The sequence below is a fragment of the Vitiosangium sp. GDMCC 1.1324 genome, from assembly GCF_003044305.1.
GTDB lineage: Bacteria > Myxococcota > Myxococcia > Myxococcales > Myxococcaceae > Archangium.
In genome coordinates this window covers 1-195,798 of record NZ_PZOX01000026.1, presented here as the reverse complement: position 1 = coordinate 195,798, position 195,798 = coordinate 1, and the positions used below count along the sequence as shown (strand labels likewise).

General features: G+C 68.6%; 175 protein-coding genes, 1 rRNA gene and 1 pseudogene. 85 read left to right on the top strand and 92 right to left on the bottom strand.

Annotated features, from left to right (window positions below):
- A 5S ribosomal RNA gene (gene rrf, locus DAT35_RS48570) occupies positions 1 to 99 on the top strand; the annotation flags it as partial.
- Between the two features lie 111 nt (positions 100 to 210).
- Here rrf and DAT35_RS48565 read toward each other — a convergent pair.
- Positions 211 to 414: a SlyX family protein gene (locus DAT35_RS48565; RefSeq protein WP_108076180.1), complete on the bottom strand. Its 204-nt coding sequence runs from the start codon at positions 412 to 414 to the stop codon at positions 211 to 213.
- Between the two features lie 66 nt (positions 415 to 480).
- Here DAT35_RS48565 and DAT35_RS48560 point away from each other — a divergent pair, with 66 nt between their 5' ends.
- On the top strand, positions 481 to 777 hold the full coding sequence (locus DAT35_RS48560) for a tetratricopeptide repeat protein (protein WP_108076179.1): 297 nt from the start codon (positions 481 to 483) through the stop codon (positions 775 to 777).
- Positions 778 to 822: 45 nt separating this feature from the next.
- On the opposite strand, the gene DAT35_RS48555 is transcribed toward DAT35_RS48560, so the two are convergent.
- Complete coding sequence (locus DAT35_RS48555) at positions 823 to 1,734, bottom strand: lipopolysaccharide assembly protein LapB (protein WP_233262151.1); 912 nt, start codon at positions 1,732 to 1,734, stop codon at positions 823 to 825.
- A gap of 237 nt (positions 1,735 to 1,971) precedes the next feature.
- A complete protein-coding gene (locus tag DAT35_RS48550) occupies positions 1,972 to 2,319 on the bottom strand; it encodes a DUF2007 domain-containing protein (RefSeq protein ID WP_108076178.1) in 348 nt (115 codons plus the stop codon).
- 257 nt (positions 2,320 to 2,576) lie between these two features.
- Between DAT35_RS48550 and DAT35_RS48545 the strand changes: the two genes are divergently transcribed.
- Entirely contained in the window at positions 2,577 to 4,568 is a 1,992-nt protein-coding gene (locus DAT35_RS48545) for an ATP-binding protein (RefSeq protein WP_146210188.1), read from the top strand.
- A 30-nt stretch (positions 4,569 to 4,598) separates the two neighbouring features.
- On the opposite strand, the gene DAT35_RS48540 is transcribed toward DAT35_RS48545, so the two are convergent.
- A complete protein-coding gene (locus DAT35_RS48540) occupies positions 4,599 to 5,024 on the bottom strand; it encodes a hypothetical protein (protein WP_108076176.1) in 426 nt (141 codons plus the stop codon).
- Between the two features lie 179 nt (positions 5,025 to 5,203).
- Between DAT35_RS48540 and DAT35_RS60265 the strand changes: the two genes are divergently transcribed.
- From DAT35_RS60265 to DAT35_RS48525, 3 genes are all read left to right on the top strand, one after another.
- A complete protein-coding gene (locus DAT35_RS60265; RefSeq protein ID WP_108076175.1) occupies positions 5,204 to 5,398 on the top strand; it encodes a hypothetical protein in 195 nt (64 codons plus the stop codon).
- Positions 5,399 to 5,552: 154 nt separating this feature from the next.
- Positions 5,553 to 7,280 (top strand): glycerol-3-phosphate dehydrogenase, encoded by a 1,728-nt coding sequence (gene glpD, locus DAT35_RS48530; RefSeq protein WP_108076198.1) that lies wholly within the window; start codon positions 5,553 to 5,555, stop codon positions 7,278 to 7,280.
- A 186-nt stretch (positions 7,281 to 7,466) separates the two neighbouring features.
- Complete coding sequence (locus DAT35_RS48525) at positions 7,467 to 9,293, top strand: S8 family serine peptidase (protein WP_108076174.1); 1,827 nt, start codon at positions 7,467 to 7,469, stop codon at positions 9,291 to 9,293.
- Between the two features lie 24 nt (positions 9,294 to 9,317).
- On the opposite strand, the gene DAT35_RS48520 is transcribed toward DAT35_RS48525, so the two are convergent.
- The 3 genes from DAT35_RS48520 to DAT35_RS48510 form a co-directional block, all read right to left on the bottom strand.
- Positions 9,318 to 9,959: a thioredoxin domain-containing protein gene (locus DAT35_RS48520; RefSeq protein ID WP_108076173.1), complete on the bottom strand. Its 642-nt coding sequence runs from the start codon at positions 9,957 to 9,959 to the stop codon at positions 9,318 to 9,320.
- A 134-nt stretch (positions 9,960 to 10,093) separates the two neighbouring features.
- Positions 10,094 to 10,582: a zf-HC2 domain-containing protein gene (locus DAT35_RS62250; RefSeq protein WP_108076172.1), complete on the bottom strand. Its 489-nt coding sequence runs from the start codon at positions 10,580 to 10,582 to the stop codon at positions 10,094 to 10,096.
- On the bottom strand, positions 10,579 to 11,214 hold the full coding sequence (locus DAT35_RS48510; RefSeq protein WP_233262150.1) for an RNA polymerase sigma factor: 636 nt from the start codon (positions 11,212 to 11,214) through the stop codon (positions 10,579 to 10,581). Before DAT35_RS48510 ends, DAT35_RS62250 begins: the two co-directional genes overlap by 4 nt.
- Positions 11,215 to 11,391: 177 nt before the next feature.
- Between DAT35_RS48510 and DAT35_RS48505 the strand changes: the two genes are divergently transcribed.
- Complete coding sequence (locus tag DAT35_RS48505) at positions 11,392 to 12,363, top strand: hypothetical protein (protein ID WP_108076171.1); 972 nt, start codon at positions 11,392 to 11,394, stop codon at positions 12,361 to 12,363.
- Here DAT35_RS48505 and DAT35_RS48500 read toward each other — a convergent pair.
- Positions 12,347 to 13,624 (bottom strand): hypothetical protein, encoded by a 1,278-nt coding sequence (locus DAT35_RS48500; RefSeq protein ID WP_108076170.1) that lies wholly within the window; start codon positions 13,622 to 13,624, stop codon positions 12,347 to 12,349. The genes DAT35_RS48505 and DAT35_RS48500 overlap by 17 nt on opposite strands.
- Before the next feature lie 160 nt (positions 13,625 to 13,784).
- Here DAT35_RS48500 and DAT35_RS48495 point away from each other — a divergent pair, with 160 nt between their 5' ends.
- On the top strand, positions 13,785 to 14,684 hold the full coding sequence (locus DAT35_RS48495) for a hypothetical protein (protein ID WP_108076169.1): 900 nt from the start codon (positions 13,785 to 13,787) through the stop codon (positions 14,682 to 14,684).
- Positions 14,685 to 14,770: 86 nt separating this feature from the next.
- On the opposite strand, the gene DAT35_RS48490 is transcribed toward DAT35_RS48495, so the two are convergent.
- The 3 genes from DAT35_RS48490 to dgt all read right to left on the bottom strand — a co-directional run bounded on the left by DAT35_RS48490 (position 14,771) and on the right by dgt (position 20,658).
- Complete coding sequence (locus DAT35_RS48490; protein WP_108076168.1) at positions 14,771 to 16,654, bottom strand: hypothetical protein; 1,884 nt, start codon at positions 16,652 to 16,654, stop codon at positions 14,771 to 14,773.
- A 393-nt stretch (positions 16,655 to 17,047) separates the two neighbouring features.
- Positions 17,048 to 18,925, bottom strand: coding sequence for a hypothetical protein (locus tag DAT35_RS48485; RefSeq protein WP_108076167.1), 1,878 nt, complete (start codon positions 18,923 to 18,925; stop codon positions 17,048 to 17,050).
- Between the two features lie 314 nt (positions 18,926 to 19,239).
- Complete coding sequence (gene dgt, locus DAT35_RS48480; RefSeq protein WP_108076166.1) at positions 19,240 to 20,658, bottom strand: dGTP triphosphohydrolase; 1,419 nt, start codon at positions 20,656 to 20,658, stop codon at positions 19,240 to 19,242.
- 222 nt (positions 20,659 to 20,880) lie between these two features.
- Between dgt and DAT35_RS61505 the strand changes: the two genes are divergently transcribed.
- Positions 20,881 to 22,602 carry a lamin tail domain-containing protein gene (locus DAT35_RS61505; protein ID WP_233262149.1) on the top strand — a complete coding sequence of 574 codons (1,722 nt, stop codon included), beginning with the start codon at positions 20,881 to 20,883 and terminating at the stop codon, positions 22,600 to 22,602.
- Positions 22,603 to 22,716: 114 nt separating this feature from the next.
- Here DAT35_RS61505 and DAT35_RS48470 read toward each other — a convergent pair whose 3' ends face one another.
- Together DAT35_RS48470 and DAT35_RS48465 are read right to left on the bottom strand one after the other, a co-directional pair.
- On the bottom strand, positions 22,717 to 23,349 hold the full coding sequence (locus DAT35_RS48470; RefSeq protein WP_108076165.1) for a hypothetical protein: 633 nt from the start codon (positions 23,347 to 23,349) through the stop codon (positions 22,717 to 22,719).
- Between the two features lie 11 nt (positions 23,350 to 23,360).
- Positions 23,361 to 25,043 carry a hypothetical protein gene (locus DAT35_RS48465; protein WP_108076164.1) on the bottom strand — a complete coding sequence of 561 codons (1,683 nt, stop codon included), beginning with the start codon at positions 25,041 to 25,043 and terminating at the stop codon, positions 23,361 to 23,363.
- A gap of 358 nt (positions 25,044 to 25,401) precedes the next feature.
- On the opposite strand from DAT35_RS48465, the gene DAT35_RS48460 reads away from it, so the two are divergent.
- From DAT35_RS48460 to DAT35_RS48450, 3 genes are all read left to right on the top strand, one after another.
- Complete coding sequence (locus tag DAT35_RS48460; RefSeq protein ID WP_233262148.1) at positions 25,402 to 26,292, top strand: HAD family hydrolase; 891 nt, start codon at positions 25,402 to 25,404, stop codon at positions 26,290 to 26,292.
- Positions 26,293 to 26,443: 151 nt separating this feature from the next.
- Positions 26,444 to 27,217, top strand: coding sequence for an N-acetylmuramoyl-L-alanine amidase (locus DAT35_RS48455; protein WP_108076195.1), 774 nt, complete (start codon positions 26,444 to 26,446; stop codon positions 27,215 to 27,217).
- Positions 27,218 to 27,298: 81 nt separating this feature from the next.
- The gene (locus tag DAT35_RS48450) at positions 27,299 to 27,763 is read left to right on the top strand and encodes an ester cyclase (RefSeq protein WP_108076162.1); all 465 of its coding nucleotides are present in this window, start codon (positions 27,299 to 27,301) and stop codon (positions 27,761 to 27,763) included.
- 15 nt (positions 27,764 to 27,778) lie between these two features.
- Here the strand turns inward: DAT35_RS48450 and DAT35_RS48445 are convergent, their stop codons facing one another.
- Positions 27,779 to 28,681: a LysR family transcriptional regulator gene (locus tag DAT35_RS48445; RefSeq protein ID WP_108076161.1), complete on the bottom strand. Its 903-nt coding sequence runs from the start codon at positions 28,679 to 28,681 to the stop codon at positions 27,779 to 27,781.
- A gap of 81 nt (positions 28,682 to 28,762) precedes the next feature.
- Between DAT35_RS48445 and DAT35_RS48440 the strand changes: the two genes are divergently transcribed.
- From DAT35_RS48440 to DAT35_RS48400, 8 genes are all read left to right on the top strand, one after another.
- Positions 28,763 to 29,398 carry a glutathione S-transferase family protein gene (locus tag DAT35_RS48440; protein WP_199243225.1) on the top strand — a complete coding sequence of 212 codons (636 nt, stop codon included), beginning with the start codon at positions 28,763 to 28,765 and terminating at the stop codon, positions 29,396 to 29,398.
- Between the two features lie 129 nt (positions 29,399 to 29,527).
- The gene (locus DAT35_RS48435; protein WP_108076159.1) at positions 29,528 to 30,490 is read left to right on the top strand and encodes a pyridoxamine 5'-phosphate oxidase family protein; all 963 of its coding nucleotides are present in this window, start codon (positions 29,528 to 29,530) and stop codon (positions 30,488 to 30,490) included.
- 63 nt (positions 30,491 to 30,553) lie between these two features.
- The gene (locus DAT35_RS48430) at positions 30,554 to 31,408 is read left to right on the top strand and encodes a hypothetical protein (RefSeq protein WP_158502187.1); all 855 of its coding nucleotides are present in this window, start codon (positions 30,554 to 30,556) and stop codon (positions 31,406 to 31,408) included.
- A gap of 87 nt (positions 31,409 to 31,495) precedes the next feature.
- Positions 31,496 to 32,461, top strand: coding sequence for a type VI immunity family protein (locus DAT35_RS48425; protein ID WP_233262147.1), 966 nt, complete (start codon positions 31,496 to 31,498; stop codon positions 32,459 to 32,461).
- Positions 32,462 to 32,819: 358 nt separating this feature from the next.
- The gene (locus DAT35_RS48415; protein ID WP_108076156.1) at positions 32,820 to 33,431 is read left to right on the top strand and encodes an NADPH-dependent FMN reductase; all 612 of its coding nucleotides are present in this window, start codon (positions 32,820 to 32,822) and stop codon (positions 33,429 to 33,431) included.
- A 121-nt stretch (positions 33,432 to 33,552) separates the two neighbouring features.
- Positions 33,553 to 34,923: a styrene monooxygenase/indole monooxygenase family protein gene (locus DAT35_RS48410; RefSeq protein WP_108076155.1), complete on the top strand. Its 1,371-nt coding sequence runs from the start codon at positions 33,553 to 33,555 to the stop codon at positions 34,921 to 34,923.
- A gap of 147 nt (positions 34,924 to 35,070) precedes the next feature.
- Complete coding sequence (locus DAT35_RS48405) at positions 35,071 to 36,018, top strand: hypothetical protein (protein ID WP_108076154.1); 948 nt, start codon at positions 35,071 to 35,073, stop codon at positions 36,016 to 36,018.
- A 14-nt stretch (positions 36,019 to 36,032) separates the two neighbouring features.
- On the top strand, positions 36,033 to 36,539 hold the full coding sequence (locus DAT35_RS48400; RefSeq protein ID WP_369946363.1) for a type III secretion system chaperone: 507 nt from the start codon (positions 36,033 to 36,035) through the stop codon (positions 36,537 to 36,539).
- A 30-nt stretch (positions 36,540 to 36,569) separates the two neighbouring features.
- Here the strand turns inward: DAT35_RS48400 and DAT35_RS48395 are convergent, their stop codons facing one another.
- From DAT35_RS48395 to DAT35_RS48385, 3 genes are all read right to left on the bottom strand, one after another.
- On the bottom strand, positions 36,570 to 37,085 hold the full coding sequence (locus DAT35_RS48395) for a MarR family winged helix-turn-helix transcriptional regulator (protein WP_108076153.1): 516 nt from the start codon (positions 37,083 to 37,085) through the stop codon (positions 36,570 to 36,572).
- A 75-nt stretch (positions 37,086 to 37,160) separates the two neighbouring features.
- Positions 37,161 to 37,604 (bottom strand): hypothetical protein, encoded by a 444-nt coding sequence (locus DAT35_RS48390; protein ID WP_108076152.1) that lies wholly within the window; start codon positions 37,602 to 37,604, stop codon positions 37,161 to 37,163.
- Between the two features lie 31 nt (positions 37,605 to 37,635).
- A complete protein-coding gene (locus DAT35_RS48385) occupies positions 37,636 to 38,085 on the bottom strand; it encodes a hypothetical protein (protein WP_108076151.1) in 450 nt (149 codons plus the stop codon).
- Positions 38,086 to 38,269: 184 nt separating this feature from the next.
- Here DAT35_RS48385 and DAT35_RS48380 point away from each other — a divergent pair, with 184 nt between their 5' ends.
- Positions 38,270 to 39,898, top strand: a complete 1,629-nt coding sequence (locus tag DAT35_RS48380) for a sigma-54-dependent Fis family transcriptional regulator (RefSeq protein ID WP_108076150.1) — start codon at positions 38,270 to 38,272, stop codon at positions 39,896 to 39,898.
- Positions 39,899 to 39,906: 8 nt separating this feature from the next.
- On the opposite strand, the gene DAT35_RS48375 is transcribed toward DAT35_RS48380, so the two are convergent.
- From DAT35_RS48375 to DAT35_RS48360, 3 genes are all read right to left on the bottom strand, one after another.
- Positions 39,907 to 40,530 (bottom strand): hypothetical protein, encoded by a 624-nt coding sequence (locus tag DAT35_RS48375; RefSeq protein ID WP_108076149.1) that lies wholly within the window; start codon positions 40,528 to 40,530, stop codon positions 39,907 to 39,909.
- 381 nt (positions 40,531 to 40,911) lie between these two features.
- Positions 40,912 to 42,018, bottom strand: coding sequence for a glycoside hydrolase family 3 N-terminal domain-containing protein (locus DAT35_RS48365; RefSeq protein WP_108076147.1), 1,107 nt, complete (start codon positions 42,016 to 42,018; stop codon positions 40,912 to 40,914).
- A 102-nt stretch (positions 42,019 to 42,120) separates the two neighbouring features.
- Positions 42,121 to 42,531 carry a VOC family protein gene (locus DAT35_RS48360; RefSeq protein ID WP_108076146.1) on the bottom strand — a complete coding sequence of 137 codons (411 nt, stop codon included), beginning with the start codon at positions 42,529 to 42,531 and terminating at the stop codon, positions 42,121 to 42,123.
- Between the two features lie 81 nt (positions 42,532 to 42,612).
- On the opposite strand from DAT35_RS48360, the gene DAT35_RS48355 reads away from it, so the two are divergent.
- Entirely contained in the window at positions 42,613 to 43,314 is a 702-nt protein-coding gene (locus tag DAT35_RS48355; protein WP_108076145.1) for a phytanoyl-CoA dioxygenase family protein, read from the top strand.
- Between the two features lie 7 nt (positions 43,315 to 43,321).
- On the opposite strand, the gene DAT35_RS48350 is transcribed toward DAT35_RS48355, so the two are convergent.
- The 8 genes from DAT35_RS48350 to DAT35_RS48315 all read right to left on the bottom strand — a co-directional run bounded on the left by DAT35_RS48350 (position 43,322) and on the right by DAT35_RS48315 (position 53,579).
- Positions 43,322 to 43,810 carry an N-acetyltransferase gene (locus tag DAT35_RS48350; RefSeq protein WP_158502186.1) on the bottom strand — a complete coding sequence of 163 codons (489 nt, stop codon included), beginning with the start codon at positions 43,808 to 43,810 and terminating at the stop codon, positions 43,322 to 43,324.
- 71 nt (positions 43,811 to 43,881) lie between these two features.
- Entirely contained in the window at positions 43,882 to 45,111 is a 1,230-nt protein-coding gene (locus DAT35_RS48345) for an L-dopachrome tautomerase-related protein (protein WP_158502185.1), read from the bottom strand.
- A 143-nt stretch (positions 45,112 to 45,254) separates the two neighbouring features.
- On the bottom strand, positions 45,255 to 46,082 hold the full coding sequence (locus DAT35_RS48340) for a hypothetical protein (RefSeq protein ID WP_108076142.1): 828 nt from the start codon (positions 46,080 to 46,082) through the stop codon (positions 45,255 to 45,257).
- Between the two features lie 2 nt (positions 46,083 to 46,084).
- On the bottom strand, positions 46,085 to 47,206 hold the full coding sequence (locus tag DAT35_RS48335) for a hypothetical protein (RefSeq protein WP_158502184.1): 1,122 nt from the start codon (positions 47,204 to 47,206) through the stop codon (positions 46,085 to 46,087).
- 320 nt (positions 47,207 to 47,526) lie between these two features.
- Entirely contained in the window at positions 47,527 to 49,485 is a 1,959-nt protein-coding gene (locus DAT35_RS48330) for a serine hydrolase domain-containing protein (RefSeq protein ID WP_108076140.1), read from the bottom strand.
- Positions 49,482 to 50,978 carry a GDSL-type esterase/lipase family protein gene (locus tag DAT35_RS48325; protein ID WP_108076139.1) on the bottom strand — a complete coding sequence of 499 codons (1,497 nt, stop codon included), beginning with the start codon at positions 50,976 to 50,978 and terminating at the stop codon, positions 49,482 to 49,484. The genes DAT35_RS48330 and DAT35_RS48325 overlap by 4 nt, the downstream gene beginning before the upstream one ends.
- A 119-nt stretch (positions 50,979 to 51,097) precedes the next feature.
- Positions 51,098 to 52,543, bottom strand: a complete 1,446-nt coding sequence (locus tag DAT35_RS48320) for a rhodanese-like domain-containing protein (protein ID WP_108076138.1) — start codon at positions 52,541 to 52,543, stop codon at positions 51,098 to 51,100.
- 112 nt (positions 52,544 to 52,655) lie between these two features.
- The gene (locus DAT35_RS48315) at positions 52,656 to 53,579 is read right to left on the bottom strand and encodes an alpha/beta fold hydrolase (protein WP_108076137.1); all 924 of its coding nucleotides are present in this window, start codon (positions 53,577 to 53,579) and stop codon (positions 52,656 to 52,658) included.
- A gap of 244 nt (positions 53,580 to 53,823) precedes the next feature.
- On the opposite strand from DAT35_RS48315, the gene DAT35_RS59510 reads away from it, so the two are divergent.
- Positions 53,824 to 54,225, top strand: a complete 402-nt coding sequence (locus tag DAT35_RS59510; RefSeq protein ID WP_158502183.1) for a DUF4440 domain-containing protein — start codon at positions 53,824 to 53,826, stop codon at positions 54,223 to 54,225.
- Between the two features lie 15 nt (positions 54,226 to 54,240).
- On the opposite strand, the gene DAT35_RS48305 is transcribed toward DAT35_RS59510, so the two are convergent.
- From DAT35_RS48305 to DAT35_RS48280, 6 genes are all read right to left on the bottom strand, one after another.
- On the bottom strand, positions 54,241 to 61,500 hold the full coding sequence (locus DAT35_RS48305) for a non-ribosomal peptide synthetase (protein ID WP_108076136.1): 7,260 nt from the start codon (positions 61,498 to 61,500) through the stop codon (positions 54,241 to 54,243).
- 70 nt (positions 61,501 to 61,570) lie between these two features.
- Positions 61,571 to 61,966: a hypothetical protein gene (locus DAT35_RS48300; RefSeq protein WP_108076135.1), complete on the bottom strand. Its 396-nt coding sequence runs from the start codon at positions 61,964 to 61,966 to the stop codon at positions 61,571 to 61,573.
- A 20-nt stretch (positions 61,967 to 61,986) separates the two neighbouring features.
- Positions 61,987 to 63,810, bottom strand: coding sequence for a DHHA1 domain-containing protein (locus tag DAT35_RS48295; RefSeq protein WP_108076134.1), 1,824 nt, complete (start codon positions 63,808 to 63,810; stop codon positions 61,987 to 61,989).
- A gap of 34 nt (positions 63,811 to 63,844) precedes the next feature.
- Positions 63,845 to 65,188, bottom strand: coding sequence for an MFS transporter (locus DAT35_RS48290; RefSeq protein WP_255415255.1), 1,344 nt, complete (start codon positions 65,186 to 65,188; stop codon positions 63,845 to 63,847).
- A 76-nt stretch (positions 65,189 to 65,264) separates the two neighbouring features.
- Positions 65,265 to 66,302 carry a M28 family peptidase gene (locus DAT35_RS48285; RefSeq protein WP_108076132.1) on the bottom strand — a complete coding sequence of 346 codons (1,038 nt, stop codon included), beginning with the start codon at positions 66,300 to 66,302 and terminating at the stop codon, positions 65,265 to 65,267.
- Entirely contained in the window at positions 66,299 to 66,799 is a 501-nt protein-coding gene (locus DAT35_RS48280) for a hypothetical protein (RefSeq protein WP_146210184.1), read from the bottom strand. Before DAT35_RS48280 ends, DAT35_RS48285 begins: the two co-directional genes overlap by 4 nt.
- Before the next feature lie 323 nt (positions 66,800 to 67,122).
- Here DAT35_RS48280 and DAT35_RS48275 point away from each other — a divergent pair, with 323 nt between their 5' ends.
- Both DAT35_RS48275 and DAT35_RS48270 read left to right on the top strand, forming a co-directional pair.
- On the top strand, positions 67,123 to 68,937 hold the full coding sequence (locus DAT35_RS48275; protein ID WP_158502182.1) for a restriction endonuclease fold toxin 5 domain-containing protein: 1,815 nt from the start codon (positions 67,123 to 67,125) through the stop codon (positions 68,935 to 68,937).
- Positions 68,938 to 68,943: 6 nt separating this feature from the next.
- Positions 68,944 to 69,678, top strand: coding sequence for an immunity 52 family protein (locus DAT35_RS48270; protein WP_108076129.1), 735 nt, complete (start codon positions 68,944 to 68,946; stop codon positions 69,676 to 69,678).
- A 25-nt stretch (positions 69,679 to 69,703) separates the two neighbouring features.
- Here DAT35_RS48270 and DAT35_RS58535 read toward each other — a convergent pair whose 3' ends face one another.
- The 9 genes from DAT35_RS58535 to DAT35_RS48225 all read right to left on the bottom strand — a co-directional run bounded on the left by DAT35_RS58535 (position 69,704) and on the right by DAT35_RS48225 (position 76,646).
- A complete protein-coding gene (locus DAT35_RS58535; RefSeq protein ID WP_146210183.1) occupies positions 69,704 to 70,516 on the bottom strand; it encodes a hypothetical protein in 813 nt (270 codons plus the stop codon).
- Positions 70,513 to 71,394 (bottom strand): DUF2381 family protein, encoded by an 882-nt coding sequence (locus tag DAT35_RS48260; protein WP_233262155.1) that lies wholly within the window; start codon positions 71,392 to 71,394, stop codon positions 70,513 to 70,515. The genes DAT35_RS58535 and DAT35_RS48260 overlap by 4 nt, the downstream gene beginning before the upstream one ends.
- A 337-nt stretch (positions 71,395 to 71,731) precedes the next feature.
- Positions 71,732 to 72,202, bottom strand: coding sequence for an NUDIX hydrolase (locus DAT35_RS48255; RefSeq protein ID WP_108076126.1), 471 nt, complete (start codon positions 72,200 to 72,202; stop codon positions 71,732 to 71,734).
- Between the two features lie 20 nt (positions 72,203 to 72,222).
- On the bottom strand, positions 72,223 to 72,693 hold the full coding sequence (locus DAT35_RS48250) for an NUDIX hydrolase (RefSeq protein ID WP_108076125.1): 471 nt from the start codon (positions 72,691 to 72,693) through the stop codon (positions 72,223 to 72,225).
- A gap of 82 nt (positions 72,694 to 72,775) precedes the next feature.
- Positions 72,776 to 73,354, bottom strand: a complete 579-nt coding sequence (locus DAT35_RS48245) for an imm11 family protein (protein WP_233262145.1) — start codon at positions 73,352 to 73,354, stop codon at positions 72,776 to 72,778.
- Positions 73,351 to 74,808, bottom strand: a complete 1,458-nt coding sequence (locus DAT35_RS48240) for an AHH domain-containing protein (RefSeq protein ID WP_108076124.1) — start codon at positions 74,806 to 74,808, stop codon at positions 73,351 to 73,353. The genes DAT35_RS48245 and DAT35_RS48240 overlap by 4 nt, the downstream gene beginning before the upstream one ends.
- 228 nt (positions 74,809 to 75,036) lie before the next feature.
- Positions 75,037 to 75,546 carry a hypothetical protein gene (locus DAT35_RS48235; RefSeq protein ID WP_108076123.1) on the bottom strand — a complete coding sequence of 170 codons (510 nt, stop codon included), beginning with the start codon at positions 75,544 to 75,546 and terminating at the stop codon, positions 75,037 to 75,039.
- Between the two features lie 80 nt (positions 75,547 to 75,626).
- Positions 75,627 to 76,121 (bottom strand): GyrI-like domain-containing protein, encoded by a 495-nt coding sequence (locus tag DAT35_RS48230; RefSeq protein WP_108076122.1) that lies wholly within the window; start codon positions 76,119 to 76,121, stop codon positions 75,627 to 75,629.
- An 81-nt stretch (positions 76,122 to 76,202) separates the two neighbouring features.
- The gene (locus DAT35_RS48225; protein ID WP_108076121.1) at positions 76,203 to 76,646 is read right to left on the bottom strand and encodes a hypothetical protein; all 444 of its coding nucleotides are present in this window, start codon (positions 76,644 to 76,646) and stop codon (positions 76,203 to 76,205) included.
- 88 nt (positions 76,647 to 76,734) lie between these two features.
- Here DAT35_RS48225 and DAT35_RS48220 point away from each other — a divergent pair, with 88 nt between their 5' ends.
- Complete coding sequence (locus DAT35_RS48220; RefSeq protein WP_233262154.1) at positions 76,735 to 77,649, top strand: LysR family transcriptional regulator; 915 nt, start codon at positions 76,735 to 76,737, stop codon at positions 77,647 to 77,649.
- Positions 77,650 to 77,656: 7 nt separating this feature from the next.
- Here DAT35_RS48220 and DAT35_RS48215 read toward each other — a convergent pair whose 3' ends face one another.
- A complete protein-coding gene (locus tag DAT35_RS48215; protein ID WP_233262144.1) occupies positions 77,657 to 78,586 on the bottom strand; it encodes a YeiH family protein in 930 nt (309 codons plus the stop codon).
- Positions 78,587 to 78,785: 199 nt separating this feature from the next.
- Here DAT35_RS48215 and DAT35_RS48210 point away from each other — a divergent pair, with 199 nt between their 5' ends.
- From DAT35_RS48210 to DAT35_RS48180, 7 genes are all read left to right on the top strand, one after another.
- Positions 78,786 to 79,073, top strand: a complete 288-nt coding sequence (locus DAT35_RS48210) for a hypothetical protein (protein WP_146210182.1) — start codon at positions 78,786 to 78,788, stop codon at positions 79,071 to 79,073.
- A gap of 169 nt (positions 79,074 to 79,242) precedes the next feature.
- On the top strand, positions 79,243 to 79,746 hold the full coding sequence (locus DAT35_RS48205) for an RNA polymerase sigma factor (protein WP_158502181.1): 504 nt from the start codon (positions 79,243 to 79,245) through the stop codon (positions 79,744 to 79,746).
- Entirely contained in the window at positions 79,743 to 80,498 is a 756-nt protein-coding gene (locus DAT35_RS48200) for a DUF4384 domain-containing protein (protein ID WP_146210181.1), read from the top strand. Before DAT35_RS48205 ends, DAT35_RS48200 begins: the two co-directional genes overlap by 4 nt.
- Positions 80,495 to 82,081, top strand: a complete 1,587-nt coding sequence (locus DAT35_RS48195; RefSeq protein WP_108076115.1) for a caspase family protein — start codon at positions 80,495 to 80,497, stop codon at positions 82,079 to 82,081. Before DAT35_RS48200 ends, DAT35_RS48195 begins: the two co-directional genes overlap by 4 nt.
- A gap of 107 nt (positions 82,082 to 82,188) precedes the next feature.
- The gene (locus tag DAT35_RS48190) at positions 82,189 to 82,974 is read left to right on the top strand and encodes a hypothetical protein (RefSeq protein WP_108076114.1); all 786 of its coding nucleotides are present in this window, start codon (positions 82,189 to 82,191) and stop codon (positions 82,972 to 82,974) included.
- A gap of 27 nt (positions 82,975 to 83,001) precedes the next feature.
- Positions 83,002 to 84,330, top strand: a complete 1,329-nt coding sequence (locus DAT35_RS48185; protein ID WP_108076113.1) for a hypothetical protein — start codon at positions 83,002 to 83,004, stop codon at positions 84,328 to 84,330.
- A 16-nt stretch (positions 84,331 to 84,346) separates the two neighbouring features.
- Positions 84,347 to 85,741 (top strand): hypothetical protein, encoded by a 1,395-nt coding sequence (locus DAT35_RS48180; RefSeq protein WP_108076112.1) that lies wholly within the window; start codon positions 84,347 to 84,349, stop codon positions 85,739 to 85,741.
- A 43-nt stretch (positions 85,742 to 85,784) separates the two neighbouring features.
- Here DAT35_RS48180 and DAT35_RS48175 read toward each other — a convergent pair whose 3' ends face one another.
- Positions 85,785 to 87,434, bottom strand: coding sequence for a mechanosensitive ion channel family protein (locus tag DAT35_RS48175; RefSeq protein ID WP_108076111.1), 1,650 nt, complete (start codon positions 87,432 to 87,434; stop codon positions 85,785 to 85,787).
- A gap of 208 nt (positions 87,435 to 87,642) precedes the next feature.
- On the opposite strand from DAT35_RS48175, the gene DAT35_RS48170 reads away from it, so the two are divergent.
- Positions 87,643 to 88,383 carry a S9 family peptidase gene (locus tag DAT35_RS48170; protein ID WP_146210180.1) on the top strand — a complete coding sequence of 247 codons (741 nt, stop codon included), beginning with the start codon at positions 87,643 to 87,645 and terminating at the stop codon, positions 88,381 to 88,383.
- 100 nt (positions 88,384 to 88,483) lie between these two features.
- On the opposite strand, the gene DAT35_RS48165 is transcribed toward DAT35_RS48170, so the two are convergent.
- Positions 88,484 to 89,044 (bottom strand): hypothetical protein, encoded by a 561-nt coding sequence (locus tag DAT35_RS48165; RefSeq protein WP_108076109.1) that lies wholly within the window; start codon positions 89,042 to 89,044, stop codon positions 88,484 to 88,486.
- A gap of 546 nt (positions 89,045 to 89,590) precedes the next feature.
- On the opposite strand from DAT35_RS48165, the gene DAT35_RS48160 reads away from it, so the two are divergent.
- From DAT35_RS48160 to DAT35_RS62010, 7 genes and pseudogenes are all read left to right on the top strand, one after another.
- Positions 89,591 to 90,967 (top strand): Tox-REase-5 domain-containing protein, encoded by a 1,377-nt coding sequence (locus tag DAT35_RS48160; RefSeq protein ID WP_233262143.1) that lies wholly within the window; start codon positions 89,591 to 89,593, stop codon positions 90,965 to 90,967.
- Positions 90,968 to 90,982: 15 nt separating this feature from the next.
- Positions 90,983 to 91,717, top strand: coding sequence for an immunity 52 family protein (locus DAT35_RS48155; RefSeq protein WP_108076107.1), 735 nt, complete (start codon positions 90,983 to 90,985; stop codon positions 91,715 to 91,717).
- A 43-nt stretch (positions 91,718 to 91,760) separates the two neighbouring features.
- Positions 91,761 to 92,036, top strand: a complete 276-nt coding sequence (locus DAT35_RS48150; protein ID WP_108076106.1) for a hypothetical protein — start codon at positions 91,761 to 91,763, stop codon at positions 92,034 to 92,036.
- 281 nt (positions 92,037 to 92,317) lie between these two features.
- Complete coding sequence (locus DAT35_RS48145) at positions 92,318 to 92,707, top strand: hypothetical protein (RefSeq protein WP_158502180.1); 390 nt, start codon at positions 92,318 to 92,320, stop codon at positions 92,705 to 92,707.
- Entirely contained in the window at positions 92,704 to 93,168 is a 465-nt protein-coding gene (locus DAT35_RS48140) for a hypothetical protein (RefSeq protein WP_146210178.1), read from the top strand. Before DAT35_RS48145 ends, DAT35_RS48140 begins: the two co-directional genes overlap by 4 nt.
- Before the next feature lie 48 nt (positions 93,169 to 93,216).
- On the top strand, positions 93,217 to 93,558 hold the full coding sequence (locus DAT35_RS48135) for a hypothetical protein (RefSeq protein WP_233262142.1): 342 nt from the start codon (positions 93,217 to 93,219) through the stop codon (positions 93,556 to 93,558).
- A 34-nt stretch (positions 93,559 to 93,592) separates the two neighbouring features.
- Positions 93,593 to 93,841 (top strand): annotated as a pseudogene (locus DAT35_RS62010) (SLC13 family permease); the annotation flags it as partial.
- Positions 93,842 to 93,943: 102 nt separating this feature from the next.
- Here the strand turns inward: DAT35_RS62010 and DAT35_RS58530 are convergent.
- Together DAT35_RS58530 and DAT35_RS48125 are read right to left on the bottom strand one after the other, a co-directional pair.
- Complete coding sequence (locus DAT35_RS58530; protein WP_146210177.1) at positions 93,944 to 94,225, bottom strand: hypothetical protein; 282 nt, start codon at positions 94,223 to 94,225, stop codon at positions 93,944 to 93,946.
- Positions 94,226 to 94,375: 150 nt separating this feature from the next.
- Entirely contained in the window at positions 94,376 to 95,659 is a 1,284-nt protein-coding gene (locus tag DAT35_RS48125; RefSeq protein WP_108076102.1) for a serpin family protein, read from the bottom strand.
- Positions 95,660 to 95,852: 193 nt separating this feature from the next.
- Between DAT35_RS48125 and DAT35_RS48120 the strand changes: the two genes are divergently transcribed.
- On the top strand, positions 95,853 to 97,262 hold the full coding sequence (locus DAT35_RS48120) for a deoxyribodipyrimidine photo-lyase (RefSeq protein WP_108076101.1): 1,410 nt from the start codon (positions 95,853 to 95,855) through the stop codon (positions 97,260 to 97,262).
- A gap of 93 nt (positions 97,263 to 97,355) precedes the next feature.
- On the opposite strand, the gene DAT35_RS48115 is transcribed toward DAT35_RS48120, so the two are convergent.
- From DAT35_RS48115 to DAT35_RS48085, 7 genes are all read right to left on the bottom strand, one after another.
- Positions 97,356 to 97,580 (bottom strand): hypothetical protein, encoded by a 225-nt coding sequence (locus tag DAT35_RS48115; protein WP_108070604.1) that lies wholly within the window; start codon positions 97,578 to 97,580, stop codon positions 97,356 to 97,358.
- 169 nt (positions 97,581 to 97,749) lie between these two features.
- Positions 97,750 to 99,237, bottom strand: a complete 1,488-nt coding sequence (locus DAT35_RS48110) for an NAD(P)/FAD-dependent oxidoreductase (protein WP_108076190.1) — start codon at positions 99,235 to 99,237, stop codon at positions 97,750 to 97,752.
- 104 nt (positions 99,238 to 99,341) lie between these two features.
- Positions 99,342 to 100,634 (bottom strand): GDSL-type esterase/lipase family protein, encoded by a 1,293-nt coding sequence (locus tag DAT35_RS48105; protein ID WP_108076100.1) that lies wholly within the window; start codon positions 100,632 to 100,634, stop codon positions 99,342 to 99,344.
- 220 nt (positions 100,635 to 100,854) lie between these two features.
- A complete protein-coding gene (locus DAT35_RS48100; protein WP_108076099.1) occupies positions 100,855 to 101,412 on the bottom strand; it encodes a hypothetical protein in 558 nt (185 codons plus the stop codon).
- A 176-nt stretch (positions 101,413 to 101,588) separates the two neighbouring features.
- A complete protein-coding gene (locus tag DAT35_RS48095; RefSeq protein WP_158502179.1) occupies positions 101,589 to 102,227 on the bottom strand; it encodes a DoxX family protein in 639 nt (212 codons plus the stop codon).
- A 118-nt stretch (positions 102,228 to 102,345) separates the two neighbouring features.
- Positions 102,346 to 102,903 carry an RNA polymerase sigma factor gene (locus DAT35_RS48090; protein ID WP_108076097.1) on the bottom strand — a complete coding sequence of 186 codons (558 nt, stop codon included), beginning with the start codon at positions 102,901 to 102,903 and terminating at the stop codon, positions 102,346 to 102,348.
- Positions 102,904 to 103,003: 100 nt separating this feature from the next.
- A complete protein-coding gene (locus DAT35_RS48085) occupies positions 103,004 to 103,459 on the bottom strand; it encodes a response regulator (RefSeq protein WP_108076096.1) in 456 nt (151 codons plus the stop codon).
- Positions 103,460 to 103,791: 332 nt separating this feature from the next.
- Here DAT35_RS48085 and DAT35_RS48080 point away from each other — a divergent pair, with 332 nt between their 5' ends.
- The 5 genes from DAT35_RS48080 to DAT35_RS48060 all read left to right on the top strand — a co-directional run bounded on the left by DAT35_RS48080 (position 103,792) and on the right by DAT35_RS48060 (position 114,949).
- Complete coding sequence (locus DAT35_RS48080) at positions 103,792 to 107,841, top strand: protein kinase (protein WP_108076095.1); 4,050 nt, start codon at positions 103,792 to 103,794, stop codon at positions 107,839 to 107,841.
- Between the two features lie 93 nt (positions 107,842 to 107,934).
- Positions 107,935 to 109,380, top strand: coding sequence for an ATP-binding protein (locus DAT35_RS48075; RefSeq protein WP_108076094.1), 1,446 nt, complete (start codon positions 107,935 to 107,937; stop codon positions 109,378 to 109,380).
- On the top strand, positions 109,337 to 109,870 hold the full coding sequence (locus DAT35_RS48070; RefSeq protein ID WP_108076093.1) for a WbuC family cupin fold metalloprotein: 534 nt from the start codon (positions 109,337 to 109,339) through the stop codon (positions 109,868 to 109,870). Before DAT35_RS48075 ends, DAT35_RS48070 begins: the two co-directional genes overlap by 44 nt.
- 345 nt (positions 109,871 to 110,215) lie before the next feature.
- Positions 110,216 to 114,271, top strand: a complete 4,056-nt coding sequence (locus tag DAT35_RS48065; protein ID WP_158502178.1) for a protein kinase — start codon at positions 110,216 to 110,218, stop codon at positions 114,269 to 114,271.
- A gap of 45 nt (positions 114,272 to 114,316) precedes the next feature.
- Positions 114,317 to 114,949, top strand: coding sequence for an RNA polymerase sigma factor (locus tag DAT35_RS48060; RefSeq protein WP_108076091.1), 633 nt, complete (start codon positions 114,317 to 114,319; stop codon positions 114,947 to 114,949).
- Here DAT35_RS48060 and DAT35_RS48055 read toward each other — a convergent pair.
- A complete protein-coding gene (locus DAT35_RS48055; protein ID WP_108076090.1) occupies positions 114,935 to 115,819 on the bottom strand; it encodes an MBL fold metallo-hydrolase in 885 nt (294 codons plus the stop codon). The genes DAT35_RS48060 and DAT35_RS48055 overlap by 15 nt on opposite strands.
- A 172-nt stretch (positions 115,820 to 115,991) precedes the next feature.
- Between DAT35_RS48055 and DAT35_RS48050 the strand changes: the two genes are divergently transcribed.
- The gene (locus DAT35_RS48050) at positions 115,992 to 116,786 is read left to right on the top strand and encodes an AraC family transcriptional regulator (protein WP_233262141.1); all 795 of its coding nucleotides are present in this window, start codon (positions 115,992 to 115,994) and stop codon (positions 116,784 to 116,786) included.
- Here DAT35_RS48050 and DAT35_RS48045 read toward each other — a convergent pair.
- Together DAT35_RS48045 and DAT35_RS48040 are read right to left on the bottom strand one after the other, a co-directional pair.
- Entirely contained in the window at positions 116,773 to 117,486 is a 714-nt protein-coding gene (locus DAT35_RS48045) for a double-CXXCG motif protein (protein WP_108076089.1), read from the bottom strand. The two genes, DAT35_RS48050 and DAT35_RS48045, sit on opposite strands and share 14 nt — an antisense overlap.
- A gap of 22 nt (positions 117,487 to 117,508) precedes the next feature.
- A complete protein-coding gene (locus DAT35_RS48040; RefSeq protein WP_108076088.1) occupies positions 117,509 to 118,213 on the bottom strand; it encodes a TIGR02269 family lipoprotein in 705 nt (234 codons plus the stop codon).
- A 139-nt stretch (positions 118,214 to 118,352) separates the two neighbouring features.
- Between DAT35_RS48040 and DAT35_RS48035 the strand changes: the two genes are divergently transcribed.
- Complete coding sequence (locus DAT35_RS48035) at positions 118,353 to 119,498, top strand: acyl-CoA dehydrogenase family protein (RefSeq protein ID WP_108076087.1); 1,146 nt, start codon at positions 118,353 to 118,355, stop codon at positions 119,496 to 119,498.
- Positions 119,499 to 119,530: 32 nt separating this feature from the next.
- Here the strand turns inward: DAT35_RS48035 and DAT35_RS48030 are convergent, their stop codons facing one another.
- The 5 genes from DAT35_RS48030 to DAT35_RS48010 all read right to left on the bottom strand — a co-directional run bounded on the left by DAT35_RS48030 (position 119,531) and on the right by DAT35_RS48010 (position 122,273).
- The gene (locus DAT35_RS48030; RefSeq protein WP_108076086.1) at positions 119,531 to 119,908 is read right to left on the bottom strand and encodes a hypothetical protein; all 378 of its coding nucleotides are present in this window, start codon (positions 119,906 to 119,908) and stop codon (positions 119,531 to 119,533) included.
- Positions 119,909 to 120,084: 176 nt separating this feature from the next.
- Positions 120,085 to 120,267 carry a hypothetical protein gene (locus DAT35_RS48025; RefSeq protein ID WP_108076085.1) on the bottom strand — a complete coding sequence of 61 codons (183 nt, stop codon included), beginning with the start codon at positions 120,265 to 120,267 and terminating at the stop codon, positions 120,085 to 120,087.
- Positions 120,268 to 120,357: 90 nt separating this feature from the next.
- Complete coding sequence (locus DAT35_RS48020; RefSeq protein WP_043411966.1) at positions 120,358 to 120,564, bottom strand: cold-shock protein; 207 nt, start codon at positions 120,562 to 120,564, stop codon at positions 120,358 to 120,360.
- A gap of 314 nt (positions 120,565 to 120,878) precedes the next feature.
- On the bottom strand, positions 120,879 to 121,346 hold the full coding sequence (locus tag DAT35_RS48015) for a DUF2809 domain-containing protein (protein ID WP_108076084.1): 468 nt from the start codon (positions 121,344 to 121,346) through the stop codon (positions 120,879 to 120,881).
- A gap of 45 nt (positions 121,347 to 121,391) precedes the next feature.
- Positions 121,392 to 122,273 (bottom strand): tetratricopeptide repeat protein, encoded by an 882-nt coding sequence (locus DAT35_RS48010; RefSeq protein WP_108076083.1) that lies wholly within the window; start codon positions 122,271 to 122,273, stop codon positions 121,392 to 121,394.
- 459 nt (positions 122,274 to 122,732) lie between these two features.
- Here DAT35_RS48010 and DAT35_RS48000 point away from each other — a divergent pair, with 459 nt between their 5' ends.
- Positions 122,733 to 123,416 carry a DUF4476 domain-containing protein gene (locus DAT35_RS48000; protein ID WP_108076081.1) on the top strand — a complete coding sequence of 228 codons (684 nt, stop codon included), beginning with the start codon at positions 122,733 to 122,735 and terminating at the stop codon, positions 123,414 to 123,416.
- Between the two features lie 125 nt (positions 123,417 to 123,541).
- Complete coding sequence (locus DAT35_RS47995; protein WP_233262140.1) at positions 123,542 to 124,696, top strand: dienelactone hydrolase family protein; 1,155 nt, start codon at positions 123,542 to 123,544, stop codon at positions 124,694 to 124,696.
- Between the two features lie 21 nt (positions 124,697 to 124,717).
- On the opposite strand, the gene DAT35_RS47990 is transcribed toward DAT35_RS47995, so the two are convergent.
- From DAT35_RS47990 to DAT35_RS47980, 3 genes are all read right to left on the bottom strand, one after another.
- On the bottom strand, positions 124,718 to 125,053 hold the full coding sequence (locus tag DAT35_RS47990) for a TerB family tellurite resistance protein (protein WP_108076079.1): 336 nt from the start codon (positions 125,051 to 125,053) through the stop codon (positions 124,718 to 124,720).
- Positions 125,054 to 125,154: 101 nt separating this feature from the next.
- Positions 125,155 to 125,802 (bottom strand): hypothetical protein, encoded by a 648-nt coding sequence (locus tag DAT35_RS47985; protein WP_108076078.1) that lies wholly within the window; start codon positions 125,800 to 125,802, stop codon positions 125,155 to 125,157.
- Between the two features lie 12 nt (positions 125,803 to 125,814).
- Positions 125,815 to 126,567 (bottom strand): endonuclease I family protein, encoded by a 753-nt coding sequence (locus DAT35_RS47980; RefSeq protein ID WP_108076077.1) that lies wholly within the window; start codon positions 126,565 to 126,567, stop codon positions 125,815 to 125,817.
- Positions 126,568 to 126,674: 107 nt separating this feature from the next.
- Between DAT35_RS47980 and DAT35_RS47975 the strand changes: the two genes are divergently transcribed.
- Positions 126,675 to 128,081 (top strand): sigma 54-interacting transcriptional regulator, encoded by a 1,407-nt coding sequence (locus DAT35_RS47975; RefSeq protein ID WP_369946360.1) that lies wholly within the window; start codon positions 126,675 to 126,677, stop codon positions 128,079 to 128,081.
- A 9-nt stretch (positions 128,082 to 128,090) separates the two neighbouring features.
- Here the strand turns inward: DAT35_RS47975 and DAT35_RS47970 are convergent, their stop codons facing one another.
- From DAT35_RS47970 to DAT35_RS47945, 6 genes are all read right to left on the bottom strand, one after another.
- On the bottom strand, positions 128,091 to 128,405 hold the full coding sequence (locus tag DAT35_RS47970; protein WP_146210176.1) for a hypothetical protein: 315 nt from the start codon (positions 128,403 to 128,405) through the stop codon (positions 128,091 to 128,093).
- 134 nt (positions 128,406 to 128,539) lie between these two features.
- Positions 128,540 to 128,956 (bottom strand): hypothetical protein, encoded by a 417-nt coding sequence (locus DAT35_RS47965; RefSeq protein WP_158502177.1) that lies wholly within the window; start codon positions 128,954 to 128,956, stop codon positions 128,540 to 128,542.
- A gap of 412 nt (positions 128,957 to 129,368) precedes the next feature.
- Positions 129,369 to 130,796 carry a serine/threonine-protein kinase gene (locus DAT35_RS47960; RefSeq protein ID WP_108076074.1) on the bottom strand — a complete coding sequence of 476 codons (1,428 nt, stop codon included), beginning with the start codon at positions 130,794 to 130,796 and terminating at the stop codon, positions 129,369 to 129,371.
- Between the two features lie 16 nt (positions 130,797 to 130,812).
- Positions 130,813 to 132,270 (bottom strand): hypothetical protein, encoded by a 1,458-nt coding sequence (locus DAT35_RS47955; RefSeq protein ID WP_108076073.1) that lies wholly within the window; start codon positions 132,268 to 132,270, stop codon positions 130,813 to 130,815.
- Between the two features lie 79 nt (positions 132,271 to 132,349).
- Complete coding sequence (locus DAT35_RS47950) at positions 132,350 to 136,120, bottom strand: serine/threonine-protein kinase PknK (protein WP_369946365.1); 3,771 nt, start codon at positions 136,118 to 136,120, stop codon at positions 132,350 to 132,352.
- A gap of 268 nt (positions 136,121 to 136,388) precedes the next feature.
- The gene (locus DAT35_RS47945) at positions 136,389 to 137,606 is read right to left on the bottom strand and encodes a PepSY domain-containing protein (RefSeq protein ID WP_108076071.1); all 1,218 of its coding nucleotides are present in this window, start codon (positions 137,604 to 137,606) and stop codon (positions 136,389 to 136,391) included.
- A gap of 235 nt (positions 137,607 to 137,841) precedes the next feature.
- On the opposite strand from DAT35_RS47945, the gene DAT35_RS47940 reads away from it, so the two are divergent.
- Complete coding sequence (locus tag DAT35_RS47940; protein WP_108076070.1) at positions 137,842 to 138,621, top strand: hypothetical protein; 780 nt, start codon at positions 137,842 to 137,844, stop codon at positions 138,619 to 138,621.
- 87 nt (positions 138,622 to 138,708) lie between these two features.
- A complete protein-coding gene (locus DAT35_RS47935) occupies positions 138,709 to 140,511 on the top strand; it encodes a hemagglutinin (RefSeq protein WP_108076069.1) in 1,803 nt (600 codons plus the stop codon).
- Between the two features lie 72 nt (positions 140,512 to 140,583).
- Here DAT35_RS47935 and DAT35_RS47930 read toward each other — a convergent pair whose 3' ends face one another.
- Together DAT35_RS47930 and DAT35_RS47925 are read right to left on the bottom strand one after the other, a co-directional pair.
- Entirely contained in the window at positions 140,584 to 141,459 is an 876-nt protein-coding gene (locus DAT35_RS47930; protein WP_108076068.1) for a DUF4157 domain-containing protein, read from the bottom strand.
- A 14-nt stretch (positions 141,460 to 141,473) separates the two neighbouring features.
- Positions 141,474 to 142,178 (bottom strand): TIGR02466 family protein, encoded by a 705-nt coding sequence (locus tag DAT35_RS47925; RefSeq protein WP_158502176.1) that lies wholly within the window; start codon positions 142,176 to 142,178, stop codon positions 141,474 to 141,476.
- Positions 142,179 to 142,335: 157 nt separating this feature from the next.
- Between DAT35_RS47925 and DAT35_RS47920 the strand changes: the two genes are divergently transcribed.
- The gene (locus DAT35_RS47920; RefSeq protein WP_158502175.1) at positions 142,336 to 145,161 is read left to right on the top strand and encodes a pitrilysin family protein; all 2,826 of its coding nucleotides are present in this window, start codon (positions 142,336 to 142,338) and stop codon (positions 145,159 to 145,161) included.
- A 168-nt stretch (positions 145,162 to 145,329) separates the two neighbouring features.
- Here DAT35_RS47920 and DAT35_RS47915 read toward each other — a convergent pair whose 3' ends face one another.
- Positions 145,330 to 146,076, bottom strand: a complete 747-nt coding sequence (locus tag DAT35_RS47915) for a DUF899 domain-containing protein (protein WP_108076066.1) — start codon at positions 146,074 to 146,076, stop codon at positions 145,330 to 145,332.
- 48 nt (positions 146,077 to 146,124) lie between these two features.
- Positions 146,125 to 147,342: a helix-turn-helix domain-containing protein gene (locus tag DAT35_RS47910; protein WP_108076065.1), complete on the bottom strand. Its 1,218-nt coding sequence runs from the start codon at positions 147,340 to 147,342 to the stop codon at positions 146,125 to 146,127.
- A 275-nt stretch (positions 147,343 to 147,617) separates the two neighbouring features.
- Here DAT35_RS47910 and DAT35_RS47905 point away from each other — a divergent pair, with 275 nt between their 5' ends.
- Positions 147,618 to 148,256 carry a PQQ-binding-like beta-propeller repeat protein gene (locus tag DAT35_RS47905; RefSeq protein ID WP_108076064.1) on the top strand — a complete coding sequence of 213 codons (639 nt, stop codon included), beginning with the start codon at positions 147,618 to 147,620 and terminating at the stop codon, positions 148,254 to 148,256.
- Positions 148,257 to 148,304: 48 nt separating this feature from the next.
- Here DAT35_RS47905 and DAT35_RS47900 read toward each other — a convergent pair whose 3' ends face one another.
- From DAT35_RS47900 to DAT35_RS47885, 4 genes are all read right to left on the bottom strand, one after another.
- A complete protein-coding gene (locus DAT35_RS47900; RefSeq protein WP_108076063.1) occupies positions 148,305 to 148,883 on the bottom strand; it encodes a dihydrofolate reductase family protein in 579 nt (192 codons plus the stop codon).
- Between the two features lie 117 nt (positions 148,884 to 149,000).
- Positions 149,001 to 149,126 (bottom strand): ArsR family transcriptional regulator, encoded by a 126-nt coding sequence (locus DAT35_RS47895; RefSeq protein ID WP_233262153.1) that lies wholly within the window; start codon positions 149,124 to 149,126, stop codon positions 149,001 to 149,003.
- 75 nt (positions 149,127 to 149,201) lie between these two features.
- Positions 149,202 to 151,463: a PhnD/SsuA/transferrin family substrate-binding protein gene (locus DAT35_RS47890; RefSeq protein WP_233262139.1), complete on the bottom strand. Its 2,262-nt coding sequence runs from the start codon at positions 151,461 to 151,463 to the stop codon at positions 149,202 to 149,204.
- 108 nt (positions 151,464 to 151,571) lie between these two features.
- The gene (locus DAT35_RS47885; protein ID WP_108076062.1) at positions 151,572 to 151,769 is read right to left on the bottom strand and encodes a hypothetical protein; all 198 of its coding nucleotides are present in this window, start codon (positions 151,767 to 151,769) and stop codon (positions 151,572 to 151,574) included.
- 201 nt (positions 151,770 to 151,970) lie between these two features.
- On the opposite strand from DAT35_RS47885, the gene DAT35_RS47880 reads away from it, so the two are divergent.
- Positions 151,971 to 152,312, top strand: coding sequence for a DUF2171 domain-containing protein (locus DAT35_RS47880; protein ID WP_108076185.1), 342 nt, complete (start codon positions 151,971 to 151,973; stop codon positions 152,310 to 152,312).
- Between the two features lie 166 nt (positions 152,313 to 152,478).
- A complete protein-coding gene (locus DAT35_RS62245; RefSeq protein ID WP_199243224.1) occupies positions 152,479 to 154,215 on the top strand; it encodes a kelch repeat-containing protein in 1,737 nt (578 codons plus the stop codon).
- Between the two features lie 15 nt (positions 154,216 to 154,230).
- Here DAT35_RS62245 and DAT35_RS61485 read toward each other — a convergent pair whose 3' ends face one another.
- Positions 154,231 to 154,905 carry a hypothetical protein gene (locus tag DAT35_RS61485; RefSeq protein WP_233262138.1) on the bottom strand — a complete coding sequence of 225 codons (675 nt, stop codon included), beginning with the start codon at positions 154,903 to 154,905 and terminating at the stop codon, positions 154,231 to 154,233.
- A gap of 7 nt (positions 154,906 to 154,912) precedes the next feature.
- The gene (locus DAT35_RS47865) at positions 154,913 to 155,449 is read right to left on the bottom strand and encodes a Wall-associated protein precursor (RefSeq protein ID WP_108076061.1); all 537 of its coding nucleotides are present in this window, start codon (positions 155,447 to 155,449) and stop codon (positions 154,913 to 154,915) included.
- A gap of 119 nt (positions 155,450 to 155,568) precedes the next feature.
- Here DAT35_RS47865 and DAT35_RS47860 point away from each other — a divergent pair, with 119 nt between their 5' ends.
- The 7 genes from DAT35_RS47860 to DAT35_RS47830 all read left to right on the top strand — a co-directional run bounded on the left by DAT35_RS47860 (position 155,569) and on the right by DAT35_RS47830 (position 161,695).
- The gene (locus DAT35_RS47860) at positions 155,569 to 156,960 is read left to right on the top strand and encodes a M24 family metallopeptidase (RefSeq protein WP_108076060.1); all 1,392 of its coding nucleotides are present in this window, start codon (positions 155,569 to 155,571) and stop codon (positions 156,958 to 156,960) included.
- A gap of 33 nt (positions 156,961 to 156,993) precedes the next feature.
- Positions 156,994 to 157,518: a hypothetical protein gene (locus DAT35_RS47855; RefSeq protein ID WP_108076059.1), complete on the top strand. Its 525-nt coding sequence runs from the start codon at positions 156,994 to 156,996 to the stop codon at positions 157,516 to 157,518.
- A 121-nt stretch (positions 157,519 to 157,639) separates the two neighbouring features.
- Entirely contained in the window at positions 157,640 to 158,989 is a 1,350-nt protein-coding gene (locus DAT35_RS47850; protein WP_108076058.1) for an NAD(P)/FAD-dependent oxidoreductase, read from the top strand.
- A 41-nt stretch (positions 158,990 to 159,030) separates the two neighbouring features.
- Positions 159,031 to 159,705: an energy-coupling factor ABC transporter ATP-binding protein gene (locus DAT35_RS47845; RefSeq protein ID WP_108076057.1), complete on the top strand. Its 675-nt coding sequence runs from the start codon at positions 159,031 to 159,033 to the stop codon at positions 159,703 to 159,705.
- Positions 159,702 to 160,313 (top strand): energy-coupling factor transporter transmembrane protein EcfT, encoded by a 612-nt coding sequence (locus tag DAT35_RS47840; RefSeq protein ID WP_108076056.1) that lies wholly within the window; start codon positions 159,702 to 159,704, stop codon positions 160,311 to 160,313. The genes DAT35_RS47845 and DAT35_RS47840 overlap by 4 nt, the downstream gene beginning before the upstream one ends.
- Positions 160,310 to 160,900 (top strand): biotin transporter BioY, encoded by a 591-nt coding sequence (locus tag DAT35_RS47835; RefSeq protein WP_108076055.1) that lies wholly within the window; start codon positions 160,310 to 160,312, stop codon positions 160,898 to 160,900. Before DAT35_RS47840 ends, DAT35_RS47835 begins: the two co-directional genes overlap by 4 nt.
- 249 nt (positions 160,901 to 161,149) lie before the next feature.
- Positions 161,150 to 161,695 (top strand): SgcJ/EcaC family oxidoreductase, encoded by a 546-nt coding sequence (locus tag DAT35_RS47830; protein ID WP_369946359.1) that lies wholly within the window; start codon positions 161,150 to 161,152, stop codon positions 161,693 to 161,695.
- A gap of 51 nt (positions 161,696 to 161,746) precedes the next feature.
- On the opposite strand, the gene DAT35_RS47825 is transcribed toward DAT35_RS47830, so the two are convergent.
- The 3 genes from DAT35_RS47825 to DAT35_RS47815 all read right to left on the bottom strand — a co-directional run bounded on the left by DAT35_RS47825 (position 161,747) and on the right by DAT35_RS47815 (position 164,809).
- Positions 161,747 to 162,913 (bottom strand): cytochrome-c peroxidase, encoded by a 1,167-nt coding sequence (locus DAT35_RS47825; RefSeq protein WP_108076054.1) that lies wholly within the window; start codon positions 162,911 to 162,913, stop codon positions 161,747 to 161,749.
- Positions 162,914 to 163,036: 123 nt separating this feature from the next.
- Entirely contained in the window at positions 163,037 to 163,768 is a 732-nt protein-coding gene (locus tag DAT35_RS47820) for a BON domain-containing protein (protein WP_108076053.1), read from the bottom strand.
- Between the two features lie 129 nt (positions 163,769 to 163,897).
- Entirely contained in the window at positions 163,898 to 164,809 is a 912-nt protein-coding gene (locus DAT35_RS47815) for a flagellar motor protein MotB (protein WP_233262137.1), read from the bottom strand.
- 241 nt (positions 164,810 to 165,050) lie between these two features.
- Here DAT35_RS47815 and DAT35_RS47810 point away from each other — a divergent pair, with 241 nt between their 5' ends.
- The 4 genes from DAT35_RS47810 to DAT35_RS47795 all read left to right on the top strand — a co-directional run bounded on the left by DAT35_RS47810 (position 165,051) and on the right by DAT35_RS47795 (position 169,299).
- On the top strand, positions 165,051 to 166,577 hold the full coding sequence (locus DAT35_RS47810; RefSeq protein WP_108076052.1) for a GspE/PulE family protein: 1,527 nt from the start codon (positions 165,051 to 165,053) through the stop codon (positions 166,575 to 166,577).
- 27 nt (positions 166,578 to 166,604) lie between these two features.
- Positions 166,605 to 167,255 (top strand): PEGA domain-containing protein, encoded by a 651-nt coding sequence (locus tag DAT35_RS47805; RefSeq protein WP_108076051.1) that lies wholly within the window; start codon positions 166,605 to 166,607, stop codon positions 167,253 to 167,255.
- A gap of 142 nt (positions 167,256 to 167,397) precedes the next feature.
- A complete protein-coding gene (locus tag DAT35_RS47800; RefSeq protein ID WP_108076050.1) occupies positions 167,398 to 168,471 on the top strand; it encodes a chemotaxis protein CheB in 1,074 nt (357 codons plus the stop codon).
- Positions 168,472 to 168,576: 105 nt separating this feature from the next.
- Positions 168,577 to 169,299: a hypothetical protein gene (locus tag DAT35_RS47795; protein ID WP_108076049.1), complete on the top strand. Its 723-nt coding sequence runs from the start codon at positions 168,577 to 168,579 to the stop codon at positions 169,297 to 169,299.
- A gap of 34 nt (positions 169,300 to 169,333) precedes the next feature.
- Here the strand turns inward: DAT35_RS47795 and DAT35_RS47790 are convergent, their stop codons facing one another.
- Complete coding sequence (locus DAT35_RS47790; protein ID WP_108076048.1) at positions 169,334 to 170,209, bottom strand: LysR substrate-binding domain-containing protein; 876 nt, start codon at positions 170,207 to 170,209, stop codon at positions 169,334 to 169,336.
- 141 nt (positions 170,210 to 170,350) lie between these two features.
- Here DAT35_RS47790 and DAT35_RS47785 point away from each other — a divergent pair, with 141 nt between their 5' ends.
- Positions 170,351 to 171,412, top strand: coding sequence for a nitronate monooxygenase family protein (locus tag DAT35_RS47785; RefSeq protein WP_108076047.1), 1,062 nt, complete (start codon positions 170,351 to 170,353; stop codon positions 171,410 to 171,412).
- 15 nt (positions 171,413 to 171,427) lie between these two features.
- On the opposite strand, the gene DAT35_RS47780 is transcribed toward DAT35_RS47785, so the two are convergent.
- Positions 171,428 to 172,810, bottom strand: coding sequence for a hypothetical protein (locus tag DAT35_RS47780; protein WP_108076046.1), 1,383 nt, complete (start codon positions 172,808 to 172,810; stop codon positions 171,428 to 171,430).
- A gap of 30 nt (positions 172,811 to 172,840) precedes the next feature.
- A complete protein-coding gene (locus DAT35_RS47775) occupies positions 172,841 to 173,404 on the bottom strand; it encodes a TetR/AcrR family transcriptional regulator (protein WP_158502174.1) in 564 nt (187 codons plus the stop codon).
- A gap of 235 nt (positions 173,405 to 173,639) precedes the next feature.
- On the opposite strand from DAT35_RS47775, the gene DAT35_RS47770 reads away from it, so the two are divergent.
- From DAT35_RS47770 to DAT35_RS47755, 4 genes are all read left to right on the top strand, one after another.
- A complete protein-coding gene (locus DAT35_RS47770; RefSeq protein WP_146210175.1) occupies positions 173,640 to 174,779 on the top strand; it encodes a B-box zinc finger protein in 1,140 nt (379 codons plus the stop codon).
- 88 nt (positions 174,780 to 174,867) lie between these two features.
- Positions 174,868 to 175,755: a helix-turn-helix domain-containing protein gene (locus DAT35_RS47765; protein ID WP_233262136.1), complete on the top strand. Its 888-nt coding sequence runs from the start codon at positions 174,868 to 174,870 to the stop codon at positions 175,753 to 175,755.
- 149 nt (positions 175,756 to 175,904) lie between these two features.
- Positions 175,905 to 177,680, top strand: coding sequence for a hypothetical protein (locus DAT35_RS47760; protein ID WP_108076043.1), 1,776 nt, complete (start codon positions 175,905 to 175,907; stop codon positions 177,678 to 177,680).
- 61 nt (positions 177,681 to 177,741) lie between these two features.
- Positions 177,742 to 179,055 (top strand): tetratricopeptide repeat protein, encoded by a 1,314-nt coding sequence (locus DAT35_RS47755; RefSeq protein ID WP_108076042.1) that lies wholly within the window; start codon positions 177,742 to 177,744, stop codon positions 179,053 to 179,055.
- 21 nt (positions 179,056 to 179,076) lie between these two features.
- Here the strand turns inward: DAT35_RS47755 and DAT35_RS47750 are convergent, their stop codons facing one another.
- Together DAT35_RS47750 and DAT35_RS47745 are read right to left on the bottom strand one after the other, a co-directional pair.
- Complete coding sequence (locus tag DAT35_RS47750) at positions 179,077 to 179,649, bottom strand: regulatory protein RecX (RefSeq protein ID WP_108076041.1); 573 nt, start codon at positions 179,647 to 179,649, stop codon at positions 179,077 to 179,079.
- 82 nt (positions 179,650 to 179,731) lie between these two features.
- Positions 179,732 to 180,094, bottom strand: a complete 363-nt coding sequence (locus DAT35_RS47745) for a DUF1304 domain-containing protein (protein ID WP_108076040.1) — start codon at positions 180,092 to 180,094, stop codon at positions 179,732 to 179,734.
- An 87-nt stretch (positions 180,095 to 180,181) separates the two neighbouring features.
- Here DAT35_RS47745 and DAT35_RS47740 point away from each other — a divergent pair, with 87 nt between their 5' ends.
- Positions 180,182 to 180,703, top strand: coding sequence for a helix-turn-helix domain-containing protein (locus DAT35_RS47740; protein ID WP_108076039.1), 522 nt, complete (start codon positions 180,182 to 180,184; stop codon positions 180,701 to 180,703).
- A 9-nt stretch (positions 180,704 to 180,712) separates the two neighbouring features.
- Here DAT35_RS47740 and DAT35_RS47735 read toward each other — a convergent pair whose 3' ends face one another.
- Positions 180,713 to 181,360 (bottom strand): hypothetical protein, encoded by a 648-nt coding sequence (locus tag DAT35_RS47735; RefSeq protein ID WP_108076038.1) that lies wholly within the window; start codon positions 181,358 to 181,360, stop codon positions 180,713 to 180,715.
- 349 nt (positions 181,361 to 181,709) lie between these two features.
- Here DAT35_RS47735 and DAT35_RS47730 point away from each other — a divergent pair, with 349 nt between their 5' ends.
- The 8 genes from DAT35_RS47730 to DAT35_RS47695 all read left to right on the top strand — a co-directional run bounded on the left by DAT35_RS47730 (position 181,710) and on the right by DAT35_RS47695 (position 192,286).
- Entirely contained in the window at positions 181,710 to 183,317 is a 1,608-nt protein-coding gene (locus DAT35_RS47730; protein WP_108076037.1) for a S8 family peptidase, read from the top strand.
- Between the two features lie 200 nt (positions 183,318 to 183,517).
- Positions 183,518 to 184,018: a peptidylprolyl isomerase gene (locus DAT35_RS47725; protein WP_108076036.1), complete on the top strand. Its 501-nt coding sequence runs from the start codon at positions 183,518 to 183,520 to the stop codon at positions 184,016 to 184,018.
- 143 nt (positions 184,019 to 184,161) lie between these two features.
- Positions 184,162 to 186,405: an ATP-binding protein gene (locus DAT35_RS47720; protein ID WP_108076035.1), complete on the top strand. Its 2,244-nt coding sequence runs from the start codon at positions 184,162 to 184,164 to the stop codon at positions 186,403 to 186,405.
- Positions 186,406 to 186,408: 3 nt separating this feature from the next.
- Positions 186,409 to 186,996, top strand: a complete 588-nt coding sequence (locus DAT35_RS47715) for a YfiR family protein (RefSeq protein WP_108076034.1) — start codon at positions 186,409 to 186,411, stop codon at positions 186,994 to 186,996.
- Between the two features lie 112 nt (positions 186,997 to 187,108).
- On the top strand, positions 187,109 to 189,268 hold the full coding sequence (locus DAT35_RS47710) for a TonB-dependent siderophore receptor (protein WP_146210174.1): 2,160 nt from the start codon (positions 187,109 to 187,111) through the stop codon (positions 189,266 to 189,268).
- On the top strand, positions 189,265 to 190,482 hold the full coding sequence (locus DAT35_RS47705; protein ID WP_108076032.1) for an ABC transporter substrate-binding protein: 1,218 nt from the start codon (positions 189,265 to 189,267) through the stop codon (positions 190,480 to 190,482). The genes DAT35_RS47710 and DAT35_RS47705 overlap by 4 nt, the downstream gene beginning before the upstream one ends.
- A 287-nt stretch (positions 190,483 to 190,769) precedes the next feature.
- Complete coding sequence (locus DAT35_RS47700) at positions 190,770 to 191,600, top strand: MetQ/NlpA family ABC transporter substrate-binding protein (protein ID WP_199243223.1); 831 nt, start codon at positions 190,770 to 190,772, stop codon at positions 191,598 to 191,600.
- 77 nt (positions 191,601 to 191,677) lie between these two features.
- The gene (locus tag DAT35_RS47695; RefSeq protein WP_108076030.1) at positions 191,678 to 192,286 is read left to right on the top strand and encodes a DUF2239 family protein; all 609 of its coding nucleotides are present in this window, start codon (positions 191,678 to 191,680) and stop codon (positions 192,284 to 192,286) included.
- A gap of 147 nt (positions 192,287 to 192,433) precedes the next feature.
- Here the strand turns inward: DAT35_RS47695 and DAT35_RS47690 are convergent, their stop codons facing one another.
- Complete coding sequence (locus DAT35_RS47690; protein ID WP_108076029.1) at positions 192,434 to 193,075, bottom strand: hypothetical protein; 642 nt, start codon at positions 193,073 to 193,075, stop codon at positions 192,434 to 192,436.
- Here DAT35_RS47690 and DAT35_RS61480 point away from each other — a divergent pair.
- The gene (locus DAT35_RS61480; protein WP_369946358.1) at positions 193,041 to 193,427 is read left to right on the top strand and encodes a DUF6310 domain-containing protein; all 387 of its coding nucleotides are present in this window, start codon (positions 193,041 to 193,043) and stop codon (positions 193,425 to 193,427) included. The two genes, DAT35_RS47690 and DAT35_RS61480, sit on opposite strands and share 35 nt — an antisense overlap.
- Before the next feature lie 1,492 nt (positions 193,428 to 194,919).
- Complete coding sequence (locus tag DAT35_RS58525; RefSeq protein ID WP_146210173.1) at positions 194,920 to 195,498, top strand: hypothetical protein; 579 nt, start codon at positions 194,920 to 194,922, stop codon at positions 195,496 to 195,498.
- Positions 195,499 to 195,798: the final 300 nt, after the last annotated feature.

The window sequence follows — 195,798 nt, the reverse complement described above, 5'->3', positions numbered from 1 at the left end:
GGGGTCCCACCCGTTCCCATCCCGAACACGGAAGTTAAGCCCTCCAGAGCCGATGGTACTCCGCGGGAAACCGCGCGGGAGAGTAGGTCGCTGCCGGATTTTTTTTGAAGGCCCCGAGTCCTCACACACAGGTGTGGACTCGGGGCCTTCGCCTTTTGCGGGCTCCGGGCGGCGCGGGCTTCTTCGCTCCTAGCCCCCCGGCCTGGTTTCTCAGTAGTGCGGCGGCTTCTCCTGCTGCCTCGCGTCCACCAGGCCCGGCTCCCCCTCCAGCTTCTTCTTCAGCGCCTCCACCTCCGCCCTCAGCGCGCTCAGCTCGCGTTGCTGCTCGTACAGCACCTCGCTCAGCTCCTGCAGCAACTCCTGCTGCTGCATGTAGCGCAACTCCAACTCCACGATCCGCAACTCGTCATCCATGCCCTGTGGGATAACCCGGCTCCGGCCTGTTTGTCCCCGGCTTTGGCCACCTCCCGGAGTGGTTCCATGGATGCCCTACGTCACCTCCAGCGCGCCCGAGAGCTCATCGACCGCGGCCGGCCCGACCTCGCTGAGTCGGCCTTGAGTGATGCCATTGATGCCGCTGTCCTCTCCGAGGACCTGGTCCTGTTGACCCGCGCTCGGATGGCCCTCGGGGAGCTCCTGTTCGATCAGGAGCGCGATGAGGAGGCCGTTCCCTTCCTCCAGGCCGTCGTCCGAACCGAGATTCCCGATGGTTCCGTCGACTCCGAGGTGAAGTCCGCCGCAGGGTTGCTCCGGCGGATCCGCGGCATCCCTGAATGACGGCCTCGAGATGTCCCTGTGTTTCCCACCCTCGAGGGGAGGGGATCACGGAGCGCGGCAGGCGCTCCTGACCGCTTCCATCCGCTCCGGGAACCGGCGCTCCAGATCCATCCTCGTCACCGTCAGCTGCTCCGTCCGGCCCGCTCTCCTCTGCAGCTCGCAGAGCGTCGCCAGCGGCTTCATGTCCGACATGTCCAGGCGATCGGCCTCCCTCAACGCCTCCTCCGCCCCCTCCATGTCCCCCACCGCGAACGCCGCCACCCCCAGGTGGTAGTACCCCATCGCCAGCTTCGGGTCCTCCTCCACCGCCCTCGCGAAGAGCTCCCGCGCTTCCTTCATCCGTCCCTGCTCCTCCCTCACCAGCCCCTCTTCCACCAGCAGCCTCGCCCTCCCCAGGCTCCTCTCCTGCTTCTTCAACACCTCGATCGCCTCGTCCCCTCGGCCCGCCGCGCTCAGCAGCCTCGCGTACCTCACTCCCACTCCCGCGTTCCCCTCCGCCTTCCCGTACGCCCTCTCCACCGACTCCAGCGCTCCCTTCAGGTCCCCGTTCTTCTCCTGGAAGTCCGCTCGCAGCAGATCCGCCCGAGGATCTCCCGGCGCCAGCTCCCGCGCCCTCGTCAGTGATTCCTCCTCGCACCGGTTCATCCGCTGCCCGTGGCAGATCCTCGCCAGCAAGAGCTGCGTCTCCACCTCCCCCGGCTCCCTCTTCTCCGCCTCCCTCGCCAGCTCGTAGGCGTCCATCGGCGAGCCCTCCCTCAGCAGCTCCGCCGCCTCCCTCAGGTTCGCACCCGTCGCCTTCGGGTTCTCCTTCAGCGGTTTCAGCACTTCCACCCGCTTCGTCGCGTCTGGCATTGCCTTCGCGATCGCCAACTCCTGCTCCGGCATGTTCCTCGGTAGGAACAGCGGAATCAGATGGATGGCGAACGCCACCAGGCAGGCGATCAGCGCGCTCCTCACGCCCCGATCCCACCACTGGTTTCGTCGACCCCTGGGTGCTCCTGGGGTCTCTTCCGGGCCTCGTCGGCCCCGGTTCTCTTCGGCGGGCGGCAGGTTCAGCACGGCCCTCTGACTCTAGAGACTCGCCATCCCCTCCGCACCGTCCCTCGCCCGCTCCCCCAGCCCTGGCCCGACACCTCTTCCCCGGTGCCATCAGCCACGCTTACTCCCCAGCCCTCCTCCCTCACGGCTCTGCCCTCACGACACCGCCCTCAGCCGCGGCCTCGGCGACTCCGGCAGTTCCTCCCCACAGCTCCAGCACAGCTCGAAGTTTCCCGGATTCTCCTCCCGGCACCCCGGGCACTCCACCACCCTCGACGCCTTCTCTCCGTCCTCCTCCAGCTCCGCCAGCAGCTCCCTCGCCCTCGCGACCTCCTCCTCCGGCAGCCACAGCTCCACCCAGGTCTCTGTACTCGGAATCTCCCCGCCCAGCGGCGCCAGCGCCTCTCCTCGTATCTCCACCGACAGCCCCGACCCCTCAAGCAGCCCCGCTTGCAGCCTCGCTTCCCCCACTGTTCGGTACACCGAAAACCGCACTCGCTTCATTCCTCCCTCTCTAGGCATGGCCTCGTCTTCTGCTCAACCCGGCCCGCCTCCTTCCCCGCCCAGCTTCTTCCCTCCGCTCCCTCCCTGGTCGAGCGCTCGGGCATCCAGATAGACTGTCCAGGCAGTGGGGGGCGCAACTGCTCGGTTTCCAACTCAGACCGGAAGGGGAGGGTGTTTCTCCCGTTCCATCACACCGGCTCTCCGTCTATCCGTCGTTGGATTCCGTCTTCTCGTTGCCCTCAGCCCCTGGCCCTCGCGTGCCCTCCCTCTCCCGCGATACCTCCAGCCCATACCGCACGCCCCCCTGGGCTCGTTACGGGCTCGCCTTGCTGGCCACCGGGCTCGCCTTCGCCTTCCAGTGGTTCCTCTGGCGCTGGCTCGCTCCTTCCCCCTCCTTCCTCTTCCTCTCCGCCGTTGTTCTCTCCGCCTGGTGGGGCGGCTACGGCCCCGGCGCGCTCGCCACCGCCCTCTCGCTCGTCCTCACCCGGTTCTTCTTCCTCGAGGCCTTTCCCGCCGCCTCCTCCGTCGCCCACCACACCGTCACCAGCGCCCTCTTCACTGGCGTCGCCACGTTGATGACCCTCGTGGCCGCCCGCGTCCGCACCACCCTCCACGAAGCCCAGATCGCTCGCGCCTCCGCTCAGGCCAACGGCCACGTGCTCGACATCACCCTGCGCAGCATCGGCGACGCCGTCCTCACCACCGACTCCCACGGCCTCGTCCGCTTCATCAACCCCGTCGCCTCCTACTTCACCGGCTGGCGCGAGTCCGATGCCATCGGCCAGCCCCTCGAGCGCGTCCTGCGTCTCGTCGACCCCTCCACCCGCCAGCCCCTCGTCCCCGCCATCCCCGAGCGCCATGAGCAGCGGCCCGTCCAGCTCGGCCTCCAGGCCCTGCTCCTCTCCAAGAACGGTGCCGAGCTCCCCATCGAGCACACCGCCGCCCCCGTCTCCGGCTCCGAGGGCCGCCGCATCGGCTCCGTCATCGTCTTCCGCGACATCTCCGCCCGCTTCCGCGAGGACCACGAGCGCTCTCAACTCCTCGCCCGCGAGCACGACGCCCACGCCGAGGCCGAGGCCCAGCGCGAACGGCTCGAGACCCTCTTCATGCAGGCCCCCGTCGCCATCTGTCTCACCCGCGGCGCCGACCACGTCGTCGAGCTCGTCAACCCGCTCGGTCAGACGCTCGTCGGCGAGCGGCTCTCCCTCGGCCGCTCCGTCCTCGAGACCCTCTCCGGGTTGGATCCCAACCTCCTCCACCTGCTCGATGAGGTCTATCGCAAGGGCACTCCCTTCGTCGGCCATGAGGTGCCCCTGCGCGCCGACTTCTCCGGCACCGGCCAGGACGAGGTGAAGTACTTCGACCTCACCTGGCAGCCCTGGCGCGGCGTCGATGGTGAGATTCTCGGCACCATGGGCCTGTGCGCCGAGGTCACCGAGCAGGTGCTCGCCCGCCGCGAAGTGGAAGCGCTCGCCACCGACCTTCAGAAGGCCCTCCAGATTCGCGACGACTTCCTCTCCGTCGCCTCCCACGAGCTCAAGACGCCCCTCACGTCGCTCCAGCTTCAATTGCAGCTGCTGTGGCGCTCGCTCCCCGAGCACGACTCCGACGGCAGCCCCCACCCCGCTCGCAAGCGCATCGAGGCCACCCGCCGCCCCGCCGAGCGGCTCCATCAGCTCGTCAACAACCTGCTCGACGTGTCCCGCATCCGTGCCGGCCGGCTCGCCCTCGAGCACGAGACCGTCGACTTCGCCGCGCTCCTCCAGGACGTCGTCGCCCGCGCCGAGGCCGATGCCGCTGGCGCCGGGTGCAAGCTCGTCCTCCAGGCCGGCTCCCCCGTCATCGGCCGCTGGGACCGTCTCCGGCTCGAGCAGGTCGTCACCAACCTGCTCTCCAACGCCATCAAGTACGGCGCCTCCCACCCCGTCGAGCTCACCGTCATCCAGGATGGGCCCTTCGCCCGCCTCACCGTTCGCGACTACGGCATCGGCATCGCCCCCGAGAACCAGGCCCGCATCTTCCACCGCTTCGAGCGCGCCGTCTCCGAGCGCCACTACGGCGGCTTCGGTCTCGGTCTGTGGATCTGCAAGCAGATCGTCGAGTCGCTCGGCGGCGACATCCGCGTCGAGAGTCAGCCCGGCCTCGGTGCCACCTTCATCGTGGCCCTTCCCCTCGAGCCTCCTCCCTCCAGCCGCTCCGACGCCGAGCCCGACTCCGGCTCCAACTCCGCTTCCCACTCCACCGTCTGAGCCGCTCCCGCGGCTTCGCTGACGCCGGAGCTACTCCTCCTGACGCAGCTCGTGTGGCAGGACGGCATGCGCGTGCCTCGGGGCCCTCGCGTGCAGCTCGTCCGTCAGGAGCGCGTCCAGCTCCTCCAGCAGGGCGTCATACGGCGTCCCCTCCCGTCTCGCCGCCTGCCCGGGGTGGACCGCCATCCGCACCCGTGGCGTCTCCTCGTCCTCGAACGCCAGGCTCACCGCCATTCCCCTCGGGCCTCCCGCCGCGGGTTCCAACGCCGCTGGGGCCTCCTGGTGCTCGGCCTCCTCCAGCAGGGGCCGCAGGCGCTCGACCTCCTCCTTCGTCAGGTCCCTCTCCACCACCGTCTCGCCCTGCTCCAGCACCCGCAGGTGTCTCATTCCCTCCACTCGCACCGCCTGCGCCCCCGTGTTCGTTCTCCCGTTGCGCTCGTAGGTCACCGTCTTCACGCGCTACCTCCCGGCTCAGGCTTCCGTGGAGGTATGCACTCCCCGCTCCTCCCGCAGCCCTCCCTGTTCCTCCCCGACACTGCCCCCTCCCCAGCGGCCCGGTGGCCTCCCTCGCGCCCGCACCTACCTTGCGCGTCCTCCCGGGCATTCCGCCCGGGGCTCGTCTCCTGGAGGCTTCCGTGTCCCACAACCCCAACGATCAGCGCTCCGACGTCAAGAACCCCAACAACCCCGCCCACAAGCAGGACCGCGACAACAGATCCAACCAGAAGAACCCCAACCACCCCGCCCACCCCTCTCGCCAGGCCGACACCGGCGGCTCCTCGCCCGGTGGCCCCGTGCCCGGCTCCTCGCCCAGCAACACCAAGCGCTGATGTCCTCTCCCTGACCGCGCTCCAGGCCCGGGTTCCCTGCGTGGGGGACCCCGGGTCTGATTTCCGGCGGGGGCGAGGGCTCCCTGGCTTCTTCTTGACGCACCGCGTTCAGTTCCTGCTGCCCCCGGAGCTACCCAGCCATTACACTCCCTCCGTGCGTCCTGAATCCGTTGCCCCGTCCGCCCTCGCTCCCGCCCATCGCGGTGACTCCGGCGCCGCGGCCCTCCTTCCCCCGACTCCTCCTCCGCCTCCCGCTCCCCGCTCCGAGCGCCTGCTCGCCCTCTCCTCCCAGGAGTTTGATCTCCTCGTCATCGGCGGTGGCGTCACCGGCTGTGGCATCGCCCGGGATGCCGCCCTGCGCGGCCTGCGCGTCGCCCTCGTCGAGCGCGAAGACTTCGCCTCCGGGACCTCCAGCCGCTCCTCCCGCCTCATCCACGGCGGCGTCCGCTACCTCGAGCACGGCCACCTCGGCCTCGTCTTCGAGTCCAGCATCGAGCGCTACCGTCTGCTGCGCCTCGCTCCCCACCTCGTCCGGCCCCTCTCCTTCGTCTGGCCCGTCTACCAGGGCGCCCGCATCCCCCGCTGGAAGCTCGCCGCCGGTCTCATGCTCTATGACGCCCTCGCGCTCTTCCGGAACGTGAAGGCCTCGCGCCGTCTCAATGCCCAGCAGCTCTCCGAGGCCGTCCCCGGCATCCGCGCCGAAGGTCTCAAGGGCGGCTCGCGCTACTTCGATGCCGCCACCGACGACGCGCGCCTCACCCTCGCCAATGCCCTCGGGGCCTCCGAGGCCGGCGCCATCGTCCTCAACCATGCCTCCGTGCGCGGGCTCCTCATCGAGCAGGGCCGCGTCCACGGCGCCACCGTCGTCGATGAGCTCACCGGCCAGCAGCTCTCCGTCCGCGCCCGTGCACTCGTCAACGCCACCGGGCCCTGGAGCGATGAGATCCGCAAGCTCGACGCCAACGGCTCCACGCCCACCGTCCGCGGCTCCAAGGGCGTCCACATCGCCGTCCCTCGCGAGCGTCTTCCCACCGACACCGCCCTCACCCTCCTGTCCTCCGTCGACGGCCGGGTGATGTTCATCATCCCCGCGGATACCCACACCATCATCGGCACCACGGAGACCGCCACCCACGCCCACCCCTCCGAGGTGCGCGCCAACCTCTCCGACGTGGACTACCTGCTCGCCTCCGCCAACGCCTTCTTCCCCCAGGCCCTCCTGTCCCGCGAGGACGTCGTCAGCGCCTGGGCCGGCATCCGCCCCCTCGTCGCCAGCGGCTATGGCCACGGCGACGCCAACAGCGCCAGCCGCGAGCACGCCCTCCACACCAGCCCCACCGGCGTGCTCGCCATCTCCGGCGGCAAGCTCACCACCTACCGCGTCATGGCCCGCGACACCGTGAACGCCGTCGAGAAGGTGCTCGGCCTCCCCCATCGCAAGCCGCTCACCGACTCCCTGCCCCTGCCCGGCGGCGACATCTCCTCGCTCGATGCCGAGCTCGCCGCCGCCCGCGCCGAGGTTCGCCGCGAGGACACCGCCGTCCACCTCGTGCGCTCCTACGGCGGCCGCTGGCGCCAGGTGTGGGCCCTCACCCGGGAGCAGCCCTCCCTCGCCGAGCCGCTCGTTCCCGGCCTTCCCTACATCCGCGCCGAGGCCGTCCACGCCGTCACCCACGAGCTCGTCCACACACTGTCCGACCTGCTCGTGCGCCGCCTCAAGGTGGCCTTCGAGACGCGAGACCAGGGCCGGGCCGCCGCGCGCGTGGCCGCCGCCGACATGGCCCCCCTGCTGGGCTGGAGCCCGGATACCGTCGAGCGGCAACTGGCCGACTACTCCCACGACGTGGCGCGGCTCTTCGGCATCGACCCGGCCGAGCGCTGACGTCCACCAGCACGCACCCGGCGGGGGCACTCCCGCTCGTCATCCCTACCGTCCAGCAGGCAGACTCCCTACCGTGGTTCAATGGGAATGGGTCCTCCGTCCAGAAGTTGGCCGGACCCGTTCCTCCGCCCGGTACCGAACACCGGCGGTGCCCGCCCCACGGACGTGGTGCAAGGAGACGTACACATGAGGCGATTGGTGCTGTTGGGCTTGCTGGGGTTGGGGGTGAGCGCTTGCAAGAAGGACGAGCCCGTCGACCCCGGGCAGCAGGAGACGCCACTGTGTCCGGATCTGGTCGTCCAGACGCGGAGCCCCTCCTCCCAGGCCCTGGCCACGGCCTCCTCGGCGCTGCGCAGCACCTCCACGTCCCAGGATGGTTCCGAGCGAGTGCTGGTGCGCTTCCGCAAGCAGACCGGGGTGCACGCCGCCGCCGTGTCCCGTCAGCGTGAAGACAAGGTGCGCGCGGTGGGCGCCCGGTTGAAGTCCCACTGGCCCTCGCTCGACACCCTGGCCCTCACCGTCACCCCCGAGCAGAAGGCCCGGCTCGCCCAGGACCCCGAGGTGCTCTCCATCTCCGAGGACCGGAAGGTGCACGCGCTCGGCCTGTCGCCCTGGGTGCCCGTGTCCGCCCTGCTCGCCGCGCCCGCCACCACCGGCAGCACCAGTGAGTACACCTGGGCCGTCAAGATGACGCAGGCCAACGAGGTGTGGGACGCCAACAACGACGGCGTGCTCGACGCCGGGGCCCCCAACGGCTCGGGCAGGACCGTGTGCGTCATCGACAGCGGCATCGACCCGGACCACCCCGAGCTCAAGGCCGCGTACGCCGGCGGCAAGGACTTCATCGACCTCGACGACGTCCCCGAGGACAAGGACTCGAGTGGCGCGTGGGGCGGCGGCCATGGCACCCACGTGTCGGGCACCATCGCCGCCCAGCTCGGCTCCGGCGGCCAGGTGAACCCCAATGACACCAGCCTGAGCACCAGCGGCATGGTGGGCCTGGCCCCCGGCGTCCGCCTGCTCGTCGCCCGTGTGCTCGATGAGAACGGCGATGGGCGCACCTCCGACGTCATCGATGCGCTCCGCTGGTGCGTGGCGCAGAAGGCGAACGTCGTCTCGCTCTCGCTCGGCTCGCCTACCCCGGATGAGACCGAGAAGCAGGCCTTCCAGGAGGCGTGGGACGCGGGCCTGCTCTCCGTGGCGGCCAGCGGCAACGGCGGGGAGATCGCCACCCCGGACTCCCGCATCTACCCGGCCGCCTATGACACCGTGCTCGCGGTGGGCGCGGTGGATGCCAATGGGAAGCACCCCACGTTCTCGCAGGGCGGACCGCACCTGAGCCTGGTGGCCCCTGGCGTGGGCGTGTACTCCACCTTCCCGCGAGGCAAATCGCCCTACGCCAACCTGGTGGCCGGTGGCACCTTCTACGCGTCGTCCGCCTTGGATTTCGTCCCCTTCGAGGAGTACGAGGGCAAGCTGCTCAACTGCGGCCTGGGGGACGGGATGCGCTCCTGCCCCGAGGCCACCTGCGATGGCTTCGTGGCCTACGTGGACCGCGGCGACATCAAGTTCAACGAGAAGGTGCGCAACGTCCGCTCCCAGGGGGCGCGCGCCGTCATCATCGGCAACAACAACCCCGAGGATGACGCGTCGCTGGGCTTCACGCTGGGCGTGGCCGGTGCCTGGCCGCCGGTGACGGCCATCACCACCACCGTCGTGCCCGCCGTCCGCGCACAGTTTGGCAACACCGTGCGCGTGGGCATCCGCGGCGGCGACTACGCCTTCAGCTCCGGCACCTCCATGGCCACGCCCCATGTCTCCGCCGTGGCCGCGCTGGTGTGGAGCGCTCGGCCCTCGCTCACCAACCAACAGGTGCGCGACATCCTCGAGAGCACCGCGAAGCGCCTCGAGGATTCCAACATCCCCGGCACGGACGCCGACAGGGACGACGTCTTCGGCTGGGGCCTGGTGCAGGCCAAGGCGGCCGTGGACAAGGCGCTGAGCATGCCCTAGCGCTCGGGGCTCAGCGCCTCGGCGTCAGCGCTTCAGCGCCGCGTCGATGGTCTGGGCGAAGTCCGCCAGCGGAAGCGCCCCCACCACGGCCTTGTCGTTGATGAAGAAGGTGGGGGTGCCCATGATGCCCCGCTGGCGCCCCTCCACCACATCCGCCTCGACGTAGTTGTCGTACACGCCCGTGTCGAGCGCTCGCTTGAAGCGCTCCACGTCCAGGTTCAGCTTTCCGGCCAGCTTCTCCAGCGAGGCCCGGTCCAGCTCCTTCTGCTGCTGGAAGAGCGCGTCATGGAAATCCCAGAAGCGCCCCTGTTCCGCCGCCGCCATGCTCGCCGCCGCCGCCAGCCGCGCGTCCTTGTGCGCGGGCAGCGGGTAGTGACGGAAGACGATGCGGATCTGATCCCCGTACTTCTCGCGCAGCTGCTTCACCGTGGTGCTCCCCCTCGAGCAGAAGGGGCACTGGAAGTCGGACCACACCTCCACCGTGACCTTGGCGTCCGCGGGACCCTGGCTCGGAGCCTCGCGGCGGGGCGTGGCCGCTCGCGGCTCGGCGGCCTGCACATGGTCATGGCCCTTCGGGCAGTTCCCATCACAGGCGTGGGACGACGACAGCGGGAAGAACGTGGACATGAACGCGCCAACGAGCGCGGCGGTGACGATGCGCCTCATGGTGACCTCTGGAGTTGGGATGGATGTGCCAGGACCCGGGAGGGTGCGGCGGCTGGACTCTCCTGCTCGCCCCTGGCTCCCGGTAGTGGCGCGGGCGGCACGCGGGTTTCAGCGCGCCATTTCCCCGGTGTTTCTCAGTGCAGCGTCCGCGCGGGTGACGCCTGCAGGCACGCGCCGACGATGGCCTCGACCCGGGCCACGGCCTCGACGCTCGGGTCCATGCACGCCGGCACCGTCGCCACGGAGACGAGCCCCTCTCCCCACTGCTCCTCGGTGGCGAAGGAGTCCAGGGACGTGGGGCGCACCGGCACCAGGCTGAGCGTCAGGAAGGCCACCGCGGCCACGGCTCCCAGCGCCATCCGCCCCGCGTGCTCCCAGCCACCCCGGCGCGGCGCGGACGCCGGACGCAACCGGGCCTCCAGCGCACCGAAGCTCAGCGCCGGACGCGACGGCATGCGCCGGGCCCGTTGCGCCATCCACCCTCGCTCCAGGCGCAGCCACGCCAGCGCCCTCGTACACGAGGCACACGCGGCGGCATGCGCGCTCACGCGTTCGGCTTCCTCCGCGGAAAGCTCTCCGGCGAGCAGCGCGTCCAGGTCCGATTCGCGGCAGGGGTGGCTCATGGACGACCTCCGTTTCTCACCTGCCCGGCGAGCCGCTCGCGCAGCTGCAGCCGTGCCCGGTGGATTTCATTCTTCACCTTGGGGAGAGACCAGCCCATCACCTGGGCGATGTCCTCGTACGCCAGCCCATGGTCGATGCGCAGCAGCAGCGCCGAGCGCCGCTCCTCGCGCAGCTCCCCGAGCGCCTCCGCCAGCAGCCCCTCCAGCTCCCGGTCCAACAGCAGATCCTCCGGCGTGGGCGAGGGCAGCGCCTCCGCCAGCAGCGGCTCGCTCTCCTCGGAGGCGATGTCCAGGTGGGTGCCCCGCGTCCGGCGCGACTCGAGGTAGACGTGGCGGGCAATCCCCAGCAGCCACGAGGACAGCCGCGCATCGTCGCGCAGCGCCCCGAGCTTCCCGTGCGCCCGCACGAAGGTCTCCTGGGTGGCCTCGTCCGCGGCGGCATCGTCCCGGAAGAGGTCGCGCAGGAAGCGCCACACGGCGGGTGAGTGCTGCTCGAAGAGGGCTCGGAAGGCGGCCGGGTCTCCCTTCCGGGCGCGTGCGAGCAGCCGGCGCTCCGCGTCCTGCTCCGAGGACGTGTCGCCGACGAGGGTCAATCGGACCGCGAAAAGATGGGCCACGCGCCGTGGTGACATGAAGCCGCCGGGAGTTTCACCGCTCGTTCTCTTTCATCCCGGCCCGGTGCGTCAAATCGGAGGCCGCCCGCCCCGAGAGCCACCAGGGGGGCGGAGGGGGCCTCCCGGCCGGGTGTGTCCTTCCCGGAACAATTCCCACCTTTGCGCCACGGGGAGGGGGCCGACGAGGAGGAAGGCATGCGGAGAGCCATCTGGATGGCGCTGGCCTTGGTGGGGACTGTCCCTCCGGTGGCCCTGGCGCAGCAGAACGCGGGAACCCAGCCACCCGCCGCACAACCCCCCGCGGCGAGCCCCTCGGGGGCGGCGAGCCTGCAGGAGGGGCAGGACACGGCGGGGATGGGGGGGCCGGGAGCGCCAGGGCAGCAGTCCGCCGGGAGCGTGGGGACGGCCACGGGGGCGCCCACCGGAGGCGCTGGAATGCAGGGTCCGGGCGTCGCGACGGGTCTGAACAGCGTGCAGCAGGAACAGGGGGCGAGCGGTACGGGCGGCGCGGGCCCCACCTATCGGGGCACCACGCCGGAGATGCCATCCGCATCGCCGCCTCTGGAGGCGGGCCCGGGGAGGGGCGCTGGGACGGCTGGCGCGGCCGGGACGAGCGGCGTGAGGGGGACTGGAGCGGGCGAGGGGCCCAGCCCCGCGGCGATGCAGCGCGAGCTGGCCAACCTTCGCGAGCGCGTGGCCCGTCTCGAGGGTGAGCTGGAGGCCCTGCGCGGAACAGGCGGCTCGGGGACGGGGGGCTCGGGTGCGGCGGGCACCTCGGGCTCGGCGAACGTCCAGACGCGAGGCTCCGTGGCCGTGGCCACGGCGGTGTTCGATGGCCGGGTGGTCAGCGTCACGCCTCGGGAGATCGCCATCGAGGACACCTCGGATGGCAGCCTCTACCGCCTCGCCGTCGATGACCGGACGAAGGCGTTCGTGGCTCCGCGGCTCAACCGCATCCCCGTGGAGCAGCTTCCCGAGGGGACTCCGGTGCGCGCCTCGTTCGAGTACATCTCCGGCGGCGTCGAGCGCGCGCTCAACATCGTCGCGCAGCCGCAGCCGCCGCCCCGTCCGCGGCAGGGCACGCCCCCAGAGCCAGCAGCAGCAGGCGCCAACGCCCCAGGGGCAGCAGGGCCCGCCGCGACAGTGAACCTCAGCCGGCCTCGATGAGGTCCAGCGATGGGATGAGGGGCCGTGGCATCGCCCACAGCTCCTCGCGGTGACGGTAGCCGAGTTCGAAGGCGGTGAGGATCGCGGGCCAGCGATCCTCGAAGAAGGCCCAGTTGTACTCGGTCGGCTTCGAGGTGAGGAAGTTGTGGTCCCGATCCTTCTGCGTGGCGGTGTAGTCGGTGAGCTCCCAGGCGATGGGACCCAGTTCGAGCCGCACCGTCGGCGTCAGCGCGAGCATGAGGGCGAGGCGGGGCACCTCCCCCGCGAGCGGCGAGGGCGGAGAGAAGGCGGGCTGCACGGCGTTGTGCTGCTCGTGCCAGGCCACGTAGTTGTTGGCGAAGGCGATGAGCGCGTCCCGGTCCGCGGCACTGGCCGCCTGGCGTGCGTCCTCGTAGAGGGCGAAGGCGGTGACCAGCAGACTCTTCCCGCTCACGTCGGGCAGGGCGCTCGCGAAGTCCGAGGGCCGCGGCGAGTCCTTCACGTGCTCGAGCGCATACACCCAGGCGCGCCGGGCCTCGTCGGGGTCGGTTCCCTCGAGCGCGAAGCCCTCCACCACCTGGGCCGGCTTCACCGCGTTGCCGCCCGAGCGCTTGCGCCACTCGAGGTACTGGTGTGCCGCGCCGCCGATGTCCGAGTAGATGGCCACATTCCCGTCGAGCAGCAGTTGCTCGAGGGTGCGCGCGACCGCCTCGGCCCGCTCGAGCGGGGTGAAGCCCGGGGCCTCGTGGAGGAGCCGAGCGAAGCGCCAGGTGGTGAGCCACAGGGGGCGCGGGTCCGCGAGCGCGTCGAGGTTGGCTCCGCTCAGCAGCGTGCCCAGGGACGCGGCCACGTCGTGCGACAGGCCGAACCAGCGCAGCGTGTCCGCCACCTTCTCGGCGACGAGCCGATCGGAGCCAGAGACACCGCCGCGCTCGAGCGCATGCTGGATGGACGGAGCGGGCTCGCCCTGGGCCGCGTCGATGATGGCCCGGGCGAGGTGCGCGCCGAGCATGCCCTTGCCCACCACCAGGGCGGCATGAGGGGCGAAGGCGAACCAGTTGCCGAGGACGCGGCTGACCCCGCCGGGCCGGAAGTCCGGATCGACCAGCGCCTGCATCTCGTGAGCGAGCTGGATGTAGCCCCGGGTGATGCGGTGGTTGGTGTCCAGGGAGTGGCGCGTGTCGGCGACCAGCCAGCGAGCGGGCGCGCGGAGGATGTTCCGTGGCCTGGGCGCATCGACGGGAGTGCCGGGAGTTTGGGAAGACAGATCCTGAGCCGACATGTGCTGAGCTCCTGTGGAATCCCCGTGCACGGAGCCTCCTCGGAGGCTCGGAGAGCGGCCGGGGCGCCGCTCCGTGGGTGCTTCGCCTCAAGCAGCCGTACTGGTTGCCCATGGGCGTCCGCCGCCCAACGTTTTACCGGAAGAAGGGAGCGCGGCGTAGATGCGAAAGCCAACCTGGCTGGACCTGGGCATCGCGGTGCTTGGCCTGTTCCTCGTGTGCAGCGCCGCGCAAGGGGTGGTGCAGTCTCCGTACGGAGATGGGACGCAAGCTCCTCCCACCGATGACTATGTGGGGGATGTCACCCAGGATTCCGGTGTCACGGGGACACAGGACGGCATGGGCTCGAGCTCGGGCCTGGCCACCGACGACACGGCGCCGCAGACGGGGAACACGGGGCAGGTGGCCGGCTCGCCGCAGACGGGGAACACGGGACAGGTGGCCAGCTCGCCGCAGACGGCGGACACGGGACAGGTGGCCGGCTCGCCGCAGACGACGGTGAATGACGCCCAGCAACAGCTGCAGGTCGCCCGGCTGCGAACGGAGGTGGCCCGGCTGGAGCAGCAACTCGCGCAGATGCGGGCCCAGCTTGCACGGATGGAAGCCGCCTCGCCGGGAGTGGGAGGGAGCGGGCCGGGCGTGGGAGGCAGTGCTCCGGGCGTGGGAGGCAGTGCGCCGGGAGTGGGAGTCCGCGAGCCGGGCGTGGGGGGTAGTGGCTCCGCGGGAATTGGAAACCCCAGCGCGTCGGGCGTGGGAGTGGGCGGTAGCGGCGCGGGGCAGGCACAGCCGACCCGGCAGGGCTACGCCGAGGCCAACGTCATCTACACGGGCCGCATCCGCTCGCTGTCTCAGGGACAGCTCGTGCTGGAGGACGAAGGCATGGTCAAGACACTGCCGCTCGCGCCCAAGGTGCGCGTCCTGCGCGACGGACGAGAGGTATCCCTTCAGAGCCTTCGCGAGGGCACCCTCGTGCGCGCTTCCGCGGACATGCTCACCCGCGGCATCCCGGTGAAGGAAATCCAGGTGATCGTGTCGCCCAAGGCCAAGGCGCAGGGCAAGTAGCACGCGGCCTCTAGAAAAGAGAACGCCCCCTCCCGGGAAGGCAGGAGGGGGCGGGGTGCTTCATCGCGAGTGGAGTACTTCAGCGCTCACGGGCAGAGGAAGCGCACCTGGTAGTCGAGGCAGGTGCCGTTGGACTGCTGCGAGTTGGTGCAGGTGCCGCCCGAGAGCGTGCAGCTGTACACCTGGCCGGTGCTGCTCCAGTTCACGCCGCTGGTGGTCTGGCACTCGATGGCGATGGGGTTGGAGCAGACGGGGAAGCCCTCGGTGAGGAAGTCGGACAGGGTCTCGAAGTCACCGACGCCGCCCGGAGCGTCGCGGTTGAGCCAGGGCGTCCACGTGCCCGAGAGGGCGTTGACCTGCACGGAGCGCGAGTTGGTCGCATTGAACTGGCGGCCGTGGGAGTCGCTCTGGGCGGTGAGGGCCACGGTCTTGGCGCCGGCGGAGGTCCATGCCTTGCTCTTGGTGGTGACGGTGGCGGGGGCGGCGCTGAAGCTGGTGGAGGTGCTGTCACCCCAGGCGAGCTGGTAGTTGACGGTGTCGCCGTAGGGCCAGCAGGGACGCATGCGCGAGTTGTAGTTGCCGGTGGCGTTCACCAACAGGCTGGAGGGTCCGGTGAGGATGGGACGGATGGCGCTCGAACCACCGCTTGGGATGTCCCAGAACTTGATGTGCTTGCGCGAGGTGCTCCACAGGTTGTTCCACTGCGCGGGGCTGCCACCGAAGGCCGCGGCCTGGGCGGTGATGAAGAGCTGCCAGTCGAGGTCGAAGGTGAGGGCGCTCACGGTCTCGTTGATGCCGTCGCCGTTGCCGTCACCGCAGGAGTTGCCGTAGTAGCCCCACAGGTCGCCATAGAGGTAGGGACGCACACCGACCTGAGCGTAGGCGAGCCACTCGGAGTAGAGGTAGGCGCGCACGGCGACCTGGGCCCACACCGTCGGGTAGGCGCGGCCCGAGATGCTGGCCGTCAGGGGCTGCGGCGAGGAGGTGGGCAGGCTGTAGTTGGCCCAGCCGCTGCACGAGCTGAGCGTGCAGGTGTAGTCGAAGCTGCCCGTGGCGTTCTGGTTGCTGTTGTAGCTGACCGAGCCGGTGACGCTGGCGTTGACGTTCAGGCCCAGGTTGATGGGCAGGTTGAAGCCGATGTGCACCGGGACGGGGCCGACGAAGAAGTCCAGCGAGCCCAGGTACGGCTTGGCGATCTGGTTCTCCCAGTTGAAGTTGTAGTTGAGGGTGCCCGACACGGTGGCGCCGTAGCCCACCGTCGCACTGCCCCAGGCGTGGGCGTAGCCGAACTGGACGGCGTAGGGGATGCACACCCAGAAGACCTTGGTGCGCTTGATGCGCAGCTGCACCTCGCCGGTGGCGCTGCCGCTCAGGTTGCCCGTGGCGGACAGCGTGCCCGAAAAGCCTCCGCCGAGGCTCGTGGACGTGGAGATGGGCGTGTTGAGGCTGAAGCCCTTGCTCTTGTTGATGAACTGGTCCGAGCACGAGCCGAACGGGCCCATCTTGCCCATCGTCTTACCATCGCCCTCGTCGAGCGGCTCGGCGATGGCCTTGAGGGCCTCGGTGAGCTCGCCCTTCTCCTGGGCGATGGCGATCTCATCGGCGATGAACTTGTCGACGATGAAGACCGTGTCGCCCTCGGTGGAGGCGGCGGCCGCGGCCAGCTCCTCCTGGAGGCTGGGGACCACCGGCAGCCGGAAGGCGGACTCCTTGCCACTCTGCAGGGTGTAGATGTCCTTGGAGTAGTACTGGCCCTTGTCATCCACGGCGTAGCCGCTGATGTTCTTGAGCTGCCAGCCCTCGCCCTCCTCGAGGATCTTCTCCGAGTAGACCTTTTCCTCGGGAATGGGCTCCTGCTCCTGCGCGAGCGCGCTGCCGCCCGCGGCCAACGTCAGGCCCAGGGTCAGGAACCGGGCAAAAGTCTTCCACCCACGGCGCGAGGCCGTGTTTCCAGAGAATGGTTGAGTCATAGGTCTGTTCCTTCGAAACGGAGATGCGCCTGCTGGCCCCCCCTTTTTCCTGGGGCGGACGTCATCGGCCGCGTTCAGCAGGCGCCATCCTATGTCTCATGTCTGTTTTAGAATTTCAAGCCTCGCGGATAATTCCGGTATTGTTGCTTCACGAGCAACACCCCTGGCGCGGCGTTGGTTGCCTCGAGAGCAACGTTGCCTCGCAGGCTACAGAGCGGGCTCCGGCGCACTCGAACCGGGAGAATCCGATGAGCTCTCAGGGGCCGACGGGGCGCGTGTCTGCGTTTGGAAGGAAGCCGTGGGCGCGGATGTCTGGGATTGAAAAAGGAACGCCCCCTCCCTGGAAGCCAGGAGGGGGCGGGGTGCTTCATCGCGAGCGGAGTGCTTCAGCGCTCACGGGCAGAGGAAGCGCACCTGGTAGTCGAGGCAGGTGCCATTGGACTGCTGCGAGTTGGTGCACGAGCCACCCGCGAGCGTGCAGCTGTACACCTGGCCGGTGCTGCTCCAGTTCACGCCGCTGGTGGTCTGGCACTCGATGGCGACGGGGTTGGAGCAGACGGGGAATGCCTGGGCGAGGAAGTCGGACAGCAGCTCGGAGTCACCGGTGCCGCTCGGCGTGTCGCGGTTGAACCAGGGCGTCCACGTGCCCGCGGGGTAGTTGACCTGGACGGAGCGCGAGGTGGTGGCGCTGAGCTGGCGGCCGTGGGAGTCGCTCAGGGCGGTGAGGGCCACGGTCTTGGCGCCGGTGGAGGTCCAGGCCTTGCTCTTGGTGGTGATGGTGGCGGGAGCGGCGCTGAAGCTGGTGGAGGTGCTGTCACCCCAGGCGAGCTGGTAGTTGATGGTGTCGCTGTAGGGCCAGCAGGGGCGCATGCGCGAGTTGTAGTTGCCGGTGGCGTTCACCAGCAGGCTGGAGGGCCCGGTGAGGATGGGGCGCAGGGCGCTCGAACCACCGCTGGGGATGTCCCAGAACTTGATGTGCTTGCGCGAGGTGCTCCACAGGTTGTTCCACTGCGCGGGGTTGCCACCGAAGGCCGCGGCCTGGGCGGTGACGAAGAGCTGCCAGTCGAGGTCGAGGGTGAGGGCGCTCACGGTCTCGTTGATGCCGTCGCCGTCGCCGTCACCGCAGGTGGTGCCGTAGTAGCCCCACAGGTCGCCATAGAGGTAGGGACGCACTCCGACCTGAGCGTAGGCGAGCCACTCGGAGTAGAGGTAGGCGCGCACGGCGACCTGGGCCCAGACGGAGGGGTAGACGCGGCCCGAGATGCTGGCCGTCAGGGGCTGCGGCGAGGAGGTGGGCGAGTTGAAGTTGGCCCAGCCGCTGCACGAGCTGAGCGAGCAGGTGTAGTCGAAGCTGCCCGTGGTGTTCTGGTTGCTGTTGTAGGTGACCGTGCCGGTGACGCTGGCGTTGACGTTCAGGCCCAGGTTGATGGGCAGGTTGAAGCCGATGTGCACCGGGATGGGACCGATGAAGAAGTTCAGCGAGCCCAGGCCCGGCTTGGCGATCTGCGTCTGCCAGGCGTAGGCATAGTTGATGGTGCCGGACACGGTGGCGCCGTAGCCCACCGTCGCGTTGCCCCAGGCGCGCGCGTGGCCGAACTTGACGGAGTAGGGGATGCACACCCAGAAGACCTTGGTGCGCTTGAGCCGCATCTGCACTTCACCGGTGGCGCTGCCGCTCAGGTTGCCCGTGGCGGACAGCGTGCCCGAAAAGCCTCCCCCGAGGTTCGTGGACGTGGAGATGGGCGTGTTGAGGTTGAGGCTCTTGCTCTTGGTGATGAGCTGGTCCGAGCACGAGCCGAACGGGCCCATCTTGCCCATCGTCTTGCCCTCTTCGTCGAGCGGCTCGGCGATGGCCTTCAGGGCCTCGGTGAGCTCGCCCTTCTCCTGGGCGATGGCGATCTCATCGGCGATGAACTTGTCGATGATGTAGACGGTGTCGCCCTCGGAGGCGGCGGCATCCGCGGCCAGCTCCTCCTGGAGGTTGGGAACCACCGGCACCCTGTAGGCCGCGTCCTTGCCCGTCAGGGTGTAGACGTCCTTGGAGTAGTACTCACCCTTGTCGTCCACGGCATAGCCGCTGATGTTCTTGAGCTGCCAGCCCTCGCCCTCCTCGAGAATCTTCTCCGAGTAGACCTTTTCCTCGGGAATCGGCTCTTCCTGCTGGGCGAGCGCACTGCCCCCCGCGGCCAACGACAGGCCCAGGGTCAGGAACCGGGCAAAGGTCTTCCACCCACGGCGCGGGGCCGTGGCTCCAGAGAATGGTTGAGTCATGGGTCTTTCCTTCGAAACGAAGACGCACCCGCGGATGTCTCGGCCACGTCCGGCAGGCGTCAACCCTATGTCTCATGTCTATTTATGGGTTTCAAGTATCCCGGACATTTCCTGAATTGTTGCTTCAAAGGCAACAGCCCTGGCATGCGCCGGTGCCTCGAGAGCAACGTTGCCTCACAGGCTACGGGACGCACTCCGGCGCTCTCGAAACGGGAGATGCCGACGAGGGGTGATGGGGCACGTGTCTGTGTTTGGAGGGGAGCCGCGCGCGGGTGTCTGGGATTGCGCGGCGGAGGCCCGGAGCGGGGCGGCACCTACTCCGGCAGCTTGATGCCCGAGAGCCGCTGGTACAGCTCCACCGCGAACCCGTCCGTCATTCCCGACACGTAGTCCGTCACGCACAGCAGCCGCTGGTACGGCGTCAGCCGGAGGATGGCCTCGTCCCGGTCCTCGAGGTACGGACCCGGCCTCTGGAAGAACTCCAACGGCAACAACTGCCGCAGCTTCTTCTCCTCGCGGTCCGGTTTGTCCGCGAGCACCGCGAGCGCGAACATGTCCAGCAGCCCGCCCAACGTCCGGAAGCCCGCGGCTTCAATCTGCAGCACGCGCTCGCTCTCGTAGCCCTTCTTCCGGGTGATGCCGGTGATGTCCTTCACCTTGCGGTCCGCTTCCGGCCGCGCCGACATCAGCGACTGCTCGAAGCGGCCCTCCTCCATGTCCCGCACGTTCTCCTCGAAGCCCGCCACGCACTCGTGGATGAGCGCGAAGATGGCGCCCGCACGTGCTCGCCCCAGCCGCGACTCCCAGTCCACCTTCTCCTTCAGGGGATGGAAGCCCAGCTGCATCGCGGCCACGCTCTCCAGCAGCGAGCAGGCCTCCTCCATCGGGATGAGGCCCAGCTTCGCCGAGTCCTCCAGGTCGATGAGCGCGTAGCAGATGTCATCCGCCGCCTCGACGAGGAAGGCCAGCGGGTGGCGGCTGAACACATCCGCCTCGCGCTCCTTGAGCCCGAGCGTGCGGAACACCTCGCGGGCGAGCTGCGCGTCCTCCTGGAAGAACCCGAACTTCTTCTCCGAGATGGGTCCCCCCTTCTTGCGCTCGCGCCGGCCCGGCAGCACCGAGGGACACGGGTACTTGCTCATCGCCCCCACGGTGGCCACGGTGTAGCGCAACCCGCCGTCCCGGTTGCGCGCCTGCAGCCGCGTGAGGATGCGGAAGCCCTGGGCGTTGCCCTCGAAGCTCTCCAGGTCCTTCCACTCGCTCTCGGTGGCGAATGGGTGCTGCTTGTCCCGCTTCTCCACGTGCTCGAAGTGCTGGAAGTGCTTCTCCACCCAGTGCTGGATGGCCGCCTCTCCCGAGTGTCCGAAGGGAGGGTTGCCGATGTCGTGCGCCAGGCACGCCGCCGCCACGAGGGTACCCAGGTGCGACGGCTCCACCTCCACCCCCTGCCTCTTCAGGCTCCGCCCCGCGAGCTGCCCCAGCGAGCGCCCCACGCTCGAGGCCTCGATGCTGTGCGTGAGCCGCGTGCGGGTGTAGTCGCTCGACGAGAGCGGAAACACCTGCGTCTTGTCGTGCAGGCTCCGGAAGGCGCTCGAGAAGACGATGCGGTCGTAGTCGACGTCGTAGGCCGTCCGCTCGTCCAGCGACTCCTGCTGGGGCGGCCGGTCCTTCTTGTCCCCCACCCGGTGCGGGGAGAGGAGCTGTCGCCACCGTTCGGTTCGTGGGTTGCTCATGGGTGCCTCGTGCTGTGCGTGCGGTGGGGGGACCGCCATGGTGCGGCGGGAGCACCCCGGGGCAAGTTTCCCGGCGGCCTCCGGTGGCGGCTCCACGAAGGGGCAGGATGCCTCACGGCTCCCACGGTCTTCATGCAGCTCCATGGTTCGTTTTTGACCCATATTGAAATTTGAGAAAGTGGGTGATTCCGTCCTGCCTCCCCCCCCGGCCGAGGAGGCTTCATGAAGTCGCTCTACCGTTCGCTGTTGTTCGCCGTGCCCGCCATCGGGCTGATGGGGCCCGCCAGTGCGTGGGCCCAGACGAAGGTGTTGTTCGAGGCGATGCACGCGCAGACCGCGGGCAACGCGGACTGGGTGCTGGACGAGGACTCGTGCGGCACCGCCCAGCGCTACCCCACGCCCGCGCAGAGCGGCATCACCGCCTCCACCCCGGAGACGTACTGGGGCGGCGCCTACTCGTCCTTCGGCGTGGCGCTGGTGAAGAAGGGCTTCTCGGTGGAGAGCCTGCCCACCGGCGGCCGCATCACCTACGGTGACACCACCAACGCGCAGGATCTCAAGAACTACAAGGTCCTCATCCTTCCCGAGCCCAACACCCGCTACAGCACGGCGGAGCGCTCGGCCATCCAGGCCTTCGTGAAGAATGGCGGCGGCCTGTTCATGATTTCGGACCACGGGAACTCGGACCGCAACAACGACAGCTGGGACTCGCCGGAGATTCTCAACGAGTTGATGACGGGCGTGTCCTGGGGCATCCACTTCCAGGTGGTGGGCGAGTCGGACAACTACTTCAACGACAACCCGGACTCGAAATACACCACGGACACCTCGTCCCCCATCGTCTTCACGGGCCCCTACGGCAAGCCGTCGGCGGGCAAGGGCCTGGGCCTCTTCGGCTCCACGTCGATGACGCTGAGCACGTCCACCAACCCCAACGTGAAGGGGCACATCTGGATGACCACGGGCACTGTGGGGGCGAGCACCCGGGTGACGTTCGCCACGTCCACGGATGGCACGGGACGCATCGCGGCCATCGGTGACTCCTCGCCGGCGGAGGACGCCACCAACGGCTGCGGCCACACCACCAACAACGGCTGGAACGAGACCGCGTACGACAACGCGCTCATCCACCTCAACGCGGTGGCGTGGCTCGCGGGGGCGGGCGGGGGCACCGCCGACACCACCGCGCCCACCGCTCCGAGCAACCTGAGCGCCTCGGCGGCCTCTTCCAGCCAGGTGAACCTGGGGTGGACGGCCTCCACCGACAACGTGGGCGTGGCCAGCTACAACGTGTACCGCAGCACGGATAACGCTACCTTCTCGGCCGTGGCGAGCGTCAGCGGCACCAGCCACTCGGACACAGGGCTCGCGGCGAGCACCACGTACTACTACCGCGTGACGGCCGATGACGCGGCCAACAACGAGTCCGCTGTCAGCAACACCGCCTCGGCCAGCACCCCGACCGCCAGCAGCCCGGCCCAGGTCATCATCAATGAGATTCTGGCCAACGAGCCGGGCTCGGACACGACCAGGGAGTTCGTCGAGCTGGTGAACGTGGGCGGCACCTCCATCGACATCAGCGGCTGGAGCGTGTGGGATTCGGCGGCGAAGCAGCACACCTTCGCCTCGGGCACGGTGCTGGGGGCGGGCAAGGCCATCGTGGTGTTCGGCTCGGCGGCGGGTATTCCCTCGGGGCTGACCAACGCCGTGGGCGCCTCCGCCGGGACGCTGGCGCTGGGCAACAGCGGGGACACCGTCACCCTGAAGAACGCGGGCAGCACCAACGTGGACTCGTTCACGTACACGAGCTCGCTGTCCGGCACGGATGGGGTGTCCATGAACCGCAGCCCCGACACCAGCGCCACCGGGAGCTTCGTGCTGCACACGTCGGTCTCGTCGCTGAGCTCGTCGCCGGGCACGCGCGCCAGCGGCTCGGCGTTCTAAGCCGTCTGGAATAGGTGATGTCTTGAATTGAAGGAATGGGCCGCTCTTTCGGAAGGGAGGAGCGGCTTTTTTCCTTCCAGGGTGCCCGAAGCGCCACCCCCGGTATGGCGCCATTCAGTAGACGATGCAGTCGAACTTCTCGATGACGGCCCGGAGCTCTTCCGGGGTGGTGTCAAACCGCTTCGCAATGGTGAGGGCGTGCTCGGTCAACGCCACTGTGCTGGGCGGCTGCTTGCGCAGCGTCTCGATAACAATAGGGCCAACTTGTCCCGGCCACTGGACGCTGTTGAGCTCACGGCTTCTGCCGATGGGGTCCAAGATGGTGAAGCAGGGCCACTTGGGAAAGCGAATGGTGGCAGGGTCAGAGCCCATGATGCGGCAGCCATCCATGCGGGCCTCGGTGAAGTCGCAGTCCTCGATGGCCCCGAACTGATACCACGGCAGGCTGCTGTATTCAGGCCAGTGCCCGAAGTCACACCCTGACAGCCGCCCTTTGAACCGACAACCCTTGAGAGACGCGGCCACCCAGCTCTGGTAATTCTTCAACTCCTGCTTCACCTCGAAGGTGCAGTTGATGAAGCGGGGCTGCTTGAGGCTCAGGCGCCGAGCGGGCACCTTCAGCACGAGGGTACAGTTCTTCAGCGTCAGGTCGGGGCCGAGGATGTAGTTGGCTTTCGTGTCCGTCAGCTCCAGCCGCTCGTTTTCGATTTCCCGGTCCGTGAAGACGACGTTACCGAGCGAATCCATCGCCGCCCCTTTCAGAAGGTGAGCATCCGGAAGAACTCGCCTGCCAGGCGCCTGCCATGCCGCGCCAGATTCGACGCCGTTCCGGAGAGAATCTCGTATCGGGTGCCCGTTGCCGGGTCAACCACGTCGACGCCCTTGCTCAGGCTGAAGTCGTAAAGGTGCTCGAACTGCTCTTTTATCCTGACTTGCACATAGCGCCCCCGGGCTTCGCGCTCCAGCAGCCGCGCCAGCCAGTATTTGCCGTTCTTCTGGGCCTCTTCGATGGCGATCTGCTCTTGACGGCTGAGCCTGTGGGGCCCCCACTCGTTCGCGGCCTTGGTGACGGCCGCTTGGAGCATGTCCCCTACCTTGTCCTCGACAGGAATATCCGCAGCCGACTTGCCGCGTGGCACGTGCCAGCGCTGGCCGTCGCTGAGTTCCACCTGCCGGTTGCCGCCCCGGTGACGGATGACGGTTTCCGCGGAGCGGCCCCCTGGGGCCATTTCCCCACCACCCACCCGCCCCTTCTTGAGCATCACCACGGCCATGGGGCCCTGCGGTGAGGTAGCCACCGTCTCCGCCGCCGCCACCGCCTTGGCCAGGGCCCCCTCCGTCGCGAGCGCCGCCTCTGTGGCTTCCAGGTGCCCCATGACGGCGGCGCCACCCTGGGCCTCGAACTGCGCTCCCGCGAGGTTGAATCGCGGAAGCGACTTCACCCGCGCCACCACCTGCCCCAGCGTGTGCCCGGCGAGTGTGGACACCGCCAGAATCATGGCCCGAGCCGCGTCCTCGCCCAGCACCTTGCTGAACTCCGCGCCCGCCGCGCGCAGCTCCTCGAAGGTGGTGGCGTGGTACGCCGTGTCGGCCATACGGGCCCACCCGTCCATCAGCTCGTACACCGTTTTGAGGCCCAGGTAGCCCATCAGGATGAGGGTCATGCCGGCGGCCAGGGCCTTGCTTGTCGGCTCGGGCACCACCCACATCATGCAGTAGAGGGCGACCGTCCAGACGACCATGGAGACGAGCGCCCGCACGTCCAGCAGCTCGCGCCCCAGCGCCGCACGCGTCTCGTCGAGCACGTTGCCGAAGGCCAGCGCCAGGGCCAGCGTGCGTCGGTCGTCCGTGCGCAGGTACGGGTCATCGTCCAACAGGCCCAGGCAGTCGCCGCCGCCCCGGGGCTCACACCACTTGAGGTACTTCTCCTTGAGGGTTTGTTCGGCCTGGGGGGTGAGAACAACCAAGCCCTCCTGGCGCTCGGGTATCCAGGTGTAGCTCTGGCCCGCGTACGCCTCCAGCTTCCAGTAGCCCGTCGCGGCCACCTTGGAGTCGTCGGGTGGCGTCCCCAAGAGACTCAGCAACTCATGGGCGGCCTGCCGTGGCGTCTTCGCCCCCAGCCGCACGTCTCGGGAGAGGCGCAGGACGGCCTGTTGGAACTCGGCCCTGGGAATGGGCACCGGCCGGGTTGCGATGGCGCCGGGCTCCATGAAGTCCACGACGTATACCGTGGCGGACTCAAGGCCGGGCTCCGTCGTGGCGGCCACACGCTCTTTCGGTGCTGACGGGGGCGTGAGCGAGTTGTAGCGATAGCCCACGAAGTTGCCTCGTGGGGTGCCCGTGGCACACGCGAACTGGAAGAGGACGATGAGGGCCCAGGTGCCGATGCAGGGGCCTGGCCGCGTTCCCGTAGGGCAGACACCGCGAAGACGGGGGGACATGGAGCACCTCCGGAAGCGACGCGGTCAGAAATCCGTCGCTCCGGAATTACACGAAAATGCAGGCTTGCTCGTCAAGCCAGGGGGATGAGGTGTGGAGGACGCAAAGGGTTTGCAATGACGATGTAGCCCCCCCGTGCGGGGCGGCGCTATGGGCACGTCATGTTGTCAAGAGTTACGGTGCGTTGCTGAACTGCGTCCCACAGGATGAGGGTGCAGGTGCTCCGGGCCTCAAATGAAGGAACGGGCCGCTCTTCCGTGAAGAGGAGCGGCCAGGGGGCGTACCTCTCCAGGGGCATTGCGTGTTCTCCACGTGGGTGTAGATCGTCCAGGCACCCTGTCGGTTTCTGGAGCGAACCTCGTGATTCGACTGGTCGTCACGGATATGGACGGAACGCTGTACTCGTGGGTCGACTACATCGTTCCGGCGGTGGAGGCGCTGGTTGGAACTGTGGAGCGCTCGACGGGATGGCCGCGTATCAAGATCGTGCAGGCACTCAAGAGCGTCTACTCGAAGTACGAGTCGAACGAGTATCCGTTCGTTCTGCAGGAGTCGGAGATCTTCAAGGCGTTCCCGGAGTTTGGCTCGTTCGACAAGCTAATCATCGAGCCCGCGCGTACAGCCTTCAACGACGCGCGCAAGAAGTACCTTCAGCCCTTCCCGAGAGTCATCGAGACGCTCGAGGAGTTGAAGAAGCGGGGCATCCCCGTGGTGGCGCTGACGGATGCGCCTCGAAATCCCGTGGTAACCCGGGCGAAGATGCTCAAGCTCGATCTGCTGCTGGATGCCATCTACTGCCTGCCGGGCTTCGACTTTCCAAAGGACGATGAAGGGGAGAAGAAAATCTCTCGGTACATCGAGCAGAAGGATCAAAAGGGCGAATACCGGACAGCATGCAGGCTCGAGGAACTGCCTCGGGACCACGAGAAGCCGAATCCGCTCGGGTTGCGGCGCATCTGCGAGGAGATGCGTGTCTCTCCAGAGGAGACGCTCGTCGTTGGTGACGCGCTCAAGAAGGACGTGGCGGTGGCGAGGGAGGTGGGCGCGGTGGACTGCTGGGCCGAGTACGGTACCTATATTTCATTGGAGTACCGGGAGCGGCTCGCAATCATCTCGGCTCCCGCCATCACCAAGCGCCATGCGGCCAGCATCCTGGACGGGGACGCTGGCAAGAGTGCGCAACCGACGCACCGTCTCTCCAACTTCGCGCAGATACTGGACATCATCGACGGTGCGCCTACTCGAAGGTGAGGCGCGGGGCATTCCGTTGAGCAGCGAGGGATGCGTCGGGACGCACGTGCGGTAGGTGGTGGCGGCGAAGATGGCCTCCCGGTGTTTCCTACTGGAGCTTCTTCTCCGTCTGGAGGCGCGGCAGGTCGGCGCGGGCGCGATAATCCGTCTCATGCCCACGTCGAATGCCACCGCCTCAGGCTCCTCCGGTGCTTTCGGGTCCTCGGACCTGCCCGACGTTCCCCTGTCCGAGGGCAGCACAGGCCTCGCGGTCCAGCGGCTCCAGTCCGTGCTCATCCGGCTCAAGTATCTGGGCGGCCGGGCGGATGGGGACTTCGGACCGAAGACGAAGGACGCCCTCTCTCGCTTCCAGCGTGACTGGCGGCTCACTCCGGACGGCGCCTACGGACCCGAGACTCGCACCGCGCTCCAGAAGGCGCTGACGCCCGTGTTCAAGCCGCCCGTGGTCTCCAGGGCCTCGCCCAACTTCGAGTCGCGCCAGGGGGTGGACATCGACGTCATCGTCCTGCACCACACGGGCACCAACCGCGTCGCCGTGGACCTGGCCACGCTGCGGCTCTCGCACGGCTCCGGACGCGTGAGCGCGCACTACCTCATCGCGCCCACCGGCACCGTCTACCAGCTCGTACCAGACAACAGGGCGGCCTGGCACGCCGGTGTGTCCTCGCTGCGCGGCGTGACGGAGCCCAGCGTCAACCTGCGCTCCATCGGCATCGAAATCACCAACGACGGCAGCGGTCAGACGCCCTTCACCGAGGCGCAGTACCGCGCGCTGGAGCAGCTCGTGCCCTACCTGGCCCGGACGTACAAGGTGCCCAAGGAGAACATCCTCGGCCATCGCGATGTGGCCCCGGGCCGCAAGACGGACCCGGCCGACAACTTCGACTGGCCGCGCGTGCGCCGCGCCGTCGATGTCGTCCTCTGAGTGCTCGCGCCTCCGTCCCGTCGTTCCTATCTTGGGAGGGTGGGGGGAGCCGGGAGGGGGCCCGCCCCGAGGAGGAATGCCATGGCCAACCTCAAACAAGCAGCCCGGCGGCTCGTCGAGGAGGTCTACGGCCAGGGCCGGGTGGAGGTGCTCGACGAGCTGTGCCACCCCGGCTACGTGGGGCATGATCCCCTGGTGGGTGATGCGGACCTCTCGGGCGTGAAGGCATACGTGCGGTTGCTGCGCGCCTGCTTCCCCAACCTGGAGGCACGCATCCTCGGCCTGTATGTGGATGGAGACACGACCATCACCTGGTGGCGCATGGAGGGGAATCTCGCGCGGCGCCTGCTCGACGTGGAGCCGCGGGGGCAGCGCGTCCGCATGGAAGGCATCACCCTCTCCCAGTTCGAGGACGGAAAGCTCGTCGAGGACATGAGCGAATGGGACACGTTCGGCTACCTGCAACAGCTCGGGCTGGTGCAGCCGTTGGGTTCCTTGGGCAGGCCCTCCGAGGCGGGTGATATTCCCGAGACCTCCCAGGCCTGACGGGAGCGCCGTCTGTCAGGGGTTCAGCGACTTCTCGGCTCGGAGCCGGTCGACCGCGAAGTCGACGAAGGCTCGCACCCGCGCATTGGCTCGCCGCCCCTCGGGGTACACGACGTGAATCGGAAGGGGTGGAGGTTCGAAGTCCTCGAGCACGATTCGCAACTGCCCCGCGAGCAGCTCCGGGGCGATTTGATAGGAGAGCACCCGGGTCAGCCCCCGCCCGGCCACCGCCGCGGCGATGGCGACCTCGGCGGTGTTGACGATCAACCGCGTGGGCGGGCTGACCGTCTGGTTCCTCGCTCCTGACGCGAACGACCAGGCTTGCTGGGCGGCCGTGGACGAGAACATGAACGCATCAAAGCGTGACAGCTCGGCCGGGGTCCGCGGGATGCCGTGCTTGGCCAGATACCGAGGGGACGCGCAGACGACCCGCCGCACCGAACCCACCCGGACCGCGCTCAACGACGAGTCCGCCAGGTGGGCGATCCGGATGGCGACGTCGAGCCCCTCGTCCACCAGGTCGACGACGCGATCCACGAGCAGTGTCCGCGCGATGACGTGCGGATGCCGGGCCAGGAAGTCGAGCAGGATGGGCGCGACGAACATCCGCCCGAACATCATGGAGGCCGTCACCCCGAGTTGCCCGCGAGGCTCGGTATGGGAGCCCGCTGCCGATGCCTCGGCCTCCTCGAGCTCCCCGAGGATTCGCTTGCAGTCGGCGAGGAACCGGGTGCCCGCCTCCGTCAGGCGCACGATGCGCGTCGTGCGATGAAGGAGCCGCGTGCCGATGCGCTCCTCGAGCGCCGCGACAGCCCGGGTCACCGCCGGCGGAGACATCGCCAGACGCCGGGCCGCGGACGCGAAGCCCGCTTCTTCCGCTACCGCGACGAACACACGCAGGGTCTCGAGGCGATCCACACGATTATTCCGCGGCGTGGAACGGTGCATTGTCAAGAACACTCATTCCGCATCCGGGCCGCAACGAGCATCTTGCCGTTCATGACCCAGCCCACCCGTCCCATCCGTCTCTATCGCCACCCCCTGTCCGGCCATTCGCACAGGGTCGAGCTGTTCCTGTCCCTGCTGAAGCTCCCGTTCGAGCTCATCGACGTCGACCTCACCCAGGGGGAGCAGAAGTCCCCCGGATTCCTGGCCAGGAACCCGTTCGGCCAGGTGCCGGTGATCGAGGACGGAGAGGTGACGCTGGCCGACAGCAACGCCATCCTCGTCTATCTCGCGACGCGGTATGACCCGTCGGGGCGTTGGCTTCCGCGTGAGCCGGTCGCGGCGGCGCGAGTGCAGCAGTGGCTCTCGGTCGCGGCCGGGCTGCTCGCGTCGGGTCCCGCGACGGCGCGCCTGGTCGCCGTGTTCGGCAGGAAGCTCGACGCCGAGCGCGCGAAGGAGATCGCCTCCCAGCTCTACGCGGTGCTCGACCCGCATCTGTCCACCCGGAGCTTCCTCGTCGGGGACGAGCCGACGCTCGCCGATGTGGCGCTCTACACGTATACCGCCCACGCCCCCGAGGGAGGCGTGTCGCTCGAGCCCTACGGCAATGTCCGGGCGTGGCTCGCTCGCATCGAGGCGTTGCCCGGCTTCGTGCCGATGCGGCGGACGCCGACCCGGTTCGCGGCCTGAGTCATCGCGGGAGGTCCTGTCATGCCACCGAATGGTCCATCGAATGTCCCCGGTTCACCGCTGTCGGGGTGGCCGCTCGAACGGTCGCCGTTCCACGCCGGTGAGCAGGCCGTGCAGGAGCGGGTCGGGATGCGCGGTCGTCTCGAGCAGACGGGGCGGAAGATCATCCGCTCATTCATGCCGGACCAGCACCGTGAGCTGTTCTGCAAGCTGCCCTTCCTGCTCGTCGGCAGTCTGGATGGCGAGCGACGCCCCTGGGCCTCCATCCTCGTGGGAGCACCGGGCTTCGTGAGCTCGCCGGACCCCCGGACGCTCGTGATCTCCGCGCGCCCTGGCTTCGGAGATGCCCTGGGCCAGAACCTCACGGTGGGCGCGCCCCTGGGTCTTCTGGGCATCCAGCTCGAGACACGCCGCCGCAACCGGATGAACGGAACGGTGGTGGAGCTCGACGAGGACCGGTTCGCCGTCCAGGTTGGTCAGAGCTTCGGCAACTGCCCGCAGTACATCCAGGCACGGGATCCTGTCTTCGTGGCCGAGCCCTCTCGTGTCATCGAGCCGCGGCCGGTGCGGAAGGAAGGCCCGTTGCTGTCGGGTGCCAGCGCGGGGCTCATCGAGCGCGCGGATACGTTCTTCATCGCGTCGGCGTCCCCGGCCGCACGCGGGGGAGAGCCGGTCGATGGCGTCGACGTCTCGCATCGCGGAGGCAAACCCGGCTTCGTGCGTGTGACGGAGGAGGCCGGCCGCACCGTCCTGACGGCTCCAGATTTCAGTGGCAACCTTCAGTTCAACACGCTGGGCAATCTGGTCCTCCACCCGCGAGCCGGTCTGCTGTTCGTCGACTTCACTTCGGGTGGGCTCCTGTCGCTGACAGGGGAGACGGAGATTGTCTGGGATGGGCCCGAGGTCGAGGCCTTCACGGGAGCGGAGCGGCTCCTGCGCTTCCGTGTGACGGAAGGCACGTGGATTGAGAACGGCGTGCCGCTCCGCTGGTCCGCGCCACGGCCCGCGCCACAGCTCAGCAACACCGGCTCGTGGGAGGAGGCCGGGCGGCATCAGGGCTCGGCGGGGGCCGTCTTCCCCGTGCCGCCTTGACGGGCGAGGTCGCGATTGCGTGTAGTCCCTGGCACCCGCCTTGTGACATGACGCGGGGTGCTCATGCCCGTTCATCCATCGACCGTGCTCGCGACCTTGGCAGCCGCGCTGCTCAGCCTCTCCTGCGCCACATCCCTGAGCACAGCGCGCGTACAGCCCGAGCCCTCCTGGGGCGGGCAACTCACTGGCGGACGCTCTCAGTTCAACCAGTCGTGTGGCCCCGCCTGTGCCGCCCCGGTCAATGCGAGCACCGGAGAGCTTCTCGCGCCGACGGCGACCCAGTCCGGCCAGATTCTTGAGAAGGTCATCCAGGTTGGCGCGACCGTCCAGGGACTCAACACCTTCGCGCGTGCCTTGACTGGCGACGAGTTGGACCTCGTCGAGGCGAGTCTCAAGGAGTGCGTGGCGCAGGCCCATGCGGACGTCAACGAGTCCTACCAGCGGATGGATGGAGCCTCCCGGTTCGAGAACGGCAAGTTCCCGAACGACAAGGAGTGCAAGAAGATCGTCAGATTCACTGAGGGCGACGACACCCCCATTACCCTCGCCCAGGAACTGGGGCGGCTCAAGCACGCTGCGGCCTTTGCATGTATCAAGCTTCGTCTTCCCTCGGACCTCCGAGAGAACTTCACCGTCGAGCCTCGCTACAAGCCGGACCCCGATGTAGAGGGGGCCGTGCTCACAAACGGGGGCATCGACACGCTCCGTCCCGATTTCGTGGTGCACGGGACGAGGAATGCCACCGACGTGCAGTGTGTCTACGAGTTCAAATTTCCCTGCCTCGCCGACCACAAGCTGAGCCCTCTGTTGGCTCCCGGTGTTGATGCTCAGCTCAAGGGCTACCAGAAGCTCACGAGGCGCTGTCCGGTGGTTGTCGTCTCCCCGAAGGGGCTCGACCCCCTTGAATGGGCTCCGTGAAGAATGAACGCTCTCTATCCACGCGTTCGGTACCGAGGCATTTCTCCCTTTCGCCGGAGGTTCCATGACGGAGAGCCGCCGCGCCTGGTGAGAGAGCTGCTCGTGCGAGACGTTGTGCGCCTGGTCTTCTACATGCCGCATGATCACCCGGAGATTGCCTCGGGGGTGAGCCATGCGGTCGAGAGCTACATGCGTGCGGTCGGGCAGGGCCCCAGAACAATCAATCATGCCTACCTCAATGACGACGAAGGCGACGCATTGACCGAGGAACGCTGGATCTATATTCGCAAACTCCTCCGGCCAGAGCGGTCGTTCCGCTTCATCGAAGAGCTGAGCGAGGACACTGCCCGTCGAATGGAAAAGAGGGGCTACGCGACTCAACTGCTCTTCGATAGAGGCTTTCTCAGTCGTAACGGCTACGAACTCTGTTACCGAGCCCGCATTCCCTGGCGCACTCCCTTCCCGGAGTCAGTGAGCCTGCTCACCGCGACACTCCCCACCGAGTACCTGGAGGTGAACGGGCCGACGCGGGTGCGCGAGTTGGCTCTGGATATGGCTTCCCGGCTGCGATTCGCCACCGGCCATGCAGGCCTTGCTCTACGCTTCTACCGGTATCTGCGCACTGCGGACGAGGCCTTCCATGCAGAACTCGCTCGTTACCCAGGGATCGATCTGCGCACAGCATGGCTCCCCCCGACGCGGCTGGGCGCGCGAGTCGATGGTGTGCACTGGCTCAACTTCCTCGCGCAGCCCGTGCTGGGTCAGCTCGGAGGAGCTACTGCCCTTCGTTCTCGCCTCCATGCTCCCGAGACCACCGTGCACGAGCTTGATGAGGAGCGCGTTGTGGTCTCCCTCGGCGAGAAGCCAGAAGCGGGAGACCTGTCCGCCGGGCAGACGCTCCCGGCATATCGCGAGCTCGCACGGGCTCTGGAGCCCTGGCTCGAGCCTCTGAGGTTGTCCCAGAGAACCTTGTTCGATGAGCCACCCCGCTACTCCGATATGCGCTTTACCGAGGACGAGGCGAAGCGCTGGTGGAGACGCTTCCTCGACTGAGACGGTGACGCATCGAGAGGGGTCCGCTTGCGCCGGTCTGGGTTGTGCGGCGAGGCTCGGGCACCATGGACACGCCATGGACAGGCGCGGGCCTCCCACTCGAGGAGCTCGCACTCGACTTGAATCGAATCGTCACGTTCCTGGCCCGCCGGGACATCGAGTCATTGACGAAAGATGCCCTGCGCTCGCGTGCCGGTATCGAGCGGGTGGACCTGCTCCTTCTGAGATTCTTCAGGCCTACCACCGGCTGCTTCCGGCGCTCGGCGCCTGGGTGCGCAAGCCCGGCCAGGCAGGTTGAGTCCGCGACGAGGTGGATTTTCGCCAGCGGTGACCAGGGGCGCGGGCTTAGAAGTAGCTCATGACGAACCCAAGAGCAGGGGAACCCACCCGGCGTCCGCTGATCGTCGGCATCGCGGGCAGCACCCGTCCGGGCTCTTCGACGGAGCGAGCGATGCGCGTCTCGCTGCTGGCGGCCGAGGCCGCAGGTGCCGAGACGCTTCTGTTCGACGGCCCCTTCCTCACCCGGCTGCCCATCTACGCCCCCGAGAATCCTGCGCGCAATGACGAGCAGCGCGCGCTCGTCGACGCGGTCCGGCGCTGTGACGGCATCCTCGTGGGCAGTCCGGGCTACCACGGCAGTGTCTCGGGGCTCATCAAGAACGCGTTGGATCAGCTCGAGGACCTGAATCGTGACGAGCGGCCCTACCTCGATGGCCGGGCCTTCGGCTGCATCGTGACGGCGTACGGTTGGCAGGCCTGTGGAACCACCCTCGTGGCGCTGCGCTCCATCGCCCATGCGTTGCGTGCATGGCCGACCCCGCTCGGGGTGATGTTGAACACGACGACCCCTCTCTTCGACGACCAGGGCGCCTGCGTCGATGCCAAGGGCGCCGCGCAGCTCGAGATGGTCGCTCGACAGGTCGTCGAGTTCGCGACCCTCCGGGCCACGCACGCGGGCCGGCTCGTGTGAGCGCTCTGGCCATCCCCTGCCGGACAGGGCCTTCCTGGCCTGACTGGCCAGGGTGGGAGTGACATCACACCCGGTACCTGATGGACTCTCTCCCCGTCGTAAATCCCAACGGGGGGAAGACATGCGGAACATCGGCATCATCGGCTCGGGAATCATTGGACTCCTGGCTGCACACGGTCTGCGCAAGGCGGGCCATCAGGTGACGCTCTATTCGGACCGGACGCCCGAGCAGTGGCTCCAGGGCCGGCCCACCGGCACGGCGGCGCGCTTCGATCTGTCGCTGCAACTCGAGCGGGAGCTCGGCCTCAACCACTGGGATGACCAGGTGCACTGGGTGGAAGGCGCGCACCTCCTCGTCTGCCCGGCGCCGCTCAACCGCCTGCTCACGCTGACGGGGCGCTTGAGCCGCGCCGGCCAGGCCATCGACGTGCGGCTGCAGAGCCACCGGTGGATGATGGACCTGGCGGAGCGCGGCGGCCGCATCCACATCGAGTCCGTCACGGTGTCTCGGCTGGAGGAGATCGCCGCCGCGCACGACCTCACCCTGGTGGCGGCCGGCCGCGCGGAGCTGTGCCAGCTCTTCGAGCGCGACGCGGCCCGGAGCGTGTACGACGCGCCCCAGCGCCAGCTCGCGATGATGTGCGTGAAGGGCCCGAAGATGCGCTTCGACGGCCTGCCCCTCGTCCCGGTGAAGTTCAACGCCTTCCCGGAGGCGGGCGAGGTCTTCTACATCCCCTATTTGCACAAGGACGTGGGCCCGAGCTGGAACGTGCTCTTCGAGGCGAAGCCGGGCGGGCCGCTGGACCGGTTCCGCGAGGCCCGGAGCGGCGAGCAGGTGGTGGAGATCGCCAAGGGGCTGTTCCGCGAGCTCCTCCCCTGGGACGCCGACTGGTTCCAGTCCGCGGAGCTGTCGGACCCGAACGGGTGGCTGGTGGGCGCGGTGACGCCCACGGTGCGCCGGCCGGTGGGGCGGCTGCCCTCGGGGCGCGAGGTGATGGCGCTGGGCGACACGGTGATGTCGGTGGACCCCATCGCGGGGCAGGGGGCCAACAACGGCAGCAAGCAGGTGCGCAACCTGCTCGAGTGCGTGGCCGAGCGGGGGGACCGGCCCTTCGACGCGGCGTGGATGAGCGCCACCTTCGAGCGCTTCTACGAGCGGCACGGGCAACCGACGTACGCCTTCACCAACTTCCTGCTGGAGCCCATCACCCCGGCCGCACGCGAGCTGCTGATGGCCCAGTACGGCAGTGACGGCCGCAGGGGCAACCAGAGCGCCGTGCAGCGGCTGGCCGACGCCTTCACCGAGAACTTCAACGACCCGGCCCTCATCACCCCCGTGGTGCAGGACCAGGGCCGCACGCGCGATTTCATCTCGCGGACCACGGGCGGCGCGTGGTTCGCGGCGTTCGCCCGGGGCGGGCTGGGCGTGGCCCGGGGGCAGTTGCTCCAGAAGCTCGGTTTGGATCCAAAGCACCCGCCCCAGCGCGTCTGACACGGAGCGTCAGGGACTCCGGCGCTGTACCAGGCGTGCATGGCTCTCCTCGGCGAGAGAATGTGAGAATGGGGACGCAACTCCCACACCCCTCCTCGCGACAATCCCGTAACGGATTTTCAAAAAATCATCGCCGGAGTCCCCCCCATGAGCACCATCGACCGCAGCCGCAACCTCCTCCAGACCGTGCGTACGGGCACGCAGAATGCCGTCGAGAAGACGGCGCAGACCGTGAGCCCCATCGCCAACACCGTCTCCGGGAGCGCCTCCAAGGCGGGCCAGTTCGTCGACGGTTTCGAGTCCAAGGGCACCAGCAAGGCCAAGGGCCTGCTGGGTGGCATCTTCGGGGGCTCCAAGCCGGACAAGGTGTTCGACGGGCAGCTGGTGGGCGCCGGCGGCAAGACGTTCCCGCCCGGTACTCCCCTGAGCCAGATTCCGGGCGTCACCCCGCGCAACAACCCCAACCCCACCCAGACCTTCGTCTACGTCAACGGCATCTCCAACACGAAGGACGACCAGTTCAACAGCATGCAGCAGATCGCCGACCGGACCGGCGCCAAGGTCGTCGGCGTGCACAACGCCACCGAGGGGATGATTGCCGACCTCGCCCAGTGCGTGAAGGACAAGCTGGACAAGGGCAGCAACCCGGCGGTGGACACGCTGGCGGACACCGTCTACTCGGAGCTGAAGGCGGGCCGCTCGGTGCACCTGTTCGCCCACAGCCAGGGCGCGCTCGTCACCAGCCGCGCGCTCAATGACGTGGCCAACCGGCTGCGCATCGAAGACGGGATGTCCAAGGCCGACGTCGAGAAGGCGCTGGGCAAGGTGGACGTGGAGACCTTCGGTGGCGCCGCCGCGCACTTCCCGGACGGCCCCAAGTACGTGCACTACGTCAACAACAAGGACATCGTCCCCACGTGGTTCGGCCAGGGCAACGGCAAGGGCGTGGACGAGTGGGCGCGCAACGGCGGCAAGGGCGCGGTGGTGCACCGCTTCGACTACGGCTCGGGCATCAACGGCACCCACTCGCTGAACGACGCCTACCTGTCGCACCGCGTGCCCTTCGACCAGGCGCGCGCCGGCAAGTTCGAGTGACGGAGAGGCGCACCATGCTCCAGTGGCTGATGTCCGCGGTGGGGTTCGCGCCGCCTCCGCCTCCCAGTGGGGGCGCCCTCACGCGCGAGTCGGCGCAGGAGCTGTTGCGCTGGTACTCGCGCTCGCAGGGAGCGGTGCTGAGCCCGGGCCTCAACGCGCAGGGCTTTGGTGGCATCGCCCTGGGCGGGGCGCAGGTGTACTTCGAGTACCACGAGGACTCGAAGTCGCTCGAGTGCAGCGCGCTCGTCTACCGCTTCCACGAGCCGCCCAAGCCGGGCGTGCTCGAGGGCTTCGAGGCCGAGGCCCGCGAGGGCACGGACACGGGCGGTGGCACCGTGGACTACGAGCGGGAGAACCGCGGCCTCTTCCTGAGCCGCGTCTACACCCAGGTGCCGGACGGCGGCGACTTCGCCAAGGACATGAAGCGCCTGGCGAAGGCGAGCCTCGTCTGGGGTGACGAGGTGCTGGACCGCGTGGCCTCGCGCGTCTTCCACCCCGAGGAGCTCGAGAAGAAGAGCTGAGCGGGGCGTGACGGGAGCGGCCTCGTCAGGTCACGCGGAGAGCCGGTTGGCTCCGGGCAGGTCCTGGGGCACCTCCGGGGGAATCGGCTCGGGCCTGCGCGCGAGCGCCTCCACCCAGCGCTCCAGCAGGTCCAACAGCGCGCTCCGGTCCTCGCCCTCCAGGGGCAGCAGCAGGTGGGCCAGACGCTCCTGCACCACGGTGTCGGCCGCGTCCCCCGCCAGGCGGCCCTTCTCGGTGAGCCGCACCAGGACGTGCCGCTTGTCCGAGCGCGTGCCGCGGTGGCGCGCGACGAGCTGCAGCTCCTCGAGCCTGTCCAACATCCGCGTCATGGGTGGCATGGACATGCCCATGCGCTCGGCCAGGGCGTTGACGGTGAGGAGGCCCTCGGCGTGCAGCCACCAGAGCACCTGGAGCTGCCGGGGCTCGAGCTCCGGGTGGGGAATCTCGTCCAGGGGGTTGGCGAAGGCCCCCTGACGCGCCATGTCGACGAAGAGATTCCTCAACCGCGCGACCACCACTCTCACCTCTGACGCCAGCTCAGCCATGGGTTGCCTCCGCTGACTTCCCAAACGCGCGGCTCGTGCGCGTATATCGGGCCGGAGGTTCTTTCCCGGGGGCTTCTACTTTCTCGACTTCTGAGTCCCGGGCGCCGCGCGCTGCAGTGCATCCAGGAAGGGCTCCGGGTCGAGGTAGACGCGGATGAGCTCGCCGGTGCGCGAGAAGAACTTCACCACCTCGGCGGTGAAGTGCATGTACTTGCTGCGCGTGAGCATGCTCACGCTCTTGAGCGCCGAGCGGTTGTGGCTGAACCACTCCGTCCACGCCTCCTGCACGGGCAGGTTGGCCCCGGTGATTTCATCCATCTCGACGAAGAGCTCGACCGGAGCGAAGCGGCAGAGGTCCTCGCGCAGCTCGTCCATGGGCGCGGTGCCGAACTCGCCCTTGTCCGAGCCCACGATGCGCATGTGCACCACCCCCGGGCGGGGGCGCTGGTAGATGAAGCTGCACCGCTCGCTCGACAGCCGGACCGTGCCGTCCTCCAGGGCCTCTCGTTTGAACGACATGCTGTCTCCTTCCCTCCCGCGGGAGGGCCTCCTATTTCCTCGGCTCGAGCAGGGCGGCACCGGGCGCCGCGCGCCGGAGCGCCTCCTTGAAGGGCTCCGGGTCGAGGTAGACGCGGATGAGCTCGCCGGTGCGCGAGAAGAGCTTCGACATCTCGACACTGATGTGCATGTATTTGCTGCGCGTGAGGACGCTCACGCTGTTGAGCGCCGGACGGTGGTGGCTGAACCACTCGGTCCAGGCATCCTGCACGGGCAGGTTGGCTCCGGTGGTCTCATCCATCTCGAAGAACAGCTCGACGGGGGCATAGCGGCGGAGGTCCTCGCGCAGCTCGTCCCGGGGGGCGTTGTCGAACTCGCCCCGGTCATCCCCCGTGAGGCGGATGTACACCACGCCCGGACGCAGCCGCCGGAAGGTGTAGCTGCACCGCTCGCTCGACAGCCGCACCGCGCCGTCCTCCAGCGTCTCTCGTCGGAACGACACCGCGCCTCCTGGTCCCCCGGGGGGCGAGGGCTCTCGCATTCCGCGTGAGCGACCCGGGTTGTTCCTCAACAGAGCAATCTCCGGGCCACTTCCGTGGCCCAACGAGTCCGCGAGGTTGGCGGAGGCGGGCGTGGGCCCGCCGGTCGAAACGAACTACCGTTCGTTCAAAATGAAAGGGTCATCCATGCGAGCCGAGGACCTGCGCATCGACATGCTGCTGGAGGTGGATGCACAGGAGGGCGTCCGCTTCGCGGGCGAGCGGGCGCTCATCCTGGACGCGGTGGCGCTGGGGCTCTTGCGCAAGCAACTGGTGGAGATGCTGGGCCTGGCGGGGGCGAGGGCGGTGCTGACGCGCTTCGCCTTCGCCCACGGCTGGCGCATGGCGGAGGCGCTGCGCAAGGGCTTCCGGTGGAGCAGCGAGGCCGAGTGGCGAGCCGCCGGCGGGCTCATCCACACGCTTCAGGGACTGGTTCGCATCCGGCTGGAGGACAACGACCCTCTTTCGCCCCAGGGCGTCACCCTCGAGGACTCGTACGAGGCGGAGCAGCACCTGCTGCACCTGGGGCGCGCGGAGGCGCCCTCGTGCTGGACGCTGTGCGGCTTCGCCAGCGGCTACATGAGCCGGGCGGCGGGCCGGCCGCTCTACATCCTGGAGGACCGGTGCGTGGCGAGGGGGGACGCGGCGTGCCACTTCGCTGGCCGGACGCTGGAGGAGTGGGGGAGCCAGCTGGAGGAGCACCTGCCGTACTTCCAGGGCGAGGTGCTCGACGCCTCGCTGCACCAGGTGGCGAGCGCGCTCAAGCGCACGGAGCGCAAGCTGCGCGAGCGGACGAGGGCGCTCGAGCAGGCGGTGGGCGAGCCGGAGGGCCCGGGAGGGCTGGTGGCGCGCAGCCCGGGGATGAGGCGCGTGGTGGACCTGGCGAGGCGGGCGGCGAGGAGCGAGGCGACGGTGCTCATCATCGGCGAGAGCGGCACGGGGAAGGAGCGGGTGGCGAGGCTGGTGCACGAGGAGTCCGCGCGGGCGGGGGGACCGCTGGTGGCCATCAGTTGCGCGGCGTTCACGGAGTCGCTGCTGGAGGCGGAGCTGTTCGGCCATGCGCGAGGGGCCTTCACGGGAGCGACACACGAGCGCGTGGGACTGCTGGAGGCGGCGGCGGGCGGGACACTCTTCCTGGATGAGATTGGCGAGATGCCGCCAGGCATGCAGGCGAAGCTGCTGCGCGCGTTGCAGGAGCGCGAGGTGCGGAGGGTGGGGGAGAACCACCATCGGCCCATCGACGTGCGCGTGGTGGCGGCGACGAATCGGCCGCTGGCCGAGGAGGTAGCGGCGGGACGCTTCCGCAAGGACCTCTACTACCGGCTACGGGTAGTGGAGCTGACGGTGCCGCCCTTGCGAGAGCGGCGCGAGGACATTCTCCCGCTGGCGCGCGTCTTCCTGGTGGATGCGGCGCGGCAGCTCGGGCGGACGGCGCCGGGCCTTGGCGCGGACGTGGCGGATCAGCTGCAGCGGCACGACTGGCCGGGCAACGTGCGCGAGCTGCGCAACGCGATGGAGCGCGGGGTTGCGCTCTCGAGGGGCTCACGCATCGAGCTGGAGGACCTGCCCGAGGATGTCCGAGCCGCGTTGCCCACGCCTTCGCTGACGGGAGCGGTGCGGAGGCTGGAGGAACTGGAGCGCGAGTACATTCTCGCGGTGCTCGCGAGGAACGGGGGGAACCGGACGCGCACCGCGCAGGAGCTGGGAATCGGAGCGACCACGCTCTACCGCAAGCTCAAGAGCTACGAGCGAGGGACACGCCGCCGGAAGCGGTGAGCCTGGGCTCAGCCGTTGAACGTGGGGGCCAACGTTGGAAACAGCTGGGACCACCCGCAGTCGAAGATGGGGCCGTGGGGACTCTTGAGGATGGGGGCCCGGATTCGCGCGGACCAGTCCTGGGGTGAGGGCAACCTGGGGTCTTCGAAGAGATAGGCGGCGACGAAGTGCAGCTTTGACCCGGCCTCCTTCCAGTAGTCGGAGTCCCCAGCCTTCCGTTGTGCCTCGATGGAGCCATCCTTCCTCATCTTCACGATGTTGAGCGTGCCCCCCAGCGAGTGCGTGAAGAAGGGATACTCATCCATGTTTGCGGTGGACAGGATGCACTCGTTCAAGACGAGGGTGCGATTCGCGAGCAGCTCGGAGAAGGCTCGCAGGAAGATCGGTGCCAGATTCACCTGCGGCTTGCGAGATGCGAGTTCAAAGACGACATGTCCCTCCGTCCGCCGCGTGAGCGAGTACCAGATCGGCTGGTCCTCCAAGGTCACCTGGTCCCAGCTCGAGATGTCCGCGGAGGGCGTTCCGCTCCATGGCGCGAGGACGAAGCCGTTTCGCCGAAGAACCGGCTCTACCTGAGTCCGCACGGCCCCCAGGTTGCGCTCCTCGCTCTTGTACCAGGCATGGATCTGCATGACGTCCGTTGGCTCAACGCAGAGCCAGGTGCAACGAGTTCATTTCGAACTGATGGACCGTCTATATCCCGCCCGGCTTCATGAGCAGAAGCGGCGTATCCAGCGGCGCATGTCCTCCGGGTCCTGCTTGAGGAAGAAGAACCAGTTGGAGCGCTCCTCATGGAGGAAGCCCCCTTTGGATGCGACGTACCAGCTCAAGGCCTGGGGAGGGATGGCACGGAGAAACGTCTGTAGGGCCCTCCACACTGCAGGGGCGACTTCTCCATGCGAGCGGCGCATGAAGAAGCAGATGATGAGACCATCGCGGGGCCACCAGGAAGCCATTGTCCGCCCGCACCCGGATGACAGGTATACGTTCCTTCATCTCTCCGTTCCAGCTCGCTACATTTCGTCCAGCAGGCCCATCCGGTCCTTGATGCGCAGCACCCGCCGGACCGCCGCGTCCAGTTGCTCCGCCATTTTCGGCTCCGATCCGGCCAGCTTCGTCAGGATGCCAAAGTAGTCCAGGCCCCCCGACCAGTCTGGCGGCTCGGTGGTGAGGATGACGTCGTTGCCCGCGAGGAAGGCCCGCCGCACCACTTCCTCGCGCTCGGTGCCCAGGTGCTCGGCCAGCGCGCGGATGGCCACGTCGTCCGTCACCGCAATCCATCCGCCCTCGTGCGCCATCGCGACCAGCGAGGGCTCGAGGATGGCGGGCGCCTCGCCGAACTTCTGGTAGACGATGTTCGACATCATCACCCCTCCGAGGAACCGCTCCGCCGCGCGGAACGCCGACGCCTCCTGACGCACGCGCTCCACCGTCCAGTCGGCAATGGCTCGCACGTGGTCCGAGTCGGCATCGAGGTCTCCATACCCCGGGAAGTGTTTGCCGATGGAGACCACTCCCTCCCGGGCCAGGCCTCGTGCGAAGGCGGTGGCCTTCTGCTTCACCACCTCGGCGTCCCCGGAGAACGCGCGCCCGTTGCGGAACATGTGGCCCGCGGGCGACACGTCGAACACGGGCGCCAGGTTCATGTTGAGCCCCACCTCCCGCATCGCCTTGCCGACTCGCACGCCCCACGCCTCGACGTCGGCGTCCTCCATCGTGGCCATCTCCCGAGCGGACGGAAGCTCCTTGAGCGAGGGGTGCCGGTTGAGGCGGTTGAAGCCTCCTCCTTCGATGTCCACCGCGAAGAAGGGGGGAACCCGGGCTCGCTCGCGCGACGAGCGGATACGCTCCTTCGCCGCGTCGAGCTTCTTCAGTGTCCCTCCCACGAACAGCACCCCGCCCACCTCCACCGGGTTCTCCTTGCCGACCTGCGGGTAGGCGAGCAGCAACTGCCCCACCTTCTCGCGCAGGGTCAGCGATTGGAGGACCCGCTCCACGCGAGCGTCATCGGGCACGCGATCATGGAAGCCCCGGTGCTTCCCCGAGGCGGTCGCCGTGCCCGCCACGGTGGAGAGCACGAGCGTCAGACTGATGAGCGATGAGCGAAGCACTGCGCACATGGGGTCGCAGTCTTCCATGGAGGAGCCCCTGGGGCTCGAACGGATTCAGCGCGGCCCGAGAGAATGTCCGGCCGAGAGGCGGGCGAGCGGCCCGGCATGGGTTCAGGAGCCAACGAGCTCATCGTAGCCCCGGCCCCGGAACTCGAGCAGGCAGAAGCCATGCCCGAAGGGGTCGGCGAGATTGGCCATGCGGCCCCACTCGCGCTCCTGGATGTCCCGCTCGAGCGTGGCGCCCGCGGCCCTGGCTCGCTGGACGACGGCGTCGAGGTCGGTGACGGTGAAGTCCAGGTGGACGGGGGTCCAGTGCCGGCGGTAGTCGCGCGGGGAGGACAGGCTCGGGCTGGCCGGGCTTCCCGCGGGTTTGCCGAGCAGATCGATGGGGGAGGAGGCCCCGAGCAACTCGGCCCAATCGGAGCCCACCCGTCGCCCGAGCTTCAACCCGAGCGTCTGGGTATAGAACGCGATGGCCTTGTCCAGGTCATCGACATCGATGCAGGCGCGCAGCTCGAGCATGGGCGTTCGCGGCTCCGGTCGCAGTGAGGGTATGCTGCTGAGGACTCCAGGGTCGTAGCACGAGCCATCGGGAGACAGGGTATGCACGGCGAATGGGCTGCACGCGTCGAGAGGGACGGGTTCGCCCTCATTCCGGAAGCCGTGCCGGGTGCCGACATCGATGCGCTGCTCGCGGCGCTCTCCACGCCTTCCCTCGGCTCGGAGTTACGGCGGCGTGGCGGCACTCGCGACCTCTTCGAGTCGGTGTCCGAAGTGCGCAACCTCGCCCGTTCGGGGGCGGTGCGCACGGCGGCCGAGGCCGTGTTGGGTCTCGGATGCTTCGCGGTTCGTGCCCTTCTCTTCGACAAGACACCCGAGGCCAACTGGAAGGTCATCTGGCACCAGGACCTCACCATCGCCGTGCGCGAGCGCTGCTCCGTCGAGGGCTTCGGCCCCTGGTCCGAGAAGGCCGGCATCCCCCATGTGCAACCGCCCACCACTCTGCTGGAGCGCATGGTGGCCGTGCGCCTGCATCTCGATGACTGCGGCGCGGAGAATGGCCCGGTGCGCGTGCTGCCGGGCTCCCACCGCGCCGGGCGGCTCGGCCCGGAGGACATCGCCTCATGGCGTGAGCGCACCGAGCCCGTCGAGTGCCTTCTTTCCCGTGGCGGGTTGCTGGTGATGCGGCCGTTGCTGCTGCACGCCTCCTCTTCCGCCACGGCTCCGGTGCATCGTCGCGTGCTCCATCTGGAATACGCGGCGGAGTCACTTCCGGACGGGTTGGAGTGGCACGAGCGCTGGTGATGCGCTCTCAGGTGTCGAGCGGCTTGCGCAGCAGGTGGATGATGTTCTCCCTCACGTGCGTTCTCTGCACCGTCTGGCCCGTGATGGCGTAGCCTTGCCGTTGCCAGAACCGCAGCCCCGCCGGGTTCTGCACCTGCACGACGAGCCGGAGCCCCGTGGCGCCCTGGCCTCGCACCCACTGCTCGAGGTCGCGGTGCACGCTCGCCCCGAGTCCGGTATTGCGGCGGGTGGGTTCCAGCAGGAAGGTTCCGATGATCCACTCGTCCCGTATGGGCCAGTGGCGCACGATGTCGATGACTCCGGCCAGCTCGTCCGCGCCCTCCGCGTACAGCCCGAGGACGAACTTGTCCTCGAGTGTCTTTCCGTTGGGCAGGTTGTTCAGGAACTCCCGCGCCGCGCCGGGTCGCGGGGCCTCGTGGGTCAGCTCCAGGAAGTCACGGCAGCGCTCGAGCAGGGCTTGCAGGGCCAGCGCGTCGTCCGCTCCCAGCCGTTTCACGTGGCCTCTCTCGACTGGGAACATCGGCTCTCCTTCTTCACTCGTGATGCGTGCCGTGAGTAGAGCACGGTTCAGCGGCCCACGGCGCTCGGGGCCAGGGGTTTGAAGCGCACCACGAGGAACGGTGGCCGGGTCGCGGACTTCCCCTGGTTGAGCGCCGCGTGCCGGTGGAGCTGGTTCACCGTCACGTAGAAGTATCCATCCGGCCCGTACGTCAGTCCGTCCGGCCATTGCAGCAGTTCGTCCTTCACGTAGAGTTCGTAGGGGTCATCCGGCCTCGTCACGCCGATGGCACCGGCCCCCAGGTCGGTGATGTACAGGTTTCCCACCGAGTCGATGCTCATGCCATCGCTCACGGCCTTCTGCCCGTAGGGCTTCACCTTCTGGCCGAGCTCCTCCGTGGACAGCTTCGGGTCCAGCACGTCGTCCATCCGGACGCGCCATACCGTTCGGCCGTTCATCGAGCCGAAATAGAGCCACTCGCCCTTCGGATCGAGCGCGATGGGGTTGAGGCCCAGCCGTGGCTCCACCTGCTTGCCCTGCTTGTCGGCCACGGTGATGTGACGGCCCTCCACCACCATGGGCACGTCCTCGGGTTGGAGGCTCGGGTGGCCCTGGAGCACGCGCCGGCCCTGGCCGCTCTTCAGGTCCACCACCACCAGCGCGGGCATGCTCTCGCCCACCAGGTCTCCCCGGCCCATGTCCGCGAGCACCGCCACGCCCCGGTCCGGGTCCACCACCAGGTCCTGGAGGAACGAGTTGGACGCCGCCACCGGCTTGGGCAGGGGAATCGTCTTCACGAGCTTCTCGCCGCGCGTGTCCCAGCCCACCAGCTTCGCGCCCTCGCCTCCGCCCTTGCCGTTGTCCAGAATCCACAGCACCCCGTTCTTGTCCGACTCGAGGCCGATCACCGTCTGGAGGCCGGTGCCATCGGGCCCGGGTGCGCTGGCCCACTGCTCGGTGGGGTAGGGGCGCGTGGTGCCGCCGGGGAGCAATTCCACCACCGCGTACTTCGGTGCGCCGAAGGGGTGCTGGCTGAGGAAGATGCGGCCCTCGGGCGTGATGGCGATGTTGCCCGGTGTCTGCTCCAGGCGCGCCACCACCTCCAGGCCCGAGGGGCGCTTCTCCAGCGTGGGGAAGTGATCGAGCATGGCCGCCGCGCCGCGCTCTTCCTGGGCTCCCTGCGGGGCTGTCTGGGTGGAGGGCTCCGCACCGGGCGACGTCTTGCCGCTCATGGCGCAGCTCGTGGCGAGGAGCCCCAGGAGCAGCAGCGCCCGGGGCGAGCAGGACCGATTCGACATGGTTCGAACCTCCGAGAAAGGGAGGCGCACCTTACGCGCGAGCAGCGGCCCGGGGGCAATCCATCCTCTCGTTCGCGCTCCCGGTGTCCGTTTCAGGCCAGACAACCCTGGTGGGTCCGACTCGAAGCAGGTCCGGTCGAGCATCAGACGAGATGGGCTACTTCCACGTCGAAGCGTTTCACCTTGTGAGAGACCAGGAGTTGGTGGAGCCGCTGGGAGATGAGCAGCAGCGGCTCGGGACGGTAGGGGCCAAAGCGCTCTCCCAGGAACTGGCGCGTGCAGAACCAGTCCGCTGTACTCAGGCTAGAGCGCTGGATGAATACCTCGGAGAGCACGGTGAATCCGATCACGTGCCCATTCGGGCAGCGAGCACTGTCTGGTTCTGGAGCGAAGAAGCTGTGTCCCACCTGGGTCTGAGGTGCCAGCTCCAACGAACCTTCGGGTAACAGAATCTGGTACCAGTCCGGGGTTGGGGTGCCGTTCCGGCTCACGACCGGTCCCAGTTCGTAACCGCAGAGGCCCGCGGTGCTCAGTTTATCGGCCAGCCTTGCGGACACTACGATCTCTCCTCCCAGTGTCCGTGCGATGTCGCGCTTGGGTATCCGCTTCAAATCCAGGTGTAGAGGCCCCACCTGCTTGGCGCCGAATCCGCACTGGGGGCACGCCTTCGTCTCGTCATACTCCGTGCCGCAGTCTTCGCCCGTTGGTTCGAAGAATGGACGCACCCTGAGCCAGAAGAGCTCCGCCTGTTTCAGCTCCTCGGGAGTGTACTTCCGGTGGATCTCCCAGTAGGTGACCGCGATCGATTCATGCCTTCGCTTCTCTTGTTCGTATTGCCTTATCTGGTCGACGAGTGGGTCATCCAGTTTGAGCAAAACCCGGCGCGCCAAGCCGCGCTCCACTCCTATGTTGGGAGGGAGGAATTGCCTTGCATCATCCGCGAAGAGCCGCACCTCGAGTGTGTTTTGCATGGTTAGAAATGGACTCCGGGAAGAGGGTACTTGGAATAAACAGCTCTCATGAAGGCCAACACGGCGTTTAGTGAGGGCAACTTCCTCCCATAGCCAGCCAATTTCCGGAACTCGTTGGTGATGAGCTGGTGATAGGCGGGGTCCAGGTCCACGGTGGGGCCGTTCTCCGGACCGCCGAGGTAGCGGGGATGGATATGGTGTTTCTGCTTGGGGCCGCCCGCCAGGTGGGGGAATTTCTTGCGCGCCTCCTGCATGCCCTTGTCGTACAGCGCCCGTGTGGACTCCGGGTCCAGTGATGGTGGCGCGGACATGAGGACGAGCGTGCCCGCCCCTACTCCCAATACCGCGCTCATCGCGCCGACTGGCACGGTCGTCACTTCCAGTGCCAGTGTTCCCTGGGCACTGAGCGTCAGGAGCGGCACCTGGGCTCCGGTGCCCGCGACGCGTACCCCTACCTCCGCTGCCCCTCCCGCGAGCATGAGCAGATGCGTGGACAGCCGGGCGGCCTCTCTCACCTGCTCGCGCAGAGGTCTGTCCCCATAGCTGGCGAAGTACTCGGGGGAGGAGATGATGAGCGTGGCGACGGCGGTGGGGAGTCGGTGTAGCCCCTCGAGCGTGCCATCGACGTTCATCAGGCTCGCGGCCAACGCTCGCGCCATTTCCACCATGGCGTCCTGGGCACCGTCCAGGGCGGTGTTGACGATGTCCTTGTCCACCGACAGCTCGCCCAGGGGGATGTCGCTGGCGCGTTGGAGCTCGTCGTCCAATGGATACAGGACGCCGCTGTGTGAGAGGTAGAGGCGGCCCACGAGGAAGCTGCCCGCAACGAGGGTTCCCTCCTGCAAGGCCACCTGCCCTGCGCGTTGCAGCGGCTGCCCCGTGAACGCGGAGGCGAGATAACCGTCAGGTCGCGGGACGACGAGGAGGAGAATGCGCTCGCAGAGGGTTCGCAGCTCGGCGGCGGGCACTTGCCGGACCTGCGCTTGGGTATGGCGCAGCATCCAGGCCAGGGCTGTGCGAGGCGCGAAGGTGCGCAGGGGCACGGGGGCCTTGGCCAGCCAGGACCACAGGGCCATGGCTTGCTGGGGACGAAGGTCTCTTCCCGGAGCCAGACGCAGGCCCATCTCCACTTGAGCGGACTCCTGCACTAGCGCGCAGGTGTCCTGCCCTCGAGGGATGATCGGGTGGTAGTCCTCCCACCAGGATGCGGCGGGCTGGGCCGGACTCGCTAGCGCGAAGGAGGACGCAGAACGCGGATGCGCCCCGTCCATTCGCCAGTGCGTGCCGGTGGCGCAGCCAGTCAGCAGTGCTATGAAGGCCAGAGCCAGCAGGGCTCGGCTATGGCACCAGGTGTGCGGGGGCGAGTCAGGGGGGCGCTGAGGCATCAGCTCAGCCTCGGGGTACAGGCATCCTGTGAGCAAGGCTGAAACGAGTGACCCGGAGCTCAGCCTCCCGGGTCCGCGGTGCGCTCCTGGGGGCGCTGTGGAGGACGAGAGGCGCCTCCTGGCACGAGTCCGGCGTCGTCGGGCACGGGGCTCCCGTCCGTCGCGCGGCGGGGCGCGGTGGTGGCGGGCACTTCTGTTTCTTGTGTCTCCGGCGCCTGCACCTTGGCGAGCGCCTGGCGGGCCTCGTCCGACTTCGGATGGAGGGCCACTGTTCTCTCCAGCCAGCGCAGTTGCTCCGCGCTCTTCCCCTGTCGTCTGTAGCGCGCGGCCACTCGGAGCATCTCCTCCACGTAGTCCGGGTGCAGCGCCGCACTCGTGGTGGCTTCCTCCAGCGCGGGCCAGAGCGTCTCCGGGTCCTTCACCTCGTCCAGCCGGACGCGCCTCAGCTCGGACACCTGTGCGCGTTGCCACACCTCGTCGAAGTGTCTCACGTCGCTCTGGAGGGACTCGCTGAAGCGCTGTGCGGCGGGGCAGTTCATCTGCTCACAGGCCGCGAGGTAGTCGATGAAGAAGGCGAGCGGGCCTCTCGCCGGATACTCGCGGAGCTTCTCCGCGCCCCATGCCTGCTCCAGTGTCCGCGCCATCCTCGCGCCCACCCGGATGAGCAGTGAGCCCGCTCGGGGCTGGTGGGCTCCTCGCACGCGCTCCAGTGCCGCCTGTGGGTCCTGTGCAATCGTCGTCCGCTCGAGCAGCGCGGAGACCTGGGTGAAGGCCTCGTTCTCGTCGCCTGGCTCGGGGATCGCGCCGGGCCCCCGGGTGGCCCACAGGTGGTACGCGAGCCCGTAGGTGAACAGGCGCGCGAGGCCCTCGTGCACCACCGCGTCCACCGGCTCCACCACGTGCGCGTCTCGGCGCACCTGCCCGTCCTCCAGCAATGTCTCGAGGATGCGGGTGGACACACGCCTCAGCCGCTTCGCGTCTCCCTCCAGGTTGGTGGCGAGCGCGATGACCACATCCTCCGCCGGCAGCAGCACCAGCAGCGATGTCGTCTCCGGCTGGCCTCCCGCGTGGGCCACCATGTAGTGGCCTCGCAACGGGTACGTCGCGAAGCCCATTCCGTAGTCGGTGAGCTGGCCCTCGCGCGTGCTCATCGAGCTCTGCATCCTCCTCGCCGTCTCCGCCGACACCAGCCGGTGCTGGAGCATGGCCTCTCCGAAGCCGAGCAGATCCTCCACCGAGGCGCGTGTGCCTCCGCCGGCGAACCGGCTGGACACATCCAGGTAGTGCGAGGGAATGAGCTGTCCCTTGTGTATGCGATAGCCCAGGGCGTGTTGCTTGTCTCGTGTGCGGTAGTCATCCAGCGCCGCGTGGCTCATGCCCGCGGGGCCGAAGACGTGGGCCTTCAGGTAGGTGCCGTAGCCCTGGCCCGAGGCACTCTCCACCGCGGCGCCGAGCAGGTTGTAGCCCCACGTGGTGTAGACGAACTTCGTGCCGGGCTCGGCGACGAGCGGCTTGTCGGCGAAGAGGGCCAGTGCCCCCTTCGTGTCCAGGTGGCGCGTGTTCTCCGAGGCCTCGGGGCCGTCGTAATGGGACACGCCGCCCAGGTGTCCGAGCAGCTCGCGCACGGTGATGGGCCAGGGCTTCTCGGGGTACTCGGGCACCAGGGTGTGGATGTCCGCGTCCAGGTCCAGCTTCCCCTCCTGCTCGAGCTGGAGCACCGCCACGGCGGTGAAGGACTTGGTGATGGACGCCATCCGGTACGTCGTCCGGGGCGTGGCGGGCAGCTTGTGGGAAATGTCTCTCAGTCCGTAGCCGGCCACCCAGCGCATGCCCCCGTGGAGCACGCCCACCGAGAGCCCCGCCTGTGTTCCCTTGGCGAGCTCGGCGCGCACGAGGGCGTTCAGCGCGCGCTGCACCTCCGTGGGAAAGGGCGTGTCCTTCCGCTGGGACTCGGCCGGGCGGGGGACCGCCAGCGCGGTGCTACCGAGCAGGAGGAGCGCCGCGAGGAGCGCTCTCACCGCGTCTCCTCCGAGGCCTGGAGCGGCGGCGCCAGGGCGGTCTGCCGGCTGGTGTCTCCGGAGTCCACCCACGCGCGCAGCATCGCGTCGGTGAGGAGCTGGCCGAGCAGATCCAACCCCTGGCCGCGCGGGTGCACCAGGTCCTCATGGACGAACCCGGCATCCATGAAGCGCGCCAGCGAGCCCGAGCCCCCCATGGTGGAGAAGATGTCGAAGAAGGCGCAGCCCTCGGCGAGGGCGATCTGCCGCTCGATGGAGATGACCTCGTCGAGGTAGGGCCGCTGGGCGAGCCTGTGCGGCCCGGTGCCTCCGCGCACCGCGTCGATGGGGCCCACCACCAGGCAGGCACTCGTGGGAGCGGCGGCGCGCGAGCGGCGGACGAAGGTGCGCAGGCCCTCCTCCACTTCGGCGATGTTCGAGCGGCCCCACTCGAGCCGCTTGGCCTCGTTGCCTCCGAGGATGAAGAGCAGCAGGCTCGGCGAGCGCTCGGCGAGCTGGGCGCGGAAGATGTCCTCGCGCGCTCGCAGGAAGAGGTTGGCGTCGGAGGACGGGACGCCCAGGGTGTCGAGCACGATGCCGGGGCGCTCCTGTTGCAGCACCACGCCGAGCACCACCGCGCCACGGCCCTCGGCGACCACGTCCAGGGTGCGTGCTCCGTGGGGGAGATCGAAGGTGAGCGCCTGGGCCTGGCCGCTGCCATGGGGCTCGGCGCGGGCGAGCTCCTGGCCGTCGACGTGGACGGACAGCGCGCCCGCTCGGGGCACGTCGAGCCACCACAGGGTGCCGCGCGGCTCTCCCTCGAGCGTGAAGCGGCTGCTGGCCTTCGCGGCGGTGGACTGGTGGTAGATGCCGGTGAGGCCGAAGGGCAGCTCGGCGAGCTTCATCTCGCCCAGGGTGCGCGCCTCCCAGCCGCCGCGCGAGAAGCCGGCCCGGACTCGGGGCCCGTACGGCGCGAGCCGGTCCACGAAGAGCACGCCTCGGCCCGCGTCTCCGAAGGTGGCTCCGAGCTCCTCGCGGACGATGTCGACGATGCGGCCCCCGGCGATCAGCGAGTTGCCGAACGCGGAGATGACGACGGGCGAGGCCGCCTTGCCGGTGGAGAGGGCGTCGAGCGACTCGAAGAAGGGGGTGAGTGCGGTGCGCGAGCACGAGGAGCCGGACTGCGCGACGCAGGGGTTCTCCAAGTGGGGCTCGTGGGTGCCGAGCTTCTTCCCGAGCTGGTACAGCCTCAGGGCGCGCGGCGAGGGCGCCGGCAGTGCTCGGCTGACGGAGGGGGCGGGAGCTGGAGCGAGCTGTGCGGGGATGTTGGCCTGGGCGAGCCGGAGGGGCTTGCCGGGAGGCGTGGCCGGCCGGGATGCGCTCGGAGTGCGGGTGTGCCGGGGTGCCCGGGGTTCTTCCGGGCCCTGCCGCCGGAGCGCCCACGCGAGCGCACCGACGAGGAACGGAACGAGGAGGAGGACCGCCCACCGCCGGCCACGAGAAGCATCGATCATGCGGCCGGGAACTCTAGACGAAAGCCCCGGACCGAGACAGGAACCGGCCGGAAGGCACACCCTCGTCGGTGCCCGGCGTCTGCTTTCTTGCTCTCCGCGTGAATGCCCTGGGGCTCACGCTACTCGTAATAGAGCTGCCCTTCCTCTCCCTGCGCCTTCTCCTGGACTTGGGCTTCGCTCGGGCGCGGCGCCGGGCCTACCTCCACGGGCAGGTCCAGCTTCTTCCACGCGGTCATCCCCCCGAGCAGGTTGGCCACGCCTTGGAAGCCGTTGCGTTGCAGGATGCTCGCGGCCAGCCCACCCCGAGGGCCAGCGCTGCACGTCACCGCCACGGGTGCATCCTGACGCAATCCCAGCTCACCCAGGTGCTCCTCCAGCTCGCCCACGTAGGCGTGACGCGCGTTGGGGATGTGGCCTTCCTCGAACTCGGAGACGGTGCGCACGTCCAGCGTCTGGAAGCGGTCGGCCTGCTCGTGCAACTCGTTGGGAGTCAGGGTGGCGTGGTGCTCGATAGGCAGCCCCGACGCCCTCCAGGCGCGGAAGCCTCCCGCGAGGACTCCCTCCACCCGGTCCATGCCGACGCGGGCCAGTGAGAGCTCCGCCTGCCGCACGTCCGTGTTCTCGGGCAGCACCAGGTAGAGGGGCATCTCCGGGGTGGCCATCCAGCCACTGAAGAGGGCCAGTCCGTCCATCCAGAGGTTCAGCGAGCCGGGGATGTGGCCTCCCGCGAAGGCCTCCGGCTCGCGCGTGTCGAGGATGAGCCCCAGCACCTCGGCGGTCTGTTGGAGCTCGCGCGGGGACAGCATGGGAAGGGTCCGCTGCTTCCGGGCGAGCGAGATGCCGCCGTGCAGGTTCACCCCCTCCATTCGCGAGAAGTAGGGCGGCCGAGGGAGGCGCTCGCGCAGCTTGTGCGAGATGAACTCGTCCCGGCCGAGCACGAAGACGGGGTTGCGGTGGCGCTCGAGGCCGAGCGTGGTCAGCTCCCGGTCGGCGATCTGGCTGGCGCACACGGAGCCCGGGCCGTGCGCGGGAAGGACGAGCGCCTGGTCCCCGAGCGGGAGCACCTCGCTGTGAAGGGCGTCGTAGAGGAGCGCGGAGTTCTCGTAGGTGCGCTCGGGGTGGAACAGATCGGTGCGCCCGGTCTCCCCGGCCAGCAGCGCGTCGCCGGTGAAGACGCCCCAGGCGAGCGTGGGGTGGGTGTCGAGGAAGACGGCGCAGCTCATGCTCTCGGGGGTGTGGCCCGGGGTGTGGAGGGCGAGCAGCGACAGGCGGCCGAGCTGGAGCCGCGCGCGCTCGCCCAGCTGCACGTCGACGTAGCCGCTGATGGGATGCTTGAAGGCGACGGTGCGGGCGCCGGTGAGGTGGGCGAGCTCGGCCATTCCCACGATGAAGTCCTCCTGTCGGTGCGTCTGGAGGACGTAGCGCAGGTGCAGGCCCTGGGCCTGGAGGATGTCGAGGTAGACGCCGAGGTCGCGCCGCGGATCAACCACGAGCGCCTCGCCATCGCTGCCGAGCACGTAGGACACGTGGGCGAGACCGGGTGTCTTGATGGCCTGGAAGAACATGGATGAAACCCTCCCCGGTTCAGGGTGGGGCCCCAGGCGCGAGGAGGGGAGGGGGTCCGGGCCGAGGCCCCCGTTGTCCGGAGGCTTCTCGGAGTGCCCTCCGGTCAGTGGCTCACTTCCCGAGGAAGTTGACGAGCAGCTCGCGGACCTCGTCCGGACGTTCCTCGGAGACCCAGTGCCCGGTGTTCTCGAGGATGTGCGATTCGACCCGGGTCGCCACCGCGCGCATCTGCGCCGTGAGCGGCTCACCCAGGGACTTGTCCCCACCGATGACCATCACCGGCATCGGGAGCTTCGTCCGGGCCAGCTCGCGGAAGTCCTTCTGGTCCTGATCGAACGCGCGGAAGTAGCCCCACGTCGCGCGCAGGCGGCCGGGGGCCGCGTACGCCGCGGTATAGGCACGGCGTTCGGCCTCGCTGAACGCCTGGGGGTTGGCGGACAGGTCGGTCCAGAAGCGATCGAAGTAGATCCGCTCCCGCCCCTGCACGAGCTTCTCGGCCGTGGGCCCGGTGAAGGTGAAGTGCCAGGTGTCGCGGCTTCGCATGATCTGGTCCGACCAGGGCTCGATCCCAGGCAGGAACGCGTCCATCACAACCAGCCGTTCCACCTCGTCGGGGAACTGCGCGGCGTAGGCATACGCGACCATCAACCCGATGTCGTGGCCCACCACCGACACCCGGTCGAACCCCAGCTTCTTCACCAGCTCCCGCACGTCGCGCGCCATCGTCTTCTTGTCGTACCCCTCGTCGGTGATGGACGAGCTCCCCGCGCCTCGCAGGTCGGGCATGAGCACCGTGTGGCTCCTGGCCAGCGCGGGCGCCACGCGCCACCACATGAGGTGCGTCTGGGTGTAGCCGTGCAGCAGCAGCACGGGGCTTCCCTTCCCTCCGCGCACGACGTTGAGCTTGATGCCGTTGACGTCCTCGACGCTGCTGCGGAACCCCTCCGGGAAGAAGAGTGCTTCCGCGGTCCCAGCCGCGCCCGAACTCGCCGCGAGCACCGTGCTCACGGCCCATGCTCCGACGTGGATGCTCATGGGCGCCTCCAAGACGAATCACCCTCGCATCCGAGGATATGCGCGACCCGGGCGCGGGAGTATTGGACCCCGGTGCTCGATACAGAGGCGTGAGGGCGCCTGCACGGACGCTCGCCTCCACCCACGTTGCCGCGGCTCGTCGACGGGAGTTCCTGCTTCTGAATGTGCTCGGGGCCTTCCTTCACGTAGCGTGGCACGCGTGATGGGACATGCCACCCACGACACCTCGCACCAGGAGCGGACCATGACGCCAGAAGAGGAAGCGCTGCTGCGCACCGACCGGGAATTCAATGTCGCCACGCAGGCTCGCGGCGGGGAGGGCTGGGCCTCCTATTTCGCCCCCACCGGCGTCATGCTGCGCGCCTCGGGTCACATCATCGGGACCGACGCCATCCGCGCCGCCATGACGCCCGTCTTCGCCACCCCCGGCTTCTCCCTCACCTGGGAGCCGACCCGCGCCGAGCTCTCCGCCGGCGGGCGGCTCGGCTACACCACCGGCCGCTACCTGCGAAGGACTCCCCAGGCCTCGGGCGGGGTCGCGGAGGCTCGCGGCACGTACATGAACTTCTGGGAGAAGCAGCCGGATGGTTCGTGGAAGGTGGTGGCCGATGCGGGTGACCCGGACGAGGCCCCTCGCCCCTCGTGACGCGGGGGCGGTGGCTCACCCGGTCTTGTTGCCCGGGGCCTGGCGCTTCCCCGAGGGCGGCTCGAGCAGGCGAGTCAGCGTCCGGGCCACCGTCTCGACATTCGGGGCCCGCAGCGCCGAGTAGTGGTCTCCGGGCACCTCCACCATGTCCAGGTGGTTCACCAGCGCGGCCCAGCCCCGATCGGGAGCCTCGGGGTCGCCCACCTGGGCCTCCTGGCCGCGCAGCATCGTGAGCGGCAGCGGCAGGGGGCTCAAGGTGTGCTGGTAGAGGGCTCGCACGCAGCCGGTGAAGACGCGCTGGAGTCTCCGCAGCTCGTCGGCCGGCACCTCCTGCGGCGGCCCCAGCGTCTGCGCCAGGTTCGCGGTGAAGAGGGCCTCGAGCATCGCCTCGTCCTCGATGCGCGTGCCCTGGGCATAAGAAGTGGGGCTGGGCTCGATGAAGACGAGCTGCTCCACCTCTTCTCCCTGCTGCTTGAGCACGCGGGCCATCTCGAAGGCGACCACCGCGCCCATGGACCAGCCTCCCAGCCGGTAGGGGCCTCGGGGCTGCACGGTGCGCAGTGCCTCCACATAGAGCGCCGCCATCTCCTCCATGGACTCCAGCGGCGGCCGCTCTCCCTCCAGCCCGCGCGCCTGCAGGCCGTAGAAGGGCTGCTCGGGGTCGAGGTGGCGCACCAGCTCGGCGTAGCACAGCACGTTGCCGCCAATGGGGTGCACGCAGAAGAAGGGCCGGCGCGAGCCTCCCGTGCGCAGCGGCACCAGCACGTCGCCGTTCGCCAGTGCCAGGCGCAGCCGGGACATCGGCTCCTCGGGGTGCGCCACCGTCCACTCCAGCACCGCGCGCAGGTGCTCCGCCATCCGCGTCGCCGTGAAGGGCTCGAACAGGTCGCTGCTGTACTCCAGCACGCCGGTGATGCTTCGCTCTTCCTCCCACAGCGCCAGCGTCAGGTCGAACTTCGACGAGTGGCGCTCCACGTCCACGAACCGCATCGACAGCCCCGGCCCCATCGGCTGGGCGCCCGGGGCGTTCTCCAGCACGAACAGCACCTGGAAGAGGGGCGAGCGGCTCGGGTCTCTCGTGGGCAGCATCAGCTCCACGACGCGATCAAAGGGCACGTCCTGGTGGGCATAGGCCCCGAGCGTCACCTCGCGCACGCGGCCCAGCAGCTCGCGGAAGCTCGGGTTTCCATCCAGCCGGGTGCGCAGCACCAGCGTGTTGACGAAGCAGCCCAGCAGTCCCTCCAGCTCCGGCTGGGCCCGGCCCGCGATGGGCGAGCCCACCGATATATCCAGCTCTCCCGAGCAGGCCGACAGCAGCGTCTGGAACCCCGCCAGCAGGGCCATGAAGAGCGTGATGCCCTCGAGGTGGCACAGGGCCTTGAGGGACTCGGACAGCTCCGGGCCGAAGCGCACGGGCACTCGGCCGCCCCGGAAGGACGGCACCGGGGGACGCGGCTTGTCCGTGGGCAGTTCCAGCGCGGGCGGCGCTCCCGCGAGCTGCTTGCGCCAGTACGCGAGCTGCGTCTCCAGTACGTCTCCCTTCAGCCACTGGCGCTGCCACACCGCATAGTCCGCGTACTGCACGGACAGCGGCGGCAGGCGGGGCGGCTCGCCCGTGGAGAAGGCCTCGTAGAGGGCGGACAGCTCGCGGATGAGGATGCCCGAGGACCACCCATCCGAGATGATGTGGTGCATCGTCACCACCAGCACGTGGTGCTGCCCGTCCAGCCTCACCAGCAGCGCACGCAGCAGCGGCGCCCGTGTCAGGTCGAAGGGCCGCTCCGCCTCCTCGGCCGCCAGCGTGAGGGCCTCGCGTTCCCGCTCGGACTCGGGCAGCCCTCGCAGGTCCACGAGCCCCAGCGAGGGCTCCACGTCCGGGAGGATGACCTGGGTGGGGCCCTGCTCGTCCTCGATGAAGGTGGTGCGCAGGCCCTCGTGGCGCCGTTGCAGGGCCTGGACGGCGAGCACCAGCGCTCGCACGTTCAACGGACCCTGGAGCCGGAGCGCCGCCAGGATGGTGTACGCGGTGCTGCCGGGCTCGAACCTGTCGAGAACCCACAGGCGCTGCTGCGCGAAGGACAGTGGGAGCCGCTCCGTCCTCGGCGTGGGCAGCAGGGGCGGAATGACGGCGAGCGCGCTGCCGCTGTCACGCGCCGCTTCCACCCTGCGGGCCAGCGCCTCGAGCGTGGGCGCTTCGAAGAAGGCATTCAGGGGCAGCTCGAGCTTCAGCGCCGAGCGCAGCCGCGACACCACCTGCGTGGCCAGCAGCGAGTGGCCTCCCAGCTCGAGGAAGTGGTCGTGCACGCCCACGCGCTCCACGCCGAGCACCTGCCGCCACAGTCCGGCCAACAATTCCTCGGTGGGGGTGCGCGGCGCCTCGTAGGGCCGGAGGCTGGGGCGCTCGGTGGCTGGCGCGGGCAGGGCCTTGCGGTCCACCTTGCCGTTGGCGTTGCGCGGCAGGGCCTCCAGCACCACGAAGGCCGAGGGCACCATGTACTCGGGCAGCGTGCGGCGCATCCCATCGCGCAGGGCGGAGACGTCCAGGGTCCGTCCCTCGCGGGCGGCCGCGTAGGCCACCAACCGCTTGTCGCCGGGCACGTCCTCGCGCGCCACCACCACCGCCTCGCGCACGTCCGGGTGCCGTTGCAGCGTCGTCTCCACCTCGCCCAGCTCGATGCGGAAGCCGCGGATCTTCACCTGGTTGTCATTGCGGCCCAGGTAGTCCAGCTCGCCGTCCGGCCGGTAGCGGACCCGGTCTCCCGTCCGGTACATGCGCGAGCCCGGCGGGCCGAAGGGACACGGCAGGAAGCGCTCGGCGGTGAGCTCGGGGCGGAGCAGGTAGCCTCGCGCGAGCCCGTCGCCCGAGAGGTACAGCTCCCCGGGCACACCCACGGGCACCGGCTCCAGGTGCTCGTCCAGCACATAGGCCCGGGTGTTGGAGAGGGGACGGCCGATGGTGATGGGCTCTCCGGGGCGCACGCGCACCCAGGTGGAGTACGTGGTGTCCTCCGAGGGCCCATAGAGGTTGTTCAAATCCCTCACCGTGGGGACCTCATAAACCTGACGCGCGAGCGGCTCGGGGAGGGGCTCTCCGGCGAGGTTGATGACACGCACCGAGCCGGGCAGCGCTCCGAGCCGCAGCAGTTGGGCCATGGCCGAGGGCACGGTGTTGACGAGGGTGACGTCGGAGGCCTGGGGCAGCTCGGCGAGGTGCAGCGCGTTGCGGGCGACGATGACGGTGCCGCCGCTGCTCAACGGGGCGAAGACCTCGAAGACGGAGAGGTCGAAGTTGAGCGAGGTGCAGGCCAGCACGCCGCGCAGCGACTCGGGCGAGAAAGTGGCCAGGGCCCAGGAGAGGAAGGCCACGGCGCTGCGGTGGGTGATGGCCACGCCCTTGGGCCGACCGGTGCTGCCCGAGGTGTAGATGAGGTAGGCGAGGTTCTCGGGGTGGAGCGCGCCGGGCGGAGGCGAGTCGGGCAGGTGCGCGAGCTCCTCCGGGAGAGCGTCCAGGCAGACCACCCGGGCGGAGTGGGGAGGCAGCACGCCCTGGAGGTGGGAGTGGGCGAGGAGCGCGGGGCCCTGGGCATCCTCGAGGAGGAAGGCGAGGCGCTCGCGAGGGTAGGTGGGGTCGAGCGGGACGTAGGCGCCACCGGCCTTGAGGATGGCGAGCAGGCCCACGACCATGTCCGCGGAGCGCTCGACGCACAGGCCCACGCGCACCTCGGGGCCGACGCCCAGCGAGCGCAGGTGCCAGGCGAGCCGGTTGGTGCGTGTCTCCAGCTCCCGGTAGGTGAGGCGCACGGAGCCGGCGCTCACGGCCACGGCATCGGGAGTGCGGCGGGCCTGGGCCTCCACGAGGTGATGGATGCAGGCCTCGCGCGGGAAGTCCGCGGCCGTGGCGTTCCACTCCACCAGCAGGCGGTGCCGCTCCTCGGGGGTGAGCCGGGCCCGCGCGGGAGCCAGCGCCTCCGAGACATCGAGGGGGGCGTCATCGGCGCGCAGGGGAATGACGGGCAGGCGCTCGCGGCGTTGGGGCCCGGAGGTCCGCTCCTGCTTCGAGCCCCCGCCGGAGCGGGCCTCGTCCACGAGCCGGGCGATCTGCTGCACGGTGGAGTGCTGGAAGAGGACGCGCAGGGACAGCTCCACGCTGAAGCGGGCGCGCAGGCGCGCGATGACCCGCGTGGCCATCAGCGAGTTGCCGCCCAGCTTGAAGAGATCATCCCGCGCGCCCACCTGCTCCACGTGCAGGAGTTCCCCGAGGATTTCAGCGACCCCGGCCTCGGTGGGAGTGCTCGGGGGGACGGGCTCCTCCCGGGCCCGCTCGAGCTTCGGCGCGGGCAGGGCCTTGCGCTCCACCTTGCCGTTGGGATTGAGCGGCATGGTGTCCAGCACCACGAGCGCCGAGGGCACCATGTACTCGGGCAGCTTTTCGCGCAGGTGGGCACCGAGCGCGCCCACGTCCACCGCCGCCGGGCCGCCGCGTCCCACCACGTAGCCCACCAGCCGCTTGTCGCCGGGCACGTCCTCGCGCGCCACCACCACCGCCTGCTGCACGGTGGGGTGCTGCTCCAGCGCGGATTCAATCTCCCCCAGCTCGATGCGCAGGCCGCGGATCTTCACCTGGAAGTCGGCGCGGCCCAGGTACTCGACGTTGCCGTCCGGCAGCCAGCGCGCCACGTCGCCCGTGCGGTACATCCTCGCCCCAGGCGTCTCGCTGAAGGGGTCCGGGATGAATCGCTCGGCGGTGAGGGCGGGGCGGGACAGATAGCCACGCCCCACCTGCACGCCGCCGATGAACAGCTCGCCGGGCACGCCGATGGGCACCGGCCGCAGCTTCGTGTCCAGCAGGCGGATGGAGGTGTTGGCCACGGGGCGGCCGATGGGCACCGAGCGCCGGTGCTCGCCGCGCACGCACGCGTAATAGGTGACGTCGACGGCGGCCTCGGTGGGGCCGTAGAGGTTGTGCAGCCCGGCCTGGGGCAGCCGCTGCAAACAGCGCTCGGCGAGCTCCAGCGGCAATGCCTCACCGCTACACACCACGCGCCGCAGCGAGACACATCGCTCCAGCCCCGGCTCCTCCAGGAAGACCTGGAGCATGGAGGGCACGAAGTGCAGGGTGGTGACGCGAGCCTCGGCGATGAGCCGCACCAGATAGGCGGGCTCCTGGTGTCCTCCAGGCCTCGCCACCACCAGCCGTGCGCCCACCATCAACGGCCAGAAGAACTCCCAGACGGACACGTCGAAGCTGAAGGGGGTCTTCTGCAGGACGGTGTCCTGGGCGCCCAGCACATACTCCTTCTGCATCCACAGCAGGCGGTTGCACACGGGGCCGTGGGCGTTCATCGCGCCCTTGGGCCGGCCGGTGGAGCCGGAGGTGAAGATGATGTACGCGAGGTTGTCCGGAGTGGCGAGCGGAGGCGGAGCGTGCCGTGGGTGCGCGGACACCTCGTCCCACTGCGAGTCCAGGCAGAGCACCCGGGCCTCATGCGAGGGCAGGCGCGCGAGCAGCCGTTGCTGGGCGAGCAGCACGGCGGGGCGCGCGTCCTCGAGCATCCACACCAGTCGCTGCGAGGGGTAGTCGGGGTCGAGCGGGACGTAGGCACCGCCAGCCTTCAGGGTGGCCAGCAGGGCGATGACCATCTCCAGCGAGCGCTCCAGGCACAGGCCGACCCGCACCTCGGGGCCGACGCCGAGCGAGCGCAAGTGCCAGGCGAGCTGGTTCGCGCGCGCATCCAGCTCACGATAGGTGAGCGACTGCCCCTCGAAGACGAGCGCCACGGCCTCGGGCGTGCGCTGCACCTGGGCCTCGATGAGGGAGTGGATGCAGGCGCCGCTCGGGACGACGGCCTTCTCGCCGTTCCACTCCAGGAGGATCTGCCGGCGCTCCTCGTCCGTGAGCATCGTCAGCTCGGAGATGCGCCGCTCCGGGTGCTCGACAATGCCTTCCAGCAGCGAGCGCAGGTGCCCGAGCAGCCGGAGCATCGTGGGGGCCTCGAAGAGGTCCGTGCTGTACTCGGCGCTGAGCCGCAGGCCCTCGGGCAGCTCGGTGGCGTACAGCGTCAGGTCATGCTTGGTCGTTCCGCTGTGGACGGGCAGCACCTCCATCACGAGGCCCGGAACCTGGAGCGGAGGCAGGGGCGCGTTCTGCAGGTTGAGCATCACCTGGAACAGCGGCAGGTGGCGTGAGCTGCGCTCGGGCTTGAGTGCCTCCACCAGCTTCTCGAAGGGCACGTCCTGGCGGGTATACGCCTCCTGTGCGGTCTCGAAGACGCGGCCGAGCAGCTCGCGGAACGTGGGGTCTCCGGCGAGGCTGGTGCGCAGGGCCAGGGCGTTGATGAACAGCCCGATGAGGCCCTCGAGCTCGGCGCGCTCACGGCCGGCCACGAGCGTGCCCACGGTCAGGTCTGTCTGCCCGGTGTAGCGGTGGAGCAGCACCTCGAAGGCGGCCAGGAGGGTGGCGAAGAGCGTCTTGCCCTCGTGCTGGGCGAGTGCCTTGAGGGCCTGGGTCAGCTCCGGGGACAGCACCAGCGACTGGCGCACGCCGTGGGAGCTGAGCGCGGCCGGGCGGGGCCTGTCTCCGGGCAGCTCCAGCACGGCGTTCGGGTCCAACCGCGAGCGCCAGAAGGAGAGCTGCGACTCCAGCACCTCGCCCTGCAACCACTGGCGCTGCCAGGCGGCGTACTCGGCGTACTGGAGGGGCATGGCGGGCAGGGGCGAGGGCTGACCCTCGACGAAGGCCCGGTAGACGGTGGCCAGCTCCCGGACGAGCACGCCCATGGACCAGCCGTCCGCGATGACGTGGTGCAGGTTGAACAGCAGCAGGTGCTCGCGCTCGGAGAGCCGGTACAGCACGGTGCGCAGCAGCGGCCCGCGGCTCAGGTCGAAGGGCCGCTGGGCCTCGGCGGAGATGAGCTTCCAGGCCTGGGACTCGCGCTCTGCCTCGGGGTGCTCCTGAAGGTCCACCCGGGACAGGGGGACCTCGGCGCCGGGAGCGATGCGCTGCACGGGGCCGCCGTCCTGCTCCGCGAGCGTGGTGCGCAGCGGCTCGTGACGGTTGACGAGCTCCTGAAGCCCGCGCTCGAGCGCCTCCAGGTGGAGCGCTCCGGTGAGCCGCACGGCCACGGGCATGTTGAAGAGGGCGCTGCCAGGGTTCCACTGATCGAGGAACCACATCCGCTCCTGGGAGAAGGAGACGGGAGCCTGTTTGGGCTTGCGGGCCTTCTCACGCAGGAGGCGGGCCAGCTGTGCCCGCTTGTCTTCAGGAGTGGTAGCCATTGTTCTTCAATACCTCTCAGCGCTGACAGTCGGCTGGTTGGAAAGCCAAATGCATTCCGGAGGCTCGCCCTCAGCTCGCGCCGCCCAGGCGCTCCTGAAGGAACTTCCGCGCTGCTTCGGGCACGGTGGAGATGCCCTCGGGGCGCGAACCTTCCGCCCAGGCCACCTCTGGCCCTCCCTGCTCACTGCTGGCCTCCACGGCTGAAGCGACCCGCCGCAGGAGTTGGCTCGCGTCCACTCCACGCAGGAGCAACTCTTGCGCCGCCGCGGTGACGAGCATCACCGCGCCCAGCGGGCTCCACTTGCCTGTCTTCAGGATGGCGAGCAGGCGCTGGGTGCTGCGGTCCCCGAAGAACGCCTGGAGCCCCTGCTGGAAGAGCGGGACGAGGAAGCCGCGGGCCTTGCGTCCCTCCTCGGTGTCCGGCCATGGGGCGTCCGCGATGGTGCTTTCGTCGTAGAGGTTCATGGCAGTCCGGGATTCCGCCGTCATGACGCGGCGCCGCCGAGGCGGGCCTGGAGGAAGTGCCGCGCGGCCTCGAGCGCCGCGTCGATGCCCTCGGGCCGCGAGCCACCTCCCCAGGCGATCTCCGGGGCGCCGCCGCCCTTGCCGTCGACGGCGGGGGCGACCTGGGCCATGAGCTGGCCGGCGTCCACACCGCGCTGGAGCAGGGCCTGCGTGGCCGCGGTGACGAGCACCACCTTTCCGCCACGTGTGGCCGTCAGCACCACGGCGGCGCAGTCGGCGGATTGCCGCAGGCTCTCCGCCAGGGCGCGCATCTGCTGGGCGGATGCCTCTCCCAGGTGGCTGGCCACCAGCAGGGCCTCTCCCAGCCGGGCCGCGCCCTCGAGGAGTTGCCGGGCCATGTCCGCCGTGGGAGGCGCCTTCTCCGGCGGGGCCTTGCTACTGGTGCCGCGCCGCTGACGCTGCTCGAGCCGCATCAGCTTCTCGCGCAGCTCCACCACCCGCCGGGGCGGCTGCTGCCAGTTGTGGAGCTTCTCCGCGAGCGGGGTGAGGGCACGCGCCAAGGCCTCTCCCTCCAGCGCGGAGGCCTCCTCCAGTGCGCGCTCCAGCGAGGCCAGCTCCTGGCGCAGAAGCTCCACCGCCTCGCGTACACCCATCGTGGGCGGGGCGAAGGTCTCGGGCTCGCCGTCGAAGCCCACCACGTTGTCACCGTCGATGGGCCGCAGCACGCCCCGGGAGGCCGACAGCATGGGGCCGTTGGCGAAGCGCCGCAGCAGCCGCCACCCGGACTGACGCCAGCCCGGCAGGTGCTGGGTGTAGACCGAGCTGTAGCGCGGCATGGGCTTGTCGCCCCGCATGCTCTTGAACTGGTCGGCGCCCGCACCGAGCTCCACGGCGATGCCGAGATCCGCGGCCTCCTGGATGAGCAGGTGCACCAGGCCCCGGTACAGCCCGAGCTCCTGGGGCAAGCTCAGGTCGTACCCGAAGACGGGCGGGAAGAGCGTGTCGTGGCCAATCGCGTAGGCGAAGAACCCGTCGATGCGTCCGTCCTTCACGGCCAGACGGAACTGGAGCGTCCCCTCGCGCAGGTGCGTCTCGAAGAAGTCGACCGACATCCGCTGATTCGTCGAGTACTTCTCCGCATTGAGGAACCGGTACAGCTCGGCCAGACGTGGCGCGCAGCCGGGCATCTCCTTGCCGTCCACGATCTGGTAGCCGTTGGCCTCCAGCAGCCGCGCGTCCCGGCGCCGGTTCTCGCGCACCTGCCGGCTCACCTCGGCCTTGGGCAGCAGCAGGCGGGTGTGAAAGGCAAAGACACTGTCGTAGCCGCAAGCCTTCAGCGTGTTGAGCAGGGGCGAGTGCGTGGCCAGGCTCAGCGTCGAGAAGACGATGGCGTGGTCGGGGAATTGCGAGACGAGGAATCGCGTGAGCCGTTGCACCTGGTCAGCCGTCAACAGGGTCGGCATGTTGCGCAGCACCACCCAGTGGTCCACGTAGACACACCGATCGATCCGCGCCACCTTGAGCATCCCGCCCACGCCGTGGAGCACGCCGCGCACGAGCCTGCCGTACACCGGGCCCCAATTGCCTCGCTGGATGGCCTTCACCTGCAAGGTGACGTAGCGGGCGTAGTTCGAGAGCATCGGCGAGTTGCCGTACTCGGCGTCATTGATGGCCAGGGGGATGACCAGGCCATCCATGCTGACGAGGCGCAGCGTGGTGCGATCCGATACGAAGGCGGTGCTGCCCCGCTGGATGAGGGGCGTGAGGTAGGCACGCGCGAAGCGCCCCTCCTCTGTGTCGGGCCAGGGGACCTGCTCCAGGTTGCTCGCGTCGTGAAGAACCATGGAATGCCAGACTCTCTTTGAGGAATGGGACAAATCAACCCGGCGTGGCGGGGCTCGTTTCGGGGAGGACGTCCGGAGGAGTGCCCGGGTCGGCGAGGACGTCGGGCAGCTCGTCCTCGATGTTGCGGATGCGCGGGGAGAGATAGGACAGGAGCGTTTGGGCCAGGATGATGAAGCCCAGCACGACGAACAGCAGCGCGATGCCGCGCCCGGTGCCGGTGCCCATCACCCGTCCGATGGAGCCGGCCAGCGCGCCACCCGGGGCGAGCAGGGGTTCGAAGACCTGGTCGGACAGCGGGCCGGAGAGCAGGGCGGCGATGGGCGGCGCAGCCTGGCTGAGCATCCGCCGCACGGAGAAGACGCGCCCCTGCAGGCCGGGAGGGACCTTGCTCTGCCAGATGGTCTGCATCGAGCTGATGATGACCGGGGAGCACAGGAGGTAGACGAACGCTCCGCCCGCGACGAGCGGAGCCGTGGGGGGCAGGGCCGCGGCGAACAGCGCGAACGCGGACAGCATGTGGAAGCCGAGCACGCCGTGGATGCGACGCTTGGGTCCGCCCCACACGCTCATCAGGACACCACCGGCAGCCATCCCCACGCCGGCGAAGGACATGACCATGCCCAGGGTGGACACGTTCGCGAAGCTGAGGACGAGCGGGGTGATGAGCGTGATGACCATGCCCAGGATCAGGTTGAGCAGGCCAATGAAGAGCATGAGCTGGAACAGTCCGGGCCGGGTGCGGATGAAGTGCCAGCCGTCGGCCATGTCCCGCCAGAGCGACTTCCGGCCCGCCTGCTGCTCCGGGGCGAGCGGAGGCGGCGGGGGAAAGCGCACGAGCAACAGGAGCACGATGGAGAGGCCGAAGGAGGCGACATCGAGCAGCACGACGCCCTGCAGCCCGATGCGCCCCACGAGCAGACCGGCGACCAGGGGAGACAGAATCTGCCCGGCGCCGTAGGCCAGTTCAATCATGCCGTTGGCGCGGCCCAGGTGCTGCTTGGGGACGAGCAGGGTGGTGGCGGCGTAACAGGCGGGCAGATGCAGCGCGCCGAAGGCGGCGCCGAGCGCGATGGGCGGATAGAAGTGCCAGGGCTCGAGCTTCCACAGGCCCGCGTGGTCGGCGAAGACGAGCAGACAGATGAGGGCGGCGCTGCAACCTCCGCCGAGCTCGGCGACGAGCATGGCGCGGCGGCGGTCCCACCGGTCGACCAGGGCACCGGTCAACGGGGAGAGCACCACCATGGGCAGGAAGTAGAAGAAGTTGAAGAGCGAGTACTGGGTGATGGACCCGCTGCGTTGGTACATGAACGTACCAATGGAGAAGGTCGTCAGCCCCGAGCCGAACCAGGTGACCACCAGTCCGAGCCAGGTTGCCAGGAAGGCATGAGGGGGATGGGTGATGGCGGGTGGTTTCAGGGGGAACTCCGCGCGTTCACTTCGAGGTGGCGGGAACCTACTGGGGACCTCCCGCCCAGAAGGCGATGGCCGCGGCGGCCACGCGGGTGGCCTGACCGAGCCGGATCGGATCCAACGTGTCCGGGGTGTCCGTCTCCAGGTGGTAGTGGGGATTGCGGAAGGGCGCGGTGTCGGTGAGGAACACGGCCTTCTGGTGGTTGAACCAGAAGGGCAGGTGGTCGCTGAGCGTCAGGGCGAAGCCCATGGTGGAGGTGCCATGGCCCGAGGAGATGAGGGGGACGGTGTTCATGAGCTTCAGCTCGTTGCCGAGCGCGTAGACCTGTGAGGCCTCATGGCTGGAGTCGTCGTTGCCGATGATGGCCAGGAAGTCCGCCTTGGAGGGAGAGGGCAGGCCGGGCAGCGATTGCTGGGAGCCCTCCTCGTCGGAGTAGTAGCCGAGCCCGTCGAAGACGATGGCGGTGACGACCTGCTCGCCCTTGCCTTCCTTCACGTAGCGGTGGCTGCCGGAGATGCCGTACTCCTCCATGTCGAAGCCGACGAAGCGGATGGTGCGCTCGAACCTGTGCCGCGAGAACACGCGGGCCAGCTCCAGCAGGGCCGCGACACCGCTGCTGTTGTCATCCGCGCCCTGCCAGAAGGCATCGAAGTGGGCACCGACCAGGATGACCTCGTCGGGCTTGGACACGCCCTTGAGCTCCGCGACGATGTTGTTGGTGCGCATGCCGTTCTCGCCGAACGACTCGTCCCCGGTGACGGACAGACCGTCGAACGACTGGAGCCGCGAGTGCACCCAGGCGCCCGACAGGGAGTTGGACAGGTGGCACAGCTCGGGGAACTTCTCGCGGGTCGCCTCGGGGACGAGGGGGGCGCAGTCGATGGATTGATCCGAGGCGTGCTTCTGCGTCAGCTCGAGGAGGTCCGACCAGACGCGCTCGGGTTGGATTTCTTCGGTGAGCGCCTGGAGCGCGGGCAGATCGGCGCCCTCCAGGGGCTGCGTGGGAGCGCACGCGGTGCCGCCAGCGAGGCCTAGGCCCCCGGCGAGCAGGAGGAGGGAAGAACGGAGCGGGAAGCTCATAGCTGGACCTCCAGGCGGGCCAGACCGATGTGGAGCCGCTGTGCCGTCCCGAAGGGAGGGCCCGCGGGGCCCCACTGCACCTCGGGACCTCCCACCACGAAGCGGCCGAGGTGGAAGCGCAGGGGCGCGGCGTGGAAGGCGAAGTAGAGCGGGCCGGAGAGGGCGTCATTGCGCTCGTACAGCTCGACGCCCATGGGGACGCGGACGGCCCGCCAGGGCAGCGCGACGCGGCTGAAACCCAGCTCGAGACCTCCAGCGGGTTCCCAGTAGCCCACGCGCGTGCGGAGCTCCCCGCGGGCATAGAGCTCGAGCGGGAAGGTGGTCAAACTCTGGGGCAGGGCGTAGCGCAGCCCACCACCGAGGAACAGGTGACTGCCGAAGCCCTCGGTGCCGAGCGCCCGCTGATAAGCGACGTCGAGCGTGGTGGCCACCTCGGAGTTCCGCCACAGCCCGAGTTGCTGGAAGCTAGAGACACCAACCGAGATACCTTGGGCCACGGGCTCAACGGGCTCGGCCAATGCCGCGGAGGCGGAGAGCCACGCGCCCGCCAGAAGCCATCTTGAGGGGTGTGCGTACATGGAGGGGGGAGCTTGCTGGGTGGGTGAGGAACCCGCAGCCTGAATCAGACGGAGGGCCCCAGACAACGACATGTCTGGTAGGCCAGCACTCCATGTATGAGGGGAGGGCGCACAGTCCGGACGAAGGCTTCGTGCTCCGGTGCTTCTCTTCGCGCCCAGATCGGCTGGTTCGGTTTCCCGCGATTCCTCGTGCTCAGCGACAATCCTCCAGGTTCGCTGCACCCCGGAGAAAGGCCTCTGTCATGCCCGAGGAGTACAGAAGTTTTGGAACTGGGTTGGTCATTGGCACGCGGATGGAGGATCGACGGGAGGGCTCGCGGGGGCTGCCGCGCTGGGTGGTCGCTGTGCTGGCGGTGCTGCTCGTGGTGTTGCAGGCCGCATGTGCTGCGGGCTACCCCATGGTCGGTGAGATGGCGGGGAACCACCACCACCGACCGGTGACTGTCCCTGCGCGACCGGATGCGAAGGAGAGAGGGGCGACAGAGCGGGCGGTGGCCGAGGGTCCCTCCGCCGCACGGGGTTCCGTTGGCGCCAGTGTGGAGGCGCGTGTCGCTCGAGGAGGAGGGGATGGGGGCTCGGCCGGTGGCGCTGGCTCGCGGACACGGAGCCAGGCCCGCCTCGCTGGCGAGGCGGATGAGGCCGAGGACTGGGAAGGGGCGGAAGCTGGCTGGCCGGATGGGGTGGGGGACGGACGTCCCCACACGGTGCCCATCACCCTGGATTACTTCCAGGGCTTCCTCGTGCAGGCCGGGGTCGCGTCCACTGCGCTACCCGTGGACGGGCGCACCCTGTCTCCACAGCAGGCGATGGAACTGCTGCCGCACCTGCTGTCCACGCCGGTGACACTGGGCAATTTCGGCATCAGGCGGATGGCGGCGCACCTGCTCCTGGAGGTGGCCACGAGCGCAACCGCGGTGTCGCGCGACGAGTTGCATGCGCGGATGCGTCGCTTCTCACGGCTGCTGGTGCTGCGCCCGGACGGATACCTGGTGAAATCCACCACGGGCGTCGCGGTGCAGAAGGCTGGCCAGGTGGTGCTGGCGGACGATGGCACCTTGCGCGCCGGCCACTTCGAGGTGGGACCCTTCTATGCCATCGACGGCGGGCGCCTCTTCCCGGTGGATGAAAAGCTCGAGGTGCTTCACGGTGCTCGCCCGGCGGGCATCTACGAGCCGGATGACGGTGTATTGCTGCCGGTGGCGGAAGGGGCCGTGCTCGCGGTTGTAGATACGGTGGAGGGTATCTACCGGCTCGTCTTCTACACGGGGGAGACACTCGAGGGGTTGGCTCAATTGCCGGGCGCGGTGCGCGAGCTCTATGAGAACGCGCCCGGCCTCTGGGAGGAGTTCCGTCACAAGCCCTACGCGGAGAGGGTACGTACCGTTTCCCGGCTCGCCACGAGCATCGTGCTGATGGTGGGCACTTCGGGGGCAGGAGCTGCGAAGGCGGCGTCCTGGGGAGGGAGGCTCGGGAGCATCTCCGTCCCCCTGCTATCACTGTCGGGCGATGGCCTCCTGGCGATGCGGCTCGTGGCCGTTCCCGCCGGTGGTGTCGTGGCCGTCGCGGGCAGTGCGCTGAGCGCCACCTACGTGCTGCACATGGCCAACGTGGGAGCCCAGGGCTCGCGGGGCGGTGGAGGGTGGCCTCCCGTGGGCGGTCCCGGTCATTGGGTGGAGGACACCTCGAGCATGTCCGAGCAGTCTCGTTCCTATCAAGCCCAGGTGACGGGTGCGCCCAAGAGGTGGGCCTACAGGGTCTGCCGCGACGGCGAGTGTGTGGACTACGACGGGTTTGACCCCAAAACAGACATGCTGCTTGAAGCCAAGTCTCGCGGATACGATAAGTGGTTCGATCAGGACCTCAAGGTCAGGTGGAAGTACGAGGGCGCTGATGACATGGTGAAGCAGGCCCGCAGACAGAGCCGCCTGGCTGGAGGGCTTCGTGTTCGCTGGCATGTGGCGGAGGCTCGGATGGTTGCCGTCCTCAAGAAGCTGTTCAAAGAGAGCAACATTGAGGGTATCGAAATTGTGCACACACCGCCGCTGCCGAGGGACTGACGACACATGAGGGAGACCTACTACGCAGGTGCCTATTGGGGGCGCCGCCAGGAGTCGGCCGAGGAGTGCGCTTGTCGGGCGGAGACCTTCTTCCGTCTGCTGGCGGAGTGTCATCCCAGCTACGCTCGTTGGTACGAGAAGAGCAACTCGACGAGGAGCGCGCTCCAACTTCAGTTCGAGCCCACACGCGAGACCTTCGAGCGGTTTTTTGGGAAGAAGAAGTACCAGAGTGGTAGGGACGGCTTCAATTTCGGGGCATGGACTGGCCATGAGGAACAGGAACAGGGGGGAATGGTCAGGTTCTTCTGTGGCGCACATGCCGAAGGCTCCTCGAACCACGTGGTTCTCTACTTCCCGGTGGAGGAGCCGGGGAGTGAGCGAATGCTTGGAACGCCGGTGCTCGCCGGGGTGATGCGGGCGATGGCGGAGGCCTGGGAGCCGGACTGGGGCGTCATCGTGTCCGACGACTTCCGGGACGGTCTTTCTGAGCACGGTTCGGCCGGGACTTTCGTCGGGTGGTTGACGTACTTCTCGCGGCAACGGGGCGAGGTGCCAGCGTTGCCGGAGCCCGTGCGCGTGGAGACGGTGGAGGAGAAGGGGACGCTCGTCACTCTCATCCCCGAGCGGCTCACCGCGAGGAATCCCGACCACCTCGCCCTCGGTCGCCGTGTCCAGCAACTGCTTGAGGAGCGAGGTTTGCTCAGGAGGGTTGGTGAGCGGCTCCGCTTGCCGACCGCATGAGCCACGAATCACTTTGTGTGCTCATTCAAAGCCTTGGTTTCTGTGATTCGTCCTCAATGACCAATATTTCGGCGCGGGACCAGACTGCCACGAGCCCCGGTGGGGGCTGCTCGATTTCGAGCATTCTCAATGCCTCGGGTGGATTCTTCTCCAGCCCCACCATCGAGAGCGAACGGCGCTGAGCAATCACTCCGCAGAAGGGGCCGATCATTCCTCGATCTCGCAATTGGTGAAGACGGATCTGGACGCGGTCGCCCCGGAGGCTGGCCTCGCCGTAGAGCAGCGCCGTACCAGCAACGATTGTTTTTCCCTTGCATTCAGGAGGGACGACCCAATTCGGCGGATGATCCGTGCACAGAGGAGACTTGGCAATCTCATCCGGAACGTAGTCGTAGACAGGACCCGTGACACGAACCTCGATGGGACCCTCCTTGATGAGGGCCACACCACTGACGCTTCCCGGCAATCCCAGAACCTCCACGGAGAAGTAGGAGTGCGGAGGGATTCGCAGACGCTGGGTTTCGGCGATGGCTTCCGGAGAACATGCGGCTGTCCCGTCCGGAAGCACGCGGACTCCCGAGCAACCGGCGATCAGGCAGGCTCCCGTCATGGCCGCCAGGACTTTCGATGAGGCTCCGCCACCACGGGGTCGGCGCGATTCGGGCTTCATTGATTCTGTCATGACCCTTCCCTTCATGTTCTCGCGAGATGTGGTTGTGTCGGACACGCTGCCGGTGCTTGCGCGGACGTGGGTCCGTGGCGGCTCGCCATTCCGGTACTCCTCGGTGCTCGCAGCCAGGACGAGCGCGAAGGCCACTTGGGCGAGGGGTAAGATCATGGAAGCACCGTCACGAGCAAGCTGGGCAGGTCCGTTCCAGGCTTGTCTATCGTGGCAAGGAGCTCGGAATCAGAAGCAGGAGTCTCATAGGCGAGAACGACTCGGGACTCCGCTCCCGGAGGAATCACGGCGAACTCGGATGCACGAGAGATGATCCGCACCATGCCGCTTGCGGAACCCGTCAGGTTGATCCGCTCCAGATCGACCGGCCAGTCAGAGTCTGAGCAATTCGCGATGAGCAGGGTGGCGTACGAGATTCCTGCATCATGAACGACATCGACAAAAGTAATCGAGAGCAGATTGGTTTGCTTGAACAAGTAGCCATGACCGACTGCCCGGTTGATGACCGCCTCGGAGCCTCGCTCCGCGATGAGCCGGGTCTTGCCAGAGACGATCTCTCCCAACGACTGGGGACGCAGCAGCCGTTCTTGAGCCTGACGCTCATTCTCCTCGGGGCTGATGGCTGGACGCGCTCGGATGTTCAGGACGACATCCCTGACGTTGGGGCGCGTGACGAGACGCAGCGTGACGCGGGCCTCGTCCACGAGCGTGATGCGTACTTGCACCCCACGACCCGTGGTCACCGGACGGCGAGAGGACACCTGGAGGCGATTTCCCCATCCGTCTCCACCTCTCGCATCGGATTCCACCAGCGCATCCGCGTCCGCATCGACCTGCTTGATCGGGCCTGGAAGAACCACGGCCGTGAGGGAACTGTAGGGGTTCTGCTCGACGAACGCCCGGACGAACACTTCGACGGAGCCTCCATCAGGAGGCATCAAGACGGACCTGACCTGCTGCTCCTGGGGACTCGCGGCCGCGGTCGCCGGAGCCGCGGACAGGAGCGCGCATGCGAGCAACAACGCGCTTGAGAACATAGGTGGCACCTCCAACCCCATAGCCTCGGCACGGCCGCGGTTACGTGGAAGGTAGGAGCATGCAGTCAACTCCAGCGGTAAGGCAACTCGTTCCTACTCTACCGGGAGTGTATCGCCTGACGAAGCGTGACGGACGCCGGTGCCCGGCCGGAGCGAAGCCCCGGCACCGGGACGCTATCACCGACGAGCCCGAGTCATCGCTCCGTGCGCCCGCGAGCTACGGGAGTGGGGGGTCGGCTTTCCGTGAGTCCGTCTCCCTGCGGCAAGGGCTCCGCTGTCCGGTCCTCCAGGCGCAATGTGCGCTCTGTTCAGTCGGCCCTGTCCAAAGAGGTGAAGTTCAGACTTCCTCGTCAGGCAGGAGCGTGAGCAGCAGCTCGTCGTCGGGGCCGAGGGGGCGCCAACTGGTGGGCGGTGGCGTGGCGCGGAGTGCATCTCTGGCCTTCCTTGCGCGCTCCTTATGGGTTTCTGGGGTGAAGGCAATCCACGAACCCATCGCCTCTGCGACCTTGAAGCGGTTTGCATCGTCCAGCACAGGAGGCCAGCCGTCGGGGAGAGATTCGTTCAGTTCGCGTACGAACTGCCCGCGCACTAGACGTGCGACCTTATGGCTCCGTTCCGCTTCAGCCACCAGCCCTTGGAACACCTGGACTCCAGCAATGTCGTCCTTGCCAAGCTCCTTGGCCAATGCCACCAACGAGGCAGTGGGGCGCGCCTCGGCGAAGGCGGTGAGCGAATCGTAGCCGCGCTTGCGGACCCGCTCATACATGCGAGCCACCCAGTTGCCCCGCCAAGGATGTCCGTCGCTCATGGCCCTCTCCAGGGTGAAGTTCAGACTTCCTTGTCGGGTAGAAGTGAGAGAAGCAGCTCGTCGTCAGGGCCTAGAGGCCGCCACCCGGGTGGCGGAGGCGTGGCAAGGAGCGCTGTCCTGGCTTGCCTGGCACGCTCCCTATGAGTTTCGGGAGTGTAGGCAATCCACGAGCCAATCGCCTCGGCAATCTTGAAGCGGTTTGCATCGTCCAGCACAGGCGGCCAACCGTCGGGAACGCTCTGGGACCACAGGCGCGCGAATACATCGCGCACAAACCGCGTGACCTGCTTGCGCCGCTCCGCCTCGGCGAGCAGTCCACTCAACACCTGTACCCCGGCGACGTCGTCCTTGCCTAGTTCCTCGGCCAGCAAGTGTAGCGGAACGGCAGGACGTGCCCCGGCGAAGGCGGTGAGCGAATCGTAACCACGTTCGCGAACCCGCTCGTACATGCGCACCTTCACATTGCCTTGCCAAGCACGTCCGTCGGTCATTTTCCTCTCCGGAGAGGGATGCTCGTTGGGATTCCGACGCGCCTCATTGAGCGCATCGCGCATGCCCTGAGTCAGCTCGTGCTCATGCCTCAATGAACCGGGTGCCCGTAATGCCCTCAGCCTCCATGGCCCGTTTGAGTCGCTCGGAGACGATGAGGGCCACGGTCCACCCCCAGGGGCGGAAGATATTGGCGCCGTCCACCCTGGCCGGGTCTACTTTCAGCCCCACGACATTTCGATATTTACCCAACTTGTCCGGGCGACCATCCTCTGGTTGCCAATAGAGCACCTCTTCGCATCGAGCATCGTCGATGCACCGGAAGATTTGCAGCGTGTTGAGGATGAAGTAGGGCTGGGATTGTCCCTCCACACGCGCGGGGATGAATTGCACCTCATCCTGGAGGGCAAGGCGCTCGAAAACAGACACGACGCGACTGCTGACAACGGGTGTGGACAACTCCGTCAGGCTGAAGTCGAGCGCGTTCCCAGGATGGCCCACCCCAATCAACTGAACGCCTTCTAGATGGAGGACCTTCCCCTGGTCGAACTGCCAGGGGTCCATGGGCCGCCCTCGGTCATCGATATCGAGCTGGCTCAAGACCCAACGCCCGGGAATGCGCATGTCGTCCGACAGGTCGAAATACTTGTTCTGTGTGCTCATTTTTTCTTCGTGACAAGTTTATTGAGCCTGGAGCCTGGTTTGCAAACATCAGCAGCTATCCGGTCAAGCTCATCCTCAAGCCGATTCCGGCAATCGACTTGGGTCTTGCACTCTCGAAGGGCGTCTCGAAGTCGACGGAAGACTTCATCGTGGTACTCTTCGGGATGAGGGCCTTTGTGGCCCTTGAGAAAGACGATGTTGACCAAATCGTTGAGGCTTGAGCCTGCGCGATCGAAAAGCAGCTTGAATCGTGGCGTCCATGGGCCTCCGTTCTTGTCGGAATCCTCGTTCTTGTCTGTGGCTAGGTGGTGGCCCTCGTTGTCGTCCTCCTTCTTCGGGGCGCAGTCGCCCGATACCCGCGCCGCCTTGAGTGCGTCCTTGACGGCTGAGGCACTCGCGCCCAGCGTTGCCCCCATGAGGAGGATGGTTCCGTCTGCCGCCGAGGTCACTGTGCTTGCCGTCTCGGAAATCTCCACCGTCCCATCCGCCGTGGCCACAGCCAGGGTGGCTCCTTCCGAGGAAGCAACAATCTTCTGCACAGAGATGCCAACCTTGCCGAGTCTGTCCCAGAGCCCTCCTCCCCCAGGGGGGGAGGGCACCTCGGGGAGTTTTCCGGCCAGTCGCCCCACCGCAACCGTTACGAGGATTCTCAGCCCTACACCCCCGAGGGCCTCTCCAAAGTGGCGGGATGCATCTTCCAGCGCACGCTCTGACGTCGCTGCTGACGACTCGTCATGCAAGCGTTTGACTGCCGAAGCCACGGCCACGACCTCTGAGACGCCGTAAGTCGCCATGAGCCAGAAGGTAATCGCTGCCACTGCTCCCTTTGAGATGAATGGTCCCGGCGCTGCCAACATGACCATGTAAAGCGTCATGGAGATTGCCATGGAGGTAATGAAAACGGGGGAGGTGAAGAGTTCCTCGGCCGATTGCTGAGCACCGGCTCCCATGTACTTGGGTGAACGTTTGAGGGCCAGGAAGAAGCGGCTGGACTCCACCGGTCCCGAGCTATCAAGGAGGCCGACGTTCTTTGAGTTGTAGAATCTCAAATAGTCCTGGCGGATTCGTTCTTCTATTTGCGGTGGCAGGGCTCGCTTGGGGTTGGAGTTTGCCTCGCATGGCACCGGGCTGCCGAGCGTTATCTGCAGAGCGGACTTGACGCAGGTGGATTTCTCCCGAGTCCCTGCTGGGGGCGGCGCCACCTTGTCGTACATGCTCTCGAAAGCCGCGAGGATGGCCCGCACGTCCTCTCGGGAAAGGGGCGCCACGTCTTTGGGAGCCAAGGGGCGCAGCGGGAGCGCGAGAGATACCCAGTAGCCCCCCTGGGAGTCCCAGTGCCCGCGCGCATTTACTGGTGTCACCACGTGGATGACCTGGACCTCCGTTGCGTTGGCTCGGGCCGTCACGGGGAGGAGTACCAGGAGTAGGATTGCCAAGGGGGAGCGCAGGGGCATGGTTGTGCTCCTTAGAGCCGAGATGGGTGCAACGAGCGCTCAAGCACATCACGCTCCAGTTCACGGAGCACGGCACGAACTTCAGGGGACACACACCATTGCGCCCCTCTCCCTCGCTGAGAGTGATTGCTCGTGTGGGAAGAGGGGCGGCGGGAACCTCTACGCGGAAGTCTTCGGGCCGCGAGCCGTCTCACGAACGCGGCTGTGGCACCGTGACTTCATGACGGTCTACCACTCGTATTCGTAGCGCACCTCGACGGTGACGACCTTGCGCGCCGTGTGGAACACGAGCGTGTAGAAGTCACCGAAGTTGTAGTAGTCGGGCGCCGTCATGCGCGCCCACGACGCCACGCTGACCGTGTAGTCGTTGCCGTAGGTGCCGATGTAGCTGCGGATGGCCGGCGGCAGCTCCTCGTAGTTCTTGTTGGCCAGGGCCGACGCGAACTGGGTCTGGGTGATGGCGTGGCCCGCGTCCGGGTACACCTGGTAGTCCTGGGCGCCGAGCCAATCGAACGCGGCCCAGGTGGCATCCTCCTGCGAGATGGCGCCGGACGAGTCGACCGCGAAGGCCGTCACCGTCAGCGAGGTGCAGTAGTAGCACTGGGGCTGGATGGTGGTGACCGTGGAGGCGAGCTGCGTGCTGAGGGCAACCTCGTGCAGCTCCACCTGGGCCTGGGCGGGAGCGGCGAAGCCGGCCACGAGGGCCAGCACGGCGAGGGCGGGAACGAGACGCTTCATGGGGCGACCTCTTGGATGACGGGCCTTTCGACAAGGCCCGGTTGGGGGGAGCCCCGTTTGCCCCAGGACGCGAGCCTGTTTCAAGCAACGCTTTCGAGTGGCCTGTAGATGTCGTAGTCGAAGCGCTCGTAGGGCGGAGTCGGGCGCTGGCGGCGTACGTCATACAGCTCGAATGCGTAGGCGTCGGCCCGCGTCTTGCTGCCAGACGCCGCGAGCCACTGTGCGAGGCCGATATACGTTGGCTCGATCTGCTCCGCGCCTCCCTTGCACGTCGTGACCGCGTAGCGCTGGGCCGGCACAAGAAGGGTCGTCATGGTGGCGGGAACGGACTCGAACGCGGACACCTCCGTGGCCACCCAATAGGAGTAGACGCCGCTCTGTCCGCCGTGGAGGTGGTCCGACTCGGGGCTGACGCCGTAGAAGAGCGCCGGGTCGACCTTGTGGCGGATGGCCTCCAGTCCCCGCGTCAGCTCCAGCCAGGCCATGGGCACTCGCTGGCTCAGCTCCTGCCTGCGGCCCACGACCTCGAGGCCCACCAGTTTGATCTCCCCGCGCGACACTTCCCGGACGTCCATGTCACTCCCTTCGTGACGGCTCCCCTCGAGCCTGGATGACACCTGAAGGCTACCAGTTGCTGCGCGCCGTGACGGCGCGGCTCACGTGAGGCGCTTGTCCTCGCGGCGGAGCACCTCGCCCTCGACGACGACGGTGCCATCGGGGGACACGGGATGGCCGAGCGTGGCGACGAGCTGGCGGTGGGCCTCCTCCAGCCGGCGGTGCAGCGTGGTGAAGGTCTGCTGGGCGGTGCTGGGCATGTCCTCGGTATAGGTGAAGTACCAGCGCAGCGTGTCGAGGCACTCGTAGAACTGGTCCACGACGGACTGCTCGCGAGCGGGCAGGTTCACGAGGTCATGGAAGGTGGCCGTGGAATAGCGGGTGGCGAGGGTGCTGAGCATGGGCTCGCGGCTGCGCAGCCGGGAGAAGAGGACGAACATCTCGCTGCGGCGGGCCTCGAGCCTTCGCATGATGTTGGCGGCATCGAGGGCGATCAGATTGCGGACGCGGGCGGTGGTCTCATCCACCTGTTTGCGGCGGGCCATGGTCCGGCGAGCCTACAGCCGGGCGGGCTTCCGGCGTAGCAGGGGGAACCCAGGCGGACTAAAGGTGTTGGACCGAGGAGGACACTGCCTGTCCACACGACTTGATCCGCGCCGTCTCGAAGTCTTCCGCGTGGTGGCCACCACGGGCCAGGTGTCGGCGGCCTCGCGGCTGCTGCACTTGTCGCAGCCGGCCGTCTCCGCGCAGGTGCGTCAGCTCGAGCAGGAGTGTGGCCGGCCCCTGCTGGTGCGCACCGCGAGGGGCGTGCGTCTCAACGAGGCGGGCCGGGCCCTGCTGGAGTACGCGCAGCGCGTCCACCAACTGCTGGACGAGGCGGCGCTCGCCATCTCCAGCGAGGAAGAGACGGGCGGAGAGCTGGTGCTGGCGACGAGCACCACGGTCGCCAGCTCCGTGGTGCCGCAGTTGCTGGCCTCCTTCCTCCGCGTCCACCGGGGATTGCAGGTGCGGGTGGAGGTGGGCAACACCACGCAGGTGCTCGGCTGGGTGGGCGAGGGCCGCGCGCCCCTGGGACTGGTGGAGGGGCATGCCCGCGCCGCTGGCATCCGCCTGGAGCGCTACCTCGATGACGAGCTGGTGCCCGTCGTCTCGGCGCAGGCTCCGGCGGAGCTGCTGCGGGTGCGCTCGGTGGAGTCGCTTCGCTCCGTGCCGCTCCTCTGGCGTGAGCCGGGCTCGGGGACGCGGGCGGTGCTGGAGCGCGCCCTGCGGCGGGCGGGCGTGCGTCGCGGAGCGCAGGCGGGGGACCTGCAACTGGGGAGCAACGAGGCCATCCAGGGCGCGGTGATGCTCGGCCTGGGCGTGGGCTTCCTGTCGAGGTGGAGCATCCAGGGCGAGCTGGCCCAGGGCCGGCTGCGGGTGCTGCCCATCCCGGGCCTGCGCGTGGAGCGCGCCTTCTCGTGGGTGCTGCCGGTGGACGCGCCGTCAGGACTCGCGGGCCGCTTCCTGCGCCATGCGCGCGCCTCACCACCGGCCCTGCTGCACCCCTGAGCGCGCCTCACCCCACGAGGTGGAGGACGATGGCACCCAGGCTCAGGCCCGCCATGCACACCCACAGGGCCACGCCCTGCGCGAGCGGCCGCACACCCACCGAGCGGATGGCTCCGCGCGTGAGGTTGGCGCCGATGAGGAAGAGCGTCAGCACCAGCACCTGCCTGGAGGCGCTCGCCACGTGGTGCCCCATGGGCCGTAGCGCTGGCACCCAGGTGACGAGCGCCGCCGTGGCGATGAAGCCGAGGATGAACCAGGGGTACCGCGCCTTGCCGCGAGGCTCCGATGCCTCGCCCCGGCGGCTCCGCCACGCACCAATGCCGAGCGTGAGCGGGACGATCCACAGGGCGCGTGCGAGCTTGACCGTGGTGGCGACCTCGAGCGCCTGGGGGCCGTACTGCATGGCGGCGCCCACCACGGAGCTGGTGTCGTGGATGGCGAGGGCGCTCCACAGGCCGAACCGGCTCGGGTCGAGCCCCACGGTGTGCCCCACAGCGGGGAAGACGAAGAGGGCCACTGCGTTGAGCAGGAACACGGTGCCCAGGGCGACGGAGACCTCGTGCTCCTTGGGGCGGAGCACGGGCACCATGGCGGCGATGGCGCTGCCTCCGCAGATGGCGGTGCCCACGCTGATGAGCAGGCCGGCCTCGCGGGAGACGCCGAGCGCCCGGGAGAGCAGGGCTCCGAGCAGCAGACACACGGTGATGCTGGCCACCGTATAGCCGGCGCCCTGGATGCCCACGGCCGCGACGACGCGCAGGTCCATGCTGGCGCCGAGCCCCACCACCGCGAGCGACAGTAGGGGATGCGTGGCGCGGCGGGTCCACTCCACATAGGGGTTGCCCACGAGCAGGGCCACGAGGATACCCGCCACCAGGGCGGCGCCCGTGGACACGAAGGGCAGGAGACTGGCCGCCGCTCCGAGGGGCACCAGCACATGACCCACACCTCGGTCAGGCCGCTCGGGGGATAGGGGAGGGGGCGTGTTCGCGAGAGCATCCATGCTCCCTGGATGCACCCGAAGCCCTCGGAAAACCAGACGGGAGATGGGATGAGCCATCAGCTTTTTGGATGGCTCGGCGCGTCCCGAGGTGGTGCAGGTGCTCCGGCGCTCCTGCCCCTATACTCGGAAGCGGATGCGATACTTCAAGCGGCCCTGGGATGAGTCCCGGGGTGACGAGTACGACCACTGGGGCACATCGGTCTGGTACCTCGAGGTGGACGCGGAGGGCGGTGTCTCGCGTCAGCTCACGGTCTTCGAGAACGGCTCGGTGCTGAAGTACGACGAGGCGCGGCCCGAGGACCGCTACGGCGGCCTGGCCCATACCACGCTCGACCTCGAGGAGGATGGCTTCCTGCCCTTCGAGATCGACCGCGCGGAGTTCGAGTCCGCCTGGCAGCGTAAGCGCACCATCGTCCCGTAGAGAAGCGCCTCGGTCAGGCGCGCGCTCACGTCCACCCACACGTTCGAGTCTCGCTTCCGATTCCAGTTCCCATTTTCCGGCCTCTGGCCGGTCTCTCCTGTGGAGGAGAGCGTCTTGCACCCGAGTGCCCGAAAATCCCCGCCGTCCCACCTGCTCGGAGCCCCGCGGCATGGATGACGCATGGCTGGCCCGGCTGTACGAGCAATACGGCTACCTGGTGCACCGGCGCTGCCTCCAGTTGGTGCGCCGCCCGGAGGACGCCGAGGATGCCCTGCAGGAGACCTTCCTGCGGGTGCGGCGCTATGGCCCGCCCAGGGAGGAAGGCTCGTTGCTGGCGTGGCTCTACACCGTCGCCGCGCGCTGCTGCTTCGACCTGGTGGAGCGGCGCGGACGCGAGCCCGTGGCCGAGGAGGCCCAGCTCGCCACCCTGGAGGCGCACGGCCAGGGCTCGCCCGATGATGCCGACCGCCGCGCGTTGCTGGGCGTGGCGTTGCGGCAGCTCGATGGCAAGACGCGCACCATTGGCGTACTGCACTTCCTGGACGGCTACACCCAGGAGGAGGTCGCCGAGCAGACGGGCTATTCCCGCCGCACGGTGGGCAAGAAGCTCAAGCTGTTCGAGGAACGCATCCGCCAGCTCTGGCAGGGACACCGCACCGAGGAGAGCCGATGAGTCCGCCCCTTCCCCCTTCGCCCCGAGGCCCCGGGTGCCCGCCCGCCGCTGTGCTCGAGGCCCTGAGCGCCGGTGAGCAGATTCCCGAGTCCCCTCGCGCCCACGTGGAGGGCTGTCCCACCTGCGGTGGCCAGCTCGCGGCCCTCACCGAGGCCCGCGACGCCTTCCTGCGAGCGCGCCCTTCCGAGCGCTTCCTGCGTCAGCTCGAGCGCCGCGCCGCCACCCGGCCCGCTCCCGCCCTCTGGCGCCGTCTGGTGCCCGTGCTGGCCGTGTGCGTGCCGGTGCTCGCGCTGGTGGTGCTCATGCCGCGCGTCCTCCCGAGTGGGAGTGGCGTGAACTACAAGGGCAACGAGTTCAGGGTGGTGGCGGCCAGGGCAGGAGGTACGCCCGAGCTGCTCGGGCCGGACAGTCCAGTCCGCACCGGGGATGCGCTGCGCTTCGCGTACGAGGCGCCCGAGGCCGGCCACCTGCTGGTGTTGGAGCTGGACGGCCGCGGTATGGCGAGCGTCTTCCACCCCTTCGGAGGAGGGGCCTCGGTGCCGGTGGCGGCGCTGCATCGGGACTTCCTTCCGGGCAGCGTGGTCCTCGATGACGCGCCCGGCCCGGAGTGGCTCTTCGCCATCTTCTCTCCCCGCCCGTTGGACGCCGCGCCCCTGCTCGCCCAACTCCGGACGCAAGCGGGCCGCGCGGAACCCTCGCTCTCCTGCCCCGACTGCCGCGTGAGCGTGCTCCGCCTCCAGAAACCGAAATGATGAGACATCCGCTGCGTTCGTGGCTCCTCTTCCCGCTGGGGGTGTTGCTGCTCCTGCTCCCGGCCCGCGCTCCGGCCGAGACGGTCCGCCTGCTGGTCTCCATCGGCGCCAACGTGGGCGCGCCGGAGGACCCGGTGCTCAGCTTCGCGGACGATGACGCGGAGCGCGTCCGGCGGCTGTTCATCGAGCTGGGCGGTGTGCGCACGGATCGCGCCTACCTCCTGGTGGACCCGACGGCCACGGTGGTGCGCCAGAGGCTGGCGGAGGTGGCGGGCCGCATCGCCGAGCTCCGATCCTCCGGCAACGACGTGGTCCTCGTGGTCTACGTCTCCTCGCACGCCAGGGCTGGAGTGCTGCACCTGGCCGGGACCGGGCTGCCGCTCGCCGAGCTGCGCGACACCACCCGGCAGATCGGCGCGCGGCTGGCCGTGGTCATCGTGGACGCTTGTGAGAGCGGCACCCTCGCGCAGCGCAAGGGAGGCAGCGCCGCGCCCGCCTATGACGTGTCGCTCGAGCGGCTGCCCCTGCGCGGCCAGGTGATCATCTCCTCGAGCGGACCGGGGGAGAGCTCCGAGGAGTGGGACTCGCTCAAGGGCTCGCTCTTCACACACCACCTGCTCACCGGCCTGCGAGGAGACGCGGACGCGGAGGGGGATGGCAAGGTCTCTCTCTCCGAGGCGTATGCCTATGCCTACCGGCGCACGGTGGCGGGCTCCAGCAGCGCGGGGCAACACCCGGCCTACGCTTGGGACCTGTCGGGCACGGGCGAGCTCATCCTCACCGAGCCGGATGTCGCGCGCAGCGCGCTCGTCTTCCCGTCCGCGGCCTCGGGGCGCTTCGTGGTGGCGAGCCAGCCGCGCTCGGATGTGGTGGCCGAGGTGGACAAGCAGTCCGGGAGACCGCTGCGGCTCGCGGTGCCCCCGGGCCGCTACCTCGTGCGCAAGCGGGCGGGGGAGAGCACCGGCCTCCTGGAGGTGGAACTGCCCTATGGAGGCGAGCGCCGGGTGCAGGAGGAGAAGCTCGTCTGGCGCCGCTTCACGGAGGTGGCGTTGAAGGGCGGCTACGTGGCGCTGCGCAACTCCGCGCTGCTGGGCTTGGCGCGGTTGGAGAGCGCACCCGTGCGGGGCTCGGGCCTCCGGCTTGCGGGCGGGCTCGGTTACCGCCACACCTGGGGCTCGTGGTGGGCACTGGGGACGCTCACCGCGACGGGTGCGTCCTACCGGGGCGTGGCGCTCGACATCACCGAGCGTGCGCTCGGCCTCGGCGTCTCAGCGGGGTACCGCTGGATGGAGTGGGCGCTCGTGCCGCACCTGGGGCTCTCGGTGGAGCTCACCGGCATGAGGCAGTCCCTGCACCGCGATGCCGAGGACGAGATCCAGGACAACTTCGGTGCCGCGCCCCTCGCGCCGCGCCAGGCGCTCGGTGTGGCCGTGGGGCCCGTGGTGGGCGTGGAGATTCCCCTCTGGGGCCATTCCTTCGCGCTCGTGCAGGGGCAGCTCCTGTTGCGCTATCTGCCCTCGGAGCAGCAGCCTTCCGTGCGTCCCGGGGGACTCGTCTCCGCGGGAGCCGGCTGGCGGTTCTGAAAACAGACGCGAAAAGGACGGTTCCCATTTTCGAGGGCTCGTCCGGTTCCTCCATCCAGAGCGCCCCACTCCCGGGGCCTCGCATTGGAAAGACCCTGGAGGACATCATGAAGTCGAGCCTGCTCATCACACGGGGCCTGCGGTTCACCCTGCTCCTCGCTGCTTCCGCTTGCGGAGGCAGCACCTCCCAGGAGCCGGCTCCCGAGGAGGCGCAGCAGCCCGTTCCGGTGGAGTCCCAGAAGCCACCTCCGGAGGATCCGAACACTCCGCACGAGCCCTTGCTCACGCTGAACGTCACGCTGTTCCCGGCACCTGGCGTCACCCTCGACGGGCCCGTGCGGCTCGCGATGGGCTGGTACGCGAACCCGCTCGGCCGGGAGGACATCTATCAGATGTCCCAACCCCTGGCCATCGTCAACGACGAGGCCGTCTTCCAGGGCAGCGCATCCGCGGACTTCGAGTTCCGCGTCTACCAGCCGCCCCCGGAGGCGGCGATGTACCCCTTCGGAAAGCATGACATCACCACCAAATGCGCGATGGGAATCCTGCTCGCATACCAGGACCTGAATGGCAATGGAAAGCTCGACACCATTCCCATCGCGGGCGAGCCCATCGACAGGATTGTTGGCACCTCGATGCAGTGGTGGGTGAGCCCCGAGGCGCAGAAATACGCGGCCTACTATATGGAGGAGGCGCTGCCCGAGTGGGATATCCGCAAGGGCTTCAACCTGCTGGAGCTGTCTGAGTCCAATGGGCCCGTGCCGCTGTCCACGCCCATTCCGCTCCAGCTCTTCGCGGGCGGCCCAGAGTTCGATGCGTTTGTCTGCGAGGGGCTCTGGCTCAAGGAGAACCCGCCGCCGGCGGACCAGTGCGGCCTCACCCTCAATCGCTGAAACACGAAAGGACTTCCGGAGCACATCATGAATCCGAGAGCACACCACACGCCGGGCCTGTTGCTTGCCTTGCTGCTCGCCGTCTCCGCCTGCGGAAGCACGGTGGATGCCGACTACCAGGGCGAGCCCCTGCTGACGCTGGAGGGCCAGATGACCCTGGCCCCTGGTACGACCATCAACGGGCCGGTGCGCATCGCGCTGGTCTGGTACTCGCGATGGTTCATCGTCCCCCTCACCTTCTTGAATGCCCCCCCCGACTCCACGGCTGTCGTCGCCGAGGACTACCCTTATGAGGGGACCTTCCCCGCGAACTTCCGCTTTCACATCTACCGGCCTCCCCAGAGCGCGAGCTGGGTCTCGGATGACGGCACCGAGAACCAGTTGGCGACGGGGATCCTGATCGCGTACCAGGATGGCAACGGCAACGGGAAGCTCGACACCATCCCCCCCACGGGTAGCCCCGTCGATCGGGTACTCGGCTCGACGATGGTGTTCAACGCAGACGTGATGCACACGCTCGTGTACACGAATCGGGCGAGGACGCTCATGCCCGGGATGGAGCTGAAGCCGGGCTTCAACCTGCTGAAATGGGCAGGCTACGAATCCGAGTCCCTGCCGCTGTCCGAGCCCATCCCGCTGGAACTCTCGGCCGGTGGTCCGCTGATGGACCTGCTCGTGTGCCAGGGGCTCTGGGATGGCGTGGACTCGCAGGTGACGGGTGGTTTGTGTGGCATTCCTGGCCTGGCGGACCCGGATGCCGAAGAGCCTCCACCTGAAAAGGTGGGCCTCGAGCTCGACGTCACCGTGAAGCGCAGAGGAGACCGGGCGCAGGTGGCCGTTGAGCTCAAGGATGGCGACACCCACTTCACCGTGAAGGACGCGCAGGTGACGTTGGGCGGCCGAGCCCTGACGTACAACCCGAAGACCTGGGACTACGAGCTCCTGGATGCCGACATGGCGCCGCTGCTCGACGGGGGGACGGTGCCGTTGGACATCGTCTGGGGCGGGAACTCGTACCATCGCCCACTGACCATCCCGAGCAGCATCGGGCTTACCTCCCCCGCGCCTGGCAGCCATGTGAAGCTCGAGTCGCCCTTCGAGGTCCGTTGGACCCGGCCCACCGCCGACGACGAATCCGCCACCTTCTCCGTGAACATGGTGGAGGCCTTCGAAGCACAGGCATGGATGGTTGAAACGAACCAATTGTCATACAACGTGACCCTGTATGACAGATGGGTGTCCGCCGGTCCGGCAATCCTCGAGTTCTCGCTCTGGGCCAGCCCCATCGATGACGTCCCGGACATGCGGATACGGATCAAAACGGTGCTCGAGGTGCCCATCACCGTCGATCCTTGAGCTACCCTCTCCGCTCATGAGCACGCTCCAGCTTCCCACCCAGGCCGTGGTCGCCGCGTGGAACCCCCGGGATGGTGTCGGTACCCTCCGGACCGCCGAGGGCATCGAGGTTCGCTTTGGAGCCTCGGCATGTACCGACTTCGACCCCGAGCAGGGCATGAGCGTGTGGCTCGTGGAGACGCAGCCGGATCCGCTCGGCCGGGGCGAGCGCGCCAAGGTGGTGAACCGCTCCGGACAGAAGGAGAAGGACCGGCTCAGCCAGATCTGGGAGGAGGCGGCTGCGTCAGATGCGCGCTTGCAGTTGGAGGTGGAGGTGCTCGAGCGGCTGGGCCTCCCCGAGCAGCCGGAGCCGGAGGACTATGAGGCCCTCACCTCCGAGGAGCGCGTGCGGCTGGCCGAGGAGGTGATGGCGTTGCGGCGGAGCTCCCATCTCTTCGAGGAGGCGTTTTCGATCCTCGTGGAGATGGACCCCACGCTCTTCCACCCATACCTCGGGGAACTGTCACGCGAGCGCGAGCCCGAATCCCTGGCCTGGTGGGACGCTCCGTTGGAGTACGTGCTCCCGCTGGCGGCCGAGCTGAGACCGGGCTGGCACTCGCAGCGGAAGCGGCTTCCGGTGGGCACGGTGATGTCTCATCAGGACGCGCTCCGGGAGGAGCGTGCTCCGGGTGACCCGATGGCCGCGGCCGCCCTGGCGCTCGCGCGCTCGGGACGCGCGGAGGCGCTGCGGATGCTCGAGTCGTGGCTGGCGACGCTCGAGACGCCGGAGCTGCAGGAGGCGCTGGTGCTCCTGGCCCACGCAGGTGTGGTGCGGCGTTCCACCGGCAAGGTGGTGCGCTCCTTCTCGTCCACGTGCCTGGAGGTGCTTCCGGCGAATGCCAGTCCGGATGGGGTGGCGGAGCCTCCCGTGGCCCACGGGACGCTGTGGAACCCCATCGCCGGAGCGTCCTGCCCCAAGTGTGGCAACGAGCTGGTGGATGCGCTTCTGCTCGACGGTGAGGCTCCACGGGGAGTGCCCTGGCCCGCGCGCCTGCCCACCTGCTTCATCTGCATCGTGGGAGGCGGGCGCGTCCACGTCGAGGTCTCGGGGATTGGAACGGTGCGGGGGCTGGGCACGGACGGCGGCTACCCGGTCAATCGGCGCGTGGTGCCTCCCGCGCTGCAGCGGGTGGGATTGGGGCCGGGGCGCACCTGGCGGACGATCTTCATGAGCAAACGGGTACGGCACCACCGGCTGGGCGGAGCTCCCACGTGGGTTCAGGGTCCGGAGATTCACGCGTGCCCGCGCTGCGGCGAGCCCATGTCCGCCACCGCTCAGGTGCGGGACACGGACTCGCGCTTCTCCGACACGGGCATGCTGTACGGCGTCGCATGCGAGCCGTGCGGCATCGTGAGTTCGTTCTCCCAGTGAGTTCCCCGGCGCAAGGCATGAACCGCTCCTCGCCGAGGAGCGCTCACGCCGCTTCCTTCTCCCCGGCTGGCTCGGGTGCCGGATCTCCCGAGATCTCGACGGCCTTGGGGTAGGGAATCTCCAGCTGGTGGGCGTTGAAGCTCTCCACCAACATCAGATGCAGTGCCCGCTTCACCTCGTAGTGGCACCCGGGCGCCACCTTCGTCTCGATGCGAACCCGGAGGCAGCTGTCGTCAATGGTCTCGATGCCCATGACCTTGGGCGTCTCGATGGCCTTGCCCGGGAGCAGCTCGGGCAGCCGCGCACCGGCCTCTTCGATGACCCGGAGCGCCTTCCTCAAGTCCGATTCATACGCCACGCTCATCTCCACCACGGCCATCGTCCACCCCCGGCTGTAGTTGATGACGTTCTTGATCTCTCCATTGCGCATGATGTGCAGACGCCCGAAGCGATCCCGGATGCGCGTCACCCGGGGAGTAATCTCCTCCACCAGGCCCTCGGTGTCGCCGATGCGGACGTAGTCCCCATTGAGGATCTGATCCTCGAACAGGAGGAAGATGCCGTTGAGCAGGTCCTGCACGATGGTCTGGGCCCCCAGGCCGACCGTGAGGCCCACGATGCCTGCACCCGCCAGGATGGGCGTTGGATCCACGCCGAAATCGCTGAGGACCATCATGCAGACACAGAAGTAGATGATGTACTTGATGATGCTCTGCAGCAGGCTGACGAACGTCTGGCGCCGGCGCTGCACATCATCGGTAGCGGAGGTGCTGGAGGACAGCAGCCGGGCCACCATGACGCGGCCGAGCTCGACCAGCACGCTGGCGGCGAAGAACATCGAGACGACGCGGATGAGGATGGGCCCATAGGGCGCGATGGGCTCCAGCGTCTGGAACTTGCGGACGATCAGCGTCGCCACGGAGATATAGGTGATGGCCTCGAGGCTCTTCTGGCCCACCGGCAGCAGCCTGCGCAGGGCCGCGTAGTACTCCTCGAGCCGCGTGCCCTTGCTCTTGTCCTCCCACGAGGCCACCACCCGCTCGGACAGGAAATAGAGCAGGTACACGAGTGTCCGCCCGCCGGTGACAAGCAGCAGGATGTAGAGGGTGGTGGTGATGAGCCACTCGACGGCGGCCGGGAGGTCCAGGGCGGAGATGGCCAGACGCACCACGGCGTTGGCCACCGCGAAGTTGATGGCGGAGGGCAGATACACCAGGAGCTTCTCCACGTGGACGCGCTGGGCCTCGTGGAGCTGGCGCTCGCGCACCATCTGCTCGATGCGGACCACCAGACGCCGGCCGCTGCGCTGCAGCGCGTAGAATCCGATGACCATCAACACCACGAGGCCCACGCCGCGCCCCAGGGCCTTGAGGATGTCGGGGGTGAGCTCCTGCAGGGCCCGGTCGAACCAGGGCTGGAGATCGGTTCCCCTCCAGAGCGCGTAGCCGAGCAGTCCGATGCCGGCGAGGACGACGGGGATGGAGAGCAGGGCGGCCAGCAGCCGTCCCCGCTTGTAGAGGCTCTCGCCCAGGGAGGCCAGTGACTGGATACCACTCGCCCGGATGCCCTGGTGGAGCAGGAAGCTGGAGGTGACGAGCACGAACCAGATGGCGAGCAGGGAGAGCAGTACTGAGGAACCGACGAGCAGTGCGTTGTTGAGCTCGAGGGTTTCCACGAAGCGGGGGATGACCATGTCCTGAGAACCTGACCCGGAGTGGGCGGGGGAAGAGGGCGCGGTGTCACGCGCGGATGGCCGCACTGTAGCCGTCCTCCGCCGTACTTTCACTCGGGAGGACGGGGAGTGTGCCTGGGCGTGCGGGCGGTTGCGGCTCGCGCCTTCACACCACGCCAGCCGAGGGAGCGGTCGCGCGGGAGCCTGGCTGGGTGATACTGCGGGCAGCATGAGCCTCCACTCATCGAGAATGTCGCTCGCGGGAGCGCCCGCGCTGGCCGTCCACCAAGGCTCGCGAGAGGAGGCGCTGCGCCGTGGCGTGGTGCTCTTCTTCCATGGGCTCGGCGGGTTCAAGGAGGTGAACGAGCGCGAGCTGGGCGTCTTCGCGGAGCGGGGACTCTTCGCGGTGGGCATCGACGTGGTGGGGCAGGGCGAACGGCGCTACCCGGACTTCGACGCGCGCTTCGCCCACGGCAACCCGCGCATGGAAGAGGAGTTCCTCCAGGTGGTCCAGGCGACCGCGAACGAGGTGCCCGCGGTGCTCGATGCGCTCGTGTCGCTCGGAGCCCACCCGGAGCGGCTGGGGATTGCGGGTGTCTCCCAGGGCGGGTTCATCACCTACCGGGCGCTCCTGCTGGACCGGAGGTTGCGAGCGGCGGTGGCGCTGCTCGGCTCACCGGAGTGGGCGCTCGCGCTGCCGGAGAGTCCCCACCTTCATGCGGAGCGCTTCTTCCCCGTGGCGCTCTTCAGTCAGACGGCGGGCCAGGATGACGTGGTGCACCCCGGCCCGGCGCGGAGCTTTCACGAGCGCCTGGCCCCCTTGTATGCCCAGGCGCCCGAGCGGCTGCGCTACCGCGAATTCCCCTTGTCCGGGCACATGATGCGGCCCGAGGACTGGGAGGAGGCCATCCGGGATGCCGCCGACTGGTTGGTCCGCTTCCTGGCCATGCCCCGGGCCCCTCCCGGGTAGGTGCGAGTTCCAGAAGGAGATGCCCATGAGCCAGTGGCCGCCAGCTCCAGCAGCATTGCTCCGGCATGGAGGACTCAGCCTTGCGGCTGGCGAAATCGACTCATTCCTCGCTTCCTTCCTCGGCGTAGGAATCCGAGTCCTTGCACGACAGCTGGATGAATTTGCCCGCTTCATTCTGCGAGTCCCATGCACCAGGAACGTAGATCACGTCCTTCCCGACACGCACCTTGCAGTTGTTCTCGCGAGCGAAGCGATCGAGAGCGGCATCGTCGCCCGGGGTATTCGGTAGTAGCACCGCAAACCCGTTGGTGACGCAGCAGCCGATCCACTCCTCGATGTACTCATATTCAACGGCAAGCACCTTCCGGCCGAATAGTTCGATATCACTGAGCGGCGTATAGAAGCTCGAGTAGTCCTCCCGCACGAAAGGCTTGCCGATCACCTTCGCGGCGACCAGTGCATGTGCGATCGCTTTCTGCTCGTCCGGAGTGGTCTTGCGGCTCGACGCCAGGCCCTGGAGTAAATGCTTCGCGAGATCTGCGTCAGGCTTTTTCTTGTGGATGAAGGTACCGGTCGGAGCCCGAGCGGGTGCGTCTGCAGTCTGTTGCCTGTTGCAGCCAGCGAGGAGGATGCTGGTGAGCGCCAGAGCAGTGATCCGCATGGTGTGTCCCCAGAAGACGCAGCGACCACCTCATGGCGGCCCCTTCGCCATCATGCCTCGCGCTTGAGCCCTCAACCACTGGTTCGATGCGGAAATGGTGTCAAAGAACTCGACAGAAGGGCAGCGAACGCGACTCGGCGTGGACAGGTGAACGTACCGCCCTCCTTGAGTCCGCCGGCTCCGTGTAGAAGAGAAGGCGCGAGGAGGAACACATGACGGATACCCGCGGAAGGGGTCAACGGATTCGACTTGGGCCCCCCGGTTGTGGCTGGGAGCGCGGAGAGGGGCGCGTGGATCATGTCCGCTGAGACAGTGCGGAAGTGGGTGGCCCTACTGCTGTATTCCTCCGTGTTGGCAACCGGCTGCGCCCCGGTGACTCCACCGCCTGGACGTGGGATTCCCCTGGATTACAGCCCTCGTGCTGCATCCAGGCCCGCGTTGGCCGACGATGTTCGCGGCGACTCCCAGCGCGCGCCCATGGGTCCGGGTGCATCGGTGCGGATGCTCCGCCGCCAGGGGGCGATCGTACCAGGCTCGCAGGTAGCCATGATGAGTCCGGCCGAAATTGCCGCGCGCGCGGTGGTCAGCGGCGCCGAGCGGGTGGACGCCTTCGAATGTCTGCTGCTGCTCGCGGGCCTGGACAATGTCAACGACGAGCCCCCGCGAGGCGCTCCCCTCACGCCCCAGGAGGCGGCCCGGGTGCTGGCCGTGCTGCTGCACAAGCCCGTGACGCTGGCCTCGTTCCCGCCGCGCATGGCCATCGGACACCTGCTGCGCGAGGTGCTGGAGGGAGGGGAAGTCTCCCGCGAGGAACTGCTGCGCCGGGTGGAGCGCTTCAGGAGCGTGGCCGTGCTGAGGCCGGACGGCTATCTCGCCTGGACACTCAACGGGCGCACGCAGCAGAAGGTGGGCCCGGTGGAGTGGAAGGACGAAGCCTTCCGCGCCGGCCCCTTCGAGCTGGGCCGCTTCTACTCCAGCAACGGGTGGGTCTTCCGAAATGCGGATGCGCAACTGCGCCCCATCATGGAAGGGCCCGGGCTGGCCGAGGTGTACGACGACGCCGACACCATCAGCCGCACACTGGATGGGGCGGAGGAGGCCTTCGTCGAGCTGTACCACGCCATGGGCCAGTTGCTGACGCGTCCGTCGGACAGCATCGCGGCGCTGAAACACCTGCCGACGGGAGTGGCGGCCCTCATTGCCTCCTCTCCCGAGTACCTCGAGCGCTTCCGGTACATGACACGGGGCGAGCAGGTGAAGGCGCTCTCCAAACTGACGACCCACCTCATCGTCACCTTCGGTACCGCTGGGGGCGCCACCAGCACGTTGACGCGGGCGCTGGCGGGCGCGGAGGCCACCGTGCCGGTGTTGTCCCTCTCGGTCGAGGGCGCGCTGGTGGTGGAGCGCGTCGTGGTGCCGGTGGGGAAGGTGGCCACGGTGCTGAGTGGCGGGCCGGGAGCGGCCATCATCCTCCAGCGGGTCAACGCGGCAGGGCAAACGCCCTCACCCGCCCCGGGGCCGGGTCAGTGGGGGCCAGCCAACGAGTCCATGTCCGCCCGGGCCCGTGCCTACCAGGAGCAGATTACGGGCTGCTCGGCGGACGATGCCTACTGGGTGGGAGGCATGAGCACGAAGGCTGGAGGCGTGAAGTTCGACGGCTTCAAGAACGGCGTGCTCCTGGAGGCCAAGGGGCCCGGTTACGCCAACAAGTTCCTCGACAATCTGGACCCCAAGACCTGGTTCAAGAACTCTGGAGCAAGGGACCTCGTCAACCAGGCTGAGCGCCAGCTCAAGGCCGCCCGGGGGACGGGTGTCCCCATCCGGTGGCACATCGCGGAGGAGAAGACCGCCGAGGCCATCCGACTCTTGTTCAAGAACGAGGGAGTGGTCGGGATCGAAGTGGTCTATACCCCGCCGTTGTAGGGGAAAGCGTTGCCCATGTCCGAGACGTTCCAGAGGATTGAGTCGTACTATGCAGGTGCCTATTGGGGGCCGCGGAAGGAGTCGCCGGAGGAGTGCGCCCGGCGGGCGGAAGTCTTCCTGGCCGCCATGGCGAATGTCGACCCATCCTTCTCCCGCTGGTTTCAACAGGGCAGGTCGCGCAAGGACGCACTGAAGCGCCCCATCGAGCCCACCCGCATGGCGCTGGAGAAGCTCATCCGTCGGGGCAGAGATCGGCAGTTCGAGGACCTGGGTTACTCTGTCTGGGCGTGGAATGGCGTGTGTGTCGACTACGAAGACAGCGGCTTCAACTTCAAATGCGGCGCCTATTCGGACGTGGTGTGCAACGTCTGTGTTTGCAACCTGCCAACCCGAGGGCCGAACGCGGAGCGGGTGCTGACCGTGCCCGTTCTCACGGGGCTCATGCGGAGCATGGCTCTTGCCTGGGAGCCGGACTCCGCCATCGCTACTTCGACGATGCACCGCGACAAGGTAACCCCCACGGGCAGCGCAGGGACGTTCGTGGGCTGGATCATGTATTTCTCGCGTAGCCGGGGCACGGTGCCTCCTCTCCCAACGCCCGTGCATATCGAGCCGGTGGAGGACAAGGGCACGCTCGTCGTCCTCACGCCCGAACTCCTCACGGTGGCCAACCCCGAACACGTCGAGCTCGCACAGCGCGTTCACAAGCTACTGGACGGTGCTGGCCTCCTGAAACCTATAACGTCCTGAGACGGTATCGCCCGGAGATGGCTCGCCTGAGTGGGCGCTCCCGTTGCCCGAGAGTTCCCACCTTCATCCGGAGCGCTTCTTCCCCGTGGCGCTCTTCAGCCAGACGGCGGGCCAGGATGACGTGGTGCACCCCGGCCTGGCGCGGAGCTTCCACGAGCGCCTGGCCCCTCTGTACGCCCAGGCACCCGAGCGGCTGCGCTACCGTGAATTTCCCCTGTCCGGGCACATGATGCGGCCCGAGGACTGGAAGGAGGCCATCCGGGACGCCGCCGACTGGCTGGTCCGCTTCCTGGCCATGCCCCGGGCCCCTCACGGGTAGGAGCGTGTTCCAGAAGGTGAAGCGCCATGAGCCCGCGGAAGGCCTCGAAGGAGTCGAGCGTACTTCTTGAGCATCTGCTCGTAGATCGAACGGCGGGCCTGGATGCGGTGGTGCACCCCTGCCCGGCGCGAAGTTCTCACGAATGTCAGGAACCCCACTGTGCCCGGGCGCCCGAGCGGTTGTGCTATCGCGAGTTCCCCCAGTCCGGGCACATGATGCGGCCCGAGGACTGGGAGGAGTCCTTCCGAGCCTCCTCCGGCTGTAGGAGCGCGTTTCAGAAGGTGAAGCTCCATGAACCAACGGGCCGCGCCAAGCACGACGGGGCAGTGGGGGGACGCATCGCCGGTCCGGTGGTGGCTGCGCTCATCTACCTCGTTCCCTCCGGGTTGCATGAGGTTCCCGACATGGGTCACCGTCCCGCCGTGGCCGCCTGGATGGCGCTCTGGTGGTTCACCGAGGCCGTTCCCATGACATGGACGGCCATGCTGCCGGTGGTGCTCATCCCGGCTCTGGGCGTGTTCGGCACTGGCAGCGTGTTGGCCGCGGTGGGCCGCTCCGCGCAGCCCTTCGTGGACCCGTACACCTTCCTCACACCGGGCTGCCCGCATGAGGGTCCGTTGAGCAGGAGCAGGCAGGTGAAACGGAAGCGTATGCGGCGGACAAAGAGATGAGATTGATTGTTTTGATGACCGCCATGGCGGTACTCAGCATCGGATGTGCCCACGGGCAACGGCCAGAAAACCGAATCTACGTCATCTCCGATGATGCGCATGGGGTCGGCACCGCACTCGGAACTGGCGGCGCTGGCTTCCGCGACTGCGATGCGGAGCATGTCAAGTGCTTCGATGAGTGTTGGAACGCCCGTACTCTGCCATGGCCTCACACGAAACGAGACGAATGGTATAACGAGTATTGCACCAGGGAATGCCGCAAGCAGTATATGGAATGCGAAAAGGAGAATGAGAAGAAGGCGAAGGAACTGAAGTTCTCGCGCGTTGATGACGCGGTTGGATGGATCAGGGAGCACAAAGCCGAAGTGGCGCTTGGTACGGTCGTCATCATCGCTGGCGCTGCCTTCGTCATTACGACTGGCGGCTCTGGTGCGCTGATTCTGGCTCCGCTTGCCCTCTAGCCTGGTGCACCAATGACCTATCATTCAAACTTCGATGTTGACACCGTCATGAAGACGCTCGGAACTGTGGGCGTGAAGTACCCGGAGGGCACGCCGGAAGACGAGGCGCTCCGAATTGCCGCGGTAGCGTTGCTTTACCTCCGCGACATCCAGAAACTGGATGAATACCGCGATTATTTTCGGAGGTTCTTCACCTATAAGCCGGTGACCATTGCTCAAACGTTCGCGACGAGGGAGGAAGCGGACAAGTGGCTTGCCAGTGGAAATGCCAAGGATGGCGATCTCGTTAAAATCGCTGACCAGGGTTTTGTCGTGTACGATATGCCGAAGGGATTGAAGTTCGTCCCGAGGCCCCTGCCGGAAGAACTGGAACCTCCAGATTCGAAGTAGGCCCCGCCTACGGGAAGGTCCCCCTGGGTCAGGAATGCTGGTGGCCACCATCGCCGTGTCGCTCTGGATTTCCAACACCGCCACCGCGGTGTTGATGGTGCCCATTGGCATGGGGCTGCTGGCCCAGCTCCAGGCCGCCGAGGGCCGGAAGCTGGAGCACTTCGGTGGGGCGCTGATGCTTGCGGTGGCCTACGGCTCCAGCATCGGAGGTATCGGCACCAAGATTGGCAGTCCCACCAACTCCGTGTTCGCCGGAGTGGTGTCGCGGCGGCTGGGGCGCGATGTGGGCTTCCTGGAGTACAGGCCGCCGCGGTGCTCACCCTGTACGGCCATGTCTGGGTCCGGTGGGTGCTTCCTTGCGCCGCTCCCGCCCTCTCCTCGAGGTCTAGGCGATTCGTTTCTTCACCCAGGGGCGGCTCACGAGCGATGCCACGCCCCACCACACCGCTGCCCAGATGGCCGCCACTGCGATCCATCCGAGCAGCGATGGAGCTGCCCATCCACCCGATTTCCCTCTTGCGAAAACGGGGAGGCCCAGTGCTCGCAAAACCATGAGCGGCGCGTAGATCGAGCCGCCCACCGCGGGAGCAATTGCGTCTGGAATAAAGACAGTCGCGAGCAATTGCAGCGTCAGCAGCGAAACCCACAGCACCAGGCGCAGTCGCATCGTTTCACAGCCTCGAATATCAAGCGCTACGAGTGAACGGGGTGCTGATAAGAGCAAGAGGGGACGGGGCGAATGAGTGATGCGCGGCAAGGGTGTCAACCCGTCCGCGATGCTTCACGTCCGCAGTGGCTGCCCTGGTGGGGGTGACGCTCATGAGGGCTTCACGATACGCCCGAGGAAGAGCACGGTCTTCGTCTCCACATCCTCAATGAGGAAGAGGAAGGGGCGATCCACGAGGAGGGGCTCTGGAGCAGCGGATTCGACTCCGATGACGACCCCGGTGGCCGCCGCCGCCTCGGTGCCTGCCTCATCCACGGCCACGAAGGCCTTGTGCTGGGCGCCAGTGATGAACAGGCGCGTCTGCCGCGAGATGCCCGACAGGTCGGCGTTTACCTGGTTGAATGCGTCCACCATGCCGAGCTGCTGGAGGGGCTCGACCAGGGAGAACTCCGTCTCCGCGCGGAACCTGGGCAGGCCGAGCATGAAGTTCCGGTTCACCAGCGCACCCCGAACGCCATCCAGGAACCCCGCGGACAGCTGCGCCTCGATCTCGGCGAAGTGGCCGCTGTCGGGGACGATGAACACCATGCGGAAGGCTTCTCCCGAATAGGGGAGCGCGAAGGCCTCGAAGCCCTGCCTCCGCATGTACGGGACCGTGGCCTCGCGCTGCATCATCATCACCTGCTGCGTGCCGCCCTGCAGCAGTTGGAAGGGAGCCATCCGGGTCATTGAGGCCTCGAAGGGCTCGGCCCATGCTCCCTTGAAGTAGAGCGCGTTGGTGAGCACCAGGCGCGTGTCGCTCGTCACCGAACCCTCGGGGAGCAGGTTCTGGATGCGGTCGTTGGTCGTGCCGGCGATCCACGCGTTGATGCGCTGGCGGATGGAGTCCGCCTCGTTCTCGAAGTCCACCACCCGCACGCCCGCGCCGTACTGCTGGGCGAGCACGTCGAGATAGTCCGCCTCGAAGGCCTGGCCCTGCTGGCCCCAGGTGGCGTTCACCACGCGTAGCTCGGGTGGGGTTTCTTTCGCCCCCTGCGTGCGCGCGGCCCGGCCGTGGAGCGCCAGATCGATGGCATTCATCGCCGGGTGGAGTTGCTCCGGCGCCAGGTTGAAGCGCAGCGCCTGCCGCATCTGCTCGGCGGTGTTGCCCCGGGCTCCCGCGTACACCATGGCGAAGGACTGGGTGATGCTGAGCGGTGAGAAGAAGAGGTTCTGACCCGGGCTCGCGAGCTGGTGGTACAGCGCCACGCCAAGCTCGGTATTGCCGGTGGCGGCCGATGTCAGCTCTTCGACGGGGACTTCAGGCGTGGCCCGCTGGAGATTCGAGGCGATGAGTTTCCCCGGAGCCTCCGGGGGAGGGGTCTCCTGGGCGCAACCCGAGAGCACCACCAGGACAGCGACCACGGGAGAAAGCCAGTACCGACGAGTTTCCATGAACACGCTCCTTGCGCAGGTGTCCGCGGACGTCAGCAAATCGCGTGCGCAAGGACAGACTGAGTGACTTCGGGCACTTGGGCGGCGCCAGGTCCCGGAGGCCCTCTCGATTTTTCGAGCCCCTTGGGAGATCTGTGGTGTCGGCTGGCCCGGTGTAGAAGAGGCGCACGGAATCGCCGACCCAAGGGGCGCCATGACGAGCAGGACCATCGAGGAGGGCCGCATCAAGCGGCTCAATACCCGCGAGTCACGGAGCGGTGACTACGTCCTCTACTGGATGCAGCAGAGCCAGCGCGCGGAGTTCAACCCCGCATTGGAGTACGCCATCCAGCGGGCCAACGAGGCGAGGTTGCCGCTGCTCGTGGGCTTCGGACTCATGGACGGCTACCCCGAGGCCAATGTCCGTCACTACCGCTTCATGCTGGAGGGGCTCCAGGACACGCAGCGGGCCCTCGCGCGCCGGAAGATTCCCCTCGTGGTCCAGCGCGGCAATCCGGCCGAGGTGGCGCTGAAGCTCGCTCGGCATGCGGCGCTCGTCGTGTGTGACCGCGGCTACCTGCGCCACCAGAAGCAGTGGCGCACGACGGTGGCGGACCAGGCTCCCTGTCTCGTGGTCCAGGTCGAGGGCGATGTGGTGGTGCCCGTGGAGGCCGCCTCGGGCAAGGCCGAGTACGCCGCGCGCACCCTCCGTCCCAAGATTCATCGTCTCTGGAGCGCGTACCTGGTGGCGCTCGCGCCCACGCCGCTCAAGACGGACTCACTCGGGCTCGGCGTGAAGGGGCTCGACCTGGAGGACCTCGACGCGGTGCTGGCGACGCTGGACCTGGACCGCTCGGTCCCTCCGGTGAGCCACATCTTCAAGGGCGGCACGAGCGAGGCGAAGCGTCTGTTGCGCAGGTTCCTCACCGAGCACCTCCCCGAGTACGAGGAGAGCCGGCCGCACCCGGAGACGACGCACGTCTCTCACATGAGCAAGTACCTCCACTTCGGGCAGGTGAGCCCGGTGCAGGTGGCGCTCGCCGCTCGCGAGGCGAAGGTCGCGGACAACCAGCGCGAGAGCTTTCTCGAGGAGCTCATCGTCCGGCGCGAGCTGGCGCAGAACTTCGCCGAGTACTCGCCCCACTACGACTCCTTCGAGTGTCTGCCCGAGTGGGCTCGCAAGACGCTCGACAAGCACCGGGGCGACGAGCGGCACCACTCGTACACGAAGGCGCAGCTTGAGCGCGCACGCACGCATGACCCGTACTGGAACGCCGCCATGCGGGAGATGCGCTACACGGGCTACATGCACAACGCCATGCGCATGTACTGGGGGAAGAAGATCCTCGAGTGGAGCAGCACCCCCGAGCACGCCTGGCGCACGGCGTTGGCGCTCAACAACACGTACTTCCTCGACGGGCGCGACGCGAACTCGTACGCCAACATCGGCTGGCTGTTCGGCCTGCACGACAGGCCCTGGGGCGAGCGCGAAATCTTCGGCACCGTGCGCTACATGTCCTCCGGGGGCCTCGAGCGGAAGGCGGACATGGAGGCCTACCTCGAGAAGGTGGACCGGCTCGTGGCCGAGGCGAAGGCCGCGGGGGTGCGCTTCGCGGGCGATTGAGCCCCGGTTCGCCAGAAACGACGAAGCCGGACTCGCGATGGCGGGGGCCATGCGAATCCGGCTCGGAGCACAGCGGCGAGGTGCCGCCAGCCACTAGCGCATGTTGTTGATGACGCTCATCGCGATCTCGTTCAGCTTCTTCAGCGTGTTCGAGACGAACGCGACGGTCTCCTGCTGCTGCTGGAGCTTGAGCTGAGCCTCCATGCGGGTGCGGTCAGCGCCCTCGAGGCCGGCCAGCAGGTCCTGGTTGATGCCCTGCTTGAAGGTCGCGGTGGAGGCATTGCGGATGGCATTGAGGGAATCGTTGGTAACGCCCATGGCGGTATCTCCCAGCAGGGAAAGAGGTTGGTGTGCGGCAGTGCAGCTTACAAAAGGATTATCGGAGGGAGCCGGCGGAAGTTTCCTCCCTCATTTTCCGCCGATTTTCGGACGTGCCCTCTTTCGGTTTCCGTGCTGCGCAAGTGGTCGGAATGACTGGGGAAATCCGTCAGCCTCGCGCGATGCACGCGGCGGTGCGCACCCCTCCGAGCGCCGTGGCCAGCGTGCTCTGGCCCGGAAACACCGAGTCCCCCACCAGCCACAGCCCGTCCATCGCCGGCCGGGGCCCCAGCGCGCGGTAGTGGTGCAGCCCGGCCCGGCGCGGCACTCCCCCCACCGCACCCGCCTCACGCTGGGTGAAGCGCTCGAAGGTGCGGGGGGACGCCGTCAGCTCGTGCTGCACGTCCGCCAACCACTCGGGGGCCAGGCGCCGGAGGCCCTGCCTCATCCGCTCCTGGATGGTGGAGACGAGGCGGGCCTGCTCCTCCTCGGGTCTCCCCTTCAGTGAGCGCAGCGGGACATGCGTGGACACCGTCAACGTGCGGTGTCCCGGGGGCGCGCGGCCCGTATCCGCCTCCCCGCTGAGCGAGGCGAAGAGGTGGTTGCCCTCGACGAAGGGGGCCTGCTCGTTCTGCACCAGCTCCAGGTGGTGCGCGCCCGGCGAGGCCTCCCCGGGGGCTCGTACCACGAGGTACAGCATCACCGCGCCCCAGCCCTCCTCCACGCGGCTGGTCAGCTCCCGCAGTCGCGAGGGCACGCGCTCGGGTGGAAGACCCAGCAGCCGCACCATCCCCTGCGGCAACACGTTCGCCACCACGTGGCGCGCGAGCAGCTCGCCCCGGCGCGAGGACACCCGCCAGCCTCCCGGCACGGGCTCGAGCGACTTCACCCGGTGGGCATACAGCACCTCGCCACCGCCCGAGGTGACGGCCCCCGCGAGCGCGCTCGCCAGCCGGCCGATGCCTCCGCGCACGTGCCCCGTGCCGCGCCAGTAGTAGTCCATGGCCCCGAGCGCGAAGGGGGCCTCGGCCTCGGTGGCGCTGCACTGCACGGTAATCTGGCAGAGCGCGTCCAGGTACGTGCGCAGCGGCGTGAAGCGCAGCAGCCCGAAGCGCTCCAGGACGGCGCCGAGCGGCTTCCCCATCCAGCGCACCAGGGGCGTGTACCGCAGGGCGCGCGAGGCGTGATGCAGCAGTGCGCGCAGGTCGAGCGGTGGCAGCAGCGTGGGGTCATCGAAGAGGGGCCACAGCGTTCCGGCCACCTGCTGCTGGAGCGTGAAGAAGTCCCGCAGTGCATCGGCCGGTGCATCCGGGAAGGCGCGGAGCTGCTCGAGCAGACGCTCGCGGTCCCGGTACACGCCCAGCCGCATGCCCGGGGTGCGCAGCTCCACCAGCGGATCCAACCAGTCCACCGTCACGTCGAGCCCGAGCTGGCGCACCCAGCGGCCGAAGAGCTGCTGCTCGCCGAGCCCGGAGAAGAGGGTGGCGCCGGCCTCGAAGGAGTAGCCGTGCCGGCGGAAGGTGCTGGCGCAGCCCCCCGGATAGTTGAGGGTTTCACAGAGCGCCACGCGGGCGCCGCGCTGGGTGAGCTCGAGCGCCGCGGCCAACCCACCGAAGCCCGCGCCCACCACCACTGCGTCGTACCAGGTGCTCGTCATGGTCCCAGGCCGGGTGTCCGGCACCGGGCGGAGATAACGGTCCGTGGGCGGGCTCGTCCGGGTTCATGACGGAAGCTCGGGAAGGAGGGCCCGCCTGCCCGCTCTCAGGGCTGCGGCGCGGCGGGGAGCTGCACGCCCTCCTCGGCTTGTACGCCCGCTTCGCGTAGCACTCGCACCACCTCGGCGGCCATGACGCGGTGCCCCTCGGCGCTCGGGTGGATGCCGTCCACCTCCAGCCCGTCGATGAAGAGGTGCACGTTGTTCGGCTGCCGAGTCACCGCCTCGAAGTCGATGAGGTCCGGGAAGGTGGCGCGAACCCACGCGTTGAACGCCAGCCTGTCCCGCTTCACCACCTCGTAGTCGCCGTGGTTGCTCTTCTCCTTGGGCAGCAGCGTTCCCACCCACGTGCGGCAGAAGGGTTTGAGCCGCGACACGAGCGTGTTCATCCGCGACTCCAACCCCGCCAGGTCCAGCCCGGCCAGGTCGTTGGTGCCCAGCAGCACGATGCAGTCGGTGATGCCCTCCAGGGAGAGCACCTCCTGGTCCAGGTTCATCAGCTCCTCGTAGAAGCCCTCGCCCGACACGCCGGCGTTGACGATCGGCACGCCCAGTTGTTTCTCCGCCACCGAGGGCCATGCCAGGCGTGTGTCGTCATGGTCGGTGATGTAGCCCTCGGTGATGCTGTCTCCCAGGGCGACGAAGGCGCGCGCGGGTGGGCCCTCGACGTCCACCGTGGCCAGTCCCACCGCGCGGGCCCAGGGCGTGCCTCCGATGGGGTCCGTGACGCTCGCGTAGGCGCCCGAGCGCACGTAGCTGCCGGGCAGTGCCTCGATGGCGCTCACCGCCAGCTCGCCCTGCACCTCGAAGGACACGGCCAGCTCGTCACGGAAGCCCACGGGGAAGGAGACGGGATCCGAGACCACTCGCGTGCTCGCGCCCACGGAGAAGCCCGGCGCGCCGGAGAACGTCACCGTCACCGGCGCGGAGGCCAGCGAGCCCTCCGTTCCGGCGCGAGCGACCGTGGCCTTATTCAGCACGAGGTTCCCATCTCCCGCGAGGAAGGCGAGCCTCACCCGCTGTCCCGCCCGCCCCACCGGCACGCGCAGGCGGAACGTCACGCTGCCCGTGCTGTAGGACCAGCGCAGCGCCTGGTGGAAGCCCGGTTGGAACAGGGGCGCCATCGGACGGGGCTGGCTCTCGGGGTCGTCCCCGATGGGCGCCACCTCGAGCCCTCCGTCAGGCAGGGGGTCCTCCACGTTGTCCTCCGGCGGGGGCGCCTCGGGCGCCTCGGGGGTCTCGGGGAAGGTCTCTTCCCTCGTGTCCTCGGAGGAGCCGCATCCGGCCATGAGGATTGCCCACGCACACACCAGCAACCGAATCCGTCTCCGTCCCGCCATCCATCCCCTCCGTTGCTGAAGAGAGTGTGCACCTCGTGGGCCAGCGGGGAGCCGGGGCACGTGTCATGTGGAGGACAGCCCCGCGCGTCGCCCACGCCGCGGGGCAGGCGAGGGAGCGGCTCGAATCGGCGCGGGGGTTGTGTGGTGCTGGAAACACGAAGGCCCCCGCTCGTGGAGTGCGCGCGGAGGCCCTGGATGGATGTGTGTGGCTCGCGGATGTCTACGGCAGGGCGCGGGCGAGCAGCTTCCACTTCACGCTGCTCTGGGCCGTGTTGTCCAGCCAGGTGGACACGCCGATGAGGCCGGCCATGCAGGCCAGGCTGAAGACTCCCAGCCAGTTGACGAGCTTCGTGGTGCTCTTCACGTCACTGGGGGCCTCCTCCGCGGCCTTGCTGCCGGACTCCATGGGGATGCCTTCCTGGAGCGCGCGCCGGGCCAGGATGCCACCGCCGATGAGGTTGATGACGCCGCTGACGAGCGTGGCGCCCATCAGGAAGTCCTTGGCGATGACGAGCTTGCGCGCCCTGGCGGAGATGATGCGGCCACGCACCTTGGAGCGGCCGACGAACCAGGTGAGGGCGGTGGTGCCCAGGCCGATGGCGTTGATGATGTTGTAGCCGTTCCACGCCGCGTTGACGATCCTCGCCCGGTCCTGCTTGTCGGAGATGAGCTTCGCGGATGGATTGAGGGCCACGCGGCCGAAGAGCGAGCCGCCGAAACCCGCGGCGAGACCGAGGTTGTGAAGCACGTAAGCGCTGGTGGTAAGCGTTGGAGTCATGGACCCCTCCTTGCTGCGGTGTGTGATGCGCGGGTGAAGCTACACACGCCGTAGGCAACGGCTGGGTGACCCTGGTCCCCTGCTCGGTGGGTGGGAGGGAGGGCCTGTAGCTCCTTCCTGGAGTTTCCCGGTTGAACGCATGCACAGCCCGAAACCAGACACCGCGGGCAGCCGAGTCACTCATGCATGGGGATGGACACGGCGCGCAGCGTCTCCTGCCGGGCCGCGGGCCTCCACAGCAGGAAGACCATGCCCAGCAGCAGGCTCACCTCCAGCGGCAGCCGCCAGAACTGGTCCATGATCGGAAACCCATCCAGCACGACCGGCATGCCCCTCACCTGGCGCACGCCCACCGAGAGCGCCCCCATCATGTCCACCGCCATGGGCAGGGCGCACAGCCGGGTGATGAGCCGCGTCGCCGGCGTCCACGCTCCGAGGATGAGCCCCAGCCCGCAGGCCACCTCCATCAGGATGACCATCCACGCGTTGAGCAACGGGAAGGGGCTGCCGAGCGCCGCGAGCAACCGCGCGAAGCCCTCCGCCCCCGTCGCCACGTGCAGCCCCGGCGCTCCCACGAGGATGGGCAGGGTGAAGTGGAAGGCCTTCATCAGCCCGAACATCATGAAGATGACGCCCGTCACTCCTCGCAGTTGGTACCGGCCCGCGGTCTCGGGGACCCGTTCGAGCCAGAAGTCACGCCGCACGCGCGGCGCCAACGAGCGCACCTGGCGGGCTCGCTGGGGCTGGCCCTCGCTGGGGCGGGCGGGGTTCAGGGGCGGTGCTGCCTGGGTCTGGTGACGCATGCGCGAGTTCATGGGTGTTTGTCTTCTTGGTTTGAATTCATTCATTGACACCGCGTGTCATCATGAGGACGTGCCACGAGGGAATCATTGTGCGGGCGTTTTTCGTCTGGATTTCGCCGGGCCCCGGCGCTCAGGCCGCGAGCTCTTCCGCGCGCTCGACGGCGAGAGGCTGCAGCCACGCCCTCAGCTCGCGGCGGGCCTGGTGCAGCCAGAAGCCCACCGTCCCCGGGGTGGTGCCGAGCCGCTCCGCGATGGCCCTGTAGCGCAGCCCCGCCGTGTGCAGCTCGAAGGCGGCGCGCAAGGGGTGGCGCAGGCGCGCGATGGCCTCGTGCAGCTCCTCCTCGGAGACGTGCTCCCACGTCTGCCACCTGCGGGGCTCGCGCACGAGCACGGGCACACGCAGCAACTCCAGACGCGGGCCCTCGGCGGCCTCGGTGCGCTGGTGACGGCAGTGGTCGAGGAACCGCCGGTGCAGTGTGGTGCACAACCACGCGCGCTGCGTGCTGTGGCTCCAGCCGCGCAACCGCTCGAAGTGGTGCAGCGCACGCTCCAGGGTGTCCTGCACCAGGTCCTCCGGCTCCACGCCTCCGTTGCGGCACAGCTTGCGCGCGAGCCCGTGCAGCAGGGACCAGTGCGGGCCGATGATGGCTGCGAATCCCTGGCTGTCTCCTGCGAAGGTGCGTGTCATGGGGACCTCCTGGACGGATGGAGGAGGCTCGGCCAGAAACGAACGCGGGCCGGAAGAGCTCGTCTCCCGGCCCGCTTGCCCTCCAGTGCACCGTGGGACCTCAGTGGACCAGGGAGCACGTGTTTTCCGTCTCCCAGGCCGCCTCGCGCGAGGCCCGCGACAGCTCGCCCAGGGTTGGCCGGCGGGGCGGCCCCTGCTGGCACACTCCCGACTCGAGGAGCGCCTGGTTGATGACCTCTTCAAACTCGGCCAGCTCCGCGCACTTGGAGAGAAACGCCTTGACGCCCGGGGCATGCGGGTCCGTCGCCGCGCTGTGCATGATGACGGGCACGTCGTGCAGCTCCGCGTCCTGCTCCAGACTTCGGCACAGCTCCACCCCGCTCATCCTCGGCATCTGCCAGTCCGTCACCACCAGGTCCGGCCGCCGCTCGTGCGCTATCTCCAGGGCTTCCCGTCCATCATGTGCACGCAGCACGCGGTGATCCATCAGCTCCAGAACTTCCGTGTAGAGGTCGAGGAGCTCGGGCTCGTCATCGACAAGAAGAATGGTGCTCATGACTTCACCTGTTCCTTTCATGGGGCGAGGTCGAGAGCGGTCCGGGCTTCTTCAGGAGGGGAGGCCCCGGTTCCCTGCCTCTCAATCCGATGGAGTCCACACCCCATCGGTGTGATGTGTGTGATTTGGTGTGTGTTGCGCGGGATGGCCACACCTCTTCGGAAGGGCCCGCTCGCCCCGCCGGTGGACGCGGAGGGGTCCTGGAGCCAGAGCAGCCAGGCTGGCGGGAATGAGAGGGAAAAGCGGACGTTGCCCCCTCCCATCCGGGTGGTTTCGTTGCCTGCTTTCCCAGACGCCCCTAGCTTTTGCCCGAGGGGGCGGGGGGCAGCGCCATGGGACGAACCGGCGATCATGACGGCCAAGGGCCGGTGGAGCCCCATCAGGAGGACGCGGAGGACCGCCTCGACGCGGAGTTTGGCGCCGAGTCGGACTTCGGCGATTCCTTCCTGATGGAGGTGGCGGGTGCGGACGTGCGTCCGACGTTCCGCAGGCTGCTTCCCGGAGAGCGGCTGGGGGGCTCGGACGGGCGCCGCTTCGAAATCATCGAGGGGCTGGGCGAGGGCGCCATGGGCCAGGTGTTCCGTGCCCAGGACGAGGAGCTGCAGCGGGTGGTGGCCCTCAAGTTCCTCTTCCCGCGCGAGGAGCTCGCCGGCATGGGTTTGCGCGAGGCCCGGGCCATCGCGCGGCTGGACCACGAGAACATCGTCCGCATCTTCGACGTGTCCGAGTGGAGCGGTGGGCCGGGCGAGCCCACCGTCCCCTTCCTGGTCATGGAATGTCTTCAAGGGGAGTCGCTCGCGGACGTGCTGAAGCGGGAGCGGCGGCTGTCGTTGCGGCGCACGTTGCTCATCATGGGGGACGTGGCCGCGGGGCTGGCGCACGCGCATGAGCACCACATCGTCCACCGCGACCTCAAGCCCAGCAATGTCTTCATCACCCGCCAGGGCACGGTGAAGCTGCTGGACTTCGGGCTGGCGTGGGTGGCGTCCTCGGGCGCCGCGTCCGTGCCGCACCTGCCCACGGCCGGCACGCCCCCGTACATGGCCCCGGAGCAGTGGCTCGGCGGGAATGTGGACGAGCGCACCGATATCTGGGCCGCAGGCGTCCTGCTCTATGAGTTGCTCACCGGCGTGCTGCCCTATCCCAACCTCCTGCTGGAGGAGCTGCGCGTGAAGGTGCTCTCCTCGGAGCCGGTGCCCTCGCCGCGCGTGCTCGTCCCGGAGCTGCCCTGGGAGCTGGAGTCCCTGTTGTCCGTGGCGCTCGCGAAGGACCCCGAGCAACGCCTGCTGTCGGCCGAGGAGCTGTGCGAGGAGTTGCGCGAGCTCGAGGAGCGTTTCCGCCCCGGCCGGAGCGCCCAGCGCCTGGTGTCTCCCCAACGCCGGCAGGTGACGGTGGTGTACTGCCGGGTGGAAGGGCTCACCTCGCTGGCGGAGGAGATGGACCCGGAGGACTTCGGCGAGCTGGAGGCGGCCTTCCACCGCTCGGCCTCGGAGGCCATCCAACACCACGGAGGCTTCATCACCCTGTGCATGGGAGACGAGGTGCTGGCCTGCTTCGGCTATCCCGTGGCGAAGGAGGGAGACTCGGAGTCCGCGGTGCTCGCGGGGCTGGACCTGCCCGGGGCCGTGCGTGCGGCGCTCCGGGGAAGGCTACCTCCGGGGGAGCATCCGGCGCTGGCGGTGCAGGTGGGCATCGACACGGACATGGTGGTGCTGGACGACATCCTCCCGGAGCTGCGCGGGCGCACCCCCACCATCCAGGGCGAGGCTCCGCGCATCGCCACCTGGCTGGCGCGGCAGGCCGGGCGGGACGAAGTGGTGCTCGGCCCCAGCACCTACAGCCTGGTGCAGCGTGCCTTCGACACCGAGTCGCTCGGCACCCGCGCCGTCGACGGGCGGCGCTCCCTCGAGGTGCACCGCGTGCTGCGCTCGCGAGCCGCCGTCATCCGTTTCGAGCGCACGCTCGCGGGCGACGGGAAGCTGAGCCCGCTGGTGGGCCGCGAGCGGGAGATGCGGGTGCTGCTCGACGCGTGGACGCGGGCCCGCGAAGGGCAGGGCAGCTATGTGCTGCTCACCGGTGAGGCCGGCATCGGCAAGTCCCGCCTCATCCAGGAGCTGAGCGAACGGGTGCTGCCGGAGAAGCCCTACCGTCTGCTGCTCCAGTGCTGGAACCAGTTCAGCACCAGCGCCCTGCACCCCGTCATCGAGATGTTGCAGCGGCTCTGGGTGAGCCCGGATCGCTCGCCGCAGGAGAACCTGGCCGCCCTGGAGCGGCATTTGGAGAAGCGGGGCGTGACGCCCGTACAGGTGCGCCTGCTGGCCTCGCTGGTGTCGCTGCCGGTGGCCGAGGACTCCCCGCACCTGCGCCTCGCGCCGCAGCGGCAGCGGGAGGAGACGCTGGCGGCTCTGGCCACCCTGTTGACGCACAACGCGACGGAGCGGCCGGTGCTGGTGGTGGTGGAGGACCTGCACTGGGCGGACCCGTCCACGTTGCAGCTCTTGAACTTCCTGCTTCCCCTCGTGGTGAAGGGGCGCCTGCTCTTCGTCCTCAGCGCTCGTCCCGAGTTCCGCCCGGCCTGTACGGAGCACCCCGGTTGCCAGACCCTCGTCCTGGAGCGGCTGCCGGCACACCGCACCGCGCAGTTGGTGAAGGAGGTCGCGCGGGGTCAGGAGCTGCCGGACGAGGTGGTGACGCAGTTGGTGGAGCGCGCGGACGGCATCCCCCTCTTCGTGGAGGAGATGACGCGCGTCATGTTGGAGAGCGGAGCGTCGGCGGCCATCCCCGTCACGCTGCAGGAGCTGCTGCTGGCCCGGCTGGACTCGCTGCCGCCCCGGCAGAAGCAGCTCGCGCAGCTGTGCGCGGTGGTGGGGCGCAGCTTCTCCCATGCGCTGCTCGTCATCCTCACGGGCTTCGCGGGCACCGCGCTGCGCAGGGACCTGGCGGGCCTGGTGGCCGCGGGGCTGCTCCAGTCCCGCAACGAGGAGGCCGAGCCCGGCTACCAGTTCCGCCACGCCCTCATCCAGGAGGCGGCCTGGCAGTCGTTGCCCCGCAGCACGCGGCGGCAGTACCACCTGCGCATCGCCCAGGCGTTGGTGGAGCACTTCCCCGAGCAGGCGGAGGCGCGGCCGGAGCTGCTGGCCCACCACTACACCGAGGCGGGGTTGGTGAAGCAGGCCATCCACTACCGGAAGCTGGCCGGGACGCGGGCCAGCCAGCGCTCGGCCAACGAGGAGGCGGTGTGCCACCTCACCCAGGCGCTGGCGCTGCTGAGCCGCCTCCCGGATGCTCCGGCGCTCACCCAGGACGAGCTGCAGCTGCTCATCGCCCTGGGGATTCCGCTGGTGCAGGTGCAGGGCTTCCAATCCTCCGAGGTGGAGCGCACGTATACGCGGGTGCGCACCCTGCTGCGCGAGGTGGGTGACGAGCTGCCCCACCTGGAGCTCACCTTGTGGGGCGTCTTCGCCTACTACTTCGCTCGCGGCAAGCCGCAGGAAGCGCACGAGGTGGGCAGGCTGCTGGTGGACCTGGGCGGGCGGCAGAACAGCCGGGAGCTGCTGTCGCTGGGGCACCGGATGCTGGCCACGGACTTCTTCACCTGGGGGCAGATGACGCAGGCCCTGCGGCACGTGGAGCTGGCGCTGGAGTACTCGGACTTCGACCTCGAGCAGCACCGGCTGCTCGCCACCCGGCACTGGGTCAACCCGCGCGCGTCGGCGTTGGCGTATGGCTCCGTCATCCTCTCCGTGTTGGGCCGGGGGGAAGAGGCCCAGCGCTTCGCGCGTGAGGCGTTGGAGTTGTGCGGGCGCATCGGCCATCCCCACACGACGGCCTTCGTGCTGACCTACTGCACCCTCGGCAGCCAGCTCCGAGGGGACGCGCGGATGGTCCTGGCGCTGGCGGACCAGTGCATCCCGCTCGCCCGAGAGCAGAAGTTCGGGCTGTGGTACCTGTGGCCCTCCGCGCTGAAGGCATGGGCCCTGGCCGAGCTGGGGCGCCCGCAGGAGGGCCTGACGTTGATGCGCCAGGTGCTGGAGCTGTGGAAGCAGTCCGGCCTCCTCGCCGGCATGCACCTCAACCTGGGAATTCTGGCCCACATCCACATGCGGCTGGGGCAGGTACAGGAGGGGCTGGCCGCGGCGGATGAGGCCCTGACGTGGCCGGACGTGACGGAGGAGTACTCGTACCTGCCCGAGCTGCACCGCGTCCGGGGCGAGCTGCTGCGGCTGGCGGGCCGGGAAGAGGAGGCTCGCGGAGAGTTCCTCGAGGCCATCCGCTTCGCCCGGGAGCACGAGATGCACGCCTACGAGCAGCGCGCCCAGGCGAGCTTGCGCCACCAGTCACAGGCCCTGGGGCTTCATGAAGAGGCCTCGATGCATCCGTGATGTGCGCGCCGGACCTGCCGGGGGCCTTCAATAAATAAATCAGCGGACTGCGGGATTGGATACCAGGATCTGTGCTGCCACTCCGGGGGGTGAATGCAGAGCCGCCGTGTGCTTCTGGTACCGCTTCTCGTCATCACGCTCGTGGTCGGTGCCTTCACCGCATCGGCGACCTACGTGGAGTACTACACGATGCACTTGAGCGAAGCCGCGCTCTCCGTCTCCCGAACGACCATGCCCCTGCTCGAGCCCCTCATGGACATGCGGCTCCAGGTCCATCGCATCGTCACCCTGGGGCACAGCGAGGCAGACCTGGGGCCGGCGGAGCAGCGGCTCGCGATCGTGCGTGACGCGCAGCAGCACTTCAACGAAGCCTTCGCACGGTATTCCCAGCTTCAATCGGCGTTGGGATGGGGGGCTGTCGCGGAGATTTCGTATTCGGTCGATCGCCTCAATCTCATGAGCGAGCGCGCGGTCGCGGAGGCGGAAGCCAATGCGTCAGGTGAACCCTCGCTGCTGGCCATCCTCGAGCTGAGAGAAGCCGCTGAGGCGACCACCCGGTTGCTCATGCGGCAGATGACACTGGATGCCCAACGGTCCAACGAGGCTCGCGAGGTGTTGGATGCAGTCGGCCATCGCTCCCTCCGGCTGGCTCACGCCCTGCGTTGGCTGTGTGCGGCCGTGGCGATCCTGGGTGCCTCGCTCTCGCTTCTGGCGCTGCGCAGACACCTGCGCCTGTCCGCCCGGTATGCGGCGCTCCTGGAGGAACGGGCCACGGAGCTCGAGCAGTTCTCCAGCAGGGTTGCTCACGACATCCTGGGACCGCTGCAACCCGTGTTGCTGGGGCTCGAAATGCTCGGGCGGAAGCTGCCCGAGTCGCCCGAGTCGAAGGAGCTCCTCGGCAGGACGCGGCGGAGCGTGGGCCGGGTGCAGCTCATCGTGGATGGGCTCCTGGACTTCGCGCGAGCCGGCGCGAAGCCGAGGCCCGGCGCGCAGGTGGGGCTGCGGCGGGTGGCGGAAGGGCTGCGGGAGGACCTCGTTCCCGCCGCGATGGACGCAGGGGTCCGCCTGATGATCGAGCCCGTCCCCGACGTCGAGGTGGCCTGTGCGGAGTCGGCGGTGACGGTCGTGCTTCAGAACCTCGTTCGAAATGCCATCAAGTACATCGGGGACGGGCCGCGCCGGGAGGTGGTCGTCCGGGCCTCGGTGGACGCGGGAGCGGTCCTCTTCGTCGTTCAGGACTCTGGCCCCGGGCTTCCTCCTGGCACGGAACACAAGATTTTCGAGCCCCATGTCCGGGTCGGAGACACACGTCTGCCCGGCATGGGACTCGGGCTCGCCACGGTCAAACGCATCGTCGAGGCCCATGGAGGCAGGGTGGGCGTCCAGTCCGTTCCGGGAAATGGAGCCTCGTTCTGGGTGGAACTCCCGCTTGCGTCGTGCGTCCCCGTTCGAAGGGACTGGCCGCGGGCGATGCACTGTGTTTCGTTTGAGGCCCATGAGCTCCTCCCACCGACGTGCCCTGGACGCTCCCGCGGGTGAGCTCGTGGTCCTCTCGCGCTCCCTGGTGGAGGAGGTCGCCGAGGCCTCCCGGACGAGCCCTCGCCGGCGCATCACCCTGCCCCTCCACAAGAGCGAGTCCGAGCCGCTGCACCGGATGCTCAACGTCATCCAGCCGGACAGCTACGTGCGGCCGCACCGGCACCTGGAGCCGCCGAAGCCCGAGGCCTGGGTGGTGTTGCGGGGCGCGCTGGCCTTCTTCACCTTCGAGGAGGATGGCCGCGTGCGCGACTGTCTGTCATTGGAGGCCGGGGGCGAGCAGTTCGGGGTGGACCTCGTTCCGGGCATCTACCATGGGCTCGTGGCGCTCGTGCCGGACACGGTCCTCTTCGAGGTGAAGAGCGGGCCCTACGCGCCAGCCCATGACAAGTCCTTCGCACCCTGGGCGCCCGCTGAGGGCACGCCCGAGGCCGTGGGCTTCCTCGCCCGGCTGCGCGAGGAGTTCCGGCGGCGCTTTCCGGAAGAGGCCTGACGGCCGCCGGCACGGGAGCGCCCCACTGCCCGGATGCCCGGCGGGCGGCGAGGAAGCAGGCTCCGTCCCACGAGTCACGAACGTCGGCACAGCGCTCTCTCTCTCCGCACAGGGACTCTGTCCGACGCCATCCCCATGGAGGATGCTGCTTCTCTTTTCCGCCAGGAATGCGGGCCCCGTGCTTCCTGGCTTCGTGGATGTCTGCATTTTCGGGAGGGAGGGCGGCCTGGCCCTGGACAGTGCTCCTGCCCTCCCGGCCCGTTGCGTTGTCCGGTGACCATGGGACCCATATCTTCACTCATCAAGGCCTTCCGGAACGAGGGCCCGTCGACCGGGGAGCAGGGTATGCACGACGAGACCGGTCACAGCAGCGGGGATACGCGTCCTCCCGTGGCGCGAGGGACCCGTGCCGAGGACTCGGACTTCGGCGACTCCTTCCTGAAAGAGGTGGCGCAGGTTCCACCCCCGTTCCGCAAGCCGGCCACCGGGGAGCGGTTGGGGGGCTCGGATGGCCGCCGGTTCGAAATCCTCGCGGAGCTGGGCGGCGGAGCCATGGGCCGGGTGTTCCGGGCGCGCGACGCGGAGCTGCAGCGCGTGGTGGCCCTCAAGTTCCTCCTCCCGGGCGAGGGGGAGAGCCCTCGCTGGCCCATGGCGTTGCTGCGGCAGGAGGCGCGCGCCATCGCGCAGCTCGACCACGAGAACATCGTCCGCATCTTCGACGTGGCCGAGTGGGTGGGTGCACCCTGGGAGCCCCGCGTTCCCTTCCTCGTCATGGAGTGTCTGGAGGGGGAGTCACTCTCCGCGCTGCTTCATCGCGAGCAGCGGTTGGGCGTGCGCGGCGCGCTGGAGCTCATGAGCGGGGTGGCCGCCGGCCTGGCGCACGCGCACGGCCGTCACATCGTCCACCGCGATCTCAAACCCAGCAATGTCTTCATCTCCAAGGAAGGTGGGGTGAAGCTGCTGGACTTCGGGCTCGCGTGGCTCACGTCCTCGAGCAGCTCCCCCGTGCCGTACCTGCCCACCGCCGGCACTCCGCCCTATATGTCTCCGGAGCAGTGGCAGGGGAGCAAGCAGGACGAGCGCACGGACATCTGGTCCTCCGGCGTCATGCTGTACGAGATGGTCACCGGGGAGCTGCCCTACCCGAGCGCCACACTGGATGAGCTGCGCGCCAAGGTGGTGTCTCCCGAGCCCGCGCCCTCGCTGAGCGTCCGCCGTCCGGATCTGCCCGAGGAGCTGGTGGCGCTCGTGGCCTCGGCCCTGGTGAAGGATCCGAGCAAGCGCTTGCCCTCGGCCACGGAGCTGCGCGAGCGGCTGCGCCGGTTGGAGGAGCGCCTGGGGCCCTGGCGCGAGGAGCCGCGCACCGTGGCGCCTCAGCGTCGGCCGGTGACGCTGGTGTCCTGCCGACTGGTGGGCCTGGTGGGGCTCGCCCAGGAGCTGGACCCGGAGGACTTCAGCGAGTTGGAGGCCGACTTCCAGAAGAGCTGCTCGGAAATCATCCAGCGGCACGGCGGCTCCATCACCATGTGCGTGGGTGACGAGGTGCTGGCCTGCTTCGGCTACCCGGTGGCGCATGAGGAGGACTCGGAGCACGCTGTCAGCGCGGGGCTGGCTCTGGTCGGCTCGCTAGCGGACGAGCTGCGCGAGCATCAGCCCTCGTTGGCCCTGGGCTCGCTGGCCGTCCAGGTGGCCCTCCACACCGAGCTGGTGGTGTTCGACGACATCCTCCCCGAGCTGCGCGGGCGCACGCCCACCATCCAGGGCGAGGCCCCACGCATCGCCGCCTGGCTGGCCCGGCAGGCCGAGCCCGGCTCCCTGGTGCTCAGCGGCTCCACGCACACCCTGGTGCAGCGCGCATTCGAGTCCCAGGTGCTCGGCTCGCGCACCTTCGAGGGGCTGTCCGGAGCGCGGCACATGGACGTCTGGCGGGTGACTCGCGCGCGCAAGGCGGCCACCCGCTTCGACCGGGCACTCGCCGCCGGTGCGCTCTCTCCGCTGGTGGGCCGCGAGCGCGAGCTGCGGGAGCTCCTCGGTTTCTGGGAGGATGCCGGGCGCGGGCGGGGCTCCTTCGTGTTGCTCTCGTCCGAGGCGGGCATTGGCAAGTCCCGCCTCATCCAGGAGGTGCGTGAGCGCGTGCGGCCCTCCACCTGCCTCATCCTGCGTTGCCAGTGTTGGAGCCAGTTCGCCAACAGCGCCTTCCACCCCATCATCGAGATGTTGCAGCACCTCTTCCGGTTGGACCCGGAGGGCGCGCCGCGGGACAACCTGCGCAGGCTGGAGGAGCAGCTGGGGGCGTTCCACATGAACCCCGAGCACATGGCCCTCATCGCCACCTTCCTCTCGTTGCCGGTGAAGGAGAACCTGCCCTTCCTCCAGCTGTCGCCGGATCGTCAGAAGGAGCGCACGCTCGAGGCGCTGACGGCGCTGCTCCTGCACCTGGCCCGGGAGCGCCCGGTGCTCGGTGTGGTGGAGGACCTGCACTGGGCGGACCCCTCCACGCTGGAGCTGCTCGACCATGTGCTGGCGCGGGTGGAAGACGCGCGGGTCCTGCTGTTGCTGAGCGCCCGGCCCTCGGGCTTCCAGCACATGTGGCCCGAGCTGGGCCGGCTCCACCGGATGGGGTTGGAGCGGCTGCCGGCGCGGCTCACCGCCACACTGGTGCAGGAGGCGGCCGGGGACCGGAAGCTGCCGGAGGAGACGGTGCGTCTGCTCGTGGAGAAGACGGACGGCATCCCCCTCTTCGTGGAGGAGATGACGCGCATGGTGGTGGGGGGCGGCGCCCTGCCGTCCATCCCCGTCACCCTGCACGAGCTGTTGCTGGCGCGCCTGGACCTCTTGCCGCCGCGGCTCAAGGCCCTGGCCCAGCTGTGCGCGGTGGTGGGGCGTGGCTTCTCCCATGCGCTGATGACCACGCTGACGCGGCGCTCGCCCTCCTCGCTGCACAAGGACCTGGAGGAGCTGGTGGCCACGGGGCTGCTCCAGCGCGAGCCGGATGCGCAAGGCGAGCCCGGCTACCAGTTCCGTCACGCGCTCATCCAAGACGCGGCCTACCAGTCGTTGTTGCGCAGCACCCGGCGCCAGCACCACCGGCGCATCGCCCAGGCGCTGGAGGAGCAGTTCCCCGAGGTGGTGGAGACGCAGCCGGAGTTGCTGGCCCACCACTACACCGAGGCGGGGGCGTACGAGCTGGCCATCCGCCACTGGCTGCGGGCCGGCATCCGCGCCAGCCTGCACTCGGCCAACCTGGAGGCGGTGAGCCACCTGCGGCAGGCGCTGAAGCTGCTGCGCTCCCTGCCCGACGCCTCGCAGCGGATAGCGCAGGAGCTGCAACTGCTCATCGCCCTGGGCATTCCGCTCTCGCAGGTGGAGGGCTACCGCTCGCCCGAGGTGAAGCGCACGTACACCCGGGCGCGCGAGCTCTTCCTCCAGGTAGGGGACGCGCTGCCGGGCCTGGAGCTGCCCTACTGGGGGCCCTTTGCCTACTACTTCGCCCGCGCCGAGTACCGCCTGTCCCACGAGCTGGCCGAGCAGCTGGTGGACCTGGGCTCCCGCCAGCGCAACCAGGAGCTGCTCGCCCTGGGCTACCGGATGATGGCCACCGACTTCTTCACGTGGGGGCGGCTGCACGAGGCGCTCGAGTACGTGGAGCGCGCGGTGGCGTGCTCGGACTTCCCGGTGTCCATGGAGGAGCACCGGGCCCTGGCCGCGCGGCAGTGGGTGCACCCGAGAGCGGTGGCGCTCATCCACTCCTCCGTCATTCGCACCGTGCTCGGCCAGACGGAGCTCGCGTGCCGGTACAGCCATGAGGCCCTGGAGCTGGCCGGACGCATCGGCCACCCCAACACGCGCACCTACGTGCTGCTCTACGCCGCCCTGAGCTGCCAGTTGCGGCGTGACGCCCAGGGCACGCTGAAGCTGGCCGAGGAGTGCCACGCCCTCGCCCGCGAACACTGGTTGCGGCTGTGGTCCGAGTGGTCCGCCCTGCTGCGGGGCTGGGCGCTCGCCGAGCTGGGGCTGCCCAAGGAGGGGTTGGAGCAGATGCTCGAGGGGCTGGGCCGCTGGAGGGTGTCAGGCCTGCGCGCCGGCATGCCGCAGCACCTGGGACTGTTGGCACAAGTGCACCTGCGATTGGGCCAGCCGCACGAGGCGTTGCTTGCGGTGCGGGAAGGGAAGAAGTGGATGGAGGCGGTGGGCGAGCGCTACTACGCGGCCGGGTTGCAGCGCATCGAGGGCGAGGCACTGCGGGCGCAGGGCCACGAGGAGGAGGCGCGGGCGAGCCTGCTCGAGTCCGTGCGCATCGCACGCGAGCAGGGGGCGGGAGAGTACGAGCGGCAGGCCCTGCTCGTCCTGGAGCATCCCGTGGAGCCGGGGTTGCACGCGCACGTGCCCGGGTCGGCGTGAGCGAGCGGAGACACGCGAGAACGAGAGGAGTTGAGGAGAGCCACCATGCAACCAGAAGAGCGCGAGAAGCTGGAGCAGGAAATCCAGGGGTTGTGCAAGCAGGGCGACGTGGCCGGAGCCGTGGAGCGGGCGCTGGAGGGGTACGGGCAGGAAATCATGCGGCTGATGGCGTCGGTGCTGCATGACTATGAGCGGAGCCGGGATGCCTTCAGCCTCTTCAGCGAGAACCTCCTGCGGGGCCTGCCGGGCTTCCGCTGGGAGAGCTCGTTCCGCACGTGGGCCTACCGTCTGGCGCGCAACGCGTGTTACCAGGTGATGCACGCGCCGTCGGGGAGGGAGCAGCCGATGACGGTGTCCGCCATCCCGGACGAGACCTTCAAGCCGCGCTCGGAGACACGGCCCTGGCAGCGGACCTCGGTGAAGGAGCGCTTTCGGGCGCTGCGCGAGAGCCTGGACCCTCAGGAGCGCATGTTGTTGTTGCTCCGGGTGGACCAGCGGCTCTCCTGGGAGGAGGTGGCGCGGGTGATGTCGGAGGGGGACGAGCTGATGTCGGACCCGACCCTCAAGCGCAAGGCGGCGGCGTTGCGCCAACAGTTCCAGCGCATCAAGGCGCACCTGCGCTCCCTGGCGCAGGAGGAGGGGTTGATCGCCTCGGAGGACTCCTCAACGCATGTCTGACGCCGCTCTGCCTTCCCACGCTCCGGCGGACGAGGCTGGAGGGAGCGGGCTCGCTACGTGGCGATCGAACTCGACCGCGCAGTGGGCGGAGAACACGCGCACCTCGTTCGAGTGCTCACGCACGAGGTTGCGCAGGCGTGCCTGGTTGGCGAGCCGGGCGGCATTGTCCGCCGAGCGCAGGCGCTGGAAGAGCGCCAGTCCAGGGGGACTGCGCGGGGCCACCGGGTCTATCTCGCGATGGCTGAAGTACGCATCGCCCGCGTGCAGCAGCCAGCCCGAGTCCGTCTTCACCGCGACCCCGCAGTGACCCTCGGAGTGACCCACGAGCGGAACGAGCAGCACCTGCTCGGAGAGGCCGGGGATGACACGCACCGCTTCGAAGCCGAACCAGCGCTCGCCCTCGACGGCGTGGCGGTTCCACCGGGGCCCATGCGCCCACTGCACGGGACGGTAGCCATATTTCTTGCTGCGCCCGGCCGGAGCGAACGCCGCCTCGTGCTCATCGCGGAAGATGTGCACTTCGGCGTCGGGGAAGTCCGCGAGACCCCCGGCGTGGTCGAGGTCGAGGTGCGTCGGAATGATGTGGCGCACGTCCTCGCGCTTGAAGCCGAGCCGTTCGACCTGCACGGCCGCGGTCTCATGTGGCTCGAGCCGAGGCGCATTGCGAGAGATGAAGCGGCGCCCCAGGCGGCTCGGGTCCTCGATGTCGCGCAGTCCGAGGCCCGTGTCGACGAGGACGAGCCCCGCGTGGGTCTCGAGCACCAGGCAATGACAGACCATCCGGGCGCGAGAGAAGAGGCCGCCTTCTCCCAGGACGAACCGCGAACTGGCGGGGCATAGGGTTCCGCAGTTGATGTGGTGGACACGCATGGTCGGCTCCTCGCCTGGATGTGGCGGATGGGGTGGGGGTTGTCGGGAGCAACGCTCCTCGGCCGGATACCTAGAAGGGCTCGCCGGGAAGCGATTGGAGAAATCGGCCATCGCACTTCGACGGCGGTTGGCGTGGGTTGAACGCCGTGCGCGGGTGCACCATGCTGGGTCCATGACCCCGTCGTCCGTCTTCCTGGCGCCGCAAGGCGTGCTCGCGCGCTTCGTGCGGAGCGTCCGCATCGTCTCGCGCGGATCCGACGCGGGTCCCTATATCCGGCTGCCGGATGGCGAGGTCGATCTGATCGTGCGCGTCACCCCCGCGAACGGCTACGTGCACGCCATCGGCACGCGCCTGCACGCGCTGCACAAGTCCGTCGTGGACGTGCCGCAGACGATCGCCGTGCGCTTCAAGCCGGGTGGCGCCTATCCGTTCTTCGGCGTGCCGATGTCCGAGCTCACCGACCGTATCGTGTCGATCGACACGCTCTGGGGTGCGGACGGCACGCGCCTTCGCCACGAGCTCGCGGAGGCACCCTCGATTGCCGCGCGGATGCAAGTGCTCGAGGACGCGCTCACCGAGCGCCTGCGCCGCGGAGACGTGTTCGAGCCGGCGTCGGCGCACGTCGTGCGGCGAGCCATCCGGGTGATGACCGATGCCACGGAGCCGCCGCGCGTGGAGGTGCTGGCTCGCGAGCTCGGCCTCAGCGCGAGGCAGCTCCGACGGGCCTTCGACGAGGTGGTGGGGGTCAGCCCGAAGGAGTTCGCGCGGGTGGTCCGGTTCCAGCGCGCGGTGCGAGCGTCGGAGCGAGCCGCCACGCCGGACTGGGGAGCCATCGCGGCGGCGGTGGGCTATTACGATCAGGCGCACCTGATCTCGGATTTCCGGGCGTTGACGGGGACCACGCCGAGCGCGTTCGTGCGAGCGCGGGCCCGCGCCGAATCTCTACAGAGTGTCAGCCCCGGGTAGGGAGGGGTTGAAAGGTGATGCCGTCCAATCCCAGACGCTGACAGGCGTTGGCGAAGCGCTCGGTGCAGACGAGCAGGCCGGGGAAGTTATCCAGCCGGAACAGGTCCAGGTGTTCTGGCATCGTGGGGGTATGCAGCACGGGAGCGTCGGGCAGGGAGACTCCATCCCGGCCACAGCGAGCGCAGGGCGGGGGACGTCGAGGCAGGCAGTCCGGGTGCAGGTCGCCCACGGGAAGGATTTCCAGTTCGAGCAGCTCGGGCGAGTTGCGCTGGCGGAAGCGAAGAAAGGTGGGGCAGCCCTTGAGGCCGCGCAGCCCCTCGGCCTGGAGCTTCTCGAGTGCCTCGCGTCGCACCATCAATATCCAGGGAACCGGGGTCACGAAGGAGCCGAAACGGCCCTGGCCCCTGCCCGTGAACGGACCGAACTGCGTCCCGGGGCACAGTACGGCACCCGGAGGCATCAGGGGGCGTACCAACTCGCGCATTCTTTCGTATTCCTCGATGGGCTCGGCTCGGGCTTTCTCGAAGTTGGCGAGGGAGGTCACCGGGGTCAGGTCCACGGAGGGATACATGTAACCGCCTCCACCCCAGATGGCCTTGCAGGTAGGGCAGATGATGCCCGGAAGAGACCACTTGTACGAGCCATCGATGAAGCCCGTGTAGTCCGACGCCCTGTCTTTCTCGACGGCGAAGTAGTTCATGAATGGGTTCCGGCTCCGCTCCTCAGTCGCAATTGTAGGGGATGAGGGGGCCATTTACTCCGAAGCGGATCATGAGCTCGCCCGCGAACCGCCAGATGTCCTCAGCTGTGGCGGTCTTGGCGTTTTTCAGCATGAGCTGCCGCCAGGCTTCATTCCACTGGCCCCCATCGGGTCCGCCACTGTGCAGCCAGGTGTGGAAGCTCTTGAGAACGCGGACGGTGTAGGCGTGGATGTCGATGTGATTGCTCTCGAACCATCTGGCCAGGACTTCCTGCTGCGGAAAGATGTGGTGCTTCTCGAAGGGTTCCCACGGACGGGCGATGCAATAGGACCGGTACTCCTTGAACGCGAGCTGTTCGCGCGCCTTCCAGTTGTGCCAGGGGATTTCGAAGACGGGCTCCGTCCCCGAGGGCGCGGCCAGGGGGTGTCCCCACCAACGGCTGAGGTTGCCCACCTGGTGAGGACGTACGGCCTGGGGCATGGACCCGCGCACCAGCACCACGGAGGGGGTCGTGTCCACCTCCGCCACGTCCTGGCAGCGCCAGAGGGCACAGCGTTCCTCGTTGCATAGCGGCACCACGCAGCTTGGGTCTGCGCGAGCCTCCTCCCACGAGTACACGACGTCCGTCGTCTCGAGGGTCTCTGGCACGACGGACGACGAGGTGGCGCAGGCGCTCAGCAGCACGCAGAGGAGCGCGAGGCTCCTCGTCGAGAACAGAGGGCTCATCCGCCACAGGCTACTCGTGGCTGCTGTCCCCAACACAGTGCCGCTCATACTCGGCGTCTGGTTGATTTCCGAGTCAACCCCGGGAGAGCATTCCCTTCCCAGTGCGGGTACGCAGCCCGCGGAGCACGGAGGCCACGTCGTGCAGAGGAAGCTCTTTCGCGAGGACCATGAGCAGTTCCGCCAGTCGTTCCGCCAGTTCCTGGAGCGGGAGGTGAAGCCGCACCAGGAGCGGTGGAGCGAGGCGGGCATCGTCGACCGCGAGGTGTGGCGCAAGGCGGGTGAGGCGGGCTTCCTCTGCCCGTGGCTGGAGCCGGAGTACGGCGGCGCGGGCGGAGACTTCCTGCACTCGGTGGTGGTGATGGAGGAACTGTCGCGCGCGCACGAGTCCGGGCTCGCGATGCCACTGCACTCGGACGTGGTGGTGCCGTACATCCACGAGTTCGGCAACGAGGCTCAGAAGAAGCGCTGGCTGCCGAAGTGCGCCTCGGGCGAGGCGGTGACGGCGGTGGCGATGACGGAGCCGGGTACGGGCTCGGACCTGGCGAGCGTGAGCACCACGGCGGTGCGGGATGGAGACTGCTACGTCCTCAACGGAGCGAAGACGTTCATCTCGAACGGGATTCTCTGCGACCTGTGCGTGGTGGCGGCGAAGACGGACCCGGACCCGAACAACGCGCACCAGGGGATTTCCCTCTTCGTGGTGGAGGCGGGGACGCCGGGGTTCCTCAAGGGCAAGAAGCTCAAGAAGATGGGGCTGGCGGCGCAGGACACGTCGGAGTTGGCCTTCGACGACTGCCGGGTGCCCGTGTCCCACCGCCTGGGCGAGGAGGGCGAGGGCTTCCTGCAGTTGATGAAGAAGCTGCAGCAGGAGCGGCTGGTGGTGGCGGTGCTGGCGCAGGCCTCCGCTGAGCAGGTGCTGGAGGAGACGCTGGCCTACGTGCAGGAGCGCAAGGCGTTCGGCAAGCCCATCGGCAAGTTCCAGAACACGCAATTCAAGCTGGCCGAGTGCGCCACTCAGGTGGAGGTGGGGCGCGCGTTCCTGGACCGGCTGGTCGCCGAGCACGTGGCGGGGGAGTACCTGGTGAAGGAGTGCTCGATGGCGAAGCTGTGGCAGACGGAGATGCTGAGCCGGGTCGTGGACGAGTGCCTGCAGTTCTTCGGGGGCTACGGCTACATGCTGGAGTACCCCATCAGCCGCGCCTTCATGGACGCCCGCGTCCAGCGCATCTACGCGGGAACCAGCGAAATCATGAAGGTCATCATCGCGAAGCAACTGGGGTTGTAGGCCCCTTCCTCGAGGCCACGCGCGAAGGCGCTTCACGGCACCGGCAGCGGAAGCGCGTGCAGCTCCGACGGCCAGTCCTCCTCCTTGGAGGGTTGCACCCGGGGCTCGCCGGAGGTGGGCTCGGAGGTGCCTGCCGGGGTCTCCTCCAGGATGTCGTGGAGCAGCGCGTCCGTGGCCTGGCGTGCGTCCTGGAGCGTCACGAGCTGGGCCTCATCGGTCTGCGCCTGCTCCTCGTCGGCCACCCGGATGACCGACACGGCCGAGGGCGGCATGACCCGGGGGACGCGTGGTGCCGCGGGCTCCCGGAGCGTGGCGGGTTGCTCGAAGACCGGTCTCTCGTGGGCCGGTGACAGCTCGGGGGCGTCAGGCTCCTCGACGCCGCTGTCGGTGCGCTCATGTCCCTTCGCCATGCTCTTCTCCCTTTCGAGCGTGGCTCACGCCTCCGCCTGTTGAATTCCGGAAGTAATGCATGGCGTCGGAGGGGAGTGGGGGCAAGGGCCGGCGGGAGCCCAGACGCACGAAGGGCCCAGAACCGGCATGCGGTTCTGAGCCCTGGCGGCGCACCGGGCGCCTGGCTGGCTGCTTCTCACATCTCGAGCGGCGGCTGGGGGCCAGGAATGATTCCGGCGATGTCCGGATCCTCATCGCCCGGCTGGCGGGGTGGCTTCGTGGCTTTCTCGCGCTGGCGCTCGGCCTTCTTGGACTCCTTGTCGCGCTGGCGCTGCTGGCGTGCCATTTCCTTCTGTCGCTTCGTAGACCTTCCCTGCATGGCTGCTCCGGGGAAAGAGGAAAAAAAGAAGCCCGGCCTCATTAGAGGCCGGGCCTCGTGCATACAAGATAGGGCGCCGGGCTCGCGCGATCAGCCGATCGGGCGAACGTTCTCGGCCTGGAGGCCCTTGGGCCCCTTCTTCACGTCGAACTCCACCTTCTGGCCCTCGGCCAGGGTGCGGAACCCGTCGGTCTGGATCGCGGTGTGGTGGCAGAACACGTCCGGGCCCCCGCTGTCCTGGGTGATGAAACCGAAGCCCTTCGCGTCGTTGAACCACTTCACGGTGCCACTTGCCATTGCTTTGAGTCTTTCTCCTACACAGCTGAGCGACCATCGCCCGACTGTCCGCTCACCGGAGCGCAGACCGGGCCTAACACCCTGTCCCTCGTGAAGTCGAGTCGGTAAATCCTCCAGACTTCGTTTTCACGACATTAGGTGTTTGGCGGCGATCACCAGAGAGAACACTTCCTGTAGGTTCCCTGTTCCTGGCGAACTGTAGGTTCCCTGTTCCTGGCGAACCTGGCCCCGGTGTCGTGAACCGGGCCTGGTCAGGCACCCTCGGCGAGCAATTGAGGGGCCAAGCAGCCATCCACCTGGAAACAGAGGCGATTTCAGGCCCGGATGCCGCTGGCGCCAGCAGGGTTGGAGGTGGGACTGCGCCGCCAGGAGAGCAGCAGCTCCGTGCCCGCGGCGAGCGCCACGCCCGCCGCGTAGCAGACGAGGTCGGAGGCGAGGAACCCCCGGCCCAGGACGAGGGCGGCGAAGCGGTTGGCCCGGAGCGCATCGAGCCAGGGCGTGTGGATGAGCTGGCTGAGCTCGACGAGCACGGAGAGGCCCAGGGCCCACGCCGCCGCGAGCCGGACTGGCAGGCGAGGCAAGGCGAAGATGAGGCACAGGTAGACCATGCTGGCCCACAGGGTGTCGCCCGCATAGTCGGTGAGGAAGCGAGGCAGGTGCGCCGCCGCCATCCGGGAGCGCGAGCCCAGGCCCAGTGCGACGACGAGGATCATCAAGAACAGCAGGAGCAGCCGCCCGCGCGTGGGCCGCACCTGCGCGCGTACATCGGAGCCAGGGCTCATGCGGGAGAGTCTACGCCACCCGCGACGGGCTCCCCGAGACTTCCATCACCCGCCACGCGCCTGAGCCGGAGCGCTCTCCCCCCGGAGGAAGGCGGAGAGATCGGGCCACTCGCAGCCGAGGTATTCGTACCCGGAGGCCCGGGCGGGCTTCTCGGGCAGGACGCATCCCGGCTTGAGCGGGACGAGTTGCCCCTCCAACCGGCTGCGGGCGAAGGCGTGGAGGACCGCCACCGCTCCCACGTCCAGCTCGGGCACGTTCTCCCTCGGGGTGTGCTGGATGCGCTTCACCGCTTCCACGTACTTCCCCTCGCGGCAGAGCATCACGGCCTGCGCCAGCATCGCATGGTCCGTCTTGTCGAACATGGGGCGCCGGATTTCCCCCACCCGGCGCCTGGCTTCGTACAGCTCACCGTACAGGGCCAGGATGAGCGCCAGCAGGGCCGGGCGCTGCGTGGCGCTCATCTTCCCCCATGCGAGGTGGGGGTCCTCACACAGGGCGAGCGCACGCGCGTAGTCCCCCTTGCGAAGCCAGGCGAGTGTGAGCCCGTAATGGCTCCAGGCCCGCTGGGCCTTCCTCCCGCCATACACCGCCACCTCGAAGGCGCGGATGGCCGCCTCGGGTCTTCCGGCCAGGAGCAGCTCCCAGCCCTGTCGTGCCAGGCGCTTCACCTGCCAGTGCCTCCACTGTTCCAGGGCCACGCCCATGCAGAAGAGGCTCGCGAGCACGAGGGGAACGGGGGCGCGGGCCGCCCCCAGGTTCACTTCCGGTGCGACGGAGATTGGCTGTCCGGAGAGAAGGAGGACGATGCCTCCGAAGCCGGTGAACATCAGTACGGTCGAGAGGAGCTGCAGCCCCCCGAGCCGGGTCTTGTGGGTCAGGCCCTGCGCGAGCGGAGGGCGGAAGCGGTGATGGGTGAGAGTCGTCATGTCCGGGCCCGGTGCAAGGGCGGGCCCAGACTCGCCTCGCGTTGCTACCGGGACTTGCACGCCCGGCATGTCCCGCCGCGGGATGCTCCGTCCGGAGGGCACGACGGCGGGAATCTCGTTGCAGCGCCAACGACGAGATGTCCGACGAGATGTCTGACACCTCCGACCCCGACGAGATGTCTGACACCTTCGCGGAGGACACCTTCGCGGAGCCGTCAGCCTCCGCCTACCCGTGTGTCCCGGCCGCTCTCCCGGTGCATGACGGATGTGCTCCCGGAATAGGCTCGTCCGTCACCATGAGGGCGACTCATGCCCGGGTGCCGCCCCGGGGGCTCGCTCGGGGCACCAGGACTGGCGCTCTCTGGCGTGGGTCCCGCGCGACCGTTTGAATGCCGACGCCCGCGACGCGTCTGAGTGGGCAGATGCAGCAAGGACTTACCCCAGAAGGATGACACTCCCATGAAGGCCCTCTTCGTCGCCATTACCCTGCTTACCGCCGTGACCGCCTCAGCCCAGACCGCCCCGACGATCGCTCCGCCTCCGGGCCAGGCCACGGGCAGTGCGCCTCCGACCTCGTCCGCCGCCGGGTTCCGCGGCGATGACAACGCCGAGTTCCGCCGCGGCCGGTTCAGCACCATGGTGGTGGTCGATCGCGAGGAGATGGAGCGGCGCCTCGCCAACCTGGAGGCCTTGATCGGCGAGGCCTTCGAGCGCGGTGGCCGCGGCGGGAGCCGGGGCAAGCTCCGCGAGGCCTACGAGGAGCTGAAGGACATCCGCGAGCAGCTCGCCGATGCCCCCGACGTGCGCGGCTACAACCCGCGTCCCACGCCGCCCCCTCCGCCTCCTCCCCCCGCGTATCAGCCCATCTCGGATGGCCGGCTGCAGAAGATCGTGAGCGCCATGTCGCGCGAGCCCTTCGGTGAGGACAAGATGAACGTCCTCGAGGGCGCTACCCAGGACAGCTACTTCCTCGTCAACCAGGTGCAGCAGGTGCTGTCCCAGTTCCAGTTCTCCAAGGATCGGCTGCAGGCGGTGCGGTTGCTGTGGTCGCGCGTCCTCGACCGGCAGAACGGCTTCCAGCTCTACAACGCCTTCCCGATGTCCAGTGACAAGGCCGAGCTGAAGCGCATCATCTCCGGCTGAGTCCGGAGTCGAAGTGGCTCCCACGGGGCCAGGCTCGCGGGGCGCGGATGCGCCGGCGGGTCTGGCCCTTCGTCTTTCCGGGTCCGGTGCAGACGCGCGTGTTCGCTGTTTGAATGCGTCCCCTCATGCGCCCCCGCTCCCGCAGAGTGCTGCTCTTCCTCCTCGGAGGACTGCTGCTCGCCGCCCTGCTGGCCGTCCCGCACTACCTGCGGGGGCTCTCCCTCGTGGCCCGCGCCGCCGGCATGAAGGGCGGCCTGGCCGAGCACCTCGCCCACTGGGGCACCGGTCCCTTCCGTGAAGAGGAGATCCAGGTGCCCTCGCGCCACGGGCCCCTGCGCACCCGCGTCTTCCGCCCCGAGCACCCCCACGGACGCACCGTCCTCCTCATCCCCGGCGTGCACGCGGGCGGCATCGACGAGCCCCGTCTGGTGCAGTTCGCCAGGATCCTCGCCGCCGGAGGGCTCACCGTCCTCACCCCCGAGCTACCCGACCTTCTCCAGTACCTCATCACTCCTCGCGAGCCGGACATGATTGAAGATGCCGCGCTCTGGGCCTCGTCCCGGCCGGACTTCGCGCCCGATGGCCGCGTGGGCCTCATGGGCATCAGCTTCTCCGGTGGGCTCTCCGTCGTCGCCGCTGGCCGGCCCTCGCTCGCGGACAGGGTCGCCTTCACCTTCTCCCTCGGGGGGCATGGCGACCTCGCGCGGGTGCTCACCTTCCTCTGCACCGGCATCGAGCCCGGTGGCCTCCACCGCCGACCCCATGACTACGGCGTGGCCATCATCCTGCTCAACGTGGCCGGGCAGATCGTTCCCCCCGAGCAGGTGGAGATGCTGCGCGAGGGCATCCTCACCTTCCTCCGGGCCTCGCACTTCGCCATGCACGACGCGCGGCGGGCGGAGGAGAGCTTCGCGGAGGCCAGGCGCATGCAATCGGAGATGCCCGAGCCCGCCGCCACGCTCATGAAGTACGTGAACGAGCGGGACGTCACCGCGCTCGGCGAGCGGCTGATGCCGTACGTGAGGGCCTTCGCCGACGACCCGTCGCTCTCGCCCGAGCGATCACCGCCTCCCCACTCGCCCGTGTTCCTGCTGCATGGCACGGACGACTCCGTCATCCCCGCCATCGAGTCTGTGCTCCTCGCGCGCTCCCTGGAGCCCCGGACGCGAGTGCATCTCCTGCTCTCGCCCCTCATCACCCACGCCGAGCTCGACCGGAAGATGGGGCCGCTCGAGGTCTGGCGGCTCGTCTCCTTCTGGTCGGCACTGCTCGCGGCCTGACGTGCCCGCTTCCGGTGCGCTTCAGGCCGGTGGCAGGCCCAGCAGCTCGCGAATCTGGGCGAGCATCTCCTCCTCGGAGAGGTGCACGTTGGCATCGCTCTCGATGAGGGTGCGCACCGTGGAGAGCACCTCGTCCGGGTGTTGGCGCAGCAGGCCCAGGTTCGGAGCCGGAAGGGGCTCGCCCAGCTCCAGGCATCGCTCGAGCCGTTGCAGCTCCGGCACGGGGAGCTTCCATCGCTGCGCCGCGCTCAGGAGCGCCCGGGCCTCGTTCGGGTCGAGCTCGTCGTCACTCCAGGCCACGTGCAGCAGCAGCTTGAGCAGCTCGGTGTAGAAGCGGTCGTCGGTCGGTGTCGTCATCCCAGGAGGTCTCCGCTTCCACAAGGTCGCGCGTTCCGGCGCTCGCGTCCATGCCTCGAATGCATGTCCCGAGGGCGGGCCGGCAGGCGAGCCTCGTCCGGCTACGCCCCCTGCCACATGAAGCGGAAAGGCGTGCCGCACTTCCCGCTCCGGCACCGGAAGAGGTAGCCCCGGCCGTTGTCCCCGAAGGCCAGTCCGAAGGGCATCGCCGCGAGCTGGGCCACGAAGCGCATGGGCTCGCCACAGCACTCGGGCGTCGCGTCCCCGTTCACCCAGCCCGCCACTCCGCCCACCTTGCTCTCGGGCGCTGCTTCCAGTGCCCGGTCCAGCGCGGCGAGCTGCTCGTCCGTGGCCGTGTTGATGTCCACCGAGAGCGCCTCGGTGTCCTCCCGGGCGGGGGCGAAGCCGAGGCTCCACTCCGCGTAGGGGATGCCCGAGGGCCGTGCCCCCTCCACCGAGGCCGGGCCCGCCTCCACCGCCACCGCCGCGTTGGCTCCCAGGTGCGCATCCCACCGGAGGCAGACGGTGTCCGGGTTCTCGCACTGGAAGACGTACACCGCGGCGAAGGGCGCCAGGTCCAGCCGTCCGGGCACATGCGGCAGTTGGAAGAGGAAGCGCATCGGCGTGCCACACGAGGCACACGCCGGCCAGCGCAGGGCACCCACGGGCTCCGGTGCGCCGCCCACCTTCGCGAGCGGCACTCCCGAGCCCCCGGGCACCAGGGCCCACAGCGGGGAGAGGTCAGCCATCACCCGAGCAGCCTAGAAGTCCGAGATGTCCCGCGCCAGCGAGGCGTCGTCCACGAAGGGGTTGCGGTTGCCCTGGTACTTCTCGATGGCGTCGTTGCGCGCGCGCTCCGCCGCGTCCACCTGATCCTGCACGTTCCACTGCTTGAGCACCGCCTCGTCCTGCGCGGGGATGGGCTTGCCGTACACCGTGGAGAAGTAGAAGAGGGCCCGCGCCACGTTGCCCTTGTGCGCGTCGGGTGGCTCGAAGACCTTGCGGCCCTGGGCGTCCGTGCCGAACTTCGCCCCGCCCTGGCTCCACTGCACGTTCTTCACCACTCCGAAGGGGTAGCTGCTGCGGATGCTGTTGGCCTTGCTGTCCGTGGGAAACAGGTGGTGCAGATCGCTCTTCGCCGCGCCCACCGCTCCCTGCGACTGCGGCCAGGTGTGCTCCACGTTCATGTCGGAGCTGTTGGGAATCTTGTCCGTGCGCAGCTCGCGGCCCGTGTACACGCACGCCACCTTGCCGTCATGGTTGTCCAGCGCGGTGAAGATGACCTTGCGCGCCTGGCTGTAGCCAAGGTCCTTGTGCTTGGCCACCGCGTCGTGCAGCGCCTGGATGAGCGCCTTGTCCTTCAGCCCCTCGAAGCGCGGGTCCCTCCCCGAGGGCTCGAAGACGTCCACCGGACCCTGGGCACCACCTGTCGCCGGGCGAGGGCTGGGACGGGGGGCCTCGGCGGCGGCCGGGATGATCGGACTGCGAGCGGCGGTGGTCGAGCGGACGAGCATGGGGGACCTGGTTTGGAGGCCTACATTGGCCCATACATGCTCAGGTTGTCGTGAATGCTCTCCAGGAGTTGCGTGAGAGCGACGCTTTTCCTGTTAGCATCCGCCCCATGCATCCCTTCGACCGAGGTCGCGGCGCACCCTCCCCCCAGAAGGAGGGGGGGACGCCGGATGCTTCACCCGAGCTTCCCGGAGCCGAGGACGTCAGTGTGACGCGGCCCTATGCGCACGCGCCGCGCTCCGCCGAGGTCCCCGCCGTCCGGCGATTCCTGCTCACCGTGGTGGAGGGCCCCGGCGCGGGGACTGTCTGGGACTCGGTGTCCGATGCGTGCTCCATCGGCTCGCACCCGAGCAACGACTTCACCCTCGATGACCCCACGGTGTCGCGCTTCCACTGCGAAATCCGCGTGGGCCCCAAGGGCGCGAGGGTGAAGGACCTCGACAGCACCAACGGCGTCATGCTCGATGGGGTGCAGGTGGCCGACGGGTACCTGCGCGGCGGCAGCCTGCTGCGCCTGGGCCGCGCGGTGGTGCGCTTCGACTACAGCTCCGACAGCAACCGGCTGCCCGTGTCCGAGCGCACGCGCTTCGGCTCGTTGGTAGGCACCTCGGTGCCGATGCGCATGTGCTTCGCCCTGCTGGAGCGCGCCGCCGCCCGCGAGGTGACGGTGCTGCTCGAGGGCGAGACGGGCACCGGCAAGAGCCAGGCGGCCCAGGCCATCCACCAGGAGAGCGCCCGCCGCGACAAGCCCTTCATCACCGTGGACTGTGGCGCCATTCCTCCGGACCTGCTGGAGAGCGAGCTGTTCGGCCACGAGAAGGGCTCCTTCACCGGCGCGGCCCAGCGGCGCATCGGCGCCTTCGAGGAGGCCCACGGCGGCACCGTCTTCCTCGACGAGATTGGCGAGCTGCCCGCCGAGCTCCAGCCCAAGCTGCTGCGCGTGCTGGAGGCGCGCGAAATCCGCCGCGTGGGCACCAACACCTACGTGCCCGTGGACGTGCGCATCATCGCCGCCACCAACCGGGACCTGCGCGCCGAGGTGAACGCGGGCCGGTTCCGCTCGGACCTCTTCTTCCGGCTGGCGGTGCTGCGCATTCCGCTGCCTCCGGTGCGCCAGCGGCCCGAGGACCTGCAGCTCCTGGTGGAGCAGATTCTGGACTCGCTGGGCGCGGATCCGGAGCGCACCAAGGCGCTGCGCTCGCATGGCTTCATCGCGCGGCTGGAGCAGGCGGCGTGGCCGGGCAACGTGCGCGAGCTGCGCAACTACCTGGAGCGCTGCCTCGTCTTCGAGGACACGCTGGCGCTGACGGATGTGGTGCCCACGGGCAGCCGCTTCGAGGTGGACCCGAAGGTGCCCTACGCCGACGCGAGGCGGCTTGCCCTGGACGACTTCGAGCGCCGCTACCTGCGCGCCCTGCTGGAGCTGCACCAGGGCAAGGTGTCCCAGGCGGCCGCCGGCGCGGACATGGACCGCGTCTACCTCTACCGCCTGCTGCGGCGGCACGGCATCAAGTGAGCTGACAGGTCACCAGGGGCCGAGCCCATCCAACTCCCGGCGGAGGATCCGCCCATCGACGCTGATGGCGTACGTGGCCCCAGCGTCGAGCATGCGCACGGTCTGACCACAGTTCTGCGGCTTGAAGTCGATCCGCACGAAGATGACGTCGTTTCTTCTCAGGGCCCGATACCTGTGTGAGGACTGCTTGCGCTCGCAGGGGAGCCCGGTCGGATCCGCTTCCAGGAAGTCATCCGCGGCGATGCGAATGGCCTCAAGTGTATGGCCATCCAGGTCTGTATCCAGCGGCAGGTCATAGTTGAACACGGGGAGCTGGATGCTCATGTCCTGATATTCGGGCTGCTCCCTTTTGCTTACACACGAACAGCCAAAGAGCGTCCCCAGCGTCTTGCATGGCCCATGAGCACACCCCGTGATGGAGATGCAGCAGAGCAGGAGCGCCGCTATCGAACGCATGTTCACTCCTCAAGCCTCTCGATCTTGATGTCGAATCCAGGAGGTTCTGGTTTTTCCCTCAGCAAGACCCGTCCATATTGTTTTTTCACCCAGCCCTGCTCAGGGTGTCTGCTCCACTTCAGCAGTTCACCCGTCCTGGGGTAGTAAAGATAGAAACCATCGCAGTTGGGCACTTCCGCAGTACTGCTTTGTGAGAAGAACGCAGCAATGCCAAGGTCGATCTTCTTGCCATGTGCCTGAACGGTCAGTCCGTGGAGCCTGGCCTCCTCCACGATGAATCCAATGTCATCGAAGGAGAGCTCGCTTCCCAGAGGGTGGTTGTGAACCGCGAAGACATATCCCAGGCTTTCGCTCGCGTAGCGCGGGTCGAGAACGTGGTCAGGCAGCTTGCACCTCATCTCCTTCTGGTTGGGATTCATAGCGACCAGACTCATCTCGTACTGACCCTCGGGAGTGAAATAGATCCAGGCGCAATACTCCTTCGGAACGCTACGGGCGAACCTGAGGCGTGGAGAAACTGGCCGGGTCGCGACGGCATTTTCATAGGACAAAATCTTCGGACATGCCGCCAGCAGGGCATCGGAGTAGGTCGGGAATGAGCCGAACCCCGGCATGGGTCCTGGAAGATAGCTTGCTCCCTCGGGTGGAACCAGGATGACTCCTGGCTGCTGCGCGGGTGCACAAGCCATGGGAACGAGCGCCAAGCCCGTCAAGAGGGAGGCCACGAGAACTCGCATGAGGTGGCGGAGGGTAGGGGGACCCTTCTGGACGGTCAATGCCACCGCGCGTGGACAGGTCGAGAGCGTGCCCGATTGGCAGCTCATTCGATGATTACGAGGACGTTCCCTTCCAGACGTGGCGCAGGCCCTCGCGGCCGGAGAGCACTCCCGTGGGGAAGGTGTCCTCCAGCCCCGAGAGCGCCGCTTCCGTCGCCAGCACGCCGTGGCCCGGGTGTCCCCCCGTCCAGGCCGACAGCCGCAACAGCCGGCCTCCTCCCAGGCCCGGTCTCCCCCCCGTGTTCGGCTTCAGCATCGCCGTGTCCACGTGCAGCGTGGGCGCCAGTGAAACTCGCGCCAGCTTCGCTTCCGCGTGGGGCTCCGCCGCCACCGCGAGTGCCAGCTCCAACACCCGCCGCCGCGCTTCCCGCTCGGCGTCCTCCGCATCCGGCAGCGCTGCGACCCCCAAGAGGAAGTTGCTCCCCTCCACCACCACCGCCAGCCCCAGTGCGTCCATCCTCGTCCGCGAGCGCTCCAGCAGCGCGTCCACCGCGTCCAGCGTCGTGTCGTCCACCTGCCCGTCGATGCGCGCCTCCACGTACAGCCCCACCGCCCGCACCTGTCTGGCCCGGTTCGCGCCTTCCCCCCTCACCGCGCGCCGCAGCGCCTCCAGCACCGCGTCCACGTCCGCGTACCGGTCCTCCCGCCGCTTCTCCAGGCACCGTCCCACCACCGCGTCCAGCGCCGCCGGCACCGGCGCACGCTCGCTCGCCCTCGGTACCGGCGCGTGCAGGTGCTGCTCCTCCAGTTCCACCAGTGTCGTCCCCTGGAAGGGCGGCCTCCCCGTGACGAGTTGGTACAGCAGCACTCCGAGTCCGTAGAGGTCCGTCCTCGCGTCCGGGGTCTCCCCTCGAATCTGCTCCGGCGCCATGGACAGCGGCGTGCCCAGCACCATCCCCGTGCTCGTCGCCGCCATGCCCGACTCCTGGGGCCCGAGCAGCTTCGCCACCCCGAAGTCCACCAGCTTCACCCCCAACCCCGCTCCCCCGGCCCGCACCACCACGTTCTGCGCCTTCAGGTCCCGGTGGATGACTCCCGCCCCGTGCGCCGCCCGCAGTGCCGAGCCCACCTGCTCCACCAGCTCCAGCGCCTCGCGCGCGGAGAAGGGCCCTCTCGCCGCCAGCTCCGCCGCCAGGTCCCTCCCCTCCAGCCACTCCATGGCGATGAAGGGCCGTCCATCCGGCAGCGTCCCGTGCTCGAGCACGTCCACGATGTGCGGGTGTCTCAGCCTCTTGAGCGTCTCCGCCTCCTGCTGGAAGCGGCGCAGCGCCCCTCGCGCGGCGGCGAACTGCGGCCTCATCACCTTCAGCGCCGCGGCGACTCCGGTACGCGCGTCCCGGGCGCGGTAGAGCGTCGACACGCTCCCCCAGTAGCGCGTGCTCTCGACGACGTAGCCGCCCACGAGCGCCCCCGGCGACAGCTCCTCGCCGTACATCGCCCGGGCCTCGGCTGCTCCGGGGGATTCGTCCCGCCTGTCCGTCATGCCGCGGGTACTCCCTCTACTTCGGCGTGCCGCGCCAGGTGCAGTACTCGGACGGGACGCCCGGCAGCAGCCCACACGGCTCGTGGAGGAACACGGTGATGGGCTCCTTCCACATATTCCCCTCCGAATCGTAGCACTCCTCGAAGTCCTTATCCCCCGACACCTCCAGACCATCCTCCTTCTTGCACTTCGAGGCCGGGTACGTCCGGTCCGTCCAGTCGATGCACGCGCCCGTCGGCTTGGCCGCGCAGTTGGACCCGGCAGACGGCAGCGCGCACACCCGGTACGACGCATACGCCGCCGCGTTGTTCCACTCCGGCGCCTGGCAGGAGAACATCTTCCTGTACACCGAGCCATGGACGACCTGGTTCTTGCCTCGGATTTCGCCGTTGTCCTCGACGTACACCTTCGCCGCCAGCGCCGAGGAGTCGAAGATGTTCCCGTAGTAGGCGCCCTCTCGGAACCCGTACACCGTGCTCTCCGACAGGCGATAGCTCGTGAACGCCGACGTGCTCGTCTCCACTGCCACCGTCACCGCGCCCACCAGCGTGCTGTCGTAGGGCGCGCTCATCACGTTGAAGTGGCCCGACGTCGGACAGGTGAACGTCACCGCGGGGTTGAGGCCGCTACACGTGCCCTGGCTGTCGGCCAGCTTGCGCTCGCTGCCCTGATCGCAACCGATGAGGTCGTCACACACGCGCAGCATCATGCGCGCGCCGCTCGACGAGCCCAGCGCCGAGCCCGTGCACTGGTCCGGTGCCTTGCCTCCCGCTCCCAGCCGCACCGTCTGCCCCGGCACGCACCGGCCGATGAAGTCCGCCTTCCAGCCACAGTCGCGGCTCATCGTGCTCTGCGCCGTCGTGCACGCGTTGAAGCTCGGCACCCGGCCTCCTCCCAGGTCCGGGTCGAACTCCACCGGCCGCGTCTGCGCCTCCAGTGGGAAGCGCCCGGGATGCTGCGCGTCCTCCCCTCGAATGGACAGCTCCACCCGGCGGCCGTAGGCGTTGTTGCGCGCCAGCAGACAGGAGGAGATCCGGTTCTTGCATTCGCTCGACGGGGCGCTGGTCTCCCACTCGGGGCACAGGCCCGCGAGCCCCTCCCATGTCTTCTGCGTGAGGGTGAGTGGATCCTTCCAGGCGATGCTGTTGCCCGCGGGGAGCGCGCAGCTCACCAGGTACGACATGAAGTGCTGCGCGTCCACGTCCCGGAGCTGCTGCCGGAGGTAGCCGTTGCCCGTCACCGGGTGGAACAGCTGCGCCAACCCGGAACCCACCAGGAGATCATTCGCCATGGGGTTGGTGGAGATGGCGTTGAGGACCAGCGCCTGTGTGGTGAGTGAGTTGGCCACCCGCATCCCCCGCTCCAGGGAGGTGGTTTCCTGTTCCTCGCTCCGGGTCAGGTCCTCCGGCTGACAGCCCGGAGCCCCCAGCAGCATGGCTACCCCCAGTGCGAGCGAGTGGAACCGAAAGTGCATGGAACGGCGGGAGGTCCTAGTTCGCGGGGAATTCATGCGAGGGCTCGATTGCACGGGGCGGGCCACCTGGGCGGGTGCTTCATTCTCCTCGTGAAGAGGGGGAAGGTTGTGGCTCCTGTGGCTCGGGGAGCGACGGGCCTTGGGCGCCGGGTGTTGCTTCCCAGGCAACGCGGAGCGCGTCCAGGCGCGAGTGCCACAGGGGAGAGGCCGCCGCGGTGCTCTCGGCCTGGGAGAGCCACGCGTGGGCTTCGTCCCGGCACCCGGCCCGGAGCGCGGAGCGGGCGGCCTGGTACAGCACCTCCGTCAGCTCGTCGCCCGAGGTGTTGGGCTGGGACTCGCTGGCGAGCGCCTTCCACTCCCCGGCGTCCCGGGTGCCCGTGCGCGCCTCGCGCTCCAGCAGCTCCACCAGCCGCCACAGGGCCCGGGTGTTGGGCGGGGTGTGCTCGGGACGGCAGTGGGTGGAGAGCCAGTCCAGCAATCCGCGCGCCTGCGCCAGGTCCCCGCGCTCCGAGCACACGCGCGCCAGCAACACCGCGTCCACCGCCACCGGGTGCTCGCCGAAGAAGCGCCCCCCCAGCTCGTGCGCGCGCCGGGCCAGCCGGTACGCCTCCCCGGTGTGTCCCATCCAGTGGAGGAACTCGGCGAGGTTGCCCGAGGCCCAGCGCTCCACCTGCGGGTGGCCCAGCTCGCGCGCCAGCGCCGTGGAGCGCCGCAGGTCCTCCAGCGCGGACTCCACATCGCCCCGCGCGCGCCACAAGAAGGGGCGGTTGATGAGGGTCGCGGCCTCGTGCAGCGCGTCCCCCTCTTTGCGGCACAGGGCGAGCCCCTCGTCGAAGGCCCGCGCGGAGGCCTCCACCTGCTCGGCCAGCGCCAGCCCCGTGCCCTGCATCATCAGCGCGATGACGCGCGTCTCCGTGTCCCGCGCGAGCGTGGCCGACTCCACCGTGGCGGTGAGCAGTCGCGTCGCCCTCGCCCAGTCGCCCTGTCTCCAGGCCTGGCGCGCACGGGCCAGCGAGCAGCGCACGGACAGGCGTGGATCATCCAGGGACTCGGCCTTCTCCAACGCCTCTCCGGTGCGCGCCGTCGTGCCCTCCGCGTCCTCCAGCCAGTCCAGGACGGTGGCCTCTTCCAACAGCAGGTCCACCTCCAGCGCCGTGTCCCCGAGCGCTCCGGCCAGCGCCCGCGCCGCGCCCAGGTCCGCCAGGGCCTCGCGGAAGCGGTGGATGCGGTAGCGCACCCGGCCCCGTCCCGCCAGCACGCGCGCGCGCCGCGCCGGGTCTCCCTCGGGGAGCTGCGCCAGGGCGTGGGTGTACTCCTGCTCGGCCTCCACGTAGCGGTGGGCCTGGCGCGCGGCCTCGCCCAGGGCGAACCAGGCCGTGAAGGACTCCTCGTGCGCGCCGCATGCCGCGGCATGGCGTGCTCGCCGGCGCCGCTCCGCGTCTCCCTGTCCGGAGAGGCCTCGCAGGGCCGCCGCGTGCAGGGCCCGGCGCCAGGGGGCGGGCAGGGCGCGCTCGAGTGCCTCGCGCAGTTGGGGCTGGCGGAAGGCGTAGCGGTTCGCATCCACCGCCCGCAGCAGCCCCGCGCGCTCCAGCCGCGCGAGCCCCATGCCCGCGTCCAGGCCGGCCACGTGCGCCGTGTCCTCCTTCGCGTCGAGGTGCCGCTGCGCCGCGTCCACCTGCGCCACCGTCAGCTCCTGGCCCAGCACCGCGCACAGCTGCGCCAGGCCCTGGTGCGCCGCGGGCAGCACGGAGAGGGCCCGCGCGGCGAGCCGCTCGAAGAGGGGCGTCACCGAGACGTGCAGCAGCTCGTCCGCGGCCACGTACCACTCGCCCCGCGGCGTGGCGCGCAGGGCCCCCGAGGTGCGCAGCGCTCCGGCCACCTCCACCAGCGACAGCGGCACGCCCTGCGTCAGTTGCTCCAAGCGGGCGAGCACCGGCTCGGGGATGAACTCGGCGGGACGCAGCAGGTGCAGCAGCAGCGCGCGGCTGGCCTCGGGCGCGAGCGGAGGCAGCACATGGCGCGCGGGCTGGCCGGCGCGCTCGCCCAGGAGGGGGCGCAGGCCCAGCAACTCGGGACGCCCGGCGGCACATACCCAGAGGGGCACCTCCCGCGCGGCGAGCGTGGCCACTTCCAGCGCATCCAGGCTGGTGGGGTCCGCCTGGTGGGCGTCGTCCAGGAGGAGGGCCAGCGGCCTCTGGGTGGCGAGGTGGCGCAGGGACTCGGCCACGGCGCGGGCGAGCGCATGGCGCCGGGCTCCGGAGGGCGCGGAGGGGAGGGGCGCATCCGGGTTGCCGCACGCCCACAGCGCATGCAGGAGGGCATCCGCTCCGGAGGCGTCGGGGTGGGGCGCGGCGAGGCGGAGGACGCGGGCGTGGCCCTCCGCCTCCAACCTCGCGGCGAGCGCGTCGAGCAGGCGCGTCTTGCCGTGGCCCGGCTCTCCCGTGAGGACGGCGAGGCCGGGGCCGTGGCCCGAGAAGGAGCGGGCCGCGTCGGCGAGGAGCATGTCGAGCAGCGCGTCGCGGCCCAGGAGGGGCGGGGGCTCGGCCGAGGCGGGGGTCCGGGTGAGGGAGGAGTCTCCCGAGAGCAGCAGGGCGCCCGAGGGGCTGGGCGTCGTCGCGCCCTCTCCGAGCCGGGCGGCGGCCTCGGGCGTGGCGAGCAGGGCGGTGTCTCCCGGGGCGCCAGGCCACCAGGACTCGGGCTGCTCCAGGGCCGCGCCCGCCATGCGCGAGAGGGTGGTGCCGGGGCGCACGCGCAGCTCGGCGAGGTGGAGGACGGCGGTGGTGCCGGGCTCGCGGGTGAGCTGGCGGGCGGCGCGGGCGGCGGCGCGCAGTCCCGCCTCGGCCGAGGGGTGCTCGGGGAAGGCGACGAGGTACAGGCCCGGGTGCACGCGTGCGAGCAGCCCGCCCTCGGGCGCCACGGCCGCGGCGAGCTGATCCACGTCCAGCTCTCCGCGCACGCCGAGGAGCGCCACCGCGCGCACGCCCTGGGGACGCGCGGGAGCGAGCGCGTCCACGGTGGCCACCGGCGTGCCGGGGCTGGTGCGGCACGCGGTGTCGAAGGCGGCGAGGAGCTCGGCGGCGGAGGCGAAGCGCGCGGCCCGGTCCTTGGCGAGGCAGCGCAGCAGCACGTCGTCGAGGGCCGGCGGCACGGGGGCATGCTCGGAGGCCCGGGGCGGCCGGAGGCTGACGTGGCCGTGCAGCACCTCGTCTGGCCCGCCGGTGAAGGGAGGGGCACCGGTGAGCAGCTCGAAGAGGAGCACGCCGAGCGCGTAGAGGTCCGTGCGCGCATCCACGTCGCGAGACTCGAGGCACTGCTCGGGGGCCATGTAGACGGCGGTGCCGAGCCGCTGGCCGGTGCGGGTGAGGCTGACGGACTCCTCGGGCTCGTCGGGGTCGGAGGCGTCGAGGAAGCGCGCGAGGCCGAAGTCCAGGAGGCTGAGCGCGCCGCCCTCGCGCAGGAAGACGTTCTCCGGCTTGAGGTCGCGGTGGACGAGCCCCGCGCCATGGACGCGCCCGAGGGCCTCGCACAGTCCGGCGAGCACGTCGCGCACGTGAGACAGAGGCGCGGCGCCGGAGCCCGGGAGCGCGGCCATCCAGGCGGCGAGCGTCTGGCCCCGCAGGCGCTCGAGGACGAGGAAGGCGCGGCCATCGGCGGAGCCCTCGAGGAAGAGCTCGGGGACGATGGGAGGGCCCACGCGGCGCAGGGCGGCGGCCTCACGGGCGAAGCGCGCGGCGAAGGGTCCGAGCGCCACCTTCAGGGCCACCTCGCGCCCGTCCTCCTCGCGCCGGGCGGAGAAGACGCGGGAGAAGCCCCCGGCGCCGATCAGCGCGCGGAGCTGGAACCCGGGCACCTGGGGCAACGCGAGGGACTCCGGCTCCGGGATGGGCCGGGGCCGTTGCGCGTGCAGGGGACACGCGATGCCGTGTGCAAGACGGCGGTGACAGTCCGGACAGCGCATGGAGGGAGCGGCGTGGGTCGCCGTTCTACGAGGTTAGCAGAGACGCGGCGGGGACGCGGAGACGCCGGTCTCCTACCGCACACATCCGCGACACGGAGCCTCTCCGTGCGCACCCTTTGCGCCACCCGCGCCGAGCCTCCTTCGTGCGACGCAGCGGCCGTCAGGCCGTCGGCTCGGACTGCTCCGTGGCCGCGGGGACCTCCGCGGGAGTGGTGCGGGCGTTGCGGCGCGGGAAGAACCGCCGCCAGGACAGGGCGAAGCCGGTCCACACGAGGACGACGCCCCCCAGCGAGGCGAGCGCGGCGATGAGCTGGCCCACCCACCCGAGGGCCTCGCCCGTGTGCAGGAAGCGGATCCACGTGCGGGCCTGGCGGCCGGTGTTGGTGTCCGCGAAGGTCTCGCGGAGCAGCACCTTGCCGGTGAAGGGGTCCATCGCGAACTGCGTGGACGCGAACAGGGGCCAGGCGCCCGGCTCGCGGATGGAGAAGGTGAGGGCCTGCGTCCCCTGCGGCTTGGGAGGGGGGCCGCCGGGGCCACCGCCCAGGCGCACCGAGATGTTCTCCCAGGCGGGCACCTGCGCGAGGGCCTCGGTGAAGAGCGTGTCGAGCGCGATCGGCGTGGCACCGGCGGGCGGCTCGGGAACCTTGACCACGGTGGGCGTGGGCGGGCCCTGGGTGGCGGGGGGCGTATTGCCCGTGAGCGTGTAGACGAGGTCCGAGGCCCACTTGTACGAGATGACCATGCCCGTCGCCGTCAGGACGACGAGCACGGGGAGGAACCAGAGGCCGAGCACGTTGTGCCAGTTGAAGTCACGAGCCTTGCCCCGCAGCCCGCTCCGGAACCAGACGGTGGGCCGGACCGTCCGCCACGTCCACTTGCGAGGCCACCACAGGTACAGGCCGGAGACGGCGAGGAAGAGGAACACGGCGTTGCTGGCCCCGGTGATGGCGCGGCCGGCGGCGCGGTTGTCGCCCTGGGCCCCGAGCCACCGGTGCCACTCCTCCATGACGTGGAGGAAGTTGCGGAGGCCCTTGGCGCCCTGCTCCTTCACCTCGCCCGTGTAGGGATTCACATACACCCCGCTGCCACGGCCGATGCTCACCAGCACGGCGGCGGTCGGCTCGGGGTACACCGTCACGCCCGAGGGCTTCGCCTCCGGACGGGCCTGGCGCACGCGGGCCAGCAGCTCGTCGATGGGCAGCCGGGGCGCGTCCGGCGCGGGCGCCTGCACCCACCGCTCATGGTCGGCCCAGTCCACGAGCTCGTGCTCGAAGGCGATCACCACTCCGGTGATGGACATGATCGCGATGACGAGCCCCGCGATGATGCCGGCGACCAGGTGCGGCCAGAAGATGACTTTGCGGAAGGTGACGCTCATGGGGGACTCGGCGCTACAGGGATAAGTAGAAATTGAGAATCATTATCAATTTCTACTTGGTGCCACGAATACCCCACGTCCGGCGGGTCGTCAACGCGAGGGGGGCGGGGGCGCCCCACCTGGGCCTGGCTCCTGTCACCGGCGTGACGTGCAGGCGCATCCATCCTGCCTCCGGACAGAGGTCAAAGGCATACTCCTCCAGACGCCCTTCCGGCGCCCTCCTACCGGAGTCCTCATGCTCGCGACGCTGCTCGTCCTGTCCGTCCTGCAGTTCTCCCCTGCGGATGCTCCTCGGCTCGATGCTCAGGAGACTCGTGCGTTGAGCCTGCTCGCACCGGTCGCCGCCGCTTCCTCGGGGTACAGGCTTCTCTCGCACGAGCATGACCCCGGAGTCGGCGTGTCTCCGCGCTCCTCGCCCTTCTCCTTCTGGCGCGCCTTCGGGCAGTTCTCCGCGGGTTTCGGCGCGCAGCTCCTCGTGGGCTCCGCCATGTGGGCCGTGGAGACGCTCGCCCTCTTCGGCACCGCCGCCTTCGATTCCACCTACAACGGTGGCGCGGGCACTCGCACCATCCTGGGCTCGGGCATCCAGACGATGATCATCCTCAACGGAGCCGTCCTCCCGTTCCTCAGCGCGCTGCCCATCTGGCTCATCTCCAAGATTGACCGGGGCTACCTCCACAGCTTCCCGTGGACGTGGCTCTCCGGCGTCGCCACCTACGCGGCCTACTGGGCTGTGTGGGCCGCCCAGCCGCTGCGCTACGACGGCCTCGAGCTCGTCCTCTGGCCCACCCACGTGGGCAGCTGGCTCCTCGTCTCGCTGGTGCAGGCCATCGTCGTCCACCTCACCCGCGAGCCGGATCCATCCGCCTTCGAGGCCACGTCCGTGACTGCCGCGCTGGTGAACGTCAACGGCTCGCGCGTCTCCGTGGGCGCTCCGCTGCCCACGCTCACGGCGGATGCCTCGCGTCCGGGCCGGATGGTGCCCGTGTTCTCGCTCGCACAGGGCCGGTTCTGAGGCGACCGGTCGTCCCTGCACGGCCTCCCGGAGTTGCCGCTCTCCCGCGTCTTCTCGTATGACGAGTGGCAACTCTGGAGGTGTACCGTGCCGCCCTCTGCCTCGCGCCGCTTCGTCCCGGGCACCGTGCCGGGGTTCCCGCTCGGGCTGATGGCCCTGGTGCTCGCACTGCTGCCGGCGGCGGTGCGCGCCGACGCGGATGTGTTTGGCCTGGGCAATGGCCAGCATGGCGCGCTGGACGTGGTGGAGGCGGGGGTCGTCATCAACGCGTCCACGCCGCTCACCGCCGAGGCGCCCGCGGGGGCCACCGAGCTGGGAGTCGCGGACGAGTCGGCCTTCGCCCCGGGCGAGCTGGTGCTCGTGCTGCAGGTGGGGGACGAGCTGCCGCTCGACGAGTACCGCAAGGGGGGAGACACGCTCGACGTGCAGGACTGGGGCGCCGGCCGGTGGGAACTGGCTCGCCTGTTGGGGGTGGCACCCGGAGTGCTGCGGCTCGAGGCGCCGCTCTTGAGACGCTTTGCCCTCGTGTCCCAGGTGGTGCGCGTGCCCGAGTTCACGGAGGTGCGCATCTCGGAGCGCGGCTCGCTGCGGGCGCGGCCGTGGAACGGGCGGAGCGGCGGAGTGCTGGCGTTCCTGGCCACCGGCACCGTCTACAACCAGGGCGGGCTGAGCGCGAAGGGCGCGGGCTATCGGGGAGGCGAGGCCGAGTCGGGAGTGGCCACGGCGCTCTACGGCTGCGCTCAGGAGGACGGGGACGCTCCGAGCGGAGGAGGCGCGAGCAAGGGCGAGGGGCTCGCCAGCGGACTCTCCGGTGCGCCAACCCATGGGTATGGGCGGCTCGCCAATGCAGGAGGCGGAGGCAACTGCCATGACTCGGGGGGAGGCGGAGGCGGCCACGTCGGCAGGGGAGGGAAGGGCGGAATGTCCTCGCAGGAGACGGTGCGCGACGTGGGGGGCCGGGGCGGTATGCCGCTGCGGTACTCGAGCCCGCGCGAGCGCCTGCTGTTCGGTGGCGGTGGTGGCGCGGGAATAGAGGGCTCCTCGGGAGGCGCGGGCGGCGGCATCCTCTTCGTGCGTGCGCGCTCGCTCCTGGGCTCCGGTGAAGGCAGCACCCTCACCGCGAGCGGGCAGGATGCACCCTCGGCGGTGAGCATCCACGGAGGGGGAGGCGGAGGGGGCGCGGGAGGCACGGTGCACGTGCGTATCGCGGAGGGGCTTGGCTGCACGTCGCTCCAGGCCCGGGGAGGCGTGGGGGCGAGCAGTGACATCTCTCCCGGCGGAGGGGGCGGAGGCGGCTCGCTGTTCGTCCAGGCCGCGGGGGGCGTGCCGACGAGCCTTTGCAAGGCCTCGGCGGGGGCGGGGCTCGCGGGCTACTCGCCCACCGGCACCCGGGGCGCCGAGCCCATCTCCGAGGGCGACTCCAATTTCGATGGGAGCGTGTCTGTCATCACCGAGGGCTTCTCGGTGCCTCCCGTGCCCACCTGGGTGTCTCCCGGAGCCGGGGCGGCCGATGTGGAGCCGCTGCCCCGCCTCGAGGGGAAGACGGCACCCGGGGCGACCGTGCAGGTGCTGCTCGATGGCGCGCCGCTCGGAGCGCCCGTGGTGGCGGACGCGTCCGGTGGCTTCGCCGTCGTGCCTTCGACGGAGCTCGCCAGTGGGGCCCACGAGGCGCGCGCGTGGGCCGAGTTGCTCGGTGCGAGGAGCGCCACTTCGGCGCCGCTCGGCTTCACCGTGAGCGATGGGAGCTCGGCGGGGGGTGATGGCGAGGTGGACGAGGGGCTGGCGCTCCGGGTGGGCTTCGGGTGTGGAGTGGCGTCGGGGCGTGGGGCGTGGGGGCTCGGGCTCGCGGTGCTCGCCCTGGCCCTGGGGCGGCGCCGAGGGTGGGCATAGCCGAGGGCCACCTCGATTCTCGTGGCGCGCCGCCGGACAGCTCCAATTGTCTGGATGCTGAGCCGCCGATTCTCATTTCTTCTTCTTGGCCGGTTTTTTTGCCGCAGCAGCTGCGGGAGCAGCGGCCGCAGCAGCCGCGGGAGCTGCGTCTGCCGCTTCTCGTCGAGCGCGCAACTCTTGAAGCCACTGCTGGTGCGCCTCGGCCTCCTTTTGGCTACTCGCGGCGTACTGCTCTCTCTTCTTGTTGCTGAGGTGCTTGCCTTTAGTGCCCGAATCCAGCTTGTGGTGATTTTTCGCCTGGCTCTTCACGAATTCTGCGGCAGCTTCCTTGGCCTGATCGTCTGACTTCCCCTGGCACTGGATGACGCCGCCTCCGCCCGTGACGGCCTTGCGCTGCACGCCGCTGCCAACGCCGCGTACCGTCGCCTCCAGCCCCTGGGCTGCCCGAGCGCCTTGTCGATCGGCCTCGGCCTCGAGCCCGGGGTCGGCGTTGATCGGCGCTCCCTTGCCCTGCGGGATTGCGACATGGCCCGCGCGCTGCTGCACGACATGCGTCAACTCGTGCCCGATGAGCGCCTGCCCCGACTGCGTCTCTGGCTGGTAGCGGCCGGGGGCGAAATGGAGGTCGTGGCCGCGGGTGTAGGCGGTGGCGCCGAGCGCGGCCGCGTTCCCGTTCTCGTGGACGCGCACCTGCGCGAAGTCATGTCCGAACGCTGTCTCCATCTTGGCGCGCAACGGCTCTGGCAGGGGCTGGCCCGTCCTGCCCGCGGCGGGCGGGGTCGCGTACGTCGGTGTCTGCTCGAGTCGATGGCCCAGGTCGGCGGCGCGATCGAGGTTGGCGAAGCTCGTCGTCGCGGGTTGAGCGGCCTGCGGGGCCGTGGCTGTCGAGGGCGTCGTCACCGTCGCCGGGGCGGCGGTCTTCCGTTGTACGGGCACATGCCTGCTCATGTTCTGCTCTCCGTTCAGAGTTCCTGAAGATACGCATTGAAGGCGACGGTGATGCGCACGCCGGGACCCGTATAGGGATGCACCGAGTGGCCGAGGAAGCCGGGAAAGACGACGAGCATCCCCGTGTCAGGGAGCACGTCGAAGTCCTCGGCGAAGCCGAGGAGCCGGCTGTGGAGCATGGCGCCGCCAGCGCGCGGCTCGTAGAAGCAGAGCTTTCCACTGTGTGGGTTGCTCGGGTCGGGGCGGCCGGCATTCACATAATAGGAGCCGGCCAGGTGGCTGCCGGGGTGGACGTGATGGGTGTGGTAGCCGCCGCGCGGGAGCACGTTGGCGAAGGCGGACAGCTGGGTGCGGATGCGGGTGACGGCGCCTTCGGGCATCACGGCGCTCAGGCAATCGAGCACCGCGCGGTGGATGAGCGCGCGCAACTCCTGGAGCTCCGGCGCGAGCTCGCTTCCGTTGCCGTCGGGCTCGAAGAGGTCGTCGCTCGACTGCCATCCTCCATGGTTGCTGCGCTGCCGGCCAGGGTCGCGCGCCTGACGCTCGAGGATGCGCTGCTCAAGGGCCGCGTTCCACGGAGGCGGTGGCATCAGGCGGCGGATGAAGATGGGCGTTGCCCAGAGCAGACGCAGATCGTCACGGGGGAGGGTCGTGGGGGGTGGAGAGTCCTCGCGTGCGCGAACACGCCTGGGCGCGGTGCGCCGGGAGCGGGGAGGCATCCGCGGAGTATACGCGCTGCGCCCAAGGCGGCCCCTCCCGTTCGTCACGAAGTGGGCCTTTCTTCCGCGGACTCGTCCCATCACGGCTTGACCCCATGCCCTGTCCATCTGTTTCATGATTGCATCTGCCGTCCGTCTGCCGTCTGTGGGGGCCCGCTTGAGCGACACGCTACGGATGATGAGCCGGTTTTTCTGCATCGTTGCACTGGCCACCGCCACCAGTGGGTGCATGGGGCTGCGCTATCCACCTCGCTTCGGAGCCCTGCGCGCCGAGGACCAGCCCTTCCAATTTCGGCATGACATTCTTCTGTACACCGCCGACAACGGCATGACGGTGGCGCTGTTGCCCGATCGGCGCACCAATCTGGTGACGGTGGATGCCCGCTACCGCGTCGGTGCCTCCGACGATCCCGCCGGACGCGCTGGCCTGTCTCACCTGGTCGAGCATCTGACTTTCGAGGCCCGGACGGGAACGGATCGCGCCACCCTCGCTGACCGTCTGGGCGAGGCCGCCCTCCAGCACAACGCCTTCACCACTCACGACGTCACCCACTACATGGCCACGGCACTCGCCCACCGGCTGTCGGACGTGCTCGAGCTGGAGGCACAGCGCCTCGAAATGACTTGCGCGCAGATCGACGACGACGTCTTCATCCGCGAGCGCGACGTGGTGCTGGAGGAGTCGGCCGAGAAAACCACGCCGTGGAGTGAGCTCAACCTGGAAGTCTCTCGCGCGGTCTGGGGCGAGCACCACCCGTACGCGCGCGGTCTCGGCACTCGCGAGGTGGCAGACGCCACCAAGGACGAAGCCTGTCGTTTCCTTGGCGGCCACTATGCGCCCAATCGTCTGATGTTGGTCGTCACCGGCGATTTCGACCCCGACCGGGTCTCCCAGGCGATCGGCACGCGCTTCGCCCGGGTTACACGCAAGAGCGACGCCGCGCGAGCCGTTGTCCAGGAGGCCAGGCTCACGGGCACCCGGTCACGGCACCGGGCCGACATCGATGATGCGGTCGCGCTCGTCTTCTTCCCGGCGCCATCGTGGGGGGGCAAGGACGCGGTACTGCATCAACTGGCGCTCAATCGGTTGCGCGGGGTCATGGCCCAGGCCGACGAGGAACTCGACTGGATCACGAACGTGAGCGTCTCCATCGCGGGGGCCGGCCGGGCCCAGTTGATTCGCGTCATGATCTCGGTCGACGACCCCGAGCGTCTCGACGCCGCCGTCGACGAGCTCTTCACGCGCGCGCCGTCGATGTTCACCGATATCGGTCCGTACCAGTCCTCGAACATGATCGACCGGCTCCAGACGGGCTACGTGGCGTCGTACGAGTCATTCGAGACGCGCGGCGCGTGGCTCGCCGACTATTTGACCTACACGCGGCATGACGGCTTCATGATTCCCGAGCTGCAGGCCCTGGCGAACACTTCGATGGCCGACGCCGACCGCTATGCTCGAGCGAGGTTCGTACGAGAGAAGAGCCATGTTGCCCTGGTCGAACCCAGTGGCAATCCGGCGACCGCCACGCAGACCGAGGTGGCGTCGGGCCGCGAGCTCGATCTCGCTCCGTGGCGGGCGCCGGTCGATCCCTTGGAGGCCCAGCGCCCGCTCCCCGCGCCCAACACGCGGGTCAGCGACACGATCGACGAGATGACCCTGGAGAACGGGCTCCGCGTGGTCCTGGCTCCGGATCCCACCAGCGCACTGGTCGATGTGCGGTTGGTATTCCCGCATGGCTCGGCGTCCGACTCGTCTGAACGCCTGGGCCGGGCCACCGCTGCCGGCAAGTTGTTGGAGCCCATCCCGGATCGGCGTTATCGGGCAAGCGACGTGTTCCTGATCGGATGGGGGTTGAGCATCGGCACCCAGTTCGATGTGGATGTCTACGAAACCTCGACGGTGTTCAAGGCGCGTGGTTCCTCCAACAGGGCTGACTGGCACGTGTGGCGCCTGTACTGGCTCATCGAGCAGTGTGGCTATCTGGACGATTCCGTGAAGACCTTCCGCGACGACATCATTCGTGCCAGCGCGGATGACGTCGATCCAGCGGAGACACGGGTCCGTGAGCTCCTGTTCGGCGCCAGGCATCCCTATTCCGCCCCGCTGCCGACTGGCAACGATTGGAGTTGGCTGACCCCTGCCGAGTTGGAGGACTATCGCGAGAGATACTACGTGCCGCGAGGGGCCACGTTGATCGTCACGGGCGGCTTCGAGGTCGAGGCGATGCGACAGCATGTCCGGGAGCTGTTCGAGCCGTGGCGCGATTCCTCCGTCGAGCCGCCCGCGACGGTCCCAGTCGCCCGGCCCGCGCCGGGGCCGAGTTGGATAGGACTCCGGGAGCCATCCCGCACGCAGGTGGGCCTGGTGGTGGCGTTCGCGACCGCGTCGGAGCCCGACCGGGACCAGGCCGCGCGGCTGGTCCTGCGTGAGATGGTCAGCGATCGGCTGCGGATCGTCCGCGAGGGGATGGGCGCGTCGTACGGCGTGAACGTGGCGTACGCCGGGCGTACCGGTGGCGGCGCGCTCTACATCGAGAGCGACCTCGAGCCGGTGAGGGCGGCGAAGGCCGCGACCGCGATCGTCTCCGAGCTCGAGGTGCTGCGTACCGGAGCCGGCGCCATGGCCGAGGACTTCGTGCGGGCGCGGCGCCGCGCGCTTGCCAGCGCGTTGGCGGATGCCGCTGGCGTCACCGCGGTGGCGGACGAGCTCGAGTACAGCATGCGACGCGGCCTGCCGGTGGGGCACATCGACCAGCTCGCGCTCGCGATCAGCAAGGTCACACCCGCCGAGGTCGCCACCGTGGCGGCCGCCGACCTCGACCAGAGCCGCAGGGTGGTCTGGGTTTCCGCCACGCCCGAGCGATTGGACGGGGTCATGGCCGCGCTGGGAGCGACCGATCCCAAGCTCTTCGACTCGGAGCACCAGTCCGAGGGGAAGGAGAAGGCAGAAGGCGTACGGGTTCGCGCGGAACCCGGCCGATAGCGCGTGGATGCCCTTCTACGGTACGCAGCTCAGCATGACGAGTGGTCCGCTTGAGGCACGGAACCACTTCGGCGCCCTCCCGCACACGCTTGATCCAGTCCTCGGTGGTCAGCGTTCTTCCTGGCCTGGAATTGTCCCAATTTCCTGGTGGGTTCACGCCGTTTCCGCTCAGGGTGCACTGTACTTGTCGTGATGGCGCACCCACGCCATCCCATACGGCAGCTCCTGCTCCTGGCGGCCGAGCGGCGTGAGATCGAGATAGTTGTACGTGTTGATCAGGAGATCGAGTCCGCGTGTGTAGGTCGAATACGTGTGGAAGATGTCGTTGCCCTCGCGGAGGAATACGCTGAGGCCCGGCGCCTCCGACATCGGAAAGGGCTTCTTCTCGTAGTTGTATTCGACTGTGTTCGCCGCGACGTCCTCGGGACGGAACGACACGTGGTAGTCGTAGTTGAAGTCGGTGTCCGACGAAGAGAGCCAGCGGAACTTCCAGCCCATGCGCTTCTTGAACCTCTCGAGCTTTGCGAGCGGCGCGCGAGAGATGGCCGCGAACGACGTATCGCGCGCCGCGAGGTGAACGATGGAGCTCTCGAAGTTGTCAGCGACGAAGGAGCAGCTCTTGCACCCCTCGTCCCAGCTCGGATCGAACATGAAGTGGTAGATGATGAGCTGGCGCTTACCATCGAAGAGCTCGGCGAGCGTGCGCTTGCCGCTCGACTCCTCGAAGACGTAGCGCTTTTCGACCTTCACCATCGGAAGCTCGCGACGCGCGGCGCTCAGTGCGTCGCGTTCGCGTGTGAAAGCCTTCTCCCTCGCGAGCAGGGCCTTGCGGGCCTCGACCCACTCTTCGTGCGTGACTACGGCTTTGCGCGTCTTCTCCTTCGTCTCCACCGTGCTCGTGCTCGCCTGGCCCATGATGTGACTCCGTGCTTTCGGGCGGCGCTCGTGCCGCCACGGAGTGATCTACGTCTTGGGAACGAGACCGAGGAGTAACATCCGTGACGCGATGGGCGTCCCGGGCCGCGTATAGCGCACGTCTCTTCCCGTTCCCGTCCGGATCGCACCGCCGCTCGCCACCAGAGCGCCGAGCGCTCGCTGCGCGGTGCGCTTCGAGATGCCGGCATGCTCCGCCAGACCCTGCGCCGACCACGACGCGCCATCGCCGAGGAGAAGCGCGACACGTGCGACCTCGTCCTCCGATGGGGGAAGAAGCACGGCCACCTCACGCGTCGAAGAGAGCGCGTAGCCGTCCGGCGTGGCGAGCGGCTCCGCGCCGAGCCCGGCCATGACCTTGCGGAGCCGGCCGATCTCGACACGCAGCCTCGCCCGATGCGAGGCGTTGACCCGGCGCACGTCGAAGGCGCGCGCCGCGAGCTCATCTCGTGGCACGGAGGCTGGCCAGGCGCGGCCGAGGACGAGGAGCAACGCGAACAGTACGGGTCTCCGCGCGAGCGGGATCCTGATCTGTCCGCCAATGACGAGGCGCCGGCATGCATCGACGAGGAGGAACTCGCCGCGAGAGACGTCCTCGATCGCGAAGAGATCGGCATCGTGGAGTACGCCTCCGCGCAGTATCCGGGCGACGGGCCGCGAGAGCTCCTGCTCGAGCGCGACGAGCGCACGCGCGAGCAGGTGATTCGGTGCTCCTTCGAGCGCACGGCGAGCGTGGGAGAGAGCATCGCGGGCATCGGTGGTGGCGATGGCACGGAGGCAGATCTCCGCCTGGGCGAGCAATGCGACCGCGCGCAGGTCCGGCGCGAGCTCCGTGGCCATGACCTCCTCGACGACACGGCGGGCCTCGCCGAGGCGGCCGAGCAGGACCTCGGCGCGAGCGAGGACGAGGCGCTGCATCGCCGCATTGCGCGCATCGCCGAGGCGGGCGAGCTCGTCAGCGGAGGCCTTCGCGGCTCGCGCGGCGGGCGTGGGATCTCCCGTGCTCAGCTCGAGCTCGACGAGTGCTGCTCTGGCGCGTGCTCGAGTCAGCGGCTCGTCCGCGAGCGAGAGGGCCCGCTCGAGCGACTTCCTCGCCAGCTCGAGATCGCCGATCTGCGCGTAGGCGATGCCCCTGAGCGTGAGCCCGAGCGCGCTCTCGAGCCGTCCGACGAGCCCGAGCGCCTTCAGGGGTTCGCCGCTCGCGAGCGCGCGCCCGGCGTCGAGGAGGGCTGTAGGAGCGGACGGCATGCTCCGAGGATCGCCTGGGGCGGCTGACTTGTCATGTCCTCGCCGAGCGCCGCTCTCCGCGTCACGAATGTTACTCCCGGGTCTCGCCGCGCATCCCTAGGGTTTCCTTGGAGCTGACCCAGGAGGAACCGTGTGCCCCGCGTGTTGGACATCCCTTGCGCTCACCGTCGCCACGACAACGGGAGCCGGCGCCGCCGTGACGGCGTTCGTGGTACGAGCGGCGCGGTCGTTGACGAAAGACCCGCAACCCGAGCCCCAAGCCCGAGAGCCTCGCCATGAGCACGTCGAAACGCACCGCTGAGATCGTTCGCGAGTACCGCCCCTTGGACGACGCGCGGATCCATGGAGTCACCTTCGACGGGAAGCTCGTGTGGTTCGCGCGCGACAACGAGCTCATCGCGTTCGATCCGGAGACCGAGCAGGTCGTCCGCCGCCTTCCGGTTCCGGCCGCCGATGCCGGCACGGCGTTCGACGGCGAGCACCTCTATCAGCTCGCGCACGGAGAGATCCTCGTCATCCAGCCGGCCGACGGCCGCATCGTCCGGAAGCTCCCCGCGCCGGGGAAGGGCCATGCCAGCGGGATGGCGTGGGCGGATGGTCATCTCTGGATCGGCCAGTACGACGACGCGAGAATCCACAAGGTCGACGCGAAGACGGGCGCGGTCGTGAAGACGCTCACGTCGGACCGATTCGTCACCGGCGTGTCGTGTGTCGAGGGGGCGCTCTGGCACGGGGCGAGCGGGGACGGGAAGCCGTGTGAGCTGCGTCGGCTCGCATCCGATGGAACGGTGGAGGAGGCCCTGGCCGTTCCCGTGACGGCGATCGCGGGTGTCGAGGGAACGGGTGACGGCGGCTTCTGGTGCGCCGGGGAGAAGGGCAAGCTGCGCCTGGTCCGCCGCAAGAGTCAGGGCTGACGAGCCCGGATGGGGTGAGCGCCCATCGCCTCGGCGACGCCCGTGCGTTCAGGCGGCCCGGCGTCGCCGGTAGTGCAGGATCACCGCCCCCGTATTGAGCGAGCGGCTCTCGATGAGCTCCAGGTCGATTCGGCGGAATCCCGGCGCGAACAGCCGCAGGCCGTTGCCCAGCAGGTTGGGAGTGATCATCAGGCGGTATTCGTCGAACAGGTCCAGGGCGACGAAGCTCTGGGCGATTCGCGCACCGCCGAACATGAAGAGGTCGCCCTCGTCCTTCTCCTTCAGCCGTGCGACCGCGCCCGGCAGGTCGTCGCGCACGACGGTCCCGTTCCAGCCCGGCTCATCCTCGAGGGTGGTGGAGAACACGGTCTTTGGCAGCCGGTTCATCACGGAGGCATAGGAGATCGAGGCCGCGGGGCTCTTCGGATCCGTCTCCGCCGCGCCCCAGAAGTCCTTGTTGAACAGGAAGTTCTTCCGCCCGTAGAGCAGCCTCTTCGCTCGCTGGAGCGCATAGCCGGACCAGTGACGCTCGAGGTCGTCCGACCAGTCCGGCGGGATGAACTCCCCGTTCGGACCGGCGATGTAGCCATCGAGGCTCGTGAACATCGAAAGCACCAGCTTGCCCATGACCTGACCTCAGCCGAAGACCGCTTGCGACATGCAAGCAGTCTTGAACTACTTCGACTGGTTTTGTTTTGCAACCAGTTTCGAGGTGGAGGCAATTGCCGAGCCCCCGTGCGCCCCTCACGCCATCTTTCGCAGGTACTCGGCGAGCACACGCAGGTGCTTCGAGATGGCGGGGCCGCTCATCACGAACGGCGCCGAGAGCTCCTTGACCGTGGCCGCACCCTCGGCGAGCCGGGCGAGGATTGCTCAGCTCGTTTGGTGATGAACCTGGAGATCAGGTATGGACGCGACCCGCTGCGTGCCGGCCTGGTCACCCAGCTAGGAGGAGGTCCGCTGCGCGGTCTGGAGGATGACCGTGAACGTGGTGCCTACGCCCTCGCGGCTCTCCGCTCGCAGCGTGCCTCCCAGGCTCGTGATGATGGCGTGGCTCACCGACAGCCCCAGTCCCGTGCTCGCCGGCCGCGTGGTGAAGAAGGGCTCGAAGAGGCGCGCCAGCACCTCCGGCGGCATGCCCACTCCCGTGTCCTGCACCTCCACCACCACCTCGCCCGCGGGGCCCGTGTACGTCGCCACCCGCAGCACGTTGCGCGTCGCGTCCAGCTCGCTCATCGCCTGCACCGCGTTGAGCAGCAGGTTGACGAACACCTGCCCCAGCCGGGCCTCGTCCCCCTCCACGGGCGGCACCGGCCGGAAGTCCTTCTCCAGCCGCGCCCGGTGGCGCAGCTCTCCGCGCACCAGGCTCAGCGCATGCTCCAGCACCGGTACCACCTCCACCGGCTCGCGGTGCTCTGGCGGCGCGCGTGACAGCATCCGCAGGTCCTGCACAATCACTTTCAGCCGATCGGCTCCATCCGCCGCCTCGCTGAGCGCCTGCAGCACGTCGTTCAGGTCCTCCGAGAGCTCGTGGCCCTGCGCGCGCAGTGCTTGCTTCATCCGCCCCAGCTCCTCGCGGGCGAAGCCGAGGTTCGCCAGCATGTAGGCCAGGGGGTTGCCCATCTCGTGGCCCACCGCCGCCGCCAGCGAGCCCAGCGCCGCCAGGCGATCCGCCTTGAAGAGCTGTGCCTCCATCTGCTTGCGCGCCGTCACGTTCTTGGCGAACACGCGCAGGCCCCCGCGGTCCACCAGGGGCGCCACCGTCAGCTCCCAGTGCCGGCCGCTCAGGTGCACCGTCGGAGGGGACTCGCCCACCTCCGCGCCGCGCCGCGCCCAGGCGAGCGCCGCCTCCACCAGCGGGTGTCCCGCGCCGCGCACCAGCAGATCCGGGAAGGCCGTGTGCGCCGCCGGGTTGGCGTAGCGCAGCTCTCCCCCTGGGCCCAGCTCCAGCATCGGCTCCGGGTGCAGCAGCGGGAACGAGGCCAGCCGGTACAGCTCGTCCTCCAGGGCGCGCAGCTCGGTGACGTCGCGCACCAGCAGGGCCGTGGTGGTGCTCCCCGCGCCGCCGGTGGCCGACATGCGTACCGTGGCCTCGGCCGCGTACCAGCGCGTCTCGCTCTCCACCTCCATGCGGTACTCCACCCGTCCGCCCACTCCGCTGTGCCGCGCGGCGCGAGCGAGCGCCACCAGCGCGTCCCCCGCCTCGGGCCCCAGCACCGCCGCCAGAGGTCGTCCCTCGGCGTGGCGTACGTCCCTGCCGAAGGCCAGGCCCGAGGGCGACCACAGCCGCATGCACCGCTCCTGCGCGTCCAGCTCCGCCGCCAGGTACTCCGCTCTCCGCGCTGCTCGGGTCGGCGGGGGCCGGGGCGAGGGCATGGACGAGAGGACGAAGCCCTCGCTGTCGAAGAGGCCGAGCAGCGGCTCCAACCCCGCGCCACCGCCCGCCAGCGTGGTGAGGATGGACACCAGCGCGGCCGCGTCCGCCTCGGGCATGCGCGAGGTGAGGATGAGCCCGTCGGCGAGCGTGGGCTCGGTGAACTCGAAGGGGATGAGCCGGCGCTCGTCCGCGCCCACGTACTCGGCGAGGTATGCGCGGACGGTGTTCTCCTCGGGGTGGCTCGAGTAGATGGCCGCCACGTCCGCTTCGCCCTCGAGCACCGCGAGCAGCGCCTTGCGGTAGCTGCCGTGGTAGCGCTCCTGGGCGAAGGTGTCCGCCGGGAGCAGTCCCTTCGCGACGAGGTGGCGCGTGGGCAGCAGGTAGCCGCCGGTGGAGCGCGGGGCCACCCAGGCGGCGCGCGTGCCCTTCAACGTCTCCAGGGTGAGCGGCTGAGCGGCCCGGCACACCAGGGCCGCGTGGTAGTACCAGCGCCCGGCTCGCACGGCGCGCAGCACCGCCCGCGCCTGGGCCTCGAAGTCGGTGCACTGCTCGGCCGTGCCCCAGGCCAGGTCCACCTGTCCCTCCACCAGCTCCCGCTCCAGCGCCTCGTACGAGGGGGCCAGCTCCACCACCACCGGGCGGCCCAGCCGCTGGGTGAGTGCTCGGCTGAAGAGCTCGGCGCGCACGTGCTCCTTCACCTCTCCGAGCGGCGGCGAGAGGAGGAAGCGGAGGGGGGCGGCCGGTGACGTCACGTGCGTGTCTCCGCGGGCGGCCCGGATTCTTGCGCGCTCCCGCACGGGCAGCATGCCGGACGTCCTGGGAGTGCGCATCTTTCGCGCTCGGCGTGACGCTCACGCATGCCAATCCCGTGGGGCTCGTGTTTTTACGGCTTCATCTCAGCCGCTGAGAAGCCCGGGGGCATGCGTGCGGGAGATGGCTCAGGCGTAGACCTGTTCGCTCTCCACGGAGGCCTGCAGCTTGTGGCTGAGCTGCTCGAGCCTGTCGTAGCGGGCCTGCAGCATCTCGCGGTAGGCGCGGTGATCGGCGTGGGCGATCTCATCGAGCAGCTCGCGCAGGGACGAGTCGAGGACTTCCTTGAGCTCGCGGGCCTCCAAGGCAGTCAGTTCCAGGAGCATGGGGAGCTCTCCTTTCGTGTCGGAGGAACGTTAGGCACCGCGTGCGGTGACGTCCCCGAGCGGGGGGTTTCCGCATGCGAGCCGGGGGGAGGAGCCATCCCCTGTCTCCAGGGCCGCCCGGTTGCCGTGGAGCGGGAGCTTCCCCACACAGTGGGAAGGGGCCCGGTGCGGGAGGGCCTGGGGGCTCGCGAGGAGGACGCCATGGTGACGAGGGACGACGTACACGAGGGCATGGTGGTGCTGGACGCGGACGGGCGGAGGGTGGGCTACGTGCGCGCGCTGGGCGAGGAGCACTTCGAGCTGGAGCCGCGTCTGCTGTCCAGCGAGGAGTACCTGGTGGAATACAAGGACGTGCGCCGCGTGCACCATGGCGAGCTGCACCTGGTGCCCCATGGCGAGGTGTACCTCAAGCGCCAACCGCACCTGCTGAAGGTGGAGGACGACGACGGAAGTGCGCTGCCGCCGCGGCACCACGAGGCCATGGATGCGGAGCCGGTGAACCTGGAGGAGGTGGAGAAGGAGGCGCACCACGCGGGCTCATGAAGGAGCCATGACGGGCCCATGACGGGGTGCGGCACGAGCCGTGCCCAACCTGACAGGTCTGTCATACAGAGGACGATAACCCTCGGGAATCACAAGGGTTCTTGGCGCCGGGGATGTCAGACCCGGCGTGTAGACCCGTCCCTCTCGGAACGGATTGGGAAGGGTCATGAAAAGGGTTTCGACGTCCTGCGCCATGCTGGCGCTTTTTACGTTGGTGTTCTCGTGCAGCTCGGCGCCGCCGCCGGACGAGCTGTCGCGGGAGGTAGCGGTGCAGGGGCTGTCCACGCCGCGCAAGCTGATGCCGCTGGTGGAGCTGGCGGACGGGCGGGTGCTGGCGGCGGGTGGGCATGATGGAAGCCGCTCGCTGTCGAGCTGCGAGGTGTACGACGCCGAGAAGGGCGGGTGGCTGAGCACGGGCGCGATGCGCACGGCGCGGCGCAACCACGCGGCGGTGCGGATGACGGACGGGCGGGTGCTGGTGGCGGGAGGGACGTACTCGGCGTCCTTCGGAGCGCTGGCGAGCGCGGAGGTGTACGAGCCGGGCACGGGCCGGTGGACGCAGGTGGCGGACATGGCCGAGGCGCGCAATGACCCGGCGGCGGTGGCGCTGCCGGACGGGCGGGTGCTGGTGGCGGGCGGCTTCGACGTGGACCGGCACCCGGTGCGCTCGGCGGAGCTGTTCGATCCGGCGACGGGCCGGTGGACGCGCACGGGAGCGCCGACGTCCGCGCGCAGTGGAGCGCAGACGGGCGTGGTGCTGGGCAACGGCAAGGTGCTCTTCGTGAGCGGGCTGCAGGCGGAGCTGTACGACGTGGCGAGTGGCCAGTGGGCGAAGGCGGGCCCGGTGGGAGGCGCGGCGGGGACGCACCGCTCGGGGCACTCGGTGACGTTGCTGCCGGACGGGCGGGTGCTGGTGGTGGGCGGCACGACGTCGCGCGCGGCGGCCACGGCGGAGCTGTACGAACCGGTGAGAGGCGAGTGGAAGCTGGCGGCGGCTCCGGTCACGCCGCGCGAGGCGCACGGGGCGCTGGTGACGGGGGAGGGGCGGGTGCTGGTGGCGGGAGGCTTCCACGTGACGTCGGGGGCGCTCGCGTCGGTGGAGAGTTATGACCCAGCGGCGGACACGTGGAGCGCGGAGCCGACGCTGCAGGCGGCGCGGCGTGGAGCGGGGATGGTGTTGTTGGAGGACGGCGCGGTGCTGCTGGTGGGAGGCTCCAACGACCTGGAGGGAACGCTGGCGACGAGCGAGCGGTATGACCCCGGGGTGTGCATGCCGCTGACGTGCGAGGCGGCGGGGCAGGCGTGCGGCGTGGTGGCGGACGGTTGCGGTGGGACGCTGGAGTGCGGCCCGTGCGAGGTGGCGCCCGCGTGTGGAGCGGAGGGCTGTGGCGTGGAGCGCGCGGAGTATGACGCGGAGCTGCGGGCGCCCCGGTGCGACGAGGTGTCGGCGGGGTGCAGCTCGGGCGGCCTGTTGGTGGGACGGGGGCTGCTGGGCCCGGAGCCGAACATGCCCAACGCGCTGTGGGGCACGTGCGGAGACGGCGAGGGAGGCGCGCGCGAGCGGGACGAGGCGCTGGAGGCGCTGCGGGTGACCACGGTGGATGGTGGGAACCTGGCGCCGGGGAAGATGGTGCGGGTGGAGGCCACGGTGTGGGCGTACGCGGAGCCGGAGGCGAACCGGTTGGACCTGTACTCGGCGGCGGACGCGCGCAATCCGGCGTGGACGTACCTGACGACGCTCTCGCCGGCGAAGCCGGGGTCTCAGGTGCTGACGGCCACGTATGTGTTGCCGGCGGGCTCGCTGCAGGCGGTGCGGGGCGTGTTCCGCTACGCGGGCAGCGCCGAGCCGTGTCCCGGCGGCGTGTTCGATGACGTGGACGACCTCGTCTTCACCACGCGGTGAGGAGAGGCTCCGGCCTCAGGCGGAGCCCTCCTTCGTGGTCGGCAGGGGCTCGGGCGCATGCGGGTCCCACACGTACTCCTCGGTGGGGGTCAGCCTCATGTTGGTGAACCCGTGGCGCGCGACGAAGCGTGCGAAGCGCTCGGAGACGGTCAGATCACCGTACAACCCCCGGGGACGGAAGATGTCCTCGCCCTGCCAGGTGCCGGGCTCCAGGGTGAATCCGTAGATGGATTTGAACCGCGTGAAGCGGCACTCCTCGCAAGCGGGGGGCTGTGCGCCTCGGATGTGGCTGTGCGCGAGGTCCACCGCCGCGTGGCCGAAGCAGGGCGTGACGACGAAGTAGCGGGGAACGTTGGAGGGCTTGGATCCTCGCCGCTTCCTGCGCACCCGGAGGACCTCGACGGGGTGGAAGCCTTCGAGCCCCGTGAGCCCCTCGTCGCGGAAGGCCTGGGCGAAGCGTTCGGAGACGACGAGGTCGTCTCCTGTGGGTTTGATGAAGTCGCCAAACTCCTTGCCGTGCAGCTCCAGGTTCGCGCGGTAGGGCGCGAGCCATTGCAGCATCCCAATGGGAGCGCCGCATCGGGGGCAATCGACTCCCTGTCCTCGGTTGACAGGCTCGGCCTTGTCGATCTCGGCATCGTAATGCGACCAGAGAACGCCTTTTTTCAGGACGAAGAACCGGGGGGACATTGGATGTTCAGAACCCATTAGGGAACCTCGCACGCATCAAGGGTCGACTGTAGATCTCCCGAAGGAAATCTTCGAACTGCTTGGGGGTCGCATCACGGTTGCTCTCGAGCCATTCGATGACCTCGTCATCCACCTTCCGGTGCCACTCCTGATAGCCACAGTGGGATTTCTTATCCACGGCCCGGGTGACGAAGCGTCGGTCTCGGGCCTTGTAGTGGCCCTTGAGGGTTTTGTGGTCCTCCAGAGCTTTGGCGATGGGCTTGGAGATGATGTGGTGCAATTGTCCCTTGCACTCCTTGGGCTCGGAACAGTCGGAGGCAGACTCGGCCTCGAGTGCCTCCGCTTTCTCGCCGACATCCTCCACCACCTTGGCTAGCGCTGCGGCCTGCTCCAACCGTGAGAGGATCTCCGCCGCTTGTTCCGGCTCGCTCAGTCGAAGCGTCTCGCACGCACTGAGCATGCCTTGCTTGCAGGAGCACACCGTGGAGAAGTCATTCGGTGCGCACGGAAGCTGCGTGAGCAGCAGCAAGAGGACTTTGAGCATGGGTTTCTCCTGGGCGATGGGTTGGGTCCAGGAGGCTACTACCGGAGCGTGGGACCGCGACGCCGGGTGAAGGCAGGGAGGCGCGCGAGCCGGGTCCGCTCGTGCGAAGCTGCGCGGTCATGAAGAACACCCGGATTCGTCTCCTCGTCCCCCTGTTCCTCTTCACGTCCGCCTGTGCCACCACGGCCCCCGTCTCCCACGCACCCGAGGCCGCCGCGCCCGAGCGCCCCTTCGGCTCGCTGAGGGAGCAGGCCACGCGGCAGCAGGCCTGGTTGCGCGAGCGCCTGGACAAGGCCCTGCCGGCGCTCATGCGCCAGTACGGCATCGAGATGTGGGTGGTGCCGATGCGCGAGTACAACGAGGATCCGGTCTTCCCGGCGCTGGTGTCACCCACCACGTTCGCGGCGCGGCGGCGCACCATCTACGTCTTCCACGACCGGGGTGGGCAGCTGGTCGTGGAGCGGCTCGCGCTGGGCGGCGGGACACAGGGCGGCGTCTACGAGGCGAGGCGAGCGCAGATGCAGGTGGACGGAGGCGGGGTGACCCGGCAGGCCGAGCTGTGGGGCCCGGACCAGTGGAAGGTGCTGAAGGCGGTGTTGGAGGAGCGCAAGCCGAAGGTCATCGGCATCAACGTGTCGCGCACGTTCGCCTTCGCGGATGGGCTGTCACATGGCGAGTACGAGGGCATGGCGGAGGCGCTGGGGACCGAGTGGACGTCCCGGATGAAGCCGGCCGAGGGTCTGGCGGTGGACCTCATCGCGTGGAGGAGCGCGGACGAGGAGCGCTTCTACGAGGACCTGACGAAGCTGGCGTGGAACATCATCGAGACGGGGTTCTCCAACCAGGTGATTACGCCGGGCAAGACGCGCACGAGCGACGTGGTGTGGTGGATGAGGCAGCGGGTGAACGACCTGGGGCTGGGGACGTGGTTCCAGCCGTCGGTGGAGGTGCAGCGGCAGGGGAAGACGGAGGCGGAGCTGGGCGAGGACCCCATCATCGAGCGGGGTGACGTGCTGCACTGCGACTTCGGGGTGACGGCGCTGCGGCTGAACACGGACACGCAGCACATGGGCTACGTGCTGCGCGAGGGCGAGACGGATGTGCCGGCGGGGTTGAAGGCGGCGTTGGGGCGCTCGAACCAGCTGCAGGACATCGTGGTCGAGGAGCTTCGTCCGGGGCGGACGGGCAATGAGATTCTCAAGGCCTCGCGCGAGCGGATGAAGGCCGAGGGCATCGACGGGACGGTGTACTCGCACCCCATCGGGCTGAACGGGCACGGAGCGGGGCCGATGATTGGCCTGTGGGACCGTCAGGAGGGCGTGCCGGGCAACGGTGACCACAAGGTGATGGGGAACCAGTGGTTCTCCATCGAGCTGCAGGCGACGAGCCCGGTGCCGGAGTGGGGCGGGCAGCGGGTGCGCTCGGCGCAGGAGGAGGACGTCATCGTCGACGGGAGCGGGAAGGTGCGCTGGGCCCTCCAGCGGCAGACGGCCTTCCACCTGGTGCGGTAGGGTGTCTCGCATGAGCAGGGGAGGCCGTGTCCCATGAGGGTGCTGCTGACGAGTCCAAGCAAGAAGGTCCTCCTGCTCATCGCGGCGATCTCCGCTGTCCTCACCACCGCGCTCGCGTGGAAGCTGTTGGCCATCGACCACGAGCTGAAGCCCTACACCATCGTGTCCTACGAGTTCGCGGGGTCGACCGAGCGGGCGACGCAGATGTTCTCGGCCTGGGGCGAGGCCGGGAGGGAGGCGGCTCGCGAGTCATTGCGCTACGACGTGCCCTATCTGCTGGTCTATCCCTTCCTCTTCTTCGCGCTGACGCTGCTGGCCGCACGGTCCGCGCCCGGGAAGCTCGCGCTGCTGGGGACGTGGCTCGCGGTGGCTCCGTTCGCCGCGGCGGTGTTCGATGCGCTCGAGGACCTGGCGCTCTGGCGCGCGCTGGACCAGTTCCAGCAGCCGCCCGGGTCCCTGCTCCAATTCGCGGCGATTGCCGCCGGGGTGAAGTTCCTGCTGCTCGGGGCCTCTGGGCTCTACGCGTTGGTCGTGGGCTGCCTCTATCGGTGGAGGTGAAGGACGGGGAGGGGCTCGGATTCACGCTCCGGGAGCGAGCGAGCATGCGGCCTCCATCCGACGGACGGCGGCTCCCTTCGGGCGGTGGTCGATTCCCCCGGGGCTCCCCACCTTTGCCGCCATGAAGGGCAATCGCACAAGACATCAGGTCGTCATCGTGGGCGGGGGCTTCGGTGGCCTCCAGGCCGCGCGCAGACTGGGGCGCGCTCCCGTCGATGTGACGGTGCTCGACCGCTACAACCACCACCTGTTCCAGCCGCTGCTCTATCAGGTGGCCACCGCAATCCTCAGCCCGGGCGACATCTCCGCGCCCATCCGCGGGGTGCTGCGCAGCAGGAACACCCTCGTGCTGCTGGCCGAGGCCCGGTCCGTGGACCTGGCGCGCAAGGTGGTCGTCAGCGACGGCGGCGAGATTCCCTACGACACCCTGGTGCTCGCCACCGGGGCCACGCACTCGTACTTCGGCCATCCCGAGTGGGCCCGGTTCGCCCCTGGGCTCAAGACGGTCGACGACGCGAGGGAGATCCGCGAGCGCCTGTTGCTGGCCTTCGAGGCCGCCGAGCGCGAGCCACTCCCCGAGGTCCAGCGCGAATGGCTCACCTTCGTCATCATCGGCGCGGGTCCCACGGGTGTGGAGCTGGCCGGAGCGCTCGCGTACATGACCCGGCACTCGCTGCCCAGGGACTTCCGCCGCGTCGACACCTCCAAGGCCCGCATCCTCCTGCTGGAGGGTCTCCCGCGCGTCCTCAGCACCTACCCCGAGGAGCTCTCGCTGAAGGCGCGCAAGGATCTCGAGAAGCTCGGAGTGGAAGTGCACACGGGATCCATGGTCACCGGCGTGGACGACCAGGGCGTCTATGTGGGTGACACCCGCATCCAGGCTCGTACGGTGCTCTGGGGCGCGGGCGTGGCCGCCTCGCCGTTGGCGCGCACGCTCGGGGTTCCGCTCGACAAAGCGGGCCGGGTGAAGGTGGAGCCCACACTGGCCATCCCCGGCCATGAGGACGTCTTCGTGATTGGCGACCTCGCCTCGCTGGTGCAGGACGGCAAGCCGCTGCCGGGCATCGCCCCGGCGGCCATGGAGATGGGCCGGCACGTGGCGAAGAACATCCGCCGCCAGCTCGCGGGCCAGCCCATGGCGCCGTTCCGCTACAAAGACAAGGGCTCCTTCGCCGTCATCGGCCGCGGCACCGCGATCGGCGTGCTCTATGGCAGGTTCCGTTTGAGCGGCAAGCCCGCCTGGGCGATGTGGCTGGGCATCCACATCACCTTCCTCATCGGCTTCCGCAACAAGCTCGCCGTGTTGTTCGACTGGGCCTATACGTTCCTCACCGGGCGGGGGGACGTGCGTCTCATCACCAGCCTGCATGCGGACAAGCTTCCACCCATCCTGCCCCCCAGGCCTCCGGAGAAGGTCGAGGCGGTCCGGGTGGCGCCCGTCCCCGGGTCCGAGCCGATCCCCGTGCACTGAGTCAAAAAGGCGCTACAGTCGCTCGCCCCCGAGCTGTAGCGATGATCCGCCTCCACGCCGTCCACCACCACTTCGGTGAGCACCACGTCCTCAAGGGACTCGACCTCACCCTCTCCGAGCGCCGCATCGCCGTGGTGGGCGGCAATGGCTCCGGGAAGAGCACCTTCGCGCGGCTGCTCAACGGCCTGCTCGTGCCGGACCAGGGGCAGGTGCTCGTGGACGGGCTCGACACCCGGAAGGACGCCCGCGCCATCCGCCGCAAGGTGGGCTTCGTCTTCCAGAACCCGGACCACCAGATCGTCCTCCCCACCGTCGAGGAGGACATCGCCTTCGGGCTCAAGAACCTCCGGCTGCCACCGGCCGACATCTCCGCGCGGGTCACCACCATCCTCGGCCGCTACGGCCTGGAGGGCTTCCGCCACCACCCGGCCCACCTGCTCAGCGGGGGCCAGAAGCAACTGCTCGCGCTCTCCTCCGTGCTCGTCATGGAGCCGCATTACGTCGTCTTCGACGAGCCCACCACGCTCCTCGACCTGCGCAACAAGCGCCGGCTCACCCAGGCCATCCACGACATGCCCCAGACGGCCATCGTCGTCTCGCACGACCTGGACCTGCTGCGCGACTTCGACCGCGTGCTCGTCTTCGACGAGGGCCGCGTCGTCCTGGATGACGTCCCCTCCGTCGCGCTCGACTCCTACGTCCGGATGATGGCGTGAGCCTCGGCCTCTACCTCCACCGCGACTCGCTCGTCCACGCCGTCCCCGCGGGCGCCAAGATGCTCGGACTGCTCGCGGCGGGCACCGGGCTGTTGCTCTTCCCCTCGCTGCCCGTCGTCTCCGCCGCGCTGGGGGGCACGCTCGGTCTCTATGTGCTCGCGCGCCTGCGTCCGCGCGAGGTGGCTCCCGTCCTCCGCTTCTCCGCCTTCGTGCTCGTCCCGCTGTTCGCGGTGCACGTGCTGCTGTCCGGTTGGGTGCCCGCGTTGGAGGCCGTGCTGCGGCTCGTCGTCCTGCTGCTGCTCGCCACGCTCGTCTCCCTCACCACGCGCGCCTCGGACATGCTCGACACCCTGGAGCGCGTCCTGCGTCCCCTGGCTCGCTTCGGGCTCAACCCCACGCGCCTGGGCCTGCTGCTCTCCCTCACCCTGCGCTTCATCCCCCTCCTGGCCACGTGGGTGCGTGAAATCCAGGAGGCCCAGCGCGTGCGCGGGCTCGACCGGAATCCCTTCGCCGTGCTCGTTCCGCTGCTCGTCAAGACACTCCGTACCGCCGACACGCTCGCCGATGCCATCGACGCGCGCTGCTTCGACTCCGAGGAGCCCTCGTGAAGACCCGCGACCTCGTCCATGTCGCCCTGTTCGCCGCCATCGTCGCCGTGCTCGGGCTGCTGCCGCCCCTCGCGCTGCCCTTCATCCCCGTGCCCATCACCGCTCAGACGCTGGGCGTGATGCTCGCCGGCTCCACGCTCGGAGCGCGCAAGGCCGGTCTGTCCCTGTTGCTCTTCCACCTGCTCGTGGCCGCGGGGCTGCCGCTGCTCGCCGGAGGCAATGGCGGGCTTGGCGTCTACGCCGGACCCACGGGCGGCTTCTTCGTGGGCTTCCTGCCCGGGGCCTTCGTCGTCGGCTGGCTCACCGAGCGCGCCTGGACGCGGCTCTCCGTGCCGCTCGCCTTCGCCATCAACGTGCTCGGGGGCATTGGCGTCCTCTACGCGGTGGGGATTCCCTGGCTCGCCGTGTCCGCGAAGCTGCCGCTCGCGAAGGCCGCGCTCGGCTCGCTCGCCTTCGTCCCCGGGGATTGTGTGAAGGCGGCCATCGCCGCTTCCGCCGCCGTCACCCTCAAGCGCGCCTGGCCGCTCATCCAGGCGCCTCGGGCCGGAGTGGATGCGCCTCGGACGGCGGAGCCCCGGCAGGGGTAGGATGAGGCGCCAGGGTCATCCCGAGGTTGCCGTCTCGCTCCATTCGTCGTCGCTCGGCGTCGGAGCCCCGTGGTAGGTACCGGGCCCGGTTCGCTGACATGTTCTCGAGCGAGACTGACGCGTCCTCCGACACGTCAGCGGGCACTGCGCGCCTTGCGCTGGATGCGCGCCAGATGGGAGCCCCGCGATCTCGCGCGACTGGCGCGGCATGTGCAACAGCGGCCTCACTCCATTCTCGAGGAGCAGACCATGAACACTGTTGTCCGAATCGCGGCCGCCACGGCCATGGCCCTGACGTTCTGCGTTGCCTCTCCCGCCCATGCCGATGCGGCCAAGGGACAAGCCCGGGACGAGGCCGTCCTGCGCCAGCTCGTGGCCGAGCAGACCGAGGCCTGGAACCGTCACGACGCGGCGGCCTGGAGCAAGGACTTCGCTCTGGATGCCGATTTCATCAACATCGTGGGGATGGTCTTCACGGGCCGGGCCGAAATCGAGGCGCGGCACGCCGCCATCTTCGCCAGCGTCTTCAAGGACAGCCGGACCGAGGTGACGGTGCGGAAGATCCGCTTCCTCGAGCCCGGCGTGGCCGTGGTGGACACCGAGCACGCGGTGACGGGCTTCACGGGGTTGCCCCCTGGTGTGCAGCCCACCGAGCCGGGCCTGTTGCGCACCCGCATGCGGTACGTGGCGAAGCGGACGGGCGGCAAGTGGCAGATCATCTCCGGCCAGAACACGGACGTGAAGCCGGCGCCGGCCCAGCCGAAGCAGGCGGAAGGTGGCCCCGCCGCGCATTAGTCGCGTCGGGAGCCACATGGAGGGGCGGGGACGGGAGCCCTGCCTCCGCCCCTACTTCGCGGCCCCCGTCATCGACTTGAGCAGCTTCACCAGGGCCTTCTTCTCCTCGTCGGAGAGGTCCAGCTTCTTGATGGTCTCCGACACGTGGCCCGCGTAGTTGCCCGCGGGCTCGCCGCCCTTGTTGTACAGCTCGATGACGTCCTCGAGCGTCTTGAGCTCTCCGGTGTGCATGTACGGCGCCGTCAGCTCGATGTTGCGCAGCGTGGGCGTCTTGTAGGCGCCCTCCAGCTCCGCGGCCTTCTCCTTCAAGTCGTTGCTCAGCCGCTGGAGCCGTGCCGACTCGGTCCCCGAGGGCGCGTCGCTGTACGGCCCCGCCGAGTTGAAGGGCCAGTCGAGCATCGGGGTGGCCGCCGCCGCCACGCCGCGGTGGTTGTCGCTCAGGTCCTTCACGCCGATGTTGTGGAACTGGTCATCGCTCAGCATGGGCCCCTTGTGGCACGCGGAGCACTGGCCCTTGCGCACGAACGTCTTCAGCCCGAGGTAGGCAGGGTCGTCCTCGGCCTTGCCGGCGTCCACCGCGGCCAGGAAGCGGATGACGTCCTGGTCGAAGGGCGCTTCGGTGCGGTTGAGCGTGCGCTCGTACGCGGCGATCACCTTGCCGAAGTTGGCCAGCAACTGGTTGTCGTCCGTCTCGTCCAGGGGGGCCTTGCCGAAGAGGGCCCGGTAGTCCTCCTTGTACGCCGCGTCCAGGCGGGCGCGCAGGATGGCGGGGCTGGAGGCCATCTCCACGGGGCTCAGCAGGGGCAACAGGGCCTGGTTCCACAGCCGGTCCGCGCGCCCGTCCCACATGAACCAGGTGCTGTAGCCCGAGTTGATCACCGAGGGCGGATTGCGCCCGGTGAGCTGGTCGCCACAGCCCGTCGCTTTCGGCGTGTCGACCGTGCGGCCCTCGCCGTCATGGCAGCTCTGGCAGGAGATGTTGCCGCAGCTGGACAGGCCCGGGTCCTTGAAGAGCTTGAGGCCCAGCGCCGCCGCCGCCGGGTTGTCCCCGTACTTGTTGGTCGGGTCCTTCGGGGGCGCGTGCGTGGGGGTGTGCAGGCTCTGGAGCAGCTCGAGCTCGTCGAGGTTGGGGAACGGCTCCTCGGGGGTGCAGGACAGGCCCAGGGCGCCCACGAGGGCTCCCGCCAGCGTCCAGGTGCGCAGGGGGTGACGGCTCATCAACGTGTCTTCCTTAAGGGGTGCCCGTGCTGCGAGGACCCTTGGTGGGCCCACTCGGGGGGTCAAGCACTGTAACCCTGGAATACTCCGAGAGGCCATCACCGCGGGTGGAGGTGCGCCCCCTCAGGGGGTGAGAACGGTGAGCTGGTTCTCCACCTTATCCACGCCGAAGACGAACCAGGCGTCGTTCTCCGCCATGCGGCGCTGCTCCTCGGCGTGGACGATCCCGCGCAGGGTGACGGTGCGGCCCCAGGTGTCCACGGCGATCTCCGCGGCGTCGATGAACGGGTCCTTCTCCAGCACGACGTGCACGGCCTCGGCGAGCTCTTCGGCGTTGTCGCGCTCGGGAGGCTCCACGCCGAGCCCGTTCACCACGTCGCGCGTGCCGGGCACCCACCAGGCGAGCACACCGGCCAGCCGTTTGGCCGCGAGGCTGTTGATGTCGCCGTCCAGCGTCACGATGCCCTCGGCCACGCGCACCTCGAGGCAGCCGCGCACGCCCGGGGCGGTGGGCCGCAGCACGCGCACCTGTCCGCCGTCGCGCACGCGGACGCCGCAGTCGCGCAGGGCGGGCTCGTCCAGGAGCGTGTCCACCACGTGCTGGCGGACTTCGGCGTCGCTCATGGGCCTTGCGGGAGCCACGTGCAGCCGGTCCACGATGCCGGACAGGCCCGGGGTGGCGGCGGCCACCTCGAGCAGCAACTTCTTCGAGGCCACGTCCTCGACCTCGCCCTCGAGGACGAGCACGTCCCCCGTGTCGAGCGACATGCGCACCGGGCGGGGCGTGAGGTGGATGTTCGGATGGTGCTCCATCGCATCGCGGATGGAGTCGAGGTTGGGATGGGGCGTGGTCATCTCCGCCTCCGGGGAGGGCTCCAGGAGAAGGTAGCCACGCCGTGAGACACCCTTCAGGCCTGCCCGGTGTGCGGGAGAGGTGCGGCTTGTCTGCTCGTTTCGTGGGTCCGTGCCCGCCAGGGGCGGGGATCAGTCCGCCTCGCCGGTGACGAAGGAGGCGCCCACCAGCAGCCGGACGCTGGGCGTGTCGACGGCGGTGCCCAGGCCGGGGCCTCCCAGGAAGTACAGATCCAGCCCCTTCACGGTGTGCTTGCGCACGCCCACCAGCACCTCGCCGCTGGGCCGGCCGCCTTGCAGCGGCAGGTTGAGCAGTACGCTCAGCTCGGGCCGGGTGGAGGTGCTGGTCTCCCCGCGCGAGGTGACGGTGGCGCCCAGGCGCAGCTCGTTGCCCACCACGTCCTTCTCGCGTCCCGACAAGGGGGACAGGTCATGGCGCGGGCGCAGCAGGGCTCCCACCTCGGCGCCCACCTGGTAGCCCTCGCCCTGGATGCCCGCCTGCAACTTGGGGTTCACCGCGTACGTGTCCCGCCCGAGAATCTCCGACCGGCCCACGGGCAGCGCGGCCGACAGCTCCGCGGCGACGTTCAGCGGCGCCCCGTTCTTCACCTGCAGCGGCGCCGCGCGGACCGACACCCACGGCGAGCCCAGGCCATGCCCATCGGGTGGAGGCGTGTCCAGGAACTTGTCGCCGCGCTGGGTGATGATGTAGGGCAGCTGCGCTCCGACCTGGAGCCAGGGCAGCACGCCGACCGCGGCGGTGACGTGGCCGGAGAGCTTGCTCGACACCAGGCTGAACACGTTGAGCCCCGGGTCCCACGAGCGCGCGAAGTTGAGGGCCAGGTGCTCGTAGTGGACCTGCGCGGACACCCGGACGACGCCCGGGTCCAGCGTCCGGCCGGTGCCCACCACCAGCGAGCCCAGCCCGGACGGCTCGAGCTGCAGGCGTTGGAGGTCGAAGGTCGGCAGGGGTCGCGAGGTCTGCGCCGCGGCCATGCCGGGCGCGAGGAGCACACAGAGAAGCGGAAGGAGACGGTGGGCCAAGAAGACAGGCTCCAGGAGTGAGGGGCGGACGTAGCCCGGCCACAGAACGTCCGACGCGCCCGGACATATGGGGGTAATTCTGCACTGCTCGCAAGATGCATCTGTGCGAGGGCCGAGGAGGTTCGCCGGCGAGCCTCCGTGGAAATACGCATCTCCAGGAAGCGCGGGAGACCCCACCCGCACGTGGGGTGTCCGTTGTTTGGAGGTGGAAGCACCCGCCTGTAAGCTTCGGGGCCACCGAATGATTCAGCCTCTCCGAAGAGCCGCCCAGGTGACGTGGGTGCTGGCCCTGCTGGTGCTCGTGGGGAGCATTGGCGTGTGGCTGTACCAGAATCCCCTCCAGGACGTGGACACCGCGCGCCGGCTCGGGATGCGCTTTGTCGGAATGGCCGTCACGCCGGCCTTCCTGGGCTGTGTGGGACTGTGCCTGGCGTTGGGAGCGGGAGGGGCCTGGGCGGAGTCCCGGGTGCGTCGCTCGCGCCAGTCCTTCGCGCAGCGGCCGTCGCTGTCGCCCCTGGCGGTGGTGGACGCGGACGTGGCGCTCGCGGTGCGGGAGATGCTCGTCGAGCTGCAGCAGGTGCTGCGCGGCTACATCCAGCGCACCGAGCCGGACATGATCGCCTTCGTGGACATCCTGCTGGATGGAGCCATCCGCGTGGGCGCCAGCGACGTGCACATGCACCCGCTGGAGACGGGCACGCGCATCGCGTTCCGCGTCCACGGCGTGCTCGAGGAAGTGATGATGATGCCGCGCGAGCACCACCCGCGCCTCATCAACCGCCTCAAGGTGCTGGCCAAGGTGGTGCTCTTCCGCTCGGATCGGCCCCAGGATGGCCACTTCGCCATCAGCACCGCGGAGGGGCCGGCGGACATCCGCCTGTCGTTGCTGCCCACCAACCACGGCGAGTCCGTGGCGCTGCGCATCGCCCGCAGCACCGTGCGGCTGCCGGAGCTGGGCCGGCTGGGCTTCCCGCAGGGTCTGCTCCCGTACTACCAGCGCCTGCTGGACTCGCCCCAGGGCGTCATCTTCGTGGCGGGCGCCACCGGTGCCGGCAAGACGACGACGCTGTACGCCTCGCTCGGCTACATCAAGGAGACGCGCGGGGAGCTCACGCGCATCGCCACCATCGAGGATCCGGTGGAGTACGACGTGCCGCTCTTCTCCCAGACGCAGGTGAACGCCGAGCAGGGCTTCACCTTCGCCCAGGGGCTGCGCTCAGTGCTGCGCCAGGACCCCAACGTCATCATGGTGGGCGAAATCCGGGACGCGGAGACGGCGCGCACCGCCATCCAGGCCGGCCTCAGCGGACACCTGCTGCTCACCACGGTGCACGCGAGCTCGTCGGCGGGCGTCTTCAACCGGCTCATCGAGATGGGGGTGGAGCCCTTCCTGCTCGCGTCCGCGTCGGTGGCGAGCATCTCGCAGCGGCTCGTGCGCGCGCTGTGCCCGCATTGCCGCGTCCCCACCAGCCCCGAAATCGACGAGCTGGCCCGGCTGGAGGCCTCGGGGCTGTCCACCGCGGGGCCGTTCTTCGCGCCGGCGGGTTGTCCGCGGTGTGCCGGCTCCGGCTACCTCGGGCGTGCCGCCCTCTATGAGGTGCTGCGCGTCAGCCCCGCCATCCGCGAGTGCATCACCACCAAGGTGCCCACGTCGCGCACGCAGGACGTCGGGGTGCAGGAGGGCATGGTGCCGCTGCTCGCCGCGGGCCTGGAGCGCGTGAATGCCGGGACCACGACATTGAAGGAGGTCTTCCGTGTGGTCGGCTGAGTCCGGGACCTCGCTGGAGGTGGAGTCGTGAGCGGCAACGCACCGCAGGCGCGGGAGCGGTCCACGCCCGGTCATGTGGGAGAGGCGCGTGCCTCGGATGGGGGCCCGCCACGGCCCCTGGCGCCCGTGGCACCCGCCCGAGCCATCTCCTGGAACGAGTGGGTGGCCGCGGGCCTGAAGCTGGCCTCGGCCCTGTGCGCGCTGGTGGCGGTCGGGCTGTTCGTCCGTCCCCTGGTGCTCAACGAGCTGTCCTTGAAGCCGCGGATGGTCACGCTCATGCCCACCTTCGCCTCTTCCCCTCAGGCGGAGGAGCCGGCCAGGCCCGTGGCGCGGGACACGCCCGCCGAGGCGCCGGAGCGCGGCACGGGGAGCACCGCCGCTCCCCCGGAGCCCTCGCGCAACACGGTGACGCGTGAGGAGCGCGCCGACTTCGACGGGGCCATCCTGATGGCCGAGTCGGAGCCGTCCGGGGCCAATGTCCTGGTGGACGGACATGACCAGGGGGAGACCCCCGTCTCGGTGGGGCTGGACTGCATTCCGGGCACGCCGGTGCTCGTCGAGTTCTCCCTGCGAGGCTACGAGAAGGCGAAGCACACCACGCTCTGCCCTCACAATGCGCTGGTGAAGGTGACGGCCCGGCTGAAGAAGGGCTCCGGCAGGACCTCCGGCAAGCGGTGAAGCGGGGGAGGGGCGGGCGCGGGAGGGGCCCCGGACGCACGCCATCCTGATAACATTTCGGACTCCATGGTAAAGGGTGGGTACGAACGGGCCTCCGTCCTGGGCCGCTTGCGAGAGTTGACGGGTAGGGGAGGCCGCACCGTTGAAGCTGCTGCTGGTTGAGGACTCGCGCTCGGTTGTCGCCTTCCTCGAGCAGATTCTGCGCCGTGAGCCGGACATCGAGCTGCTGCCGCCCGTGGGCAATGGCCGCGAGGCGGTGGCGGCGGTGCAGCGTTGGAATCCCCAACTGGTGCTGATGGACCTGGTCCTGCCCGGGGGCATGGACGGGGTGGATGCCATCACGGAGATCATGTCCACGGCGCCATGTCCCATCGTGGTGCTGAGCGGGCAGCTGGACACGCCGGGCCGGGACCGGACCTTCGAGTCGTTGAGGGCGGGAGCGGTGGACGTGCTGGCCAAGCCGACGGCGGGCGGGCTGGAGGCGGTGAAGGAGTTCCGCGAGCGGCTGCTGCGCACGGTGCGGGTGATGGCGCATGCGCGGGTGGTGGGCCGGAGGCGGACGTCGTTGCGGGTGCCCGTGGTGCAGCCCGTGCTGTCGTCGCCCGTGGCGGCGCCGGTGGTGGATGCGAGACCGTGCTCGCTGCTGGCGATCGGAGGCTCCACGGGAGCGCCGCCGCTGGTGTACGAGCTGCTGCGAGCGTTGCCAGTGCCCGCGCCGTTTCCGGTGGTGGTGGCGCAGCACATCGTCCGGGGCTTCGAGCCGGGCTTCGCGCGCTGGCTGGGAGGCACGGGCCACCGGACGGTGGCGGCGCAGGGCGGGGAGTGGCTGGAGCCCGGGGCGGTATACGTGTCCCCGGCGGACAGGGATCTGACGGTGCGAGGAGGCCGGTTGCAGACGCAGCCCTCGAGGGGCGTGGCGGTGCCCTCGGTGGACGTGCTGTTCGAGAGCGTGGCGGGCTTCCATGGGGCGAGGGCGGTGGGGCTGTTGCTGACGGGGATGGGAGAGGACGGAGCGCGAGGGCTGCTGGCGATGCGTCAGGCGGGAGCGCTGACGGTGGCGCAGGAAGGCTCGAGCTGCGTGGTGGACGGGATGCCGGGGGCGGCGAGGGCGCTCGGGGCGGCGTGTCAGGTCCTCACGCCCGGCGAGATGGGCTCACTGTTGACCTCCCTCGCGCGCGCCTCCTCCCCGCTTTCTGGGAGAGGCACTCCTCCGTAGCGCCTTCGCTTCTGCCCCTGGTCAGGTTCCGGGTGCGCGTGCGTCGCTGGCCGCGAACCTCCGCCCGCGGCCTCCCGCCGCTCCTGGCGGACCGTGAGAGCCTGGATGCGCGAGGACATGTTCAAGGTCATCGTCGAGCGGCCGCGGATGCGCCTGCCGAAGCGGAATGGAAGCCATTACCCTCGGAGCACACTGAAGAGTGTCTGGCGCAGGTTCGACGATGGCCCGCGGCACGAGGCCATGGGCCGTGCCTACGGCTACAAGTACCTCAACGAGAACCTGGCCCCACTCCGCCACTTTCTCCGCTCGCGCATCGGCCGTCCGTGGGACGACGTGTATTCGGAGATCTGCGAGCACGTCTCGCTCGACAGTGCCGTCAAGAAGCACATCCTCGAGCACCTCGATGACTTCGTGGCCCGGAAGACCCGGGAGATCGATGGTCGAATCCACGAGGTCGACCACTACGGCAGATTGATCGAGCTCCGTCCGGTCTCCAGGTGGGCGTGCTTCTACGTCTGCCCGCGCACCGGCCTGCTGCTCGCCCGAGAGAATCAGCGCCAGGGGGGGCCGAGGTTCCCGGGCCGCGCGCTCGATGAGTGGCACGACATCCGGAAGATCGACGATGCGTGGTACCTCGTGCGGTTCGCTCCGGTGCCTGATTCCGTCGAGGAGCGGAAGCGCGTGTATGACGTCCTCCTGAAGAAACAGCTCTACTACGTGGCCGCACCGGAAGGGCTGCTCAAGGCCATCTGGGGGCGGAGGGATCGCTACGCCTGTGAGCTGCGCCAGCTGAAGCCGAAGGTGTACCAGCAGTTGCTGCGCGGTTGAGCGGGCGAGCGCCTTCGACTCACGCCGCCTGGACTCACTGCGCGCCGTGGACGCGCCGCGCGCAGGCGATGAAGCGCAGCAGGGCGCGGGAGGTGAAGCCCTCGCGCCGGCGGATGAAGACGGTGGTGATGCGGGCCCGGGAGGCCGGCAGGGAGTGCACGGCGACCGAGCCCGCGCGGCGGGCATTCTCCACGACGGCACGAGGCAGGAGCGTGATGCCCATGCCGGCGCTCACGCAGCCGATGATGCCGTCCAGCGTGCCGAATTCGAGGGTCCGGAACGCCTTGAGCCCGCGTGCGGCGAGGAACTGCTCGAGGTGCTGTCGGTAGGAGCAGCCGGTGCGAAAGACCAGGACCTTGAGGGCGCCGCCCTGGCCTGGCAGGTCCTCGAGGCGCACGGTGGGAGCCGTCACGAGCACCAACTCCTCGGTCACCACGGGCTCCTCGGTGATCTCCGGATGGCGCACGGGCCCCGCGACGAAGGCCCCCTCCAGCCGATGCTCCAGCACATCGGAGATGAGGCTCTGGGTGGTGCCCGTCCGAAGGGAGACATCCACATGGGGACACTCCCGGGCGTAGTCGACGAGGATGGGCGTGAGGCGGATGGCGGCGGTCGTCTCCAGGGAACCCAGACTCAAGGAGCCATGCGGCTCAGGGCCGTCTTCCACGGCGCGGCGGGCCTCGGTCATCAACTGCTCTGCCTGGGTGGCGTAGGGGAGCAGCCGCTGCCCCGCGCTGGTGAGGCTCACGCCGCGGCTGTGCCGGTCGAACAGCGTGACGCCCAGCTCCTCCTCCAGCCGGCGGATGCGCGCGGTGACGTTGGACTGGACGGTGTGGAGCTCCTGCGCCGCCCGGCCGATTCCTCCGGTGCGCGCCACGGCCGAGAAGACCTTGAGATCGGCAGCATCCATGTCCGCGCCTCCCCTGTGTCGGGAACCCAACCGTCCCGGGAGAAGTCATCACTCCGGGCGATGACTTGCATCTGAAGGATTTGCTACCGCGGATGACCTTCGGGGCACAATGTAGGGATGGAGTCCAACAGGAGGAAGGACATGGCTCGTTCCACCGCTTGGAGTCGTCTCGCGTCGCTGATCGGCATCGAGCACCCCATCATCCAGGCCCCGATGGCGGGGGGTTCCACGACTCCGGAGCTGGTCGCCGCGGTCTCGAACGCGGGAGGGCTGGGCTCGACGGGAGCGGCCTACTCGAAGCCCGAGGACATCGTGAAGCACTCGAGGCGGGTGCGAGAGCTCACGGACAAGCCCTTCGCCGTCAACCTCTTCGCGCCCCTGCCTCCGCCGGGCGAAGTGGACTCGAGCCGGATGCTGGCGGTGCTGGCCCGCTACTATCAGGAGCTCGGGCTCGCACCACCGCAGGCGCCGAAGTCCCCGATGCCGCCCTTCGAGGAGCAGGTCGACGCCGTGGCGGAGAGCGGGGCGCGGGTCTTCAGCTTCACCTTCGGGATTCCACCGGCGGCGGCGCTCGAGCGGCTGAGGGCGCGAGGGATGTTGCTGGTGGGGACGGCCACGACGGTGCGAGAGGCGAAGCTGCTGGAGGAGGCGGGAGTGGACGCCATCGTCGTGCAAGGCAGCGAGGCGGGAGGACACCGAGGCACCTTCGCGGGGCCCTTCCAGGCGGCGCTGGTGGGGACGATGGCGCTGGTCCCCCAGGTGGTGGACGCCGTGCGCCTGCCGGTGGTGGCGAGCGGGGGCATCATGGACGGGCGGGGCATCGCCGCCGCGCGGGTGCTCGGGGCGAGTGGGGCGCAGCTGGGGACGGCGTTCCTGACCTGCCCCGAGTCGGGCATTTCCCCCGCCTACAAGGCCGCGCTGCGTGAGGCGCGGGACGACGGGACGGTGGTGACGCGCGCCTTCTCCGGCCGTCCGGCCCGAGGGCTCGCCAACACCTTCACGGAGGCGCTCGGGGAGTCGGAGGACATCCTGCCGTTTCCGCTCCAGCACGCGGCCACGAGCGCGCTGCGGAGCGCCGCGGGAGCGCGAGGGGATACCCGGTTCATCGCGCTCTTCGCGGGCCAGGGCGCGGCGCTGTCTCGAGGCCGGCCCGCGGCGGAGTTGATGCGGGAGCTCATCTCCGAATCCGAGCAGCTCGGGTGACGGAGCACCTGCGCGTCACGGCGCGACGAAGAGGCAGCGGGTGATGGGGACGATGATGTCCGCGAGCACGTACAGGTAATACGTCTTGCCGCTCGTCAGGGCCGCGGGCTGGCCGGAGGCCGGGTAGCGCTGCGACATGCCGGAGGGGACGGCTCCGTAGCGAACCGTTTCGCTCTCGATGGGAGTCCCATTCGAGGGCACGTCGATGCGCCAGAGCGTGCCCTCGGGCAGGTCGAGGTTCGGCGGCACGGTGGGTGACGTGGCCTCCTGCTCGAGCACGTACACGTAGCGGGCCTTGCCGCCGCGCCAGTGGAGCGTGCCGTCGGCGCCGACGCCCTCTCCGTTCTGGCAGGCGCCAGGCCGGTAGAGGCGCTGATCATCCAGCGGGCCCGCGCCGTACGGCTGGTTGGCGAAGTCCTCGCGCTTGTAGCCGCGTTGGAAGAGCTCGGACTCGAAGAAGCGCGCCATCCGTGCCGGGTCCGTCGTGACGAAGACGGAGTCATTCGGGCGCTCGGGCGAGGCGCGCGAGAAGCCATTGTTGTGCTCGGGCCGGTACGCGCCGAAGCCGATGGTGTTGATCCACCCGGCGCCCATGGCGAGTCCCCGCGGATTGAAGGAGTTGATGAAGTTCCCTGGCGACTCGACGTACCAGTTCGACGGACCCTTGGGGGCGCGCGTCGAGTGGCAGCACACGCAGGCGGTGGCCTCGATCTGCGAGCGCACCCACTGGACCTCGGAGGCATACGCCGGATCCTTCATCCGGGGGTCTTCCCGCTCGGCGTTCTCTGCGGGAGGCACCGCGTAGTAGGGGCGCTGGGTGCGCACGCGGTCGCAGCTCGCATAGTCGCTGAAGCTGCGTCCGGGCTCGGTGGCGCCGGAGATCATCTCCCACGTGCAGACCTTCCCACCCTCCGACACGCCGACGGGCTCACCCTGCTTGGGGTCCACACACGTGAGCACCGGCTGTTGGAACGTCGGGAGCCCCGTGTCGCTGGTCTCCACCACCTTTCCGCCACAGACGGGGGAGGGGTCGAACGCGCCGCCACCGAACAGCTCACACCCGCGCTGCATGGAGCCACACTTCTCCGCGTTCACACCGGGGAAGGTGATGCGGGCCCACCTGTCGTCATCTTCTTCCAGGAAGCAGTAGCCCAGGCGCTCCTCGATGTTGCACGCCGAGCCCAGCACGGCCGTCGAATCCTGGTCCTTGCAGTCCTCGATGGCCTCTTCTTCGGTCCATTCCCCGACGTAGTCGCGACACTCCGTGAGGTCGCTGAACTTGTTCATATAGATGCAGTGGCCCACGATCTTGTCGGGGACGATGGGGACCTCCTTCTGCTGGCACCCCACGAGGACGGACCACAGGACGCAAAACGACCACCACCGCGGCGCGGTCATGAACTGACTCCTGTCTGGAATGATGTTGGATTACTTCGCGTAGCCCTTCATGAAGCCGTCGAGGTGCTTCTCGATGAAGACCGCCAGGTCGAGCGGACGGCAGCGGCGTCCGTGCAACTGGTGCTGATGGAAGAGCGCCATCAACACGGGTGACAGCAGCGCGAGCGCTGCCACGCGCGCATCCGGCACCGACAGCTCGCCTCGCGCGTGGAAGATGATGAGCAGCTCCTCGAGCGCGTTGAGCGTGGGCTCGAAGATGGAGGAGATGTAGAACTGCCCGAGCTCCGAGTCGCTCATGCCCTCGGCGAAGCCCGCGGCGTGCATGCCGCCCAGCGCCCCCGTCCAAGCGGTGGCGATCTGCTCGAGCAGGTGCTTGAAGGCCGGTCGCGCCGGTTGCTCCGCCAGACTCTTCGCCCAGGCCTGGCGCTCCTGTCCGAACTTCATCAGGTGCTCGAAGGCGGCCTGCACCACGCCCCGGCGATCGCCGAAGTAGTGCCGCAGCGTGCCGGGGTCGACACCGGCCCCGTCCGCGAGTGCTCGCATGCTCGGGTGCGTGCCTCCCGCCACGAGCATCTGCCGCGCGAGGCTCTGCACGAGCCTCGACCGCGTCTCCTCATGATCCCGGTTGCGCGCCCCCGATATCCTTCCCATGTGGCGGAGTATTATTCCCCGCCATTTCCAGGTGCAACCTCTCGTGAGAGTGCTCGGAGATGTTTATATCGTTCCCCAGTGAGGAGATTTATTGGCTGGTCCAGGCCTCGCGGAGCGAGCAGCCGTCTCCAGTGGGACGGCCTCATGGCCCTGGTGGCGATTCGCTAGACTGGTGCCCGTGGCGAATGTCTTCCGAGTCGAGGTGGCGGCCTCCAACTCCCGAGCGGCCGCGCTGGTGCTGGCGCGGGCGTTCCAGGTGCCATTGGAGGCAGCGCGGCAGCTCCTGGCCGAGTCTCGGGTCCTGCCCCGGGACCTGGAGGAGTCCGAGGCGCGCCGGCTGGTGGAGTCCCTGCGGCAGCACGGCGTGAGCTGTCAGCCGGTGGCGGCGGCCGGGCACGGCGGCGCCGTATGTGGCACCCACTCCGCACTGGCCGCGGAGTTACCTTGCGAGGACTGCCGCGAACTGGTGTGCGTGCTGTGCAGGGGCCGGGAGGGCCAGGCGCTCTGTGCACGGTGCTCCGAGCAGCGAGCTCGCCGCACTCGTGCGAAGTGGCTGCGTGTGTCCGTGCTGCTCATGGTGCTGGTGCTCATCGCGTTCTGGGGCACCTCGCGCCAGCGCACCCGGGAGCGGCGCCTGGAGTGGGAGCGGCCCTTGAGTGTGGCGGTGGTGCTCCTCGCCCGGGGTGAGGTGAAGCCCGAGGTGCGCCAGGCCTGGAGCGAGGGCGTGGGGCGGTTGGAGGGTTGGCTCGAGCGGGAGGCGGGCCGTTACCGCGCGGACCTGGGGCGGCCGGTTCGTTTCGTCCTGGCGGGTCCTCAGCCGGCGGCCGGGCTGGAGCTGACTCCGCCCGGGGACTCGCTGGTGGCACGGGCCCTCCATGCATGGACCCTGTCTCGCGCGCTGTCCGCCGTGGACGAGGCCGCGGGCCTGTCCTCGCAAGGGCTGGATGCGCGCATCTACGTGATGTTGGAGCCGACCAGTGAAGGCGAGCGGCTCGTGGAAGGCATGGCCGAGGCGGGTGGTTCGGTGGGTCTGGTGCGCGGGGTGCAGGAGGATACCGAGCTCACCCTGGAGCTGACGGCGGTGGCCCATGAGCTCTTCCACTGCCTGGGCGCCGAGGATGCGTACGACGCGCAGGGCCACGCGCGTGTACCAGAGGGGCTGGTGGAACCTGGACGCCAACCGCTCTATCCCCAGCCCGCCGCCGAGGTCATGGTGGGCGAGGTGCCCGTGGGCGAAGCCGAGGGGCGTCTACCCGAGTCCCTCGAGGAGGTCCGCGTGGGTCCGTTCACGGCGATCTCGCTGCGCTGGGCCCCATGAGCGCGTGAGCCATCGCTTCGGCTCCGCCCTGGGAGTACAGGGAGATCCGGATGACAGGCCCTGTGCTGGCTCATATAGGTGAGCCGCAATGCGTGTGATGACCCGGCAGGAACAAGCGGTGGCCGTGCGCTCTCCCCTTGAGACGGATGCACCTTCCGTGGTGCGGCGGGGCGCGCGTCCCCGGATCGGGCTGGGCGTCGATCTCCTCACGATGCCGGCCGGAGAGGTGGAGCTCCCCCCGTTGCCCGACCATCGCCTGAGCGTCCATGCCGGGGCGCCCGTCTGGTCGTCCTGCCGCTCCAGCCCTTCCCGCCGCTATCGGTACACGCGCGGAGATGTCGACATCATGCCGGCAGGCGCGTCGGCTGTAGTCCTGGAAGAGGAGGAGACCACCTCCCTGGTGGTGCGGCTGCCGCATTCGCTCCTGCGGCTCGCCGCGGAGGAGATGGGTCTGGATCCCGACCGGGCGGGCCTCGAGGCTCGGCACCAGTTCAAGGATCCGCAGATCGAACACGTCGCCTGGGCGCTCGAGGCCGAGCGCAGGGCGGGCCATCCGAACGGGCTGCTCTACACGGAGAGCCTGGGCATGGCCCTCGCGGTCCACCTGCTGGGCCGCTACGCGGTACCCCTCGAGAGCCGTCAGGGATTGCCGAAACGGCAGCTGCAACGGGTGACGGACTACATCGAGGAACACCTCGACCAGAACCTCTCGCTGGACCGGCTGGCCCGGGTCGCCGGGGTCAGCACGTCGCACCTCAAGACCCAGTTCAAGCGCTCCATGGGCGTACCGGTGCACGAGTACGTCATCCAGCGCCGGGTGGAGCGCGCCAAGGCGTTGCTCCAGCGTGGCGGACTGTCCGTGGGCGAGGTGGCGTTGCGGGCGGGCTTCTCACACCAGAGTCACCTGGCGCGGTGCATGCGCCGCGTCCTCGGCGTGACGCCGACGTCCGTGATGCGCGGCTCGCGCGCACCCTGACGAGAGCTCCAAGCTGGACGTGGTTGCGCGGGCTGCTGCGCCGCTCCCGGCCCATCCATTTTTCTCATTTTTCGTTAAAAAACCGAGCCCACGCAACATTTGTGTGGGTCGGTGGATAATTCCTCCAAACGTTTTTTCAGGAGAACCCCGTGGCTCTTATCGACAACGACGGTCGCCGGATGCTCAGGACCCTGCGGCCCGCGCCCAAGCCGGAGTCGAAGCCCGCTTCTACGGAGCAGAAGTCCTCCAAGAAGTCCTCGGCGAAGCAGGAGCAGGCCCAGGCCCGGCAGTCCGACAGCTTCGAGTCTCGCGACAAGAAGCCGGCGAGCCACGTCTCGGACCGGCTGCTCAAGAACTTCAACTCGAGCGCCCGCAACGACATCAAGCGCCTGGCCAACTCGCTGAAGGCCGCCGTCACCACCAACAAGGATGGCTCGGTGACGCGCTCGCAGACTTCCAAGAACGGGAAGACCGAGCGGACGCAGGAGCTCACCACGTCCAAGGGCCGGCTGGGCGACACGAAGCTCAAGCACACCACCACCTCGAAGACGGGCAACACCGAGGTGAAGAACACGCGCACCTCGCAGACGGACATCTTCCGCCGCACGCAGTCCACGCATTCGCGGGAGTCGACCTTCGAGCGCGGCGACACGAAGCAGACCAAGGGGCGCACCGAGACCACCGACCACAGGGGCGGCAAGAAGGTCACCGAGTCCCAGAGCAAGACGGTCACCCAGGGCGACCACTCCGAGTCGACCTCGCGCTCCACCACCACTGACAAGCGCGGCAACAAGGCCTGGTCCGAGAGCTCGTCGACCACCGATACCAACGGCAAGACGACCACCACGCGGACCGCCACGCGCTCCGGCGGCACCGAGCGCACCGCCCAGGCCACCTCCGGTTTCGCGGACGGCAAGTACTCCGTGGGCCAGTCGGTGGACCGCAAGAACAACCTCTTCAACACGGAGAAGAGCTTCTCCAAGGAGAAGGAGGTCCGTCCCAGCAGCCAGGACAAGGGGTTCACCCAGAAGCAGAAGAGCGACAAGCTGGGCAACCTGCAGACGGGCGGCAATGCCCTCGCCGCGGCGGGCGCCAAGAAGGAGATCGCCAAGGGCGAGTTCAACAACGTCAAGGAGCACAACTACGTCAAGGACCCCAACTCCTTCGTCGGCACGCGCGTGGGCACCTCCGGGTCGCACAGCGTCACGATCGGCACCGACGGCCTGAACGCGTCCTTCAACCGCGAGGCGAAGGCGGGCGTCTACGCCGAGACGAAGGGCTCCACCAAGGGCAAGTACGGTGAGGCGTCCTACAACGCCGGCGCCAAGGCCGAGGCCAAGGCCAGCGTCGACGCCAAGGGCAAGCTCGACCTCAACGGCCTGGACGCGAGCGTCAACGCCAAGGCGAGCGCTTCCGTCGAGGCGTCGGCCAGCGGCAAGGTGCAGAGCAAGTCCGTCAAGGTCGCGGGCGTGGACGTCAACGCGTCCGCCGAGGGCAAGGTCCGCGCGTCCGCCGAGGTCTCCGCCGAGGCCACCGGCAAGGTCAAGGTCACCCGCAACCCGCCCACGGCCATCGCCGAGGGCACCGTGGGTGCCTCCGCCGTCGCCAAGGTCGAGGGCGAGGTCAAGGTGTCCGCGGGTCCCTTCTCCGTGAAGGGCAGCGCCTACGCGAGCGCCGGCGCCGAGGCCAAGGCCACCGGCGTCATCGGCTACGAGGACGGCAAGCTCAAGCTGGGCGGCAGCGTCGGTGCGGCGCTCGGCCTGGGCGCGGGCGGCTCCGCCACCGTGGAGGTCGACGTCAAGCAGATCGGCGAGATGGCCAAGAACACGGCCGACGTCAACCACGACGGCAAGCTGGGCCTCGACGACGCGAAGGCCGCCGTCAGCAAGGCCAAGGACAAGGTGAAGCACTTCTTCGGCTTCTGAGCGCGTCCTCTCTCGCCCGCCTGCTCGTCTTCACGTCATTTCTGGGGGATACTTCCGGCCGATGGTCCAGAGCGAACTCTACCGACGTGGGGCCGAGCAGCTGAAGGCGGGAAACTACGACGAGGCCAAGCGCCTTTTCCGGGAGCACGAGGAAAAGGCCGGCACCGCCGCCCAGACGATGGCCCTGATGAGGCAGGCGCAGACGCGCCTGGGTCAGGGAGATGTGGCGGGAGCGGCTCCTCTCTACGAGCAGCTCCTGGAGCGCAATCCGTCCCTGCCCGAGGTCTACCTCGGGCTCACCCGCATCAGCCTCTTCACGGGGGAACTCGAGGCGGCGCGCGTCCACGCCAACGCGGGCGTCCGCCTCGCGCCGACCGCGGGCATTGCCTGGGCCTTCCTGGGTCTGGTGCATGAGTCGGAAGGGGACCTGGCGGGGGCGCTGCAGCACCTGGGCAAGGCCACCGAGCTGTCGCCCTCGGAGTTCCTCTGCCAGTTCAACTACGGACGGGTCCTGGCCGCTTCGGGTCGCGCCGCGGATGGCATTGCTCCGCTCCTCCAGGCCACCCGGCTGCAGTCCAGCAACCCCGATGCCTTCTACACGCTCGGCATCGCCTACAAGCAGGCGCGGCAGTACGAGAACGCGCTGCGCGCCTTCGAGCGGGCCAAGGACTTGGCGCCCAAGAACGTCGATTACTGGGCCACCCTCGGCGACGTGCTCTTCGAGGTGAGGGAGTTCCAGGCGGCGCGTGCCATCCTCGACCAGGGGCTCGCGCGCTGCGGTGCGCACCCCGCGCTGCTGGAGAAGGCCACGGCGGCGGCCATGATGCTCTCCGATACCGAGGGCGCCATCTCCTACGTGGAGCGCGAGCTCCAGGTCGTGCCCGACCACGAGCAGGGGTGGATCAACCTCGCCAACCTCACGCTCCTGACCAAGGACTTCGACAAGAGCGAGAAGGCCGCCCGCGAGCTGCTCCGGCGCAACCCGAAGAACTGGGAGGCGTGGTTCCACCTGGGCAACCTCTTCGAGGCCGTTCCGCTCGAGAAGGAGTCCGAGGAGGCCTATCGCAAGGCCGTCGAGTTCGCGCCCGGCAACTGGAAGCCCCTCACCAACCTCGCGGGGCTCCTCATCCAGATGACGTCTCGGGAGAAGAACACCGAGGCCGTCTCCCTGCTGGAGAAGGCGCTCCCGCTCGCGCCCAAGGACACCTGGGTGGTGCACTACAACCTGGCGCTCGCCTTCACGAAGCTCGGCAACCGCGAGCGCGCCCTGGAGATGGCCCGCCGCATCCTGCGCGAGGCCCCGGCGGACGACGAGATGGCCGTCCAGGCCCGCAGGCTGGAGTCCAACCTCCTGGAGGCGGCGAGCCGGAAGTGATGCTCGCGCCGTGAGGAGGGCTCAGCGCGGTTCCTCGGGCCCTCCGTCGATGATCTTCTTCGCCGTCGAGAACGAGAAGCCCGCCCGCGCCAGCGCGGCGAGATCCTTCTGCCGGTTCTCCTGACGGGTGTTCGCATCGCGCCGGAAGGGTCCCAGACGCTTCTTGCGCGCCCAGATGCGAGCGGCCATGTCCTCGGACAGCTCCGTGGTGACCCGGGCCAGCTTCTGCTCGACGACGTCCGCGGAGACTCCCTTCATGCGCAGCTTCTGGGCGATGACCCGGGCGCTGCGTCCCGAGGCGCGCAGCGAATGGGCCTTCATCTCCGCGTAGGCCTGATCATTGATGAGCCCGTTGCGGATGAGCTTGTCCGCGAGCGCATCCACCCAGCCGAGTGCCTCGGCGCGCTCGCCCCCGTGGATCCGCAGGGAGCGGTCCACCCGCCGCATGAGCACGCGCTTGAGCTGGCTCACCGTCGCCGCGTACCGCTTCAGGTAGTGCAGCGCGGCGTTCTCCAGCGAGCGCGGAGACACCTTCCGGGGCTTCTTCTGCGTCCCCGGGGGCCTGCCGCCCTGTCCTTGCTTCGGCTCATCCATGCAGGCCCGTGTGTACCACCGGGGTCCGACCCGGGGCACACGCACGGTGCTCAGGGGACACCATGGGTGCGAGGCCGCCTGCTCAGCGGGCCAGCAGCACCACGGCCAGTGCGGCGAGCGCGGGCACCGTCTGAACGAAGAGGATGCGCTGGCTGACGGTGGCGGCCCCCACCACGCCGGCCACGCTCACACACAGCAGGAAGAAGACCTTGAACTGGAAGCCGACGGGGTCCTGGGCAATCAGTCCCCACACCAGGCCCACGGCGAGGAACCCGTTGTAGAGGCCCTGGTTGGCGGCGAGCGTCGCCGAGCGCGCGGCGAACTCCGGATCCGTCCCGAAGATCTTCATTCCCCTCGGCGTGCGCCAGAGAAACGCCTCCAGCACCACGATGTAGAAATGGATGGCGGCCACCAACCCCACGAGCAGCTGAGCAAGCGTGTTCATCTCGGTCCTTCAGTCAGTTGGATTTTCAAACTGGCCGCACCCTAGCACGTGGGTTTGGTTTTCCAACTGGGTTGTTAGGATGAGGGCATGCCAAAGCAGGAGGGGGGCCCGCGGGTGTGCTCGCTGGCCTCCGCATTGGAGGTGGTGGGAGAGAAGTGGTCGCTGCTCGTGCTCCGGGAGGTCTTCTACGGAGTGCGGCGCTTCGAGGGCATCGCGCACAACACCGGGGCGCCGCGGGACGTGCTCACCGCGCGGTTGCGCAAGCTGTCCGAGTCCGGAGTCCTGCGCCGGGTCCAGTACTCGGAGCGGCCGGCGCGCAGCGAGTACCATCTCACTGAGGCCGGGCTCGAGCTGGCGCCCACGCTGCTCAGCCTGTTGCTGTGGGGGCATCGGTGGACCACGGACGCCTCGGCCGGGGTTCCCCCCTTCGTCCACGACTGTGGGGCGCCTGCGCAGGCGGTGTTGTCCTGCCTCAGCTGTGGCCGTCGCATCACGGGGACGACCCTGTCCATCGACGGGAAGCGGCTGCCGCTTCCGGAGGCCCCCGCGCCCGCGCCCGAGCCCGCGCCCGAAGCCAGGAGGGCTCCGCGCGGTCGACGGCGTCCGTGAGCGTCCACCTCAGAAGGCGATGCCCGTGTGGACCTGCGGAGAGAAGCTCACGGTGGTGGTTCCAGGGCTCCCGAGCACGAAGAACGGCAGGTCCAGCTCGATGAACCACTTCATCTTCCCGATGGGGAACCCCTTGTTCACGAGGGGAATCAAGCCCCCGTTGACGGGAACCCCACCACCTGTCTGCATGGCGAGGCGCAGGCCCGTCGCGACGGGTCCGAAGTTGTAGATGACGCCGGGGTCCACGACGAGCGCCGTGCTGGAACTCGCCGCGGCCGAGTCACTGGCGAACCGCCAGATCGAGTAACCCACGACCTCGAAATCAACCGCCCAGTGCTCATCCAGCATGACGGTGACGCCGGGCGCGAGGCCGACCTGGAGGAAGTCCGCGCCAATCGCGCTGACGCCCCCCGTCTGGAACTTCACGACCGGCAGCGCGAGCCCCACGTGGCCTCCAAGTCGAGGCCAGGCGGGCGCGCTCTCCTCGGCCGCGGCCGAGCCTCCCGTCCCCTCGTGGTGCCGGTGCTTCTCCATGCCCATCGGGCAGTCCGAGCACGCCTCCTTCGCGAAGGTCTGGAAGGGGAAGAGGGCTGCCGCCAGGACGAGAAGCAAGCGCCAGCGGAAGCCGGGAGTTCGACTCAGCCATGACATGCTCATCTGCTGTTTCCTTGGTCAGTGGTCGATGAGAACCGCCGACGAGGCGCGGAGTCGTGCTCGCACGGGTGAAGTGCCTGTATCGGGCGCCCTCAGGCGCTGTACGAACATGTGGGCGACGAGGGGCTCGTGCCATGCATCCGCCGGACGTGGCCCTGTGGCGTGCACGACGATGTCCGGGGGCGGAGGCCTCCTGCCGTCCAGGACCTCGTGTGCGGAGAAGTGGACACTGGGTTTTTTCAAAACATGACAGACCGGTATGTGATGCTATCCGGGTGATTCGCGGTTTCCCCGGAGAGGGACCGGCGAGCCGCGCCTCACATGCCGTAGCGACCCTTTTGGAGAAAGCCACATGTCGAAGCCGAGCCGTCTGTCGTGCCGTCCGGTGAGTCATGCGCTGCTGGGCCTGGCTCTGTTGTCCCTGGCTCCCGAGGCCGAGGCCGCGCCCCGGCCCCTGGCGCCGCGCGCCGTGGCCATGAAGCACACGGGCCGGGAGCTGCCCGCCAACACCTACGTGGAGCGCCTGGTGGTGAAGTTCCACGAGGGCAGCCGGATCCGCCTGCGGGGCCAGTCGCTGACGGCCCTGGCCTCCGAGCGCGGTCTGGCGGAGCGTGAGCTGCTGTCCTCGCGGGGCCTGCGCGCCGAGCGCGTGATGGCCGACGCCGCCACCGTGCAGTCCCTGCTGGAGCGCGCCCCGCGCATCGGTGCCCTGTCGCGCCTCTTCGAGGAGGACGAGTCCACCCTGGAGACGCGCAAGGTCTCGGGTGAGGCGCAGAGCGGCCAGCAGCTCGCGGACCTGAACCTCTATTACGAGGTGCCGCTGCTGCCGGGCACCACCAGCGAGCGGGTGGCGGACCTGGTGGCCTCGCTCAACGCCCTGGAGAGCGTGGAGGTGGCCTACGCCGAGCCTCCCGCCGAGCCCGCCATGGTGAACTTCGGCATGGACGTGGCGCTGCGCTCCCTGCTGGCCGCCGCGGACATCGCGCCCACCACCCCGCTGTACGAGTCCAACCAGGGCTACCTTGCCGCCGCGCCCGGCGGTGTCGACGCCAAGTACGCGTGGACGGTGACCGGCGGCGCCGGCCTCAACGTCAAGGTGGTGGACATCGAGGGCGGCTGGCGCACCACCCACGAGGACATGCCCACCCTCTTCACCCAGATTGGCACCCAGTACACCGACATCAGCTGGCGCAACCACGGCACCGCGGTGCTCGGGGAGATCATCGGCGCGTCCAATGCGTATGGCGTGACGGGCATCGCCCACCAGGCGCAGGCGGGCGTGTCGTCCATCGGCAGCCAGAGCACCGCGGCCGCCATCAACAGCGCCGCGTCCGCGGCGGGCCTGGGCGGCGTCATCCTCATCGAGCTGCACTCGCAGGGCCCGTCCGACGGCTCGGCGTGCACCTGCAACACCTCCCAGTGCAACTACATCGCCATGGAGTACTGGCAGGCCAACTACGACGCCATCGCCTCGGCCACCGCCAACGGCGTGGTCGTCGTGGAGGCCGGTGGCAACGGGAGCGTCGACCTGGACAACGCGGCGTATGGCAACGCCTTCAACCGCTCCGTGCGTGACTCGGGCGCCATCATCGTGGGCGCCAGCACCGCCACCACGCGCGCTCCCATGTGCTGGACCAACTACGGCAGCCGCGTGGACGTGCACGGCTGGGGCGAGAAGGTCTACTCCCTGGGCTACGGCACCCTGTTCGGCTCCAGCTACGGCGAGGACCAGTACTACACCTCCACCTTCAGCGGCACCTCCAGCGCCTCGCCCATCATCACCGGCACGGCGGCCAGCGCCCAGGGCGTGGCGCTCGCCAACGGCCGCCGGCTCACCTCCAAGCAGATGCGCAGCGTGCTGAGCGCCAACGGCACGGCGCAGGCCTCGGACTCGCGGAAGATCGGCGCCCTGCCGGACCTGCGCAAGGTCATCCCCAACGTCATCGCCGGCACCTACTGAGCGCCGGGAGAGGACCCCTCCGCCCCCCGTGAGGGGTCTCGCCCCAAAGAGTTGACGGAGAACAGTTCGGTCATCACCCGGGGCTGCGGCGGAGTGCTCCGCGCCCACTGCGGAACGGAGCGCGGAGCATTCCGTTGCCGGTGCCCATCCCGGGTGGTTTATTGCGCCCCCCTCAACCCTTCACTCTCGGGAATCTCCCCATGAGCAAAGTCAAACTGTCGACCAGCTTCGGTGACATCGTGCTCGAGCTGGACAGCGCCAAGGCCCCGAAGACCGTCGCCAACTTCCTGCAGTACGTGCGGGACGGCCACTACGACGGCACCGTCTTCCACCGGGTGATCAGCACCTTCATGATCCAGGGCGGCGGCTTCGAGCCGGGCCTGAAGCAGAGGAAGACCCGCGCGCCCATCGAGAACGAGGCCGCCAACGGCCTGAAGAACGTGAACTACAGCGTGGCCATGGCCCGCACGTCGGATCCGCACTCGGCCTCCGCGCAATTCTTCATCAACGTGGCCGACAATGACTTTCTGAATTTCAGGGCTCCCAACGTACAGGGCTATGGCTACGCCGTCTTCGGCAAGGTGGTCGAGGGCCAGGCCGTGGTGGACAAGATCAAGGGCGTGAAGACGGGCAGCACGGGCGGTCATCAGGACGTGCCGCTCCAGGACGTGGTCATCACCAAGGCGGAAGTGCTCGAGTAACCCGCCCTCCAGGACGCCGGGCACCCTCCCTGGGGTGCACCGGCGCGCCGGAGGAGCCCGCTGCACCCGTTCTCATTCCCAGGGGTGGCGCTCGGCCGCCCGGTGATGCTCGGCCCCTCTCGCGTGCCTAGGTTCGAGGGAGGATGAAGTCGCGCCTGAGCTCCCTCGCCCAGCATTTCCGCCGGCTGTGGAGCGCCTATGCGGTCCTTCTCGCCGCGGTTCTCCTCAGCGCCATCGCCCATCACTACGTCGGACGGGCCGTGGATGAGGGTGTGCGCTCTCGCGTCCAGTCCGTCGCCGAGGAGACACAGCGCGCCCTCGTCTGGCGGGTCGACCATTATCTCAGCGTCGTCTATGGGGTTCGTGGGCTGATCGGCGCGAGCCAGGAGGTCACTCCCGAGGAGTTGAATGCGCTCCTCGAGTTGATGGAGGTGGAGACCCGCTACCCGGCCATGCAGGGCGTGGCCTATGCGAAGGTGTCACCGGCCCGGGTCACCATCACCCGCGTCGGGCCGCTCGCGTCGAACCGGGGGTTGCTCGGGGCGAACCTCCGGGCGGACCCCGGCGCTCGCGAGGCGATGCGCACGGCGAGCAGGACCGGCCGTCCCTTCGCCATCACCCGGACCGGGTTCGGGTTGGAGCCGGATGACCTGGGCATTCCCTCGGTCTGGGTCTTCCTTCCGGTGTACCGCGAGCCGGTGCCGCCCAGGGCGCAGCATCCGGGCGCCTCGCCCATCGGCTTCGTGGTGGGAATCTTCCGGACGGAGGACCTGCTGCAGAACCTCGGGCCGCTCAGCGCCGTGGTCGATTACGAGGTGTATGACGGCCCGGCCCCCAACCCCGAGCACCTGCTCTACGACGACGACGGGCTGCCGGATCTCGGGCGGCGCACCTCCGGGGTGCAGCTCGTCCGCTCGAGCATGCTGCCCTTTCTCGGGCACCCCTGGACCTTCTTCTTCTCGACCCGGCCCGGGTTCGAGGAGGTCGGGGTGGAGCGGGGCGCGCCGCTCGCCATCACCGTGGGGGGCTCGCTGGTGGGCGTGTTGCTCTTCGGCATCATCGCCACGCAGATTCGCGGCCGTGTGGCGGCCGAGCGGTTGACCACTGAGCTGCGCAGCTCCGAGCGAGCGGCCCGCGCGAGCAAGAGCATGGCCGAGCAGGCCGAGCACCGCGCGGCCATCCTCGCGGATGCCAGCCGGATGCTCGCCTCGTCACTCGATGACCCGACACGGCTGGGCCCGGTGGCGAAGCGGGTGGTGCCCTTCGTGGCCGACGGTTGCATCATCGACCTGGTCATGCCGGATGGTTCCCTGGCTCCGGTGGCCATCGCGCATGAGGAGCCGGGGGTGCCCCCATGGCTGGTCCACCTCCGGCGCCTCTACCTGCCGCGGAGGGACGGCCCGGCCCTCGCTCCGCCTCCGCCCGTCGCGCAGGAGTTCGGCTCGGTCCTGGTCGTGCCCCTCTCGGAGCGTGGGCGGCTCCTCGGCGCGATGTCCTTCTTCCTGGGCCCCGGGTCTCGCCAGTTCGACGGCGTGGCGCGCGCGCTGGCGGAGGATCTCGCCCGCCGGGTCTCCGCGGCGGTCGACAACGAGCTCCTCGTGGAGGAGGCCCACGAGGCGGTGCGCCTGCGCGATGACTTCCTCGTGGTCGCCGCGCATGAGCTGAAGACGCCGCTGACGGCGTTGCAGTTGCAGATCTCCTCCCTGGGCCGCCTGCTCGACAAGGAGCGCCTCGCTTCGGAGCAGCTCGGCGACAAGGTGGGGAAGGTCCGGCGGCACCTGGTGCGGCTGACGAGCCTGGTCGATGATCTCCTGGACATCTCCCGCATCACCTCGGGCCTCTTCGATCTCCACGTGGAGACGGTGGACCTGGGAAGGCTCGGGAGCGAGGTGGTCGACCGGTTCCGCGAGCAGGCCGCGGCGAGGGGCTCGGCGCTCTCCGTGTCGATGGAGGGAGACCTCGTGGGGAGCTGGGATGCCTTCCGGCTCGACCAGGTCCTCACCCACCTCGTCTCCAACGCCCTCAAGTACGGGCTGGGGAGGCCGGTCTGCGTGTCGATGGAGGCGGCCGGTGACACCGTCCGGGTGCGGGTACGCGACGAGGGAATCGGCATCGCGCCGAAGGACACGGGGCGGATCTTCAACCAGTTCGAGCGCGCGGTCTCCTCGGACCACTACGGAGGGCTCGGACTCGGCCTGTTCATCTCCCGGCATATCGTCGAGGCGCTGGGGGGACACATCCGCGTGGAGAGCGAGCTCGGGCGCGGTGCCACGTTCATCCTCGAGCTGCCCCGGACGGGCCCGTCCTCCTTCATCGCCGCGGGGAGGCAGAGAGGGAGCACCGGGCTCAGGGTCCTCCCCCAGTCCAACAGCGAGCCTCCGGTCTGAACCATGCGCACCGCCATCGCTCTCTTCACGCTGTTGTGCGCGCTGTCCTCGACGGCCGCCGGGGAGAAGGACTCACGGGTGCCGGACCAGGTTCCGTTCGACCGGCAGGCGCTGCTCATGCTGCGGGTGCTCGCCTATGACCAGAACCTGCACAAGCGCGTGTCTGGCAACCTCACCATCGCGGTCATCCATGGGCAGACCCCGGAGAGCGAACGGGTCCAGGCCGCCATGGTCGAGGCCCTGAAGAAGATCTCCCAGGAGTCCACCGTGTCGGGGCTCCAGGTGCGAGCGGTGGACGTGGAGTACGCGGACCCTGGGACGTTCGAGGCGCGGCTCACCTCCAGCGGAGCCGCCGTGCTGTACGTGTGTCCGGGGTTGGAGAAGGACGCACTCCAGACGATCGCCGACGTGGCGCACCGTCACTCGATGCTCTCGTTCTCCGGGCGCGAGTCGGACGTGGGCCTGGGCGTGGGGATCGCGCTCGTGCGCCGCAGCGCGAGGGCGGCGATCATCATCGATCGCTCCATGGTGGCCGACGCGGGCGCGAACCTGTCTCCCGAGCTCCTCCGGGTGTCCGAGGTGCGGGAGTAGGGCTCAACGCAATCGGACCCGGGGGCGGGTTGCTGCTCGCAAGAAGGCTCCCCACCGTCCCCGTCGTGCGCGGCTCCTCACCCAACGTGTGCGGCGCAGGGAGGCGAAAAGGGTGCGCCGTCGACCCTGGTCATCGCTCGTCGCCGTGCTGCTGGGTGGACTGCTGACCCCGGTGGCGCGGGCGCAGCAACCCACCGCCCCGGAGTTTCCACCTGGAGACATCGCGCGCCTGGACATCGAGTCCCTGCTGGAGATTCCAGTCGTCTCTCCGACGAAGGAGGAGCAACGTGGCGCGCAGACTCCCGCGGTGGTGTCCGTCATCTCCTGGGAGGAGATCCAGGCCCGGGGGTACACGTCGCTGGCCGAGGTCCTGAACGCCGTTCCCGGGCTCTACGACGTCTACGATTTGACGACGCACAACATGGGCATCCGGGGCATCAACGGCGGAGCCCGGGCGAGCGGGAACGTCCTCAAGCTGATGATCGACGGACACCCGGTGGACTATCGGCCCACCACGGGGAACTTCTTCGGTGTCGAGTTGATTCCGCTCGAGCTCGTGGAGCGGGTGGAGGTCATCCGCGGTCCCGCCTCGGCGCTCTACGGAGCCAACGCCTTCCTGGGGGTGGTCAATGTCATCACCAAGAGCGGTGAGGCGCTGGCGGGGGCTCATCTGGTGGGCTACGGCGCGATGGTACGTGAGCACCCGGGTGGGGGTGGGGCCCTCGTGGTGGCGGGCGAGCAGGGGCCCTTGGAGCTGGTGGCGGGCCTGAGCGCGCTCTTCATCGACCGCTCGGGGCTGGAGTTGCCCGCCAGCAGTCCGGTGCTCCAGGAGCCGAGCAATCCCGTGGCGGCCCGCGGACCGTCTCGCAATGACGAGGCCCGGCCCAAGAGCTTCTTCGCCAAGGGCTCGGTGGGGCTCGGTGGGAAAGGCCGGCTCCGGCTGTTCGCCTCCATCCAGAACCTCGACGCGGGGGGCGAGTTCCAGGACTTCGGGCCGCTCAGCCACGGCACCCGCGTCGCCATCGTCAATCAGAACTACTGGCTGACCTACCAGGTGGAGCCCTCCAAGAAGCTGTCGCTCGAGCTGTCGGGCCACTACCTCCACGGTGCGCCGTCGTCGGTCCAGCGGCTGGACCTCGGGCGGCCCGACTTCGTCCTGCTCAGCAGCTCCGGTGTGGAGGGCTTCGGCGCGTCCGCCGGAGGCCGGTGGGAGGTGCACCGGCGCCTCACCCTCACCCTGGGGGCCGACTTCGTCTCCGAGAACCACCTGCTCCAGACCTTTGATCGCCTGCTGACGCAGGACGTGACCGCGCCCGATGGAACGGTGCTCAGGCCCGCTGGCACCATCATCCCGGGTGAAGCGCACGGCGAACACCGCGTCTTCCGCAACGGCGGCGCCCTGGTGCAGGCCCAGCTTTCCCTGGGCGAGGACTGGAGTGTCGTCGCTGGCGGCCGTCTGGACGTCCACAACATCTATGGCGCCAACCCCAGCGCCCGCCTGGGCGTGGTCTACGCGCCCCGGGAGAAGGCCCGGAGCCTCAAGCTGCTCTACGGCTCCAGCTTCAAGGCCCCCAGCGCGGTCCAGCTCTACACCCAGCCCATGACGATCCTCGACATCCAGGGCAACCCGGACCTGAAGGCGCAGACGGCGCACACCCTGGAGCTGGCGGGGACCCAGGGACTGGCCGGACTGGGGGAGCTGTCACTCAACCTCTTCGTCCTCGGCGTCAACGGCCGGGTGGAGTTCGTCCAGAAGGGCCTCTATCAGCAAGCCCAGAACATCCTCCGGGAGTGGGTGGTGGGCGGCGAGCTGGAGAGCCGCTTCCAACCCATTCACTCCCTGCGGCTGCGCCTGTCCGGTGGCGTGGCGCGCACGGTGTCCCGCACGGCGGGAGTCCTGCTCACGGGGTCGCCCGAGGTGCACAACCCGCTCTTCCCCACGTACCAGCTCCGGCTGATCGGCGAGTACACGCTGCCGTGGGAGGGGCTCGTGGCCACGCTGGAACTCGCTCCGACGGGCCCTCGTGGCGCCTCCCAGTCCAATGCCTTGCGCAAGGACTCCGACTACCAGGTGCCCGCCTATCTGTACACCGCCGTCGCGCTGTCCATCCCCGAGCTCCACCTCTGGAAGAAGAACCCGACCCGCCTCTCGCTCCGGGTGAGCAACGTGTTCAACCAGTCCTGGACGGAGCCAGGGTTTGGCGGCATCGACTATCCCTCTCAAGGAATCACCGCCTTCCTCACGGTGAGCCAATCGCTGGGAAAACCATGAGATGCTCGGTCTTCGCGGCAGTGTTCGGGCTGTTGATATCGGGGTGCAGTGGAGGCATGGAGGGCGGCACCTCGGCGGACACCCTCCGCATCGGCACCGTCTTCTCCACGACGGGTTCGGCCGCCTCGGCCGGCATCGAGAGTCTCGAGGCCGCCTCGCTCGCGGTGGATGAGATCAACGCGGCGGGGGGCGTGCTCGGGCGCCAGCTGGAGCTGCTCAACCGCGACGACGGAAACGACCCGGCCAGGGCCAGGGCCGCCATGCAGGCGTTGGTGGAGATTCCAGTCCCGGTGATCATCGGGGCCTTGGGGAGCGAAGCCACGATTGCCTCCTACGAGGTGACCCGGGATGCGCGGGTCGTGCAGATCACCTCCTCCTCCACCGCGCCGGCCATCACCACCGCGGCGGACAACGGTTACCTGTTCCGCACCTGCACGTCCGACGTCTATCAGTCCCGGCTCGTTGCCGAGCGAGCCGCGGCGAAGTCCTTCAAACGCGTGGCGGTGATTCACGTCCCGGGAGCGTATGGCGTTGGTTTCGCGAGCGGCTTCGAGACCGCCTTCACGGCGCTGGGAGGCACGGTCACGAGCCGGGTGGAGTATGTCGAGGGACGGACCAGTTACGTGGATGTCCTCACCGAGGCCTACACGCAAAATCCCGAGGCCATCCTCCTGGTGGGGTACGCGGTGGAAGCCTCGCAGATCATCCAGGACTATCTGTCTGGCTTCGTGAGCCGGGGCACGTTCTGGTTCTTCTCCGATGCGTTGGAGGACCCCGAGTTCATCACCGCGGTGGGCGCGAGCGGCTTCACCTTCGCGCACGAGGGAACGGGGCCGGGAGCGTCCAACAGCGAGCCCTTCCGTGCCTTCCAGGTCGCGTTCAGGAAGAAGTACGGCGTGGAGTCGAGCCTTCCCATCAACGCGAACGCCTACGACGCGGTCTATCTGGCGGCGTTGGCCATGGAGGCGGCTGGCCAGCCGGACGGCACGGCCATCCGGGACCACATCACCGAGGTCTCCCGGGGAGGAACGCCCTATGGACCGGCGGAGTACCAGCAGGCGGTGGAGGCCATCCGGGCCCAGCAGGACATCAACTTCGAGGGCGCGTCCGGGCCGTTGGACCTCGATGCCAACGGGGACGTGGTGGCGCCCTACCATCTCTGGAGGATCTCGGGTGGACGGGTGGAGATCCTCGAACCCTCGGTGAACCCGTAGCTCGCTTGACACCGCGAGGCTCGCCCCGTATCAATCCGCGCGTGCATTCCCCTGGCTCCCTCTGTTGTCGCTGTTCCGTCGCCAGCCGTTCTGGCCACGAGGGTGCCTGTGTGCGCGCGTGTAACGCCTGAAGAGACATCAGCCCCGCGCTGACGCCCTCTGCGCCGCCCCGGTTCCCGAGCACGGACCGGGGCGTTTTCGTTTCCACGCCTCCCCAGTCGCTCGGCGATCGACCGGCCTGGCGCCTCGACCGTACGACTCCCTGACTCTCTCTGGAGAACCCATCCATGAATCGTTTCCCCAAGACCCTGCTCACCTCCCTGTTCGTCTCCGTGCTGCTGGTGGTGTCTGGATGCAAGAAGGCAGACGCACCCGCGAGCAACGGGGCTGTCCGCACCCTGAAGGTCGGCGTCAACCCCGTGCCTCACGGTGAAATCCTGCGCGTGGCCGCCAAGCTGGCCGAGCGAGAAGGCGTGCACGTCCAGGTGGTCGAGTTCACCGACTACGTTCAGCCGAACATCGCGCTCGCGGATGGCCAGTTGGATGCGAATTACTTCCAGCACGTGCCGTACCTCGAGAGCTTCAGCGCCGACCGCAAGCTCGCGCTGGTCAGCGCGGGCGCGGTGCACCTGGAACCGTTGGCGCTCTATTCGACGAAGCACGTGCGTCCCGTGGAACTGCCCGAGGGCGCGCGCATCTCCCTCCCAGCCGACCCGAGCAACGCGGGCCGTGCGCTCCGCCTGTTGGAGCAGCAGGGGCTGATTCGCCTCCGGGAGGGGGTGGGCGCCTCCGCGACCCTCAAGGACGTGGTGCTCAACCCGCGCAAGCTGGACCTGCGGGAGCTGGATGCCGAACAGCTGCCGCGCACCCTGGAGGACGTGGACGCCGCCGTCATCAACGGAAACTATTTCCTCGAGGCGAAGAAGAACCTCCAGCTGAATGCGCAGGTGCTGGCCCGGGAGCTCGCCAGGGACAACCCGTATGCCAACGTGCTCGTCGTGCGGAAGGGTGACGAGACCCGGCCCGAGCTCCAGACGTTGGTGAAGGCACTCCAATCCGAGGAGGTGCGCCGCTTCATCGAGACCACCTACGGCGGAGCCGTGGTGCCTGCCTTCTGAGTGTCCATGCAGCCCGGCCCAGGCATTCAACCCGGGTCATTTGACAGGGGAATTATACCCGGGTAAATCCCCTGGCCATGAACCCAGGGCAACCACGGCGCTGTATCGCCTTCGCGGGAAACCGGCGTATCGCGTCGGGCGAGCTGGCGCACGTCGCGCTGAAGACGAAAGAGGTCATCGACCGGGGTGAGCACCCCCCCGTCCTGATCTTCGATGAGGAGACGAGCGAGCCGATCGACCTGGACCTTCGCGGCACGGACGATGAGGTTTTGAAGCGGCTCGCGAAGAAGGCACGCAAGAGCGGGTCCGCCGCCGCTCCCGCTGAGCCGGAGGCCGAAGCGCCGCGAGGTCCCGGCCGTCCGAAGCTCGGGGTTGTCGCTCGCGAGGTCACCCTGCTGCCACGGCATTGGGACTGGCTGAACAGTCAGCCCGGGGGTGCATCCGTCACCTTGCGCAAGCTCGTGGAGGAGGCGCGGCGCGCGAACGCCGAGAAGGATCGCATCCGGCAGGCGCAGGAGTCCGCGTACCGGTTCATGTCCGCCATGGCCGGGAACCAACCCGGTTTCGAGGAGGCGACGAGGGCCTTGTTCGCGGGCAATCCGGAGCGCTTCGACACCTGCGTGACCCGCTGGCCCGCCGACGTCCGGGACCACGCCAGGAAACTGGCGACCGCCACGTTCCAATGAGCCATGACGTCCCGGCCGCCCCAACATCATCCAATCCCTTTCTGGCACCCTCAATAACGTCTATCTCGGGGGCGAAGCGCAAGCGTCCCCCGCGGTTGGACTGGGTCGGGCGAGCGACTGGAGCTCACCGACAAAGAAGCCATCTATTCAGCCTCTGGCCGTGAGCAGCAACAATCCTTCGCCCCGCGTATGCGCTGTCCGCAGGGCGCGGGGAATGAAGGCGAACAACTCCTCGGGGCGGAGATCCTGGTTGTTGCCCCGGGCCAGCCAGCGCCGGGCCCGCGCGAGCATCTCCGGGGAGGGCCGTTCGAGCACTGCATCCAGGACGGGTAGGAGCTGGCCAACATCAGCCGGAGCAGCGAAGAGGGCGCCGAAGTGCCCTGGCATGCGTGCCGCTCGCTCCGCCCCCAATCCGAAGTACAAGGCAGCGGCGGCTGGGATGCGGTCGGTAATGACAAGGCTGGCATTCTCCGCAGTGGGCTCGATGCCCCAGTCGTTCGCCTCTGCGCCCGTTCTAATGAATCCTTGCCCGAATGCACTCAGCGCCTCCGGGCGGAACAACTCCTCGAAGTCCACGGTTCCCTCGGACTTCATCCAGAAGCCAGGACGGGCAGGATCGGGCACGGACTCCGGCGACAAGGAGCTGGGGGCCTCGCGCCAGCGATCGAGCACCCGGCGGGCGCTCTGGGACACGGGCGAGGCGGTGACAGCCTCGGCGAAGTGTGCGGCGACGTTGGAGGCATGCTCGAGGGGGATGCTCAGAGACAGCCAGAAGAAGGTCACGCCCATGGGACGAGCATACACCTCCCTCAAGGGAGCCTGTGGGTACATCGCCGAGCGGTGTGGGGGGCGCAGCTCAAGGAGAAGGTTCGCCCGCGCAGTGGTAGGCGGGGGAGGGCTCTATGGGCCCCCTCCCGTCGCGCCCCTGGCGTGCTCGTTCGTGGCTATTGGGGTGCACTGGCATACTCCGAAGCAGGTGGAGAAGGCGCGGCGTGAGCGTGATCTCGCAGCGGCCTGCGGATATGATTTTGTCATCGGCGGTCGCTCCGATGCACACAAGAATCTGTTGGAGGCACTGTTGCCCGGTTTCAATATCGTCCTATCGACGCTCCTTTCTAAGTTTTGGCCGACCGAACAATGAAGACCCCCTCCAAAGACGACCTGCTTGTCATCGTGCGGAATTACTACGATTCGAGCGAAAAATTCCTTTTCACGCCAGAGGCAAGCCCGGCCACAAAGCATCTTCACGCACTATGGACGCAATGGCTTGAAAACATGGGACCCTGGAACGCTTTCCTGCAAGAGTTGGAGAGCGAGCTTCCAACCTTTGTCGTTGGAGACACGTTGTCATCAAGCGACGGGGGACCCCGCTGCCTGGTTTACCCACCAAGGGAGTCCAGATCGCCAACTGCGAATTGGGTTGTCGTTGGCTGCGTAAGCCTATTGGCGCCAGTCTATATCGTGTATGGAGTGGAGTGTGATTATGCTGACGGTGGCTTGCGAAATGAAAAGGCCAACTTCGCGCAACCGCCTCCCAACATGGCTCTCCCGGCTCAGATAGTCGCCAGGAGGATTGAAACAACATTCGGTTTCAGCGCGGTTCCTCGTGAGATTGCGGAAACACCGGTGCCGCTCTTTGTTTGGGGGCCGAGCGCCCTCGGAAGCTACGCTCTTCCATGCGTTGTTCACAAGCGACCCAAGTATTATCCCGTAGCGTGACGTTGCTTACAGCGAACACTCGACGCCCACGCCACGCCGGAGGGCGCACCATTCGCGCTCACTGCCAGGTAGGGTGCGTCACCGCTGCGGTCTACCGCCACCCCACCTTCAGACCCCCACACTCAGGGACTTTCGAGGTCACCTAAAACCCCCTGTAACCTCAGATAGTTGAGCGAAACCAGCACATTACACCTCTTCACCGTCACGCCTCTTCACCGTCTATTTGACCTCTGGGTGACCTGTCAGGTATATCTTCCCAGGAATTCCAGCAGTCCGTGCTTTATTTGCCCCACCTTACCTGCGCGTAATCCTACAAGGCCGATTTTTGATGGCGCTCGAACCATTGCCCCACAAACCATTGCCGCCGCAGCCTCGGATGGCCATGCCGAGGGGGACAAAAAATGCACTTCTGGCGCTACTTGCTCTGTCTTTGGGATGTGCGTCATCGGTGACAGGACAAATCCAACCGTCACATTTTCAGTTCACGACGACAGTGCCGCAGACAGAACCCGGCGCGGGCGGGTGGCGCGTGGCCTGTGTTCACGCCCAGATCAAGAACGGTGACACACCAGATCAAGAACGGTGACACAGGAGATATATATACCTGCAAATTTGGAGTCGAGATGCCACTAGAAAACAAAGACGGGCCTATATCCACTCCCCTTGCCCAACGCATCTCGGCAGAGTGCGCCAATGAGGCCGCCTATGTGGTGCTCTCGACACTAACCAAGCCTCCTCCACCGCCGCTCTACACACTCTGCACGACCATCAGAGATGCCTACAGAGTGAGGCTTAATGCCGCCATCGCGGGTTCACAAGTCATGGCAACCTGTAACCCCAGAGCAACGCCGGTCGTCTTCGGCATACCCGCCCCTACCCTCTGACTGCATACGTCATGACTGATGGGACCATTCATGCGCCCCGCCCCCTCGACAGAAGACCTCATCAAAATCGTTCGGAATTACTACGACTCAAGCAACGCCTTTCTCTTTGCATCAGAGCCAACTCCCGAAGAGAGTCGACGTCAGGCGCTATGGACGCAGTGGATGGAGAATATGGAGCCCTGGAAGGCGCTCAGGGCCAAGCTGCGAACTGAGCTTCCAAACTACAAAACCGGCGAGACATTTTCATCGGCCGATGGAGGCCCCCGCTGCGTGGTCTACCCGCCCAGGGAGTTGTGGTCACCCAAAGCCAATTGGGAGATCGTGGGCTGTGTAAGCTTGTTGGCGCCTGTCTATTTTGTGTACGGCGTAGAGTACGACTATGTGGATGGTCGCACACAAAACTACAAAGCCAGCTTCGAACCACCTCCGCCCAACATGGTTTTGCCGACACAGGTTGTTGCCAGGACAATTGAAGAGATATTTGGCGTTAGCGCCTTGTCACGCAAGGTGGCAGAAACACCCGTGCCTCTCTACGCCGGACTGCTCGAACCTCCCGAGACAACACTCTTCCATACGCTCTTCACGAGCGCGCCGAGCAGCGTCCCGTAGCGCAACTTTGCCTACAGAGAACGCTTGACGGTCACGCAATGCCCCAGTGGTTCATGGGATGACGACACCATCGTCGCGCCGAGCCCTATCGACGGGCGGGAAGCTGACGTTCCAGGCGGTGACGGTGCTCGGCCCCCCCAGCTTCCCACAGCTTGAGGGTACAGGGGCAACCGCTGAGGCATCCCCTCATAAAAGGCCAAAGGCTTCACGGAAAACGAGCTGCTCGTAGACGAGTTGGGCGAAGCGTTCAATGAGAGGGCGCAACCGGGTTTCGGGCATGTTGGGAAGAGCCTGGTAATA

Excerpts from the sequence above, each read along its gene's own strand:
- DAT35_RS48565 (WP_108076180.1), bottom strand. The coding sequence starts at position 414 with ATGGATGACGAGTTGCGGATCGTGGAGTTGGAGTTGCGCTACATGCAG.
- DAT35_RS48560 (WP_108076179.1), top strand. The coding sequence starts at position 481 with ATGGATGCCCTACGTCACCTCCAGCGCGCCCGAGAGCTCATCGACCGC.
- DAT35_RS48550 (WP_108076178.1), bottom strand. The coding sequence starts at position 2,319 with ATGAAGCGAGTGCGGTTTTCGGTGTACCGAACAGTGGGGGAAGCGAGG.
- DAT35_RS48525 (WP_108076174.1), top strand. The coding sequence starts at position 7,467 with ATGAGGCGATTGGTGCTGTTGGGCTTGCTGGGGTTGGGGGTGAGCGCT.
- DAT35_RS48520 (WP_108076173.1), bottom strand. The coding sequence starts at position 9,959 with ATGAGGCGCATCGTCACCGCCGCGCTCGTTGGCGCGTTCATGTCCACG.
- DAT35_RS62250 (WP_108076172.1), bottom strand. The coding sequence starts at position 10,582 with ATGAGCCACCCCTGCCGCGAATCGGACCTGGACGCGCTGCTCGCCGGA.
- DAT35_RS48510 (WP_233262150.1), bottom strand. The coding sequence starts at position 11,214 with ATGTCACCACGGCGCGTGGCCCATCTTTTCGCGGTCCGATTGACCCTC.
- DAT35_RS48505 (WP_108076171.1), top strand. The coding sequence starts at position 11,392 with ATGCGGAGAGCCATCTGGATGGCGCTGGCCTTGGTGGGGACTGTCCCT.
- DAT35_RS48500 (WP_108076170.1), bottom strand. The coding sequence starts at position 13,624 with ATGTCGGCTCAGGATCTGTCTTCCCAAACTCCCGGCACTCCCGTCGAT.
- DAT35_RS48495 (WP_108076169.1), top strand. The coding sequence starts at position 13,785 with ATGCGAAAGCCAACCTGGCTGGACCTGGGCATCGCGGTGCTTGGCCTG.
- DAT35_RS48490 (WP_108076168.1), bottom strand. The coding sequence starts at position 16,654 with ATGACTCAACCATTCTCTGGAAACACGGCCTCGCGCCGTGGGTGGAAG.
- DAT35_RS48485 (WP_108076167.1), bottom strand. The coding sequence starts at position 18,925 with ATGACTCAACCATTCTCTGGAGCCACGGCCCCGCGCCGTGGGTGGAAG.
- dgt (WP_108076166.1), bottom strand. The coding sequence starts at position 20,658 with ATGAGCAACCCACGAACCGAACGGTGGCGACAGCTCCTCTCCCCGCAC.
- DAT35_RS61505 (WP_233262149.1), top strand. The coding sequence starts at position 20,881 with ATGAAGTCGCTCTACCGTTCGCTGTTGTTCGCCGTGCCCGCCATCGGG.
- DAT35_RS48470 (WP_108076165.1), bottom strand. The coding sequence starts at position 23,349 with ATGGATTCGCTCGGTAACGTCGTCTTCACGGACCGGGAAATCGAAAAC.
- DAT35_RS48465 (WP_108076164.1), bottom strand. The coding sequence starts at position 25,043 with ATGTCCCCCCGTCTTCGCGGTGTCTGCCCTACGGGAACGCGGCCAGGC.
- DAT35_RS48455 (WP_108076195.1), top strand. The coding sequence starts at position 26,444 with ATGCCCACGTCGAATGCCACCGCCTCAGGCTCCTCCGGTGCTTTCGGG.
- DAT35_RS48450 (WP_108076162.1), top strand. The coding sequence starts at position 27,299 with ATGGCCAACCTCAAACAAGCAGCCCGGCGGCTCGTCGAGGAGGTCTAC.
- DAT35_RS48440 (WP_199243225.1), top strand. The coding sequence starts at position 28,763 with ATGACCCAGCCCACCCGTCCCATCCGTCTCTATCGCCACCCCCTGTCC.
- DAT35_RS48435 (WP_108076159.1), top strand. The coding sequence starts at position 29,528 with ATGCGCGGTCGTCTCGAGCAGACGGGGCGGAAGATCATCCGCTCATTC.
- DAT35_RS48430 (WP_158502187.1), top strand. The coding sequence starts at position 30,554 with ATGCCCGTTCATCCATCGACCGTGCTCGCGACCTTGGCAGCCGCGCTG.
- DAT35_RS48415 (WP_108076156.1), top strand. The coding sequence starts at position 32,820 with ATGACGAACCCAAGAGCAGGGGAACCCACCCGGCGTCCGCTGATCGTC.
- DAT35_RS48410 (WP_108076155.1), top strand. The coding sequence starts at position 33,553 with ATGCGGAACATCGGCATCATCGGCTCGGGAATCATTGGACTCCTGGCT.
- DAT35_RS48405 (WP_108076154.1), top strand. The coding sequence starts at position 35,071 with ATGAGCACCATCGACCGCAGCCGCAACCTCCTCCAGACCGTGCGTACG.
- DAT35_RS48400 (WP_369946363.1), top strand. The coding sequence starts at position 36,033 with ATGCTCCAGTGGCTGATGTCCGCGGTGGGGTTCGCGCCGCCTCCGCCT.
- DAT35_RS48395 (WP_108076153.1), bottom strand. The coding sequence starts at position 37,085 with ATGGCTGAGCTGGCGTCAGAGGTGAGAGTGGTGGTCGCGCGGTTGAGG.
- DAT35_RS48390 (WP_108076152.1), bottom strand. The coding sequence starts at position 37,604 with ATGTCGTTCAAACGAGAGGCCCTGGAGGACGGCACGGTCCGGCTGTCG.
- DAT35_RS48380 (WP_108076150.1), top strand. The coding sequence starts at position 38,270 with ATGCGAGCCGAGGACCTGCGCATCGACATGCTGCTGGAGGTGGATGCA.
- DAT35_RS48375 (WP_108076149.1), bottom strand. The coding sequence starts at position 40,530 with ATGCAGATCCATGCCTGGTACAAGAGCGAGGAGCGCAACCTGGGGGCC.
- DAT35_RS48365 (WP_108076147.1), bottom strand. The coding sequence starts at position 42,018 with ATGTGCGCAGTGCTTCGCTCATCGCTCATCAGTCTGACGCTCGTGCTC.
- DAT35_RS48360 (WP_108076146.1), bottom strand. The coding sequence starts at position 42,531 with ATGCTCGAGCTGCGCGCCTGCATCGATGTCGATGACCTGGACAAGGCC.
- DAT35_RS48355 (WP_108076145.1), top strand. The coding sequence starts at position 42,613 with ATGCACGGCGAATGGGCTGCACGCGTCGAGAGGGACGGGTTCGCCCTC.
- DAT35_RS48345 (WP_158502185.1), bottom strand. The coding sequence starts at position 45,111 with ATGTCGAATCGGTCCTGCTCGCCCCGGGCGCTGCTGCTCCTGGGGCTC.
- DAT35_RS48340 (WP_108076142.1), bottom strand. The coding sequence starts at position 46,082 with ATGCAAAACACACTCGAGGTGCGGCTCTTCGCGGATGATGCAAGGCAA.
- DAT35_RS48335 (WP_158502184.1), bottom strand. The coding sequence starts at position 47,206 with ATGGGCCTGCGTCTGGCTCCGGGAAGAGACCTTCGTCCCCAGCAAGCC.
- DAT35_RS48325 (WP_108076139.1), bottom strand. The coding sequence starts at position 50,978 with ATGATCGATGCTTCTCGTGGCCGGCGGTGGGCGGTCCTCCTCCTCGTT.
- DAT35_RS48320 (WP_108076138.1), bottom strand. The coding sequence starts at position 52,543 with ATGTTCTTCCAGGCCATCAAGACACCCGGTCTCGCCCACGTGTCCTAC.
- DAT35_RS48315 (WP_108076137.1), bottom strand. The coding sequence starts at position 53,579 with ATGAGCATCCACGTCGGAGCATGGGCCGTGAGCACGGTGCTCGCGGCG.
- DAT35_RS59510 (WP_158502183.1), top strand. The coding sequence starts at position 53,824 with ATGACGCCAGAAGAGGAAGCGCTGCTGCGCACCGACCGGGAATTCAAT.
- DAT35_RS48305 (WP_108076136.1), bottom strand. The coding sequence starts at position 61,500 with ATGGCTACCACTCCTGAAGACAAGCGGGCACAGCTGGCCCGCCTCCTG.
- DAT35_RS48300 (WP_108076135.1), bottom strand. The coding sequence starts at position 61,966 with ATGAACCTCTACGACGAAAGCACCATCGCGGACGCCCCATGGCCGGAC.
- DAT35_RS48295 (WP_108076134.1), bottom strand. The coding sequence starts at position 63,810 with ATGGTTCTTCACGACGCGAGCAACCTGGAGCAGGTCCCCTGGCCCGAC.
- DAT35_RS48285 (WP_108076132.1), bottom strand. The coding sequence starts at position 66,302 with ATGAGCTTCCCGCTCCGTTCTTCCCTCCTCCTGCTCGCCGGGGGCCTA.
- DAT35_RS48275 (WP_158502182.1), top strand. The coding sequence starts at position 67,123 with ATGCCCGAGGAGTACAGAAGTTTTGGAACTGGGTTGGTCATTGGCACG.
- DAT35_RS48270 (WP_108076129.1), top strand. The coding sequence starts at position 68,944 with ATGAGGGAGACCTACTACGCAGGTGCCTATTGGGGGCGCCGCCAGGAG.
- DAT35_RS58535 (WP_146210183.1), bottom strand. The coding sequence starts at position 70,516 with ATGATCTTACCCCTCGCCCAAGTGGCCTTCGCGCTCGTCCTGGCTGCG.
- DAT35_RS48260 (WP_233262155.1), bottom strand. The coding sequence starts at position 71,394 with ATGTTCTCAAGCGCGTTGTTGCTCGCATGCGCGCTCCTGTCCGCGGCT.
- DAT35_RS48255 (WP_108076126.1), bottom strand. The coding sequence starts at position 72,202 with ATGAGCGACGGACATCCTTGGCGGGGCAACTGGGTGGCTCGCATGTAT.
- DAT35_RS48250 (WP_108076125.1), bottom strand. The coding sequence starts at position 72,693 with ATGACCGACGGACGTGCTTGGCAAGGCAATGTGAAGGTGCGCATGTAC.
- DAT35_RS48245 (WP_233262145.1), bottom strand. The coding sequence starts at position 73,354 with ATGAGCACACAGAACAAGTATTTCGACCTGTCGGACGACATGCGCATT.
- DAT35_RS48240 (WP_108076124.1), bottom strand. The coding sequence starts at position 74,808 with ATGCCCCTGCGCTCCCCCTTGGCAATCCTACTCCTGGTACTCCTCCCC.
- DAT35_RS48235 (WP_108076123.1), bottom strand. The coding sequence starts at position 75,546 with ATGAAGCGTCTCGTTCCCGCCCTCGCCGTGCTGGCCCTCGTGGCCGGC.
- DAT35_RS48230 (WP_108076122.1), bottom strand. The coding sequence starts at position 76,121 with ATGGACGTCCGGGAAGTGTCGCGCGGGGAGATCAAACTGGTGGGCCTC.
- DAT35_RS48225 (WP_108076121.1), bottom strand. The coding sequence starts at position 76,646 with ATGGCCCGCCGCAAACAGGTGGATGAGACCACCGCCCGCGTCCGCAAT.
- DAT35_RS48210 (WP_146210182.1), top strand. The coding sequence starts at position 78,786 with ATGCGATACTTCAAGCGGCCCTGGGATGAGTCCCGGGGTGACGAGTAC.
- DAT35_RS48205 (WP_158502181.1), top strand. The coding sequence starts at position 79,243 with ATGGATGACGCATGGCTGGCCCGGCTGTACGAGCAATACGGCTACCTG.
- DAT35_RS48200 (WP_146210181.1), top strand. The coding sequence starts at position 79,743 with ATGAGTCCGCCCCTTCCCCCTTCGCCCCGAGGCCCCGGGTGCCCGCCC.
- DAT35_RS48195 (WP_108076115.1), top strand. The coding sequence starts at position 80,495 with ATGATGAGACATCCGCTGCGTTCGTGGCTCCTCTTCCCGCTGGGGGTG.
- DAT35_RS48190 (WP_108076114.1), top strand. The coding sequence starts at position 82,189 with ATGAAGTCGAGCCTGCTCATCACACGGGGCCTGCGGTTCACCCTGCTC.
- DAT35_RS48185 (WP_108076113.1), top strand. The coding sequence starts at position 83,002 with ATGAATCCGAGAGCACACCACACGCCGGGCCTGTTGCTTGCCTTGCTG.
- DAT35_RS48180 (WP_108076112.1), top strand. The coding sequence starts at position 84,347 with ATGAGCACGCTCCAGCTTCCCACCCAGGCCGTGGTCGCCGCGTGGAAC.
- DAT35_RS48175 (WP_108076111.1), bottom strand. The coding sequence starts at position 87,434 with ATGGTCATCCCCCGCTTCGTGGAAACCCTCGAGCTCAACAACGCACTG.
- DAT35_RS48170 (WP_146210180.1), top strand. The coding sequence starts at position 87,643 with ATGAGCCTCCACTCATCGAGAATGTCGCTCGCGGGAGCGCCCGCGCTG.
- DAT35_RS48165 (WP_108076109.1), bottom strand. The coding sequence starts at position 89,044 with ATGCGGATCACTGCTCTGGCGCTCACCAGCATCCTCCTCGCTGGCTGC.
- DAT35_RS48160 (WP_233262143.1), top strand. The coding sequence starts at position 89,591 with ATGATGAGTCCGGCCGAAATTGCCGCGCGCGCGGTGGTCAGCGGCGCC.
- DAT35_RS48155 (WP_108076107.1), top strand. The coding sequence starts at position 90,983 with ATGTCCGAGACGTTCCAGAGGATTGAGTCGTACTATGCAGGTGCCTAT.
- DAT35_RS48140 (WP_146210178.1), top strand. The coding sequence starts at position 92,704 with ATGAGATTGATTGTTTTGATGACCGCCATGGCGGTACTCAGCATCGGA.
- DAT35_RS48135 (WP_233262142.1), top strand. The coding sequence starts at position 93,217 with ATGAAGACGCTCGGAACTGTGGGCGTGAAGTACCCGGAGGGCACGCCG.
- DAT35_RS58530 (WP_146210177.1), bottom strand. The coding sequence starts at position 94,225 with ATGCGACTGCGCCTGGTGCTGTGGGTTTCGCTGCTGACGCTGCAATTG.
- DAT35_RS48125 (WP_108076102.1), bottom strand. The coding sequence starts at position 95,659 with ATGGAAACTCGTCGGTACTGGCTTTCTCCCGTGGTCGCTGTCCTGGTG.
- DAT35_RS48120 (WP_108076101.1), top strand. The coding sequence starts at position 95,853 with ATGACGAGCAGGACCATCGAGGAGGGCCGCATCAAGCGGCTCAATACC.
- DAT35_RS48115 (WP_108070604.1), bottom strand. The coding sequence starts at position 97,580 with ATGGGCGTTACCAACGATTCCCTCAATGCCATCCGCAATGCCTCCACC.
- DAT35_RS48110 (WP_108076190.1), bottom strand. The coding sequence starts at position 99,237 with ATGACGAGCACCTGGTACGACGCAGTGGTGGTGGGCGCGGGCTTCGGT.
- DAT35_RS48105 (WP_108076100.1), bottom strand. The coding sequence starts at position 100,634 with ATGGCGGGACGGAGACGGATTCGGTTGCTGGTGTGTGCGTGGGCAATC.
- DAT35_RS48100 (WP_108076099.1), bottom strand. The coding sequence starts at position 101,412 with ATGACTCCAACGCTTACCACCAGCGCTTACGTGCTTCACAACCTCGGT.
- DAT35_RS48095 (WP_158502179.1), bottom strand. The coding sequence starts at position 102,227 with ATGAACTCGCGCATGCGTCACCAGACCCAGGCAGCACCGCCCCTGAAC.
- DAT35_RS48090 (WP_108076097.1), bottom strand. The coding sequence starts at position 102,903 with ATGACACGCACCTTCGCAGGAGACAGCCAGGGATTCGCAGCCATCATC.
- DAT35_RS48085 (WP_108076096.1), bottom strand. The coding sequence starts at position 103,459 with ATGAGCACCATTCTTCTTGTCGATGACGAGCCCGAGCTCCTCGACCTC.
- DAT35_RS48080 (WP_108076095.1), top strand. The coding sequence starts at position 103,792 with ATGGGACGAACCGGCGATCATGACGGCCAAGGGCCGGTGGAGCCCCAT.
- DAT35_RS48075 (WP_108076094.1), top strand. The coding sequence starts at position 107,935 with ATGCAGAGCCGCCGTGTGCTTCTGGTACCGCTTCTCGTCATCACGCTC.
- DAT35_RS48070 (WP_108076093.1), top strand. The coding sequence starts at position 109,337 with ATGAGCTCCTCCCACCGACGTGCCCTGGACGCTCCCGCGGGTGAGCTC.
- DAT35_RS48065 (WP_158502178.1), top strand. The coding sequence starts at position 110,216 with ATGCACGACGAGACCGGTCACAGCAGCGGGGATACGCGTCCTCCCGTG.
- DAT35_RS48060 (WP_108076091.1), top strand. The coding sequence starts at position 114,317 with ATGCAACCAGAAGAGCGCGAGAAGCTGGAGCAGGAAATCCAGGGGTTG.
- DAT35_RS48055 (WP_108076090.1), bottom strand. The coding sequence starts at position 115,819 with ATGCGTGTCCACCACATCAACTGCGGAACCCTATGCCCCGCCAGTTCG.
- DAT35_RS48050 (WP_233262141.1), top strand. The coding sequence starts at position 115,992 with ATGACCCCGTCGTCCGTCTTCCTGGCGCCGCAAGGCGTGCTCGCGCGC.
- DAT35_RS48045 (WP_108076089.1), bottom strand. The coding sequence starts at position 117,486 with ATGAACTACTTCGCCGTCGAGAAAGACAGGGCGTCGGACTACACGGGC.
- DAT35_RS48040 (WP_108076088.1), bottom strand. The coding sequence starts at position 118,213 with ATGAGCCCTCTGTTCTCGACGAGGAGCCTCGCGCTCCTCTGCGTGCTG.
- DAT35_RS48030 (WP_108076086.1), bottom strand. The coding sequence starts at position 119,908 with ATGGCGAAGGGACATGAGCGCACCGACAGCGGCGTCGAGGAGCCTGAC.
- DAT35_RS48025 (WP_108076085.1), bottom strand. The coding sequence starts at position 120,267 with ATGCAGGGAAGGTCTACGAAGCGACAGAAGGAAATGGCACGCCAGCAG.
- DAT35_RS48020 (WP_043411966.1), bottom strand. The coding sequence starts at position 120,564 with ATGGCAAGTGGCACCGTGAAGTGGTTCAACGACGCGAAGGGCTTCGGT.
- DAT35_RS48015 (WP_108076084.1), bottom strand. The coding sequence starts at position 121,346 with ATGAGCCCTGGCTCCGATGTACGCGCGCAGGTGCGGCCCACGCGCGGG.
- DAT35_RS48010 (WP_108076083.1), bottom strand. The coding sequence starts at position 122,273 with ATGACGACTCTCACCCATCACCGCTTCCGCCCTCCGCTCGCGCAGGGC.
- DAT35_RS48000 (WP_108076081.1), top strand. The coding sequence starts at position 122,733 with ATGAAGGCCCTCTTCGTCGCCATTACCCTGCTTACCGCCGTGACCGCC.
- DAT35_RS47995 (WP_233262140.1), top strand. The coding sequence starts at position 123,542 with ATGCGCCCCCGCTCCCGCAGAGTGCTGCTCTTCCTCCTCGGAGGACTG.
- DAT35_RS47990 (WP_108076079.1), bottom strand. The coding sequence starts at position 125,053 with ATGACGACACCGACCGACGACCGCTTCTACACCGAGCTGCTCAAGCTG.
- DAT35_RS47985 (WP_108076078.1), bottom strand. The coding sequence starts at position 125,802 with ATGGCTGACCTCTCCCCGCTGTGGGCCCTGGTGCCCGGGGGCTCGGGA.
- DAT35_RS47980 (WP_108076077.1), bottom strand. The coding sequence starts at position 126,567 with ATGCTCGTCCGCTCGACCACCGCCGCTCGCAGTCCGATCATCCCGGCC.
- DAT35_RS47975 (WP_369946360.1), top strand. The coding sequence starts at position 126,675 with ATGCATCCCTTCGACCGAGGTCGCGGCGCACCCTCCCCCCAGAAGGAG.
- DAT35_RS47970 (WP_146210176.1), bottom strand. The coding sequence starts at position 128,405 with ATGAGCATCCAGCTCCCCGTGTTCAACTATGACCTGCCGCTGGATACA.
- DAT35_RS47965 (WP_158502177.1), bottom strand. The coding sequence starts at position 128,956 with ATGAATCCCAACCAGAAGGAGATGAGGTGCAAGCTGCCTGACCACGTT.
- DAT35_RS47960 (WP_108076074.1), bottom strand. The coding sequence starts at position 130,796 with ATGACGGACAGGCGGGACGAATCCCCCGGAGCAGCCGAGGCCCGGGCG.
- DAT35_RS47955 (WP_108076073.1), bottom strand. The coding sequence starts at position 132,270 with ATGCACTTTCGGTTCCACTCGCTCGCACTGGGGGTAGCCATGCTGCTG.
- DAT35_RS47945 (WP_108076071.1), bottom strand. The coding sequence starts at position 137,606 with ATGAGCGTCACCTTCCGCAAAGTCATCTTCTGGCCGCACCTGGTCGCC.
- DAT35_RS47940 (WP_108076070.1), top strand. The coding sequence starts at position 137,842 with ATGCTCGCGACGCTGCTCGTCCTGTCCGTCCTGCAGTTCTCCCCTGCG.
- DAT35_RS47930 (WP_108076068.1), bottom strand. The coding sequence starts at position 141,459 with ATGAGCAGGCATGTGCCCGTACAACGGAAGACCGCCGCCCCGGCGACG.
- DAT35_RS47925 (WP_158502176.1), bottom strand. The coding sequence starts at position 142,178 with ATGCCTCCCCGCTCCCGGCGCACCGCGCCCAGGCGTGTTCGCGCACGC.
- DAT35_RS47915 (WP_108076066.1), bottom strand. The coding sequence starts at position 146,076 with ATGGGCCAGGCGAGCACGAGCACGGTGGAGACGAAGGAGAAGACGCGC.
- DAT35_RS47910 (WP_108076065.1), bottom strand. The coding sequence starts at position 147,342 with ATGCCGTCCGCTCCTACAGCCCTCCTCGACGCCGGGCGCGCGCTCGCG.
- DAT35_RS47905 (WP_108076064.1), top strand. The coding sequence starts at position 147,618 with ATGAGCACGTCGAAACGCACCGCTGAGATCGTTCGCGAGTACCGCCCC.
- DAT35_RS47900 (WP_108076063.1), bottom strand. The coding sequence starts at position 148,883 with ATGGGCAAGCTGGTGCTTTCGATGTTCACGAGCCTCGATGGCTACATC.
- DAT35_RS47890 (WP_233262139.1), bottom strand. The coding sequence starts at position 151,463 with ATGCGCACTCCCAGGACGTCCGGCATGCTGCCCGTGCGGGAGCGCGCA.
- DAT35_RS47885 (WP_108076062.1), bottom strand. The coding sequence starts at position 151,769 with ATGCTCCTGGAACTGACTGCCTTGGAGGCCCGCGAGCTCAAGGAAGTC.
- DAT35_RS47880 (WP_108076185.1), top strand. The coding sequence starts at position 151,971 with ATGGTGACGAGGGACGACGTACACGAGGGCATGGTGGTGCTGGACGCG.
- DAT35_RS62245 (WP_199243224.1), top strand. The coding sequence starts at position 152,479 with ATGAAAAGGGTTTCGACGTCCTGCGCCATGCTGGCGCTTTTTACGTTG.
- DAT35_RS61485 (WP_233262138.1), bottom strand. The coding sequence starts at position 154,905 with ATGTCCCCCCGGTTCTTCGTCCTGAAAAAAGGCGTTCTCTGGTCGCAT.
- DAT35_RS47865 (WP_108076061.1), bottom strand. The coding sequence starts at position 155,449 with ATGCTCAAAGTCCTCTTGCTGCTGCTCACGCAGCTTCCGTGCGCACCG.
- DAT35_RS47860 (WP_108076060.1), top strand. The coding sequence starts at position 155,569 with ATGAAGAACACCCGGATTCGTCTCCTCGTCCCCCTGTTCCTCTTCACG.
- DAT35_RS47855 (WP_108076059.1), top strand. The coding sequence starts at position 156,994 with ATGAGGGTGCTGCTGACGAGTCCAAGCAAGAAGGTCCTCCTGCTCATC.
- DAT35_RS47850 (WP_108076058.1), top strand. The coding sequence starts at position 157,640 with ATGAAGGGCAATCGCACAAGACATCAGGTCGTCATCGTGGGCGGGGGC.
- DAT35_RS47845 (WP_108076057.1), top strand. The coding sequence starts at position 159,031 with ATGATCCGCCTCCACGCCGTCCACCACCACTTCGGTGAGCACCACGTC.
- DAT35_RS47830 (WP_369946359.1), top strand. The coding sequence starts at position 161,150 with ATGAACACTGTTGTCCGAATCGCGGCCGCCACGGCCATGGCCCTGACG.
- DAT35_RS47825 (WP_108076054.1), bottom strand. The coding sequence starts at position 162,913 with ATGAGCCGTCACCCCCTGCGCACCTGGACGCTGGCGGGAGCCCTCGTG.
- DAT35_RS47820 (WP_108076053.1), bottom strand. The coding sequence starts at position 163,768 with ATGACCACGCCCCATCCCAACCTCGACTCCATCCGCGATGCGATGGAG.
- DAT35_RS47810 (WP_108076052.1), top strand. The coding sequence starts at position 165,051 with ATGATTCAGCCTCTCCGAAGAGCCGCCCAGGTGACGTGGGTGCTGGCC.
- DAT35_RS47795 (WP_108076049.1), top strand. The coding sequence starts at position 168,577 with ATGCGCGAGGACATGTTCAAGGTCATCGTCGAGCGGCCGCGGATGCGC.
- DAT35_RS47790 (WP_108076048.1), bottom strand. The coding sequence starts at position 170,209 with ATGGATGCTGCCGATCTCAAGGTCTTCTCGGCCGTGGCGCGCACCGGA.
- DAT35_RS47785 (WP_108076047.1), top strand. The coding sequence starts at position 170,351 with ATGGCTCGTTCCACCGCTTGGAGTCGTCTCGCGTCGCTGATCGGCATC.
- DAT35_RS47780 (WP_108076046.1), bottom strand. The coding sequence starts at position 172,810 with ATGACCGCGCCGCGGTGGTGGTCGTTTTGCGTCCTGTGGTCCGTCCTC.
- DAT35_RS47765 (WP_233262136.1), top strand. The coding sequence starts at position 174,868 with ATGCGTGTGATGACCCGGCAGGAACAAGCGGTGGCCGTGCGCTCTCCC.
- DAT35_RS47755 (WP_108076042.1), top strand. The coding sequence starts at position 177,742 with ATGGTCCAGAGCGAACTCTACCGACGTGGGGCCGAGCAGCTGAAGGCG.
- DAT35_RS47750 (WP_108076041.1), bottom strand. The coding sequence starts at position 179,649 with ATGGATGAGCCGAAGCAAGGACAGGGCGGCAGGCCCCCGGGGACGCAG.
- DAT35_RS47745 (WP_108076040.1), bottom strand. The coding sequence starts at position 180,094 with ATGAACACGCTTGCTCAGCTGCTCGTGGGGTTGGTGGCCGCCATCCAT.
- DAT35_RS47740 (WP_108076039.1), top strand. The coding sequence starts at position 180,182 with ATGCCAAAGCAGGAGGGGGGCCCGCGGGTGTGCTCGCTGGCCTCCGCA.
- DAT35_RS47735 (WP_108076038.1), bottom strand. The coding sequence starts at position 181,360 with ATGAGCATGTCATGGCTGAGTCGAACTCCCGGCTTCCGCTGGCGCTTG.
- DAT35_RS47730 (WP_108076037.1), top strand. The coding sequence starts at position 181,710 with ATGTCGAAGCCGAGCCGTCTGTCGTGCCGTCCGGTGAGTCATGCGCTG.
- DAT35_RS47725 (WP_108076036.1), top strand. The coding sequence starts at position 183,518 with ATGAGCAAAGTCAAACTGTCGACCAGCTTCGGTGACATCGTGCTCGAG.
- DAT35_RS47720 (WP_108076035.1), top strand. The coding sequence starts at position 184,162 with ATGAAGTCGCGCCTGAGCTCCCTCGCCCAGCATTTCCGCCGGCTGTGG.
- DAT35_RS47715 (WP_108076034.1), top strand. The coding sequence starts at position 186,409 with ATGCGCACCGCCATCGCTCTCTTCACGCTGTTGTGCGCGCTGTCCTCG.
- DAT35_RS47705 (WP_108076032.1), top strand. The coding sequence starts at position 189,265 with ATGAGATGCTCGGTCTTCGCGGCAGTGTTCGGGCTGTTGATATCGGGG.
- DAT35_RS47700 (WP_199243223.1), top strand. The coding sequence starts at position 190,770 with ATGAATCGTTTCCCCAAGACCCTGCTCACCTCCCTGTTCGTCTCCGTG.
- DAT35_RS47695 (WP_108076030.1), top strand. The coding sequence starts at position 191,678 with ATGAACCCAGGGCAACCACGGCGCTGTATCGCCTTCGCGGGAAACCGG.
- DAT35_RS61480 (WP_369946358.1), top strand. The coding sequence starts at position 193,041 with ATGCTCAGAGACAGCCAGAAGAAGGTCACGCCCATGGGACGAGCATAC.
- DAT35_RS47690 (WP_108076029.1), bottom strand. The coding sequence starts at position 193,075 with ATGGGCGTGACCTTCTTCTGGCTGTCTCTGAGCATCCCCCTCGAGCAT.
- DAT35_RS58525 (WP_146210173.1), top strand. The coding sequence starts at position 194,920 with ATGCGCCCCGCCCCCTCGACAGAAGACCTCATCAAAATCGTTCGGAAT.